At 37.1% G+C, this 230,686-nt stretch carries 211 protein-coding genes, 1 pseudogene, 1 riboswitch and 1 other annotated feature (2 of these 214 running past the window's edge); of the genes and pseudogenes, 153 read left to right on the top strand and 59 right to left on the bottom strand.

The window, feature by feature from the left end; all coding sequences use genetic code 11:
• The 10 genes from AC3CH7_RS06870 to prfB all read left to right on the top strand — a co-directional run.
• Positions 1 to 514 carry the 3' portion of a sulfatase-like hydrolase/transferase gene (locus AC3CH7_RS06870; protein WP_488381630.1) on the top strand. The gene continues 1,496 nt to the left of window position 1, outside the view, so the window shows 514 of its 2,010 coding nt (coding positions 1,497–2,010); its start codon lies beyond the left edge, outside the window; it ends in the stop codon at positions 512 to 514.
• Between the two features lie 199 nt (positions 515 to 713).
• Positions 714 to 1,097 (top strand): flagellar protein FlaG, encoded by a 384-nt coding sequence (gene flaG, locus AC3CH7_RS06865; RefSeq protein WP_488381629.1) that lies wholly within the window; start codon positions 714 to 716, stop codon positions 1,095 to 1,097.
• Positions 1,098 to 1,119: 22 nt separating this feature from the next.
• On the top strand, positions 1,120 to 3,612 hold the full coding sequence (gene fliD, locus AC3CH7_RS06860) for a flagellar filament capping protein FliD (protein WP_012292912.1): 2,493 nt from the start codon (positions 1,120 to 1,122) through the stop codon (positions 3,610 to 3,612).
• Between the two features lie 28 nt (positions 3,613 to 3,640).
• Complete coding sequence (gene fliT / locus AC3CH7_RS06855; protein WP_099804995.1) at positions 3,641 to 4,000, top strand: flagellar protein FliT; 360 nt, start codon at positions 3,641 to 3,643, stop codon at positions 3,998 to 4,000.
• A gap of 210 nt (positions 4,001 to 4,210) precedes the next feature.
• Positions 4,211 to 4,621 carry a flagellar export chaperone FliS gene (gene fliS, locus AC3CH7_RS06850; protein ID WP_012292914.1) on the top strand — a complete coding sequence of 137 codons (411 nt, stop codon included), beginning with the start codon at positions 4,211 to 4,213 and terminating at the stop codon, positions 4,619 to 4,621.
• Between the two features lie 193 nt (positions 4,622 to 4,814).
• Entirely contained in the window at positions 4,815 to 5,195 is a 381-nt protein-coding gene (locus tag AC3CH7_RS06845; RefSeq protein WP_036214791.1) for a PilZ domain-containing protein, read from the top strand.
• Positions 5,196 to 5,294: 99 nt separating this feature from the next.
• On the top strand, positions 5,295 to 5,846 hold the full coding sequence (hpf, locus tag AC3CH7_RS06840) for a ribosome hibernation-promoting factor, HPF/YfiA family (RefSeq protein WP_012292915.1): 552 nt from the start codon (positions 5,295 to 5,297) through the stop codon (positions 5,844 to 5,846).
• Between the two features lie 141 nt (positions 5,847 to 5,987).
• Complete coding sequence (gene secA / locus AC3CH7_RS06835; protein WP_012292916.1) at positions 5,988 to 8,498, top strand: preprotein translocase subunit SecA; 2,511 nt, start codon at positions 5,988 to 5,990, stop codon at positions 8,496 to 8,498.
• A gap of 355 nt (positions 8,499 to 8,853) precedes the next feature.
• Positions 8,854 to 9,387, top strand: coding sequence for a competence protein ComK (locus AC3CH7_RS06830; RefSeq protein ID WP_036160840.1), 534 nt, complete (start codon positions 8,854 to 8,856; stop codon positions 9,385 to 9,387).
• A 101-nt stretch (positions 9,388 to 9,488) separates the two neighbouring features.
• A protein-coding gene (prfB, locus tag AC3CH7_RS06825) for a peptide chain release factor 2 (RefSeq protein ID WP_206700897.1) occupies positions 9,489 to 10,593 on the top strand; the annotation gives its coding sequence in 2 pieces (ribosomal slippage) (positions 9,489 to 9,563 and positions 9,565 to 10,593; 1,104 coding nt in all).
• A gap of 40 nt (positions 10,594 to 10,633) precedes the next feature.
• Here the strand turns inward: prfB and AC3CH7_RS06820 are convergent.
• Positions 10,634 to 11,143: a competence protein ComK gene (locus AC3CH7_RS06820; RefSeq protein ID WP_036167193.1), complete on the bottom strand. Its 510-nt coding sequence runs from the start codon at positions 11,141 to 11,143 to the stop codon at positions 10,634 to 10,636.
• 226 nt (positions 11,144 to 11,369) lie between these two features.
• Here AC3CH7_RS06820 and AC3CH7_RS06815 point away from each other — a divergent pair, with 226 nt between their 5' ends.
• From AC3CH7_RS06815 to AC3CH7_RS06760, 12 genes are all read left to right on the top strand, one after another.
• Positions 11,370 to 11,618, top strand: a complete 249-nt coding sequence (locus AC3CH7_RS06815) for an IDEAL domain-containing protein (protein ID WP_012292920.1) — start codon at positions 11,370 to 11,372, stop codon at positions 11,616 to 11,618.
• A 336-nt stretch (positions 11,619 to 11,954) separates the two neighbouring features.
• Complete coding sequence (uvrB, locus tag AC3CH7_RS06810; RefSeq protein WP_012292921.1) at positions 11,955 to 13,934, top strand: excinuclease ABC subunit UvrB; 1,980 nt, start codon at positions 11,955 to 11,957, stop codon at positions 13,932 to 13,934.
• Positions 13,935 to 13,941: 7 nt separating this feature from the next.
• Positions 13,942 to 16,809, top strand: a complete 2,868-nt coding sequence (gene uvrA, locus AC3CH7_RS06805; protein WP_488381628.1) for an excinuclease ABC subunit UvrA — start codon at positions 13,942 to 13,944, stop codon at positions 16,807 to 16,809.
• 195 nt (positions 16,810 to 17,004) lie between these two features.
• Positions 17,005 to 18,192, top strand: coding sequence for a DUF4097 family beta strand repeat-containing protein (locus tag AC3CH7_RS06800; RefSeq protein WP_012292923.1), 1,188 nt, complete (start codon positions 17,005 to 17,007; stop codon positions 18,190 to 18,192).
• A gap of 240 nt (positions 18,193 to 18,432) precedes the next feature.
• Positions 18,433 to 19,119, top strand: a complete 687-nt coding sequence (gene ftsE, locus AC3CH7_RS06795) for a cell division ATP-binding protein FtsE (protein WP_025116775.1) — start codon at positions 18,433 to 18,435, stop codon at positions 19,117 to 19,119.
• Entirely contained in the window at positions 19,109 to 19,993 is an 885-nt protein-coding gene (ftsX, locus tag AC3CH7_RS06790) for a permease-like cell division protein FtsX (protein WP_031418727.1), read from the top strand. Before ftsE ends, ftsX begins: the two co-directional genes overlap by 11 nt.
• Positions 19,994 to 20,055: 62 nt before the next feature.
• The gene (locus tag AC3CH7_RS06785; protein ID WP_031418728.1) at positions 20,056 to 21,366 is read left to right on the top strand and encodes a murein hydrolase activator EnvC family protein; all 1,311 of its coding nucleotides are present in this window, start codon (positions 20,056 to 20,058) and stop codon (positions 21,364 to 21,366) included.
• A 330-nt stretch (positions 21,367 to 21,696) separates the two neighbouring features.
• On the top strand, positions 21,697 to 22,329 hold the full coding sequence (locus tag AC3CH7_RS06780) for a hypothetical protein (protein WP_031418729.1): 633 nt from the start codon (positions 21,697 to 21,699) through the stop codon (positions 22,327 to 22,329).
• On the top strand, positions 22,326 to 22,913 hold the full coding sequence (locus AC3CH7_RS06775) for a redoxin domain-containing protein (RefSeq protein ID WP_012292928.1): 588 nt from the start codon (positions 22,326 to 22,328) through the stop codon (positions 22,911 to 22,913). The genes AC3CH7_RS06780 and AC3CH7_RS06775 overlap by 4 nt, the downstream gene beginning before the upstream one ends.
• Positions 22,914 to 23,158: 245 nt before the next feature.
• Positions 23,159 to 24,601: a S41 family peptidase gene (locus AC3CH7_RS06770; protein ID WP_012292929.1), complete on the top strand. Its 1,443-nt coding sequence runs from the start codon at positions 23,159 to 23,161 to the stop codon at positions 24,599 to 24,601.
• Positions 24,602 to 24,722: 121 nt separating this feature from the next.
• Positions 24,723 to 25,904: a PDZ domain-containing protein gene (locus AC3CH7_RS06765; RefSeq protein WP_031418731.1), complete on the top strand. Its 1,182-nt coding sequence runs from the start codon at positions 24,723 to 24,725 to the stop codon at positions 25,902 to 25,904.
• Complete coding sequence (locus tag AC3CH7_RS06760; RefSeq protein ID WP_012292931.1) at positions 25,904 to 26,125, top strand: DUF2198 family protein; 222 nt, start codon at positions 25,904 to 25,906, stop codon at positions 26,123 to 26,125. The genes AC3CH7_RS06765 and AC3CH7_RS06760 overlap by 1 nt, the downstream gene beginning before the upstream one ends.
• Positions 26,126 to 26,265: 140 nt before the next feature.
• Here the strand turns inward: AC3CH7_RS06760 and AC3CH7_RS06755 are convergent.
• The 3 genes and pseudogenes from AC3CH7_RS06755 to AC3CH7_RS06745 form a co-directional block, all read right to left on the bottom strand.
• Positions 26,266 to 26,598 (bottom strand): annotated as a pseudogene (locus AC3CH7_RS06755) (transposase); the annotation flags it as partial.
• A 242-nt stretch (positions 26,599 to 26,840) separates the two neighbouring features.
• Positions 26,841 to 27,167, bottom strand: coding sequence for an AzlD domain-containing protein (locus AC3CH7_RS06750; RefSeq protein ID WP_012292933.1), 327 nt, complete (start codon positions 27,165 to 27,167; stop codon positions 26,841 to 26,843).
• A complete protein-coding gene (locus AC3CH7_RS06745) occupies positions 27,164 to 27,898 on the bottom strand; it encodes an AzlC family ABC transporter permease (protein WP_012292934.1) in 735 nt (244 codons plus the stop codon). Before AC3CH7_RS06745 ends, AC3CH7_RS06750 begins: the two co-directional genes overlap by 4 nt.
• Positions 27,899 to 28,023: 125 nt before the next feature.
• Between AC3CH7_RS06745 and AC3CH7_RS06740 the strand changes: the two genes are divergently transcribed.
• From AC3CH7_RS06740 to AC3CH7_RS06705, 8 genes are all read left to right on the top strand, one after another.
• Complete coding sequence (locus AC3CH7_RS06740) at positions 28,024 to 28,575, top strand: helix-turn-helix domain-containing protein (RefSeq protein ID WP_012292935.1); 552 nt, start codon at positions 28,024 to 28,026, stop codon at positions 28,573 to 28,575.
• Between the two features lie 11 nt (positions 28,576 to 28,586).
• Positions 28,587 to 29,225 (top strand): TVP38/TMEM64 family protein, encoded by a 639-nt coding sequence (locus tag AC3CH7_RS06735; protein WP_012292936.1) that lies wholly within the window; start codon positions 28,587 to 28,589, stop codon positions 29,223 to 29,225.
• 279 nt (positions 29,226 to 29,504) lie between these two features.
• Complete coding sequence (gene addB / locus AC3CH7_RS06730; RefSeq protein WP_488381627.1) at positions 29,505 to 33,014, top strand: helicase-exonuclease AddAB subunit AddB; 3,510 nt, start codon at positions 29,505 to 29,507, stop codon at positions 33,012 to 33,014.
• A gap of 1 nt (position 33,015) precedes the next feature.
• Positions 33,016 to 36,732: a helicase-exonuclease AddAB subunit AddA gene (addA, locus tag AC3CH7_RS06725; protein ID WP_488381626.1), complete on the top strand. Its 3,717-nt coding sequence runs from the start codon at positions 33,016 to 33,018 to the stop codon at positions 36,730 to 36,732.
• 82 nt (positions 36,733 to 36,814) lie between these two features.
• Complete coding sequence (locus AC3CH7_RS06720) at positions 36,815 to 37,978, top strand: DUF418 domain-containing protein (protein WP_426388353.1); 1,164 nt, start codon at positions 36,815 to 36,817, stop codon at positions 37,976 to 37,978.
• A gap of 127 nt (positions 37,979 to 38,105) precedes the next feature.
• A complete protein-coding gene (locus AC3CH7_RS06715; RefSeq protein ID WP_012292940.1) occupies positions 38,106 to 39,008 on the top strand; it encodes a fumarylacetoacetate hydrolase family protein in 903 nt (300 codons plus the stop codon).
• A gap of 186 nt (positions 39,009 to 39,194) precedes the next feature.
• Positions 39,195 to 39,563 (top strand): YisL family protein, encoded by a 369-nt coding sequence (locus AC3CH7_RS06710; protein WP_012292941.1) that lies wholly within the window; start codon positions 39,195 to 39,197, stop codon positions 39,561 to 39,563.
• Between the two features lie 198 nt (positions 39,564 to 39,761).
• Complete coding sequence (locus AC3CH7_RS06705; RefSeq protein ID WP_036214815.1) at positions 39,762 to 41,228, top strand: alpha-amylase family glycosyl hydrolase; 1,467 nt, start codon at positions 39,762 to 39,764, stop codon at positions 41,226 to 41,228.
• A 103-nt stretch (positions 41,229 to 41,331) separates the two neighbouring features.
• Here the strand turns inward: AC3CH7_RS06705 and AC3CH7_RS06700 are convergent, their stop codons facing one another.
• Together AC3CH7_RS06700 and AC3CH7_RS06695 are read right to left on the bottom strand one after the other, a co-directional pair.
• The gene (locus tag AC3CH7_RS06700) at positions 41,332 to 42,189 is read right to left on the bottom strand and encodes a DegV family protein (RefSeq protein WP_012292944.1); all 858 of its coding nucleotides are present in this window, start codon (positions 42,187 to 42,189) and stop codon (positions 41,332 to 41,334) included.
• 144 nt (positions 42,190 to 42,333) lie between these two features.
• Positions 42,334 to 43,143: a Cof-type HAD-IIB family hydrolase gene (locus AC3CH7_RS06695; RefSeq protein WP_031418748.1), complete on the bottom strand. Its 810-nt coding sequence runs from the start codon at positions 43,141 to 43,143 to the stop codon at positions 42,334 to 42,336.
• A gap of 121 nt (positions 43,144 to 43,264) precedes the next feature.
• On the opposite strand from AC3CH7_RS06695, the gene AC3CH7_RS06690 reads away from it, so the two are divergent.
• Positions 43,265 to 44,029 (top strand): prolyl oligopeptidase family serine peptidase, encoded by a 765-nt coding sequence (locus AC3CH7_RS06690; RefSeq protein ID WP_031418750.1) that lies wholly within the window; start codon positions 43,265 to 43,267, stop codon positions 44,027 to 44,029.
• Positions 44,030 to 44,082: 53 nt separating this feature from the next.
• The gene (locus AC3CH7_RS06685; protein ID WP_025116795.1) at positions 44,083 to 44,391 is read left to right on the top strand and encodes a metal-sulfur cluster assembly factor; all 309 of its coding nucleotides are present in this window, start codon (positions 44,083 to 44,085) and stop codon (positions 44,389 to 44,391) included.
• A gap of 59 nt (positions 44,392 to 44,450) precedes the next feature.
• Here AC3CH7_RS06685 and AC3CH7_RS06680 read toward each other — a convergent pair whose 3' ends face one another.
• Entirely contained in the window at positions 44,451 to 45,146 is a 696-nt protein-coding gene (locus AC3CH7_RS06680) for a Crp/Fnr family transcriptional regulator (protein ID WP_012292949.1), read from the bottom strand.
• Between the two features lie 261 nt (positions 45,147 to 45,407).
• Here AC3CH7_RS06680 and AC3CH7_RS06675 point away from each other — a divergent pair, with 261 nt between their 5' ends.
• Positions 45,408 to 47,534 (top strand): ATP-dependent Clp protease ATP-binding subunit, encoded by a 2,127-nt coding sequence (locus AC3CH7_RS06675; protein ID WP_099805002.1) that lies wholly within the window; start codon positions 45,408 to 45,410, stop codon positions 47,532 to 47,534.
• Positions 47,535 to 47,583: 49 nt separating this feature from the next.
• Here AC3CH7_RS06675 and AC3CH7_RS06670 read toward each other — a convergent pair whose 3' ends face one another.
• On the bottom strand, positions 47,584 to 47,778 hold the full coding sequence (locus AC3CH7_RS06670) for a YjzD family protein (protein WP_025116798.1): 195 nt from the start codon (positions 47,776 to 47,778) through the stop codon (positions 47,584 to 47,586).
• A gap of 397 nt (positions 47,779 to 48,175) precedes the next feature.
• On the opposite strand from AC3CH7_RS06670, the gene AC3CH7_RS06665 reads away from it, so the two are divergent.
• The 3 genes from AC3CH7_RS06665 to AC3CH7_RS06655 all read left to right on the top strand — a co-directional run bounded on the left by AC3CH7_RS06665 (position 48,176) and on the right by AC3CH7_RS06655 (position 50,719).
• Positions 48,176 to 49,114 (top strand): beta-ketoacyl-ACP synthase III, encoded by a 939-nt coding sequence (locus AC3CH7_RS06665; RefSeq protein ID WP_012292951.1) that lies wholly within the window; start codon positions 48,176 to 48,178, stop codon positions 49,112 to 49,114.
• A 30-nt stretch (positions 49,115 to 49,144) separates the two neighbouring features.
• The gene (gene fabF / locus AC3CH7_RS06660; RefSeq protein WP_031418753.1) at positions 49,145 to 50,386 is read left to right on the top strand and encodes a beta-ketoacyl-ACP synthase II; all 1,242 of its coding nucleotides are present in this window, start codon (positions 49,145 to 49,147) and stop codon (positions 50,384 to 50,386) included.
• Between the two features lie 111 nt (positions 50,387 to 50,497).
• On the top strand, positions 50,498 to 50,719 hold the full coding sequence (locus AC3CH7_RS06655; protein WP_031418754.1) for a YuzI family membrane protein: 222 nt from the start codon (positions 50,498 to 50,500) through the stop codon (positions 50,717 to 50,719).
• A gap of 4 nt (positions 50,720 to 50,723) precedes the next feature.
• On the opposite strand, the gene trpS is transcribed toward AC3CH7_RS06655, so the two are convergent.
• Complete coding sequence (trpS, locus tag AC3CH7_RS06650) at positions 50,724 to 51,713, bottom strand: tryptophan--tRNA ligase (protein ID WP_012292953.1); 990 nt, start codon at positions 51,711 to 51,713, stop codon at positions 50,724 to 50,726.
• 61 nt (positions 51,714 to 51,774) lie between these two features.
• Positions 51,775 to 52,000: a binding site (T-box leader), on the bottom strand.
• 487 nt (positions 52,001 to 52,487) lie between these two features.
• Here trpS and spxA point away from each other — a divergent pair.
• From spxA to pepF, 4 genes are all read left to right on the top strand, one after another.
• On the top strand, positions 52,488 to 52,883 hold the full coding sequence (gene spxA, locus AC3CH7_RS06645) for a transcriptional regulator SpxA (protein WP_025116803.1): 396 nt from the start codon (positions 52,488 to 52,490) through the stop codon (positions 52,881 to 52,883).
• Positions 52,884 to 53,318: 435 nt separating this feature from the next.
• Complete coding sequence (gene mecA / locus AC3CH7_RS06640) at positions 53,319 to 53,987, top strand: adaptor protein MecA (RefSeq protein WP_008181512.1); 669 nt, start codon at positions 53,319 to 53,321, stop codon at positions 53,985 to 53,987.
• Positions 53,988 to 54,166: 179 nt separating this feature from the next.
• Complete coding sequence (locus tag AC3CH7_RS06635; RefSeq protein WP_281486725.1) at positions 54,167 to 55,288, top strand: competence protein CoiA; 1,122 nt, start codon at positions 54,167 to 54,169, stop codon at positions 55,286 to 55,288.
• Between the two features lie 53 nt (positions 55,289 to 55,341).
• A complete protein-coding gene (gene pepF, locus AC3CH7_RS06630) occupies positions 55,342 to 57,159 on the top strand; it encodes an oligoendopeptidase F (RefSeq protein ID WP_012292957.1) in 1,818 nt (605 codons plus the stop codon).
• A gap of 385 nt (positions 57,160 to 57,544) precedes the next feature.
• On the opposite strand, the gene AC3CH7_RS06625 is transcribed toward pepF, so the two are convergent.
• From AC3CH7_RS06625 to AC3CH7_RS06610, 4 genes are all read right to left on the bottom strand, one after another.
• Positions 57,545 to 58,354: a DsbA family protein gene (locus AC3CH7_RS06625; RefSeq protein WP_012292958.1), complete on the bottom strand. Its 810-nt coding sequence runs from the start codon at positions 58,352 to 58,354 to the stop codon at positions 57,545 to 57,547.
• Complete coding sequence (locus tag AC3CH7_RS06620; protein ID WP_488381625.1) at positions 58,347 to 58,754, bottom strand: globin domain-containing protein; 408 nt, start codon at positions 58,752 to 58,754, stop codon at positions 58,347 to 58,349. Before AC3CH7_RS06620 ends, AC3CH7_RS06625 begins: the two co-directional genes overlap by 8 nt.
• A gap of 219 nt (positions 58,755 to 58,973) precedes the next feature.
• Complete coding sequence (locus AC3CH7_RS06615; RefSeq protein WP_031418761.1) at positions 58,974 to 59,741, bottom strand: lytic transglycosylase domain-containing protein; 768 nt, start codon at positions 59,739 to 59,741, stop codon at positions 58,974 to 58,976.
• A 28-nt stretch (positions 59,742 to 59,769) separates the two neighbouring features.
• Entirely contained in the window at positions 59,770 to 60,357 is a 588-nt protein-coding gene (locus tag AC3CH7_RS06610; protein WP_012292961.1) for a CYTH domain-containing protein, read from the bottom strand.
• A gap of 127 nt (positions 60,358 to 60,484) precedes the next feature.
• On the opposite strand from AC3CH7_RS06610, the gene AC3CH7_RS06605 reads away from it, so the two are divergent.
• The 6 genes from AC3CH7_RS06605 (at position 60,485) to AC3CH7_RS06580 (ending at position 65,413) form a co-directional block, all read left to right on the top strand.
• The gene (locus tag AC3CH7_RS06605) at positions 60,485 to 60,868 is read left to right on the top strand and encodes a UPF0738 family protein (RefSeq protein WP_012292962.1); all 384 of its coding nucleotides are present in this window, start codon (positions 60,485 to 60,487) and stop codon (positions 60,866 to 60,868) included.
• A gap of 53 nt (positions 60,869 to 60,921) precedes the next feature.
• Positions 60,922 to 61,587, top strand: a complete 666-nt coding sequence (yjbM, locus tag AC3CH7_RS06600; RefSeq protein WP_012292963.1) for a GTP diphosphokinase — start codon at positions 60,922 to 60,924, stop codon at positions 61,585 to 61,587.
• A 2-nt stretch (positions 61,588 to 61,589) separates the two neighbouring features.
• Complete coding sequence (locus AC3CH7_RS06595; protein WP_031418763.1) at positions 61,590 to 62,384, top strand: NAD kinase; 795 nt, start codon at positions 61,590 to 61,592, stop codon at positions 62,382 to 62,384.
• On the top strand, positions 62,359 to 63,294 hold the full coding sequence (locus AC3CH7_RS06590) for an RluA family pseudouridine synthase (RefSeq protein ID WP_031418765.1): 936 nt from the start codon (positions 62,359 to 62,361) through the stop codon (positions 63,292 to 63,294). The genes AC3CH7_RS06595 and AC3CH7_RS06590 overlap by 26 nt, the downstream gene beginning before the upstream one ends.
• 290 nt (positions 63,295 to 63,584) lie before the next feature.
• Positions 63,585 to 64,961 (top strand): magnesium transporter, encoded by a 1,377-nt coding sequence (gene mgtE / locus AC3CH7_RS06585; RefSeq protein ID WP_012292967.1) that lies wholly within the window; start codon positions 63,585 to 63,587, stop codon positions 64,959 to 64,961.
• Between the two features lie 53 nt (positions 64,962 to 65,014).
• On the top strand, positions 65,015 to 65,413 hold the full coding sequence (locus AC3CH7_RS06580; protein WP_230584342.1) for a hypothetical protein: 399 nt from the start codon (positions 65,015 to 65,017) through the stop codon (positions 65,411 to 65,413).
• 64 nt (positions 65,414 to 65,477) lie between these two features.
• Here AC3CH7_RS06580 and AC3CH7_RS06575 read toward each other — a convergent pair whose 3' ends face one another.
• Positions 65,478 to 66,002 carry a CotY/CotZ family spore coat protein gene (locus AC3CH7_RS06575; RefSeq protein WP_008174263.1) on the bottom strand — a complete coding sequence of 175 codons (525 nt, stop codon included), beginning with the start codon at positions 66,000 to 66,002 and terminating at the stop codon, positions 65,478 to 65,480.
• 125 nt (positions 66,003 to 66,127) lie between these two features.
• Here AC3CH7_RS06575 and AC3CH7_RS06570 point away from each other — a divergent pair, with 125 nt between their 5' ends.
• The 6 genes from AC3CH7_RS06570 to AC3CH7_RS06545 all read left to right on the top strand — a co-directional run bounded on the left by AC3CH7_RS06570 (position 66,128) and on the right by AC3CH7_RS06545 (position 68,986).
• Positions 66,128 to 66,532, top strand: a complete 405-nt coding sequence (locus AC3CH7_RS06570) for a YhcN/YlaJ family sporulation lipoprotein (RefSeq protein WP_227256903.1) — start codon at positions 66,128 to 66,130, stop codon at positions 66,530 to 66,532.
• On the top strand, positions 66,533 to 66,988 hold the full coding sequence (spoVAC, locus tag AC3CH7_RS06565) for a stage V sporulation protein AC (RefSeq protein ID WP_012292970.1): 456 nt from the start codon (positions 66,533 to 66,535) through the stop codon (positions 66,986 to 66,988).
• Complete coding sequence (locus tag AC3CH7_RS06560) at positions 66,982 to 67,977, top strand: stage V sporulation protein AD (protein WP_012292971.1); 996 nt, start codon at positions 66,982 to 66,984, stop codon at positions 67,975 to 67,977. Before spoVAC ends, AC3CH7_RS06560 begins: the two co-directional genes overlap by 7 nt.
• A gap of 16 nt (positions 67,978 to 67,993) precedes the next feature.
• Complete coding sequence (spoVAE, locus tag AC3CH7_RS06555) at positions 67,994 to 68,353, top strand: stage V sporulation protein AE (protein ID WP_008174255.1); 360 nt, start codon at positions 67,994 to 67,996, stop codon at positions 68,351 to 68,353.
• Between the two features lie 65 nt (positions 68,354 to 68,418).
• A complete protein-coding gene (locus tag AC3CH7_RS06550) occupies positions 68,419 to 68,601 on the top strand; it encodes a YjcZ family sporulation protein (RefSeq protein ID WP_012292972.1) in 183 nt (60 codons plus the stop codon).
• Between the two features lie 136 nt (positions 68,602 to 68,737).
• The gene (locus AC3CH7_RS06545; protein ID WP_008174251.1) at positions 68,738 to 68,986 is read left to right on the top strand and encodes a stage VI sporulation protein F; all 249 of its coding nucleotides are present in this window, start codon (positions 68,738 to 68,740) and stop codon (positions 68,984 to 68,986) included.
• 119 nt (positions 68,987 to 69,105) lie between these two features.
• Here AC3CH7_RS06545 and AC3CH7_RS06540 read toward each other — a convergent pair whose 3' ends face one another.
• From AC3CH7_RS06540 to AC3CH7_RS06530, 3 genes are all read right to left on the bottom strand, one after another.
• Positions 69,106 to 69,534, bottom strand: coding sequence for a GNAT family N-acetyltransferase (locus tag AC3CH7_RS06540; RefSeq protein WP_488381624.1), 429 nt, complete (start codon positions 69,532 to 69,534; stop codon positions 69,106 to 69,108).
• A gap of 3 nt (positions 69,535 to 69,537) precedes the next feature.
• Positions 69,538 to 70,053 carry a YjcG family protein gene (locus AC3CH7_RS06535; protein WP_008174247.1) on the bottom strand — a complete coding sequence of 172 codons (516 nt, stop codon included), beginning with the start codon at positions 70,051 to 70,053 and terminating at the stop codon, positions 69,538 to 69,540.
• A gap of 81 nt (positions 70,054 to 70,134) precedes the next feature.
• Positions 70,135 to 70,854 (bottom strand): alpha/beta hydrolase, encoded by a 720-nt coding sequence (locus tag AC3CH7_RS06530; RefSeq protein WP_036160853.1) that lies wholly within the window; start codon positions 70,852 to 70,854, stop codon positions 70,135 to 70,137.
• A 112-nt stretch (positions 70,855 to 70,966) separates the two neighbouring features.
• Between AC3CH7_RS06530 and AC3CH7_RS06525 the strand changes: the two genes are divergently transcribed.
• Entirely contained in the window at positions 70,967 to 71,548 is a 582-nt protein-coding gene (locus tag AC3CH7_RS06525) for a phosphatidylglycerophosphatase A family protein (RefSeq protein WP_008174245.1), read from the top strand.
• A 135-nt stretch (positions 71,549 to 71,683) separates the two neighbouring features.
• Here the strand turns inward: AC3CH7_RS06525 and AC3CH7_RS06520 are convergent, their stop codons facing one another.
• Genes AC3CH7_RS06520 through AC3CH7_RS06510 form a run of 3 tightly spaced genes read right to left on the bottom strand, consistent with a single transcriptional unit; the run spans position 71,684 to position 76,448 of the window.
• Positions 71,684 to 73,495, bottom strand: coding sequence for an ABC transporter substrate-binding protein (locus AC3CH7_RS06520; protein WP_012292977.1), 1,812 nt, complete (start codon positions 73,493 to 73,495; stop codon positions 71,684 to 71,686).
• A 12-nt stretch (positions 73,496 to 73,507) separates the two neighbouring features.
• On the bottom strand, positions 73,508 to 75,004 hold the full coding sequence (locus AC3CH7_RS06515) for an ABC transporter permease (RefSeq protein ID WP_036167264.1): 1,497 nt from the start codon (positions 75,002 to 75,004) through the stop codon (positions 73,508 to 73,510).
• A gap of 13 nt (positions 75,005 to 75,017) precedes the next feature.
• Positions 75,018 to 76,448, bottom strand: a complete 1,431-nt coding sequence (locus AC3CH7_RS06510) for an ABC transporter permease (protein WP_012292979.1) — start codon at positions 76,446 to 76,448, stop codon at positions 75,018 to 75,020.
• 121 nt (positions 76,449 to 76,569) lie between these two features.
• Between AC3CH7_RS06510 and AC3CH7_RS06505 the strand changes: the two genes are divergently transcribed.
• The 13 genes from AC3CH7_RS06505 to AC3CH7_RS06445 all read left to right on the top strand — a co-directional run bounded on the left by AC3CH7_RS06505 (position 76,570) and on the right by AC3CH7_RS06445 (position 91,470).
• The gene (locus AC3CH7_RS06505) at positions 76,570 to 78,309 is read left to right on the top strand and encodes an ABC transporter ATP-binding protein (RefSeq protein ID WP_031418773.1); all 1,740 of its coding nucleotides are present in this window, start codon (positions 76,570 to 76,572) and stop codon (positions 78,307 to 78,309) included.
• Between the two features lie 562 nt (positions 78,310 to 78,871).
• Positions 78,872 to 79,687, top strand: coding sequence for a thermonuclease family protein (locus AC3CH7_RS06500; RefSeq protein WP_031418774.1), 816 nt, complete (start codon positions 78,872 to 78,874; stop codon positions 79,685 to 79,687).
• Between the two features lie 425 nt (positions 79,688 to 80,112).
• Complete coding sequence (locus AC3CH7_RS06495) at positions 80,113 to 81,264, top strand: Gfo/Idh/MocA family protein (RefSeq protein WP_012292982.1); 1,152 nt, start codon at positions 80,113 to 80,115, stop codon at positions 81,262 to 81,264.
• Positions 81,265 to 81,282: 18 nt separating this feature from the next.
• Entirely contained in the window at positions 81,283 to 82,275 is a 993-nt protein-coding gene (locus tag AC3CH7_RS06490; RefSeq protein WP_012292983.1) for an ABC transporter permease, read from the top strand.
• A 13-nt stretch (positions 82,276 to 82,288) separates the two neighbouring features.
• Positions 82,289 to 83,167 carry a carbohydrate ABC transporter permease gene (locus AC3CH7_RS06485; protein WP_031418776.1) on the top strand — a complete coding sequence of 293 codons (879 nt, stop codon included), beginning with the start codon at positions 82,289 to 82,291 and terminating at the stop codon, positions 83,165 to 83,167.
• 25 nt (positions 83,168 to 83,192) lie between these two features.
• Positions 83,193 to 84,803: an extracellular solute-binding protein gene (locus AC3CH7_RS06480; RefSeq protein WP_031418777.1), complete on the top strand. Its 1,611-nt coding sequence runs from the start codon at positions 83,193 to 83,195 to the stop codon at positions 84,801 to 84,803.
• A 171-nt stretch (positions 84,804 to 84,974) separates the two neighbouring features.
• Positions 84,975 to 85,643, top strand: coding sequence for a YesL family protein (locus AC3CH7_RS06475; RefSeq protein WP_012292986.1), 669 nt, complete (start codon positions 84,975 to 84,977; stop codon positions 85,641 to 85,643).
• Positions 85,640 to 86,818 (top strand): N-acetylglucosamine-6-phosphate deacetylase, encoded by a 1,179-nt coding sequence (nagA, locus tag AC3CH7_RS06470; protein ID WP_012292987.1) that lies wholly within the window; start codon positions 85,640 to 85,642, stop codon positions 86,816 to 86,818. The genes AC3CH7_RS06475 and nagA overlap by 4 nt, the downstream gene beginning before the upstream one ends.
• Positions 86,819 to 86,887: 69 nt before the next feature.
• Positions 86,888 to 87,619 (top strand): GntR family transcriptional regulator, encoded by a 732-nt coding sequence (locus tag AC3CH7_RS06465; protein ID WP_031418781.1) that lies wholly within the window; start codon positions 86,888 to 86,890, stop codon positions 87,617 to 87,619.
• Positions 87,620 to 87,690: 71 nt separating this feature from the next.
• Entirely contained in the window at positions 87,691 to 88,533 is an 843-nt protein-coding gene (locus AC3CH7_RS06460; protein WP_012292989.1) for a class II fructose-bisphosphate aldolase, read from the top strand.
• Positions 88,530 to 89,459 carry a 1-phosphofructokinase gene (gene pfkB, locus AC3CH7_RS06455; RefSeq protein ID WP_012292990.1) on the top strand — a complete coding sequence of 310 codons (930 nt, stop codon included), beginning with the start codon at positions 88,530 to 88,532 and terminating at the stop codon, positions 89,457 to 89,459. The genes AC3CH7_RS06460 and pfkB overlap by 4 nt, the downstream gene beginning before the upstream one ends.
• A 19-nt stretch (positions 89,460 to 89,478) precedes the next feature.
• Positions 89,479 to 90,495, top strand: coding sequence for an SIS domain-containing protein (locus AC3CH7_RS06450; protein ID WP_227256905.1), 1,017 nt, complete (start codon positions 89,479 to 89,481; stop codon positions 90,493 to 90,495).
• Positions 90,496 to 90,594: 99 nt separating this feature from the next.
• Entirely contained in the window at positions 90,595 to 91,470 is an 876-nt protein-coding gene (locus AC3CH7_RS06445; RefSeq protein ID WP_200990939.1) for an ROK family protein, read from the top strand.
• A 281-nt stretch (positions 91,471 to 91,751) separates the two neighbouring features.
• Here AC3CH7_RS06445 and AC3CH7_RS06440 read toward each other — a convergent pair whose 3' ends face one another.
• From AC3CH7_RS06440 to AC3CH7_RS06430, 3 genes are all read right to left on the bottom strand, one after another.
• Positions 91,752 to 92,849 (bottom strand): ABC transporter ATP-binding protein, encoded by a 1,098-nt coding sequence (locus AC3CH7_RS06440; RefSeq protein ID WP_012292993.1) that lies wholly within the window; start codon positions 92,847 to 92,849, stop codon positions 91,752 to 91,754.
• Positions 92,850 to 92,931: 82 nt separating this feature from the next.
• Complete coding sequence (locus AC3CH7_RS06435; protein ID WP_036167274.1) at positions 92,932 to 93,837, bottom strand: PucR family transcriptional regulator; 906 nt, start codon at positions 93,835 to 93,837, stop codon at positions 92,932 to 92,934.
• A gap of 522 nt (positions 93,838 to 94,359) precedes the next feature.
• Entirely contained in the window at positions 94,360 to 95,232 is an 873-nt protein-coding gene (locus tag AC3CH7_RS06430; RefSeq protein WP_031418785.1) for a glycine betaine ABC transporter substrate-binding protein, read from the bottom strand.
• Positions 95,233 to 95,474: 242 nt separating this feature from the next.
• Between AC3CH7_RS06430 and AC3CH7_RS06425 the strand changes: the two genes are divergently transcribed.
• The 8 genes from AC3CH7_RS06425 to srtB all read left to right on the top strand — a co-directional run bounded on the left by AC3CH7_RS06425 (position 95,475) and on the right by srtB (position 103,215).
• Positions 95,475 to 96,047, top strand: coding sequence for a manganese efflux pump (locus tag AC3CH7_RS06425; protein ID WP_012292996.1), 573 nt, complete (start codon positions 95,475 to 95,477; stop codon positions 96,045 to 96,047).
• Between the two features lie 216 nt (positions 96,048 to 96,263).
• Positions 96,264 to 96,881 (top strand): heme uptake protein IsdC, encoded by a 618-nt coding sequence (isdC, locus tag AC3CH7_RS06420; protein WP_031418787.1) that lies wholly within the window; start codon positions 96,264 to 96,266, stop codon positions 96,879 to 96,881.
• 1 nt (position 96,882) lies between these two features.
• Positions 96,883 to 98,307, top strand: coding sequence for an NEAT domain-containing protein (locus tag AC3CH7_RS06415; RefSeq protein ID WP_099805007.1), 1,425 nt, complete (start codon positions 96,883 to 96,885; stop codon positions 98,305 to 98,307).
• An 83-nt stretch (positions 98,308 to 98,390) separates the two neighbouring features.
• Positions 98,391 to 99,662 carry an NEAT domain-containing protein gene (locus tag AC3CH7_RS06410; RefSeq protein WP_236249605.1) on the top strand — a complete coding sequence of 424 codons (1,272 nt, stop codon included), beginning with the start codon at positions 98,391 to 98,393 and terminating at the stop codon, positions 99,660 to 99,662.
• Positions 99,663 to 99,687: 25 nt separating this feature from the next.
• Complete coding sequence (isdE, locus tag AC3CH7_RS06405) at positions 99,688 to 100,593, top strand: heme ABC transporter substrate-binding protein IsdE (protein WP_289449361.1); 906 nt, start codon at positions 99,688 to 99,690, stop codon at positions 100,591 to 100,593.
• Between the two features lie 95 nt (positions 100,594 to 100,688).
• On the top strand, positions 100,689 to 101,654 hold the full coding sequence (locus AC3CH7_RS06400) for a FecCD family ABC transporter permease (RefSeq protein ID WP_012293001.1): 966 nt from the start codon (positions 100,689 to 100,691) through the stop codon (positions 101,652 to 101,654).
• Between the two features lie 5 nt (positions 101,655 to 101,659).
• Complete coding sequence (locus AC3CH7_RS06395) at positions 101,660 to 102,430, top strand: ABC transporter ATP-binding protein (protein ID WP_099805009.1); 771 nt, start codon at positions 101,660 to 101,662, stop codon at positions 102,428 to 102,430.
• Complete coding sequence (srtB, locus tag AC3CH7_RS06390; RefSeq protein ID WP_197223815.1) at positions 102,427 to 103,215, top strand: class B sortase; 789 nt, start codon at positions 102,427 to 102,429, stop codon at positions 103,213 to 103,215. Before AC3CH7_RS06395 ends, srtB begins: the two co-directional genes overlap by 4 nt.
• Positions 103,216 to 103,284: 69 nt before the next feature.
• Here the strand turns inward: srtB and AC3CH7_RS06385 are convergent, their stop codons facing one another.
• The gene (locus tag AC3CH7_RS06385; RefSeq protein ID WP_031418796.1) at positions 103,285 to 103,722 is read right to left on the bottom strand and encodes a VOC family protein; all 438 of its coding nucleotides are present in this window, start codon (positions 103,720 to 103,722) and stop codon (positions 103,285 to 103,287) included.
• A gap of 421 nt (positions 103,723 to 104,143) precedes the next feature.
• On the opposite strand from AC3CH7_RS06385, the gene AC3CH7_RS06380 reads away from it, so the two are divergent.
• The 7 genes from AC3CH7_RS06380 (at position 104,144) to ssuE (ending at position 112,196) form a co-directional block, all read left to right on the top strand.
• Positions 104,144 to 104,671 (top strand): YceI family protein, encoded by a 528-nt coding sequence (locus AC3CH7_RS06380; protein ID WP_025113709.1) that lies wholly within the window; start codon positions 104,144 to 104,146, stop codon positions 104,669 to 104,671.
• A gap of 186 nt (positions 104,672 to 104,857) precedes the next feature.
• Positions 104,858 to 105,784: an NAD-dependent epimerase/dehydratase family protein gene (locus AC3CH7_RS06375; RefSeq protein WP_012293006.1), complete on the top strand. Its 927-nt coding sequence runs from the start codon at positions 104,858 to 104,860 to the stop codon at positions 105,782 to 105,784.
• Between the two features lie 101 nt (positions 105,785 to 105,885).
• Positions 105,886 to 107,166 carry an AAA family ATPase gene (locus AC3CH7_RS06370; protein ID WP_036160870.1) on the top strand — a complete coding sequence of 427 codons (1,281 nt, stop codon included), beginning with the start codon at positions 105,886 to 105,888 and terminating at the stop codon, positions 107,164 to 107,166.
• A complete protein-coding gene (locus AC3CH7_RS06365) occupies positions 107,163 to 107,738 on the top strand; it encodes an RloB family protein (protein ID WP_012293008.1) in 576 nt (191 codons plus the stop codon). Before AC3CH7_RS06370 ends, AC3CH7_RS06365 begins: the two co-directional genes overlap by 4 nt.
• A 125-nt stretch (positions 107,739 to 107,863) precedes the next feature.
• Positions 107,864 to 109,945 carry a catalase gene (locus tag AC3CH7_RS06360; RefSeq protein ID WP_012293009.1) on the top strand — a complete coding sequence of 694 codons (2,082 nt, stop codon included), beginning with the start codon at positions 107,864 to 107,866 and terminating at the stop codon, positions 109,943 to 109,945.
• Between the two features lie 207 nt (positions 109,946 to 110,152).
• Positions 110,153 to 111,490 carry a dihydrolipoyl dehydrogenase gene (gene lpdA / locus AC3CH7_RS06355; protein ID WP_200990943.1) on the top strand — a complete coding sequence of 446 codons (1,338 nt, stop codon included), beginning with the start codon at positions 110,153 to 110,155 and terminating at the stop codon, positions 111,488 to 111,490.
• Positions 111,491 to 111,629: 139 nt separating this feature from the next.
• On the top strand, positions 111,630 to 112,196 hold the full coding sequence (ssuE, locus tag AC3CH7_RS06350; RefSeq protein ID WP_012293011.1) for an NADPH-dependent FMN reductase: 567 nt from the start codon (positions 111,630 to 111,632) through the stop codon (positions 112,194 to 112,196).
• Positions 112,197 to 112,242: 46 nt separating this feature from the next.
• On the opposite strand, the gene AC3CH7_RS06345 is transcribed toward ssuE, so the two are convergent.
• Positions 112,243 to 112,395, bottom strand: coding sequence for a hypothetical protein (locus AC3CH7_RS06345; protein WP_012293012.1), 153 nt, complete (start codon positions 112,393 to 112,395; stop codon positions 112,243 to 112,245).
• A gap of 211 nt (positions 112,396 to 112,606) precedes the next feature.
• On the opposite strand from AC3CH7_RS06345, the gene AC3CH7_RS06340 reads away from it, so the two are divergent.
• The 7 genes from AC3CH7_RS06340 (at position 112,607) to AC3CH7_RS06310 (ending at position 125,011) form a co-directional block, all read left to right on the top strand.
• Positions 112,607 to 113,995 (top strand): aldehyde dehydrogenase, encoded by a 1,389-nt coding sequence (locus AC3CH7_RS06340; RefSeq protein ID WP_031418804.1) that lies wholly within the window; start codon positions 112,607 to 112,609, stop codon positions 113,993 to 113,995.
• Between the two features lie 323 nt (positions 113,996 to 114,318).
• Positions 114,319 to 115,785, top strand: a complete 1,467-nt coding sequence (locus tag AC3CH7_RS06335) for a UDP-N-acetylmuramoyl-L-alanyl-D-glutamate--2,6-diaminopimelate ligase (RefSeq protein ID WP_031418807.1) — start codon at positions 114,319 to 114,321, stop codon at positions 115,783 to 115,785.
• Positions 115,786 to 115,919: 134 nt separating this feature from the next.
• Positions 115,920 to 117,497 (top strand): peptide chain release factor 3, encoded by a 1,578-nt coding sequence (locus tag AC3CH7_RS06330; RefSeq protein WP_012293015.1) that lies wholly within the window; start codon positions 115,920 to 115,922, stop codon positions 117,495 to 117,497.
• A 192-nt stretch (positions 117,498 to 117,689) separates the two neighbouring features.
• Positions 117,690 to 120,743, top strand: a complete 3,054-nt coding sequence (locus AC3CH7_RS06325) for an efflux RND transporter permease subunit (protein ID WP_012293016.1) — start codon at positions 117,690 to 117,692, stop codon at positions 120,741 to 120,743.
• Between the two features lie 20 nt (positions 120,744 to 120,763).
• Entirely contained in the window at positions 120,764 to 121,849 is a 1,086-nt protein-coding gene (locus tag AC3CH7_RS06320) for an SDR family oxidoreductase (protein WP_036160873.1), read from the top strand.
• A 338-nt stretch (positions 121,850 to 122,187) separates the two neighbouring features.
• Positions 122,188 to 122,946 carry a TerC family protein gene (locus AC3CH7_RS06315; RefSeq protein WP_012293018.1) on the top strand — a complete coding sequence of 253 codons (759 nt, stop codon included), beginning with the start codon at positions 122,188 to 122,190 and terminating at the stop codon, positions 122,944 to 122,946.
• 709 nt (positions 122,947 to 123,655) lie between these two features.
• On the top strand, positions 123,656 to 125,011 hold the full coding sequence (locus AC3CH7_RS06310) for a TrkH family potassium uptake protein (RefSeq protein WP_036214846.1): 1,356 nt from the start codon (positions 123,656 to 123,658) through the stop codon (positions 125,009 to 125,011).
• Between the two features lie 1,536 nt (positions 125,012 to 126,547).
• Here AC3CH7_RS06310 and AC3CH7_RS06305 read toward each other — a convergent pair.
• Positions 126,548 to 128,287, bottom strand: coding sequence for a B12-binding domain-containing radical SAM protein (locus AC3CH7_RS06305; RefSeq protein WP_012293022.1), 1,740 nt, complete (start codon positions 128,285 to 128,287; stop codon positions 126,548 to 126,550).
• A 310-nt stretch (positions 128,288 to 128,597) separates the two neighbouring features.
• Between AC3CH7_RS06305 and AC3CH7_RS06300 the strand changes: the two genes are divergently transcribed.
• Together AC3CH7_RS06300 and AC3CH7_RS06295 are read left to right on the top strand one after the other, a co-directional pair.
• The gene (locus AC3CH7_RS06300) at positions 128,598 to 129,965 is read left to right on the top strand and encodes an ATP-binding protein (RefSeq protein ID WP_230584346.1); all 1,368 of its coding nucleotides are present in this window, start codon (positions 128,598 to 128,600) and stop codon (positions 129,963 to 129,965) included.
• 120 nt (positions 129,966 to 130,085) lie between these two features.
• Positions 130,086 to 130,532 carry a MarR family winged helix-turn-helix transcriptional regulator gene (locus tag AC3CH7_RS06295; protein WP_008174146.1) on the top strand — a complete coding sequence of 149 codons (447 nt, stop codon included), beginning with the start codon at positions 130,086 to 130,088 and terminating at the stop codon, positions 130,530 to 130,532.
• Positions 130,533 to 130,660: 128 nt separating this feature from the next.
• On the opposite strand, the gene AC3CH7_RS06290 is transcribed toward AC3CH7_RS06295, so the two are convergent.
• From AC3CH7_RS06290 to AC3CH7_RS06280, 3 genes are all read right to left on the bottom strand, one after another.
• Positions 130,661 to 131,356 carry a hypothetical protein gene (locus tag AC3CH7_RS06290; protein ID WP_488381623.1) on the bottom strand — a complete coding sequence of 232 codons (696 nt, stop codon included), beginning with the start codon at positions 131,354 to 131,356 and terminating at the stop codon, positions 130,661 to 130,663.
• 61 nt (positions 131,357 to 131,417) lie between these two features.
• Positions 131,418 to 132,035 carry a CPBP family intramembrane glutamic endopeptidase gene (locus AC3CH7_RS06285; RefSeq protein ID WP_012293027.1) on the bottom strand — a complete coding sequence of 206 codons (618 nt, stop codon included), beginning with the start codon at positions 132,033 to 132,035 and terminating at the stop codon, positions 131,418 to 131,420.
• A 79-nt stretch (positions 132,036 to 132,114) separates the two neighbouring features.
• Complete coding sequence (locus AC3CH7_RS06280) at positions 132,115 to 132,303, bottom strand: YkvS family protein (protein ID WP_004224583.1); 189 nt, start codon at positions 132,301 to 132,303, stop codon at positions 132,115 to 132,117.
• A gap of 123 nt (positions 132,304 to 132,426) precedes the next feature.
• Here AC3CH7_RS06280 and AC3CH7_RS06275 point away from each other — a divergent pair, with 123 nt between their 5' ends.
• The 3 genes from AC3CH7_RS06275 (at position 132,427) to AC3CH7_RS06265 (ending at position 134,045) form a co-directional block, all read left to right on the top strand.
• A complete protein-coding gene (locus AC3CH7_RS06275; protein ID WP_012293028.1) occupies positions 132,427 to 132,615 on the top strand; it encodes a hypothetical protein in 189 nt (62 codons plus the stop codon).
• A gap of 92 nt (positions 132,616 to 132,707) precedes the next feature.
• A complete protein-coding gene (locus AC3CH7_RS06270) occupies positions 132,708 to 132,884 on the top strand; it encodes an aspartyl-phosphate phosphatase Spo0E family protein (protein ID WP_008174142.1) in 177 nt (58 codons plus the stop codon).
• A 294-nt stretch (positions 132,885 to 133,178) separates the two neighbouring features.
• Positions 133,179 to 134,045, top strand: coding sequence for an NAD(P)-dependent oxidoreductase (locus AC3CH7_RS06265; RefSeq protein WP_488381622.1), 867 nt, complete (start codon positions 133,179 to 133,181; stop codon positions 134,043 to 134,045).
• Between the two features lie 69 nt (positions 134,046 to 134,114).
• Here AC3CH7_RS06265 and AC3CH7_RS06260 read toward each other — a convergent pair whose 3' ends face one another.
• Positions 134,115 to 134,507, bottom strand: a complete 393-nt coding sequence (locus tag AC3CH7_RS06260) for a DoxX family protein (protein WP_012293031.1) — start codon at positions 134,505 to 134,507, stop codon at positions 134,115 to 134,117.
• A gap of 154 nt (positions 134,508 to 134,661) precedes the next feature.
• Between AC3CH7_RS06260 and AC3CH7_RS06255 the strand changes: the two genes are divergently transcribed.
• The 6 genes from AC3CH7_RS06255 (at position 134,662) to AC3CH7_RS06230 (ending at position 143,379) form a co-directional block, all read left to right on the top strand.
• Complete coding sequence (locus AC3CH7_RS06255) at positions 134,662 to 134,982, top strand: winged helix-turn-helix transcriptional regulator (RefSeq protein ID WP_012293032.1); 321 nt, start codon at positions 134,662 to 134,664, stop codon at positions 134,980 to 134,982.
• 210 nt (positions 134,983 to 135,192) lie between these two features.
• A complete protein-coding gene (locus AC3CH7_RS06250) occupies positions 135,193 to 136,515 on the top strand; it encodes an MFS transporter (RefSeq protein ID WP_200990950.1) in 1,323 nt (440 codons plus the stop codon).
• Between the two features lie 65 nt (positions 136,516 to 136,580).
• A complete protein-coding gene (locus AC3CH7_RS06245; protein ID WP_012293034.1) occupies positions 136,581 to 137,483 on the top strand; it encodes a chemotaxis protein in 903 nt (300 codons plus the stop codon).
• Positions 137,484 to 137,643: 160 nt separating this feature from the next.
• On the top strand, positions 137,644 to 139,197 hold the full coding sequence (locus tag AC3CH7_RS06240) for a Ppx/GppA family phosphatase (RefSeq protein ID WP_036160877.1): 1,554 nt from the start codon (positions 137,644 to 137,646) through the stop codon (positions 139,195 to 139,197).
• Positions 139,187 to 141,343 (top strand): RNA degradosome polyphosphate kinase, encoded by a 2,157-nt coding sequence (locus AC3CH7_RS06235; RefSeq protein ID WP_012293036.1) that lies wholly within the window; start codon positions 139,187 to 139,189, stop codon positions 141,341 to 141,343. Before AC3CH7_RS06240 ends, AC3CH7_RS06235 begins: the two co-directional genes overlap by 11 nt.
• A gap of 29 nt (positions 141,344 to 141,372) precedes the next feature.
• Positions 141,373 to 143,379 (top strand): putative bifunctional diguanylate cyclase/phosphodiesterase, encoded by a 2,007-nt coding sequence (locus AC3CH7_RS06230; RefSeq protein ID WP_325881134.1) that lies wholly within the window; start codon positions 141,373 to 141,375, stop codon positions 143,377 to 143,379.
• Between the two features lie 44 nt (positions 143,380 to 143,423).
• On the opposite strand, the gene AC3CH7_RS06225 is transcribed toward AC3CH7_RS06230, so the two are convergent.
• Positions 143,424 to 144,035: a TetR/AcrR family transcriptional regulator gene (locus AC3CH7_RS06225; protein ID WP_031418826.1), complete on the bottom strand. Its 612-nt coding sequence runs from the start codon at positions 144,033 to 144,035 to the stop codon at positions 143,424 to 143,426.
• A 237-nt stretch (positions 144,036 to 144,272) separates the two neighbouring features.
• Between AC3CH7_RS06225 and AC3CH7_RS06220 the strand changes: the two genes are divergently transcribed.
• From AC3CH7_RS06220 to AC3CH7_RS06140, 17 genes are all read left to right on the top strand, one after another.
• Positions 144,273 to 145,166: an NAD(P)-dependent oxidoreductase gene (locus tag AC3CH7_RS06220; RefSeq protein WP_198695128.1), complete on the top strand. Its 894-nt coding sequence runs from the start codon at positions 144,273 to 144,275 to the stop codon at positions 145,164 to 145,166.
• Positions 145,167 to 145,179: 13 nt separating this feature from the next.
• Positions 145,180 to 146,700 (top strand): CoA-acylating methylmalonate-semialdehyde dehydrogenase, encoded by a 1,521-nt coding sequence (locus AC3CH7_RS06215; protein WP_036160881.1) that lies wholly within the window; start codon positions 145,180 to 145,182, stop codon positions 146,698 to 146,700.
• Between the two features lie 64 nt (positions 146,701 to 146,764).
• Positions 146,765 to 148,081, top strand: coding sequence for a GntP family permease (locus AC3CH7_RS06210; protein ID WP_332289579.1), 1,317 nt, complete (start codon positions 146,765 to 146,767; stop codon positions 148,079 to 148,081).
• Between the two features lie 12 nt (positions 148,082 to 148,093).
• On the top strand, positions 148,094 to 148,855 hold the full coding sequence (locus AC3CH7_RS06205; RefSeq protein ID WP_012293042.1) for a 3-hydroxybutyrate dehydrogenase: 762 nt from the start codon (positions 148,094 to 148,096) through the stop codon (positions 148,853 to 148,855).
• A gap of 16 nt (positions 148,856 to 148,871) precedes the next feature.
• A complete protein-coding gene (locus tag AC3CH7_RS06200; RefSeq protein ID WP_012293043.1) occupies positions 148,872 to 150,056 on the top strand; it encodes an iron-containing alcohol dehydrogenase in 1,185 nt (394 codons plus the stop codon).
• 153 nt (positions 150,057 to 150,209) lie between these two features.
• On the top strand, positions 150,210 to 150,977 hold the full coding sequence (gene fadH / locus AC3CH7_RS06195) for a 2,4-dienoyl-CoA reductase (RefSeq protein ID WP_012293044.1): 768 nt from the start codon (positions 150,210 to 150,212) through the stop codon (positions 150,975 to 150,977).
• A gap of 63 nt (positions 150,978 to 151,040) precedes the next feature.
• A complete protein-coding gene (locus AC3CH7_RS06190; protein WP_008174117.1) occupies positions 151,041 to 151,280 on the top strand; it encodes a hypothetical protein in 240 nt (79 codons plus the stop codon).
• Between the two features lie 198 nt (positions 151,281 to 151,478).
• Positions 151,479 to 151,919, top strand: coding sequence for a cyclic-di-AMP-binding protein CbpB (gene cbpB / locus AC3CH7_RS06185; protein WP_012293045.1), 441 nt, complete (start codon positions 151,479 to 151,481; stop codon positions 151,917 to 151,919).
• 68 nt (positions 151,920 to 151,987) lie between these two features.
• Positions 151,988 to 152,875 carry a transcriptional regulator CcpC gene (gene ccpC, locus AC3CH7_RS06180; RefSeq protein ID WP_012293046.1) on the top strand — a complete coding sequence of 296 codons (888 nt, stop codon included), beginning with the start codon at positions 151,988 to 151,990 and terminating at the stop codon, positions 152,873 to 152,875.
• A 166-nt stretch (positions 152,876 to 153,041) separates the two neighbouring features.
• Positions 153,042 to 155,435 (top strand): hypothetical protein, encoded by a 2,394-nt coding sequence (locus tag AC3CH7_RS06175; RefSeq protein ID WP_036160884.1) that lies wholly within the window; start codon positions 153,042 to 153,044, stop codon positions 155,433 to 155,435.
• Positions 155,436 to 155,437: 2 nt separating this feature from the next.
• A complete protein-coding gene (locus AC3CH7_RS06170) occupies positions 155,438 to 156,373 on the top strand; it encodes an ABC transporter ATP-binding protein (RefSeq protein WP_012293048.1) in 936 nt (311 codons plus the stop codon).
• Complete coding sequence (locus tag AC3CH7_RS06165) at positions 156,370 to 157,215, top strand: ABC transporter permease (RefSeq protein ID WP_012293049.1); 846 nt, start codon at positions 156,370 to 156,372, stop codon at positions 157,213 to 157,215. Before AC3CH7_RS06170 ends, AC3CH7_RS06165 begins: the two co-directional genes overlap by 4 nt.
• Positions 157,216 to 157,227: 12 nt before the next feature.
• The gene (locus AC3CH7_RS06160; protein WP_488381621.1) at positions 157,228 to 158,667 is read left to right on the top strand and encodes a hypothetical protein; all 1,440 of its coding nucleotides are present in this window, start codon (positions 157,228 to 157,230) and stop codon (positions 158,665 to 158,667) included.
• An 11-nt stretch (positions 158,668 to 158,678) separates the two neighbouring features.
• Positions 158,679 to 159,674, top strand: a complete 996-nt coding sequence (locus AC3CH7_RS06155; RefSeq protein WP_012293051.1) for an AAA family ATPase — start codon at positions 158,679 to 158,681, stop codon at positions 159,672 to 159,674.
• Positions 159,671 to 160,546 (top strand): DUF58 domain-containing protein, encoded by an 876-nt coding sequence (locus tag AC3CH7_RS06150; RefSeq protein WP_031418833.1) that lies wholly within the window; start codon positions 159,671 to 159,673, stop codon positions 160,544 to 160,546. Before AC3CH7_RS06155 ends, AC3CH7_RS06150 begins: the two co-directional genes overlap by 4 nt.
• 11 nt (positions 160,547 to 160,557) lie before the next feature.
• A complete protein-coding gene (locus tag AC3CH7_RS06145; RefSeq protein WP_488381620.1) occupies positions 160,558 to 162,303 on the top strand; it encodes a vWA domain-containing protein in 1,746 nt (581 codons plus the stop codon).
• Positions 162,287 to 164,884, top strand: coding sequence for a VWA domain-containing protein (locus AC3CH7_RS06140; RefSeq protein ID WP_488381619.1), 2,598 nt, complete (start codon positions 162,287 to 162,289; stop codon positions 164,882 to 164,884). The genes AC3CH7_RS06145 and AC3CH7_RS06140 overlap by 17 nt, the downstream gene beginning before the upstream one ends.
• A 76-nt stretch (positions 164,885 to 164,960) precedes the next feature.
• Here AC3CH7_RS06140 and thiW read toward each other — a convergent pair whose 3' ends face one another.
• The 7 genes from thiW to AC3CH7_RS06105 all read right to left on the bottom strand — a co-directional run bounded on the left by thiW (position 164,961) and on the right by AC3CH7_RS06105 (position 171,743).
• The gene (thiW, locus tag AC3CH7_RS06135) at positions 164,961 to 165,467 is read right to left on the bottom strand and encodes an energy coupling factor transporter S component ThiW (RefSeq protein WP_488381618.1); all 507 of its coding nucleotides are present in this window, start codon (positions 165,465 to 165,467) and stop codon (positions 164,961 to 164,963) included.
• Positions 165,468 to 165,561: 94 nt separating this feature from the next.
• A riboswitch (TPP riboswitch) is annotated at positions 165,562 to 165,669 on the bottom strand.
• Positions 165,670 to 165,728: 59 nt separating this feature from the next.
• Positions 165,729 to 166,925, bottom strand: coding sequence for an MFS transporter (locus AC3CH7_RS06130; RefSeq protein ID WP_012293057.1), 1,197 nt, complete (start codon positions 166,923 to 166,925; stop codon positions 165,729 to 165,731).
• A 488-nt stretch (positions 166,926 to 167,413) separates the two neighbouring features.
• Positions 167,414 to 168,487: an ABC transporter substrate-binding protein gene (locus tag AC3CH7_RS06125; protein ID WP_012293058.1), complete on the bottom strand. Its 1,074-nt coding sequence runs from the start codon at positions 168,485 to 168,487 to the stop codon at positions 167,414 to 167,416.
• Complete coding sequence (locus AC3CH7_RS06120; protein ID WP_036160896.1) at positions 168,484 to 169,281, bottom strand: ABC transporter permease; 798 nt, start codon at positions 169,279 to 169,281, stop codon at positions 168,484 to 168,486. Before AC3CH7_RS06120 ends, AC3CH7_RS06125 begins: the two co-directional genes overlap by 4 nt.
• The gene (locus AC3CH7_RS06115) at positions 169,278 to 170,087 is read right to left on the bottom strand and encodes an ABC transporter permease (protein WP_031418839.1); all 810 of its coding nucleotides are present in this window, start codon (positions 170,085 to 170,087) and stop codon (positions 169,278 to 169,280) included. The genes AC3CH7_RS06120 and AC3CH7_RS06115 overlap by 4 nt, the downstream gene beginning before the upstream one ends.
• On the bottom strand, positions 170,077 to 171,183 hold the full coding sequence (locus AC3CH7_RS06110) for an ABC transporter ATP-binding protein (RefSeq protein ID WP_031418840.1): 1,107 nt from the start codon (positions 171,181 to 171,183) through the stop codon (positions 170,077 to 170,079). The genes AC3CH7_RS06115 and AC3CH7_RS06110 overlap by 11 nt, the downstream gene beginning before the upstream one ends.
• A 17-nt stretch (positions 171,184 to 171,200) precedes the next feature.
• Positions 171,201 to 171,743: a helix-turn-helix domain-containing protein gene (locus tag AC3CH7_RS06105; RefSeq protein WP_012293063.1), complete on the bottom strand. Its 543-nt coding sequence runs from the start codon at positions 171,741 to 171,743 to the stop codon at positions 171,201 to 171,203.
• A 406-nt stretch (positions 171,744 to 172,149) separates the two neighbouring features.
• On the opposite strand from AC3CH7_RS06105, the gene AC3CH7_RS06100 reads away from it, so the two are divergent.
• The 7 genes from AC3CH7_RS06100 to AC3CH7_RS06070 all read left to right on the top strand — a co-directional run bounded on the left by AC3CH7_RS06100 (position 172,150) and on the right by AC3CH7_RS06070 (position 177,474).
• A complete protein-coding gene (locus AC3CH7_RS06100; protein ID WP_004224676.1) occupies positions 172,150 to 172,692 on the top strand; it encodes a peroxiredoxin in 543 nt (180 codons plus the stop codon).
• A gap of 179 nt (positions 172,693 to 172,871) precedes the next feature.
• Positions 172,872 to 173,327 carry a TlpA family protein disulfide reductase gene (locus tag AC3CH7_RS06095; RefSeq protein WP_012293064.1) on the top strand — a complete coding sequence of 152 codons (456 nt, stop codon included), beginning with the start codon at positions 172,872 to 172,874 and terminating at the stop codon, positions 173,325 to 173,327.
• Positions 173,328 to 173,480: 153 nt separating this feature from the next.
• Positions 173,481 to 174,143, top strand: coding sequence for a potassium channel family protein (locus AC3CH7_RS06090; protein ID WP_031418843.1), 663 nt, complete (start codon positions 173,481 to 173,483; stop codon positions 174,141 to 174,143).
• Positions 174,144 to 174,149: 6 nt separating this feature from the next.
• A complete protein-coding gene (locus AC3CH7_RS06085) occupies positions 174,150 to 174,629 on the top strand; it encodes a hypothetical protein (protein ID WP_012293066.1) in 480 nt (159 codons plus the stop codon).
• Between the two features lie 133 nt (positions 174,630 to 174,762).
• Positions 174,763 to 175,866 carry a GNAT family N-acetyltransferase gene (locus AC3CH7_RS06080; RefSeq protein WP_036160900.1) on the top strand — a complete coding sequence of 368 codons (1,104 nt, stop codon included), beginning with the start codon at positions 174,763 to 174,765 and terminating at the stop codon, positions 175,864 to 175,866.
• Between the two features lie 126 nt (positions 175,867 to 175,992).
• Positions 175,993 to 176,487, top strand: a complete 495-nt coding sequence (locus AC3CH7_RS06075) for a GNAT family N-acetyltransferase (protein ID WP_012293068.1) — start codon at positions 175,993 to 175,995, stop codon at positions 176,485 to 176,487.
• Positions 176,488 to 176,502: 15 nt separating this feature from the next.
• Positions 176,503 to 177,474 carry a S66 family peptidase gene (locus AC3CH7_RS06070; protein ID WP_488381617.1) on the top strand — a complete coding sequence of 324 codons (972 nt, stop codon included), beginning with the start codon at positions 176,503 to 176,505 and terminating at the stop codon, positions 177,472 to 177,474.
• 35 nt (positions 177,475 to 177,509) lie between these two features.
• On the opposite strand, the gene AC3CH7_RS06065 is transcribed toward AC3CH7_RS06070, so the two are convergent.
• The 3 genes from AC3CH7_RS06065 to AC3CH7_RS06055 all read right to left on the bottom strand — a co-directional run bounded on the left by AC3CH7_RS06065 (position 177,510) and on the right by AC3CH7_RS06055 (position 179,798).
• Positions 177,510 to 178,055, bottom strand: a complete 546-nt coding sequence (locus AC3CH7_RS06065; protein ID WP_488381616.1) for a GNAT family N-acetyltransferase — start codon at positions 178,053 to 178,055, stop codon at positions 177,510 to 177,512.
• 142 nt (positions 178,056 to 178,197) lie between these two features.
• Positions 178,198 to 178,401 (bottom strand): hypothetical protein, encoded by a 204-nt coding sequence (locus AC3CH7_RS06060; protein ID WP_012293071.1) that lies wholly within the window; start codon positions 178,399 to 178,401, stop codon positions 178,198 to 178,200.
• Between the two features lie 134 nt (positions 178,402 to 178,535).
• Positions 178,536 to 179,798, bottom strand: a complete 1,263-nt coding sequence (locus AC3CH7_RS06055; protein WP_031418848.1) for a dicarboxylate/amino acid:cation symporter — start codon at positions 179,796 to 179,798, stop codon at positions 178,536 to 178,538.
• 402 nt (positions 179,799 to 180,200) lie between these two features.
• Here AC3CH7_RS06055 and AC3CH7_RS06050 point away from each other — a divergent pair, with 402 nt between their 5' ends.
• From AC3CH7_RS06050 to mprF, 3 genes are all read left to right on the top strand, one after another.
• On the top strand, positions 180,201 to 181,802 hold the full coding sequence (locus tag AC3CH7_RS06050; RefSeq protein ID WP_488381615.1) for an ATP-binding protein: 1,602 nt from the start codon (positions 180,201 to 180,203) through the stop codon (positions 181,800 to 181,802).
• Positions 181,803 to 182,510, top strand: coding sequence for a response regulator (locus AC3CH7_RS06045; protein ID WP_031418850.1), 708 nt, complete (start codon positions 181,803 to 181,805; stop codon positions 182,508 to 182,510).
• Positions 182,511 to 182,810: 300 nt separating this feature from the next.
• On the top strand, positions 182,811 to 185,333 hold the full coding sequence (mprF, locus tag AC3CH7_RS06040) for a bifunctional lysylphosphatidylglycerol flippase/synthetase MprF (protein ID WP_036167314.1): 2,523 nt from the start codon (positions 182,811 to 182,813) through the stop codon (positions 185,331 to 185,333).
• 233 nt (positions 185,334 to 185,566) lie between these two features.
• Here the strand turns inward: mprF and AC3CH7_RS06035 are convergent, their stop codons facing one another.
• On the bottom strand, positions 185,567 to 186,802 hold the full coding sequence (locus AC3CH7_RS06035) for an MFS transporter (protein WP_036160906.1): 1,236 nt from the start codon (positions 186,800 to 186,802) through the stop codon (positions 185,567 to 185,569).
• A 540-nt stretch (positions 186,803 to 187,342) separates the two neighbouring features.
• Here AC3CH7_RS06035 and AC3CH7_RS06030 point away from each other — a divergent pair.
• Positions 187,343 to 188,911, top strand: coding sequence for a glycoside hydrolase family 10-like protein (locus AC3CH7_RS06030; protein WP_281486710.1), 1,569 nt, complete (start codon positions 187,343 to 187,345; stop codon positions 188,909 to 188,911).
• Between the two features lie 51 nt (positions 188,912 to 188,962).
• Here AC3CH7_RS06030 and AC3CH7_RS06025 read toward each other — a convergent pair whose 3' ends face one another.
• The gene (locus tag AC3CH7_RS06025; RefSeq protein ID WP_031418855.1) at positions 188,963 to 192,052 is read right to left on the bottom strand and encodes an efflux RND transporter permease subunit; all 3,090 of its coding nucleotides are present in this window, start codon (positions 192,050 to 192,052) and stop codon (positions 188,963 to 188,965) included.
• A gap of 99 nt (positions 192,053 to 192,151) precedes the next feature.
• Here AC3CH7_RS06025 and AC3CH7_RS06020 point away from each other — a divergent pair, with 99 nt between their 5' ends.
• Complete coding sequence (locus AC3CH7_RS06020) at positions 192,152 to 192,985, top strand: TetR/AcrR family transcriptional regulator (RefSeq protein WP_031418856.1); 834 nt, start codon at positions 192,152 to 192,154, stop codon at positions 192,983 to 192,985.
• Between the two features lie 49 nt (positions 192,986 to 193,034).
• On the opposite strand, the gene AC3CH7_RS06015 is transcribed toward AC3CH7_RS06020, so the two are convergent.
• The 3 genes from AC3CH7_RS06015 to AC3CH7_RS06005 form a co-directional block, all read right to left on the bottom strand.
• Positions 193,035 to 193,838 (bottom strand): serine/threonine protein kinase, encoded by an 804-nt coding sequence (locus AC3CH7_RS06015; RefSeq protein WP_488381614.1) that lies wholly within the window; start codon positions 193,836 to 193,838, stop codon positions 193,035 to 193,037.
• Positions 193,839 to 194,159: 321 nt separating this feature from the next.
• The gene (gene rnjA / locus AC3CH7_RS06010) at positions 194,160 to 195,830 is read right to left on the bottom strand and encodes a ribonuclease J1 (protein WP_012293081.1); all 1,671 of its coding nucleotides are present in this window, start codon (positions 195,828 to 195,830) and stop codon (positions 194,160 to 194,162) included.
• Positions 195,831 to 195,835: 5 nt separating this feature from the next.
• On the bottom strand, positions 195,836 to 196,045 hold the full coding sequence (locus AC3CH7_RS06005; RefSeq protein WP_012293082.1) for a DNA-dependent RNA polymerase subunit epsilon: 210 nt from the start codon (positions 196,043 to 196,045) through the stop codon (positions 195,836 to 195,838).
• A 433-nt stretch (positions 196,046 to 196,478) separates the two neighbouring features.
• Between AC3CH7_RS06005 and AC3CH7_RS06000 the strand changes: the two genes are divergently transcribed.
• The gene (locus tag AC3CH7_RS06000; protein WP_012293085.1) at positions 196,479 to 197,249 is read left to right on the top strand and encodes a Cof-type HAD-IIB family hydrolase; all 771 of its coding nucleotides are present in this window, start codon (positions 196,479 to 196,481) and stop codon (positions 197,247 to 197,249) included.
• A gap of 52 nt (positions 197,250 to 197,301) precedes the next feature.
• Here the strand turns inward: AC3CH7_RS06000 and AC3CH7_RS05995 are convergent, their stop codons facing one another.
• Entirely contained in the window at positions 197,302 to 198,069 is a 768-nt protein-coding gene (locus AC3CH7_RS05995; RefSeq protein ID WP_488381613.1) for a DeoR/GlpR family DNA-binding transcription regulator, read from the bottom strand.
• Between the two features lie 151 nt (positions 198,070 to 198,220).
• Between AC3CH7_RS05995 and AC3CH7_RS05990 the strand changes: the two genes are divergently transcribed.
• From AC3CH7_RS05990 to phnX, 5 genes are read left to right on the top strand one after another with little or no spacing between them, the layout of a single operon-like run.
• Positions 198,221 to 198,973 carry an ABC transporter ATP-binding protein gene (locus AC3CH7_RS05990; protein WP_488381612.1) on the top strand — a complete coding sequence of 251 codons (753 nt, stop codon included), beginning with the start codon at positions 198,221 to 198,223 and terminating at the stop codon, positions 198,971 to 198,973.
• The gene (locus AC3CH7_RS05985) at positions 198,966 to 200,597 is read left to right on the top strand and encodes an ABC transporter permease subunit (protein WP_325881150.1); all 1,632 of its coding nucleotides are present in this window, start codon (positions 198,966 to 198,968) and stop codon (positions 200,595 to 200,597) included. Before AC3CH7_RS05990 ends, AC3CH7_RS05985 begins: the two co-directional genes overlap by 8 nt.
• The gene (locus AC3CH7_RS05980) at positions 200,594 to 201,580 is read left to right on the top strand and encodes an extracellular solute-binding protein (protein ID WP_488381611.1); all 987 of its coding nucleotides are present in this window, start codon (positions 200,594 to 200,596) and stop codon (positions 201,578 to 201,580) included. The genes AC3CH7_RS05985 and AC3CH7_RS05980 overlap by 4 nt, the downstream gene beginning before the upstream one ends.
• 13 nt (positions 201,581 to 201,593) lie before the next feature.
• Entirely contained in the window at positions 201,594 to 202,694 is a 1,101-nt protein-coding gene (gene phnW / locus AC3CH7_RS05975) for a 2-aminoethylphosphonate--pyruvate transaminase (protein ID WP_488381610.1), read from the top strand.
• Complete coding sequence (phnX, locus tag AC3CH7_RS05970) at positions 202,684 to 203,493, top strand: phosphonoacetaldehyde hydrolase (RefSeq protein ID WP_488381609.1); 810 nt, start codon at positions 202,684 to 202,686, stop codon at positions 203,491 to 203,493. Before phnW ends, phnX begins: the two co-directional genes overlap by 11 nt.
• A gap of 58 nt (positions 203,494 to 203,551) precedes the next feature.
• On the opposite strand, the gene def is transcribed toward phnX, so the two are convergent.
• Complete coding sequence (gene def, locus AC3CH7_RS05965) at positions 203,552 to 204,109, bottom strand: peptide deformylase (RefSeq protein ID WP_012293092.1); 558 nt, start codon at positions 204,107 to 204,109, stop codon at positions 203,552 to 203,554.
• 394 nt (positions 204,110 to 204,503) lie between these two features.
• Between def and pdhA the strand changes: the two genes are divergently transcribed.
• The 5 genes from pdhA (at position 204,504) to AC3CH7_RS05940 (ending at position 210,307) form a co-directional block, all read left to right on the top strand.
• Positions 204,504 to 205,619 (top strand): pyruvate dehydrogenase (acetyl-transferring) E1 component subunit alpha, encoded by a 1,116-nt coding sequence (gene pdhA / locus AC3CH7_RS05960; protein ID WP_012293093.1) that lies wholly within the window; start codon positions 204,504 to 204,506, stop codon positions 205,617 to 205,619.
• A gap of 3 nt (positions 205,620 to 205,622) precedes the next feature.
• Entirely contained in the window at positions 205,623 to 206,600 is a 978-nt protein-coding gene (locus AC3CH7_RS05955; protein WP_012293094.1) for an alpha-ketoacid dehydrogenase subunit beta, read from the top strand.
• A gap of 47 nt (positions 206,601 to 206,647) precedes the next feature.
• Complete coding sequence (locus tag AC3CH7_RS05950) at positions 206,648 to 207,982, top strand: dihydrolipoamide acetyltransferase family protein (RefSeq protein ID WP_207889685.1); 1,335 nt, start codon at positions 206,648 to 206,650, stop codon at positions 207,980 to 207,982.
• A 5-nt stretch (positions 207,983 to 207,987) separates the two neighbouring features.
• Entirely contained in the window at positions 207,988 to 209,403 is a 1,416-nt protein-coding gene (lpdA, locus tag AC3CH7_RS05945; RefSeq protein ID WP_488381608.1) for a dihydrolipoyl dehydrogenase, read from the top strand.
• A 121-nt stretch (positions 209,404 to 209,524) separates the two neighbouring features.
• Entirely contained in the window at positions 209,525 to 210,307 is a 783-nt protein-coding gene (locus tag AC3CH7_RS05940; protein WP_012293097.1) for an SDR family NAD(P)-dependent oxidoreductase, read from the top strand.
• Positions 210,308 to 210,359: 52 nt separating this feature from the next.
• Here the strand turns inward: AC3CH7_RS05940 and AC3CH7_RS05935 are convergent, their stop codons facing one another.
• The 5 genes from AC3CH7_RS05935 to AC3CH7_RS05915 all read right to left on the bottom strand — a co-directional run bounded on the left by AC3CH7_RS05935 (position 210,360) and on the right by AC3CH7_RS05915 (position 215,924).
• Positions 210,360 to 211,886, bottom strand: a complete 1,527-nt coding sequence (locus tag AC3CH7_RS05935; protein ID WP_012293098.1) for a tripartite tricarboxylate transporter permease — start codon at positions 211,884 to 211,886, stop codon at positions 210,360 to 210,362.
• Positions 211,887 to 211,903: 17 nt separating this feature from the next.
• Positions 211,904 to 212,380: a tripartite tricarboxylate transporter TctB family protein gene (locus AC3CH7_RS05930; RefSeq protein ID WP_012293099.1), complete on the bottom strand. Its 477-nt coding sequence runs from the start codon at positions 212,378 to 212,380 to the stop codon at positions 211,904 to 211,906.
• Between the two features lie 94 nt (positions 212,381 to 212,474).
• On the bottom strand, positions 212,475 to 213,494 hold the full coding sequence (locus AC3CH7_RS05925; protein WP_031418871.1) for a tripartite tricarboxylate transporter substrate binding protein: 1,020 nt from the start codon (positions 213,492 to 213,494) through the stop codon (positions 212,475 to 212,477).
• A gap of 125 nt (positions 213,495 to 213,619) precedes the next feature.
• Entirely contained in the window at positions 213,620 to 214,309 is a 690-nt protein-coding gene (locus AC3CH7_RS05920) for a response regulator (RefSeq protein WP_012293101.1), read from the bottom strand.
• Positions 214,302 to 215,924: a sensor histidine kinase gene (locus AC3CH7_RS05915; protein ID WP_332873449.1), complete on the bottom strand. Its 1,623-nt coding sequence runs from the start codon at positions 215,922 to 215,924 to the stop codon at positions 214,302 to 214,304. Before AC3CH7_RS05915 ends, AC3CH7_RS05920 begins: the two co-directional genes overlap by 8 nt.
• A gap of 325 nt (positions 215,925 to 216,249) precedes the next feature.
• Here AC3CH7_RS05915 and AC3CH7_RS05910 point away from each other — a divergent pair, with 325 nt between their 5' ends.
• Both AC3CH7_RS05910 and AC3CH7_RS05905 read left to right on the top strand, forming a co-directional pair.
• Entirely contained in the window at positions 216,250 to 216,696 is a 447-nt protein-coding gene (locus AC3CH7_RS05910; RefSeq protein WP_031418876.1) for a CidA/LrgA family protein, read from the top strand.
• Positions 216,689 to 217,366 (top strand): LrgB family protein, encoded by a 678-nt coding sequence (locus AC3CH7_RS05905; protein ID WP_012293104.1) that lies wholly within the window; start codon positions 216,689 to 216,691, stop codon positions 217,364 to 217,366. The genes AC3CH7_RS05910 and AC3CH7_RS05905 overlap by 8 nt, the downstream gene beginning before the upstream one ends.
• A gap of 47 nt (positions 217,367 to 217,413) precedes the next feature.
• Here AC3CH7_RS05905 and AC3CH7_RS05900 read toward each other — a convergent pair whose 3' ends face one another.
• On the bottom strand, positions 217,414 to 218,010 hold the full coding sequence (locus AC3CH7_RS05900) for a class I SAM-dependent methyltransferase (protein WP_099805033.1): 597 nt from the start codon (positions 218,008 to 218,010) through the stop codon (positions 217,414 to 217,416).
• Positions 218,011 to 218,157: 147 nt separating this feature from the next.
• Here AC3CH7_RS05900 and AC3CH7_RS05895 point away from each other — a divergent pair, with 147 nt between their 5' ends.
• Positions 218,158 to 218,256, top strand: a complete 99-nt coding sequence (locus tag AC3CH7_RS05895) for a helix-turn-helix domain-containing protein (protein WP_196243852.1) — start codon at positions 218,158 to 218,160, stop codon at positions 218,254 to 218,256.
• A 205-nt stretch (positions 218,257 to 218,461) separates the two neighbouring features.
• On the opposite strand, the gene AC3CH7_RS05890 is transcribed toward AC3CH7_RS05895, so the two are convergent.
• Positions 218,462 to 219,931 carry an aminotransferase class I/II-fold pyridoxal phosphate-dependent enzyme gene (locus AC3CH7_RS05890; protein WP_031418880.1) on the bottom strand — a complete coding sequence of 490 codons (1,470 nt, stop codon included), beginning with the start codon at positions 219,929 to 219,931 and terminating at the stop codon, positions 218,462 to 218,464.
• 144 nt (positions 219,932 to 220,075) lie between these two features.
• On the opposite strand from AC3CH7_RS05890, the gene AC3CH7_RS05885 reads away from it, so the two are divergent.
• A complete protein-coding gene (locus AC3CH7_RS05885; RefSeq protein WP_031418882.1) occupies positions 220,076 to 221,035 on the top strand; it encodes an NAD(P)H-dependent flavin oxidoreductase in 960 nt (319 codons plus the stop codon).
• Positions 221,036 to 221,055: 20 nt separating this feature from the next.
• On the top strand, positions 221,056 to 221,343 hold the full coding sequence (locus AC3CH7_RS05880) for a UPF0223 family protein (RefSeq protein WP_012293108.1): 288 nt from the start codon (positions 221,056 to 221,058) through the stop codon (positions 221,341 to 221,343).
• 101 nt (positions 221,344 to 221,444) lie between these two features.
• Here AC3CH7_RS05880 and AC3CH7_RS05875 read toward each other — a convergent pair whose 3' ends face one another.
• Complete coding sequence (locus AC3CH7_RS05875; RefSeq protein ID WP_036160922.1) at positions 221,445 to 222,080, bottom strand: YktB family protein; 636 nt, start codon at positions 222,078 to 222,080, stop codon at positions 221,445 to 221,447.
• Between the two features lie 125 nt (positions 222,081 to 222,205).
• Here AC3CH7_RS05875 and AC3CH7_RS05870 point away from each other — a divergent pair, with 125 nt between their 5' ends.
• A complete protein-coding gene (locus AC3CH7_RS05870; protein ID WP_012293110.1) occupies positions 222,206 to 222,403 on the top strand; it encodes a hypothetical protein in 198 nt (65 codons plus the stop codon).
• A 237-nt stretch (positions 222,404 to 222,640) separates the two neighbouring features.
• Positions 222,641 to 223,435 (top strand): inositol monophosphatase family protein, encoded by a 795-nt coding sequence (locus AC3CH7_RS05865; RefSeq protein WP_012293111.1) that lies wholly within the window; start codon positions 222,641 to 222,643, stop codon positions 223,433 to 223,435.
• 39 nt (positions 223,436 to 223,474) lie between these two features.
• Here the strand turns inward: AC3CH7_RS05865 and AC3CH7_RS05860 are convergent, their stop codons facing one another.
• The gene (locus tag AC3CH7_RS05860) at positions 223,475 to 223,660 is read right to left on the bottom strand and encodes a DUF5325 family protein (RefSeq protein WP_012293112.1); all 186 of its coding nucleotides are present in this window, start codon (positions 223,658 to 223,660) and stop codon (positions 223,475 to 223,477) included.
• Between the two features lie 138 nt (positions 223,661 to 223,798).
• Between AC3CH7_RS05860 and typA the strand changes: the two genes are divergently transcribed.
• From typA to AC3CH7_RS05835, 5 genes are all read left to right on the top strand, one after another.
• Entirely contained in the window at positions 223,799 to 225,643 is a 1,845-nt protein-coding gene (typA, locus tag AC3CH7_RS05855) for a translational GTPase TypA (RefSeq protein ID WP_008173982.1), read from the top strand.
• Between the two features lie 29 nt (positions 225,644 to 225,672).
• Entirely contained in the window at positions 225,673 to 226,071 is a 399-nt protein-coding gene (locus AC3CH7_RS05850) for a YlaH-like family protein (protein WP_031418888.1), read from the top strand.
• Between the two features lie 230 nt (positions 226,072 to 226,301).
• Positions 226,302 to 227,294 carry an ABC transporter substrate-binding protein gene (locus AC3CH7_RS05845; RefSeq protein ID WP_031418889.1) on the top strand — a complete coding sequence of 331 codons (993 nt, stop codon included), beginning with the start codon at positions 226,302 to 226,304 and terminating at the stop codon, positions 227,292 to 227,294.
• Positions 227,294 to 228,061, top strand: coding sequence for an ABC transporter ATP-binding protein (locus AC3CH7_RS05840; protein ID WP_012293115.1), 768 nt, complete (start codon positions 227,294 to 227,296; stop codon positions 228,059 to 228,061). Before AC3CH7_RS05845 ends, AC3CH7_RS05840 begins: the two co-directional genes overlap by 1 nt.
• Positions 228,054 to 228,848 carry an ABC transporter permease gene (locus AC3CH7_RS05835; RefSeq protein WP_012293116.1) on the top strand — a complete coding sequence of 265 codons (795 nt, stop codon included), beginning with the start codon at positions 228,054 to 228,056 and terminating at the stop codon, positions 228,846 to 228,848. The genes AC3CH7_RS05840 and AC3CH7_RS05835 overlap by 8 nt, the downstream gene beginning before the upstream one ends.
• A gap of 51 nt (positions 228,849 to 228,899) precedes the next feature.
• Here the strand turns inward: AC3CH7_RS05835 and AC3CH7_RS05830 are convergent, their stop codons facing one another.
• Together AC3CH7_RS05830 and AC3CH7_RS05825 are read right to left on the bottom strand one after the other, a co-directional pair.
• Positions 228,900 to 229,103 carry a YlaI family protein gene (locus tag AC3CH7_RS05830; protein ID WP_012293117.1) on the bottom strand — a complete coding sequence of 68 codons (204 nt, stop codon included), beginning with the start codon at positions 229,101 to 229,103 and terminating at the stop codon, positions 228,900 to 228,902.
• Between the two features lie 11 nt (positions 229,104 to 229,114).
• Positions 229,115 to 229,615, bottom strand: a complete 501-nt coding sequence (locus AC3CH7_RS05825; RefSeq protein WP_012293118.1) for a molybdopterin-binding protein — start codon at positions 229,613 to 229,615, stop codon at positions 229,115 to 229,117.
• Positions 229,616 to 229,797: 182 nt separating this feature from the next.
• Here AC3CH7_RS05825 and AC3CH7_RS05820 point away from each other — a divergent pair, with 182 nt between their 5' ends.
• Positions 229,798 to 230,079, top strand: coding sequence for an Fpa/YlaN family protein (locus AC3CH7_RS05820; RefSeq protein ID WP_012293119.1), 282 nt, complete (start codon positions 229,798 to 229,800; stop codon positions 230,077 to 230,079).
• A gap of 62 nt (positions 230,080 to 230,141) precedes the next feature.
• Positions 230,142 to 230,686 carry the 5' portion of an FtsW/RodA/SpoVE family cell cycle protein gene (locus AC3CH7_RS05815; protein WP_012293120.1) on the top strand. 637 nt of this gene lie beyond the right edge of the window, so the window shows 545 of its 1,182 coding nt (coding positions 1–545); it begins with the start codon at positions 230,142 to 230,144; its stop codon lies beyond the right edge, outside the window.

Here is a 230,686-nt window from a genome sequence, read left to right as displayed (position 1 = left end):
TTATCTTGAATCAAGTTTTGGCAAAGAAAATATTATTGTCGCTTTAGTAGCTGATCATGGACAAACTTATTTAAAAGAAGACGACTTTCTCTTACATGAACCAAGACGTAAGGTCCCATTTATGTTGGCAGGTGGAAAAGTTGAAGGGAAAATTAGTAATGAATTATGTTCAATTCTTGATATTTACCCTACAATTGCTAAACTTGCTGACATTAAGTTAGATAGTAATGAAGGTGTTGTATTAAAAGATTTTGGAGGTAACGGGCGTGGTACAGCCACAACGGAAACAATACACCCTAATCAACCTTATCTAGTTGCTATTACAGATGCTGAACATATTTTTAGATTTAAGACTAAATCTAATGTAACTGACAATGGATTAGTTGATTTAGAACATTATGAAGCGCAATTATTAGACTTAAATACATTAGAAGATGTATCAGTACAATTTATTGATAAATTAGAGAAATATGTAGATATAACTATTCAAAGAGCAATAAAATTACAGTCGTAAAATAAAAATACAGTGAGATAATTTAAAATTAAATAGGATAGAATAGATGGCCTCTTGTTCAAGAAAGAATTATTTGAACGAGAGGCCATTCTTTGAAGTATACAAACAAATCAAAGTACTTCAGTAGAAAGAGTCAAACATTCCTAAAAACTTCCGATATTAAATATAAGAATAAGAAAAGTTTAGGAGGTTACATATTATGCGTATTGCAGCTCAAGGACAATCTACAGATTTAGAAACTGCAACGTCATCTACAGTTGCGAAAAAAGCAGAAGAAACAACGATGACTACTAGTAAAGCTCAATTAGTAACGCAATCACAAGGAGAAAATCTACCTACTGCTGACGTACAAGAAATATCTAAAGAGAAGCTGCAACATGCAGTAGATACTATAAATGAATTTTTACAAATCAATCATAATGCTTCTAAATTTGTTTTACATGACGGGTTAGACCGTTATTTTGTACAAGTTGTTGATACTAAAACTGAAGAAGTTGTAAAGGAAATCCCTCCCAAAAAACTTTTAGACGCATTTTATGAGATGCAAAAGTTATTAGGAATGATTGTAGACGAAAAAATATAAGCATAATTAGGAGGAAATAATAATGGTAAATAGAATCGGCGGTTTAGCTTCAGGAATGGATATAGATGCACTCGTAAAAAAATTAATGAATGCGGAAAAAGCACCATTAAACAAATTATATCAAAAGAAACAAACATACGAATGGCAACGTGACGCTTATCGCAGTGTTAATACAAAATTAAAAACATTCGATACTTACATTGCAGATAATCTAGTGTTAAAAAGCTTTCTTTCTAAAACAGCAGCTAGTTCCAATTCTAACTTAGTAACTGCAACTGCAACAGGAAGTGCTGCGGGAACACTGTCAATTGAGGGTGTTTCTCAATTAGCTACAGCAGCTCGTAAAGTTGGTGACCAGGTTAATGCTGTAGGAACTACGAAAATATCCGATTTTGCATCAACAGGAACTATAGAATTTAAAGCCATCCAAACCAACGGCAAATTAGCAAGTGAAGCAACAAAGATTGAAATTACTTCTGATATGACAGTTGATCAATTTATTAGTAAAGTGAATTCTAGTAATGCAGGAATAAGTGCTGTATTTGAAAATGGTCGATTCTCCTTTACTGCCAAAAACACTGGTGATGTTAAAGGTGATGATGAAATCAAAGTTGTAGGTGGTTTAGATATTTTCAACAAGTTAGGGTTTGCTGATCCTAATAAAGTTCAAAATACAGAAGGAAAAAATGCTATTTTCACTGTGAATGGCATAGCTACAGAAAGAACAACAAATACATTTACTATTTCAGGCTATAATGTAACGCTAAAAGATACATTTAATGGCCTCCAAACGATTGCAGATAAATATAAGGCTGCTGTGGAAGAATTAAAAAATGCTACTACCAATTTAGCAAATAAGCAAGCAAATCTTATTACAAAACAAAATGCTTATGGTGCTAGTGATATTAATAGTTATACCGCTAACCATGAAACTGCGTATAAAAACGCTTTTGGTAATACTTTATCTTTGTCACAACAAGTGCAATATAACAAACTAGGAAATGATGCATGGAGAAATTTATCAACAGATGAAATAGATTTCATTAAAAACCAGACATCCGTACAAGGAATCAAAGACAATATTGATGGAAGTACTTTAAGTGATGAAAGTAAAGCAAAATTAAAAGGTTTATCAAATAGCGCCCTAGATGTTTTATTTACAAACAAAGATCAGCTTACAGATTTTAAAGCTCAAGCGGAATACGAAAAATATGGTGTAAAATTAAAAGATTTTGATCAAAATGCCATTGATGCATTAAAACGTTTCTCATATAACAGCAGTGATTCAATTGAAAAAATTCATAAAGATATAGATGATAATCCGGAGTTTACAAAGGAAGTCAAAGATGCGCTAAAATCTTTAAGTAAAGATGATTTAACTAATTTAATAGCAACAGATTCAGCAACTTTAAAAACTTATCAAGAAAAAGCTCAGGCTGACGATTTCAAACAAAAGTATAGTCAGTTAGGCGATGCGTTAATTAAAGAGTTGCAAGAAGGTACTAAAAAGGTTGAGGATTTAACAGAAAAACAAAAAGAGATTTGGAATAGCTTATCACCAGAAAAAAAAGGTCAATTTTATGATTTAGCCGATCAAAATATTAAGCGCTCCGAGTATTTAACTGCAGTTGCTGAAGAAAAAGCAGCTCAAACTCGTTTAACAGAGGCCACTAATACCGAAAAAGCAGCAACAGCAGATGCAACTGCAGCAGGTATTTTAAAGGATGATGGTAGTGGCGGTAAAGTAGTTGACGAGGATAAAGTAAATGCTGCTCCACAAGCACAAGCGGTCACTATGACTTCCACAACAGATGTGGATGACATCATGGCTAAAATTAAGGAATTTGTCACTACTTATAACGGTTTTATCAAAGATTTAAATGATCAAACGAAAGAAACAAAATATCGTGATTATACACCATTGACTAGTGAACAAAGAGAAGAGATGTCAGAAAGTGAGATTAAGCTTTGGGAAGAAAAAGCGAAGAGTGGGTTATTAAGAGGTGACACTCTTATTCGTGAAGGGCTTGCAGGTATGCGTTCTTTAGTATACCAATCAAATCCTGGTATTGACTCAAAATATAATTCCCTCTTTAGTATTGGGATTACAACATCAAAAAATTATAATGATGGCGGTACTTTAGAAATTGATGAAGCAAAATTACGAAAAGTATTGGAAGAAGATCCTGATGCAGTTGAAAAACTCTTTAAAAATAGTGAAGGTAAAAAGGATGATGTCGTAGACGGAAAAACAGTCGATACACGCGGTTATTTAGATAAACTTCGTGGATCGATGAAAACTTTTGAAATTACTATTGAAAAAAAAGCAGGCCGCTCTACGATGACCGACGCTCAATATGCAATTGGAAAAAATTTAGTGGATACAGAAAGTCGAATCAGTACTTGGAAAAGAAAACTAGAGGATATAGAAGCACGATACTGGAAACAATTCACAGCAATGGAGCAAGCTATTAATAAAGCAAATCAACAATCAAGCATGTTCATGCAGGGCTAAGGATTTCTTTATTAGATAGGAGAGTATAATGTATCAAACAGATCAACTATTACAGGTGTCCGCTAATCTATTTAAGCATTTAGGTGACATTCCAAATGGTGAAGAACGTGATGAATATATTGAAACAATTAATACCATGTTGGACAAGCGTGAAACAATTATTAAAGGCTTGAGACAAGAAGGTTTTCAATTCGATGAACAAAATCGTATTCATCGTACTCTGTTAGAGTTAGATAAGGGCATAAAACAACGATTAGCAGCTGTTATGGATGCAGTTAAGCAAGACATGGCAAACCTACAAAAAACGAAAAAAAGTGAACAGCAATATTTCAACCCTTACTCCAATGTTCGTGTGATGGACGGAATGTATTACGACAAAAAGAATTGACCTTTTATCTTCATTCAGTGTGGTGGAAGCCGCAAGCTGAATGAAGATAAGGCCCAGGCGTATGTCAAGGATTTTTAAAAGAAGTGAATTGTGCTATCACAATTCAAAATCCCGACACAATTACGCTTGGGCGTAATTGATCAAATAGCTTTTCTTCGGAAAATGGTTTAAACTAGTAAATAAGTAACCTTTCAAAGGAGTTGTCCTTTATTGGCAGCAAATTTAACAGCACAAAATGCGTACAAACAAAATAGTGTAACCACTGCTTCTCCAGGAGAGCTGACGTTAATGCTTTATAATGGATGTTTAAAATTCTTGAATAAGGCGAAACAAGCTATTCAAGAAAAAAATATCCAAGAAAAAAATACAAATCTTATTAAGGCACAGGCAATTATAAGTGAATTAATGGCAACGCTTAATATGGATATTGAGATTTCGAAACAAATGCTACCTCTTTACGAATATATGAATCATCGTCTAGTCGAGGCAAACATTCAAAATGATGTAGCCATTATTGAAGAAGTAGAAGGATTAGTGACGGAATTCCGCGATACGTGGAAGGAAGTTATTCGCATTAATCGACAACAGCAATTTGGTCAGGGAAACAGCGGACAAATTTAGACACTATTAGAGACCATCCACCAAGATGGTCTCTTTTCTTTAAGACAGAATCATCTGTTAGAAATTATCACTAAATAGTCATAAAATAGGCTGTTCAACGGTAAAATATGTTACTTATTCCCCTAGCTGTAAGATGGGCATCGTGTCATAATCAAAGCAATATAAATGTTTAACAATATACTGGGGTGGGAATATGATTTTTAAGCGTCAAGAAGGTTTCCGATTTAAATTTGAGGAGCCTGTTCAAATAACTTTTGCTGTTTATGAAAATGGGCGAGTTAATCATGGGCAGACGGCAATGGCTGAATTGCTGGATATTAGTCCGCGTGGGTTAAAGATGTATACGGAAGTGGATTTAGGTGTGAATCCCCCACCATTGGATATCCATTTTGTGCTTGATACGCAAGAGGTACGGGCTTATGGTGAAGTGATTTGGAGTCGTCCATTTGGTAGTGGTAAGCAATATGGCGTTTATTTTAATGATCAAGGTCGTGTTGAAGAGTTGATTGTAGATGAATTAAAGCTACGACGCAAAAAAGAAGCGGCAGAAATAAAAAAGCAAAGCCAATATTAATTTTATAAAAGTTTTTTGTAAAATAAAGAATTATTTTAGAGGAATTTCACACACTTGTGTAGAAATAGATAGTATAGCAGTTATAAAGGAGGAGTTTACATGTTAAACTTTAACATTCGTGGTGAAAATATTGAGGTAACTCCAGCTATTCGAGAGTATGTTGAGAATAAAATCGAAAAAGTTGAACGTTATTTTAACGAAGATGTTAACGCCAATGCTAACGTAAATTTAAAGGTTTATAATGACAAGCAAACAAAAGTGGAAGTTACAATCCCAATGAAGAACTTAACTCTTCGTGCTGAAGAGCGTCATAATGATATGTATGCTGCGGTTGATCTCATTGTTGATAAATTAGAGCGTCAGATTCGTAAGCATAAAACGAAAGTAAACCGTAAATTCCGTGAGCGTGAAGGGGCAGGCCTTTATTTTGCTACTACTCAAGCAGTCGCTGATACGACTTTGGATGAAGAAGAATACTCCATTGTACGTACCAAGCAATTTGATTTAAAACCGATGGATCAGGAAGAGGCTGTATTACAAATGAATATGTTAGGGCATGATTTCTATGTCTTTACAGATGCTGAATCAAACGGCACAAATATTGTGTATAAACGTAAAGACGGAAAATATGGCTTAATTGAAACAACTTAAACTTCATGATGACAAAGGCTCTCGCGATGGCGAGAGTCTTTTTTGTATGACTTTCTCATGCAAGTAGGGTGACTGTTTGCATGAAACTGTTACACAATGGTAAAATGAAAGTTGAATCTATATAGGAAGTGAAAAACATTCATGGCAAACCTATTAAATAAATTATTTGATTTCAATAAACGTGAGTTAAAAAAATTAGAAAAAATCGCTGACCAGGTTGAGGGATTCGCTTCTCAAATGGAACAGCTTTCAGATGAACAATTACAAGCGAAAACAGAAGAGTTTAAAAAGCGTTATGCGGATGGGGAGCAGTTAGAGTCTATTCGTGCGGAGGCTTTTGCTGTTTGTCGCGAAGCGTCGAAACGTGTGTTAGAGATGTATCCGTTCCGTGTCCAAATCATGGGGGCTGCTTCTCTTGATGAAGGTAACATTTCAGAGATGAAGACCGGTGAAGGTAAAACGTTAACAGCTACGATGGCGGTTTATTTAAATGCGATTACTGGTAAAGGTGTGCATGTTGTCACAGTTAATGAATATTTGGCTAGTCGTGACGCTGCTGAGATGGGACAGCTGTATAATTTCTTAGGTCTTACAGTAGGTTTAAATTTAAATAGCCTGTCAAAAGAAGAGAAGCGTGCGGCCTATGAAGCGGATATCACTTATAGCACAAACAATGAATTAGGATTTGACTATTTGCGTGATAATATGGTGCTTTATAAAGAGGAGCGTGTTCAACGCCCACTTCACTATGCTGTCATCGATGAGGTTGACTCGATTTTAATTGATGAGGCACGTACGCCATTAATCATTTCCGGTCAGGCTGGGAAATCAGCACAGTTGTATAAACAGTCTAATGCGTTTGTACGTATGTTAAGTGCAGAAACAGATTACACATACGAAGAGTCAACAAAAGGTGTTACATTAACAGATGCTGGTGTGGAAAAGGCGGAGAAAGCATTCGGCATTGACAATTTATTTGATTTAACACATGTCCGCTTAAATCATGCGATTAACCAATCGTTAAAGGCACATGTGAGTATGCATAATGATGTCGATTATGTTGTCCAAGATGGCGAAATTGTGATTGTTGACGGCTTTACTGGTCGTTTAATGAAGGGGCGCCGATATTCGGATGGCCTCCACCAAGCTATTGAAGCAAAAGAAGGCGTTGAGATTCAAAATGAATCAATGACAATGGCTACCATTACATTCCAAAACTATTTCCGTATGTACCAAAAGCTTGCGGGAATGACAGGTACAGCGAAAACTGAGGAAGAAGAGTTCCGCAATATTTACAATATGAGCGTTATTGCGATTCCTACGAATAAGCCCATTGCTCGTGATGACCGTCCAGATTTAATTTTTGCTTCTATGGAAGGGAAATATAAAGCGGTGGCGGCTGATATTGCAGAGCGCCATAAGGCAGGACAGCCTGTTCTTGTTGGTACGGTTGCGATTGAAACATCTGAAATTATTTCGCAATTGCTTGATAAACATAAAATCCCTCATAATGTACTGAATGCGAAAAACCATGAACGTGAGGCAGAAATTATTGCAAATGCTGGTACAAAGGGTGCTGTAACGATTGCCACAAATATGGCGGGGCGTGGTACCGATATTAAACCTGGTGAAGGTGTTTTAGAAATTGGCGGGTTAGCGGTAATTGGTACAGAGAGACATGAATCCCGTCGTATTGATAACCAGCTACGTGGACGTTCTGGTCGTCAAGGGAATCCAGGGGTGACACAATTTTATTTATCACTAGAAGATGATTTAATGCGTCGTTTCGGTTCAGATAATATGAAGTCTATGATGATGCGTTTAGGAATGGACGATACACAGCCATTGCAATCAAAAGTTGTGTCGAGAGCTGTAGAATCAGCGCAGAAACGTGTCGAAGGTAATAACTTTGATGCTCGTAAGCGTTTATTACAATATGATGATGTTCTCCGTCAGCAACGTGAGATTATTTATAAAGAGCGTTATGATGTGCTAGAAACAGAAAATATGCGTGTGCTTGTGGAATCGATGATTCAAGAGACGATCGATAATGTTGTCGGACTCTATACACAAGGGGAGCAAAAAGATTGGAATCTGAAGGCTATTGATGATTTTGTGGCTGCTAACTTGCTAGAGGAAGGTCAACTAAAAGTAGCTGATTTCCAAGGCAAATCTGCTGAAGACATTAATCAATTGATTTCAGAAGCTGTTCATGCTCGATATGATGAAAAAGAAGCAGAGCTTACTCCAGAGCGTATGCGTGAGTTTGAAAAAGTTATTTTATTACGTTCTATTGATACAAAATGGATCGATCATATTGATGCAATGGATCAACTTCGTCAAGGTATCCATCTGCGTGCATACGGTCAAAATGATCCACTTCGTGAATATCAACAAGAAGGTTTTGCGATGTTCGAAGATATGGTTGCTTCCATTCGCGAGGATGTTGCGAAGTATGCAATGAAGGCAGAAATTCGCAGTAATCTTGAGCGTGAAGAGGTGGCGAAAGGTCAGGCTGTTAATCCGAAGGAAGAAGGCGGTCCTGCTCCGAAAAAGCAACCAGTTCGTAAAGCTGAAAATGTTGGACGTAATGATTTATGTCCGTGTGGAAGCGGTAAGAAGTTTAAAAACTGTCATGGCGCAGCTCAATAATATAAAGGGAAAAGGTCATTTTAACTGTGTGTTGAAATGATCTTTTTTTTATAAATAAATAAATTTTTGTTATAAAAGTCAGAATTTATAGACAATAGTAAAATATGGGTATACAATAGCTGTAATATTAGGGATTTAGTTTTAGAGAATACTTCTATTATTACCTAATAATTAGGTGGGTTGAAAACAAAGAATTAAGAGTGACAAAAGATTAAAGATGGGGTGGGAGAAATGTGGGTGGAAATAGAGTTTTCCAAGCAATTTCGACTTGTAGAAAAAAGCGGGAATGTACGGACATTTGTATATTCTTTTTTTATTTAGGCTGAAAACATAAGTGCATAAAGGGGGAATAATGATGCATAAGAAGGATATTATGAGTAGTGAAACTATGCTGTATATGCCTGTGTATGATTCCTTTGGAAATTTATGTACTCGGGTAATGGAAAAAAGTAAAGATTATATTTCTAAAATACCGCCGACAAAGTTAATGGACTATAATCTGCGTTATTATGGTTCTAGCTTAAGAGGGGCTTTTGATGGATCAAAAATGATTTTAGGTAAGCTTAATAAAAACCCAATCGTTGTGGATGAGCGAGGTAATATTTTATGGTTTCCGAGCAAGTCGCCTCTACATCCGGAATGTATATGGTTTGCTGTCCATCATATTGATGAGTATATCTCTGTGGATAAAAAGAGTACAAAGATAATCTTTACGAATGGGCAGGAAATTATTGTAGATGTTAGTGTCAAAACGATAGAGTATCGTATTCAACGGGCATTTTTATTAAAATATAGATTAGAGAGAAGGACGAAGCATTTACTTGTTCAATATGATCGTGTGAAAGTATTTCAACGTTTTACGCTTGATATGCTTGAGGACGAGACTTAGGATCGTGTATTTATGTATGTTTTCCTCTGTAAAAACGTTATAATAAAAAGATACGGAGCTTTCACACTATGCTCCATTACAAACGTTCGGAGGATTTTACAATGATAGAATTAGCAGATGTACGCAATGTGTTAGATACTACAGCCAAAAAATTGGTGGACTTCAGGGGGTCTCTTTGACTTAGAAAACAAAGAGGCACGTATACAGGAGTTAGATGAAATGATGCTAGAGCCAGGGTTCTGGGATGATCAGCAAGGTGCACAGGTGATCATTAATGAGGGTAATGGCTTAAAAGCAATCGTTAATGAATATAAAGAATTAGAAGAAACACATGAGAATTTAGATATGACATTGGAGCTTTTACGTGAAGAGCCAGATGAAGAATTGCAGGAAGAATTGGGAAAAGAGTTGGTGGAATTCCAACAAAAAATGGCTGATTTTGAGCTGCAATTATTATTGAGCGGTCCATACGATCAAAACAATGCCATTTTAGAATTGCACCCAGGAGCAGGGGGAACAGAGTCACAAGACTGGGGTTCTATGCTTTTACGTATGTATACACGATGGGCTGAGAAGCGTGGCTTTAAAGTGGAGACAATGGATTATCTTCCTGGTGATGAAGCAGGGATTAAATCTGTAACCATTTCGATTAAGGGGCATAATGCTTTCGGTTATTTACAGGCCGAAAAAGGTGTCCATCGCCTAGTACGTATTTCACCATTTGATTCTTCAGGACGTCGTCATACTTCTTTCGTTTCTTGTGATGTTATGCCAGAGTTTGACGAGAATATTGAAATTGATATTCGCACAGAAGATTTGAAAATTGATACGTATCGTGCGACAGGTGCGGGTGGTCAGCACATCAATACAACAGATTCAGCTGTTCGTATTACACACATCCCGACTGGCACGGTTGTACAATGCCAAGCAGAACGTTCACAAATTAAAAACCGTGAAAAAGCGATGGCTATGTTAAAAGGGAAATTATATCAATTAGAGCTAGAGAAGCAACAGGCGCAGCTTGATGAGATCCGTGGTGAACAAAAGGACATTGGCTGGGGCTCGCAAATTCGCTCTTATGTATTCCATCCATACTCTATGGTAAAAGATCATCGTACCAATGAAGAAACAGGGAATGTCGGAGCGGTAATGGACGGCGATTTAGATCCGTTTATTAATGCGTACTTACGTTCAAAAATTAATTAATATCCATCCCCCAAGAGTTAATCTTGGGGGATTCTTGTAGTTAAAAGGGTGGATGATAGGGGGAGTCTTGACTAAGCTGTTTTCGTTCGTTCATATAATGTTTATAGAGCATTGATGCATTTACAAACTGCTTACTAATAGAAGCATATTGAATAGGTAGCTCAATCTTTTTATCATTTTTTAATGTGACAACACATCCTGTTTTACTAGGTGTAATGTTAGTAATAGCATGGAGTCCTATCCATATATTATGAATTGAATTCGGTGAATAGGTTGGTAGAAAAATGCAAGGAAACCCATAATCAAAAGCCACAACTATTGGTAGCTTATGTTGATTACCAAAAAAACGTTTAGCAGATTGCTTGGCAGCTTCATAGGTGGAGCCTAATGATATACAGGATTTTCTTAGTACATGCATCGGTTTCCGAGTAACAATTAGCTCATTATGTTTGTCAATAACATGAGTAAAAATTTTAGCGTCATGCTGAATAGGTTGTAGCAAGTAAGTGTTAAAGGAAATTAAATAGCCATTAACAAATTTGGTAGTCATAGTGAAAGTGCCTCCCTTTTCTATTGATAATCGTAGTGTAGTACATAATATGAATTTCAAAAAATATACAAAATAATGGAACAAGGCTTATAAATGAATGAAATGCTTAGAGAGTTTGCTTTAAACTTCACGAGTTTAGTAGCTAATTCAAGTTATTTTCAAATCGTAAGCATTGCTTTTTAATTTCAATTTTCATATAATTTAGAAAAGGATCGGGGTGAGATCGTTGGATAAATATTATTCGTACACAGATTTTCTAAAAGCCGTTGGTCATTCAAAAAAAGTTGATGAGGCAGAGAGATTATTAAACGAGATTTATTTAGATTTATTTTTAAATCGTATCCAGCGTATGCATCGACAAGAGCAGCTCATAGTTCTGATAGATAGAGCGCTCGATGATAAAGATGAAAACGCATTTTATCAATACGCAACCGAACTAAACTCCTTGCATCAAACAGAAGATGAATCATACTAATTATTCCGCTCTCCGCGTCTATGGAGAGCGGGATTTTTGTTTTTGGAAATGATAGAGTGGGTGGGATCCAATACACTCAATTTATGAAAAGTGTTGCACTAAAAATGAGAAATGAGAAACGAGAAATTGCGACTACCATTCTATAATTGACTAATGAATAGATAAAGCTTGAAAACCTGTTGAAACGGCTATGATGAAAGTAGAAGGTTGATGGGCCATCTTCCATTTTAGGGATAGAAAAAAATTTTACAAACATTCGTTCGTTAAATGTTCGATATTTTAATATTGCTATGCTAAAATATATGTACAAATTGGAAAGAAAGGACGGGGACAGGTGTGCAAACTTTTGATTTACAAGCGCCATATCAGCCTAATGGGGACCAGCCACAGGCAATTGCGGAATTAGTGGAGGGTGTGAAGGCAGGCAAGCGTCATCAAACGTTATTAGGTGCTACAGGAACTGGAAAAACGTTTACGATTTCTAATGTCATCCAGCAGGTTAAAAAACCGACACTCATTATGGCACACAATAAAACATTGGCGGGCCAATTATATAGTGAGTTCAAAGAGTTCTTTCCAAATAACGCTGTAGAATATTTTGTTAGTTACTATGATTACTACCAACCAGAAGCCTATGTACCGCAGACAGATACTTATATAGAAAAGGATTCTAGCATTAACGATGAAATTGATAAGCTGCGCCACTCTGCAACTTCGGCATTATTTGAGCGTGATGATGTCATTATTATTGCATCTGTATCCTGTATTTACGGTCTTGGTTCTCCAGAAGAATATCGTGAAATGGTTGTATCGATTCGTACAGGTATGGAAATTGAACGTAATCAGTTACTGCGCAAACTTGTAGATGTTCAATATGAGCGCAATGATGTTAGTTTTACACGTGGAACGTTTCGGGTACGAGGAGATGTAGTTGAAATTTTCCCAGCCTCACGTGATGAACATTGTATTCGTGTCGAATTTTTTGGGGATGAAATTGATCGTATCCGTGAAGTAGATGCTTTAACTGGAGAAATATTATCAGATCGAGAGCATGTTGCTATTTTTCCAGCATCCCACTTCGTTACACGAGAAGAAAAAATGCGAAAAGCAATTGAAAATATCGAAAAAGAATTAGAAGATCGTTTGGCATTATTGCGTGCCGAGGATAAATTGTTGGAGGCTCAACGTCTAGAGCAACGAACGCGTTATGATTTAGAAATGATGCGTGAAATGGGCTTTTGTTCGGGGATTGAGAACTATTCCCGTCACTTAACTTTACGTGAAGCAGGTGCTACTCCTTATACTTTGCTTGATTATTTCCCTGAGGACTTTTTACTTGTAGTAGATGAAAGTCACGTAACTCTCCCACAGGTACGAGGGATGTATAACGGTGACCAAGCACGTAAAGGGGTACTGGTAGAACATGGTTTCCGCTTACCATCTGCTCTAGATAACCGTCCATTGCGTTTTGAAGAATACGAAGCTCGAGTACATCAAGCTATTTATGTATCTGCCACACCAGGGCCTTATGAGTTGGAGCATACACCAGAAATGATCCAGCAAATTATTCGACCTACTGGTTTATTGGATCCATTAATTGATGTCCGCCCAATTGAAGGTCAAATAGATAACTTGATTGATGAAATTCAGGATCGAATTGCACGTGATGAGCGAGTGTTAGTAACAACGCTAACGAAGAAAATGTCAGAGGATTTAACCGCCTATTTGAAGGAGATGGGCTTAAAGGTTGAATATTTGCATTCTGAGATTAAAACATTAGAGCGTATTGAGATTATCCGTGAGCTACGGAAGGGCACATACGATGTACTAATTGGCATTAACTTATTGCGTGAAGGCCTTGATATTCCTGAAGTATCACTTGTAGCCATTTTAGATGCAGATAAAGAAGGGTTCTTACGTTCTGAACGTTCACTCATTCAAACGATTGGCCGAGCTGCGCGTAATGCGAATGGTCATGTCATCATGTATGCGGATCATGTAACAGACTCGATGAAAAAGGCACTGGATGAAACAAAACGTCGTCGTGCATTGCAAATGGCATATAACGAAGAGCATGGTATTACACCTCAAACTATTAGCAAAAAAATACCAGAAGTAATTCGTGCTACACAAGTGGCAGAAGAAGAAGAATCCTATGTAACAAAGGCGACGAAGGGCAAAAAGCTGACAAAGGCAGAAAGAGAACAGCTCTTAGCTTCTCTAGAAATAGAAATGAAGGAAGCAGCAAAAGCGCTTGATTTCGAACGTGCAGCGGAGCTTAGAGATACAATATTTGAATTGAAGGTAGAAGGGTGAATGACTTGTGAAAAATACTGAAATTGTCGTGCAAGGTGCACGTGCTCATAATTTAAAAAATATTAATGTCACAATTCCACGTGATCAATTAGTCGTTTTAACAGGATTATCAGGTTCAGGTAAATCTTCACTAGCGTTTGATACGATTTATGCGGAGGGACAACGACGTTATGTCGAGTCTCTGTCCGCCTATGCTCGCCAGTTTCTTGGACAAATGGACAAACCAGATGTTGATGCAATTGAAGGATTATCGCCTGCTATTTCAATTGACCAAAAAACGACGAGTCGTAACCCACGCTCTACGGTCGGGACAGTTACAGAAATCTATGATTACTTACGTTTACTTTATGCACGTATTGGTAAGCCGATTTGTCCGAATCATGGGATAGAAATTACTTCCCAAACGATTGAGCAAATGGTGGACCGTTTATTATCTTATCCAGAAAGAACCAAGATGCAACTTCTTGCGCCAATGGTTTCTGGTCGTAAAGGAACACATGTAAAACTACTGGAAGATTTAAAAAAACAAGGCTTCGTTCGTGTGCGTATTGATGGGGATTTACGAGATTTAGATGATGCGATTGATCTTGATAAAAATAAAAAGCATTCCATTGAGGTTGTGATCGACCGTGTTGTAATGAAGGAAGGTATTGCTGCACGTTTAAGTGATTCTTTAGAGACAGCTCTTCGTTTAGCAGATGGTCGTGTTCTTGTAGATGTCATGGAGCACGAGGAATTACTGTTTAGTGAACATCATGCCTGTCCAATTTGTGGTTTTTCCATTGGAGAGCTAGAGCCACGCATGTTTTCATTTAATAGTCCATTTGGTGCTTGTCCTAGCTGTGATGGCTTAGGCTCCACACAAGAGGTGGATTTAGATTTAGTGGTGCCAGATTGGGATCGTTCCTTGTTAGAGCATGCTATTGCACCTTGGGAGCCTACAAGTTCACAGTACTATCCTCAATTATTAAAAGCAGTATGTGACCACTATGAGATTCCAATGGATGTACCAGTAAAAGATTTACCAAAGGACAAGATGGATAAAGTTTTATATGGTTCAGGCAAAGAGAAAATTCACTTCCATTATGAAAATGAGTTTGGCAATGTGCGAGACCAAATGATTGAATTTGAAGGTGTTGAGCGAAATGTAGAACGTCGTTTTAAAGAGACAACTTCAGATTATGTTCGTGAGCAAATGGAAAAATATATGGCACAACAGGCTTGTCCTTCCTGTAAGGGTTATCGTTTAAAGCCAGAAACATTGGCAGTGAAAGTTGCTGATAAGCATATTGGTGAAGTGACACAATATTCGATTCAGGAAGCCGATACATTTTTCAAAGAGCTAGATCTCACTGAAAAGGATATGCAAATTGCTCGTCTAGTTTTACGAGAAATAGAAGAAAGACTAGGCTTCCTTGTCAATGTAGGTTTAGACTATTTAACTTTAAGTCGTGCAGCAGGCACATTATCAGGTGGGGAAGCACAACGTATTCGTCTTGCTACGCAAATAGGGTCACGATTAACGGGCGTTCTCTATATTTTAGATGAACCATCGATTGGTTTGCACCAACGGGATAATGATCGTTTGATTAGCACCTTACAAAACATGCGAGATATTGGTAATACACTAATTGTGGTGGAGCATGATGAAGATACGATGCTAGCAGCTGATTATCTGATTGACGTTGGACCAGGGGCTGGTGTACATGGTGGTCAAATTGTTGCAGCTGGTACACCACAGGAAGTCATGGAAAATGATAATTCTTTAACAGGACAATATTTAAGTGGTAAAAAATTTATTCCATTGCCAGTGGAAAGACGTCAACCAAATGGTCGTAAGCTTTCGATTAAGGGTGCCAAGGAGAATAATTTACGCAATGTCAAAGTCGACGTCCCACTTGGTTTATTTGTCGCAGTAACGGGTGTGTCTGGTTCAGGGAAATCTACGCTGATTAATGAAATATTATATAAATCATTGGCACAGAAGCTGAATCGTTCCAAGGTTAAACCAGGAGAACATAAAGAGGTAACGGGGATGGATGAACTTGAAAAAGTCATCGATATTGACCAATCCCCAATTGGCCGTACCCCACGCTCGAATCCAGCCACTTACACGGGAGTCTTTGATGATATACGTGATGTTTTCGCTACCACAAATGAAGCAAAGGTAAGAGGCTATAAAAAAGGTCGTTTTAGCTTTAATGTCAAGGGTGGCCGCTGTGAAGCATGCCGTGGAGATGGAATAATAAAAATAGAAATGCATTTCCTCCCGGATGTGTATGTTCCTTGTGAAGTTTGTCACGGGAAACGCTATAACCGTGAAACACTTGAAGTGAAATATAAAGATAAGAGTATCGCAGATATTCTGGATATGACAATTGAAAATGCAGTAGTGTTCTTTGAAAATATTCCTAAAATCCAACGTAAGCTACAAACTATTGTAGATGTCGGCTTAGGTTATATGAAATTAGGACAACCTGCCACAACATTGTCAGGAGGAGAAGCGCAGCGTGTAAAATTAGCATCTGAATTACATCGACGTTCAACAGGTAAATCATTCTATATTCTAGATGAACCAACAACAGGCTTACATGCAGACGATATAGCGCGTTTACTTGTCGTGCTACAACGTCTTGTTGAAAATGGCGACTCCGTTTTAGTCATTGAACACAATCTAGATGTTATCAAAACAGCTGATTATCTAATCGATTTAGGTCCTGAGGGTGGAGACAAAGGTGGGACGATCATTGCAACAGGTACACCTGAAGAAGTGGCAGAAGTGCCTGGTTCTTACACAGGAAAGTATTTAAAACCAATTTTAGAACGCGACCGTATGAGAATGGATGCAGTTCTAGCAGAAGCTTCTAAATCTTAATCCTAATCATCAATGGAATGCGAAAAGCGCTACTTAATCTATAGAATTAAAGAAGATTGGAGCACATCTTTCAAGCTGACGAGAAGGAAAGCCTTGGTTGTGATAGAAAATCCATATTATTTCAATTTTGCAGTGAAACTTTTCAATTAAAGAATCGTATAAATAGTATAACGAACTGAGGGAGGCTATTTAGTTATGCAAAATGAACGTCAACGAATTTTAGAACTTGTAGAAAAAGGTACGATTTCGGCACAAGAGGCGATTACATTATTAGAGGCATTAGAGCAATCTGGCAAATCTACTCAAAATGTTATGGATGATGTGTCTAAAGAGTCACAGTCATTTTCAACTGACAAAGAGTCACTATTTGAAGAAAAGTCTAAAGATGGCGACAAGAAAAAAGAAGACTTTATGAAACATTTCCAAGATGAGATGCAAGATTTCCGTAAAGATTTAACGCAGATTGGTTCTCTTTTTATGGATATGATGAATACAGCTGTCAAAAAGGTGAAGGAATTTGATGTTGCTTCTCCATTTGGCGACAAAATTGAGTTTACACATACAGAAGAAGTGGCTGCTGCCAATGTAGAAAGCATTATCGCTGAATTACCGAATGGTAACTTTTCATTGGAATCCAGTGAGGGAGATACAATTCAAGTTATTTGCAAGGTGAAGGCACCGCTTATGAATGAAAGTGAAGAAGAAACACGCAATCACTTTTTAGAGCAATTTGTTGTGAAAGAAGATGAGCATTCACTTCGAATTCTAAGTCAATTAAAGCTTGTTCAAGTCAATGCGAAGGTACTTGTTCCAAAGGATAAACTTGAAAAGCTATCCGTCCGACTTATGAATGGTAGTGTTTCATTACAGGATACAGATGTTGAAGAATTAAAGGTGAAAACATTAAATGGTGCTATTAAAGGGACTAAGTTCAGTTTTGGGAAAGCGGAAGTAGATTCCTCTAATGGCTCCATTGAATTAACGAAGGTTCGCGGGAAAGATTTAGAAGCTGAAACTTTAAATGGTCGCGTTTATTTAGATGGCGCGTTGGATGAAGTAGAAGCTAAATCTGTGAATGGACATGTTGTGGTGACAACATGTTCAACAAATTCATCCAAAATAAAAGCTCAAACTGTTGCAGGAGCGGTTGAATTATATGTGCCTCGAACTATTTCATTAAGTGGTAAAGTGGTAACTAACTTTGGGAAAGTAGACGTCGGAATACAGGATGTTTCCAAAATGGAGTCACAAGATCAATTCCTCTCTAAAGTTGTCCGTTTTGATAAAGAAGTGGAACATGCAAATCGCTTATTTATTGAGGGAGAATCAAAAACAGGTGCTGTTTTAATTCGCTACACAACAACAGATGAGCAGCAAGTTTAATACAAAGCATTCAGGCTGATTGCCTGGATGCTTTTTTCTTGTGAAACAGCAATCGACACCGTATGTCGTCGATTGCTGTTTTTATTGTATGTCATATTTTTAAGGATTATGGCAAGGAAAGAACGAAATAGAAGGAACTACCACGGATTGAAATGAAACTGTAATAAAAAAACAGAAATAGAGTGCTATAATAGTAAATGAAATACCTCTTACATAGTGAGAGTTTTAGGTGGTTTAATCATGATAGAAATGAAAAATGTGACAAAGAAGTACCCCAATGGCGTTGTTGCGACAAATGGTATTTCTGTAAATATAAAGCAGGGAGAATTTGTGTATGTAGTAGGCCCAAGTGGTGCAGGTAAATCTACATTTATCAAATTGATGTACCGTGAAGAAAAAGCAACGTCAGGGCAGATTATTGTTAATGGTATCGATTTAGCAACGTTAAAGAATAAGAAAGTCCCTTTTTTGCGTCGTCAACTTGGTGTTGTTTTCCAAGATTTTAAATTATTACCTCGTTTGAACGTGTATGAGAACGTAGCGTTTGCACTAGAAGTAATCGAGGAACAGCCTGATGAGATCAGACGTCGCGTTATGGAAGTTTTAGAGCTTGTTGGATTAAAGCATAAAGCCAGAATGTTTCCGAATGAGCTTTCAGGGGGAGAGCAACAACGTGTGTCCATTGCACGCTCTATCGTCAATGTACCAAAAGTTGTGATTGCGGATGAACCTACGGGAAACCTTGATCCAGAAACTTCATGGGAGATTATGAATTTATTTGAGGAAATTAATGCGCGGGGGACAACCATTGTAATGGCGACCCATAACCGTGAAATTGTCAATACGATTCGACGTCGAGTGATCGCTATTGAGGGCGGTTTAATTGTCCGTGATGAACACGGAGGTGAATACGGCTATGAAATTTAGTACAGTAAAGCGCCACTTCCGTGAAAGTATAAAGTCGCTTGGACGAAATAGCTGGATGACTATTGCGTCTGTCAGTGCAGTCACAGTTACACTTATTCTAGTTGGCGTTTTTGCGCTTATTATGATGAATTTAAATAAGGTGGCAACTGATTTAGAAAACGACGTTGAGATAAAAGTCTTAATTGATGAGACAGCAGATGAGGCCGCTGAAAAAGCACTCATTGAGAAAATTAAAAAATTACCTGGTGTCTTAGAAATGAACTACTCAACTAAGGAAGATGAGTTAACCAAATTAGTCAAAGATTTTGGTGACGATTTTAAACTATTTGAGCAAAGTAACCCATTACGTAATGTAATTTATGTAAAAGCTACTGAACCTCAGCAAACGGCAAAAGTGGCGAAGACGATTGATAAATATGAGTATACATATGACGTTATGTATGGCGAAGGAAAAGTAGAAAAACTATTTAACTTCTTAAATATGAGTCGTAATGTAGGAATCGTGCTTATTTTAGGGTTATTATTCACAGCAATTTTCTTAATTTCAAATACTATTCGAATTACGATTATTGCTCGACGAGATGAAATAGAAATTATGAAACTAGTAGGTGCCACGAATTCATTTGTGCGTATCCCTTTCCTATTGGAAGGAATGTGGCTCGGTATTTTAGGTTCTATTATTCCGATTGCGGTTGTCACAACCCTTTACCACAATATATATAAAATTATTGCACCTCGTTTACAAGGTGAGCTCATTCAAGTATTAGATTTTTCTCCACTTGTGTATCAAGTGAGCGGTCTTTTGTTACTCATTGGTGTATTGATCGGTATTTGGGGAAGCTTCATGTCAGTGCGTAAATTTTTAAAAATTTAGTTTAGCACTCACAGCGGATATTTGTGAGTGGGAAAATGAATAGTCGAAGGGGAGTTCAATCGGTGAAAAGTAAGGCGAAAAACACATTGAAAACACTTGCAGTAGCATCTGCTCTCATTCTTTTTATCCAAACTCCATCAGCGTTTGCAACAAGTTTATCGGATTTAAAAGAAGAAAAAAAGCAAATTGAAACAAAGAAAAATGAATTAAATTCATCCATTTCAAACAAATCAAATGCAATTACAGCCAATCAAGAAAAACAACAAAAAATCATAGATCAAATTCAAGCATTAAACGCTGAAATCGACAAAACAAATAGTGATATAAAAAATGTACAAACCGAAATTCAAGCAACAAATGAAGAAATAAAAAAACTAGAAGAGTCTATTAAAGAACTTTTGCATAAAATTGAAGAGCGCGATGTTTTGTTACAAGAGCGAGCTCGAGCAATTCAAGCAGGAGGCTCTGTTAGCTATTTAGACGTATTATTAGGTTCTAATAGTTTTGTAGACTTTATTGATCGATTCTCTGCGGTCAATGCCTTAATGGAAGCGGATCGTCAAATTATTCAAGATCAAAAAGATGATAAGCAAAAATTAGAAGAACAAAAGCAAAGTGTAGAAGAAAAACGAAAAAAATTAGAAGGCCAACGAGCGGAGCTTGAACGACTAAAAGCTTCATTAAATAGCCAAAAAACTGAGAAAAATAAATTAGTTGACCAATTAGAAAAAGAGCAAGAAAAGCTAAAATCAGAAAAAGTATTACTTGAAAAAGAGTATTCAGAGGCTTTGGAAGTAAGCCAAGAATTACAGGATCAAATTATTTCTGAGCAAAAGCGTTTAGCAGAAATTGCTCGTCAACAAGAAGCAAAGCGTAAAGCAGCCGCGGCTGCAGCAGCTGCAGCTGCTGCCAACAATGGCGGTGGTGGCTCATCTGGTGGTACAGTCAATGCCCCTCAATCAAACGGCACATGGATAAAACCAACGAATGGTCGTTTAACATCACCTTATGGATGGCGTAACCTTGGAGCAGGCCCAGAATTCCATTATGGTGTAGATCTTGCCAATTCAACAGGGACACCAATTTGGGCAGCAGCAGATGGTGTAGTTGCTTACGCTGCACCATTAAGCTCATATGGAAATGTGGTCATTCTTACACATTCGGTAGATGGGCAAATCTATACAACTGTATATGCACATTTAAATTCATTTAATGTGAGTGTAGGACAAGAAGTAACACAGGGACAGCAAATTGCTGCAATGGGTAGTACTGGTCGTTCTACTGGTCCACACTTACACTTCGAAGTGCACATTGGTCCTTGGAGAGGACAGGCAGTTGGTAGTGTAAACCCGTTAAAATATATTCCGTTGTAAAAACTATAAGCTATACATTAGAGCCAATCTAGTGTGTAGCTTTTTTTTGTCCTTCAACATTATGAAGTTCTTAATTATGTTTAGTGCTCCAGCAAAAAATAATAGAATTACTAGCTAAACATAACTATTTGATAGACAGTAATTATTGAAGGTAGTGTTGAAAAAGGGAGGCACCTTCCTTTTCCTATTATCAAATTCTATTTAATGTTATGATGAATATATACATAGTGGGGTATATTTCTTAAGATTTTCTGAACACAATGTGAAACAGGCTTATTTTGAAAACGTTCTATGCTATGCTGTATGTATCTTTCGGAGGTGGATTATAGAGTGATCAATACAGATTGGTACTCCATCCGAGCACTAACTTTACCAGCAACTGCAATTGCTCTGCTTATTACATTTTTCATAGTTTGGCTTATTCTACGTTTACAATTTTCAAAAAAGTGGTCTGAGGCATATAGTGATGCAGCCTTTACGTTTATACTTGTTTGGAAATTTAGCTTGCTTGTCACTGACTTTAAAACGGTTGTGGCGCAACCCATCTCCTTACTATATTTCAACGGAGGTACGGTTGGCGTCTTTCTTGGCGCCATTGTTGCATCTTTGCAAATATGGCGGAAGCGACAAAAGCTCCCATTACAAGGCCATCATGTGATGGCGTATAGCTGGGCAATCATCTTAACCCAATCCATTTATCAATGGCTTGTTGTACTGCTCAACGACAACTCTACAACGAGTGAGATCACTACATTACTGGTACTAAGTGTTTTGACCATCTTCATACTATGGAAAATGCAGGGGATTAAGCGTGGCTTAATACTTTATACTACTGGCCTAAGCATTGTTGCTTTCTTCCAGCCACTTGGTATATGGCAAACGGCTGTAGGTATTAGTCTAGTATTGCTTTGTCTTGGTATTGTTTTAGAACAAGAAGGAATCAAAGAGGGAGGTAAAGGATGAAAAAAAATATTGGACTGCTGATTGTCGTGCTTTTAGTAGTTGCGATGATTGGTACATATGTAAAACAGCAAATTGATGAAGACCGAGCAATTGAGAAATCTGCTCTTGGCAAGGATATTGAGGAGCGAAAAATTGGTTTAGGCAATGGAGATACGCCGCCTGATTTTTCGTTAACAAGCTTAGACGGGAAAAACGTCAAATTAAGTGATCTTCGTGGAAAGAAGGTTGTGTTAAATTTCTGGGCGACATGGTGTCCACCATGTAAGGCAGAAATGCCTCATATGCAAAGTTTCTATGATGAATATGGGAAAGAAAAAAATGTTGAAATCATAGCTGTCAATTTAACATCCGCTGAGCGTGATGTGACAGCTGATGCGAAAGTGGATACGGTGATGACTTTTAGAGATAGCTTTGAGCTAACATTCCCAATTTTGTTGGACCCTGAAAATTCAGCCGGCTCGGACTATCAAATTATTACCATACCGACCACTTATTTTATTGATTCTAACGGTTATATTCAGCGTGCCATCAAAGGACCAATGGACGTGGATATGTTAAAAGAATATGTAGATGCATTAGATTAGTTCATAAAAAATCTGTTCGATTTCTATAGTTGAAACGAGCAGTTTTTTTTATTTTTCACTGACTCAGTGATGAAAAATCTTTAAGTGAATAGAAGCTCGCGCATGGTGAGGCCAAATTCCAGTAGGATAATGCCAATTATTCACAAATTGAGAGAAAGTATCTCTTCATTTCATAATTTTGAAAAGCAATCTTGTATGTTTGAAAAAATAGTGTCATACAGTAAAAGAGACGGAGGAGGGAAGATTTGCGCAAATTAACGGCCGGTGTCGGTGTCCTACTTAGTAGTTTAGTGGTAGGCAGTGGTATTTACTTTGATTGGTTTAATATGGGTGATAAAAAGGAGCCTGTTACGGAGGTTGACACAATTGGTGAGGCCATAACCCTCATTGAAGAAAAATCAGTGTACAATACAAAAAAGGATGCATTGGTGGAAGGAGCCCTTCGAGGTATGGCAGATGCCATTAAGGACCCTTACAGCACTTATTATTCCAAGGAAGAGGCTGAGCAACATCGACAAATGCTAGCTGAGGAAAGAGTAGGTATTGGTATTGAACTCTCAGAAAATAAAGGGAAATTTATCGTAGTTTCCCCTGTTCGTTCATCACCAGCAGAGAAGGCTGGTATGCGTTCACTTGATGAAATTGTACAAGTTGATGGTGTTCGTGTAGATGGGAAAACGATGAGTGAATTAATGCATTTAATTCAAGGGGAGAAGGGGACGAAGGTAACTATTGTTGTGTACCGTCCAAGTGAGGATAAGCATATTAAAATGACGATGGAACGGGCAGCTATCTCTAACAAGACGGTCTCAAGTGAAGTTGTAAAAGTAGAGGACACGACAATTGGCTATGTTTCTATCTCTCTGTTTGGTGAGAAGACGGCAAATGAGTGGGTTGCTGAAACAAGTAAGTTACTTCGGAAAGACGTTGAAGGAATTGTTATTGATGTTCGTGATAATCCAGGGGGTTATTTACATAGCGTCGCAGCGCTACTAAGCACAGTATTAGATAGTGGCAAGGTATTTGCATATATGCAAAATGCTGAAGGTGCTATGGAACCATTAAAAACACAAACAAAAGGTATCGATGAAAAATATTTAGAAAAGATGAACAAGATTCCGATTGTTGTTTTACAAAACCAAGGTAGTGCTTCTGCAAGTGAAGTATTAAGCGGAGCCTTAAAAAGCTGGGGACGTGCTTCTCTTGTTGGAGTGAAGAGCTTTGGGAAAGGAACGGTGCAGGAATCATGGGAGCTTTCTAATGGAGGAGAGCTTAAATTATCTACAAATAAATGGCTAACACCGAAGCGAGAATGGATTCATGGGCAAGGCATCGAGGCTAGTTTAGTAATTGAGCAAAATGAATTGTTCGCTTTTCAACTACATCCACTGACAGGGAAGTTTAAAGTGGGCGATATGAGCGAGGAAATTTCTTATTCACAAAATGCCTTGCAGAAACTTGGCTATCAAATAGATCGGTTAGATGGCTATATGGATGATACAACGGCTGAAGCGGTTAACCTTTATCGAAAACAGAAAAAATTAAAGCTAGCAGAAGATGAATTTTATATGGATACGACCTTCTTTAATAGCTTGAATGAAACATTGAAAAATTATAAAACAGATCGTCAGAATGATCAACAATTCCAAATGGCAACTAGTTTTTTACTACACACAATCGAACAATAAACTAATTAGTAGAACAAAAATACCATAATACAAAGCTTTCTATGAGTTTGTACTACGCAAGAGTGTAGTCGTTTGATACAATAAATTCATAGTATTCAAGATAGAAACGGCGGGTGTTCGTATGGTTAGTGAGATTTTATTAGAAATTGTAACAGCGATTGGCCGCTTTTTACTCAACCCATTACTGTATATAGCCATAATATTTGCTATTTTATTAGGTTATCGTCGCGTAAAGCAGGAGCGTAAATATTTTAATAGACGGATTATTTGGGGCTGGACAGAGTTAATCGGACAATGGAAAGATGGATGGCTTTATGCTTTGCTTATTTCCCTGATTAGTGTGGCGGCAGGCCTTACCGTTCCAAAAGTTTTTTTAATCCTTGTAATAGCAGTCTCTATCGTAGGGCTCGTATTGTATTTCCTGAATGCTTTGTCACCTATTTTAACCATGGGTGTAGCAACGCTAGCAATATGGGCTATGTTTTACTACAATTGGTCATTTACTTGGGGGGGCATTTCCCTGGCAGGTGTCGATTTAGAGAATGGGGCTATCGTTACCATTTCTATTATTGTAGGTCTTTGCGTCATTGCTGAAGGGCTTTTAATTCGACGTGCGGCAATAAAGGTCACAACACCTGGTATGGAAAAAACAAAACGAGGTATGCAGGCGATTGTCTATCGTTCAAGAAATGTTTGGGTATTGCCCATTTTCTTTGTTATGCCTGGTGATGCGATTTCTGCTGTATTCCCGTACTGGCCACAGTTTACGATTGGGGATACTAGCTTTGCACTCGTCCTTTTCCCACTCGTAATTGGCTTTTCCAAGCTGATAAGAAGGGAATTACCGGCCCTAGTATTACCTAAAATTGGACGTTCTGTAGTGATACTTGGACAGCTTATTTTAATAGGGGGACTGGCTGCATATCTTGAACCAATGATCGGTTATATGACGCTTGGGTTGGGAGCGATTATCCGTATCATCATCTCCATTTATTATGCTCAGCAGGATAAAACAGATCATTATGCGGTAGCACCTAGCACAAAGGGTGCTATTATTGCAGCAGTGCTTCCTGATTCGCCAGCTGAGAAAATGGGCTTACTTGCAGGGGAATGTATTCGGAAAGTAAATGGTGTTTCTATTTTTACAGAAAATGAATTATACGAGGCATTACAATTAAATGCAGCTCATTGTCGTCTTGAAGTGTTAGATCGAAACAATGAAATTCGTTTAACGCAGCATGTAATTTATAGTAATGATCATTACCGAATTGGATTACTATTAGCTGAGCCGAGGGATATATAATGGACGTTTTTGGCAAAATGATGTTAGCGCTCTTCATACCTGCTTTATTGGTGCTATTGTTCACAAGAATTACGTTTAATCGCTATGTTGCCCTATTATTGGCCATTGCGCTTATCGCTGCCTCAGTATATGCTGGATATACATCTCCACCAATTATTTTCGTTATAGATGCATTTTCATTGACAGTGGGCTTTTGGCTAGCAAGTAAAATGAAGAAATAAACAAGGTCAGTCCTCATGGGGGACTGACCTCAGACTGTCGACAAAAGGAATTGAGAAGTTCACACTCGATTCCTTTTGTCATTTTTTTCTCTTTCATTATGTTTAAAAATGGTAATTTGATATCCAATAAAACAGACTCTTCAAGTATAAGAACTCTTTGAAGCCGCCTGCCACGTCCAAGTAGCTAGTTTCTTTAAATTCATGGCAGCAAGTAGTAGGTATCGCCTGCATGGATAATTTTTTCAGACCTCTAGGTTGTCCATCACATTCCATGCTTTTCCTTTGAATCGGCAAAGACATGCTCAATCGTTTCTTTACGCTTGCATAAATTTGTTTGATGTCATAGGAATGGCATAAATGTTCAGCTTCCTCCACATACAGTTCCCCAATATGGCGTTGAATGAGTTTTTTGTGATTCTTACTTTCTGTATATTGGGAAAGGCTTGACACTTAGCACCATTCAAAGGTTTCGATGTTTCTCAAAAATTTACCTATGTAGATGGGGTACTTTATGTAGAAGTTGATGGGAACGAAGGGCGGCGACTCCTGCGGGAAAAGCGGGAAAGTCGAGATCCTGGACTGAGCGAAGCGAGGGAAGCAGCTCGACCCCGCCCGCGGAAAGCGTCCGCCCGTAGTGGAAATCAACGGCTTTACTTTATTTCATTGAGTTTGTCTACAGCAGTCTAAGGTCAGTCCTCATGGGGGACTGACCTTTTTACATGAAAAATCGCACAGCTGCCATGATGATCACTCCTGCAACGACAGTAATAGATAAACTTTTCGTAATCAGTGCAATAAGTAGCGTTGGAATAAATGTAATAAAGACAGGCCAATCAAGCGTCACAATTTTGCCGCTTTCGGTATCGATTAAATTTTCAATGACAAGAGCACTTAAAATACAAACAGGAATAAAACTAAGCCACTTCAGGACAACATCTGGAAGTGTAACACTGCGTACAAAAATAAAAGGAATGACACGTGGTAGCCATGTGACAAGCGCACAGCCAATAATTAGCCATACCATATAAGCGGTTGTTGTCATTTATCTGTCACCACCCCAATGGTTGCTACGATTACTGTTGCTAGTAAAACAGCCACATGTGAAGGTACTATATAAGATAGACCATACATAATAACAGCCATATAGCCGATTAACTTAATATAATGCACGATTTTACTTTTGCCGACACTACTCAATTGTAAAACTAAAAGAGCGACAAACATAGCGATTAAGGCGAAATCTAATCCCCATTGTTCAGGATTTGCCACCCATTGCCCTAAGAAGGCACCCGTGACACAAGATAAAATCCAAAAAAGATACGCAGTTAAGTTAAGCCCATCCATCCATTTACCGTATAATTTACCGGTTTGCATTTGCTTAGTCACAGCCACTCCAAAGGTTTCATCTGTTAATAAAGTACCGAAGCCTACATTTCTAAGCATGGAATAACGCGTAAAATGAGGTGCTAATGTTAAACTCATTAATAAATGGCGTAAATTGACGACAAAAATGGTTACAATAATAGCAGAAGCAGGACTACTTGTTAAAAGTAGTGCACAAAAGATAAATTGTGCAGAGCCTGCATAAATCAATATAGTTAAAAGGGCGATTTCAAGCACTGATAGTCCTGAAGCGGAACCTACAACACCGAATGCAAGTCCTATACTAATATAACCGAGTAAAGTGGGTACACAATCCTTCACGCCTTGTATAAAGCTATCGTTAGGAGAGCTTGTTGCCGGATCATGATGAAGCTCTGTTGTACTTGTCATAAATAGGTCATCCTTTCTTAAAAATTTCCATGTATACTGTTGATGGAATAGTTTGATAGTTCTTGATGTTTATTAAAGTATACATATGTCTGATAAAATAAACAATAGAAAATTGGTGATTATAAATGGAACAAATGAGTCGAAATTTAGCCTTTCAATTAAAGAAAATTAGACAACAACGTCATTTAAGCTTAGATGATGTTGCCAAAGCGACAGGCGTTAGTAAAGCGCAACTCGCTCAAATAGAAAAAGGAGAGGCCAATCCTACGGTATCAACCATCTGGAAAATAGCTGCTGGTATGCGTATTTCATTTTCTTCATTATTACAGCCGCCAACAGCTCATTTCATGCGTTATAGCAGTAAGGATGTGCCACATGTTGATGAGGATGAGGGACGCTATCGTGTCTATTCAATTATTCCGTATAATCCAGAACGAGGCTGGGAATTCTACAAGGTTGAAATGGAGCCGGGAGCTGTTAGTAGGAGTGAAGCCCATACAGAAGGGGTAGAGGAAACTGTCATGATCATCAAAGGACAAGCTGCTATTTCTGCCGGAGATATGCATGAATTACTGGATGAAGGGGATACACTAGTATTCTCGGGGCATCAACCCCATGAATATCGAAATACATCTGAAGGGTTAACAATTTTTCATTTAATTTTACAGTATAAATAGAGGTGTCGATATTGAAAGAATGGTTTACAGTAGAAAATATTGAACTTGTGGCGGCGCAGTATCGAACACTCGGCCCCATCATTGGTTTACTGCTACCTTTTCTAGAAGCGTTTTTACCATTCCTACCATTAGTGGTGTTCGTTGTAGCTAATGCAAGTGCATTTGGCTTATGGCTTGGGTTTTTATTATCTTGGTTGGGTTCTGCAGCTGGCTCCTATGTAGTGTTTTTGCTTGTCCGACATTTTGGAAAACATCCAAGGTTGCGATTTATAACTGGCAGTAAGAAAGTACAGAAGCTTATTAAGTGGGTGGATATGAATGGTATAAGCCCTCTTTTTGTCCTCCTATGTTTCCCTTTTACACCTTCTGTCATCGTGAATATTGTAGCGGGTTTATCTCATATTCATAAGAAGTTTTACTTAGTCGTATTACTAGCCGGCAAGTTCGTCATGATTTTAGGTATGAGTGTATTGGGATATGATTTAAAATCGTTACTAACAAGCCCCGTGAAATTAATAATTGCAGCTGTTGCAATTGTTGTTTTATGGTTTATCGGTAAGCTGATTGAGAAGCGATTGAATGCCCGTGTAGAGAGAGATTTAAAACAAGCGCGAAATTTGACGAAAAATCAGGATCACCATGTAAGATAAATAGTTGAAGCCTCTTTGAATAGCTGAAGAGGCTGTTTTTTTGTGAAATGAATTCATTGGTTTTTATTGTCTATCGAAGGTTGATAGATAGTATTTGCTAGTTTTTTTCGATAGAATTTAAGATAGCTAACCATCGTTGTTAATGGCGTAATCATTTTTAACGGAATATGATTTAGTGATAGAAACGATAAAAAATAATTTATATATAAATGTTAGTGAATCGCTACTAACGCTCAATCAAGATAGGTAGAAGGCAATCTATAGAGGAGGGAAACGGATATGACATTGCGAATTGTTTCAGGACGCTCAGGAACAGGGAAATCGGTATTTATTCATCAAGAAATTGTTGAACAGCTAAAGAGTGATCCACTAGGTCATCCTATTTTTATAATTGTTCCTGACCAGATGTCTTATTCTACGGAATATGAGCTAACGAATAGGCATGGTTTGCAAGGCTTAATTCGCGCACAAGTGATGACGTTTAAGCGTTTAGCATGGCTCGTTTTACAGGAGACAGGTGGGATTGCTCGTAAAGAAGTAAATGGCTATGGTTATCGAATGCTAATCCGTAAACTTTTGGAGGAACAAAAAAGTGAGTTTTCCTTATTCCGACAAGCTGCTGGAAAACGTGGTTTTACGGAGGAAATTGAAACACTTTTAAAAGAATTTAGTCGATATAGTGTAAATAGCTCTGTTTTAGCTGAGGTAAAGGAATCCTTAAAGGCAATTGACGCGCCAAATACCTTACAAGCCAAAACGAATGATTTATATGTCGTTTTGCAGGCATTAGAGGAACGCCTTGGTACGACATATGTCGATAGTGAGGGTTATTATCCGATTTTAACGGAGCAATTGAAGTATGCTGAAACGATGAAGCAAGCAACCATTTACATTGATGGTTTCACGGCCTTTACGGTGCGAGAGTTAGAGCTGGTCCGTGAATTGCTTAAGGTCACTAAACAGGTAACTGTGGTTCTTCCGATTGATCATATAGACGAAGCTTTTGATGAACAGGCTCTTTTTCATGAAGCGGCGTTAACGAATCAGCGATTACATGATATTGCAAATGAAGAAGGCATAGACGTTGAGCCACCTTTACATTTTTATTATACTCAAAGATTTCAATCTGAAGATTTACAACATGTAGAGGCAAATTTTGCTAATATGGTGCCCCACACCAAAAAAACTTCTGGAGATGTAATGGTATTTGAAGCATCCAATCGTAGAGCGGAGGTTCACGCGATTGCCCGGGAAATAACAAAGCTTACAAGAGAATATGGCTATCGTTATCAAGATATAGTCCTTTTATATCGACAAGCAGAGCTTTACGATCCATTGATTACAAGTATTTTCCAACAATATGAAATTCCTATATTTACAAATACTAAAAAAACAATGCTCCATCATCCATTGATAGAGCTTAGTCGTTCGGCATTAGAAATCATGACGTCTAATTGGAAGTATGAGCCTGTATTTCGAAGTGTAAAAACAGATTTGTTTTTCCCCTTACAAGCGGAGCTAACTATCTGGCGTGAACGAGCTGATCGATTGGAAAATTATTGCTTAGCGCAAGGAATCTATGGTGAACGTTGGTTTGAAGAGCCTCGTTGGTTTTATAAAAAGTATCGTGGGCTTGAGTTCCATTCGCGTGTACAAACAGATGAAGAACGTGCGATGCAAGCAGAAATTGAGGCAATTCGTGACGAAATTCGTCAACCGTTAAAGAGTTTACAAGACAAACTTAGTATAGCGTCAACAGGTAAGGATATTGCCACCGCTTTATTTGAGCTAGTAGAGTCATTACAGGTATATGAGAAGCTTCAAGCTATGAAGGATCGTGAGCTTGAGCGAGGAGATGCACTCGCAGCGAGTGAGCATGAGCAAGCTTGGAATGAATGGATCAATGTACTGGATCAATTTGTCTATATGTTTGGCGAGCAGGAGATGTCAGTGGAGGAAGCGGCTAAAATTCTTGATGAGGGCTTTGATACATTAGAATTTTCTCGCATTCCGCCAACCTTAGATGAGGTTATGGTAGCGACGGTTGATTTAGCTCGTTTATCCAATATTAAAGTGGCCTTTGTTTTAGGGATGAATGATGGTGTGTATCCAACTCGGATGGAATATGAAGGTTTATTGTCAGATACAGAGCGTGAATGGTTTAGTCAAATTGGTTATGAGCTGGCACCAACCTCTTCTAACCGTTTATTACAGGAAAATTTCTTATTTTATCGAGCGGCCTCCACACCGTCAAACAAGCTTTATTTGACGTATCCAACAGCAGATGAAGAAGGAAAGGCACTGTTATCGTCTCTTTATATAAAAAAATTCATCGGAAACGACAAAATAGCTGGGTTGTTGAGTGGTGTTCAAGCGGAGCGTGTTGTAATGGATCCAATTGAATTATTAGATGAAAGTGCTTTACCGTATTTACGCCATCCGCGAACAGCGTTAGCACATTTAATGGTGCAACTACGTCAGGCAGAGCATAGCCGTGAGCTAGCACCAGAATGGTTAGCGTTACAAAAATTTTATCAACAGGACCCATATTGGGCACTTATTTTTGATCGGGTACATTATCCAATTACTCATAAAAATGAAGCAGAGCCATTGGAAACCTATATAACACAAGAGTTATATGGGCAAAAGCTCACATCTAGTGTGTCTCGAATAGAGAAATATTTTAGATGTCCATTTTCTCATTTCACAACGTATGGTCTACGTTTAGAAGAACGTGCGGAGTACCGTTTGGAAACCTTTGCAATGGGTGATTTATTCCATGAGGCGTTAAAGTGGATAACAGAGGAAACTCACCGACTGCAACTATCCTGGATTCGTTTAACAAAACAACAAATTAAACAGTTGGCACGTCAAGCAGTAGAGCAAATTGTTCCTGTCTTCTCCCATCAAATTTTATTGTCTAGTGCACGTTATCGCTATATTCAGCGTAAGCTTATTCGAATTGTGGAACGCACGATGATGGCATTGACGCAGCATGCAAATGTGTCTCACTTTAAACCAATTGCGATCGAGGCATCGTTTGGCCCAGGACAACATGAACAGCTTCCCCCTCTTGAGATTGATTTGACTAGTGGTAAGAAAATGTTTATGCGAGGGCGTATTGATCGAATAGATAGTGCCACGATAGATGACCGCTCTTATTTACGGATTGTTGATTATAAATCATCAGCTCGAGATCTAGATTTAAATGAGGTTTATTATGGTTTGTCTTTACAGGTTCTTACCTATTTAGACGTGGCAATGGAAAATAGCACCTATTGGCTTCCAGGGGAAACAGAACCTGCTGGGGTACTGTATGTCCATGTCCATAACCCCATGTTAAAACTAGATAAGGATATGACGGATAGTGAAATAGAAGAGGACCGATTAAAGCAGTATAAAATGAAGGGTCTACTGTCTGAGAATGCTGAATCCATTTTATCAATGGACGAGCAGTTAGAGGAAAGTAGTGGTCACTCAAAAATTATCCCAGTCTATATGAAAAAAGATGGAACACCTTCTGAATCGCAATCTCGCATTGTGCCTGTGAAGGATATGAAAAGACTTCAGCATTTCGTACGTCGTAAGCATCAGGAGGCTGGGAATGGGATTTTGTCTGGTGACACGGCCATCAGCCCGTATAAATTAAAATCCAAAACGGCCTGTGATTATTGTCAGTTTGCAGCAGTTTGTCAATTTGATCCATCTGATGGTAAACAAAACTATCGTCAGTTAATGCAAGCGAAACCAAATGAAATTGTTGATAAAATTCGGAAGGAGATAGAGTAGCATGGTCCAAACAATTCCTATAAAGCCGGCGGATGTCTCATGGACAGACGATCAGTGGAAAGCCATTTACGCTAGTGGTCAGGATACACTTGTGTCGGCTGCAGCGGGGTCTGGGAAAACAGCGGTACTGATTAATCGTATGATTGAAAAAGTTATTGCTACTGACAATCCCATCAATGTAGATGAGCTACTGGTGGTGACCTTTACGAATGCTTCAGCAGCTGAAATGCGCCATCGAATGTCAGAAGCTCTAGAAAAGGCTATAGTAGAAAATCCAACTTCCAGTCATTTAAGACGACAACTGAGTCTTATTAATAAGGCGCAAATATCAACATTGCATTCTTTTTGTTTAGCAATTGTTAAACAGTACGCTTATTTGCTCGACATCGATCCTGGATTTCGTATTGCTAATGAGGCAGAGGTAGCCTTATTAAGAGATGATATAGTAGCGGATGTTTTAGAAGGAGCCTATGATTCTGAAGAAGAGACACAGGTACAAGCTATTTATCGACTTGTGGATAGCTTTACGTCAGATCGAGATGATCAGGCTATAGAAACGCTGATTAGTAAGCTTTATGATACTTCTCGGGTACACGCAGAGCCTCAAAGATGGCTGTGGAGCTTACCGAAAGCTTATGAATTAGCGGAGGAAGTGACAATTGATGATTTAGAGCTATCCCACTATGTTAAATTGACTGTTCGACATAGTTTGGAGGAAGCCTTCGTACTAATTTCAGAAATGCGAGCAATTACCCTCCAACCCGATGGACCAGCCCCATATGCTGAAACGGCAGAAATTGATTTTGCTATGATTCAGGAAGGGATTCGAATAAGTCAGGAAGGTACATGGCAGGAACTCTTTGATTATTTTGCGACTGTCAAGTGGTCTACATTAAAGCGAGTATCAAAGGATGCTTTAGTAGACGTGGAGTTACAGGAGCTTGCAAAGAAAAAGCGGGAAGCAGCGAAAAAAATTATGAATAAAATGAAAGAAACCTATTTTATTCGCACCCCCGCACGTTTGCTAGAAGAAATACGCTTGATGGCGCCAATCATTGGCACATTAGTGGAATTGACGACTATTTTTAGTGAGCAATTCAGACTTGCCAAGTTAGAGCGAGGTATTATTGATTTTTCAGATTTAGAGCATTATGCACTGCAAATTTTAACAGTTGAGGTAGATGGAGAGCTACAGCCATCCCCCGTAGCGCTTGATCTGAAAAAACGTTTTAAGGAAGTACTTGTGGATGAATATCAGGATACAAATATGCTACAGGAAACGATTTTACAACTTGTCAAATCAGGAGAAGAACAGGATGGAAATCTGTTTATGGTGGGAGACGTCAAGCAAAGTATTTATCGTTTCCGCTTAGCCGAACCTAAGCTCTTTATGAGGAAATATAGTGAGTTTTTGGAAACGCCTGATGCAACGGGCATGCGTATCGATTTAAATGCCAACTTTCGTAGTCGTAAAGAGGTATTGAACGCGACAAACTATATTTTTGCTCAAATTATGGGTGAGCGTGTCGGCGAAATTCTCTATGATGACAATGCGTCATTAAAGCCAGCAGCGCCCTATGATGAAAAAGAAGTACCTGTTGAGCTTGTCGTGATGCATCCTCCACAGGATGAGGAAACAGTAGACGAGCAAGAGGATAAAACTGATGAAGCATCTGAGTTAGAGGAATTAAAAAAGTCACAATATGAAGCACGCTTTATTATTGATCGTATACGACAGATGATGGAAGATGGCACCACTGTCTATGATACGAAATCAATGACAGAAAGGCCATTGAAGTATAGTGATATTGTTATTTTAATGCGCTCTATGACATGGTCGACGGATTTAGTGGAGGAATTTAAACTAGCGGGTATTCCACTTTATGCAGAGTCGTCCAAGGGCTATTTTGATGCACTGGAAGTCATGATTATATTAAATGTCCTAAAGGTAGTGGATAACCCTTATCAGGACATCCCCTTGGCTTCTGTACTGCGTGCACCTTTTGTTGGCTTGACGGAAAATGAATTAGCTAAAATCCGCTTAGCTGATTCAAAGGTACCTTTCTATGATGCATTACGACAATTTATTCGAAGTGAAGGACAGGGAGTACAGACGACTACATTTGAAAAACTTCAACGCTTTATGCTAGCTTTTGAAAATTGGCGAGATTTAGCACGGCGTGGATCACTATCAGATTTAATTTGGAAGATTTATTTAGATACACATTATTATGAAATGGTTGGTGCAATGCCCAATGGTAAGCAGCGGCAGGCCAATTTACGTATCTTACATGATCGTGCATTAATGTATGAGCAAACGGCCTTTCGAGGACTCTTCCGCTTTTTACGCTTTATAGATCGGATGCGTACACGCGGAGATGATTTAGGGACTGCTAAATCAATTGGTGAAAAGGACGACGTAGTACGCCTTGTGACCATTCACTCCTCCAAGGGATTAGAATACCCTGTAGTCTTTGTGGCAGGAATGGGACGCCCATTTAATAAGATGGATTTTCATCATCCTTATTTATTCGACCAAGATTTTGGCCTAGCTGTAAAGGCCATTGACCCAGAAAATCGAATAACTTATACTTCATTACCGTTTTTGGCGCTGAAAGAGAAAAAAGAGCTGGAAATGCGTGCAGAGGAAATGCGTGTCTTATATGTTGCCATGACACGTGCAAAGGAACGTTTGATTTTAGTGGGCTCCGTGAAAAATTGGGAGAAAACACGAGACAACTGGCAGGATGCACAAAATATACCGAGTGATGCTCAGCTTCAAGAATATTTGCGGGCTAGAGCTAATAGTTATCTAGACTGGATTGGACCAGCTGTGGCAAGACATGGTGACTTTGCCTCCCAAGCTACCACTTCATATAAAGAATTGGACAGTCCATCCCATTGGTGGATACAGCCCATTGATACGAGACATTATTCGTATGATATACAGGCATTTAATGATGAAATACAACAACACCTTACAACACAAGAGGATGAGGCACTTTTATCTGAAATAAAGGCACGCTTTCACGCGCAGTATACGTATCAAAAATCAACAAGAAAACGCTCTAAAACGTCGGTCAGTGAAATTAAACGTTTAGAAAACTTACAGCGTCAGGAGGAGCCAGAATATTATTTTGCTACTCCAGCTAAGCGGACTTCAGCTTCTATTGCACCACGACCAACCTTTTTACAGGATCAACAGCTAACAGGCGCGGAAATAGGAACGGCTGTACATACAGTGATGCAGCATATTCCGCAGTTTGGCTTTGATACTATTGAAGCTGTAAAAGGCTTTGTAGCAAATTTAGTAGCAAAACAGCTACTAACAGAGGCAGAGGGAAAAGTGGTTCCGATAAAGAAAGTTTATCATTTCTTTCATACCGAAATTGGACAACGCTTTAAGCAGGCAAGACAGATACGTAGAGAAATGCCATTTACTATTAGTAGAGTAGATGAAGATGGGGATGCTCAAATCGTCCAAGGGATTATCGATTGTTTGTTTGAGGATGAATATGGTAACTGGGTCTTGCTAGATTACAAGACAGACCGCATCCTCCCACATTTTGCAAAGGAGCCCGCCCTGACAAAGGAAATAATGGGGCGTTATGCTGTTCAGCTTCGTGTTTATAGTGAAGCTATTGAATCGATTTTACAAATTAAAGTAAGTGAAAAAGTGCTGTATTTATTCGATAATGAACAAACTGTACAGGCATAAGCATTTGTTATGGAAAGCGGAGTCATGCAATTTTTGCTTGCTCTGCTTACACCATAGCTGCTATTTAAGAGGGGGCTATTTTGTGGAGTTTAAACCGACAATGTTGCAGAATCGACTGGCAACATTAGATATTTTACGAGGTATTAGTTTATTAGGTATTTTACTCGTAAATATGTATGCATTTTATTTGCCAATGCCGCATATTGATTTGGCATCTTGGTTTACAACACCATCCGATATCGTTTGGCAGAAAAATTTAGATATTTATGTACAAGGTAGCTTTTATCCACTATTTGCGATGCTATTCGGTTATGGGCTTGCCATGCAGTGGCAAAAAGCACAAAGTCGTGAGCAAAATTTCTATACGCTAGGATTACGAAGACTTTCTGTATTATTTGCCTTTGGTTTAATACATGCCGTACTTATATGGTGGGGCGATATTTTAATGGTGTACGCCTTTTGTGGGGTATTTTTAGTGCTTTTACTACGTTTAAGCCCTATTTGGTTATTGATTAGTGCAATTATCATGAATGGTTTGATGCAAGTTTTTATGTTATTTGTTTTAGGGATTATGGAGTTTAATACGAAGGTGGATGACTATTTAGATATTGTATCTGTTGAGAAGGCGATTACGGCTTATGGGACTGGAAACTGGCTAGATGCCTTTATGCAACGCTTAACAGACTTATCGATGCAAGCAAGTATAGGGATGTGGTTTGCCGCATTGTTTACTATTTTACCATATATGTTAATAGGCGCAGCTGCATCAAAATGGCGTCTAGTAGAGCGAGCAAAAGAATTAAAATGGCTGTGGCTAGCACTTGCCCTTGCCGGATTGATTATCGGCATAACAATCAAAAGTTTGCCTATTATGCTTACACGGACATATTTATTAGATTATTTAAAGGTATACATAGGTGGCCCTATCCTTTCTGTGGGATATATCGCGGTCATAGTGCTACTTTGCCTGCTGCCAATTGTACCTAAGCTACTTAGTCCTTTTGGCAAAATTGGAAGAATGTCGTTAACGATGTATATATTGCAATCCATAATCGGCACGTGTTTATTCTATCAATTTGGCTTTGGTTGGTATGGGAAAATAAGTGTAGAAACAGGTGTATTCATTGCCTTTGGAATAATTGTTGTACAAATGATCATAGCCGAAATTTGGTTATCAAAATGGAAGCAAGGTCCGTTAGAGGCTTTATGGCGCAAATTAACGTATAAGGAAAAAGGAAAAATATGATAATATATTCCGCTTCACATGCATAATTTATGAAGATATAACAACTTATAAAATTATTGTCGCAAAAGTGAGGCAATTTCTATCATATTGTTGTATCATGTAGAAAAAAGAAGGAGCTCTTTCAATCATGAAAATTTTATCATTCAAATTAGGTGGACATGTAAGCTTTGGACCAAAAGTAAAAAAAGAAGAAGCGGTATGGGATGTACTCGCTATTCAAAATGAACTTCAAGTTCTCCCTTCTTTTTCAAGTTCAATTGTAGATGGCATTGCTTTAGGCTTTGATTTTGTTGAACAGATTCGTAAATTAGTAGAAGCAGCTGAAAAATCAGATCGTGCTAATAGTTTTAAACGTGAATTTACAGAAATCGAGTGGCTTTCACCAATCCCACGTACACCTAAAAATATTATGTGTATAGGTAAAAATTATAATGAACATGCCAAAGAAATGGGTGCAGAGGCAGCACCAACGGAATTAATGGTATTTACAAAATCACCAACGGCTATTGCAGCAGATGGACAAACGCTTTCCATCCATGCGGACCTTTCATCTAAAATGGATTATGAAGGGGAGCTTGCTATCGTTATTGGAAAACGTGGTAAAAACATTCCGAAAAACTTAGCATATGATTATGTTTTTGGTTATACAATTGCCAATGATATAACAGCTCGTGATTTACAAGAGAAGCATAAACAGTTCTTCTTAGGTAAAAGCTTGGAGGGCACTTGTCCGCTTGGACCATACCTTGTAACAAAGGATGAAATTCCGAATCCTCAGGACTTAACAGTAGTCACAAAAGTAAACGATGAAGTACGCCAAAACGGCTCGACGAAGGACATGATGTTCTCAGTTGAAACTTTAGTATCTATCCTATCTGAGCATGTAACACTAGAGCCAGGCGATGTTATTTTAACAGGTACACCAGCAGGAGTTGGTAAAGGCATGAACCCGCCACAATTCTTAAAAGCTGGAGATACAGTAAAAGTATCTATTCAAGGCATTGGTACTTTAGTCAACCATTTTGAATAATAAAAGGGAATCCGTGTGAGTCTTTACTCCGCGGATTTTTTTATTACTCCCTGTGTAAGTTGCTTTCTAGGGAGTTTCTAAGTCGCAAATAGTGTAAATTATGTGAACACTATTGTAATGTTTGAAACCCTTTCCATCGCATGGTAGGATAGAGTTTGATAGAAAAATGAATGAGGTGGGACAAACATGGGTTTTTTAACTAGCCAAACGCATTTGCATATTACTACGTGGGTAGTAGCTATTGTTATCTTTTTAATCGCTGCGCTAATGGGCAAGCAATCAAAAGGCTTACATATGACATTGCGTCTATTCTATGTACTAATTATCATTACAGGTGGGGCATTATTCATTGAAGGCATGAATTACAACATGGGCATGCTTTACGGCTTTAAATTCATAGGTGGTATTCTAGTAATTGGTATGATGGAAATGGTATTAGTACGCCAAAAGAAAAATAAACCAACTGGCATGTTCTGGATTTTATTTGCAGTATTCTTATTGATTACATTGTTCCTAGGCTTCAAGCTACCAATGGGTCAAAATTTCTTAGCATAATATTTGGTGAAAGTCGTGAAGTATGTGCTTCGCGGCTTTTATTTTTTTTAAGCAGATAGCATACTGAAATGGAAGTGAACGGACACCTTTTTGCCGTAATTCGTTCCGCATTTTCGTAAAATCTTTTGAAATGATAGCGACGAGACAGTGTTATTTGGTAAAATGACGATGGATTGGTTTGAAAGAGAGGGAATAACAGTGAAATTCAAGAAGTGGATAAGTGCGACAGCTGCATCACTTTTACTAGCTACTACATTTGTAAGTACTACACCTGTTGCGCATGCGGATGCAAAAGCGACAACATCGATTGCAGAAGAGAGCATCTATGATTTACTCGTTGACCGTTTCTTTAATGGCTCGGGCACAAACGATTTTGATACAAATACGCAAGACCCTTCGAAATTTGCAGGGGGGGATTTTACAGGTCTACAAGATAAATTAAAATTTATCGGTGAAATGGGTTATACAATTGTTTCCATTGGACCTATTTACTCTACAGAAAAATATGATGGATCTATGCCAACAAGCTATTCTACGATTGAACGCCATTTTGGGACTACAGAAGAATTCCAAAGTGTTGTAGAGGCCTATAAAGCTAAAAACATGTCTATCATGGTGGATTTCCCACTCAGTGATGTAAGTCCTAATCATGAATGGGCAAAGGATGCTGCCAAAGCAGACTGGATTGCTTCTACGAATAATGGGCAAATTCAGTGGGATTTATCGAATAAAGACGTGCAAGAAGCGCTTATTCAATCAGCCATAGATTTTGTTTCTACATATGATATTGGTGGGATTCGATTAACCCATATTTCAGATGCTGATACGGATTTTATAAATAACATGATAGCTGCATTAAAAGATACTAAAGCCTCTCTTTATGTCATAACAAATGAAGCGAGCGATGCTGATTTTGATGCAACCTTCTCAACGGAGACAGCAGAAATTTATCGTAATATCTTTAAGAATGTTGATATGGACTCGTCTAAATTAACAGAGCCATTTTCAGGAGAAAAACCGACGCAAATTATGGTAGATTCTCTAGAAACCCACCGTTTTACATTCGATTCTGCGAATGAAAATATGTTCCCGCCTACACGTTTAAAAATGGCTATGGGTGCTTTATTTATGATGCCAGGAACTCCAGTTGTCCAATATGGTACAGAAATTGCGATGAACGGGGAAGCTAAACCTGATACACATCAACTTTATAACTTTAAAACAGATGAAGAATTAATTGATTATATAAAAAATGTTCAAACCTTACGAAATCAGTCTGCCACTCTACGTAATGGTGATTTTAAAGTCATTACAAATGAAAATGGTCTACTTGTCTTTACACGTACTTCGGATGAAGAACAATGGGTAATTATGGTTAATAATACGAGCAAAACACAACGCGTGGACTTAACACCTGAACAACTGGGTGAAGGGAAAATGCTAAACGGGATTTTACATGAGGAAAAAGTTCGTATAAATGAAAAGCAAGTTTATCCAGTTATTTTAGACAGAGAAATGGTAGAGATTTATCAGGTTCGAAATGATGAGGGATTAAACGTGCCGTATATGGTTGCTCTTGGCTTAGTTTGGGTCATCTTTATTGGCTTTGTTGTCATCATCATTAGACGAGGAAAAGTTCGTCGTCAAGAACAAGACGCTTCTTAATAATTTCACAAAGAAAATAGCATGCTAGGAGTCGTCCTAACATGCTATTTTTGTTTTCATTCAGTGAAGTTCAAACAGCTCGGCAATGCCAATCATTCATGGCTTAGCCTTGATAGCTCTTATTCGTGAAGAAGATTGCGATAGTGCCCGGCCCCACATGTGAACCGATCGCTGAGCCAATCATTGTAATTTGAACCGACTGTGGAGAAAAACGCTCCTGAATGGATGCCTTTGCTTCATTGGCAAAGGCCACATCATCACTATGACTAATACCAACAATTTTATTCGTAAAGCTACCTCCACGCTCCTGCATTAAATCCAGCATACGATTAAGTGCTTTTTTACGACCACGTGATTTTTCTATCGGTACAAGCTTGCCATCTTCTACATTTAAAATAGGTTTAATACTTAGAAGACCACCTAAAAAGGCACTAGCCTTTGAGACACGCCCACCCTTAGCGAGGTAGTCCAAATCTTCAACTGTAAATAAATGCTCCATCTGAGGAGCGAAAGCGCTAATTCTAGTCGCTACATCTTCAAAGGAGGTTCCTAAATTTCTAAGTCGAACAGCTTCTTCTACAACAAGTCCATGTCCTAGTGATGCACATTTAGAGTCAATAATGACTAACTTCAATGAAGGATATTGTTCTAATACTTGATTCCGAATCATTTGAGCAGTACTATATGTGCCGGATAATTCTGAAGAAAAGGCAATATAGATACCTTCCTCCTCTTTTTTGGCTAAATCTTCAAAGTGCTTCAAGAAAAGCTCTGGCGATACTTGAGATGTTTTTGGTTGGGCACCTTGACGGATTCCATCATAAACCTCTTTGGAATCAATGGAAATGACATCTTCATATTCTTTGTTGTTCAATTGCACTCGTAAAGGGAGTAGCACGACATCATTTTCTTCATAGTAAGACTTTGGTAAATCACATCCACTATCCGTAAAAATCTTCATTCTCTTGTCCCCCTAATTTCAACTTACTTTTTAAAGCCTGTTTAGCTTTATTCAGTCGGTACTCACTTAAGTCAACCGGAAGGGGTACCACTGAATAAAGTTAAACTGGTAAAAATGGTATAGTAACTTGAAGTTACTACTTAACTATGATAATTTCAAGCGTTCGATGAGTATTTTTGCAATCCCATCCTCATTATTTGTCGTAGTTATTTCATTGGCAATATTTTTAAGGCTTGATATACCATTCCCCATCGCTACGCCAATTCCAGCATATTCAATCATCTCTAAATCATTGTCTTCATCACCAAATGCAATAATGCGTTCACGCGGAATACCTAAATCCTTTGCTACGTGTGCAATGCCTACTGCTTTATTTAAGCCACGGCGAACAATTTCTATAATATGAAGCGGTGCTCCCCAACGACGGTGTTCAATAACTTCAGCGTGTACAGCCTGTAAATGGTCACGAATAATGACAGAATTGGCTTCATTTGCCTGTATCAGTAAACTTGTAGGATTATCTAAGAGATGTGTGTATAAATCCCCAAGTGTAATTTTGGGATTACCCATATTAAAAATATTTAAGATGCGATCATCCTCTGTGTGTACATAAATATCATCTTTTACCTCAGCAATAATATTTTCATACTCATAACTATTAATGGAATGAACGACATCATGGACAACACTTAAATCAATGGGAGTGTGCATATGCTGCCAAGAGGCATTTTTAGGGTGATGCACATAAGCTCCATTAAAATTGACTATTGGTGTTGTAAGCCCAAGCTCATGATAATAAATATCACTAGCACGATATGGACGGCCAGTTGCAATCATCACTTGATGCCCCTGTTCCTTAGCCTGCAATAATGATTTTTTTGTTTTTGAGGAAATTTGTTGTTGGTCTGTTAATAAAGTACCATCTAAATCTAACACGATTAAATGCGGTTTCATAGCTCGTTGCCCCTTTCCTATAGTTTGAATAGTATCTCTTTGTCTTTCATTCGTCAAAATTTTGTCACAGTGAAAAAAGTTTGCTAACATAAAGATGAGACAAGAGTTGGGAGTGACAAGAATGTTTGTAGAAAAAGAAATGTGGGGAAATATTCCTTTATTACATATACATTCAGACAATATGAATGAAGAAACACCGGTAGTGATCTTTTTACACGGCTTTATGAGTGCAAAAGAACATAACTTACACTATGCATATCAATTGGTGCATAAAGGGGTGCGTGTCCTATTACCAGATGCAAAATTTCATGGTGATCGTAACGAAGGCCTAACAGAGATGCAAATGAACTTGAAATTTTGGGACATTGTTATAAATTCTATTCATGAAGTGGAACAATTATATAATGAATTAAAGAATAAAAATTTATTAGCTAATCATAAAGTTGGCCTAGCAGGTACGTCCATGGGTGGTATTGTGACATCAGGCTGCCTTAAGCTTTATGATTGGATTCAAACGGCTGCAATATGTATGGGTGCGCCTGGTTTTATAAAGTTGGGTGAATACCAATTACAGCAATTCATAAAAAGTGGTGTCAATTGGCCCATGACAGAGAATGATGTTCAAAAAATTAATGAGGTCCTAGCTAACTATGATGTTAGTCTAACTCCTGAAAAATTTGCGGGACGCCCGATATTCTTTTGGCACGGTGAATTAGATAAAACCGTCCCTTTCCATGAAACATATAAATTTTATGAAACATTACGGGAATACTATCAAGCAAACCCTGAAAATTTAACATTCATGGTGAATAAAAAGGCTGGACATGTTGTACCACGTGATGGAATGTTGGCAGCAACAGAGTGGCTTGCAGAGCATTTGGCATAATATGATGCATCTGCTATGATAAGGTTAACACTATGATGGAAGGAGAAATGGGAATGGATCAGGATATGAAAGATAGCATGTTAGGTGCATTAGAAAATGTAATTGACCCTGAGCTTGGAATTGATATCGTCAACTTAGGTTTAGTATATGATGTAGATTTAGATGATGAAGGTGTAGCAACGGTTACAATGACGTTAACATCGATGGGCTGTCCACTTGGCCCAGTGATTGTGGATCAAGTGAATACAGCATTAAACGAGCTTCCAGAAGTGAAAAGTACAAATGTAAATATTGTATGGAATCCACCTTGGTCAAAAGACAAAATGTCACGCTATGCCAAAATGGCATTGGGTGTACGCTAATAGTGTCTATTAAAAATCCCTGCTTATTTTTAATAAGCAGGGATTTAGCATGTAACGAATTAATCGATACGGCATACTTGTAATGGACAATTTTCGCAGGCAATCTCATTTTTTAAAAATTGTAAATCATGAATAGTAATAAAGCCTTTGTCAAAAGTCAAAATGTCATGTTTTTTTAAATCATTCAACATGCGATTAATCATTTCACGACTAGTCGCACACAAATTTGCAATTTCCGTATTTGTTAGTTGAAACTCAATAAAAATGGAACCATCCTCTAAAAGCTTACCATACGTATTAGATAGACGAATGAGCGTTGAAAACAAGGCACCCTTTTTTCCGTTTAACACTAAATCACGCAAACGACTCTGATGCTTTAAATTTTCTGTTTGTAGCCACTTCATATATTCCACCATAATCGTAGGCTGTTCTTCCAGTAAATGTTCTAATGACTGCCGACTTAAAACATATAGCGTAGCAGATTCTAAAACTTTTGCAGTCATGGAATTATAGACAAGGTTACAAAATAATGAACCCTCTCCAATGATACTATCAGGACCACATATTCGAATCGTCAATTCCTTCCCAGTTTCGGTTTCTTGACTAATCGATACAACACCCGACTTAATATAGTAAATTTCCTTTGACCGTTCACCTTCTAGAAAAATTTTATTCCCTTTATTTACTTTGATAAAAACACCATGCTTTTGAAAAAGGTCCATAATTTTTTCTAACATATTATCCTTTGAAACCATATCTCCAACACATCGCTTTCTTTTTGTAATAAATGGCGATTATTACAAAAGGACAGTGGATTTTTCGATACTTAAACATAGAAACATACCATTATTATAACGTAAATGTTTATTTATAAGTGTAAAAATTTAGTGCTATTTCTTTGCATAAGAATTGTCGAGTGATGTAAAATAAAGTTAGTCAAATAAGGTCAAACTTTTAAAAAGAACCAGAATGGGTATAAAGATTATGCGAAATAGTAAAGTAAAGGAGTGCTAATTATGCAATTTCAACAAACTGATAATCAAAAGCCATTAGAGCAATTTGGACGTAACTTAATAGAAGAAGTTAAAAATGGCAAAATGGACCCCGTTATTGGGCGCGATGAGGAAATTCGAAATGTCATTCGTATATTAACGCGTAAAACAAAAAATAATCCTGTATTAATTGGTGAGCCAGGAGTTGGTAAAACAGCGATTGCAGAAGGTTTGGCTCAACGTATTGTGAAGGGTGATGTACCAGAGGGCTTGAAAGAGTGCGTGCTATACGAGCTGGATATGAGTGCTTTAATAGCAGGTGCAAGCTACCGTGGCCAATTCGAAGAGCGTTTAAAAGGCGTATTAAAAGAAGTTAAAGATTCAGAAGGGCAAATCATTTTATTTATTGATGAAATTCATACAATTGTAGGCGCAGGCAAAACGGATGGTGCTATGGATGCAGGAAATATGTTAAAGCCCATGCTTGCTCGAGGCGAATTACACTGTATCGGTGCGACTACATTAGATGAATATCGTCTGTATATTGAAAAAGACCCTGCCTTAGAACGCCGGTTCCAACAAGTTCTTGTACGTGAGCCTTCTATTGAGGATACTGTGTCTATTTTACGAGGCTTAAAAGAACGCTTTGAATTACATCATGCAGTACGTATTCATGACCGCGCGATTGTGGCTGCAGCAGAGCTCTCCAATCGTTATATTACAGAGCGATTTTTACCAGATAAAGCGATTGATTTAATTGATGAGGCATGTGCAATGATTCGTACTGAAATTGATTCAATGCCACAGGAACTAGATGCAGTGACTCGTCGTATTATGCAACTAGAGATTGAAGAACAAGCGTTACGGAAGGAAAAGGACGAAGCAAGTAAAAAACGTCTTGAGCAATTACGAGAAGAATTGACAAAGTTGAAAGAGTCTTCTGAGGGGATGAGGCAGCAATGGGAAGCAGAAAAGGAAAAACTACATGAAATTCAGAAAAAACGGGAGACATTAGATAAATACCGTCGTGATTTAGAGGAGGCAGAAAGTAAATATGATTTAAATAAAGCTGCTGAATTACGTCATGGTAAAATACCAACACTTGAAAAAGACATTCAGGAACTCGAAAAAGAATTAGAAAGCGGTGCAGAGTCTCGTATTTTACGTGAAGAAGTGACAGCTGACGAAATCGCCGCAATTGTTTCTCGCTGGACGGGTATTCCTGTGACAAAACTAGTGGAGGGCGAGCGAGAAAAACTATTGCGTTTAAAGGAAACCTTACATGAACGTGTAGTTGGTCAAGATACAGCAGTTCAATTAGTAACAGAGGCTGTATGGCGTGCTCGTGCAGGCATTAAAGATCCGCATCGTCCAATTGGTAGCTTTTTATTCTTAGGCCCAACAGGTGTTGGTAAAACAGAGCTTGCTAAGGCCCTAGCTGCTCAATTATTTGATTCAGAAGATCATTTCATTCGAATTGATATGAGCGAATATATGGAGAAGCATAGCGTGTCTCGATTAGTTGGAGCTCCTCCGGGTTATATTGGTTATGAAGAAGGAGGTCAACTCACAGAGGCTGTGCGTCGTAACCCTTATTCTGTTGTTTTACTAGATGAAATTGAAAAAGCACATCCCGATGTGGCTAATATTTTATTGCAAATTTTAGATGACGGCCGAATTACAGATAGTCAAGGACGTATGGTCAATTTTACAAATACAGTAGTGATTCTAACATCGAATATCGGCTCTAGTTATTTAATGGAGGCAAAAGATGACGATCCAGCTGTTGAAGACTTGGTTATGGCTGCTCTCAGACAGCATTTTAAACCAGAGTTATTAAACCGTATGGATGACATTATCTTGTTCCATGCGTTATCAAATAAACATTTTACAGCTATTGCTTGGAAGTATGTGGAGCAGTTAAGGAAACGAGTGGCAGAACAAGAAATTACATTAGCTATTGACCAAGAAGTTATCGATTGGGTTGTCCAACAAGGAGCAGATGCCCAATTTGGTGCAAGACCACTAAAGCGCTTCGTACAAAGACATATCGAAACAGCTGTGGCTAAGGAACTACTACGGGGTGAGGTATTGCCTGGAGAAACATTGCATGTAAAAATGCATGATGGCCATTGTATAGTGGAAAAATAACAGAAAAAACCTGTTTCGCATAATGCGGAACAGGTTTTTTCTAGCTGAATTAATGATGGTCTGCAGCTTCTGGTGTAGGATCGTTTGGAATAATTGCTCCAATAATAAAAATTAAGATGGAGAATACAACTGAAACGATTGCCCCTGTCTTAAAATCAAATGGTGCACCAAGTACAGAGCTGACTACATAGTTTAACATAGAAACTAGTAGGAATGACCATACGAACGTTACGATATATTGCATTAATTTCACCTCAACCGAACTTTTTTCATCATAAGTTTTTACTCATATTCATTATCATATCATAACATAAATCGAAAAAAAATGAATCTTTTATGTGAAACATGGCGAATTTGTCACAACAAATACAAGGTTTTGCATTTAATAATTATCTTGGTTTTGTGAGGGCATTTATTTTGTTATAGGTTGTTTACAAAAAAATAGAACCGCTATAGACTTCATACCATATGAGAGAAGTAATAAGAATACCTTCAAAAGCTGAAAGCTCCCTTTCGATAATAAAGAAATGCCGTGCTCTCAACACATTAATTTTAAATGAACTTGCGTCTGTCCTTTACTATGCGTTATAATTATGACCAGTTACTAATAATTGATAGTAAGAAAGCTGAGGGGTTGCTATATGAACGCTGGTATTTTAGGAATAGGCAAATACGTTCCTGAGAAAGTCGTGACAAATTTTGATTTAGAAAAAATAATGGATACTTCGGATGAGTGGATTCGTACGCGAACAGGCATTGAAGAACGTCATTTTGCGGCAGATGATCAGGAAACTTCAGATTTAGCAGTAGCCGCTGCTAAAGAAGCTATTAAAAAAGCGGGTATTACGCCTGAAGAAATTGGATTAATACTTGTAGCAACTGTCACACAAGATCAAACTTTCCCAAGTGTAGCATGTATGGTTCAGGAACAACTCGGAGCAGTAAATGCTGCGGCGATGGATCAAGCAGCAGCATGTGCAGGATTTATATATAGTTTAGTGACAGCTAAACATTTTGTAGAGGCAAACACTTATAAATATGTCTTAGTAGTAGGTGTTGAAAAGCTGTCAAAGGTTATTGATTGGAACGATCGAAATACAGCTGTATTATTCGGTGATGGCGCGAGCGCAGCCGTTGTAGGTCCAGTTTCTAATGGCAGAGGTATTTTATCATTCGAGCTTGGTGCAGATGGCACGGGCGGTAAAAATCTTTATTTAACAAAACAAGACACAATTGCCATGAATGGTCGTGAAGTGTTTAAATTTGCTGTGCGTCAAATGGGTGAATCAGCTGTCAATGTAATAGATAAAGCAGGATTAACAAAAGAAGACGTAGATTTTTTAGTGCCACACCAAGCAAATATACGGATTATGGAATCAGCTCGTGAGCGATTAGAGCTACCACCAGAAAAAATGTCAAAAACGATTCATAAATACGGAAATACTTCTGCAGCTTCGATTGGTATTTCCTTGGTAGATGAGCTTGAAGCAGGTAAAATTAAAGAGGATGATTTATTAGTCCTTGTTGGTTTTGGAGGCGGCTTAACATGGGGTGCCGTTGCCATGAGATGGGGAAAATAAGTAGGAAAAATGCTTGAGGGGAGTAAGACAATGAGTAAAAGACGAGTAGTAATTACAGGAATTGGCGCAGTTACACCACTAGGAAATAGCATCGAAGAAACATGGGCGAACATTAAAGCTGGTAAATCTGGCATTGGTGAGCTAACACGTTTAAATAAAGATCTTTTTGCAGCGAAAATTGCAGCAGAAGTGAAAGAATTTGATATTGAAAAATATATTGATCGTAAAGAAGCTCGAAAGATGGACCGCTTTACACATTATGCATTAGCTGCTTCAATCATGGCTATGGAAGATGCACAGCTAACAATTGATGAGGAGCTAGCTCCACGTGCTGGTGTTTGGATTGGTTCAGGCATTGGTGGAATGGAAACTTATGAGCAACAGTTTTTAACATTCCAAGAGCGCGGGGCAAGACGAGTTAGCCCATTCTTCATTCCAATGATGATTCCAGATATGGCTTCAGGTCAAGTGTCGATTCATTTTGGCGCAAAAGGTATTAACTCTTGTTCTGTAACAGCATGTGCTTCTGGAACAAATTCAATTGGAGATGCTTTTAAAGTCATTGAACGTGGAGATGCAGATGTCATGATTTCAGGTGGTGCGGAATCACCAATCGTAACGATGGCTGTGGCAGGTTTCTGTGCCAATACTGCACTATCTTTAAATCAAAATCCGCAAGAAGCATGCCGTCCATTTGATAAAAACCGTGATGGATTTATTATTGGAGAAGGCGCTGGTATTGTCATTTTAGAAGAATACGAACATGCAAAAGCTCGTGGCGCTAAAATTTATGCCGAAATTCTAGGCTATGGTGCAACGGGAGATGCTCATCATATTACTGCTCCAGCTCCAGAGGGTGAAGGTGCGGCACGTGCAATGATGCAAGCATTGACAGATGCTGGTGTAGAGCCATCACAAGTTGATTATATTAATGCACACGGCACGAGTACACCATATAATGACTTATTCGAAACGCAAGCGGTTAAAACTGCTTTCGGTGACCATGCTTATAACCTAGCTATGAGTTCTACAAAGTCTATGACAGGACACTTATTAGGGGCAGCAGGGGGCGTAGAAGCTATTTTTACTGCTCTTGCACTTAAAGAAGGTATATTACCACCAACAATTAATTTAACAGATCCAGATCCAGATTGTGATTTAGATTATGTTCCAAATGAAGCGAGAGAAGCAAATATTCAATATGCAATGAGTAATTCTCTTGGTTTTGGTGGTCACAATGCAAGTCTTCTATTTAAAAAATATGAAGCATAAATAGTACAACTAAACTCAAAAAACGTCAGCCAAATTTAATTGGCTGACGTCTTTTTTTATAGTTTTGTGAATAAATGATAAGTAAGAAGAAATAGAAAGGATGCCGTTACTTTGTTCCGTCTCTTTTTATTTTTAGTAAGCTATGGTCTCATGATCCTCTCTGTAGGGAATCTCATATTGTATTTAAATTACCGTACGCTAGGCTATTCTTGGAAAGTTGTATTTAAATTTATTTTTCAAACAACAGAATTTTATATGGCGGTTGGAGCATGTATCATCATATGCGCTGTCGTTCTTGATATAGGCTTTGATCGAACGTCAGATAGACTATAAATGATTAGCGACGTGCACGACCGAGACCCATTGCCTCTTCCATACGTTTTAATGTGGCACTGGCAATTGCATTTGCTTTTTCAGCACCTTCATCAAGGATGACGTCTAATTCAGAGGATTCTACTAAATGATAGAACTTTTCTTGAATTGGCGTCAGGTGGTCGATTACTGCAGTAGCTACGCCTTGCTTGAAGCCGCCATAACCAATGCCTTCATATTTTTTTACTAAGTCAGCAATAGATATACCTGAAATAGCCGATTCAATTGTTAATAAGTTTGAAACGCCTGGTTTATTTTCAACATCAAATGCTACGATACCGTCAGAATCAGTAACAGCTGATTTTATTTTTTTCTCAATATCCTTAGCCGTATCTAGCAACCTAATTGTCGCCTTTGTATTTGGATCAGATTTGCTCATTTTCTTTGTTGGTTCTTGTAGGGATTTTATACGAGCACCAGCTTTTGGTAATTGAATCTCTGGAATTGTTAAAACGTTGCCATAACGTTTATTAAAGCGTTCTGCCAGATCACGTGTTAACTCGATATGTTGTTTCTGATCATCACCAACTGGGACAATATTTGTGTTGTAAAGTAGAATGTCTGCAGCCATCAATGGTGGATATGTTAAAAGGGCAGCAGAGACGCTTTCTTTACCATGAGATTTATCTTTAAATTGTGTCATACGTTCAAGCTCTCCGATAGATGCAACACATTGTAACATCCATCCTGCCTGAGCATGTGCAGGCACCTCTGATTGAATAAATAATGTAGATTTTTTAGGATCGATGCCAGTCGCAATATAAGTAGCAGCTAGTTTACGAATGCTTTCTCGTAATTCTTTTGGATCTTGAGCGACTGTAATAGCATGTTGATCGACGATGCAATAAATAGCATCCCCTTCATCTTGAAGGGCAGGGAATTGCTTGAAGGCTCCTAAATAGTTACCTAAAGTTACAATTCCTGTAGGCTGAACACCTGAAAAGATTGTTGTCATGAAAATTTCCTCCTCGAATTCAAATAAAAAACATCACGCGTCCTCATTAGACTTTTTCTAATGAAGGGACGAATGATGTTTGAATCCGCGGTACCACCCAGCTTGCCTTAACGGCCACTCAGCTTCGTAACGTGAAGGGACGAGCTTTGCTAGTAGTTTACATACCTAAAACGTTCACAAAGCTAACTCGGAAGTCCATTCCATATGCCCCACGATCTGTTTTCACCAGCCACAGACTCTCTAAACGTGTACGTAGCATATGTACTACTCTTCGTCAGCGTTTTTCTCAATTTAAGTTCAAATTGATTTTATTGCATTGAATTATAGTATAAAGATTTCATTGTGTAAAGTCAGACTTTTGGCGGTGTTTTTTTTTGAGAAAAAATTATATGCTTTTTTTGTTGTGTAATTTTGTTATAAAATTAAACTTTTTTATTAAAATTAACTTGTGGTGTACACGTCAAATTGACAATTTTCTCGTTTACTTTAGTTAAATGAGAACAGCTGAGAGTCATAAAAAGATGTTTAAAATGCATGTAAAGTGGGAATAGTAGTAGTAGTTCGGAATGTTGTGAAAAAAGTATATACATTTAAAAGGTATATAAAAAGACAGAAAATTTAGCGAGACACCCATTCTTTTTTTTATTGGAACTATATTCAAAAACAGCAGAGTACTGTATAATGGTACTGTGTATTTTACATTACATTAATTCTAATTTAACACACTGGTTTATAGATATGATTACAAAATGAAAGGATGTGTCAGAAGGAATGATCGTAACTCTATTTACATCACCAAGTTGTACCTCTTGCCGTAAAGCGAAAGCATGGCTTGAGGAGCACGAAATTCCCTATACAGAACGTAATATATTTTCTGAACCACTAAGTATTAGTGAAATTAAAAAAATCTTACGTATGACGGAAGACGGCACAGATGAAATTATTTCTACGCGTTCTAAAATATTCCAAAAATTAAATGTAGATGTGGAAAGTTTACCTTTACAACGTTTATATGAATTAATTCAGGAATATCCTGGTTTATTGCGCCGACCAATTATTCTAGATGAAAAACGTCTACAAGTTGGCTATAACGAAGATGAAATTCGCCGTTTTTTACCTCGAAAAGTTCGCGCATATCAGTTGCAAGAAGCACAAAGAATGGTGAATTAATTTTATCTATTCTGAATAAAATAAGTAGTAGATGTTACAGCTGTGAGATGCATATTGTGACATCTATTTTTTTATGTTTTACTTATGTAAAACCTTCTATATAAAGTATAATAATTAATAGTGGAAAGTCATATATTTCCGTTAAAGTATGTTAAACTTGATTTAAGTTAAATAGTTTACTACAATTTCAATAATTCAAATATCTTCTGTGAAACGGTGTATATCCTTTTCATTTTATGACAGAACAGCATACAATAGTGTTAGAGACAACTGTGAATAAAAAATTTTAATGTTTGCAGTTCCTCGTGTGGTTTTACTGGTGTGGTCAAAGGTTGAAAAACAAATGCAGTATGAAGGTTAAAAAAAAAGAATAAAAGCATACTAATGAAACAAAACTGTTTTTCGACATATGACAGTGAAGGGAGATGAGGTCTAGTGGACATCGAACGTGTAAATGAAAATACACTTAAGCTCTTTATTACGTACAATGATATAGAGGATCGCGGCTATAGTCGTGAAGAAATCTGGTACAATCGAGCAAAGGGTGAACAGCTTTTTTGGGATATGATTGATGAAGTAAATACGGAGGATTATTTTGATGTAGAAGGTCCGATTTGGATTCATATCAATGCATCTGAAGTAGGCTTAGAAATCATTGTCACACGTGCACATATCTTAAAAGACGGTGAAACATTAGATGGTCATTCGAATTTTGATGAACACAAAGAGATGTTTGCACCATTCGATGAAGTTGGGGATGATCTTCTTAGCCAACTAACTCAATTTGGTGACATGGATGAATCAGAATTATTTATGGATACAGACATTTATGTATATAAATTTAAAGATATTGATGAGTTAATCCCTGTTGCAAAGCGAATGACAGACGAATTAGTGGATTCCTCATTATTTAAATATGAAAATTGGTACTATTTAGTGGTTGATTTTGGTAATGCAGATGAAGAGTTAAACCGTCACGATCGAAATGCAGTCATCAAAGAATTTTTAACGCCATCTAATTTTACGATTCATCGTTTAGAGGAGTACGGCGAAAAAATTATGGAATTTAATTGCTTTGAGACAGTTCGAAAATACTTTGCTTAAGCATTTGTTTACTTGATTTTTTAGACTGTAGTGAGACTCGGTAAATTTATCGAGATTCACTACAGTTTTTTTATACGAAATGTTCAATAGTAGCATTTTATAAATTTCAAGAAAAAGCAGCTTTTATTTTGTGATAGCTAATAATGTTTACTATAGTTGGGCTAAAAGGAGCTGATTATATGTTGATTGCCTATAACCATCTTCAGCAGCTTTTTCACCCATATCAATATACGAGAGAAGCATTGCAGAAATATAGGCGCCAGATGACATTTTTTTGTCCTCAATGTCTAGAACCAGTTCATTTAAAAATTGGTTCCTATACTATCCCACATTTTGCACATCATACGCAAAATCAATGTTCAAAGTTCTTTGCAGAAGGTGAATCAAAACTTCATTTACAAGGTAAAATTCAATTGTTTGAATGGCTACAAAAGCTTAGGCTTAAAGTGGAGCTGGAGCCCTATTTAACAGAGCTTTCTCAGCGTCCAGATTTACTTGTTGCTTTTGACAATAACAACTTCGCACTGGAATTTCAATGTAGCCCCATTACTCATGATAAATGGCAAAAACGGACAATAGGCTATGAAACAAATAACATACAACCAATTTGGCTCTTTCTAACTCCTCAAAGGAACGAAGCAATCACTGGTATTAGAAAAATAAGCATTTCCCCATTACTACAAAAGTCATTTATGACCACTTCAACAGGCCTTCCTTATTTAATGACCTTTAATGCCAAAACTGCACAATTTGTTTATTGGACGAATCTCCTCCATGTCCATGGGCATACTTTTATAGGTAAAGTACAAAAAATCTCAATAAAACAACAACGCTTTCCATTTTATATACCAACTTGTATTTCCTTAGAAGAATTTCAACAGTATTGGCAGCTATATAAACGTGCTTGCCAGCAATTTGCAAATAGGCGCCTCCTACAAAGTAAGCAGGGCGTACATGATTCATTTTTACGAAGTTGTTATGAGATGAATTTTTCTATTTCGGCACTGCCCTCTTATATCGGTATTCCCGTAAAAGAAGGGACAGCCATCTCGTTATTTGCGAGTGAATGGCAAACTATGCTGTGGTTTTTTAGTCAACAGTTAGGTTTAGAGCCTTATGATCTAAAAAAACACCATATACAAGATTTTCTAATTCAATATCACTTAAAGTATACAGGACAGGCAGTAAAGGCTGTTCAACAATATAGCCGAATATTGAAAGGAATAAAACAAGATCAGAAACTACAGGATATTTGTGAGCAAGTGTACGCACAATTATTTGCAATTGCCGCAATATACTGAGAAAATATGAGAGTATAGGGAAAAAAGCACATATAAAGGGGGCTGGCATGCACATGGCTAGTAACAGTAATCAAATTTTGGTAAGAAATGAAGTACCGAAAGAATTAACATGGCGATTAGAGGACATTTTTGCATCTGACGCACTTTGGGAAGAGGAGTTTAAGGAAGTTGCAGAACTTGCTAAAAAAGCATCTAGTTTTGCAGGAACTTTAAATAATGGGGCACAGGCATTATTAGCGGCTTTACAGTATCACGACCATATTTATGAACGTGCAATGAAGCTCTACACATATGCTCATATGCGTTACGATCAGGATACGACAAATAGTTTTTATCAAGATATGAATAGCCGTATACAAACATTAGCAACTAGTATTTCTGCGGGGCTATCATTTTTAACGCCAGAAATTTTGGCATTAAATGAGGAAACAATTGAAAGCTATTTAGCTGAAAGTCAAGACCTACAATTATATAAGCAATCTTTAAAAGAGATTACAATGGCACGTCCACATGTCTTACCAGCGGAACAGGAAGCATTACTGGCTCAAATGTCTGAGGTCACTGGCACTGCATCTAATACATTTAGCATGTTAAATAATGCGGATTTGGAGTTCCCTTTTGTAAAAAATGAAGAAGGGGAAGAAGTACAACTTACACATGGTAACTATATTAAGTTTTTAGAGAGCAAAGATCGCTCAGTTCGTGAAGGGGCGTTTAAAGCCATGTACGAAACATATGGCAAGTTTAAAAACACGTTTTCTTCAACACTAACAGGGAATGTGAAGAAACATAATGTGAGCGCTCGTATTCGCCATTATGACTCAGCACGTGAGGCAGCGATGTCTAATAATTTCATTCCTGAAAATGTTTACGATCAATTAGTAGAAACCATCCATAAGCATTTACCTGCAATGCAGCGTTATATTTCGTTACGTAAGAAGCTTTTAGGTGTGGATGAATTGCATATGTGGGATTTATTTGCACCACTTGTAAAAGAAGTAGAAATGAAGGTTACTTACGACGAAGCTAAGGATATTTTAGTGAAGGCTTTAGCACCATTAGGAGAGGAATATCAAAATATCGTACAAAACGGACTAGATAACCGTTGGGTAGATGTTTTAGAGAATAAAGGGAAACGAAGTGGTGCATACTCGTCCGGTGCCTATGGAACAAATCCTTATATCCTAATGAATTGGCAAGATAATGTGAATAATCTATTTACGTTGGCACATGAATTTGGTCATAGTGTTCATAGTTATTATTCAAGAAATAATCAGCCATTTGTTTACGGGGATTATTCTATTTTTGTGGCTGAGGTTGCTTCGACATGTAATGAAGAATTATTAAATGACTATTTACTCAAAACCATTGATGACCCTCAACAAAAAATCTATTTATTAAATCATTGGTTAGATGGTTTCAGAAGTACAGTTTTCAGACAAACAATGTTTGCTGAGTTCGAACATCTAATTCATCAAATGGATAAAAACGGTGAATCTTTGACAGCTGATCGATTGACTGAAGTGTATTATGAACTTAATAAAAAGTACTTCGGTGATGATATGGCTGTGGATGAGGAAATTGGTTTAGAGTGGGCTCGCATTCCGCACTTCTACTATAATTACTATGTTTATCAATATGCGACAGGTAAATCAGCAGCTACAGCATTGAGTAAACAGATTTTAGAGGAGGGTAAACCGGCTGTAGAACGTTATATTAATAACTTCTTAAAAGCAGGTTGCTCGGATTTCCCAATTGAAGTATTAAAGGCAGCAGGTGTTGATATGAACGTTGCGAAGCCAATAGAGGATGCTTGTAAAGTATTTGAAGATCGTTTAAATGAATTAGAAAAATTATTGTTGAATAACTAATTAATGAGGCTATAGGAATATTCCTATAGCCTCATTTTTTTTATAGGTAGCTTTATTTGAAAGGAAAGAATAATGATTTTTTTTGATTTCTAAATACTTTAAAAGAGTGCATCTAGGAAAAATACTGTTTGAAATCGCTTTCTATTTGACAAATTTGTGAATCTAGTATTGGATTCATTGCTAAATATATTATTCCGTGATAGAGTAATTCTTGTGAAATAAATCACAAAACAAACATACACCCCTTTGTTTGAACGTGAACATTTCTCCCATCCCCTTTGTGAAAAAGAAGCGTCTCTATCGGTCGAGGATAGAGGCGTTTCTTTGTTTTTTTATAGTATAAAATAAGGACTCAACTAATGATTAGTTAAGTCCTTAACGTTTATTATTTAAGACGCCATAAAGTAGCGTGAGTTGTCTGGATTCGTTCAATCTTTTGTTGCAGCATACGTTTCTTTAGTTCACGTTCAGCTGCTTGTTCTGTTAATGAATAGATAAATGCTATTTCATTTGTAGAAAGTGTATGGAATTTTGAAAATAAGTCCTCTATTGATGGTAAAGGCTGACGTACCAGCTGTTCATTGAGCATTTCTTGTAAAATATGTTCATAAACTTCATAGGCATAGCTACCACTAACTTTTAGTCCCTCATCTTCAATACATTCATTGAAAAATACAATACTAGGGACTTCGTCAACTTCCATTTCACGTTTAATGTATAAATCACATTGGAAAGCGCGTGCTGCTTCCTTTGAACCGAAGTCAACGGTGAATTCAGTCATATCTAATTGAATATCCTCTGCGATTTTTAAAAGAGTAGCATAGGAGTTTACATCTTGATGGCTTAGTAATACATATTCTTGTAATTTCGATAAATATCGTGCTCCGGCGCGTTTTCCCTGTAATTCGGCCGCTTTAATAGCGATAGAAGGTAATACAGGATGATTAATATCTAGCTCTATGCCTGAGATACAGCCCTTTACACGCTTACTTAAGCAGTTTAAAGAAGTAAGCTCAGTGCTTAAAACAAAACGCCAAGTGAAGTAATGGTTGTATTCAAGCTGTAATTTACGGAGCACAGCTTGCATGCTAAAAGCTTCAGGACAAAGTGGATCTACGAAAATATACAATTCAATAGGCTTATTGGCAGTAGAAATCGTTGGCGTTGGTTCTTGTAGCATTTGAATATTATTCACGTAACAATTCCCCCTCATCGTCATTAGGCGTATTAACCATGTGATGAGCTGTTAATACTAAACGTTGATAATAAGTTTCACGGAACTTTCCTTCCAAACCTACTTCATCCATAGCTTCTGACATACATTCCAGCCAAGCCTGTGCGCGGTCTGGTGTAATTGGAAAATTCATATGACGTGCACGCATCATTGGATGTCCATGTTCTTCAGTAAAGAGATTAGGTCCACCTAAATACTGTGTTTGAAATTGAATTTGCTTACGGGCTGTCTCTGTCAAATCCTTTGGAAAGATTGGAATAAGATCAGGATGCTGAGCAACTCTTTTATAGAACGCATGAATAAGCCCTGCCAGTTTTTCAGCCCCCAGCTCCTCATAAGGAACAGTGTATTTTCGACTCATAGGTTATATGCTCCTTTAATTCTTTATATCGTAAAGTACCATTTATATACTCCGTCATCAGTAAAATGTGAATTTCTTGTGACTACCTTCATTCTATCAACGTCTTTTCGTTTTCACAAATAAAGAGCTCTTTCGAATTGTTGTTCGCTATAAAAGCACAAATTTCACCACAGCGGGTGAAATTTGTTGGAAAAAAGATAGATAGTAGGAATAATGCGATTACACTGTGAAGTAATTCATCACTTTTTTGACATAATTCTGTGTTTCTTTGAAAGGAGGAATGCCTCCATATTTTGTGACACGAGAAGCGCCTGCATTATAGGCAGCTAATGCTAGTGTAGGATCATTATCAAACTTATCTAGCATTTGACGCAAATACTTTGCCCCAGCCATAATATTTTGTTCTGGATCAAAAGCATTCGTAACCCCTAGATACTGTGCTGTGCGAGGCATTAATTGCATCAAGCCTTGCGCGCCTGCATGACTAACAACGGATGGATTAAAATTGGATTCCTGCTTAATGACGGCTGCAATAAGTTTTTCAGGCACACCATATGTAGCTGATGCTTTTTCGATAATAGCAGCATATTGATCTGCTCCTGCCAAAGAGTTTGCATAGGCAGTTGAGCCAATTACATGATCAGAAACATAGGAGTCGAGTTTTGTATTCCCATAAGAGGTTGCTAATGCCTGCTTAACAGAATCAGGAATGTACACAGCATTAGAACCTTTGTATAACAATGATTCAAGTGTAGCTTCTGATGTATTAGCCAACTGATTGAAGATATCAGCGTTTGCTGTGCCTCCACCTAGTAGGCTCGATAATGTGGCATTGCTAGCAGTTGAAGCATCTCCCAATAATTCATTCATCATGTCAGAAAAAATAGATTGATTGTCTGTTAAAGCGTTTGTAGATGAACCATCTGTCGAACCAAGTGTTTGTAATGCTTGAATCTCCATTAAAGATCTTAGTGATTGAATATCCAAGAGGTTAGTCACCTTTCTTTTTAAACTATTATGAATTTTGCTGCTGTAAAGCCTTCATGAAGCGGGCGATTTTCTTATCAGTTTCTTGCTTTTGAATACCATGTTGTTGTAAAAATTCGTCGAAGATTGCTTTCCCTTTTATGGCATCTTTTGCTTCATATTCTACCTCATAATCGTCGCACTGCAAATAGTAAGAATGGTCAAAAACAAGAAGCCCCTCTTTATACGGAATTTCGACACGATCTGTAGTAAGCGAACCAAACACACGTAATTGGTCTAAAGGAATGCTATGAATGGCAAGTTTTTTGGCGACCTCTTGAGCGAAAAAGCCTTCGCCCTTCAGCATTTTCTGAGCTTGAGCCGCTGTTAATTGATCTGTAGTTTCAAGGTGGGCATGCTCAGTATTTTTTTCTTTAAGTGTACATTCATAATATTCACCAATTTGTCTAATACGCAATCCACTTTGTAGCTTGCGAATAGCCTGAGTAGCTGTGTCGAAATAATGATTTGTTTGACGATGAATAGCATTTTTATGAATGTGGAAATCTTGTAACAGTTGCTCGTATTGATGTTTAGTTAGGAGATTTTTAAACTCGATTTCAATTTCTTGTGTCATATTTATTCACCTATTTATTTTTTTATTTTTCATTCGCTGTTTCGCTTGATTTAACATTTACACACTGCAACTATTTACCCTCTGTGCTAAAATAAGAGGAAGAGTACAACGAAAAGGGGAACCGCACGTGCGTAAAATTTACACAATAGAAACATCGAATTTTGAACAAGATCAACTTCATTTTAGTTTAAACGACAATGAAGTAAATTTACAGTTAAAACCTGCTGGACAACTTATTGCAGATTCAGATGATTTTGCATTTATTTATTTACTGGATGCAGGTGAAGACTATCATTACTTGCGTTTTCCACCGAGTAGTTGGGAGAATCTTGTACATATTTTACAAAAAAAGAAAGATCCAATACTACGAATAAATGATGAAGCAATCGAGCTTATTAATTTCTACGATGAATTGGAAATGCTCGTGTATAATATTGAAGGAAATTACAATTACGGGGCAGAATTTGTCCAAACAGTGGAACAACACTTCAAGGCAATTCTCGCTGAATAGAAAGACAAAACGAACAGACGGTGTTCGATACCGAATGTCGGGAGGTTTTTGTGATGGGACAATGGGAAATATTTTTAAGTCCTTATAAACAAGCAGTAGATGAACTAAAAGTAAAATTAAAGGGCATGCGTTCACAATTTGGTATTGTTAATGCCAATTCACCTATCGAATTTGTAACAGGACGTGTGAAGCCCTTAGCAAGTATATATGATAAAACATTGGAAAAAGGGTTAGCCTTTGAGCCATCTAAACAACTTGGTGATGAACTCGGTGATATTGCCGGTCTTCGAATTATGTGTCAATTTGTGGATGATATTGCTACAGTAACTGAGCTTATCCGTCAACGAAAAGATATGCGTGTAGTGGAAGAACGCGATTATATTACACATAATAAACCAAGTGGTTATCGCTCTTACCATATGATTGTTGAATACCCTGTTGAAACGATTCAGGGCAAAAAGGTAGTGTTAGCCGAAATCCAAATACGAACACTCGCTATGAATTTTTGGGCATCTATTGAGCACTCTTTAAATTATAAATATAAGGGCATGTTCCCAGAGGAAATAAAAAATCGCTTGCAAAGTGCTGCTGAGGCAGCATTTCGCTTGGATGAGGAAATGTCATCTATTCGTAGTGAAATTCAAGAAGCGCAGGCGTATTTCAGCGAATATAAGGAAGCATCGAATCCTAATTTATTATCGGAGAAGGAGCGTGACTAACAATGAAATTTGCGATTCAATCACGTCGAGATGCACAATCCAATGAACTAATGGAGCTAGCTAAAACCTACTTACAGGATTTTGGCTTAACTTATGATGAGGAAGCACCAGAAATCGTTGTCTCTATTGGTGGAGATGGGACACTTTTACATGCCTTTCATCGATATTCTCATTTATTAGATCAAGTGGCATTTGTGGGCATCCATACAGGACATCTAGGTTTTTATGCAGACTGGAAGCCATCTGAATTAGAAAAGTTAGTTTTGTCCATTGCTAAAAAGGATTTTAATGTGGTGGAATATCCACTGTTAGAAGTGAAGGTGGAGCATCATAATGCAGCATCGAATACGTATCTAGCTTTAAACGAGGCAACAGTTAAATCGCCAGATGTAACACTTGTCATGGACGTTGAGCTAAATGGCAATCAATTTGAACGTTTCAGAGGAGATGGTCTTTGTGTGTCAACTCCTTCTGGAAGTACAGCCTACAATAAAGCGCTTGGTGGGGCAATCATTCATCCAACTTTAGCAGCACTTCAAATTACAGAAATCGCATCCATTAATAATCGTGTATTCAGGACAGTTGGTTCTCCATTAATTTTACCCGCTCACCATCATTGTGTATTACGTCCAGTAAATGAACAAAACTTTAATATGACAGTGGACCATTTACAAATTACACAGGGTGATGTAAAGGCAATTGTATTTAACGTGGCTAATGAAAGGGTACGTTTCGCACGTTTCCGTCCATTCCCATTTTGGGAACGTGTGCATGAATCATTCGTTGCAAATGAGTAAGACGGATACTAGATTTACATTGCGCTTTGTGGCTAAGAAAGAGGGTCAATTATTACGAGAAGCCCTACAAGAATGGCGTATATCTAAGCGAGCACTAACTGCTATAAAGTTCAATGGAGGGTTATTGACGGTCAATGGGATTGAACGAAATGTAAGATATGCCCTTCAAGTTGATGATTGTGTAGAAGTGACATTTCCTCCTGAGGAAAAGAGTGAGGGGCTCACGAGCGAACATGGAGATTTGGCTATAGTATATGAAGATGATACAATCTTGGTGTTAAATAAACCTGCTAACCAAAGCACCATCCCCTCACGTGAACACCCAACCAATAGTATTGCCAATCTTGTTTGTGGCTACTTTGAGCAGCAAGGATTAGCATCCACTGCTCATATTATAACGAGACTTGACCGAGATACATCAGGTTTACTCTGTATTGCCAAGCATGCACACATTCATCATTTAACAGGCTTGGCTCAGCGTAATGGTGAGATTTCAAGGAAATATGAGGCAATTGTCCACGGACATGTTCATCAGGATAGCCAATCAATCGTAGCACCAATTGGGCGTAAAGAAACGAGCATTATTGAGCGAGAGGTTCGTGAAGATGGGCAATATGCTCATACAGATGTAACTGTAATACAACGTTTTTACTTAGGGGCTGAACCGATGACACATATAGGGCTTACATTGCATACAGGACGTACACATCAAATTCGTGTCCATATGTCGTCGTTAGGTCATCCACTTGTTGGCGATGAGCTTTATGGAGGAAGTCGACTTCATATGGACCGTCAGGCACTACATTGTGTGTCCTTAAATATGACACATCCCTTAACAAGTGAACATTTGCAGTTCACAAGTATGCTTAATGAAGATATGCAAAATTTACTTAAAGAATCTTCCACTTAAAATTATGAAAAGGAGATGTTCGCACAACGGGCATCTCCTTATCATTTTTGATAGTAAATAAAGGGTTCTTTACGCGTTTTTCATCTTCTAAGTACAAATATAAGGTATAGTCAAATAGAAAACATCACGATTTTTAAGAATGGAATTCCATTATATTGAAGCCATACAAATCCTCATGAAAATAAACAAAAAAGGGTTTGCAGAAGGGAATAATACGCTCTATTATATAGAAGGTAGATTTACGGTATTGTCCGTAACAAAGATGGATAGTTCGGAAGGAGGGGACAAGCATGATAGAGGATAGAAATGAAAAGGATGATGTGCAATTTGACGAAGCACATTTACGAGAAATGCTCGAAGCACATAATATTGACGCATTCCGTGATGAGTTTTTAGAACTTCATCCATATGATCAGGCAACGTTTTACGAAAAGGTGGAACCTGACATAAGGAAAATCATCTATTCGTTCTTGTCTCCGACAGAAATGGCTGATATTTTTGAGGCAATCGATATTGAAGATGATGAGTATAAAGCGTATCTAGCTGAAATGGATCCATCTTATGGGGCGGAAATGCTTTCTCATATGTATGCAGATGATGCAGCAGATGTTTTAAATGAACTGGATATGGAGCAACGTGAAAGTTATCTGGAAATGATGGATGAGGAAACGGCTGAGGAAATTAATGAGCTATTAAGCTATGATGAATACACGGCTGGTTCCATTATGACAACTGAATATGTCGCTATTCCAGAAAACTCTACAGTGCGTTCAGCCATGGCAATTTTACGTAAAGAGGCACCAGATGCAGAGACCATTTATTATATATTCGTAGTAGATGAAGAGCACCGCTTGACAGGTGTTATTTCATTAAGAGATTTAATTATTGCTGAAGAGGATACACTTATTCGTTCTATTATGAATGAACGTGTCGTTATGGTACATGTAGGAGATGATCAAGAGGAAGTCGCACATATTATGAAGGATTATAATTTCTTAGCGACACCTGTTATTGATGACAAAGGTGAATTACTTGGGATTATCACAGTCGATGATATTATTGATGTTATGGATGAAGAAGCGTCTGAGGATTACTCTAAGTTAGCCGGTATTTCCGATATGGATAAATTTGATGTCACACCATTCCAAGCTGCTAGAAAACGTTTGCCATGGTTAGTGGTACTACTGTTTTTAGGAATGCTAACAGCAAATTTAATGGGCCAATTTGAAGATACTTTAGATAAGGTTGCCTTATTGGCTGTCTTTATTCCGTTGATTTCAGGAACATCCGGAAATAGTGGAACACAAGCTTTGGCCGTAGCCATTCGTGGTATTGCTACAGGAGATGTAGAAGAACATAGTAAATTCAAATTACTACTACGAGAAGCGGGCACAGGCTTAATGTCAGGAATTGTTTGCGGCTTAATTGTCATTGGTATCGTTTATTTTTGGAAGCAAGAACTAGTACTTGGGATGTTAGTAGGTGCCGCACTTTGTGGCTCGATTTTAGTTGCGACATTAGCAGGCTCTTTTATTCCATTGTTAATGCATCGATTGAAAATAGACCCAGCTGTTGCTTCTGGCCCGTTTATTACAACTTTAAATGATATTACCAGTATTTTAATTTATTTAGGTTTAGCAACGGTTTTCTTAAGTCAAATAGGCTAAGAACCAAATTACTTTCCTTCGCATATTGTATGGAAAAAGGGGAAGTGAGTATTGTGGATCAAGAACCACGCTTGTTTATAAAATCACCATCATATTTTTTAAATATTTCTAAGGTGTTGCATGAACTTGATTTGGATGAAAGTACATCTGTATACGTAAAGGACCATACTTATGTAGAGGAAACAGTTGAAGAGGAAGACGTTGTAAAGGATGTGCAGGTAGATCCGTATTTACTAAAACAACTTCAATTTTTAGAGAAACCATTTCGTCAGCGCGCCTATCAGCCACTTTTAGTTTGTTTAAAAGATGGTAGAAAATTAACGGGCTCTGCTTCAGATGTACAAAATGATTCTTTAATGCTTACCTCACTCGAATTAAAAACACAGGAAATCATTTATTTTGAAGATATAAAACAAGTACTATGGCGTGGCAGACAATTACCAACATTATAAAAAAAGTGTACAGCAGAGGATGCTGTACACTTTTTTTATGTGTGTGTGTCAAAGGTGAAAGAAATTAGTCACAAATCCCTAAGTCAACATCAGCGATACATTGTACAGCACAGAAGCAAGATAAGTCTACAGTAATACAGCTATCTGTTGAGTTCCAATCATCCACTTTACAGATTTTTTTCATATTTACGCAACAGCCGTCACGACTTAATAAATCTACTGTACTTTCGCTAGAATCGAATGTACATAGAGGCTCTAAAACACGTAAAGTCGCACAACACTCATCAAACATATCTTCAACGCGGAAGAATACGGATGTACAAATACAAGGATCTGCAGTTGGGGAATTAAAGAATGCTTTGAAAGGAGTACCGTCTTTTGTAATTAACATAAATACACGTGTATCTGCTTGAGAGCGTGCAGGACTAACAATCCCGCCTAGTGGTTCTAAGAAACAGTTAGCTGTACATGGAGAACACTCATCTCGCACCGCTTGATTTTGAATATCTAAAATAGCGCGAACTACGTCACAAACGCAGCCTGCTGAATGGATTGGTCCAATAGGATTTGTTGGCTTACCACAACCCATATTGTCACCTCCTTTCCTCGTTACTACTTCTACAATATGTACTTTTCAAATTTGGACTCGGGCTATTGTATATATGAATAGTTTTTTTATGTGTGGAGAAACTTTAAAGAAAAGGAGGGTAAAACTTGAGGCTACTTGGAATGACGTTACCTCTCTTAGTCGTTTTATTGCTGTTAAATGGTTGTGCTGAAAAAGAAAAATTTATCGTCTACGGTCCATCTCAGAATGGAAGTGAAGTCGAAGCCCTTATAAAAGAAGAGGACTATGTGGAACGTTCAACCGTTATCCATTATGACGATAGTATGCTTGTTGCAGTACAAATTAAACCATGGGAAAAGTGGAAAAAGACTAAGTTAGAGAAAAAGTTGCAAAAAAAATTTGATGAGAAATATCCAAATAAAGATGTGTTTGTCTCAGCTGATTATAAAATTTTTTATGAAGCCAATAAAATAAAAAAGGATAAGATTGAAGATAATAAATTGAGCGATAAAATTAAAGAACTTAAAGAGCTTGCAAAGGAGAAGACATAAATGGAAAAAGAGCAATATCAGCAATTGGAGCAAAATGTAACACCAAAGCCTCCATATATAAAGAATGTAGCAAAGGCGTTTTTTGTCGGTGGTCTTATTTGTACAATTGGCCAAGCTGTGTCCCTTTTTTATATTATTTTCTTCAATTTTACAGAAGCCACAGCTGGTAATCCAACCGTAGCAACAATGGTATTCTTTGCCATGTTGCTCACAGGGCTTGGTCTATATAAAAGAATTGGCCAATTTGCTGGGGCAGGCTCATCAGTACCAGTAACCGGATTTGGTAATGCTGTAATTTCCGCAGCTATTGAGCATAGATCAGAAGGCTTAGTATTAGGAGTTGGCGGTAATTTATTTAAACTAGCAGGATCAGTGGTTTTATTTGGGGTAGTCGCAGCATTTTTCGTAGCACTTATTAAATATATCTTCGTGGTGATAGGAGTGGTTTCATGGTAATCATTTTTCAATCGAAACCATCCCTATTAGCAGGGGGTGTTGTAGCAGGACCTTTAGAGAACCGGAGTATTTTTAGTCAGTATTTTGATGCTGTTTATGATGATGAGCGTTGGCAAATGAAAACCAATGAACAGGGGCATCGTAAAATGATTGAAGAAGCCTGTGATGCGGCTATGAAGAAAATGAAGGTACAAAGTGGAGATATTGATTATTTAATGGGTGGGGATTTGGTCAATCAAATGACACCGACCAATTTTGCTGCAAGAGATTTGGAAATCCCGTTTATTGGATTGTTTTCTGCATGTGCCACCTCCATTTCTTCTGTCATTATTGCCTGTCTGTTAACAGAGTTAGGTGCTGCTAATTTTTCATTAGCGGGTGCATCAAGTCAGCATAATGCGATAGAACGTCAATTTCGTTATCCTATCAATTACGGTGCACAAAAGCCACAAACTGCTCAATGGACTGTAACAGCAGCTGGCTATGCGCTAATCGGTAAACACCGTGAAGATTATCCCTCTATCGAAGCCGCCACAATTGGAAAGTCTGTTGATTACGGTATGGATGATCCTTTCCATATGGGTGCTGCAATGGCACCAGCTGCCTTTCAAACGATTCAATCTCATTTACAACAACGCAATCAAAAAATTTATCATTACGATTTAATTTTAACGGGCGATTTAGGTCAGCTGGGCTTAAAGCTTTTGAAGGGTATGCTAGTTGAAAATGGTGTGAAAAATGAGGAGCTAACCCTGCTGCGTGATGCAGGCGCTGAGTTTTATGGACAAGATGAATCCTTTCAATCAGGGGCAAGTGGTGCAGGCTGTTCAGCAGCTGTTTTTTTTAGTTACGTTCTCCAACAGATGCGAGCGGGTAGCTATAAGCGTGTATTACTAGTAGCAACTGGGGCATTATTGTCTCCACTATCGTTTCAACAGGGTGAGACGATTCCATGTACGGCGCATGCGATCGAAATTACAATGAAATGAGGCATAAATTATGGTAATGACATTTGTATTTGCATTTATTGTTGGAGGCATTATTTGCGTCATCGGCCAATTATTAATGGATGTCGGTAATTTAACACCGGCTCATACATTAAGTACACTCGTTGTCCTCGGTGCTATATTGGATGGCATGGGGTTATATGAGCCATTAATTAATTTTGCTGGCGCAGGAGCTACCGTACCCATTACCTCTTTTGGTAATTCACTAACACACGGAGCAATGGCTGAGGCAGAAAAGCATGGACTGGTTGGCGTCTTAACAGGAATGTTTAAAGTAACAAGCTCAGGTATCAGTGCTGCTATTGTTTTCGCCTTTATCGGTGCATTAATTTTTAAGCCTAAAGGAAATATCGACTAGACGAATACCCCTCCCATTTCTACAACCAAAACATATTATAGGTTGTAGAAGGGAGGGGTGCTTTTATGGGATATCAAGGCTGGTCCTCACAACCGTATGGAAATAATGTTGGTGGGTGGAACAATAGCTATTGCGGAGGCAATAACTATAGTTATTGTGGAGGCAACAACTCTGGCTATGGTTCAACATTTGTTCTAATCGTTGTTCTATTTATTCTTTTAATTATTGTTGGCGCTACTTACATCTAATTTGATGAACATATTGTAAAGGCTTTAACTCTTATTTAGAGGGTTCACACCTAAATAAAGTTAAGGCCTCCACCATTTGTGAATGCTTCGGGCAAGTCGCAAGGTCAATTTGAGTTTTAATGATAGGAGGGAAAACATGCATCGCTCGTTATTTAATTCAATTGAGCAAAAAACAGGTGTTTCGATGGATGAAATCTTCGCATTAGCCAATGCCATTCAACATGCGGATTTTACAAGTGAAAAACAAGTAAGAAAAATCGTACGACGTGTTGCTAAAATATCTAACAGAACGATTACACAAGAGTTAGAGGATAAATTAGTACAATCTATTATTCAAGATGGAGCATCACTAGATTTCGATAAAATCACTAGAATGATGAAGTAGCGCATGGCATATCTACTTGGCAAAGCAGCTTGTTACGATAGAGTAGATAAATGGTGGCAAGCGAATTTTAGTTTAAAAAAGGGTGTTACGACATTGAACAATATCGTAACACCCTTTCATTAAATTTTTTTCTCCATTGCTCGATGTGGGATACCAGCATCCAAAAATTCTGGAGAAGTTACCGCATAGCCAAGCTTTTCATAAAAGGGAATCGCATGGCTTTGCGCGTGAAGCTTCAATGTTTCTTTAGAGATGAAAATGGCATATTTCTCCATTTCTCTCATTATTAAAGCCCCTAGTTTTTTACCGCGTTGAGATTGTAAAATACAAACCCGTTCAATTTTTGCTGTATTCTTTTCAATACTACGTAAACGAGCTGCTCCTACAGGCTCATCATCATCATACATAATAAAATGCGTTGCAGCTGCATCTTCAGCATCACATTCCAAGTGGAGTGGAACGCCTTGCTCTTCAACAAATACTTTTTTTCGTACAGCAAACGCATCATCATGTTCTTCCTTTGTTTCAACAATCTTAACGTTATACAATCATCACTCAGCTCCAGACAAACGGAATGTTTCGTATGTTGTCCATGAACCATCTTCTAATTGATATAAAAGATGAATGCGATCAATTGTATCCTTTTCATCTACACCAGTCATACGTAATTGACCAAAAATGTCGTCATGCTCGGAATCTGACATTTTTTGAGCGATTGTAATATGAGGTACAAATACATGTTTTGTTTCCCCATAAGAAATATTTTCTTGGATTTCATGTTGGAAAGCAGCTAATTGTTCAGTTGGCTCAATGCGGAAATAAATAGCATTGGTTGTAGGGAAAAACGAACTGATGCGTGATGCATGAATGTTTAAAGGCGCATATTTAGCAGCAAGTTCATCTAATTGCTTAACGATGGTTTGAATTTCTTCTTCAGACGCATCAAAGCTGTCTTTTAACGTCATATGCGGTGTAATCTTCGCGAAATGGGGATCATATCGTTTGCGATACGTGTTCGCTAAATCTTGCAATTTTTTTGATGGAAATGCCACAATACCGTACTTCATAGTCCATTACCTCCCGTAAATAAACAATTTTTCTATTTAAGTATATCAGAAAATCCACTTTTCGTAATTTAATCACTCACATTAATTAAAATTTTCAATTAATGCACGTCGAAGGTCGGGTTTCCAATATTTCCATGTATGATTGCCATCAAACTCGTCATAAAATATAGAAAACCCTTTATGAATCATAAGATCATGGAGCTGACGATTAGGTGTTAAAAAATCCTTCACAGATTTATCCATAGTGACTACTTGATCTTCACCCTTGCCAACTATATGGTAAATAGAAATGGCTGCTGGATCTTTGAAGTTTTCGACAGCCTTCAAAACTTCCTCATCCACGTATGGTGATTGTAGAATAACCTTACCGAAAATACTTGGATACTTTAATGCGGCCATTAAGGAAGCTGTAGCAGCCATCGAATCTCCAATCACTCCGCGACTCATACCCATTTGATACGTGGAAAATTCGTTATCTAAATAAGGTACTAGCTCATGTGCTAAAAAGCGAAGGTAAGCTTCATGCTGCTCACCGCTAGGAATATATTTATGACGTCGATCGTTAATATCTTTGTATGGAACAAATGCAATAATTAAATTTTCGATTTCATAGTCATCAATCAGTTCATCAGCTAGTTTTGTAATACCGCCAAGCTGGAAATAATCTTTACCATCCGATGCGATTAGAATGTTGTATTTATATAGTGGAGAATAATTTGCAGGAACATAAATATAGAGCTGTAATTCTTCCTGTAATGCTTCACTATAGAATGTTAAATCCTGTACTGTTCCCTTATCCAATGATGACACTCCTTCTTGTGTTTGTAACAAAATTGTACCATATTACAAAAGTAAAGGTATAATAGGTTGGGCTAGCACTATACTAGCAATAAAATCGAAATGAGGGGTAGCTATGCATAATAAAAGTATCCGTGTGCACTCTGATGAAGTAGCCAAGGCAGCACATGCTGCGTTAATTCGTAGAGGTGTAGCGATTGAGGATATCGCAAAAATTGTTTACGAAATGCAAAAAACCTATAATGAAGGTTTAACACTGGATCATTGTGTTCATTCGGTTGAGCGTGTACTGCGTAAACGAGAAGTGCAACATGCACTTTTAGTAGGGATTGAATTAGATGAGCTAGCTGAGAAAAAATTATTATCATCACCATTACAGCAAATTATTGAATCTGATGAAGGCTTATTTGGTGTGGATGAAACGATCGCACTAGGATCTGTATTTACATATGGCAGCATTGCAGTAACTACTTTTGGTCATTTAGACAAGCAAAAAATTGGGATTATTAAAAAATTAGATACAGAGCCTGGGCATCACGTTAATACGTTTTTAGATGATTTAGTTGGCAGTATCGCGGCTTCTGCAGCATCTCGCATTGCTCATCGTATGCGTGATTTAGAGGAAGAGGGCGAAACATTTGCAGATATCGAGCCAGAAGAGCTAGGACCAAAACCAAAATCACATAATGAAATATAAAATGAGTTTCTACTATAAAAAAAGAGCCTTTTACAATATGGAGAAGGGTAGACAAAAGCCATTGAGTTTTATTCTCAATGGCTTTTCTCATTTTTATCCTAACTATAAAGAAGACTCATATAACATCACTTTATATTACTTTTTATCGTTATAGGCTTTTAAAAATTCTTTTACTTTTTCGCTATTTGCTTCGAGTTTTAACCCAGTGTCAATTAAAGGAGATACAGTTGATACGGCAGGTTTTTTATTGCCTTGGTAATAGCTAATGAACTCGTCTTGGTTGATGGAGTACAAAATCGCTTTACGTAAATCAGCTGAATCGGAAACTGCACGACCAGATGTATTCATTTGTAAATAAGAAACAGCATTGCTATCGGCTGTATTTAAAGTTAATTTATCGTCTGAATTCACAATATCTAGCTTTGTTTCTGGAACTGTTTGAAGAACATGAATTTCTCCATTCCGTAATGCTGATAAAGCACTATCAACATCAGAGATGAAACGAACATTGATTTTTGAAATTTTTGGTTCATACTCACTACCAGCACGGTATGCAGGGTTTTTCACAAATTGTGCTTCATAATCATTTTTCTTTACTAAAATATAAGGACCACTTGCATAAAGCTGGTTGTTAAAAGTTGCAGAACCTTCAGTTACCGTAGCTTGATCACCATAGGCAATATCTTTGTCAGGGTTATAGTTAGCTACATCATACGTATTTATACTTGTTACTTGTTTTTCAGATACAATACCACCAGATTGGTGTGCTAAATAATTTAACACTTGTGGAAATGGTGTTGGTGTTGTAATTTTAACGACTTGATATGAACCAGAAGCATTGTTAACAGCCCCTTTGTCCTTTGCTAATTGCGCTACAGAGGCAGGGAGATTTTGTGATAATGCTTCGAGAACTGTTTGATCAGAGCCAGATACTTTTTTATTTTGTAATTCAGCTAAATCTGAAACAATCTCTACAGTTTCAATATTTTCATGGATACTATAAGTACGGTGATCTGGTACTGAATTAGCGTCTTTAGCACGGTTTAATGAGAATACCACATCTTCAGCAGACACTAAATCACCTGTATCAACAGCTGCGCCATCTTTCACTGCTGCGAAATGAATATCGTCGCGTAAAATAAAGTAATAGTCTTGATTGCCTTCTGCCATAACATGGTTATAAGATAATGAACCATCTGAAACAACGTCATCAGTGTCTGTTAAATTAACAAGACGAACATACATATTTGTATTTAATGTATTGATGGAACCATCATTCCCTTTAATCGGATCTAGAGAAGTTAGAGAGTTAATTGTTTGGTGTAAAATTAATGGTTCAGTAGCATTTTTAGCTGAATCATTAAATTCGATTTGTTCCCATACTTGCGCACGAGATTTTGGTAAATGAACTGTTTTAGGGTTTACTAGCTCTGAGTAGATTCCCTGATACTTATTGGAAATATATAAAGGTGCAATATAAGCTTGATCAAATACTAATAATTGCTCTAAATCTTTATATTTAGCCGCTGCTTCTTCTCCAGTTAATGTACTAGCCTCATCGATTAGGGCATCTAATTTTGAATCTGCAACAACACTGTAATCTCCACCAGTTTTAAATAATCCACGAACAGCATAGTCCGGGTTACCGGTTACTGTCGTCCAGCTTGAAAGAGCAAGATCATAGTTGCCTGCTTCTTTTTGGGCAGAGAATGAACCGTAATCTGGTTGAATATTAAGCTTTACATCAAAACCGTTTTTTACTAATTGGTCTCGAACAATATTCATATCTTCTTCAGAAGCTGCCATGCCTAATACTTCAATGGCTACTTTGCCCTTGCTCTTGTCACTATCTTTTGAATCTTTATTTCCTTCTACGTCAGTTTTCGTCTGTACACAGCCAGCTAAAGCTAATACTGCGACGAATAAAAATACAAGTAATTTCTTCATAGGTACCTCCAGTTAATTTGTTTTTGGATCTAAAGCATCTCGTAAGCCATCTCCTAAGAAGTTAAAGGAGAGGACAAGAAGCATAATACAAAGACCTGGGAAAATCGCAACATAAGAATGAGTTTCCAGGTACGTACTACCAACTTTTAAAATATTGCCCCATTCCGGGATGTGAGGTTCAATACCAAGCCCTAAAAAACTTAAACTACTTGTTGAAATAACTGCTCCACCAATTGTTAGTGTTGCTTTGACAATCATAGGTGCTAATGAATTAGGAACAATGTGCTTGAAAATAATAGCCGCATCAGATGCTCCCAAAGCTCTGGCAGATTCAACAAATTCATAATTTGCTAATTGCATGACATTTGCTCGCATGGTACGTGCATAGGTTGGGATTGCCCCCACACTAAGTGCAATAATGAGATTGATCGTGTTAGCACCAAATGCAGCAATAATAGCAATGGCCAACAAAATGCCCGGAATAGCATATAAAATATCTAGGCTTCGCATGATGACATTGTCAGTTGTTTTTCCGTAATAGCCGGAAAATGCCCCTAACGCACCTCCGACTAACGCAGGAATAATCGTTGAGAAAAATCCGACGATTAATGAAATACGTGCCCCAAATACAATACGGGAGAATAAATCTCGCCCATAATTATCTGTGCCTAGAGGATATTCTAATGAAGGTGTTTGCAGCAGAGCACCGTAGTTATTTTCTGTAGCAAAGTCATAGTCAAAGGTCCAAGTGCTTGTGACAGACAATGAAAACATAAAGATAATGAAAAATAACCCGAATACAGCCATCGTATTACGTAAAATCTTTTCCCATATTTTTTGCCACTTTTCAATAGAAGAAGGGTTTGCCCTTCTAGCCTTTTGAATAAGACTATAACCTAGTAATGTAGCAAATAGATTACCAGTGAAAGTAGCCAATAGTAATAAAACACCTGGAATAAGCATCCATCTTGGGGCCGCTGTAGGTGTGACAAACTTAACGCATAAAATGGTCATCACGATATAAATAAGCGCAAGTATGAAGAAAACACCCATCGCCAGTAAAAAGGTATCAGTTACATATGGTTTAAATAAGTTCAATGCTGCAATACCAATGATGAATAATTGTGTAATAAAGGCATAAGCAGCAAACGTATATTCGGCAGTCTTTCTTGTGGACACAAGCATAAACGCAAATGATGTAGAAAAAATATTGCCAGAAAGAACTGTTAATAATAGCGGATAGCCGAAAATACGAGTGCTTCTTTGGATCTCACCAAACTTTGCTAAATCCCTTTTTATTCGTAAATTTACAAAAGCCACATAGATCGTAGTAATGGCATAAATAACAAAGAATAGTAGTACAATGGGTCGCCAGCTATGGGTAGAAAAATTATAGCTATAGGCTAGAAACAATAAAGAAAACAGTAAGGAAAAGACAAAGGTAAAATGAGAATTGACATATTCCTGTGTAATCTTCAAGAGTAGTTTGACATGTAAGATGTTTTTCACAGGTGATCCTCCTTTAAGACTTCTTCATTTTCGAGCGAATGCGTGGATCAAAAAAGGCATACATGATATCAATCAATAAATTGACAATGGAAATCGTTATAGCGATATAAACAACGCCTCCAAGGATTGCGGGAATATCAGGAATAAATTGTTTATCAACAATATAGCTACCAATCCCACTAATATTGAACACCTTTTCTGTAACAGATGCGCCTCCCAACATACCTCCAAAAAGAAGTCCAATCACCGTAATAATAGGAATCATGGCATTACGAATGGCATGTTTTGAAATTACTTTAAATTCATTCAAGCCTTTTGCTTTAGCTGTAATAATGTAATCCTCGTGAATCACCTCAAGCATACTAGACCTTGTCATCCTGGCTATGGATGCCGTAATGGATGTCCCCAAGACAATAACTGGCATAATAAGGGATAACCAATTTTGGGGGTTATAGGTCGCTGGAAACCATTGTAGCTTTAACGCGAACGTTAAAATAAAGATTAAACCTTGCCAAAAGCTTGGAATGGATAAACCAATTAAAGCAATAAACATAAAGGTATAATCCAAATACGAATTTGGACGAACCGCTGAAATAATACCTACTGGAATGGCAATAGCAATCGCCATTAACAGTGATAATACGGCTATTTCAAGTGTGACAGGAAATTTATTTGTAATGCTGTGCGTAATATCTTCTTTACCTGCAAAGGATGTGCCTAAGTCAAAAGTAAATAGGCCAGATAGTGAATGCCATAATTGAGATAAATAAGGTTGATCCAAACCATGAATGCGATTAAAGTTGGCGATTTGCTCTGCTGTCGCTTCAACACCGAGCAAGTTTCTGGCTGGATCGAAAGGTGATAGATACAAAATTGTAAACACTAACGTTGCCACTCCAACAATGACAATGAAGCTTTGTAAAATTCTTTCAATGATAAATTGCAAAAACGGGTTCGCACATAAGATTAGCACGACATAAAATAAAACAGCTGGTAGAAAGGTAAGAGCTACAAAATATTTGTTTTTCAGTTGCTGATTAAAAAATTGATCATAAGTTAATGGTTGTATACCTTCATTTTGTAAATCTTGGTCCACTAGCTGTTGAAGCCTTTGTTTGGCTAATTCATTAGCAGTTTGCTGTATTTGCGATGATGACGCAGCCTCTTGAAAAAATGAAGCTTTTGCTATTTCTTGCTGTTCAAATGATTGCTGCCAATGTGCAAATAAACCATTCTCTAAGTAATATTGACTACGCAATTCAAAAGCCTGATCATAAGTATTTGAATGTTTCTTATTCCGATAGATAAAGTATGTAAATGGATGAACCAAAATACTTAAAAGGAAAAGTAGTATATTGTAAGGCTTTTGGTGCATTAGTTTTTGATAAACCATAGAAAAGAACATAAATTCCTTAGGTTTTAAATGATTTTTTGAAGTAACCATGCATTTCCTCCAAGCGTTAATAAAATATTCAACACTATATTGTATAATTCCTATCAGTATTGTAAAGTATGGATTATAGTTGAAAGTAAGTCAATCACAAATTTCAAAAAGGATGGGTCGAATGAGCGAAAAGCTTTTAGAAATCAATAATCTTCGCGTTTCCTTTATCACTGGGGAGACAGAGTTTGAAGCTGTAAAAGATGTAAACTTCCATCTAAATAAAGGTGAAACACTCGGAATTGTAGGTGAATCTGGGAGCGGAAAAAGTGTAACAGCACGTTCCATTATGCGCTTATTACCATCTCCACCTTCATTTTTAAAATCGGGTAATATTATATTTAAAGGTCAGGAGTTAACGGAATTAGCGGAAAAACAAATGGAAACAATTCGTGGAAAAGATATTAGCATGATTTTTCAGGATCCTATGACATCTACAAACCCTACTATAAGAATAGGAGATCAAGTGGCTGAAAGTTTAATCAAGCATCAATCTATGTCAAAGACCGAAGCCTACACAAAAACCATTGAATTATTAAAACTTGTTGGCATTCGTGATGCAGAAGAGCGTTATCGACAATATCCACATGAATTTTCAGGTGGTATGCGACAACGTGTAATGATAGCTATGGCACTTGCATGTAATCCATCACTGCTGATTGCGGATGAGCCAACGACTGCATTGGATGTAACCATTCAAGCCCAAATTTTGAAATTGATGCGAGATATGCAAAAGAAAATGGGCACATCTATTATTTTAATTACACATGATTTAGGCGTCGTTGCTGGTATGTGTGATCGTCTCATTGTCATGAAAGAAGGAGAAATTGTTGAACAAGGGACGACGGAAGAGATTTTTGCGAATGCGCAACATCCATATACCCAAAAATTATTGAATGCGCTACCAAAACTACATGAAAAAAAGCAGCCAAAAGAAATTTCCAATATCCAACCAGGTATTGACCCAAATAAACCTTTGATAGAAGTCACACATCTGTCAAAGGAATTTTCATTAGGCAAAGGCCAAACATTAAGAGCTGTCAATGATTTATCATTTCATATACTTCCAGGGGAAACTTTAGGCTTAGTAGGCGAATCAGGATCAGGTAAATCTACCACAGGCCGAACTATTCTACAGCTTCATCAACCTACTAATGGAGAAGTTTTATACCAGGGGATTCCTGTCACGAGACTAACGAAAAAGCAATTGAAGGCGATGCGTCGCCATATGCAAATTATTTTTCAAGACCCCTATTCATCGTTAAATCCTCGAAAAAAAATCTTAGATATTATTGGGGAAGCTCTTGATATTCATGGCCTAGTGAAGTCACATGATGAAAGACTAGGACGAGTGGAGGAACTGCTTGAGCTTGTTGGTTTGAAGAAAGAACATGCTATGCGCTATCCACATGAATTTTCTGGAGGTCAACGACAACGGATCGGGATTGCGAGAGCATTAGCGGTCGAGCCCAATTTTATAGTTTGTGATGAACCATTATCGGCCCTAGACGTATCCATTCAAAAACAAATTGTGGATTTACTAAAGGAATTACAACAAAAGCTTGGGTTGACGTATTTATTTATTGCACATGATTTATCGATGGTGAAGCATATTAGTGATCGGGTAGCAGTTATGTATGCGGGGAAAATTGTAGAATTGGCTGAAAGTGAAGAGCTATATGCAAACCCACAGCATCCCTATACACGTGCACTATTACAATCCATTCCAATTCCCGATCCAGCGATTGAAAAGCAGAAATATAGTGATGCTGAAAATACAGACGACGTGAAAGTTCACTACGAGGTAGAAAATAGCCAGCTGGTAGAGGTTTCTCCAAATCATTGGGTAGCCGTTTCAACATGATGGCTGTCAAATTATAGGACAATAGAGACAGGTAGCAGGTTTCTACTGAAATGAACAACCTTTAATTAAACTATATTAAAGCATAGGATGGAATATCTACATTACATGTACATATTTATTTGCATAAATAAAATGTAGTTGCATATAATGGAAATTCTTTAATACATTCAAAGAATTATAGAAAAATATATATTTGTTACAAGGGGATTATGTAGTGACTGTACATAATCTTTTTGATTTAGAATAATTTTGAATCTATATAAAAAGGGCTAGGACATGTTATTATTAGTGTAAATAAATAGCTGAGGGAGATAAAAGTGAAACAATCAGATATTAAAACGCTAATAACTAGTGGAACAATTATTTTGGCTGTTGTTTTATATTTAATATTTAAATAAATATATGTATAAAAGTCTTCAGTTGTTACAATGACTGAAGGCTTTTAATTTCAATACAGGAGTATTATAAAAGGTAGGAAGGAAGCTATTTATAGGAAAATTAGTTAACGGAGGAGATTTTTTAATTTTAATAGGGGATATTAATTAGAAAGTAGCGTGTAAATTTGAAGAAAATTATTTTTGCTTTATTCATTTCTACATTGGTTTTGAGTGCATGCACAGAAGAAACTAGTACGAATATCATTAAGACTGACGATATAGAAGATCTAATATCTTCAACGATAGAAAATGCAGAGAAACACGATGTAAGTCAGTTTGAAGAATATGAACTAGAAAGTGTCATTGACGGCGACACAATACGAATAAAATATAATGGAAGCTCTGAAAAAGTTCGTTTTTTACTTGTTGATACCCCGGAAACTAATCATGAGACACTAGGAGAGCAACCATACGGACCAGAAGCTAAAGAATTTACTAAACAACTATTAGCTGGTCAAGATACAGTCTATTTAGAGTTTGACGTTTCTTATCGTGATAAATATAAAAGACTACTTGCCTATATTTATACCAAAGAAGGTATAAGTGTTCAGGAGCAGTTGTTAAAAAATGGATTAGCACGTGTAGCATATATATATAATCCAAATACTAAGCATGTAGATTGGTTTAAATCGATTCAAAAAATTGCACAACAATCAGCTATTGGGATATGGTCAGTTGAAGACTATGTAACAAATCGTGGATACGATAAAGATGTATACGATGCTGCCATAAAAGAAGGAAACCAGTCTAACATAGCTGAGGATAAATCGAATACCAATAACAAGAAGGACAGGTGCGAAATCAAAGGAAATATTAATTCCAAAGGTAACAAAATTTATCATATGCCAGGGCAACGGGACTATGATAATACAGTAGCTGAGGAGATGTTCTGCACTGAAGAAGAAGCAGAAGCTGCTGGGTTTATTCCAGCTAAGCAATAAAATCAAGTATTTCTGCTCCTATAAAATATCTGAGTCAGGTAACCCCTGTGCTCAGATATTTTTTTTGATCAACATGGGTGATTGAGTCTAAAATAGCTAGCGTACTGTTGAAGAACTTGGCATATCCGAAAAAAATTTAAATGAAAAGAGTAGTAGATTGAGCTTTTAAGGAAGGGTTATATTTTCTAAATTTTAGGATGAGTCAACTCATGTGAATAGCTTTGATGCATACAAGCAACCATCATTTAGGTATTGACATACTAAGTATAGGAATTATATATTTATCCCAGTTAAATTTTTTGAATATTCATTATATATTAACTTGTACCTACAACGTGTTGACGTGTAGTTGTGTTGTTATGGATAATTGAGGTTATTTACGTTTATGAATACAGGGCCATAAGGATGAAACGAGGGGGAAAAAAATGAAAAAAATAAGAATAGGTGTTATTGGAGCTGGTTTAAGAGGGGGCTTGGCACAATACTGGCATAAGCCTACCGGGGAATCAGAAATAGTAGCGTTAGCCGATATTTCTCAAGAACGTTTAGAAAAATTTCAGGAGAAATTTGATACACCTTTATTTTTAACAAAGGACTATAAAGAGTTATTAACAAGAGATGACATCGATGCAATTGCGGTTTTATCGCCAGATTATTTACATGAGGAACATATTATTACTTGTTTAAAAGCGGGTAAGCATGTGTATGCGGAAAAACCATTAGCCATAACGGTAGAAGGTTGCGATCGAATATTAGATGCATGGGAAAAATCAGGAAAGCATCTCATGGTGGGCTTTAATATGCGCTATATGAGTATGTATCAAACGATGAAAGGCCTAATTGATTCAGGTGCCATTGGAGAACTAAAGGCAATATGGGTGCGACATTTTGTTGGATTCGGTGGTTATTTCTACTACCACGATTGGCATGGTAATTCAAAAAATACAACCTCTTTACTACTTCAAAAAGGCTCACATGATTTAGATGTCATTCATTGGATTTCAGGGAAATATACGCAGAAAGTATCTGCGTTTGGTAGCTTAGATTATTATGGTGGAAATCAGCCAAATACATTAACATGTCCTACCTGCGATCAGAAAAAAACTTGTCCAGAATATGTTGCCCATACATTTACAGAATGTGCGTTCCGTGAAGAAATTGATGTGGAGGATAATAATATGGTCATGATGGAATTAGAAGGTGGCATAAAGGCTTCTTATTTACAATGTCACTTCACACCAGATTATTCGCGGAATTATACATTTATTGGTACGAAGGGGCGTATTGAAAATGATGATATCAATAATAAAATTTATTTAAAAACACGAAAATCAAATTCTTGGGAGGAACTAAGTAATGTTGTTTACGAAATGAAGCCTGAGGAAGGTAGCCATGGTGGTGCTGATCCAAAAATTGCCCAAGATTTTGTAGAACTCATCCTCTACGATAAGAAACCTTTAACAACGCCATTTGCCGGACGAATGAGTGTAGCAGTGGGTTGCGCGGCTACAGAATCCATTCGTAGCGGAGGTAAGGTTATTGAGATTCAGAAGGAATCTACCATTCTGCAACATTGATAAATAGGGGGTGTAGTCATGACGCTTTTAGATAAAACAACTGTTGAGGAAAAGCCATTTAAAACAAAACGTTTTTTCAAAAAGCAATCAAAGGTAAAGAAAAATCACCTGGTTGAGTGGAAAAAATCTATCAAAAAAAATTGGGAGCTCTATTTATTACTAGCCCCTGTTATCCTTTACTTTCTAGTTTTCCATTATTACCCACTATATGGTTTGCAAATTGCCTTTAAAGATTTTATTGCTACTAAGGGAATTATGGGGAGTCCGTGGGTAGGATTAAAGCATTTTGAACGCTTTTTTGATAGCTACTATTTTTGGCGTTTAATCAGAAACACAATTGGGATTGGCGTATTTACGCTACTTATTTCTTTTCCAATACCCATCATTATCGCCTTGCTACTAAATGAAGTGAAGAGTCTTCGTTTTAAAAAATTTGTACAGACAGTCATTTATGCCCCACATTTTTTATCCACAGTAGTAGTTGTTGGGATGCTATTACTATTCTTAAAATCGGATGGGATGATTAACCAAATGATTATGTTGTTTGGGGGTACACCCGTAGATTTTATTTCAGAACCTACATGGTTTAAATCCATATATGTACTGTCTGATGTTTGGCAAACGATGGGATGGAGTTCCATCATCTATATTGCAGCTTTGGCTGCCGTAGATCCAGCACAGCATGAGGCAGCAATGATAGACGGAGCATCAAAATTTCAAAGGATTATTCATATCAATATTCCTGCGATTTTGCCGACGATTATCATTTTATTTATCTTAAATGTAGGATCTGTCATGGCCATTGGATTTGAAAAAGTATTTTTAATGCAAAATGATTTAAATATGTCGGCATCAGATGTTATATCCACTTTTGTTTATCGTAGCGGAATTTTAGAGGCACAATATAGCTTTTCGGCAGCAGTTGGTTTATTCAACTCTATCATTAATTTTATCCTCCTTATTATGGTTAATAGAATAGCTAAAAAAGTGAGTGATACAAGTTTATGGTAAAGGAGAGATTGACATGAAAGAATCAAAGGGCGATCGTGCGTTTACTATCTTTAATTATATTTTTTTAGCCATTGTAGCAGTTGTTGTTTTGTATCCACTTATTTTTGTTTTGAGTGCTTCTCTTAGTAATCCTGAGTATGTCATTTCAGGGGATCTATGGCTATGGCCAAAGGAATTTACAGTGGAGGCTTACGAAAAAGTATTCCAAAATCCAGATATTATTAATGGATTTATTAACACGTTGAAATACACATTCTTTGGAACGTTACTTAATATCGTGATGACCATTTGTGCAGCCTACCCTCTCTCTCGTAGACATTTGAAAGGAAAGGGCTTTATTATGGCATTTATGGTATTCACCATGTTTTTCAGTGGGGGATTAATTCCTACCTATCTATTAATCCGTGATTTGGGCATGATAAATACATTTTGGGTCATGATTATTCCGAATGCAGTAGCTGTATGGAACATCATTATTATGCGGACATTTTTTCAATCCATTCCATATGAATTAGAGGAATCGGCCATGATTGATGGTGCAGGGAACTTCCGTATTTTATGGAGTATCGTACTTCCATTATCATTACCTGTTATGGCAGTCATGGTTTTATTTTACGCTGTAGGACATTGGAACTCTTATTTCCAGGCATTGATTTACTTGCAAGACCAAGATAAGTTTCCATTACAACTTATTCTGAGGCAAATATTAATTCAAGGACAAGCTGACGATATGATTAAAGCGACGTCAGAAAGCTTTTTAGCTCAAAAACTTAGCGTTGAAGGGTTAAAATACGCAGTTTTAATCGTTGCTAACCTACCAATGTTAATGCTTTATCCATTCTTACAAAGATATTTTGTAAAAGGTGTCATGATTGGTTCATTAAAAGGTTAAAGAACAGGGGCGATTTTAAGTGAAAATGAAAAAAAAGCATGTTTATGGTTTTGTAACAAGCCTGATGTTAGCTGCAAGTTTATTAGGAGCATGTTCGGATAATAAAGAAGCTGGTGGAGTAAAAAGTGATAATATCGATAATTTGAATGTGACGGGTATGCCGATTGCAAAGGAGAAAATTGAAGTCGATGGTTTTGCAGCAAAGTTTTTTGCATCACAGGATTGGAATCATCTAATGTTATGGGAAGAATACGAGAAAATGTCTAACATCCATATGAATTGGACAACGGTTCAGACAGAAGTATTAGCAGACAAAAAGAACTTACTTTTAGCTTCAGGAAACTATCCGGAAATATTTTTTGCATCAGCATTTTCCAAAACAGATTTAATCAAGTACGGTCAACAAGGTGTATTCTTACCGTTGAATGAATACATCGATCAATATGCACCAAATTTTAAAAAGCTATTAGAAGAGTACCCATCTGTCAAGCAAGGTGTGACAATGGCAGATGGAAATATCTATGGCTTTCCAACAATTTACGATCCAAAATTTTCATCACTTCGTGTTGGAGCGCCATGGATTAACCAAACATGGCTTGATAACCTAGGCTTACAATCACCAGAAACAACAAAAGATTTATACAAAGTATTAAAAGCTTTTAAAGAGAATGATCCAAATGGTAATGGTTTACAAGATGAACAAGGCTGGGGAACTGGTTATGGTATTGAACAAATTATTTCTTACTTAAGAGGATCGTTTGGCTTGAATAAGCAAGGAACGATGAATCTGAATTTAGATTTTAAAGAAGGAACTGAGGAATTCCGATTCGTGCCAACGACTGACGAATATAAACAATTACTTGAATATTTAAATAAGCTTTATAAAGAAGGTTTAATTAATAAGGATGTGTTTACGACTGAGCCACAGAAATTTGCGGCAGAAGCAGCAAAAGGAACGTTTGGTATGCTTAGTGAAGTAGACCCTAAAGAGTTATTTAAACTAGATGGTTATACGGGTGCCCAAGTTTTAGAAGGACCTAATGGGGATCGACAATATACTGCAATGACTAATGGTCTTGGGAATCTAGGAATGTTTGTCGTAACAGATAAAGCGAAAAATCCTGAAGCAATGGTTCGTTGGATTGATCATTTATATGGTGATGAAGGGGCTAAAATGTTCTTTATGGGCTTTGAAGGTGTCACTTACGAAGAAAATGAGGATGGAACTATTCAATATATCGACAGTATTACGAATAATCCAGATGGCAAAAACTTAGACCAAGCAATAAGTGATTATCTAACATGGCCAGGTGGTTATTACCCTGGGATTGTTACGCAAAAGTATTTCCAAGGTGCAGAGGCTAAGGAAAATTCTCTTAACAATGCTAAGCAAGTTATGCCATATGCTTTGAAAGATGATGAAATTATTCCAGGGTTAAATTACACTGTGGAAGAAAATGATCGAGTGTCCGCTGTTTTAACAGACATACAAACCTATGTAAATGAAATGACAGCAAGCTTTATTACAGGAAAAGAAAGCTTCGATAAATGGAATGACTATAAGAAAACAATAGAGAAGATGGGCTTGCAGGACTATATGGAAGTGGCACAAGGGGCATATGACCGTTCTAAATAAGGAGGTTCAGATTCTCCCTCAAACTTAACAAGAAAAGGTCACATAGGCTATAAGTTTATCTTGCATAACTGGGCTTATGTGACACTCTCTTGTTCGACCTTCAATGATGGATGTAGGGAGTGTATAAAAAGAAAATATTTAGGAATGCGTTATCGTAGGGAGGTAATGGACATGGAATTGGAAGGGTGGAAAGGTAAACTATACTGGTTTGTAGAGTGGATCACATTGTTAGCGGTGTTACAGTTACTATGGACAGGCTTAGCTTTATTAGGATTGTTGTTATTTGGAGTAGCCCCAGCGACTGTTGCCATGTTTACTACTTTACGTAAAAGGCTACAAGGAGAAGATGATTTAAAACGATTAGTCAAAATCTATTGGAATACATATAAAGCTGAATTTATTCCATCCAATAAAATAGGTATGATTCTACTGTGTGTTGGCTACTTTTTAACGATTAATTTTCAAATCATTTTAACGTTTCATGGCTTACAAGGTCTACTGTTACTAACAGCGTTTATTTCTATTTGTATACTTTTCGGTATGATTGTCGTAAATATATTTCAACTATTCTCCCATTATAATTTGCCAACACTACGCTACTTTGCTGCTTCAATCATATTTAGTATTGCGTATCCATTACAAATGATTAGCAATATTGTAGGGCTTGTAATTCTTTATAAAGTGTATAGCTGGTTGCCTGGCTTAATACCGTTTTTCGGTGTTAGTTTAGCTGCATTATTTTTAACGTGGATGTCATCCCATATATTTAAGAATGAGAGCGAAGTAGAGAAACATACTAATCTACCACATTACTCTGTTGAGAGAGGGATAACCTCATGAATAAAATATGGATTATTAATGCGAATATCGTGATGGAAAATCAAATTATCAATAACGGATTCCTAGTAATGTCGGAAGGGAAAATTACAGTAATTGATCATATGGCTAATTGCCCTACCCTCGCTTTAATAGAGAATGTAATTGACTGTCAGCAAAGAGGCTATATTATCCCTGGAATGATCGATATCCATATACATGGTGCTGTAGGCCATGATTTTATGGATGCGGACTATATTTGTTATTCGAGAATTGCAAAGTATTTAGCCAGTGAGGGAATAACTGCTTTTTTAGCCACAACGATGACAGGCTCTATGACGGAGATTGAAGCTGCTGTTGAGGCACTTGCCTATTATTATAAAAACCAACCGACAGCAGTACCTGAGATGTTAGGAATTCATTTAGAAGGTCCATTTATTAGTCAATTAAAAAAAGGGGCACAATCCGAAGCATATATTTTAAAACCAAATGTGCAACAATTTAATGACCTGTATAATAAGTCTCATCATTCGATTCGTATTGTCACATTTGCGCCAGAGGAAGACAGCAGTTTTGAATTACTACACGAATTAACTAGTAAAGGGGTTATTGCATCTATTGGTCACTCTAATGCTGACTATGATACAGCACAACATGCATTAAAAGCTGGTATTAATCATGCAACACACCTATTTAATGGCATGAGTGGACTGCATCATCGTGATCCAGGTGTTGTTGGAGCAGTACTTTTATCAGAAGATGTGTATGTGGAAATAATTCCAGATAATATACATGTTCATAAAGATTTACTACCAATGGTTTATAAACTGACAGGCTTGAATCGTTTGCTCGTCATTACAGATGGTATGCGTGCAAAGGGGATGCCAGATGGTATGTATCATTTAGGTGGTAATGAAGTAGAAGTAATGAATAATCAATGTATTCAACGTAAAACAGGTTCCTTAGCAGGAAGTGTATTGAATATGAATGCGGCAAGAAAGAACATAGAAGAATGGCTTACACTTTCACTTGCTGAGCAATTACGTGTTGTTTCCTTAAATCAAGCAGAGCATTTAGGCATGGACAATCGTAAAGGGTCTATTGCACTAGGAAAAGACGCAGATATTGTTTGGTTGAATGAGGAAGGGGAAGTAGAGAAAACTTTTTGCTTAGGGATTCTTGCCTTTGAAAAGGATTGATATATCAATAGGCATCCTATTATATAGATGGTATATTGATTACAAAACCTAGAGAAGGAAGGAAAAAAGATGCATTTATTAGATCAATCTAGTGTAATCCCATTATATCATCAACTGAAACAAATTTTATTTGGGAAAATTCAATCAGGTGAATGGAAACCAGGAGATAAAATTGACTCGGAAAATCAATTGATGGAGATGTTCCGTGTTAGTCGAAATACAGTAAAAAAGGCAATAGAGGAATTAGTAAAGGAAGAGAAATTATATCGGATTCAAGGGAAAGGGACCTTTGTTTGCAAGCCTAGACTTGAACAATCTCTTGGAGGGTTTTATAGCTTTAGTCGCATGATTCAAGAAAAGGGATTTAATCAAAAAGATGAAGTATTAGAAATACAGAAGGTATATCCATCAATGAAGGTTAGAACTAATTTAGCATTAGAGGAAAACGAACAAGTTGTAGAAATGAAGCGTTTACGATTTGCAGATAATGAGCCGATTATTTTGGAATCATCTTTTTTACCATTAAGCCTAATTAAGGATATTGAAATATTACGAGAAGTAACGTCTTCGTCCTTATACAGTTTATTAGCCGAACGTTTTAACATTATTGTTGTAAGGGCGAGAGAAGCCTTTGAACCTGTCCTTATCAAGAAAGATGAAGCATCTTTATTGAAAACAGAGGCTGGAAAACCAGCTTTATTACTGGAGCGGACTGCGTTTGACACTTCAGGGAAACCAGTGGAGTTCTGTATTTCGATTGTTAGAGGAGATCGTTGCCGTTTTTATACGGAATTAAATTAAAATTTAATAGTTTGCTTCATTTATTTTTGTTATAGATTATACCAACAACCCATTGAGGGAGGAATTCTATTATGCCATTAGTGACAACTAAAGATATGTTGGAAGATGCTTATAAAAATAATTATGCAATCGGTGCTTTTGGAGCACATAATTTAGAAGTGATTAAAGCTGTAATAGCTGGGGCAGAAAAAGTGGGTGCACCTGTAATTTTGCAAACAACTTCAAGTACTTATAAATATGTAGAGATGCCTTATCTAATTGCGCTAGCAAAAACAGCAGCGGAACAGGCAAAAGTACCGGTGGCATTACATTTGGATCATGGCGAATCTTATCATATTGTGATGGAATGTTTACGGGCAGGCTACACCTCTGTGATGATTGATGGATCTTCCTTACCTTATGAGGAAAATATTTTATTAGTAAAAAAAGTAGTTGAAGCTGCAAGTGCGGTAAATGTGCCAGTTGAGGCAGAGCTTGGAACAATTGGTGGTGTCGAGGATAGTGTAAGCGTAAAGGAAGAGAATGCATTCTTTACTGACCCTAAGCAAGCTGAGCATTTTGTGAAGGTTACGGGAATCCATTCGTTTGCCCCCGCTTTCGGTACGGCACATGGTAAGTACCGGGAAAAGCCAAAATTGTTATTTGAGCTTTTACAGGAAATCCATTGTTCTACTAATATTCCATTAGTTATGCATGGAGCCTCGGGGGTGCCAGAAGAGGATGTGCGTAAATCTTTGAAATATGGAATTGCGAAAGTAAATTTTTCTACGGAGCTTAAAGACTTATTTGCTGAAGAATTAAGAGCTTATTTTAAGGATTATCCAACAGAAAATGATCCAAGAAAGTATTTCCTTCCAGCACGGGAATCTTTAATTAAATTAGTAGAGCAAAAGATTGTGATGTTACAAAAATGATTACTACTTTAACCTTAAACGCAGCCATTGACCAAGTATATGAGCTGGACTCTTTAATGATTGGTCAGACAAATCGTGTGTTACAGAAGTCACAACAAGGTGGTGGAAAAGGGGTTAACGTAGCTCGTGTTATTGCATCACTTGGTGGTGAAGTGAGTATTGGCGGTTTCGTTGGTGGATTAAATGGTAGTAAAATAGCCGAGCTTTTACAGGAGGAAAATCTCCAAACTGATTTCGTACAAATAGTGGAGGAAAGCCGGATTTGTTTAACGATTATTAATCAGCAAACGAAGGAAATGAGCGAGTTGTTAGAGGTAGGACCTACAATTCATGAACAAGAGTGGATAAAAATGTTAAGCTGGATTGAAACACAAGCGGAACATGCTACCTATTTTGTATTGTCAGGAAGCCTACCCCAAGGTATACAGAAAACGGCATATGCAACGATTATCAAATTATTAAAGGAAAAAGGTATTAGAGTCGCACTTGATACAAGTGGCGATGCTTTGAAAAAGGGTATTACGGCAATACCTTTCATCATTAAGCCTAATAAGGATGAAATTGCTCAATTAATCGGTAGGTCTGCTTTGACTCAGGAAGACTTAGTTCATACTGGTGTAAAATTACAAAAAATGGGCATTGAGCATGTATGTTTTTCATTGGGCGAGCAAGGCGCTCTATTTGTTCATCCGTCAGGGGTTTACAAAGTGAATGCACCATCGATAAATGTGGTCAATACAGTAGGAAGTGGTGATGCCTTTTTAGGAGGACTTATTTATAAGCTCTCACATGGTGCAGACCATACAGAGGCATACAAATGGGCTGTTGCCTGTGGCTCAGCGAATGCAGCACATAATGAAATTGCAAAAGTCCAAAGAAAAAATGTGGAAAAGCTTATCGATGAGATACAAATAACTAAAATATAAGAGAAGTAGGGATTTGGTTATGTACACATACAATGAGATTATGGCACAAGGACAAAAGTTAGAAAGAACAAAGGACACTGTTCAATTAATTACTTTCAATGAAAAAGCTGTAGATGTAGTGCTTTTCACTGGATGTGGAACATCCTATTATTTAGCCATTGCAGCAGCGCGGTATTATCAAGCCGTTACGGGAGAATTTGCCATTGCGGTACCAGCATCTGAGTTATTTTTACACACAGACACTTTTATATTAAAGAATAAAAAGTATCTTATTATTGGAATTTCACGATCGGGGACAACTTCGGAAATCATTATGTCCTTAGAGCATTTGAAGGATGCTAAAAATATACGTACTATGGCAGTAACATGTAATGGTGACACACCTATGGCAAAATTAACAGATGAATTGATTGCTTTAAATCATATATCAGAAAAAAGCGTGGTCATGACACAATCATTTTCTAATATGCTATATGCCTTGCAATTATATGCTACGAAAATTAGTGGAAGAGCGGATATGCTGGAACAATTAGAGAAAATCCCCGCTCTTGTGCATTCAGCATTAGGCAATGGACAGCAGTTAACGCAGGTGACTGAAGATGCTTCCATAAAGCGCTTTATTTTTTTAGGGTCAGGTGTTTTTAATGGGTTGGCTAAAGAAGCAACATTAAAGCTGAAGGAAATGACCCAAACGGAATGTGAAAGTTACTCAAATTTAGAATTCCGACATGGTCCAATTTCTATTGTCGATCAGGAAACGGTTGTTATTATATTTACACAAAATGAAACGAAGGAATATGATCAGGCATTAGTGAAGGATATTCAAAAGCTTGGAGGCTTCGTTGTTATTATCGGTATAGCTTCTGAAGAATTAGAAGCAGATTTAATTTTTAAGCTATCTGCAGAAGTAGATGATGTAAATCGCCTTGTTGAAGCGGTTCCTTACTTCCAACTTTTAGCTTATCAGCATGCCATATTTAAAGGGCGTAATCCCGATAAACCACGTAATTTAACACAAGTCGTCAAACTTTCATAATAGTAGACTCTTCCATAGGTAATAGATATATTTCTATCTTTTACTTTCTGATAATTTTGAATTTAAGTGAATCCTGTGTGGAAAACTGGTGATGAAAAGATGAGTCATATTTTAGTAGCCGATGTTGGTGGGACAAAGTTAGCCACAGCTTTATTCAGCCAACACCAGCAGCTCTTAATTAAAAGAGAGGTACCAAGTGATATTTCAACTAGAGACGCTTTATTCCATTGTTTAATCAACAGCTTTGAGTTGCTCTGTATGGAGAAGAAGCTCTCTTTTAAAGATATCTCTAAGGTAAGCATTGGTTTACCTGGTATTGTTGATGTTCAAAAAGGTCTAGCCATCTATCAAAATAATATACCGTGGCGTAACTTTCCGATTTGTGAACGCTTAGTTGAATTTTTTCCCCATGCACAGATTATGATGGATAACGATGTGCATATGGCAGCCTGGGGAGAGTATAATGCTAGAAGATTTCAGAAGGAAACGATGGTATATGTAACATTAAGTACAGGGATATCTTGTTGTACCATCGTTAATGGTGAATTTTTACGAGGAACAGGATTAGCTGGTGAAATAGGGTTTAATATTGTCGGTCATGCTGGTGAAACGTTAGAGGAAAGTGTCGCTGGGCCAGCTATAGAAAAGCTGGGAAGAGTATTACTAGGAAATTCAGCTATTCGATTAAAAGATATGATGGAGCTCTATTACAAGGGTGACCCTATCATGGAGAAGGTGTTGCAGCAAATTATTGATTGCATGGAAAAACAGTTACACCAAATGATTTTAATGCTTGATCCACACTGCATCGTATTAGGCGGAGGTTTTTTTAATCATCAGCCGAAAATCATCGAGCAGATTAAAGAGGTCATTCAGCAACGTTTGTTACGTACGCCTTTTGAAGGGAAAGAGCAAATTATAGAGAGTAGTATTCGGAAAGCTGAGGCAGGTCTGTATGGTGCAGCAATGAAGTAATAAAAAACAGTGGTGCGATTAGTAAAATGGGAAATTACATCGATAAAAATTTCATAAAAAGACCCAACTTCTTTCTATCCCCTATATAGAGAAATTGGGTCTTTTACATTTGTATGTTTTTAGTACGTAAATGTCATGAATGGTAGAGGAGAATAACTAACTGTCAAATAGAACGGTTAATCTGAAATTAGTGAGGTTGATTGCACATTAAACTGTAAAAAGAGAAACAGACTTGTTGTAGTCTGTTTCCTTTTCAATGAGGCTTATACTTGTCTATTATTCTAACGAATGCGTTGCTCTGTTTCTAAGTCAAAGAAATGAGCTCGTGACATATCAAAAAGTAGGTGTGCTAATTGGCCCTGAGTAATTTTGGTATCAGAGTTTACACGTGCAATATAAGGCTGTCCATTTAACTGTGCATGTAGCATAAGCTCAGCACCTGTTAATTCGGATACATCAACATTTGCTTCAATAGCTGAGAAGAATGGCTCAGAAATGACAGAAGATTTTTCATATATATGTTCAGGACGAATGCCAAGAATCAATTCTTTTTGTAAGTATCCTTGCTCTAATAATAATTTGGATTTTTCTGCTGGAATGGTTAATGTAATAGGTCCTAATTGAATCCCTTCCTCATAGAAAACCCCTTTAAAAAAGTTCATTGATGGTGAGCCTATAAAACCACCAACAAATTTATTTTCAGGTAATCTGTATACTTCTTCAGGCGTACCAATTTGTTGAACAATACCATCCTTCATGACAACAAGGCGTGTTGCCATTGTCATTGCTTCAGTTTGGTCATGTGTTACGTAAATTGTCGTTGTTTTTAATCGTCGATGAAGCTTAGTAATTTCTGCACGCATTTGCACGCGTAGCTTTGCATCTAAATTGGACAATGGCTCGTCCATTAAGAAAATATTTGCATCTCGGACGATTGCTCGACCAAGGGCAACTCGTTGTCTCTGACCACCCGATAGAGCTTTAGGCTTACGATCTAAATACTTTTCTAAATCGAGTATGGCTGCTGCGTTGTGAACACGTTCTTTAATTTCTTGTTTTGAAAATTTTCGAAGCTTTAAGCCAAATGCCATGTTGTCATATACTGTCATATGTGGATAGAGTGCATAGTTTTGAAACACCATCGCTATATCACGTTCCTTAGATGGCACATCATTCATTTTCCTGTTATCAATTAAAAAATCGCCTTCCGAAATTTCCTCTAACCCTGCTATCATACGTAATGTTGTTGACTTTCCACAACCTGAAGGACCAACAAGTACAATAAACTCTCGATCCTGAACTGTTAAATTAAAATCAGATACAGCTGTTACACCACCATCGTATATTTTATAAATATGATTAAGTACAATTTTCTCCATATTTAATCCCCTTTGTTCTTTTATTCAGTGTAAATAAAGTAAGGAAGAAAACCAATGTTTAATGTGCATAATTTTCAGTTAATTAATTTTGTGCATTTTGTAAAAAGGACCAAAGATAACTAGCAAAGTAAACAAGAATAACACCATCTAAATTTTTGATAGTAATATTGGTGATTTCTTGAAACTTTAATAATCGATAGGTAAGCGTATTACGATGTATATGTAATTTTTTGGATGTCGACGAAATATTGAAACCACATTCACAAAAAGTTTTAATTGTTTCCAATAATTCCTTGTCTGACTTTAAAGGTAGAATAATCTGCTCTTCAATAAATTTAAGAATAGAAGTGGGCAATTGTTCTGTTAATAAAATAGGGAATATTGTTTGAAATGAATAATAAGGTTCAGCAGTTCTTAAATGTAAGCATTCTTTGAACCATTGTGCTTCTCTTTGGAATTTAACTGGAAAACTTTGATCGATTACATAAAATTCTCCTACATATAAATGGATGCGGACATAAAAATCTACTTCAATCGTACGAATAAGGGCAAGTAAATCTTCCCTCTCATTTATGGAACAGTTTTCAGGTTCAATAAGTAAAAAGTGATTAGTAGCAACTTGAATGAATATCGTATTTTCCTGAAAAAAATTGTATAGCGCTTCTTTTAATGCTTCTAAAGGAGGGTTTTCGTTTATAAAAGTTATTTGAATAACACGTGCTTTCTTAAAGGTTAATTTGGATGGCATGTCACCATTTGAGTAAATAAATTCATACCATATATCCGAGGCTTGAAATAGTGACGAAGTAACTTCAGTATAAAAAACCGTCAGCCATTCGTAGTCCCGGTGTGAAACCTCATGCTTTGAGATAGAGAACCATTCCTTAGTTTCGTGATGGTAAAAAATATGACAGTCATTTGATAGTTGAGTTGGCTTGGAACGATAATAACGATAGGAAGGAAACAATGCTTTGAGATTTAAGTTCATGAAAGACTCCTTTTCTTTCGATATATAGTAAAACATTTAACTGAAAAGTCATACGGGAAAAATTCGTAAAAATATATAATCAAACGTGCTTTAAAATTTTCTACCATTACTAGTAATAATAAATGTTAGGGTGAAAAAAGTTAAGAAGTGTAAATAAATTCATAGCCATGAAGATGGTGAATAAGAATGGTTAATTCTTATTCATTAGGGCCCCCTGTTCAAAAAAGAGTAAAGATAGTAGAATAGCCTAATGTTTCAATACCGTAGACAAACTTTAAAAAGTTTTAGTTGTGTTTTCCGCAGAAGTTCCCCTTCGTTCCCATCAACTTTTCCCCATTTAGTATTGATTGTAAAGGAGTGTTAGTTATTGGTGGAATGAACTTGCACTTGATCGACAGCACAGGGGTCACAATTTAAAACTAGTTTCAAGGTGATCACTTCTAAAAGGAGGATTACAGTTGTAAGTAGTCCATTATAATTAGAAAATCCATTTACTAGTGATGAGTAAATGGATTTTTTCATTTATGATGACTTCCCGTCTTTTGTCCAGTCAGCTACTTTATCTTGATTGTCGTTAATCCATTTCTTGGCTGCTTCCGTAGCACTCATACCTTCCATAATATCAAACATCACACTTTCAATATCTTCGGCAGTCCAATAGAAACGATCTAGGACATCATACGCCTCAGATGCATCTTCTTTTAATCCTTTACGAGCGAATGTACCAATATATTCTTCTGTACCATATAAACCTTTAGGGTCTTCTAAATATTTTAAATCGTAGGCATTAAAGATCCAGTGGGGTGACCAACCTGTAATAATGATTTCATCATGGTTTGAAATGGCTTGACTAAGGGCTGCGGTCATGGCACCGGCTGAAGAGGTTAAAACATTCCAACCTTCTAAATTGGGATATTCCTTATAGGCATTTTCGGTTGTAGCCATCATATTAGCCCCTGGTTCAATGCCTGTAATTGTTTTATTGGCTTGAGTTGTTAAGTCTTCAATTGAATTAACATCCATATAACTTGGAACGACTAAGCCAATTTTAGCACCAGTAAGGTTTTCGCCTAAATTCTCAATTTTATCTTTGTATTTCTCTACTTGAGGAGCATGTGTTTGCGGTAACCAGGCAGATACCATACCGTCAACCTCACCGTTCGCAAGTGCCTCCCACATGATGCCATTGTCTAATGGTGTTAGTGTTACATCATATCCTAAATTTTCTAATACTTGTCCTACCACATGAGTAGAAGCAACCTCTGTATCCCATTCAACATACGCCAAGTTAATTTCTTTTTTATCTTTCGTACCAGCATCTGCAGAACCACATGCAGCTAATAGTAGTAGGCATGAAAAAACAAATCCTATCTTCCATACTTTTGAATATCTCATCATATTCCCCTTTCAATAATTCCTTAACTCTTAGTGAAAATTAATAAATATCAATAAGTAACAACTTAATTTTATATACAAGTTGTTACTTTTGTCAAATAGAGGTTTCCTGTAACTCATGCAATAAAATGAAGAATGAATCATGGAAAAGGTGCTGAATAAGGGACTAAGAAGCCCATAGATTTTTAACTCGATTACATATGATAGGTGAAAATGGAGACTGGGTTTTGAGGAGGCTTAGTATGCACTGGATTACTATTATTCTAATAGGGATTGCTGCAAATCTAGACAATTTGGGGATTGGGCTTGCTTATGGTGTCAAGCAAGTTAAAATCCCTATTTTATCGAATGCAGTGATCGCTGGCATGTCAATGATTGTCACATATGTCGCTGTAACAGCTGGCAGCACTGTTGTTGAATACATTTCACCGCATACTGCCAATTTATTAGGAAGTTTACTATTATGCGTTATAGGCATATGGACCTTGATGTCCAATAACTTTTCTAAACAGCGGATAGCAGGGAACCCTGAGCTTTTTGATGAAGATAAAAATTTAGTGATCTCAACTCGAGAGGCAATGGCACTCGGTTTTGTATTGTCAGCTAATTGCTTGGCAGGGGGCATTGCCATTGGAGCAAATGGCATCTCTGCAATATGGACAGTAATTTCCATCGGTGTCTTTTCTTTTGTTACGGTGGGAGTAGGCAGTCAATGTGGGGCGTTGCTCGCCAAAACGTTTATTGGCAGGCATTCAACAGCTATTTCAGGATGGTTATTATTATTGATTGGTATTTTAGAGATGTTTGCTAAATAAAATGATGAGCGAGAGTATCACCAAATTTTGGTGATATTCTTTTTATTAGGAGGAAAATTTGACATATTGAGGACGAATTTGGATTAATAGTTGACATTGACTGGCAGTAACGATTATTCTTGGGAGTAGAATCGTAATTGAGAATTATTTTCGTTTACATGGAAGTGAATCTATCAATTAGGATGTTTTATTATGACTAAGGGAGGCGTGCAACACATGAAGAAAATGCTCATGTTGATCATGCTTGTTAGTATTTTTTTCGTTAACTTCGGGTTAACGCAAGCATCTGCTCAGCTGGCTGATGGCACTCATTCGATAAAATATCAGGTCAATAAACCTGAAAGTAATTCCGCATCCATTGCTAATGATTATTTTGTAAAACCGGCTAAAGTGACGGTGAAGAATGGTACTGCTGTAGTACAAATTACATTAAAAAACAGTGCATGGATTACGAAATTTCAACCACCAGGTGGAGCAACTGTAGTAAGTGAAGATCAAGCTGCAGATACACGAACGGTACAATTCACTGTTAAAGACCTAACAAAACCTGTAGTAACAGCGATGAAAATTGATATTGATGATATCAATTATCATCATGAATACAGTGTATCACTTGTATTTGATGCCACATCAATTGCAAATACAGCGACTGCTTCTACTCAACAGACAGAATCCAGTAAATCTCAACCTACTTCTTCAGCAACTACAACTGGAAGTCAAGTGCCCAATCCACAAACAGATGATGCAACACCTTATCTATTAATCGTTGCGTTAGTGGGGTCAGCATTTTTACTTTATAGAAAAAAACTACAAACAAAAACGGAGGGTCAATAAAATGGCTAAAAAACGTCAATCACGTGCAACTAAAATAGTACTAGCTTCATTGTTAGCAGCATCTCTTACAGTTCCTTCCTTTGCATCTGCGGCAGAATTAGTAACAACAAATACAGAAGTGAAGGCAGAAACAACGAAAGCTGCTAAAACGGATTCAGTTATTAATTTCCAAATTTTTAAAACAGGTACGACAGAAGCACAGCCTGCAATTAGTTCTCATTTAGTACCACAAGGAACAATCGTTGAAAAAGACGGTAAATTTGAAGCTCAATTAACAATCACTGCTAAATCTGCACCAATGATTGCAGGTCTACAAACAAAACAAGGCGATACATTTTTAGATGCTAAAGAAGTAAAAAATAACGACGGTACTATTACATACAGTTTCCCTGTGGTTGTTGATGAAGTTAAATCAGCAAAAATCCATGTAGTTGTTCCTTCCGCAAATATGGATAAATGGTATGATTTTGATCTAAAAGCAGTGAAAGAAGTAAAAGAAGAAGTGAAAGTGAATGAAGTTGCTGTCACTGTTTACAAAGATGGTACAACAGAAGAGTCGATGATGAAACAATATATCGCACCAAAAGTAGGAGTTACTGTAAAAGACGGTAAAAATGTTGTGACAATGACATTCCCTCAAGGTCAATATGTAAAAGGTTTCACTGTAGAGGGGAAAGAAGCAACTTTAGTGAAAGAAGACGATGCAACAAATTCACGCACATATTCATTTGAAGTTAAAGATTTGAAGAAACTGGTAAGTGCTCAATTACACATCGTTGTAAATGAACCAGCCCAAGGTGTGAAGTATGATTCGAATCATACAGTACAATTTAGCTTTGCTGTGGAAGGTGCAGTGAAACCAGTTATCAATCCATTTAAGGACATTAGTAAAGATGCGAATAAAGATGCCATCCTATCACTTTACAGCTTAGGAATTGTGAAGGCACAAGACAATTTTAGACCAAATGACAACATTACACGTTCTCAATTTGCTTTAATGGTGGCACGTTCATTGAACGTATCTTCTACAAAAGATGCTGGATTTAAAGATACAGGTAAGCTTAGTGCGGAAGCTGTTCAAGCTATTAATGCATTAGCTGAAGCAGGCATTGTTAAAAAAGCGACAAACTTCAATCCAAATGATACACTTACTCGTCAACAAGCAGCTGTCATGATCTATCGCACAATAACACATGTAGCAGGAAAAGAAATGAGCTTTGGTGACACAGGTCTTTCTTACTATGCTGATGGAGCAAAAGTGAAAGACGAAGAAGCAAAAAAAGCCTTTGCACTTCTATATGCAGGTAAAGTAATGACTGGTTCTCCAACTGCTGATGGCAAAACAGTTATTGATGCCAACAGTCCATTAAAACGTTCACATATGGCGAAAATTTTAAATGGCTCATTGCAATACATGAATAAATAATAAGGATTTTTACAGCAACTTCCTTTCTCATATTTTATGGGGAAGGAAGTTCCTATGTGTTTAAAATGGGAGGAGACCATGCAATGACAATCATAAAAAAGCACATTTGTATTTCGGCTGTTTTGGCAGTTTTATTGCTTGTTTTCCCTCCATCCATTCTTATGCAAGCAAAAGCTGAGAACCTTGGCATAATAGATGGTAGTTATCAAGTTGAACTAAGTTTTTCTCCTATTGAAGGGTTTGAAGGAAATCTTTTTAAACATAAAGCAACTCTCACCGTAAAGGATGGTCAGTATCAATTAACTTTGGCACTTGAACAATCATATTCTGTACGCGACATACATATCGAACAGCTTGGCAATGAAATTTCTTTGACTCAAGATATAGAAAATTTAGTTCAGTTTGATGTTTTGGCATTACAAGACCCGATTGTTATAAAGGGCAATGTGGAGCTTGCAGCTGAAGAATCTTATTTTTCGTTCACTCAAGAGCTGCGAATAGAGATAGCGGGACTTACTCCGAATGTTCCTCAGGAAGAAAACAAAACGGATGAAGCTGAAAACTTAGTTGTAGAAGAAACAAAAGGCCAAGAATGGGCAGTGGACTATGTATTATTAGCGGATGGTAAAAATGAACCTTCTATTATGAATAACTATGTGAAGCCAATCGCAAAGGTTATTGAAAAGGATGGTAGATACTATGCGCAAATGACTATTTTACAATCAGCTTGGGTGACAGGTCTACAGATAGATGATAAGGGAAATCAGATTGAACCAAAGCAAGTTTCTCTTTTAGATAATGTACGCATGGTGGAATTTGAGGTTGAGGACTTAACACAGCCGTTAAGAATGTGGGTAAAGATTGATATTCCTGACATTTCTTATCATCATCAATATTATGTTCAGCTAGTATTCAATCAAAAGCAGGTTTCATTGCTTTTACAAAAACCCACGAACGAAAAACCTACTACGCAAGTCGTACGTGACAAGTCGGTGGAAACGGAGCAACAGGAGCAGGTACAAAAGCCACCAATACAAATAAGTAAAGAGAATGTTTCTAGCAATGCCACACAGACATTACCAGCTATTCAAACACCCTTGCTTATACCAAAGGAAGAAAAATTAACATTTGATCGTACACTTGATGAACCAACTGATGAAGCTTTAGAAGAAGCATTAGAGGACAGCAAAACAAATGAGGAAACTACGGAAACAAAAGTAGTAAAAAAATCGACTGCAGATCAGCAAATGGAGCCGTTAAACTTCGTAAAAATTATTGGGCTAATCGTTATTTGTCTTGTATCAGGATGGTTACTGATTAAGCGTATTAGGAAAACCAAAAATTTAGTTGACTGAGCAGAAATAAGTGGGGGATGACACAATGAAAAAAGATTGGAAAATGAAGGTACTGTTGCTGACATTACTATCACTAATTCTTGCTGCATGTAGTAGCAGCGATCAAACAGAAAAAAAAGAGACAGTTACTGATAAAGAACAGGTAACAGAAGATAGTGAGCAACGTATTATTGCTGGGACTGTAGTGGTAGCGGATATCCTTGATAAGCTGGAGCTTGATGCAATCGCTGTACCTGAAACAGAAAAGCAATTAGCAAAGCGTTTTGATGGTCTGCCAACAATCGGTAATGCGATGGAGCCAGATATGGAAATTGTTAAGTCATTAAATCCAACAGAAGTATTATCCGTTTCCACTTTAGAATACGATTTACAGGATAAATTTAAACAACTTAATATTCCTGTTGATTTTCTTAATTTCCAAAGCGTTGATGCCATGCTAAAGGAGATAACATCTCTAGGAAAACGCTATGATCGTGAAGCTCAAGCCGATGCATTAGTAAAAGATCTACAGAAGAATATCGAGGCAGTCCAAAACGTAGCTGCGAATAAAGAAGGTCCTCGCGTATTAATTTTACTAGGTATACCAGGGAGTTATCTAGTAGCAACAGAAAATTCCTATGCCGGGGATCTTGTCAAACGAGCAGGGGGTATCAATGTAATGGAAGGGCAAGATGCAGAATATCTATCTTCTAATACGGAATATCTTCATAATAGCAATCCGGATATTATTTTGCGCTTATCACATGGCATGCCCGATGAGGTTGTAGAAATGTTTGATGAAGAGTTTAAAACTAATGATATTTGGAAACATTTCGATGCAGTGAAAAACGGTAAAGTCTATGATTTAGAGGAAGAATTATTCGGGACGACATCCTCCTTGCAGGTACCACAGGCTTTAGGACAGCTGATGGAAATTTTCTATCGTAAATAGTAACTCGAATGTCGCTCGTATGATCAGTATTTTTACTCGTCATAGAGCGTTTTTCTTATCCTATATGGAATAAAAAAAGAAAAAGGAAGTCCGATATGACAAAAAGAATCGTCAGTTTTTTACTTGTAATTTTTTTATTACTGGTGACAGTGATTTATTCAGCATCAACAGGTAGCATTAAAATGGGCTTTTTTGAGTTTATAGGGGCATTATTTAATGAGGGGAATAGTCAAATGGAGGCTATTCGTGATTTACGCTTCCCACGTATCATTGTGGCATTATTTGCAGGTGCCGCCCTTTCAGTTTCTGGGGTGCTTTTACAATCGGTGATGCGTAACCCATTGGCAGATGCAGGGATTATCGGAATATCTTCGGGTGCAGCATTTGTCCAATTGTTTATTGTTGCCTTTTTCCCCACATTATTTTTTATGACACCCGTGTTAGCATTTATGGGTGGAGCCTTAGCCTGTACGCTTGTCTTTGCATTATCTTGGAAATCTGGCTTAAGCCCGCTCAAATTGATTTTAGTAGGGATAGCGATTAACGCTATGTTTACAGGCTTAACCGAGGCTATGATTAGCTTAGGCGGCTCCTTAAATATGTCCGCATCCAGTGTTATTGGTTCTAATCTAACCATGCGAACATGGAAAGATGTTTCAACAATTGTGACATATGGTTCAATCGGATTAATAGGTTCTCTTGCTTTATATAGTTGGTGTAATTTACTCGTATTACAAGACAAAACTGTTAAAAGCTTAGGATTTCAAGTTGTGCGAGCACGGTTATTAATTGCAGCAGTGGCTGTCTTACTAGCAGCTGTTTCAGTTGTTGTTGCAGGAGTTATTTCATTTGTGGGTCTTTTAGTACCTCATATTGCTCGCAGATTAGTTGGCCATGATCATGCTGTGCTTATTCCGTTTACAGCATTGGCAGGAGCATTACTAATCTTATTAGCAGATACAATTGGACGTACAATTGTTGCACCACTTGAAATCCCGGCGTCCACCATTATGGCCATTATCGGTGGACCCTTCCTAATATTCTTATTACGAAAAGAGTGACAAGCATGAATATACAAGACATTATTGTATCGCATGATAATACACGTAATCATTTAAATGGTGTTTCCACATCAATTACAAAAGGCAAAATTACAACAATAATTGGTCCGAACGGCTGTGGGAAATCAACTTTATTAAGTGTCATCTCTCGCCTGCATTCACCTAAATCAGGAAATGTCCTGTTAGAAAATAAAGACTTACTAGATTATAAGCCTAAGGAATTTGCTAAAAAACTAGCCATAGTATATCAGCAAAACGATATACCGAAAGATTTAACAATTGAAAAATTAGTCGGTTTTGGTCGTCTTCCCCACCAAACATTGCTGAAAAAGGACAATGAGGGAGATGCAAAAGCCATTGAATGGGCACTGGCTTGTACAAATTTACAACAAAAGAGTTCAACAAATTTAGAGGCGTTATCAGGTGGGGAGCGGCAACGTGTCTGGATTGCTATGGCTTTGGCACAACAATCAGAAATACTATGCTTGGATGAGCCGACAACATATTTGGATATTTATTATCAGCTAGAATTATTAGAGCTTGTCAAAACATTAAACGAGCAGCACGGCTTAACGATTATCATGGTGCTACACGATATTAATCAAGCTATTCGCTATAGTAACCATATTATTTTAATGAAGGATGGTAAAATATTCGCAGAAGGTACCCCACGTGATGTAATTACGAAAGATGTTATTAAAGAGGTATATGGGGTTAACGCGGTATTTAATGAAGATCCACAACTTGGCTATTATATGATGCCAATGGGGATATGAATGGTGATGGGATGAAAAAGAAGGCGTCAAAGTTTGTCACATTTCTATATGTAGCAATATTTTTATTTTCTGCATTTTCCCTAGCAAAGTATCTATATACGTACTATGAGACATCAAAATCGCTGAAGGAAGTGCAGGATATATATCAAGCTACATTAAGCACTATTGAAGATCAGCCTGTAAATCAAGAGGAAGAAACTCAAGCTCCTTCAACGATAAGACCTCAATTCCAAGATTTATTAGCAATGAACCGTCAAATTGTAGGATGGATTTCAGTGGATGGAACAAAGTTAAATAATCCAGTACTACAAGCTGACAATAATGATTTTTATTTAAATCATAATTTTAGAGACGAGGAAAGTCGTGCAGGCAGTGTCTTTATGGATTATCGAAATAATATTGTTTCTATGAGTCAAAATACAGTTTTATATGGTCATGCTATGAAAAATAATACGATGTTTGGCAGTCTAAAAAATTACTTAAAGCAAGACTACGCGAATGACCATCCCATTATTTATTTAGATACCTTATATGAAGGGTATGATATCGAGGTATTTGCAGCATATGAGACAACTATTGATTTCTACTATATTGAAACGGATTTTACAAGTGACGGAGCTTATAAGCAATTTCTAGAGGAAATTCAAAAGCGATCATCCATACAAATGGATGTCGCTATAAGTCCCGGTGATAAAATCCTGACATTGTCTACCTGTAAGGATTCAGTGATGAGTGACGATCACCGCTTTGTTGTTCAGGGTAAATTAGTAAAACGTGGTGAATAAATAGAGCTTGACTTTCTTTTTATTGAGGAGAACCTTTACTGTCAAGGTTCTCCATCTTTTTAGCCTTTTTTATTGGATTTTCTCCGCCAACTCTAAAATAATGCCCTCAGGACCACGCACGTAACATAATTTATAACTTTCTTCATATTGCTGTATCTCACTAAAAATTTTTGTACCCCTTTTTTTCAATTTAGCAATAATACCTTCAATATTTTCAACATTAAAGCAAATATGTCGGATTCCAAGCGTATTTGCAAAAGTTGGCTGTATACCTTTTTCATCAGAAGGCGAGTAAAATTTCACTAGCTCTATCCATGTCTGACCATCAGGCATCCCCAATCCTACACATGCCGTTTTTGCATAATTAAGCCCTACAATTCGGCTCAGCAGTTCTCCTTGTAATTCCCATTCTGCTTTCACTTCAAGCCCTAGCTCAAGAAAAAATGCTTTAGCCTCTGAAAGATCATTCACGTTTATGCTCACATGATCCATTCTATTGATTTTCATACCTCATACCTCCAAGTCCTCTTCGCAGAATTATATAACAAATGGATGAAAAAAAATCCTGATACGATCATGAATTTTGATAGACAAAGGATGATACATAAAAACTCTTTAACGTTATGCTTTATTTATGGCTAATGTGGACAAACCTATGCTTGTTCGAAATCGTAAATTGAATATTTCAAATTTCAAAAAGAACTTTTAACAAAAAATAATTAAATTACTTGACGTAATTTAATTATTAATATATAGTAAGTTACATAAAGTAATCAATTACTTTTCATAACCAAAGTAGTACAAAAAGATAAGTAACTACAAATGTTTAGCCTAATCAATGTTGGGTAACATAATTCATGTAGTTGCTTCATATTTTAAAATATATCTCGAAATCGAGATAAAATCAACTTATTGGAGGAATTTTAAAATGGCAAAATGGAATATTGATTTAGGGCACTCAGCAATTAACTTTCAAGTAAAACACATGATGGTATCAAAAGTGAAAGGTGTATTTGATAAATACACAGCGGACATTGAGGCGGCAGATCTTGCAGACTTAACAACTGCTAACATTAGCTTTACTATTGATCCAGCAAGTATTAATACACGTAGTGAAGATCGTGATAACCATTTAAAAGCAGCGGATTTTTTTGATGCTGAACAATATCCAACAATTACGTTTAAATCAACAGACATTACTAAAAAATCTAGCGATGAATATTCAGTAACAGGAGACTTAACTATTAAAGGTGTAACAAAATCAGTAACATTTGATACAGAATTTAATGGCAAGGGTACTAATCCTTGGGGGCAAGAAGTATATGGTTTTGAAGCTGAAACAACTATCAATCGCGAAGACTTTGGTTTAACTTGGAATGCAGCCTTAGAAACTGGTGGAGTACTTGTAGGTAAAGATATTAAAGTATCAGTTGAGTTAGAAATTAACCCAGCTTAATAAAGAGATTTTCTTGCATGCTTGAAGGTATATTCAAGCATGCTTTTTATATGTCCAAAAAAAGGTATGTTCTTAAGAAATATTCTAGTAATGATATTTTGTAAATTAATTCCATTGAGTATGTTTTTTGCATATTTTTAGCAAATTCTGCATATAAATCATCATATTGTTTTTGGGGGCGATAGGATGAATGTATTAGTGACAGGTGGCTATGGTTTTATTGGCAGTGCAGTAGGTAGGCGTTTTTTTGAAGAAGGTGCATCTGTTTATATTATTGATAATTTAAGTACAGGTCACTTACGGAATGTTGATTTTGAGCATAAATCTTATCTTTTAAATGTGGAGGATGAGGTTTGTGAGCACCTTTTTAAAGAGACACATTTCGATGTGGTCATTCATTGTGCAGCACAAACGAGTGTTCAACAATCCTTACAGGAGCCAGTAAAGGATATTTTGACGAATATTGTTGGGCTAAGTCAAATGCTCTTTTTATCATCTAAATATAAGGTAAAGCATTTTGTTTTTGCCTCCTCAGCTGCTGTGTATGGAAATAGTCACTATCCGCCACTAGAAGAAACAGATGTGTGCGAACCTATATCAATGTATGGGCTAAACAAGAGCATAGGGGAAACCTATTGTGAAAAATGGCAAAAGGATTATCGGTTACCTATCCTTATTTACAGATTCGCCAATGTTTTCGGTCCAAGACAACAAATGCAAGGTGAAGCTGCTGTCATCCCAAGTATGTTAAAGAGTAGCATGGAGGGAAGACCCTTTACAATTTATGGTGATGGTGAACAGACACGTGACTTTATTTACGTCGATGATATTGCAGATGCCATTTATGCCGGTGTCCATTCAAGATTACAAGGTATCTATAATGTGTCCACAAATGAAGCGTGGTCTCTTCATCAAGTGATTTTGTTGCTTCAGCATTTAAATCATCCACTTGAAATTCAATATGCACCCGCACGAGAAGGAGATATTGAACATTCATTTTTAAATAATGACAAATTAGCCAATGCAATTGGTTGGAGACCCAAAATTTCTTTTGCAGAGGGAATTGAACGTACGTTGAATGCTTTACAAGTTGATAAATTGGCGGAAATTTAACTATATAGAGGATTCGGCATATTACACAGTGTAATATGTCTTTTTCTATGTCTATAGTATAATAATTCATTAAAGAAATGGATGTGGACGGAGGCTTACATATGCTTGTAGATTTTAGAGTGAACAATTGTCTAAGCTATAAAGAGGATACATTATTTTCAATGGTAGCAGGAAGTCGTCTACGAAAATGGAAGGATACCCATACCATACCGTTGGATGATTCACTTCGTGTCGTGAAAAGTGCATTTATTTTTGGGCCGAATGGAAGTGGTAAATCCAATCTATTTACCGCGCTTAAAGTTTTGAGAACCTTACTCTTTAATTTTGAGAATTTAAACAATGTTAAACAATTACGCCTGCCTTATCAACCATTCAAGCTAGGAAGTCAGCAGGGCCAACCAACAGAATTTATGATTTCATTATTTTTGGACGGTGCTTTGTATGAGTATGAAATTCAGTACAATGCTTCCATCATTCTATATGAGCGTCTTCACAAGACAACTCATAATTTGAAGGAAGAGCTTTTTGTCCGACGATGGGATGGTGTGGATTATTCGTATGAAACAGCTCATTCGACTGCACAGGAATTAACAAAATATACGCGGAATAATACAGCCTTTATATCAGTGCTACATGTTTTTAATGATTCAGACGCGTTAAAGGTATTCGATTGGTTTTTACATAAAATGCTGTTTCTAGATGAAGCGAATCGGTTATCAAGTCATCCTCTAATTCGTAAACTTGAAGAGGAGCCCTTTAAAAAAGAGGTCATCAAACTTCTTAAAATTGCCGATTTTTCAATTCAAGATGTCACGGCAAGACGTGTGGAGCGCAGAGAAAAAAATACCATTGGCTACGAATTTGACAGCCCTGAGGTCATTCAAGAAGTTGATATTGACCTACATTATTTATCATTTGATGAATCGGGTGTGCCCATCGGAAACGAGACGATCAATTGGACGATGGATTCTAAAGGTACAGTGCGCATGTTGCATTTAGCTTGTGTGATGGTAGATGCTTATAATAAAGGAAAAACTATTTTTATTGATGAATTCGATACAGCTTTTCATGTATCAATTTGCGAATTTCTAATGGCAATCATGAATAGTAAACGTAATACGAGTAATCAATTTGTCGTGACGAGTCATGAAATAGAGTTATTGGATCAGCCATTGCGTTCTGATCAAATTTGGTTTGTTAATAAAACCTTTAAAAATGAATCTGAGCTCTATTCTTTATTTGATTTTGCAGACTTGCAAAAAAAGCGTGGCGACCTTTCTTATGCAAAACGTTATTTAAAAGGAGAATTTGGCGCAACGCCCGTTATTAATGAATATTTATCTGAACAATATTTAGAAGAAGCGGAGGTATCTGAGCAGTGAGAGTACGTCAACAAGGAAACCGAACACTGCGGAAAACTATTTTAATTTATTGTGAAGGTGAAACGGAGCGTATTTATTTTGAACAGCTACGTATTTTGAAGCGCTCTAAAATGGTGAGTGTCAAAATAAAAAATGTTAAACGATCTGCCATCAAGCTTGCTCAACATGCTTATCGGGATTCTAGTTATCAATATTTTGATGAGGTCTGGATTGTTTTTGATAAGGATGATTTAACAGAAAAGCAATTGGAGGAAGTAAATCAATTTTGTGAGGAAAAAGAGATTCAAATTGCCTATTCTAATGAGGCTTTTGAATTGTGGTTACTTTTGCATTTTGAGGAAGTGGATAGCTCGGAAAAATATCCACGTGCCGTCTTAAATGACAAAATGGAACAACACCTCGGTGTGAGCCGATATTTCCGTCATAAGGCTGATGAGACGATTATTGCCCCCATTGCATTACGTCATGAAGTAGCGATTAAAAATTGTACAGACATGATGGCTCTTCGTAGTTCGGAGAGCCGTGACAACCCTTACTGTAACATACATGAAATGATACGATACATATTTTAAAAACGGTAGGTTCTTTTTGTGACGTAGGGGTCCTACTCTTTACTTTAGTGGAAATAGATTGTCAAATAAATGCATGTTTAATCCAAACAAACATATAGTGTCTATTGAGCGAAATCAGTAATAGTATGAAAGGGGATTGCGTGGATAAGCCAAATTCGAATCAACGCAAAAATATAGAGGAAAATGCCAAGGATCAGCAACTAGAGCCATTTCGTGTAGAGAACGAAGGCACAAAAATGACTACGAATCAGGGTCTTAGAGTGTCAAACGATGAGGATTCCTTAAAAGCAGGAGTCCGTGGTCCGACAATTATGGAGGATTTTCATCTTCGAGAAAAAATTACACATTTTGACCACGAACGAATTCCGGAACGTGTCGTGCATGCTAGAGGTTTTGCTGCACATGGTGAATTCGAATTGTATGAGTCGATGAGAGAGTATACGAAGGCGAAATTTTTGCAAGACCCGAAAAAGAAAACGCCAGTGTTTGTCAGGTTTTCGACAGTGGTAGGTAGTTTAGGTTCAATGGATACGGCTCGTGATGTACGGGGATTTGCAACTAAATTTTACACGGATGAAGGAAATTATGATTTAGTAGGCAATAATATTCCAGTCTTTTTTATTCAGGATGCCATTAAGTTCCCAGATTTAATTCATGCAGTAAAGCCTGAGCCGCATAATGAGATGCCACAAGCTGCCTCTGCCCATGATACGTTTTGGGATTTTGTGGCGAACAATCAGGAGATTGCACATATGATTATGTGGCATATGTCAGATCGAACAATACCTAGAAGCTTCCGTATGATGGAGGGTTTCGGGGTGCATACATTCCGTTTTGTTAATGATAGAGGAAGATCAAGATTTGTGAAGTTTCATTGGAAGCCTGTACTAGGTGTGCATTCACTAGTTTGGGATGAAGCTCAGATAATAGCTGGGAAGGACACAGATTTTCAGCGACGGGATTTATGGGAGGCCATTGAAATTGGAGATTATCCAGAGTTTGAGTTAGGGGTGCAAATACTTGAGCCAGAAGACGAATTTAAATTCGATTTCGATATTTTAGATGCCACAAAACTTTGGCCAGAAGAACTGATACCCGTAAAAATAATTGGAAAAATGACCTTAAATCGCAATGTGGATAATGTATTTGCTGAAACTGAGCAAGTTGCCTTCCATCCAGGAAATGTTGTACCAGGCATTGACTTTACCAATGATCCACTATTACAAGGTCGACTCTTCTCCTATTTAGATACACAGTTAATACGTTTAGGGGGTCCAAACTTTACAGAAATCCCTATAAATCGCCCTCTTTGTCCTGTGCATAATAATCAACGTAATGGTTTTAGTCGACAGGCAATTAATCTAGGAAGAGTAAGCTATCATAAAAATTCATTAGCCAATAATACACCTGCAACATCCACTGCAAGGGAGGGAGGATATGTTCATTATGAAGAAAAGGTTGAAGGGCGAATCACAAGGGCACGTAGTAAATCCTTTGACGATCACTTTTCACAAGCTAGACTCTTTTGGAACAGTATGTCCCCTCCTGAAAAACAGCACATTATAGATGCTTTTAGCTTTGAGGTTGGAAAAGTCAAGAGTAAATCTGTGCGACAACAAGTTGTAGATATGTTTGTTCACGTAGATAAAGCAATGGCTACAACTGTTGCTGAAAATGTGGGTGTTAACCCTCCTAGTGGCGAACAGTCCAAGGTAACAGCCTCTTCACCCGCACTTAGTCAAGCCAATACCATTAAATTACCTTATACACTTAGGGTAGGTGTTTTAATTGGTGATGGATTCGATGCGAATGAGGTAGGGGAGGTATTAAAATATTTAACAAGGCAGGGGGTGCGCTACAGCATTATTTCTGATCGACTAGGAGTTGTGACTGGAAATAATGGTGTTCAATTAACGGCAAGCGACACCTTTATTACAACCGATGCCGTATTATTTGACTCGTTATATGTGGTGGGTGTAAAGGCAAGTAATCAAGCTAAATTTAATACACATATCGTAAATTACATTAATGAGGCATATCGTCATTACAAACCGATTGGATTTGCCGTTACAGGTACAACGTTTTTCAATATGTCGAATGCCAATGTAGGGCCAGGTATTGTTTTAGCAACTGGGAATAAGGATTTTTCTAAAAAATTTGTAGACGCCATTGCACAACAAAGATTTTGGCAACGGAATATTTATTAAGCCTATTAGTTGGGAAAAATATACGCGTAATGAAAGTAAAGTCGAGGCCAGACTGGAGACAAAAGCAATTGAGAGAATACCTCTCAATTGCTTTTATTATTTTTCATCTTTAAGCTTTAAATTTCTGAAGGAACCCTTTCAATGACCTTACTGGTAATATTGCATTCAATTTTTGCAAATGATAAGGTGATACATGAGGTGAAAAATATGGAAAAATTTGATATAGCAATTATTGGTGCAGGGCCAGGAGGGTATGTAGCGGCCATTCATGCTGCCAAAAATGGCAAAAAGGTTGCGTTGATTGAACGAGATAAATTAGGAGGAGCTTGCTATAATGTTGGATGCATTCCATCTAAAATTTTATTGGAGCATAGTAAACTAGTGCAGGCAATAAATCGAGGAAATAGTTGGGGAATAGAAACAGACAATGTTAAAATAAATTTTCCTCGATTAATGCAACGTAAAGATACAATTATTCAAGAGCTTCTAACAAATATTGAGCACTATATTATCAACAACCATATAACTTTATATCGTGGTGAGGCCACATTAACTAAAGACTTACTGATAACAGTAGGAAATGAAACTTTGACGGCGTCAGATATTATATTGGCAACAGGCAGTAAACCATATGTTCCACCATTTGAAGGGTTAGAGTCCGCTACCTACTTTACAACAGATACATTTTTCAATCTTAAAGAGCTACCAGCACAGTTAACGATTATCGGTGGTGGTGTGATTGCAGTAGAAATGGCCTTTAGTTTAGCCCCCCTAGGAACGAGAATTACAATGCTTAATCATAGTGAGGATATTTTACAAACGGAAGAACCAGAGGCAAGACCCCTTATTCGAGAAAAGATGAAGAAACTTGGTATTGAGCTTATAACAGATTTCCAATTCGAAAAATTTGAAGGCCATACTATTCATACGACAAAAGGTATATATACATATGAAAATCTTCTGTTTGCGACAGGGCGTCGTCCTAATACAGAAATCGCTCAGCATTTGGAGTTAACTTTTGAAGGCCGTTTAATTGCCGTGAATGAGCATTTACAGACGAGTCAGCCTCATATTTATGCAATTGGTGATTTAGTCGGTGGTTATCAGCTTGCACATTCTGCGAGTGCGGAAGGAATCTATGCTGTGGATTATATTATGGGTAATCAACCAGCATTAATTGACCAAGCATCAATCCCGCGTTGTGTATATACACACCCTGAGATTGCCACATTTGGTTTACTAGAAGAACAGGTAAAAGTACCTTACACGATGACAAAAATGCCATTACAAACAAATCCAAAGGCTTTAATGGAGGGAAATACTGAAGGCTTTGTGAAGCTAATAACAAAAGAGGGCAGCGGTCAAATTCTAGGTGCTTGTGTTGTAGGGGATGGTGCAACAGAAATGCTGAATGCTATATTGGCGGCAAAAAACTCAGGTGGTACAGCTCTTTCTTTAGCACAAATGATTTTCCCACATCCGACTGTATCTGAGCATATTGGAGATACTGCCAAAGCTGTTTTTGGAAAAGCCATTCACCAATAATTGAAAAGCTATTGACATTAAAGAAATATATGTTAGATTAATTTTATAAGAATACTTGGTTTTGGAGTTGACTAGGCAGCTAGAGGCTTCTATTTTACAAGGCGGTTTTCGTTTGATTGTAAAATAGGGGCTTTTTTTAATGGCTTTTAAAAAATTAAGAGGAGCTGGTAAATTGACAAAAGCAGTAATCATTAATGGCAGTAACTCAAAAAGCTCTAGAGTTATGGCAATCCATGAAAAGGTTAAAAATCATTTAATGGCACAGGGTGTAGAAGTCCATTCCAATTATATTCATGAACTACCGGCTGTAGATCTAATAACAGCCAATTTTGCAAGTGAAAGTATACAGCTAGAGAATAAATGGATTGAGGAAGTACAAATAGTCGTCATTTTAACCCCTATATACAAAGCATCGTTTACGGGAATATTGAAAACTTATTTAGATTTACTACCCCAAAAAGCACTGCATGGGAAGGTCATTCTACCTATCGCTGTTGGGGGTTCTATTGGTCATTTATTAGCATTAGAGTATGCTTTGAAGCCTGTTTTAGCTGTACTAGGGGCGACCTCAATATCGCACTCTGTTTATATTGTAGATAAACAAATTATTCGGTTAGATGAAGGAGGTTTTGCCATAGAGGAAGAAGCAATCAGTAGACTAGAAGCAGAGTTAGAGCAGTTACGGCAATTATTAATCGCTAATTAAACATGATAAAAGCGCATTAAAGGGGTACCCTATAATGCGCTTTCATTTAATTTACTTCAAGATTTTCTTCGTTTTCTACCGGTGCTGTAGAAAGATATAAGAAAGCCTCATCTTGCAAAAGCAATAATTTTTCTTCACAAATCCCATGTGATAATGGTCCAGAAAAAATAGACTCCCACCATGTCGTTGTTGTTGTCATTCATCTACGCCCCCGTTTCGTTTAGTATGTAGTTGTGTAGTTGTATATTTCCCAAGATGAAAAAATTAAAACATTTCACATACTCAAATTTCTTCCCCCCTGATGTAGAAAGAGGAATTTTTCCTCCTGATGTTGTATCGTATAGACAATGATAGTTTGTTTCGAAATGAAAAAACTATGTATGCCATTTTTGAAAAGGGGTGCTTTATTGATGAATTTTACGTCTAAAGATGTGGAAAATATGATAACAGAGCAGCGTCAATTTTATTTTTCTCGTGCCACTAAAAGTGTCAAATTTCGAAAAGAGCAATTAAAAAAACTAAAGAAATCCATTTTGAAATATGAGAAGGAAATACTGAACGCACTATACTTAGACCTCCGGAAAAGTGAGTTCGAAGCGTATGCAACTGAAATTGGCATTGTCTTAGATAGTATTTCTTACATGGTGAAGCATGTGGAAGAATGGATGGAGCCAGAAGCAGTCAAAACACCTATTCAATATCAGATGGGTAAGAGCTTTATTGTTCGTGAACCGTATGGTGTAACATTAATTATTGGTCCGTTTAATTACCCATTTCAATTGGTCATGGAACCATTGGTAGGTGCTATTGTTGGCGGTAATACAGCTATCGTTAAACCGTCAGAAACATCTGTACACACTGCAGCCATTATAAAAAAGGTAATTGAAGAAACTTTTCACCCATCCTATATACGTGTAGTGGAAGGGGAAAAAGATGAGGTTACTGCCTTAATCCATGCTTCCTTTGACTATATCTTTTTTACAGGAAGTGTAGCAGTTGGCAAAGTGGTTGCTAAGGCAGCAGCAGAACGATTAACTCCAATTGCTTTAGAACTTGGAGGGAAAAGTCCAGCTATTGTTGATCAAACAGCGAACCTAGAAGTAGCAGCGAAGCGGATTGTATGGGGTAAATTCACAAATACTGGGCAAACATGTGTGGCACCAGATTATTTACTTGTTCACAAAGATGTTTATGATCGCTTTATGAAAATTTTAAAAGAGACGATACGTTCTTTTTATGGGAAGAACCCATTAAAAAGCCCTGATTACGGACGCATCGTGAATCTTAGACAGTTTGATCGTTTACAGCAAATTATTAAGGAAGAACGTGACGCTATAACATTCGGTGGACGGATAGATCGAGATGATTTATATATTGAGCCAACAATCATCGAATATGTAAAGTGGACAAGTCCTTCGATGCAGGAAGAGCTTTTTGGCCCTATCCTACCTGTTATGATGTATAACGATTTACCACTGGCAATTCATGAAATACGCCAATTACCGAAACCATTAGCGGCATATTTCTTCTCAGAGCATGAAAAAGCGACTCAATACTTTTTAGAGGAATTGCCATTCGGCGGAGGATGTATTAATGATACGATTACACATGTTGGTAACTTACACTTACCATTTGGAGGTGTTGGTCCATCGGGTGTGAAAGCATATCATGGTAAAGCAAGCTTTGAAAACTTTACACATGCAAAATCCATTTTAAAGAAATCTTCTAAGCTTGAGACGAATGTACTGTTTCCACCGTATAATCAAAAGGTGAAAATTGTACGCTCTATTATGAAATAGTTAAAATGGGGGTATCTTTTTTCAAATGAAGATATCCCCTTTCAAAAAAACCCTCCTTTGTATAGAAAAATATCCCCAAAAATCCCAACCTAGGCGTGTCGAAAAATGCCGATTAGTCATTAATTATGAAAAAATTGAAGAAAACGTATTTTTTGTTCAAATGAAAGCGTTTTCGTTAAAAAAACAGCACGGAGACATTTTATTTATCGCGAAATAAGTAGTAAAATAAGTTCAATAGAGCGTGGGGGGATTCATTTTGTCGTTTTTTGTCGAATAATCAAAAATGATGACATGAGTGTAGAGATTGATTGGAGGACTATGAAATGTATGCAGAGGAATTGTTAAGTGCATTACCTTTGAAAAAAATAATTGGCATGTTGCCAGACCAAGTGACTGATATCGTAGTAGATTCAAGAAGTGTACAGCCAAATAGCATGTTTGTTTGTATTAAAGGTTATACAGTGGATGGACATGACTATGCTCAAAAGGCTGTAGATGGAGGTGCTACGATTGTTGTAACAGAGCGGGAATTGCCGCTAGGTGAGATGATTGCTCAAGTAATTGTAAAAGACACAGACCGTGCAGTAGGCTTGTTAGCCGCAAAGTTTTTTGATTATCCTTCCAAAGATATAACGATGATCGGGGTAACGGGAACGAATGGTAAAACATCTGTAACAGGTATTATTCAAAATATTATGCATGGTATGGGTGAAAAATCTGCCTTATCTGGCACAATTGGCTTTAATTTAAATGGAATTTTATATGAATCTGCCAATACAACAAGTGATGCGTTATCAACACAACAAATGATTTTTAGAGCAAAAATGGAAGGCTGTCGTTTAATGACGATGGAGGTTTCATCCCATGGATTAGCACTTGGACGTTTAGCAGGTGTTGACTATGATGTAGCTATTTTTACAAATCTAACGCACGATCATCTTGATTTCCATGGTACGATGGAGGAATATGGGCATGCCAAAGGTTTATTATTCTCCCAGCTTGGACAAGATTTAGAAAAAAATAAATTTGTTGTGCTAAATGCCGATGATGCTTGGTCAGAGCGGTACGCAGCTATGACACCATTTCCAGTGTGGACATATGGTTTAAAAAATGAAACAGCAGATTTCCGTGCCATTAACTGTGAATATCACGATTATATGACATCTTTTGATGTGGAGATGTCAGAAGGAATTTATCGTGTGAAAATGAATTTACTAGGTGAATTTAACATTTATAATGTGTTAGCAGCAATGGTGGCATTTTATGGTCGTGGCTATTCTATGGAGGCCATTATTGAGCAAATCGAGCAACTTCCACCAGTTAAAGGACGTATGGAAAAAGTATGCTCTGAGCTACCTGTACAAATGTTTGTTGATTATGCACATACACCTGATGCTATTGAAAAAGCGATTGAGGCAGCACAACCATATAAAAAGGGCAAACTTATTTTCTTAGTTGGGACAGGTGGTAACCGTGATAAATCAAAACGTCCTGCCATGGCTGAGAAGGCGTCGGCAGCAGAGTATGTTATTTTGACAACAGATGACCCACGCTATGAGGACTATAATAGTATTACGGGTGATTTGGCAAAAGGGATGTTACATGACAATTTTGCCTGTATCGGAGATCGTGCAGAGGCAGTTCGTCATGCGATTGAGGTTGCTGAACCAGGCGATATGATTATTTTTGCTGGTAAAGGCCATGAGGATTATCAAATTATTGAAAATACAAAATTTCCGCATAGTGATGCAGAAATAGCAATAGAAGCTGGCCGTTTGAAATTTGTTTGATGGAATATAAGATTTAGGAAACCCTTTTAGATAGTACTAAAGGGTTTTCTTTTTGGCGATTTCATGTAAAAAGGTTGTACGAAAGGCAAGACTTCTTTTATTATTATTAAGTATGAAAAAAGGAGAATGACGAGATGAATTCAAATTTAGAAAAAGATATACAATCCCGTCGTACTTTTGCCATTATCAGTCACCCTGATGCTGGGAAAACGACGATTACAGAAAAGCTTTTACTTTTTGGAGGCGCCATTCGTGACGCAGGGACAGTAAAAGGAAAAAAAACAGGTAAGTTTGCAACATCTGACTGGATGGAAATCGAAAAGCAACGTGGTATCTCTGTTACTTCTTCCGTGATGCAATTTGACTATAATGGCTCACGTGTGAATATCTTGGATACCCCTGGGCACCAAGACTTCTCAGAAGATACTTATCGCACATTAATGGCAGTAGATAGTGCTGTCATGGTAGTGGACGCCGCTAAAGGGATAGAGGCGCAAACTTTAAAGCTATTTAAGGTTTGTAAAATGCGCGGTATTCCGATTTTCACTTTTATTAATAAATTGGACCGTCAAGGGAAAGAGCCGCTTGAGCTAATAGAAGAGCTTGAGGAAGTACTGGGGATACATGCATATCCTATGAACTGGCCGATTGGTATGGGGAAAGAGTTTCTTGGTATTTATGATCGTTACAATAAGCGTATTGAGCAGTTCCGTACGGATGAAGCTGAACGCTTTCTGCCAATAGATGAAAATGGTGAACTTGCTGTAGAGCATCCGATGAAAGTTACTTCTTATTATTCTCAAGCAATGGATGATATATTACTACTGGACGAGGCTGGTAATGAATATTCGGAAGAAAAAATTCGTCGTGGCGAATTAACACCAGTGTTCTTTGGTTCAGCTTTAACAAATTTTGGGGTACAAACATTCCTAGAGACTTACTTACAATTTGCACCAATACCACAGCCTAGAATTACGGAAGATGAGCAGTTTATTGATCCGCTTGAACAAGAGGAATTTTCAGGATTCATATTCAAAATTCAAGCTAATATGAATCCTGCGCACCGTGACCGTATTGCCTTTGTCCGTATTGTGTCTGGTAAATTTGAGCGTGGCATGAATATGACTTTGTCTCGTACTGGCAAATCCTTTAAAGTCACACAATCTACACAATTCCTAGCTGATGATCGTGAGACTGTAGATGAAGCTGTTGCAGGGGATATTATCGGTTTATATGACACAGGGACTTATCAAATTGGAGATACCGTAGTGGGTGGTAAAAAAACATTCCAATTTGAAAAATTACCACAGTTTACTCCAGAGTTATTTGTCCGTGTAACGGCTAAAAACGTAATGAAATCGAAGCAATTCCATAAAGGTATTTTACAATTAGTACAAGAAGGTGCCATTCAATATTATAAAACACTGCACACAGAGGAAGTTATTCTTGGAGCAGTGGGTCAACTTCAATTTGAAGTATTTGAACATCGTATGAAAAATGAATACAATGTGGAAGTAAGGATGGAGCCAATTGGTTCGAAAATTGCCCGTTGGATTGAAAATGAAGAGGATGTTAAAGAATCTATGTCCTCTGGACGTTCAATGCTGGTGAAAGATCGTTTTGATAATCTTGTGTTCTTATTCGAAAATGAGTTTGCCATGCGTTGGTTTGCCGATAAAAATGAAAACATTAAACTTTATAGCCTTCTTTAATAGTCAACACGAATCGACAATTTTGCGATTCGTGTTTTTTTACAAGGAAATTTGACACGGATTGTAGAATATATACAGTATTAGGAAATTTGAATTCGCAAATGCGCTTAAGATAGGAAATTAGCTCATTTATAAAATAATGCCCTTTTCGGCTATGATAGAAAGGAAGAGGTAGAAGAAGGAGTTTTTAATATGAACATCAGTAATTTTTCGATTAAAAGACCAGTATTTACTATTGTAACGATGCTATTTGTAATTTTATTAGGTGGTGTATCGTTATTAAAAATACCGATTACTTTAATACCTGAGCTAAATCCGCCAATAGGTGTAGTAGTCACCTCTTATCCGGGAGCCAGTCCAACAGAGGTGAATGAAAGGGTGACGAAGCCTTTAGAGGCAACACTAGCCACCTTACCAGGCATTAAGAAACTACAATCAACTTCACAAGAAGGAAGCAATTTAATCGTCCTTGAATTCAATTGGTCCACCAACCTAGAAGATGTCCAGCTTGATATTTTACAGAGAATTGATATGACACCACTTCCCAATGATGCGGGCAAACCAAGCTTTTTAAAGTTTGATCCATCCCAATTTCCCATTATTCAGCTTTCATTGCGGGCAGAAAATGAAAATGTAGATGTGCGCTTATTAGCAGAGGATTTAGAAAAGGAGCTTCGACGGACAGAGGGTGTCGCAAGTGTAAATGTTTCTGGGAAGCTTATAGAGGAAATACAAATAACGTTAGATGAGGTAAAGTTAGTCGAAAAAGGCTTAACACAGGCAGATATTATTCAAATAGTCCAAGCGAACAATGTATCACTTCCTGGTGACCCTGTTTTAACTGATGATGGAAAAATGTTAACAACACGTATTGTTAGTACTTTAACATCACCTCAGGATATAGCCGATTTAATTGTTTCCGTGAATCCTTTAACAGGTGAAGCGTTAACAGTTGGCAACCTCGCCTCTGTTAAAAGGGCAGAACAGCCATCTGTAACGACAACCCGTGCCAATGAGCATGCAGCAGTTCTTATGTCCGTTTTACAGGAGTCGGGTGCGAATACTGCTGAAGTGTCAAAGGAGTTTCAACAAACCTTAAATGAATTGCTAGAGAAAGAGCAATACAGGGGAATTACAGCAGACATATTAGTAGATCAAGGCAACTACGTGGATATTGCCATTAGCAACATAGGCTCTTCCTTAATTTTAGGAGGTCTGTTTGCGATGGTCGTTCTTTTTGTGTTTTTACGCAGTGTGAAGAGCCCTATCATTATTGGTATTGCCATCCCCTATTCGGTTATTGTGACATTTGTATTAATGTTTTTGGCTGATTTTTCACTCAATATTATGACATTAGGTGCTCTAGCATTGGGTATTGGCATGCTAGTGGATAATGCAATCGTTGTTATTGAAAATATTGAAAGACACTTAGGGTTAGGAAAAGATCCTATTACAGCAGCGCAGGAAGGGACAAGGGAAGTTGCTCTTGCGATTACTGCTTCAACACTAACAACAATCGCTGTCTTTATTCCTGTTATGTTCATCGAAGGACTGATTGGACAAATTTTTACAGAATTTGCTCTCACTATTTCATTTAGTTTAATTGCCTCTTTAGTAGTTGCCCTTACAGTAGTACCGATGCTAGCGAGTCGGCTATTAAAAATGAAAAGTATTAACTTTTATGAGCAGCGTAGTAAATCTCTATTTTATAGGCAGTACAAATCGTCTATTGTGTGGGTTCTGCAGCATCGCATGCTCCTACTAATTTTCACGGTAGTTTGCTTTGGCCTATCATTATTTGGATTGACTAGAATAGGTACTGAATTTTTACCACCTACCGATGAAGGTTTTACAACTATTAGCGTCAATCTTGAAAAGGGTGTAGCTGTATCGAAAACTGAACAGGTAGTCAGAAAGATTGAGGAACGTTTAAAGCAGGAAAAAGATGTGGATGTTTATGTTAGTTTAATCGGCGGTACACAACAATCACAATCACGTGGACAAACTAGCCCGAACCAAGCAGAGATGTATGTAAAGCTTGTGCCTTTAGCAGAAAGAGAACGTTCAATTTTTGAATTTGTTGAAGAGCTAGAGCAAGACTTACTGGGAGAGCTAGAGGAGAAGACTGAACTGACATTTAACGTATCGACAGCAACTGGCTCATCACCGCATACTTTAACGTTTCGATTAACCGACTCTGATGAACAAAGGCTCCAAGAGGCAGTCAATAAAGTACAACAAGACCTGCAAGCAATTGAAGAGGTGACGAAAGTTTCCACAGATTTAGATAATACTGTTCAAGAAATTCAAATTGAAGTAAACCGAGAAAAGGCAAAAGACTATGGTTTCATACCCGCGCAAATTGCACAGTCTGTCAATCAAATGACAAGAGGACAATTAACCTCCCAATTAATTGCAGAGGATGGTGCTGTATTACCTGTCTACACAGGTTTCGGTCAGCTCTTCAATGATAGTATAGATTCACTAAAAGCAATGCAACTGCGTTCACCAGCAGGGGTATTTGTGAAATTAGAGGATGTTGCGACAGTTTCTATAAAAGAGGGACCCGTCTCTATTCGCCGTTCAGATCAGGCGGCAGCAGTGGCATTTTTTGTTGAATATGAAACGAAGGAATCTTTAGGGGGAATATCGGCAAAAGTAGATAAAGCAATAAAGAGTGCTCAATTAGCTCCTACTACACAAATCGTATTTAGCGGTGATCGTGAGCTTTATGATAGTGCAATCGATGATATGCTATTAGCAGTGATTCTTGCCATTATATTAGTGTATATTGTGATGGCTGCTCAATTTGAATCATTCAAATATCCGTTTGTCATTATGTTTACGGTTCCATTAATGATCATAGGGGTAGCGGCTGCCATGTTTGCTACAAATACTTTAATTGGTGTGACATCTGTAATAGGAATTTTAGTACTTGTAGGGATTGTTGTAAATAATGGTATTGTGCTAGTTGATTATATTAATCAGCAAAAAGCAAATGGTATGTCTGCTTATGAAGCAATTTTACTAGCTACTCAGGATCGTCTCCGTCCAATCTTAATGACAGCGTTAACAACTATATTAGGGTTGTTGCCACTTGCACTTGGCATAGGTGAAGGAACAGAGATGAATCAACCGATGGGAATAGCTGTTATTGGAGGACTTGTGACTTCCACGTTACTAACCCTATATATTGTACCGATTGTTTATAGTTTAGTGGATAAAGAAACAAGAAAGATGCGTTAGAATCAAGGGGGGAATGGTAGATGAAAGTTCATTTTTTTACTGGTTTTCCTGGTTTCATTTCAAGTCAATTAATTAGGTCATTGTTCCGAAACAAACAAACGCAACAGGTTATAGCAATCGTATTGACTGGCGAAACCATTAAGGCCCATCATGAGAAAAATAAAATAGTAAATGAATTTCCTAACTGTTCGATTCGAATTGTAGAGGGTGATATTACCCTACCGAATCTTGGTGTAGATAATCAAGTAATAGAAGAAATCATACCTCAAATTGAAGTACTTTGGCATTTAGCAGCTATATATGATTTAGCTGTACCACGTGATATTGCTTGGAAAGTGAATGTTCATGGGACAACAATGGTGAATGAATTTGTGCGTTCTTTACCTAATTTAAAACGCTATATGTACTTTAGTACGGCATATGTGGCTGGTACACGTGAGGGGTTACTGCGTGAAAGTGAACTGATCCGACCATTCGCATTTAAAAATTATTATGAAGAGACAAAATATGAGGCTGAGCTCCGAGTAGAAGATTTAAAATCAGAAATCCCATTAACAATCATTAGACCTGGCATTGTGAGGGGACATTCTGAAACCGGTGAAACTATTAAGTTTGATGGACCCTATTTCTTTTTAAATTTAGTAGAACGCTTAAAATGTTTACCTATTATTCCGTATATTGGACAATCTACGTCTACAATTAATGTAGTACCAGTAGATTATATATTAAATGCCTCGACTTTTTTGGCATCAGAACAAGAGGCTGAAGGCAAGACACTTCATTTAACAGATCCGAACCCTCATCCTGTACAGGAAGTATATCGTACTATGGTGAAACTAGTGACGAATGCTTATCCGAAGGGGCGTTTACCGTTTGCGTGGGCAAAACTATCTCTGCAAATCCCTTTTATTCGGAGAAAGTTAGGGGTGGAACAGGAGACATTAGATTATTTAACATGGAATGCCACATTCGACACGACTGAAGCCCAGAAAATTCTACAAAAAGGTGGAATTACATGTCCTGATTTTATTCAAACGATGCCGAAAATGATTGATTTTTATTTAGCACATAAAGAAGATACGAGCTACCAGATACAAATTAAGTAATGAAAAAAACCATTTAGATATTTTTGTCAGCTGTAAATGATAGTGCTATAATATTTGAAAGAAGATACCTTCGACACTTTGTCAAAGGGGAGTAGCTAACAGGTTTTGCAATTGTACCTGGTTTCACATTCGTCAAGACATGGTTTTACCATCGGATGTGATAGTGAATGGCTCTATACGTAAAATGATGACTGATGACGTGTAGATTGATGTACCGATAAGGTACTAATTTACTTAGCGAGACCTTTGCCACTTAAGGCAGGGGTTTTTTTCTTTTGTAACTTTAGTGGAACAAGTCATTTTGGGGTATTTCGAGCTTAGAGGAGGCACTAGCATAAATGGAAGCAATAATATTACAATACGGCTGGGTTTTAATTGTCCTAGTTGTTTTAGAGGGTTTACTAGCGGCTGATAATGCAGTAGTAATGGCTGTAATGGTCAAACATTTACCGCAAGAACAACAAAAAAAAGCGTTATTTTACGGATTATTTGGTGCTCTGATTTTTCGATTCGCTGCTCTTTTTGTCATTACTGTTTTAGTAAACTATTGGCAAATACAAGCAGTAGGTGCGGCTTATCTGCTATTTATGTCGGCGAAAAATATTTATGATTTGCGCAAACATAAAAATGATGAGGAAGAAGATACGAGTGAAAAGGCTGGGAAAAAGGGGTCTGGATTCTGGTTAACTGTACTCAAAGTAGAAGCAGCAGATATTGCATTTGCTATTGATTCAATGCTGGCAGCAGTGGCTATCGCTGTCACGTTGCCTCATTTAGGGAATTTTGATATCGGTGGCATCAATGGTGGACAATTTATCGTTATGCTCCTAGGCGGTTTTATCGGGGTTATTATGATGCGTTTTGCTGCCCAATGGTTTGTTAAAGTATTAAATGATTATCCTTCACTTGAAACAGCAGCATTTTTAATCGTTGGCTGGGTAGGGGTAAAGCTCGTTGTTTTAACATTAGCCCACGAAAAAGTAGGGATATTACCTGCAGAATTCCCGCATTCCACTGCATGGGAGTTAACATTCTGGATTGTCTTACTAGGCATAGCATTTTTCGGCTATATAGTAGGTGTTCGAAATAAAAAATAGCTATTAGTCAGTAGACAAAAGCCATCGGAAAATTGGATATGCTCCCTATTAGATAGACAGATTAAAAATAAAATTTGTTTATCTAAGGGGGCATTTTTTGGATGAAATAAACATCCAATCGAGTTAAAATGACATATCCTTCAATTGTTCGAGGAAGGTCACTTTACTATCTGGCCATTGTACGAAAGGTTTTCATTACAACCTCAAACTTTATATAGCTGGAAAATGAAATATGAGGCAAATGGACGTGATGAATTACAGGCAGCTACTTCATGTGAAATTTAATCAAAAGAGTTAAAATGAGCGGCTTTGGAAGACTATATTCAATGGAGAGTTAGATTCAGCGATAAATGACGCTATTTATTTTAAAATCAATATCGCTACCAGAAACAATTAAACGGCTTGAGTCCTTAGAATTCAGAGCGCAAGCCGCTTTATACATTTTTTATTATTTCCACTATCTATATCAAACCAATTAGTAGTACTACTAATAAGCCTCCAATTGTAAAAATAAAAATACTCCAAGCCTTTAACCACTTATTCAAAACTTCACCTCCAAAATGAAAAAAGTATTTCGAATCATCCAATTATATTTATTCTTTTATCGAGTCGAAAAGTATAGTAATCACTATTCCTCTTTCTTTTTTCTTGTATTTTTTCTATACTATAATCTATCTAGTTGGGCATCATATGTAGAGGGGTTGTTAAAGTGCCTTGGAAAAAAACTTCCAATAGACTTGTCACACCATTTCAGGTACTTGTATCTTATTATTTCATAGCGATAGCGATTTCCTTCCTGTTATTACGGCTTCCAGGGGTTCATCAAGAAGGAGTAAAGGTTTCCTTTTTAGATAGTCTATTTACGGCGGTAAGTGCAGTAAGTGTAACTGGTTTAACAACCATTAATATTTCCGAAACGTATACGAAATTTGGACTTGTGATGATTCTTGTTATTTTACAGTTAGGCGCAATTGGTATTATGTCACTGGGTACCTTTGTGTGGCTATTAGTTGGGAAAAAAATAGGGATGCGCGAGCGTCAGTTAATTATGATTGACCATAATCAGTACAATTTGTCTGGTGTTGTGAAATTAATACGTGAAATTTTAAAAATACTAATTGGTATCGAGGTAGCAGGTACGGTTATCTTAACGCTCCATTTTACCAATTATTTTGATACGTTAGAAGAAGCATTTTTACATGGAATCTTTGCTTCAATTTCTGCTACGACCAATGGAGGATTTGATATTACGGGAATGAGCTTATTGCCATTCCATGATGATTATTTTGTTCAGTTGGTGACAATGATACTTATTGTGTTAGGGGCAATCGGTTTCCCAGTATTAATTGAACTAAAGACTTTCTTACTCAAGCGACATGCGAATTTTCGATTTAGCTTGTTTACAAAAATCACTACGTCTACTTATGCCATTCTATTTGTTGTAGGTGCTCTGGTCATTTTACTTCTCGAATCCTTCCATTCTTTCAAGGAAATGTCCTGGCATGAGGCGCTTTTTTCAGCAATGTTCCATTCTGTATCTACAAGATCTGCTGGGCTTACAACTTATGATGTGACGACATTTAGTGAGGCGACAGATATTTTTATGAGCTTTCTCATGTTCATAGGTTCTTCTCCAAGTTCAGTGGGGGGAGGAATTCGAACAACTACTTTTGCCATAGCCATATTATTTTTAATTACATTTGCAAGAGGGAGAGAGGATATTCAAGTGTTTGGGCGAGAAATTCATTTAATTGATGTTTTCCGCTCCTTCGTTGTCATCTTATTAGCCTTTTTCATGGTTTTAATTGCAACGATTATTTTGCTTATTACAGAGCCACATGCCTCCCTTATTCAAATTATTTTTGAAATCACCTCTGCGTTCGGTACTTGTGGTATGTCATTAGGAATAACTTCTGATTTATCAGTCATTGGTAAAATTATTATTATTATTTTAATGTTCATTGGTCGAGTCGGCTTAATATCCTTCCTTTATACACTTGGGGGTGGTGGACGAGGTAAGAAATCGAAATTCCATTATCCAAAGGAACGCGTAATAATCGGATAACACTTTCAGAACATTGATATATAAGGATTTGTTGAGGGGTAATCGTGGGATTGCCCCCTTTTTGCCCCCATAAGGTCATTATCAAAAATCAATTAGAATATGCAAAGTACCTAGAAGGGGCGAAGGCGCTGGTATGTGGAAGTAGAAGCAAAGTCATCAACTGATGTTTTTGAGCCATTGAAGTTTAAAGTAAAGAGTACTCATCAGTGCTTTTAAATCATTAAAATAGTCAACCAGGCGATCATAAAATGTTCGTATCTGGTCTTTTCTGTTTATTCACTTTGTAAGTACTTTTCTTTTGTATCAATTAGTTGCTTTAAATCCTTCAAGTCCTATAATCAATTAATATACGTATTAAGGCCAGAGCAGCTTTAAACCTAGATACCTAAAAGTTGTTTCTTCTTCGTATCAAATCTTCTTTTATTAAAATACTGGCAACCATAAGTTCATTTAATTTTTATTAATTCGTCAATTGGAATTGATGATGTTGCAGGCGGGGGCGGGAAGACTGCGGACCCTTCTATGATTTCATCATCAGTAAATTGCTCAGCAACTAGTTGGAATTCCTTTTTTTTAATATCATCCTACAGGTATTTGATGTTCTTTTATTTGTTCAAATATACATTTTAATTTCCACCTTTCCAATACATGAAGGCCATACAATAAAATTTTATTAATACTAGTAGGTGTTGTCAGTGAAGTTAATGACTTCCTGTCGAAATACGTCAAGACAAATGTAATGACACTATAATACGCCAACTACACTAAATCTGTTAAATGAATTAGAGGTTTTAAAGGATAACACCTTCAGAACGTTGATATATAAGAAACTGTTGAGGGGGAATGTTGATATTGCCCTTTTTTGTCAAAGTCATTAAGTATTAGTGTTCATGTTAGGGAGCTTCATAGCTGCATGATTGTGTATTCATATTTAAAGCTGTCATTCGAATCCATCCTCTTATCGGTAGCTGGTAATAGCATAGAAGGGTAAAGGACTTTCTTCTATTATATATAGAAGAAAGAAATAAAATTGTCGAATATTGTCATTACAGATGTCTATACACTAAAAAACCATCTATTAATAAATCATATACTTTTTTTAAAATCGAAAATTAACTATTGAAAAGGACTAGGTAGTTCCAATAAAATAAAAAATACATAAAAACACCATACTAATAAATGTGAAATTATTGGCTGATATTCTAAGACGACCAGATTTTTGGCGTAGAATATAAGGGCTCCATTCGTTACCAAAATGTCTAAATGAGTAAACTGTCACAAAATTTTTGGAAAATTTAAAAATTAATTTCCCGAGTATGGAAATTTTAATTGGGTATATTTTCAACCTATAAATCGTCTACCTTTAAGAAATTTGCCCTAATCATTTTTAGATTCGCTGTGAATACTTGACTACTAGATTAAGGATGCAGAAAAGCGATAGAAGCTCTACATTTCCTTTTGAGTGTATCTTTAAGAATTGTTTAAGACAAATAAAAAAAGCTAGTCCTGATCGTTAAATCAGTCTAGCGTTTCTTATTAAAGAGTGTGGATTGTTGCAAAGTAAGGAGCTTGACCATGACGGAAATAGGTTAAGAGATAGCCATCTTTTTGTACAATTTTGCCATTCAGGAAATCATCATAATTGAGAGAATGCGGGATGACCAAAGTATGCTTAAATAGCTCTTTCTCAGTGAGTTTAAAGTCTGCAAATTCCTCACCTGCGATAGCTGGATTTTCACGTAATGTCTGATAGATTAATTTTTGTTGCTCTTCTGTTGGACGTTCCTTCCACCATAATTTACGTGGTTGGAATTGCTGAGCCGTTAGATAATCTAGTTGCATTAAGCTCTGAATAATGTTTAAATTTGCACCATCCACAGTTTCTAAGAACATTAGTAAACGACGGAATAAATCTTCTAATTGATGGCCAATACGGGACCATCCTTTAGTTTCCCAATACGTACCAAAGCTTTGGAAAAAGTCAAAAGGTGTATCGAAGACCTCTGTCACTAAATATTCGATTGTATGGTCCATACGATGATCATTCCAATATTTCTCTAGAACATCCTCTGCATGTTTAATGCGAACAATATCATCAAATGTGAGGACATTATTAGAAAAGATTTCATAAGGAGCTAGGTCAACGTACGTATAACCAAACTTTTCAGCCTCCACTCGAAGGCCTGTACCACGTAAAAGTTTTAAAAAACCAAGTTGAAGTTCTTCTGGTCGCATGGCAAAAACATCATTGAATGTTTGACGGAAGCTTGCGTAATCCTCTTCTGGTAAACCTGCTATTAAATCTAAATGTTGATCGATTTTTCCGCCTTCTTTAACCATTGTCACGGTTCGTTTTAGTTTTTCAAAGTTTTGACGACGTTGTACAAGTGTATTTGTTAAATCGTTTGTGGATTGAACACCGATTTCGAAACGGAATAGACCTCTCGGTGCATTGTCATTTAAAAATTGGATAACTTCAGGACGCATAATATCGGCAGTAATCTCAAACTGGAATACAACACCGGGTTTATGTTCATCAATTAAAAACTGGAACATTTCCATAGCGTAACTTCGGCTTATATTAAACGTTCGATCCACAAATTTTATAGTTCTAGCGCCATTATCCATTAAGAAACGAATATCTTCTTTTATTTTTTCACGGTTAAAGTAACGAACACCAACTTCTATTGAAGATAAACAGAATTGGCAGCTAAACGGACAGCCTCTACTTGTTTCAATGTACTGTATGCGTTTCCCAAGATGAGGAAGGTCCTCTTCAAAGCGAAACGGACTTGCTAATTCACGCAAATCTATCTTAGGTGGCTGAGCGTGAATTTTGACTTTCCCGTCCTCCAAATAGCAAATCCCAGGAACTTCCTCCAATAATATTTCTCCGTGTAAATAACGTAACAATTGTTTAAATGAAATTTCTCCTTCACCCATCACGATGAAATCTACTTCAGGTATACGACGTAGCCAATGGTGAGAATCGTAAGAAACTTCAGGGCCTCCAAGCAAAATTTTAACATTTGGACAGACTGTTTTTAACATTTTAATGACATGAATTGTTTCTTCAATATTCCAAATATAACAACTAAATCCAATAATATCAGGTTTCTTTTGGAACAAATCTGATACAATATTAAAAGCAGGGTCTTTAATTGTATATTCTGCTATAATTGGATTGAATTCGGGCGCAGCGGCACCTTTTAAATAGCGTAACGCTAAGTTTGTGTGTATATACTTTGCATTTAAAGTAGTTAAAATAGTATTCATACAATAATCTTCCTTTCAATTTCTAATTGTATCAGTCAAGTATTTGACGTACAATATAATTCTTTTTACCTATTTATTTTGTGAACAGTTCGTGAAATAATTTAAAATACTTAAATTTACTAAATTTTGTAATAATAGAATCGTACTGTCATAATGTATAGTAAAGGCTCAAAATTCGATTTAGAGGTTTCTTACTCTTTTGAAAGGTTCGGTGAGAAAGTTGAAGCAAAATGATATTAATCAATGTTTTGGAAATCTTATGAAAAGTACTTCGTCACCAACACTTATACTCAATAAAGCAGGGAAAATTTTGAACGTCAATGAGGCTGCTATCCAACTTTTTAATCTTAATTTAACGTTTATTGGTAATTTGGCTATGGACGAGCCGTCTAAATTTAAATGGGCGAAATTCGTCCAACAATTACAAAAGGATTTACGATCAGAAGAAATTTTCAACATTCGCACAGTTGGGAATGAGTACGAAATGTTATCTTTTAAATGTTTCTATGACCCAAATGCCGAAGAAATTGTTGCGCAAATTTCAACATTAAATGATGATGTTGCCCATAAATTATACGTTAGTCAAGAGCATGAAAGATCTCAATCCTTTAATGCATATGATTACTTACCTTATGCTGTTATTGTGAGTGATGCTAGCGGTATTATTCTTGGGCTTAATAAGTATGCAGAAATGTTTCTAAAAGTAGAAAGCTCGCAGTTACTCCATAAAGCTCATCAGCATATATTTGATTTATTTACATTGAAAAAAGGGCAGATTACATCCTATCTTTCTAAATTAATGGGTGAAAAACATGCAAGTCTTCACGTTGTCGATGAAACCCAAGTAAGTAGAACTTGCTATTATGAAATATCCAGTATCTTTGATGAATACAATAATATTATTGTCACAGTTATTAATGATGAAACAGAGAAGAAGCAACTTCAACATAAAGTTGAACATCAACATGCTTTAAATGTTGTTGGACAAATGGCAGCGAGTATTGCGCATGAAATTCGTAACCCATTAACTTCTTTAAAGGGGTTTACTGATTTATTAAAGATAAATGCGGATGATGAATCACGCATGTATCTCTCTGTCATTGATAGTGAGCTTCAACGAATGGAGCAAATTTTATCAGAACTTTTAGTTTTGTCCAAGCCATCAACTATGAAAGTGGAGTTGCTGGAACTAGATCATATCGTGAAACAAGTCATTGAGTTCATGTTACCAGATGCACTCATGAAAAATATTATGATTCAGTACATTTCAAATCCAAATCAAGTTTATATCGGCGGAAATGAAAATCGATTAAAGCAAGTGTTAATGAATCTTATCAAAAATGCGATGGAATCCATGAACAATGGTGGTACGATTACTGTAGAAATGACTACAAATGACTGCGCGATTGTTGAACTTACAATTAAAGATGAAGGCGTTGGAATGGATAGCACAACCCTTCAAAACCTATTCCAGCCTTTTTACACGACAAAATCATCAGGGACAGGACTGGGCCTTGCTTTCGTGAAAAAAGTTATAGAAGAGCACGATGGAATTATAGGTGTTAATAGTGAATTACAGAAGGGGACATGCTTCCATCTGCAGTTCCCAATCTATACATTTAATCAAGTGGATACACTCGAAGTGTCCACAAAAGATTCTGCCTATTTAGTCACATAAAGAGAGAAAAATGGTTGAATAACAACAATATAACCTTCTAAATCAGATAATGCTTTTGACAATGCTTTTCTAATATCGCTATAATGTCAAGTATAAAGAGCGAAGTGAGAGGAAAAGAATATGACGTCAGAAGACTTAAAACAATCTTTAAAATTATATATTGTATTGTCACGTGCACTTAAGGCTATTAATGAGACAACACATCAATTATTTCAGGATAATGGTTTAAACCCAACTGAATTTGCTGTACTTGAGCTTCTTTATCATAAAGGAAGACAGCCATTACAGCAAATTGGCAATAAAATTTTACTTGCCAGTGGGTCTATTACGTATGTCATTGATAAGCTTGAAAAAAGAGGCTACTTATTGCGTGTGTCTTGTCCTTCAGATCGCCGTGTGACATATGCAGAAATCACGGATGAGGGCGAAGCATTTATGGGAGAACTATTCCCAAAACACGAGCAGCATTTGCATGAAATAATGAGTGTATTATCTTCAGAAGAAAAAGAGCAAGCTATTACATTATTAAAGAAAATGGGCCTTTCTATTAAAGATTTATCTTATTAAAACGTTGTCTCATTCATTTGAGACAACTTTTTTATCATGTGGAAGAAGTAAGATATCACAAAGAGCTTATACATACATAAAAGGACGATAGAGACAAGTTGTCTATCGTCCTTCCTTAGTATGAATTATTATTTTTTAGAAATAGTTGCTGCCATGTTCATCATAGCATCTGTTAAATCTTGCTTATCATTATCGTGAATAGTTAATTTTGTAATGAGACCATCTTTTTCAAAAACAACCCCAATTACTTTCTCTGTGTCAAAGTCTACAACATAACCTTCAATATTTTGAACACCCTTGAATACAGCTAATTCATCAGTAGTTAAAGCGACTGTTTCACCTACAGCATTCATATAATCTTGCATTGCTGTTTTTACTTCAGTAAAGCTTGATTGAGATGCCTCAATTGTTTCAATACGCATAAACACTTCATCATCTTCATTAGATACTAACATATCTTTACCAGGCTCTTCTTGTGTCAATGTGAATCCTGAAAGTTGTTGTAGTTTATAGCTTTGATCAACGCTTTTAGATTCAGTTGCCTTTTCTGTTTTATCTACACCATTTTGTTTGTAAGTCACATCTTGTTGTGGCTGTTTGGAAACATCCTCTGTATTTGTTTCATTTGAAGCAGGTGTATCTGTATCCTCTTCCTCTTGTGCTTCACCTGCTGTTTCATCACCAGATGGTTTTTGATCGGCAGCAGTATTTGACGGCTCATTTTGTTGAGCATCTGAATCCCCTGTTTTTTCAGAGGTATTACAACCTACAACTAGTACTGCTGTTAATAATAATGCAAGAATTGAAACTAATTTTTTTTGCATAAAAAACCCTCCTTTTCTAAATTAAACGTTAGTAAAGCTAAAATGTTTCCAAATAATAATGTTATGATGTTAAAGGTAACACTAAAAATAATAATAGTACAAAAACAACATGAGCTACAATAACAAGTGGCATACTTTTCCGCCATTCATACAAGAAGCCCCAAATAATACTTGTCACAAGTGCAGCAACCACGCCTAGAATAAAGCCGCTTAGGGCTATGGAAATGGCACATAAAACTGCCGTAACTAGGACAGCCAAAGATGGGCGCATAAAGCGTTTTAATTGTTGCTGAATGTAACCACGCCAAAACAATTCTTCGCCGATGGCAACAATAAAAACAAGTAATGCATAGTGCCAAATATTTTGTGGTCCATAATTTGTTAAAAATTTATGAACAGATTGTACTAAATTATTATTAATATAGGGAGCAAGCCAATAACCGAAGCGAATAATACCATAAGTGATGGTACCGTATCCAATTCCAAAGAGTAAAAATTGCCATGTCGGTAATTGATCTTCAATAGAACCGGCTAGTATGGCAATGGCAATACATACTAGTAAAGTAAATGCATACATGTACCAAAATACTGCTTGGTTAGCAAAGGTAAAGGCAAGCATGCCATAAACGAATAATAGAGAAAGGAGTAATAGTATTGTTTGTTTTGAATTTGTTAGCATATACGACCTCCATGCTTTAATTTTATCAAAAAAAAAGCCCCATATCATCTATAAAGACAAATAGGGACTATTCAGACTATTAAGCTTCATTCGTATATAAAATTTTATAACGTTTATGATTGACGACCGTTTTCTCTTCAATTTCAAGGGAATCAAAATTCTCCATATATGTTAAGTTAACAATCACCGAATTTTCATTTACCTTTTCGACAATACCTTGGAGACCATTTTTAAACTCGATAATATTTCCAACTTCAGCTATTTTCACAGACAGTCAGCTCCTTCATCGACTAATAATATACAGTTTGCACGAAAAAATGGTAAACGTAAAGCTTTTTTTAAATAATTCATAATTTAGTACACAAAAGATGAAAAGAAAGGAATAAAACTAATGGAAAAATACGAAAATATGCTTAAACAATTACAAAATGGGGAAATAGGAAGTATCGAAATTCAAAAGGAAGATTTTTACGAATTTCGGGAAATACTTGTAAGACATCCTTTATTTAAACATTTTAGGGGTGAGGCCAAGCAAAATGGACGAATTATCTATACTTATAACGAAATACCAAGGAGTTAATTTGTCGAACATTGTCGTAAGTTAATGCTGTAAGAAATGAAATATAAATGTATAATAATGGTATGATTATTTGTGTGTGGAGGGTTGTATGAATGGTCAATCTACTCTTGAAACAAATGGAACAAACTCGTGAGTTGATGATTCGCTCTGGTGTTGAAAACGGGTTACAAAATGCAAAAACCATTCAACTGAGTCGCAGATTAGACCAGTTAATGAATACCTATTATAGACAGACAGCATTCGATGAAGAAAAAGACCAAGACGAATAAAAAGATTGTTCCAGTATTCAGAGTAATAACATTATAAAAATAGATGTTTAAAATGCATTTCATTGGGGAATAACTTACTATGAACACAGCAACATTCTCATTTCCCCCTTTAGAGCAGTGATCCCCCAATCACTTGCTCTCTTTTTTTTGCTTATTCGGTATATATGCAGGCCATCCTTTTTTTAGTACAAGTTATAGGAAGAGTTTGAATTATTTTATTTATTCGCCTAAACTGAAAACATCAAGTCACTTAGGTGAAGGAATCCTAACTTTATGACAAAGGAGTATGTACATATGAAAAAGCAACGTATTGCATTTATCGGGACTGGCGTTATGGGGACAAGTATTATTAAACACTTATTGAGGAATGACCATGAGGTGACGGTGTATACTCGAACTAAAGAAAAAGCAGAGCCACTAGTAGCTTTAGGGGCATCTTGGGCTAGTTCGCCAGCAGAAGCATTTAAAAATAAAGATATTGCATTTACAATGGTTGGTTACCCATCAGATGTGGAAGAGGTTTATTTTGGAGATAATGGGCTTTTCAAAACAGTTGAACCTGGCAACATTGTTATTGATATGACAACTTCAGAGCCTTCTTTAGCTAAGAAAATTTATGAGCATGCTCAATCTATTAGTGTAGAATCTTTAGATGCACCTGTTTCAGGTGGTGATATCGGTGCGCAAAATGGTACATTGTCCATTATGATTGGTGGCGATTTAACAACCTACGATAAAGTTTTACCGTTGATGAAGCATTTTGGGGAAAATATTGTTTATCAGGGTGAGGCAGGGGCTGGTCAGCATGCAAAGATGTGCAATCAAATTGCCATAGCTTCAGGTATGATTGGGGTATGCGAATCACTGGCTTATGGTCTTAAGGCAGGGCTGGATTTACCGACCGTATTGCAGTCAATTGCATCAGGTGCAGCAGGCTCTTGGTCTCTAAGTAATTTAGCACCACGGATGATTAAAGAAGACTTTGCACCAGGTTTTTATATCAAACATTTCGTGAAGGATATGAAAATTGCTTTGGATGAGTCCAAGAAAATGGGAATCACTTTACCAGGATTGGCATTAGCCTATGAAATGTATGAAAAATTGATGGAAGATGGCTTTGGTGATAATGGGACACAAGCTCTTCTTCAGCATTATAGATAGTTATATTTGGTTGGATTAAAATAGGAAACCTGAAATCTCTTCATTTTGAGGAGACTTCAGGTTTTTTCATTACTCTTTCCCAAAAAGTTGGGCGTCTAGTGAAAGGCTAGAAGCACCAGCTAGAGTAAAGTATAGAGCAATAGCACCTAAGGCTAAATCTAATTCGTAACCGGCTAAACCATCAGCCCCAATAAAGCCAATGCTAAGCTTAGCTGTGAAAATGGCTACAATCATAGTGATTGTTAGTAGGGCACCAAAAATTCTCGTTGCTAAACCTAATATAAGGGCAATACCTCCCACTAATTCAATAATCGCAACGATATACGCCATAAATCCTGGTATACCTATACTGTCAAAAAAGTCTGCCGTATAGCTAATACCTCCTTGGAATTTTTGAAAGCCGTGTACTGCAAAAATAATGCCAAGAACGACACGTAAAATAGTTGAACCAATGTTTTGCATATTATTGTATCTCCTTTTCTTCAACTTACATTTCGTAACCTAGTGTATTTTTAAAAACGACTTTTGTCAAGTAACTAAATGTATTTTAAGAACTGAATGTCGAAATAAGTGTTATACTGTTGTATATGAACTACTAACAATGGAGGCTTGTAACGTGGATCAAAAAAAAATTTGTCCTCGATTTGAAAAGGCGCTAAAAATATTAAATCATCGCTGGAATACTTTACTTATATTTCAATTATTAGATGGTCCACAGCGATATTCAGTCATTAAAAATCAGTTAAACATAAGCAGCCGCGTATTAACTGAGCGATTAAAGGAGCTAGAGACCGAGGAAATTGTATTACGCACGGTCATTCCTTCTACCCCAGTCGTCATTGAGTATGAACTGACGGAAAAGGGATATGCACTTGCTCCGGTGTTAAAAGCAATTGAACAATGGTCTTCTGAATGGGTAGCAATAACTGAAAAATAATAAAAAAGATATTCAGGCGAGGGGGCTTGAATATCTTTTTTTTTACTAGAAAAAAATTGAGAAAGGGCTTTGTTTTTCGATCTATTAGCAGTTATGTTTTAGGGAATTTACTGTTATATTGTAAATAATATTAATTTTCTTTAAAAAAAGAAATTTTTTATTACGGAAAAAAATTAATGGATTATTATAGAGAATGTAAGGGAGGGTTTTATGAAAAAGAGTTCAGCAATAGATGTTCAGCATCGAAGTCAGTTAGCAATTTACTTATCATTACCAATACTGTCATGGGCCTTCTATGATTTTGCTAATACAATTTTTTCTTCAAATATTAATACGATTTTTTTCCCGTTCTATATGGATGAGGTATTAGGGACAAATGAAGTTATGCAACAAGTAGCTAGTACATTTATTTCGTACGCGAATGCCATTGCTAGTTTATTACTTGTAGTATTCTCTCCGCTGTTCGGAGTATGGATTGATAACACTGGCTATAAAAAGAGATTTATTGTCTGGTTTGCGTCTATTTCCATTCTTTTTACGTTTATGATGGGGATCTTTGCGAACCTACAGACTACCACTCATTACTCAGGCGTCCCCCTTAGTTTATTTTTAGTCGTGGCAAGTTTTGTTATTGCAAAGTTTTTCTTTAATTCCAGTCTAGTATTCTATGATTCCATGATGGGAGATTTAGGAACGAAAGAAGAAATGCCGCTCATATCGGGCTATGGCGTTGCAATAGGGTATTTGGGTACACTTGTTGGACTTCTCGTTTATTTGTATGTTGGCAGCAGTGATTTTCATCGTGCATTTATTCCAACAGCAATTTTGTATTTATTATTTTCGCTGCCCTTATTTTTGATTAATAAAGATACACCAATACCAAAAGCACAGAGGAAGTCTTTAAAATTTTTAGATGGCTATAAGGAAATTATTCAAACCTTCAAGGATATGAAGCAATATAAGGCTATCTTTACTTTTATGATTGCTTATTTCTTTTTGAATGATGCTATTGCGACTACGATTGCAATGATGGCAGTTTATGCGACAGCCATTGTTGGGTTTAGTTCAGGTCAATTTATCATTCTTTATCTAGTCTCTACTGTATCAACGATTATAGGTTCTTTGGCATTTGGCTATATAACGAAATCAGTAGGAGCTAAGCGCGCCATTACTATGGTAGCTCTAATTATGATTGTCGCTTTAGTGTTTGCTGTATTTGCCACAGCACAATGGATGTTTTGGCTTGCAGGTAGCCTTTTTGGTATATCACTTGGCTCTATGTGGGTAACGTCTAGGACCTATATTATTGAATTGTCACCCAATGAGAAACGTGGACAGTTCTTCGGCTTGTTTGCTTTCTCAGGGAAAGTATCCTCCATTATTGGGCCAGCCGTATATGGAACAGTTACATTGTGGATGAAGGATTATGGTACACTAGCAAGCCGTGTCGCACTATCGACGTTAATTGTAATGACAGTTATCGGCCTGTTGGTACATCTAAAAGTTAATGATAAAAATGGAAATAGCAAGTAGGAGAAATGTATTGCCTATGATACAATTGAATTATAAATTGAAGTAGAGAAAGGAGCGGGGTTGCATTGGAACATAAAGGAATATTATTAGAAAGTGGCACAAATGAGCTAGAAATCGTTGAATTTGAAGTGGCTAACAATAAATTTGGTATCAATGTAATTAAAGTAAAAGAAATCATTCAACCGATTCCAGTAACATTTATTCCACACGCGCACCCGCATGTAGAAGGAATCATTCAATTACGAGGTGAAGTATTACCAGTTGTGGATATGCTACGGGTATTAGGAATTCAGAGTACTGAGCGTAATCCACAACAAAAATATATTGTTGCTGAATTTAATAAGCAACGTGTTGTGTTCCATGTGGATAACGTGACACAAATTCACCGTATATCGTGGGATCAAATTGAAAAGCCTTCAGATATGTATCAAGGCGGAACATCACAAGTTATAGGTGTTATTAAACAAAACGAACAGATGATTCTACTACTCGATTTCGAAAGAATTATGGTGGATATTAATCCTGAATCGGGCATAAGTGTAGAATCTGTCAAAAAACTGGGCAAACGTGAGCGTACTGGAAAACGCATTTTAATTGCAGAGGATTCACCTTTATTACGAAAATTATTATTTGATACGATGAATGAAGCTGGCTATGACAATGTAGAATTCTTTGAAAATGGCCGCGATGCTTATGAATACTTAGAAGGAATAGCGAAGAGCGGTAGTGATATTGCAGAACATATTCAATTAGTTGTAACAGATATTGAAATGCCACAAATGGATGGGCATCATTTGACAAGAAAAATCAAAGAACATCCTGATCTTCAAAAACTTCCAGTTATCATATTCTCAAGTCTAATTACAGATGACCTTCGTCATAAAGGTGATCAGGTAGGAGCAGAAGATCAAATTAGTAAGCCAGAAATTGCAGAGCTCATCCTACGTGTTGACCAATTAATTTTGTAAAAATTGTGCCTTACATGATACTTCTCAATTTTAATAATGGGTATCCTGAAAGTATAAATAAATGAAAGTAAAGTCGGATGCCTTTAAAGGGTCCGACTTTTTGTATAGGTATACATATTGTGAACAAAATAAACTGAAGATGCTTGAAGGATGTGATTATTTGAATGAATTAAAAACAGCTATTATTGATATCGGCTCCAATACTATTCGCTTAGTGATATATCAGTATAACAATGAAGAGGGGCTTCATGAGCTTGGAAATATTAAAACGGTAGCACGTTTGCGTACATATTTACAGCCCTCTGGTGAGATGTCTAAAGAAGGTATCCATGTGTTAGCGGAGACCTTAGAAACATTTAAAGCGATGTTAGAAGATTTTGAAGTGACAGAAGTGAAGGCAGCTGCAACTGCTGCTATCCGCCAGGCGACCAACCGCGACCAAATAATAGCAGAAATGAAAGCTCGAACTGGCATCCAAATTGAGCTTTTATCAGAAGAAGAAGAAGCTTATTTTGGCTTTGTAGCTGTCGCTTTTTCCAGTGGCACAAAATCAGGAGTTACGATTGATATTGGTGGTGGAAGTACCGAAATTACACTGTTTGAAAATAAAGAAATTCAGCAATCACATAGTTTCCCATTTGGGACAGTTTCATTAAAGCAACGTTTTGTGAAGGGGGACATCATTAATAGCAGTGAAAGGAAGGAACTTATTGCCTTTTTAAAAGAGCAATTTCAAACCTTAACATGGATTCAAAATAGTGGTTTACCGATCATTGCAATTGGAGGAAGTGCGCGTAATATTGCACAAATTCATCAACAAAAACATGATTATCCCATTGCCAGTGTCCATGGATACGAAATGACAAAAGAAGATTTAGATGAATTAAGCTTATTTTTAGGCCAATTAAGTTTTCAAGAATTGAGGCAGCTTGATGGTCTATCATCAGACCGTGCCGATATTATTTTACCTGCCTTAGAAGTATTTAGAGTATTAATGGAGACTGTAGGAAGCAAGTCTTTCCAACTAACGAAGAAGGGATTACGTGAAGGACTAATTATCAAAAAGATCTTACAAACAGATAGCAATGCTTTTGATAAATATAATGTTTTTGACGGCAATGCCAGGCGGCTTGCTCGACAGTATGGTCGAACTGAAAATGAGGTCGATTATTTGATGCATTTAGCCGATCAATTGTATCGCGAATGTTGTCATTTAGGCTATTTACAATATAATGCGGAAGATTTGCAGTTAATAAGAAAAGCAGCAAAGGTATTTAATATCGGTGAATATATAGAACTAAGCTCTGCAAGTCAACATACCTTTTATTTGATTGCGAATCAATCTATTGATGGTTTAAATCACCCAGAAAGAGTCAAACTAGCCCTTCTAGCCTCTTATAAAAATAAAGATTATTTTGAACGATTCGCTGCCCCATTCGCTACTTGGATGAATCGTGAGGAGTATCGGAAAATAAGAGATTTTGGAGCGTTATTAAAATTTGTCTATGCTTTAAATGTCTCAAAGCGAAATGTTGTACATGCAATTGATATGCATCCAGAGGAAGACTATGTACAGCTCAATATTTATATAAAGAACAATGCAGCAGCTGAAAAATATCAAGCTAATCGACATAAAAAACATTTAGAGCGAGCATTAAAAATCCCAATGACAATCAATTTTATTGAAGAAGGATGGAATAAGGATGACAACTGAAATAACGAATAATGAGCTAAATGAGGAAGAGTTTTTAGAAAATCATAGTCGTTTACTAGAGGAGATTGCGAAGCCTCAGTACTATAATAATCGAGAGTTAAGTTGGCTTGCTTTTAATGAGCGTGTATTAGAGGAAGCGGAGGATGTGAATAATCCTCTGCTAGAGCGTTTGAAATTTTTAGCTATATTTAGTTCAAATCTAGATGAGTTTTTTATGGTGCGTGTGGCAGGCTTACAAGATCAAGTTCGTGCAGGGTTCCATAAGGCTGAGAATAAATCTGGGTTAACACCAAAAGAACAATTAGCGAAGATTGCAGAACGTACACAAGCTTTAGTGCGTCGACAAACTGAAGTATACCGCCATTTAATCTATGATTTATTACCACAGCATAATGTACATATTGCAGACATGAAAGATCTAAATAGCACACAAAAAGCTTTTATTAACGAGATGTTTGCAGAAACTATATTCCCAGTATTAACACCTGTAGCAGTAGATGCGTATCGTCCCTTCCCGACATTGCTTGGGAAAACACTAAATTTACTAGTCCTATTAGAGCAGGATGAATCAGATCTTGAAAGTCGTGAAAAAGTCGCAATCGTTCAAGTTCCATCTGTTTTAGATCGATATATCAAAGTGCCTACTGAAGAAGGTAAAACAGTCGTTGTACTACTGGAGGATGTCATTGTAGCACATATTGAAAAATTATTTTATGGCTATAGTGTAAAATCAGCGCAAGCCTTCCGTTTAACGAGGAATGCGGATTTAACGATCCACGAAGAGGGTGCAAGGGACCTTCTCGTTGAAATTGAAAAAGAGTTGAAGAAACGAAAGTGGGGAGTAGGAAGCCGTCTAGAAGTTCGAGTTGGAGAAATGAATGAGGAAGTGCTTCTATATTTATTAGATGAATTTGAAATTGAAGAAAATGATGTTTTCCATATTGATGGTCCTTTGGATTTAACCTTTATGTTCTCTTTTGTAAAAGGTATAGCTGTTGGCCGTGAACATCTTGAATATGAAAGCTTCATCCCACAGCCACCTTTAGATTTACAATCTGACGAAAATATTTTTGAAAAAGCATTGACACAAGATATCTTTTTCCATCATCCATATGAATCATTTGCACCGATCGTTGACTTTGTCTCAGAGGCAGCAGTTAATCCGAATGTATTGGCAATTAAACAAACATTATATCGAGTAAGTGGCAATTCACCAATCATTCAAGCACTGAAACTGGCTGCTGAAAATGGCAAACAAGTAACAGTTTTAGTCGAATTAAAGGCTAGATTCGATGAAGAAAATAATGTGCATTGGGCAAAACAACTAGAGCAAGCAGGCTGCCTTGTTATTTATGGGATGAACAATTTAAAAACACACTCCAAAATTACATTAGTCGTTAGTCGTCGAAATGGAAAAATTGAACGCTTTGTTCATCTTGGCACAGGAAATTATAATGATGCCACTGCAAAAATTTACACGGATATGGGCATAATAACGACAGATAAAGAATTTGGGATTGATGCGACAAACTTCTTTAACTATTTAAGTGGCTATACAGAAAAACCTACATTTAATCACTTGGTTGTGGCACCATTTGATATTCGAGATGAATTTATTCGTTTAATGGATGAAGAAATTGCTTGTCATAAAAAATATGGGAATGGTTTTATTCGAGCTAAAATGAATTCATTGACAGACAAAGATCTTATGATGAAGCTATATGAGGCTTCGATTGCTGGGGTAAAGGTAGAACTTATAATACGTGGTATTTGCTGTATTAGACCGGGGATTCCTGGCATTAGCGAAAACATTACTGTAACAAGTATCGTTGGTCGTTTCCTTGAACATTCCCGAATCTATTGGTTCCATCATAATGGTGAGAATAGAGTATATTTATCTTCAGCTGATATGATGACACGTAACATGATTAAACGTGTAGAAATTTTGTTCCCTGTATATGCAAATGAAGCAAAAACTCGTATTATTGACATTATGAATACACAATTAATGGATACTGCTAAGGCTCGTATTCAAGACTCCAATGGTAAATATCATTATAAAGATTTTGATCGTAGTGAAGATCCGCTGAATAGTCAGGAGATTTTCTTACAAGATGCATTAAAGCCTACGCTAGACGAAGAATAGAGCAAACACGCTACTTAGTGAGGGATAGAATGAAAAAATATAGAGAGAGTGTAGCGCCATTTGCAGATTATCAACAGCTCATTCAAATGAATCCGTTTGATGCAGTCGTCTGTTTGAGAATAGTTGATAAAAAGAGGTTCGAGGTCGTTGATTTTAATGATAAGCTATTATCATTTATGGAGCTGCAGGATAAAGCAGCGACGAACGCTGAACGTTTTTTTACCAAGCAATGCTGGCTGCAGTTGTCGAATTTTCTAAACGAAGAAGTCCATACACAGCATGTCCTGAAATTAGGTACCGGTTTTTATGAACGAGCATTTGCTCTTCATATACAACATTTTTCTCAATCCATGGTTGCAGTTATTTTGAGAGAAACACAAATAGAAGAAAAACCTTATTTACAATACGTGGAACAACATGTAAGTCCGGTACTGACGGTAGATTTACAAGGCCGAATTATTCATCAAAACATGGCTGTTACGTCAGCAATTTCTAGAGACCAGCAGTGCTTAATAGGACGAGATATTTTTTCATTATTGGACAGTAAATATAGTAAAGAATTTAAATTATTATTTGCCAAAACAATTGAAGGTTCAGCTTTTGGTATGCCAAAATGCTTATTTAAGGACCAATTGTTAAGTAAAGAGCCTTTTTACTTAAGAACACACCCAACCTATTATAATGGGGAGGTTATAGGGGTTCATTTATTTGTTAAAGATGCAAATTCATTTCTGAATGATCATGAGGCATTTTATTACCTAGCGTTAATGGATGAATTAACTGGCATTTGGAATCGTAAGGCATTCAAGGAGCATTGGTTACATTATCTAAATGACAAAAATCAAGAGCACAAGCAAGCAGCCCTTATTTTAGTGGATATTGATCGTTTTAAAAAATTTAATGAATCCCTAGGTGAAAGTAAAGGGGATGAGCTCATGCGTATGTTTAGTCAAAGACTTAATGAACTTTGCTATTCAAAATGTGCCCTTTATCGTTATAACAGTGATGAGTTTATCTTTGTACTAAAAGATGCGACTATTCAAAAAATTGAGCATACCGCCAATGCTATTTTGAATGTTTTAAAACAGCCATTTATGATAGATGGACAGGAATATTTTATTAGCGTTTCAATCGGTATATCCCTTAGTCCAGCAGATGGCAAGGATTTAGAGACACTTGTAAGGAAAGCCGATAAGGCATTATTTTCTGTTAAAGAGCATGGGCGATCTCACTATCGTTATTATCGTGAAGATATGACGGCGATTTTCCCAAATGAAGCTTTAATGGAGGCACATTTACGACGTGCTATTGAATTTAATGAGCTTAGTCTGCATCTCCAGCCTCAGATGGACTTAACAAATAATAGCATCAATAGCTTTGAAGCTTTATTGCGATGGAATAACCGTAAATTTGGTTTTGTTTCCCCTGCGCAATTTATACCTATTGCAGAGGCTTCAGGATTAATTATTGAAATTGGTGATTGGATTATTGACGAGGTTTGTCGTCATCAAAAAGAATGGCAATCTAAGGGCTACCGTCCTGTGCGCATAGCTGTCAATATTTCACCAAAACAGTTTAGGAAAGAGAACTTCGCACGAAAAATAAAGGCAGCATTAAAAAAATACGAGGTGCCTGCAGAACTTCTGGAGGTAGAAATCACAGAAAGCTCGATGACAAATGTTCATGAGACATTTTCGATTCTTACAGAGTTAAAGCAATTAGGGGTTTATGTGTCAGTAGATGACTTTGGAACCGGCTATTCTTCATTAAGCTATTTAAAGCGTTATCCAATTGATATTATAAAAATCGATCAATCGTTTATTCGGGATATCGCTAAAGATGACAAAAATGAGGCCATTATTAAGGCCATCATTTCGATGTCTCATAACTTAGGGTTAGAGGTAATTGCCGAAGGAATTGAAGAGCCCACGCAAGTTGATTTTCTCAAACGTCACCGTTGTCAAAAGGGACAAGGTTATTTGTATAATAAACCACTACCAGTTGAAACCATTGTACAAAAATATTTCGTCAGCTAGTTAAAAGTAGCACTCATCACTCAACTGATGAGGTGCTACTTTTTTTATTTGACACTTTTAAGACCGTTTAACACAATAGCTGTAAATCGGTTCATCTCAGCTGCCAAGTCAAAGTTTTCGTTATGGATTAACCAATCATAAACATTGGCACGCATACAACGCTGTATGATGGCCTGTATTTCAGTAGCTGATAAATCCTGTCTAAGTTCACCTTGTTGTAGCCCTTCCTCAATATATGTATTCATGATTTGAAATATCTTCCGCTCGGGATTGATTAAATAATGATCCTGTTTTACTTGATTTGTCATTGCAGCAGTATACACAGTGCGTAACAGATCCTTTCCTACAACATTCATTAAGTATTTCATTTGTTCTTGATACACTAATAAAATTTTTTCACTTGCTGGCAATGTATGGTCTATATTTTTTTCTAAAGTACTATAAAAATGATCCAGCTCTTTAAATTTTTCTAAAATAACGTCATATTTAGAGGGGAAATGTGTATAAAATGTACCCTTGGAGACATGACAAGCCTTGGTAATTTGTTCCACAGTAACATGTTCAAATCCGAATTTATTGAATAAATCTAGGGATGTTTTTAATAATTTATCACGAGTTTCTAATGCCTTTTTTTGCCTGCTTGTTAGTGATTCCATAGTGGCAAATTACCTCCGATTTTAAGTATTGTAAAATATTTTTTAAATTAAAAATTCAGAAAATATAAAATTTTTAATTGACGAGATGGATTTATTTTGATTATGATTTAATTGACCGAAGTCACTGACTCAGGTCAATTAAAGGTATCTCGTTATTAATGTTACGATAAAAAACTGTTGTTGGCTAGTGACTATCCAGCACTATTGCTGAATTTTCAAGGATTGGGGGATATCCAAATGAATAGAAAATTAGGTTTTATCGGCTTAGGAAATATGGGGTTACCAATGTCTATTAACTTATTAAAGGCAAACTATGAAGTGTATGGCTTTGATACAAATACGAAGGCAATGGAGCTATTTACAGCAGCTGGCGGTATAGGTCTTGAATCAACAAAGGAAGTTGCAAAGCAATGTGATGTGATAATGACTAGCTTGCCCACACCTCAAATAGTTGAAATGGTGTATCAAACAGAAGAAGGCATTATACAGCATGCTAAGAAAGGTGCCTTACTCATTGATTTTAGTACGGTCAATCCCGATTTGAATGATTCGTTACATAAAGAAGCGAGTGTGTTGGGATTACGCTATTTAGGAGCACCTGTAAGTGGTGGTGTCATAGGGGCTATAAATGCCTCCCTAACAATAATGGTCGGTGGTAGCAAGGAAGATTATGAAAGTGCAAGCCGAATATTCGGAATAGTGGGGAAAAATATCTATCACCTAGGTTTGTCCTCAAGTGTAGGTACGCGTCTTAAATTATTAAATAACCTAATGATAGGGTTTTACACAGAGGCTGTAGCTGAAACAATTGTACTTGGTGAAAAAATGGGGATTGATGGAGATACGCTATATGAGGTATTAAGTAATAGCTACGGTCAAAGTCGGATTTATGAGCGTAACTATATGGAATATATGAAAAATAATGATTATGCACCTGGATTTTCAACGAATCTTTTATTGAAAGATTTAAAGCTAGCAAAGGAAATGGCTGATGAAGCTGGTGTATCTCTTCGAATCGGCGAAAAATTAGTGGAACTTTATAGCGAGATTGCTCAGCAGGGCTATGGTGAAAATGATATGTCTGCAGCTTATTTAAGCTTAAAGGATACATGTAAAATAAAACAATTATAAGGAGGAAATGATGATGACGACAGCTCAAGAGGTTAAAACATTAACGCATTTTATTGGTGGACAGTTAGTTGAAGGAAGAAGTGGAAGATTTGGTTCTGTATACAATCCAACTACCGGTGATATTATTGCAAAAGTGCCATTGGCAACTTTTGAGGAGACAAGAGAGGCAATCGAGCAGGCTCAAGCAGCCTTTCCATTATGGCGTGATACATCCGTGGCTAAACGTGCAGAAGTCGTCTTAAAGTTCCGTAATCTTATTACTGAGAATATGGAGGAGCTATTACAAATTATTTGCACGGAAAGCGGAAAAACGTTGGAAGATGCCAAAGGCGAAATTACACGAGGTCTTGAGTCTGTTGATTTAGCTATTGGTGCCCCACATCTCATGAAAGGGGAATACTCTGTGAATGTTGGAGGTCAAATAAACGCTTACTCAGCAAAATATCCTCTAGGTGTAGTAGCGGCGATTTCACCTTTTAATTTCCCAATTATGGTGCCTTTAGCACAAACGAGTATGGCTATTGCGGTAGGGAATGCAGTTATTTTAAAAGCATCTGAACGTGTGCCAATGACCGCTTTATATGTTAGTAAGCTGTGGAAAAGAGCGGGCTTACCAGATGGGATTTGGACTGTGATAAATGGTGATAAAGATGCAGTCAATGAACTTTTAGAGAACCCAACCGTGCAAGCGGTTTCATTTGTAGGTTCTACACCGGTTGCCAAGTATATTTATGAAACAGGTTCTAAGTATGGAAAACGTGTAACAGCACTTGGCGGTGGAAAAAACAATATGGTTGTCATGCCAGACGCAGATCTTGAACAAGTTGCAAACGCCTTTATTGGGGCAGCCTATGGGGCAGCGTCTCAGCGTTGTATGGCAATATCCACAATCATGCCTGTAGGCAAAGATACTGCTGATCGACTAGTGTCGATATTAAAAGAGAAGATTACTAATCTGAAGGTAGGTCCATATACAAATCCTGATTCAGATTTTGGTCCAGTTATTTCTCAACAATCAAAAGAAGCAATACTCGCTGCAATTGATCGTGGAGAATCCGAGGGAGCATCCATTATTTGTGATGGTCGTGTTTTGGATATCGTTAAAGAGTCAAAAGGATTCTATGTAGGTCCTACACTTTTAGATCATGTAAAGCCTGGTATGGAAATTTATGAGCAGGAAGTATTTGGTCCTGCTCGTAATGTTGTACGCGTGGACTCTCTAGAGGAAGCCATTGAACTAATTAATAAGCATGAGCTGGGAAATGGTGTCACTATCTTTACAAATGATGGATTAGCAGCTCGTAAATTCACAACAGAAATAGATGTCGGCATGGTAGGGGTGAATGTGCCAATTCCTATTCCGGTTGGCTACCATAATTTTGCTGGTTTTAAAGGCTCTCGTTTTGGTGAAGGGCATATGTTTGGTCCAGATCAGGCGCGATTTTTTACTAAAACAAAGACTATTTCAGAACGCTGGATGGCAAGTAATACTTCCACTGCGTCTACATTTGCATTCCCAAGCAATAACGACTAATACCTATAAAGAGCTGTAGCGTTATACAGCTCTTTTTCTAAAAATGGGGAGGGGTGGGATGTCTATGTTGGCGTACATGGGTCTTTTTGGTAGCTTAGCATTATTAGTTTATTTAACAATGAAGGGCGTTAATTTACTTATTTCAGCACCGTTAACCGCACTGTTAGCTGCTTTAACTAATGGTTTAGCATTTTTTCCTCAAACTGCAAGTGAGAACCAAGCCAATTTTCTAACAAGCTATATGGATGGATTTACTGGGTTCGTTGGTTCTTGGTATTTAATGTTTATGGCAGGTGCTATTTTTGGGAAAGTCATGGAGGATACAGGAGCAGCGGATAGTGTTTCAACATGGATTATTCAAAAAATCGGGGTGAAATATGCAACATATGCGGTTGTGTTAGCAGCAGCGGTCCTTACTTATGGGGGTGTTTCTGTTTTTATCGTAGCATTTTCTGTTTATCCGATGGCTATCAGTTTATTTAAACAAGCGAATTTTCCACGACGCTTTATCCCCGCTGCACTTGGTCTAGGCTCAGTCACTTTTACGATGACGTCAGCTGGCTCACCTGAAATTCAAAATTGGATTCCCATTCAATATCTTGGAACGACACCATATGCAGGATGGCAAGTTAGTATTATTGTCGCTATTTTTATGGCTGTTGGTGGTTCTCTTTGGCTGAATTGGATGATTAAACGAGCTGTAAACAATGGAGAAATATTTATAGAACGCTCGACAGATCCAATAGTTGATGAAACGCGGAAGCTTCCCAGTCCGCTACTTAGTCTAATACCATTGCTAGTCGTCTTAGTGATTTCTTATGTTTTCCATAATTCGCTTGGAACTTCTGCTTTAATTGTTGCTTTGACAAGTGGCTGTATTGTCGCCTATTTAGTGAGTTATAAGTATGCCAAATCCGTTGGAGCAACATTAGCAGCGGGAGCAATGGGTGCCATTATTGCCATTGCTAATACAGCGGCTGTAGTAGGATTTGGTGGTGTCGTAAAAGCAACGCCATCCTTTTTGGCTACCGTAGATGTCATGACAAATATCCCTGGCAGTCCGTTAGTTGGAGGAGCCCTAGCTATTGCTGTCATTGCAGGTTTGACTGGTTCTGCATCTGGTGGTCAAACCATTGCGATGCCTTTGCTTGCACCCCACTATATTGACATGGGGGTAAATACAGAGGCTTTGCATCGGACAATTGCCATTTCATCAGGATCACTTGATTCATTACCACATGGTGGTTATGTGGTCACTACCATTAATTCAGTCTGTAATGAAAAGCACAAGGACGCCTATATGCCATTTGGAGCGTTGACGGTTATTATTCCAACTATCGGCACAATAATAGCTATTATCTTATTTTCAATAGGGATGTAGGAGGAATGTTGTATGCAAGGAAAAACAGTGTTCATTACTGGAGCAGCTCGTGGCATTGGTCTTTGCATGGCACAAGCATTTACCGAGCAAGGGGCAAATGTCGTCATTACGGATAAAAATGAACAGCTTTTAAGAGAGGCTGTTGGAAAAAACCCCTCCTTAACGGCTTATACATGTGATGTGACAGATGAAGAAGCCATAAGAGAGGCAATTAATTGGACAATCAATCGATTTACAACGTTAGATATTTTAATCAATAATGCAGGATTTCAACATGTCTCGCTTATTGAAGACTTTAAGACTGAAATTTTCCAAGACATGCAAAAAGTAATGGTGGTTGCTCCATTTATTGCGATGAAATATGCATTCCCTCATATGAAGAAAAATCAATGTGGTCGTATTATTAATATGGCCTCTATTAATGGAGTGATTGGATTTGCTGGAAAGGCCGGTTACAATGCGGCGAAGCATGGTGTCATTGGTTTAACGAAGGTAGCTGCACTGGAGGTAGCGAAGGATGGCATTACGGTAAATGCGATTTGTCCAGGATATGTGGATACAGAATTAGTTCGTCATCAGTTTAAAGATTTAGCGTTAACTAGAGGAATTCAAGTAGAAGAAGTACTTGAAGAGGTACTCTATCCTCTTGTACCTCAAAAGCGTTTACTTGATGTTTCAGAAATTACAGGGCTTGCTTTATATTTGGCAAGTGATTTAGCTAAAGGGTTAACGGGTCAGGCAATTCTTTTAGATGGTGGCTATACAGCTCAATAGTGTAGGAGGGAGAAAAATGATTCAAACAAAAACAATCTTTACTGTTCATTCACCTGGAACGATTGTTTATGGGCGTGATTCCTTTGAAGAGGTGGGTGAGTATGCTAAAAAACTCGGTACCAAAGCGCTTATTATTAGCGATCCCATTATGGACAACTTAGGCTTTGTGAAGCAATGTAGTAGCTTGTTAAACACAAATGGAATAGAAGTCGCCTCATACCTTGGGGTAGTAACTGAGCCGGATGACACGTATGTAGAGGAAGGCCTACAGCTTCTTCTGCAAGAAGGCTGTGATGTCATCATTTCTGTTGGAGGTGGAAGCTGCATTGATACAGCAAAGGCAATTGCAGTGGTGGCTACTAACGGTGGCTACATAGGAGATTACATGAAAATGGCAAAAATTGCAGCGCAAGCGCCAATCCCACATATTGCTATTCCAACAACAGCTGGAACAGGTTCTGAAGCAACAGATGCTACTGTTATTACCAATACAAAGAGTGAAGTCAAAATGATGATTAAACAGCCTGCCTTTATGCCAACGATTGCCATTGTTGATCCTATTTTAACGATAACATCACCGCCTGCAATTACAGCGGCTACAGGGATTGATGCCTTAAGCCATGCCATTGAAAGTTATTTGTCACGTTTAGCCCACCCATACTCAAATGTACTTGCTCTTTCTGCCATGGATTTAATCATTCATAACATTATGAGAGTTTATGAGCAAGGTGATGATGTAGATGCGAGAGAAGCTATGTCATTAGGTTCCATGCAGGCAGGCCTATCTTTTTCTAATGCTTCGGTCGCGTTAGTACATGGGATGTCTCGTCCAATAGGTGCGTTGTTCCACGTACCCCATGGTATTTCCAACGCGATGCTTTTACCAGCCGTTTTAGAATTTTCAAAAGAAGCTTGTATAGATCGGTTAGCAGTTTTAGGAGAGTTCTTTCATAAAAGCAATGAAATATTATCACAAGAGGAGCTTGCTCAGTTAGCCATTTCTTCCATTAAGGAAATATGTAAACTTTTGAATATAAGTAATTTAAAACAGTGGGGCATAGAGGAGGCAGCTTATTATAAGGCTATCCCTAAAATGGCTGAAGATGCGATTGCAAGTGGTAGTCCTAGCAATAACCCGAAGATACCGACAAAAGAGGAACTAATGGAGCTATATCATATAGCTTATACTTATGAATTCTAAAAAATTTGCGAGCTATTCATTATTGTGGATAGCTCTTTTATATTTTTTATAGAAATTAAAAGGAGTGAAAAGCAGAATTAATATGACATATTCGAGAAAATATAGTAAAATTTTAATGAATAACCATTCATTTTTAATAAAGGGGGAAATGGAATGTTGCAGGGGAAGACAATTGTCATTACAGGTGGATCAAGTGGGATGGGCCTTTATATGGCGAAGCAATTTGTTGCTGAAGGAGCAAATGTTGTTATAACAGGGCGCAACGAAGAACGTTTAGCAGAGGCAAAAAAGTTTATTGCAGAGGCTGGCTCAACTATTGAAACTTTTCAAATGGATGTACGAGTACCAGAACATGCAGAGGCGATGCTAGCGTTTGCTATTGAAAAATTTGGACAGGTTGATGGTCTTGTTAATAATGCGGCAGGTAATTTCATTGTACATGCTGAGGATTTAACACCTAATGGTTGGAAGGCAGTTGTAGATATCGTGTTAAATGGTACGTTCTTCTGTTCTTCAGCTGTAGGTAAATATTGGATAAAAAATAAAATTAAGGGCTCTATTTTGAATATGGTGGCTACTTATGCTTGGAATGCAGGAGCTGGTGTGGTCCATTCAGCTGCGGCAAAAGCTGGAGTATTATCATTGACGAGAACATTAGCAGTAGAATGGGGAAAGCAGTATGGTATCCGCGTCAATGCAATAGCACCAGGACCAATTGAACGGACGGGTGGAGCAGATAAGCTTTGGGAATCGGAAGCAGCTGCTGCGCGTACATTAGATTCTGTTCCACTAGGACGAACGGGTACACCTGAGGAAATAGCTGATTTAGCAACATTTATGATGTCTAATAAAGCAAGTTATATGAACGGAGAATGTGTGACATTGGATGGTGGCCAGTGGCTCAATCAATATCCATTCTAAAAATGTTTGCATAATGGAGAGCTGGATTGACGCATACTAAGGGAAAAGAAAGGAGTTTTGACAATGGGTATGTGGTTAATACCAGCTCTAATTGCCATGATAATTATTTGTGTTATTTCGTTTGTATCCACGTTGAAAATTGCAAAGATGACTTCTGAACGGAAGTCTGAAAAGGATACTCCGATTTCAGAAACGGTTGAAGAGTATGCAACGATGCTCAATCCAATCGTATGGGTATATCTGATATTTTTACTCTTTTTAGGGATCATGATTTTTTATTACTGGAGTAAGGCTGGCTATTAGAAATAACGCATCCTCAATCAGAGATGAAACACTTTAACTGATTGAGGGTGTACTTAGTTTTTGTTGAATGATTCAAAATAATTCGTTATTCCTGAAAAACTCTTCCCGTCCTGATCATGGTCAGACATAGAAAAGTTGTGATATGATGAAAGGGAAGGACTGTTCTGCACAGCCAGGACAGAAAAGGAGAAGAAGTTCATGATTTCAACTAACAGCAAAGACTTATTAGCAATGCCAATTAGTGATTTTATCATTTCCTCTGAAAAAGTTGCACATGTACAAAGTGGTAATAGTGCAGAACACGCACTCCTTGTACTAACGCGGACAGGATATTCGTCCATTCCTGTATTAGATATGAAATATCGACTTCAAGGTTTACTGAGCATGAAAATGATAACGGAATCGATTCTAGGACTCGAACATATTGAGTATGAAAAGCTTCCTGATATTAAAGTTGACTCTATTATGGAAAAAGAGATCGCTGTATTAAAATTGTCAGATACATTTCAGCGAGCTTTGGATTTAGTTATTAACCACGCATTTTTATGTGTAGTGGACGAAGATGGTACATTTGCAGGGATATTAACAAGACGTGTTATTTTAAAGCAATTGAAAAAATATATTTATCAAAAAGAGTAGTAGTTTAAGAGGGAGCTCATATGAAAGTCATGAGGCCCTCTTTGCTTGTATTGGAGGTTTACAGATTGATGGCAACAGAGGCAGAGATTTTAAAAATTTTGGCTGAGGAACGCAATATGCGGAAAGCAGCTGAACGTCTATTTCTATCCCAACCAGCCCTTTCTCAACGTTTACAAACCATTGAAAAGGACTGGGGTGCACAATTATTTATTCGTTCACAAAAAGGTTTAACAGCAACACCTGCTGGTGAACAGGTTATTGCCTATGCAAAGGAAATGCTAGCGAAAAAGGAAGAAATATTTGAAACGATTCAATCTTTAACAACAAAGGTAAATGGGACATTGAAAATTGCCTGTGCGTCCATTGTTGGACAAAACTGGTTGCCTAAAATCCTAAAGGAATTTGTATCTAAATATCCTGATGCAAAAATATCGCTTATGACGGGCTGGAGTTCTGAAATTGTGAAAGCACTTTATGAGGGCGAGGCACATATTGGAATTGTACGAGGTCAGGTAGATTGGAAAGGGGAAAAGATTCACCTTTTCAGAGACACTCTTTATTTAGTGGATAAGGAATTGAAGACAATTGAAGATGTACTGACGACAGATCGTCCATTTATTCAATACAAAAGTGATTCGAACTACTATCAGGAAATTCAACAATGGTGGCAGCAACACTTTGCTCAAAATCCCAGAAAACAAATTTTAGTAGATCAAATTGAAATTTGTAAACAGATGGCTTTAAATGGAATAGGTTATGCTATACTACCATCCATCACATTAAATGATCATGATGAAATTCATAAAATACCTTTAACAAACGATGAAAAGGAATTTGGGATTACACGAGATACATGGCTTATTGGCTATGAATCATCTTTTGAATTGCGTCAAGTAGAGGCATTTGTAGAAGTAGTGCAAGACCATGCACGTTGTTTGTTTGACTATACAAAATAAAAAATAAGGCAATTCCAGTCTATTAGGGGATTGCCTTTTCGTTTTGGCTCAGTGATTTCTTAAGAGTTTATGAATATTGATGAAGATATCATAAGAAATGGAACAAAATGCAATTTAAATCGTATAATTATGTAACCATCTACTTACATAAAAAGGGGTTGAGCTTTTGAAAAAGACAAAAATTATGGCACTGACTTTATTAGTAATGCTGATGATGAGCTTTCTGTTGCCTTCCACACAGGCGCAAGCTGCTGCACCATTAGAGGTCAAAGCAACAGCAGGCATTTCAGGGAAAGCTAAATATCAATCAGTTGTGCCCTTACAAGTTACAGTGAAAAATAACGGTGCAGATTTTTCTGGAGATATGGCAATAAATTCTTCTAATTCCTATGAAGCAGCATCCGCACTTGTCGTTCCAATTGATATAGCAGCTGGAGAAGAGAAGACATTTACCTTCTATCTAGATGGTTTAGCTGACAATGGATATTCGGACGCAGATTTATTTGCTTTTTATGAAGGAAATATTGAAAAAGGAAAAAAGATTGCCTATAAGGGGACTAAGCGTCTACAATCGAATTTTTTAGATCCTACATCAACATTTGTCTATACATTGACAGATAAAAGTGATCGACTATCAGCACTTTTACGTTTATCATCATTTGTTCCTCAAAACAATGTAGAAATATTTAACATTAATCAATTAAAGGATTATACATTCCCAGAAGATGAACAAGGACTTGCCATGGCAAATGTCATCGTCGTAGATGAAGTTGCAATAGCCGACTTAGCACAAAAACAACAAGAGGCATTGCTGAAATGGGTACAAGATGGGGGTACATTACTTTTAGGGGCTACTGATCAAGTGGATGCCACAGCAGGGGTTTTTAAAGATTATTTACCAATGTCATTATCACAAGAGACGACATCTATCTCTGCAGAAACATTAACAAAATTATCGGGCGGTGGTATTTTTACGCAGCCAATTTCGATTCATACAGCTACTAATCTTGAAGGAAGTTTACCGGTATTAACGGAGAATAATGTTGTACTAGCTTCGAAGAAAAAAATTGGCGGTGGTGAAATTATTCAAACAGCCTTTTCTTTAGGAGATCAGCCGCTTGCTTCAATGGATGGCTATGCAGCCCTTCTAGCAAAAATGATCGATATTCAAAGTATTTCGCAGCATGGAATGATGAATCAGGGCCAATCCCCACTCGATCAAATTTCTTATGAGCTTCGTAACATAAATGAATTATTCCCGTCCTTTGAAGTTTCAGTAAGCTATATGCTTATCGTCATTATTCTTTATATTATCATCATTGGCCCAGTTCTTTATTTTGTTCTGAAAAAAGTAGACAAGCGTGAGCATGCATGGTGGATTATTCCCGTGTTCTCAATCGTTCTTTCGATTGGTCTTTTCATTGTTGGAGCAAAAGACAGAATTGTTCAGCCACAAGTACAACAATCCGCATTTTATAAGGTCAATGAGGATAGTAGTTTGAATGGGTATTATGTTGAATCAATCTTAACGAATCGTAGCGGGGATTTTATCGTTAATGCGGATAAAAATACAACGGCAGTTGCGATGAGAAATTATAATAATTTCACAGGTACTGTGGGTGATTTACATGAATCTTCTTATATTAAAGAAAATGCCAACGGTTCAACGTTAACATTACGTGATTTAAATTATTGGTCTGTTCAATCATTTGGAGGGAAAACATCAGCTCAAAATATTGGGAAAATGGATGTTGATATCACATTGAAAAATGAAAAGCTGACTGGAACAATAAAAAATAATTTCCCATTTGAATTAAAAGACGTCACGTTAATTTCTGGCGTGAAAGAAGTAAAGCTGGGTGATATTAAAGCGAATGGAACTTTGCAAGTAGACAAGGAATTGAAGACAACGGTACTTCAAAAGCCATCTGTTTTTAATAATTACAACTACAGTTACCCATCTCAGAAGGATGAGGTAGATCCAATGCGTGTTGAACGAATGAAAACATTAGCATTACCACTTGTAGAGAATGATAGACAGCCAATACTTACAGCATGGACAGATCAAGCGATAGTAGGGGCTGAGCTTGAAACAAGTGCAAATATGTCTCCAATTACAATGCTTGTTCAACCGTTTAAAGGGAAAGTGGAACTATCAGGACCATTTACAATGAAACGCAATAATTTCACGTACTCATTAAACTCACTATCCGCGAGTGGATATTTCGATAAAATCGATGAGGAATTGAATAACTGGTATCTATCTGATGGTTTATACGAATTAACAATGGCAATGCCTGATCAATTTATGGACGCTGTGGAATCACTTAATGAACTAACCATTTCTAATAAGGATGTTAAACGTATGCAGCTGTCGATATGGAATAATGCCACAAATATGTATGAGCCATTAGTTGATACAAAGCAAGTGTTTACAGATAATATTAAAAATTTTATTAATCAAGATAGTGAAGTTCGACTTGAAATTAAGTATGGTCCAGATCCAACTGGTGAACAAACGAAATTACCTGAAATAGAGCTGAAGGGAGTGGCAAAATAATCATGATTGAAATTCGTGACCTAACGAAAAGATATGGCTCCTTTACGGCACTGGATCATTTAAATTTGTCCTTAGAAGAAGGCATCGTGTTTGGCTTTGTTGGTGCTAATGGAGCGGGTAAATCAACAACATTTTCTATTTTAGCGACATTACTGTCACCGACATCAGGTGATGCGTTGATAAACGGTAAAAGTGTTGTTAAGGAACCGAAAGAAGTACGCAAGCAAATCGGGTATATGCCTGATTTCTTTGGTGTTTATGACCAGCTAAAAGTAGATGAATATTTAGATTTTTATGGAGCTAGCTACGGTATTCAACTAGCAGAGCGCCAAGTGCTGATTCCACAGCTTTTAGAGCTTGTAAATTTAACGAGCAAACGTTATGAATACGTTGATTTATTATCGCGTGGGATGAAGCAGCGTTTATGTCTTGCACGTGCACTTATCCATGATCCTAAAGTATTGATTTTAGATGAACCTGCGTCAGGATTAGACCCTCGCGCCCGTGTGGAAATGCGAGATATTTTACGGAATTTAAAGTCTATGGGTAAAACCATCTTAATCTCTTCTCATATTTTGCCTGAGCTTGCTGAAATGTGTGATGAAATTGGCGTCATTGATAATGGCAAATTAATTGCACATGGAAATGTTGCTGCCATTCAGGCGCAGTTACAGGGAGAAAAGCGTATCGTCATGAAAGTAACAGATCGTATACACGAAGTACGTGCATATTTGGAAGAAGATCCCCATATTTCATCTATTGATGTCCTTGAGCATCGTCTAGAAATAGCCTTTAATTATCGTGGAACAGATGCAGAGCAGGTAGCATTACTGAAAAAGGCGATACTTGCAGATTTACCTATTTATGCGTTAAGTGAGGAAGAGAAAGATCTAGAGGATGTCTTTATGGCGATTACGAAGGGAGCGGACAGTCAATGATGGAAAGATTTTATAATCCAGTATTTGTGAAAGAGTTAAAATTACGATTCCGTTCTTTTAAAAGCTTCTCAGGATTAATGTTTTATTTAGCGGTACTTTGTATTTTCATTGCAGGTTTTTTATTGCTTACCACTGAATTTACTGGCAAGGGATTCTTTAAACCAGAAACAAGTTTTATGATGTTTGCTGTATTAACCATTTTACAAATGGCATTAGTTCTTTTTATTACTCCAAGCTTAACAGCAGGAGCAATCAGTAGTGAGCGTGAAAAACAAACCTTGAATATTTTGCTAACAACGACACAAAGCTCTACACAAATTGTTGTTGGTAAATTATTATCATCGGTGTCGTTTCTAGTTTTAATGCTTGTAGCAGGATTACCATTATATAGTTTAGTGTTCCTATTTGGTGGGGTTTCACCTTCCCAACTTGTTTCTATATTTTTATTCTATTTAGTTACTGTAGTAGCAATAGGTAGTATTGGTGTCATGTTTTCAACTATTACGAAAAAAACGATTGTTGCCATGATTGCCACATATGGTTCTATTATCTTTTTAGGTGGGATTACAGCGTTTTTCTTCTTTTTAACAATGGCTTTCCATCAAATGGGTAATGCTGTAGGTGCAAGTACCTCCTTTATGACTTATTTTTGGGCTTCAATTAATCCAGGTGCCCTAATGCTGACGCTGATTTCACCTGAGATGGGAAATGCGTTAGCTGAACTTTCAGGAGTGGAACTACCTGTGTGGATTACTTATTTAATCGTTTATGTATTGATTATTGTACTTTGTTTAACAGTTGCCATAAAAAAATTACGTGCCAACATGAAAAGTAACCGATGAGGAGGAATTATTATGGAGCGTCGTAAGCAATTACGAAAATATATTCAGCGTGCAAAGTCGAGTTTAACACTTGAAAAAAGCATTCCTATTGCACAATATGGTCTGTTTTTGGCATTGCTTTCGAGTGCTTCTCTCGTTCTTATTTCAAGATTATTTGTCTGGCCCTATTACCGCCAAATTGCGTTGGCTATCTTTGTTACACTTATTATTGCAACGATCGTTTACATCTGGTGGAGACGTGTCAAAGAGAAAGAAGCTTTGCATACATTGGATCACTATTTTTCACATAATGAGTTGGTTACAGCTTTATCATTGAAAGACGATCAGGACCCACTTGTTCAAGCATTATTATTAAAGGCGATACAGAATGTTGAACAGGCTTTCATAAGCTTTAAGGCTCGCAAGAAAAATTTGTTTCGACCAAAGGCGTTTATTGGACTATTTGGCACTGCTGTCGTCCTAGCAATTCTTTATATGTTCCCGGCAGCGACTCAAATAGAAGCGATTGAAGTTGAAAAAGAGCAAGCTGTAATCGACGATATGAAGAAGGAAGTTGCGGAGCTGGAGAAAAAAGCGCAGACAAAAGAAGTGAAAGAGCAATTGCAAGAGCTTCAAAACACGCTTAAGGAAGCAGAAACAGCTGAAGAGGCACTCCGCGAAGTGGTGAAGAAGCAAAAGGAGCTTGCTCTTAAGGAGCAGCAATTAAAGGATAAACAAACGGCAAGTCAAGACGGAGCTACCGATGAACAAGGCTTATCGAAAAAAGAAGTTGAGCAATTGAAGGAACTTGCACAAATGCAGCAACAGCTCACACAAAATGCAAATGCCACACAAACAGCTATGAGTAAACTTGGTAAACCAGCGAGTAATTCCTTACAAAATGCAATTGCAAGTGCTAATAATGCTGGCACTAACAATCAAAATAATAATCAACAACAAGGTAGTCAGCAGTCATCTGGTAATTCCCAGCCAAGCAATCAGCAAGGGCAGACGAGTCAGTCTGGTCAAAATAATGCTCAAAATGGTTCCCAACAACAAAATGGTAATAGTCAAGGACAAGGACAGGGTCAAGGACAGGGTCAAGGACAGGGTCAAGGACAAGGACAGGGACAAGGACAGGGACAAGGACAGGGACAAGGACAGGGACAAGGACAGGGTCAAGGACAAGGTCAGGGCGCAGGTAAAGGTCAAGGTGGTCGAGATTTATTAACGACACCGAATCGGATTGGTGGGTCAAACGAGACATCCGTGGATGGTGGAGCATTAGGAGATGGCTCTCATGTCTCTGAGCAACAGGGGAATGGTCCGATAACAAAGGGCACCATTCGACCGTATGAAGAAATAATTGGTTCTTATAAAGACAGCTATTTAGAAAGCTCAGAGCGTTTACAATTACCGAAGGATTTACAAAATGTCGTGCAATCTTATTTCACGTCAATTGAGTCGCAGTAGGAGGAAATGAAATGGCATTTACAGAGCAACAATATGTAGAAATGAGTACAAAATTACAACAAGTAAAAGATGAAATTCATCGTTTTATTGTAGGGCAAGAAGATGCGATTGATTATACTTTGTATGCTGTACTAGCAGATGGTCATGCATTATTAGAAGGTTTACCAGGCTTAGGGAAGACGATGTTAATTCGTACAATTTCTGAAGTTCTTGACTTATCGTTTTCACGTATACAATTTACACCGGATCTTATGCCGGCGGATATAACTGGGACAAGTATGATTGAACGCACCCCAGATGGTAAACAACAATTTACGTTTCAGCCTGGCCCTATTTTTAGTCAGATGGTGTTAGCAGATGAGATAAATCGCGCTACACCCAAGACTCAAAGTGCTTTGTTAGAAGCAATGGGAGAAAAAACGGTAACGATTTTGGGCGATACAAAAAAAATGGCGAGACCATTTTTCGTGTTAGCGACTCAAAATCCGATTGAAATGGAAGGCACATATCCGTTACCTGAAGCACAGATGGACCGTTTCCTTTGTAAAATTCTTGTCCCCTATCCGGAAAAAAATGAGCTAATGGAAATTATGAAGCGAACGACAGGTGCTCAGGAAATTGGCTTACAGAAACTGATGAATACAGAGGCTCTAATAGAAGCCCAGCAAATGGTGAAGGAAGTGCTGGTTGCTGATGAAATGCTTGAATTTGCAACCGATTTAGTAGTGGCAACGCACCCAGAAAGATCTGATGCTCTGGACGAGGTCAAGCAATATGCGATGTATGGCAGTGGACCTCGTGGTTTGCAAAGTTTAATAAAATTAGCAAAAGCTAGAGCGCTGATGAATGGTCGGTTCCATGTTTCAGTGGCTGATATTAAATCAGTAGCAAAACCTGTATTACGTCATCGGATGCTATTGAACTATGAAGGGGAGGCTTCAGGAAAAACAGCAGATGATGTCATTGATGTTATTTTAGAAAAGGTTCAACAAGGTGTTAGCAAGTGACAGCCAACTACTTATTGCCCGAAGACTGGTTAGCGAAAATCAGTCGTTTTCAAGTAGCTACTGCCTCCAAGCTACGCGGGCAGCATAAAGGCTCGCATCGTTCACAGCGCTTTGGGGCATCCCTCGATTTTTCGGATTTTCGAGAATATCATTTAGGTGATGATGTACGACAAGTGGATTGGAACGTCTTTGCCCGAACGGATAAATACTTTATTAAAAGATTTTTAGATGAACAAGAAATGCGCGTACACATCCTACTCGATACCACAAAATCAATGAGCATGGATGCCAAGTGGACTTTTGCTCGTCAAATAGTGGCATCCCTTGGTTTAATGGTACTTGGTAGAGACGATCGTTTATCTTTTTCATTTTTACAAGATGAAACGAAGCCTCCATTTCGTCGCAAGGGCGCCATGTATCGCCGAGCATTTTTACAAATAGTAACAGATATAGAGGAAGCGAGTTATTCAAATCCTTTTGCACAGGGTGCCTTAAAGGCTTTACCAAAGGATAGTACAGTGTTATTTATTGTTACAGATGGTCTAGAGTCAATTGAAGAATGGGAGCAACTTTTAAAAAGGCTACCACGCTATGCTGGCGATGTACGTATACTACAAATAGTGACGGAAGAAGAACTATCACCAAATTATTCAGGGGATGTGCGTCTTCTTGATCGTGAAACAGGTAATGAAGTCAATGTGACAATGTCCACTAAAGTACTAGAAACCTATCATGCAAGACGTTTATTACATGAAGAAGAGTTTGAAGCTATTTGTCGTCGTTTCGGCATTCGAAAATTACAATTGAAGGTGGAAGATGGTTTGCAACAGGCAATCTTTCAGCAATTATTAAAAGCACATTGGATTAGGTGAGGTGAGCCGTATTGGGCTTTAGTCAAATTATGTTTAGCTGGACGGCCATCATCCCGGTCATTGTCCTACTCTATTATTTCTTTCGAAAAAAATATACAGATCAGCCGGTCTCTTCAACACTTTTCTGGTCTGAGATTATGCAGGAAACACGGGTATCTCCTTATTTAAAGCATTTGCAAAAGAATGCCCTACTTTATTTACAGTTACTAGCATTGTTGCTTCTTGTGTTGGCACTCATGAATCCCTATGTGAAAAAATCAACGATTGTTGGTGAGCAAACTATATTTATTGTGGATACTTCTGCAACAATGTTAGCTGGTAAGGGGCAATCTACCTTTGACACACATAAACAGGAAATGCTGACGCTTATAGATGAATTAAATGGGAGACCAGTCACGTTAATTACGACTGGTTCAGCACCAAAAGCGATTTTGCAGCAAGAGACAAATGTTAAAGAAATCGAAAAAGGTATTAAAGACTTACAAGTAACCTATGAAACGGCAGAAATGGATAAGGCGCTAGATGTGGCACAAGCATTTGTAGGAGATACACCGACTTCCATCTATGTATTTACAGATGCACTCGATAAAAAACAACTACCTATGAATAAGGACTCCGTTAAATGGCTAGTAAGAGGTGCTGCGAAGGACTTAACAAATATTGCTATTACTCGATTTGCTGCAACAACAGATGGACAGGCTACAATGGCGCTTGTGCAGCTTCATAATGATACAGACAACGAGCAAAAGGTCACACTAGCATTACTAAATGAAGAGGGTAAAGAGTTAGTAGCTGAGAATATCGCTGTTCCTCCAAAGGAAGCGATAACAAAAACCTTCAAGGAGTTACCTGTAGAAAAATCGATGACAGCGATTATTGATGCGCAAGATGATTATGACGTAGATAATCAACAAACGGTTTTACTACAAACGGCTACTTCAAAAATTGTGGTTGATCAGGGCATGCATCAATTGATTCAAAAAGGATTTCAATCCGTAAGTACGGGTGTGAAAATCGTTCCGCCTTTACAAGTAGTAGACAATCAGGATGCCACGGTGATCACTAATCAAGCTGAATTGCTGGAAAAGATGGTCAAACCTCTTGTGTTATTTGGCCGTGATGATGCTGAAAAAGTAGAGGTAAGTGGCATAGTAAGTACTAAAAGTGATGCTTTATTTGCTTTTAGTGAGCTCAAAGATGTTTATGTTAGCGCCTTGTATCCTGGATTTACAAATTATGAAACTATCGCTACTGTTGGAGTAAAGCCGTTTATACAGCGCTCTCCTAAAGGGGATATCGTCGTCTTAGCAGATATTGCAGATACGGATTGGCCACTACACCCATCATTCCCGTTATTCTTATGGAGTACTGAACAGCAGTTATCAGAATCCATTGGTTCACTCGGTATTTTCACACCAAATGAACAAAGAGCAGTAGCTTTAGCGCAGGAAGACTGGAGCGTATATTCACAAGAAGATGAATTTCTATCATTGGTTACGGATGGTATGCTAACTGCGCCAACAAAACCTGGCATCTATTTTGTGCGTTCTAATAATGAAGAAAAACATTTTATTGTACAATTGCAGGCGCAAGAACGTGTTATTGAGCAAGGAACAAGCTATACATTAGGGGATATTTCTGATAACGGAAAGGCTGAGATTTCGAAGGCTTCTTTTGTCCCTTGGCTAATTCTTATTATTTTAGTTTTACTTGTTTTAGAGTGGGAGGTGCAACGACGTCGTGGATTTACGAATTGATATGCCATTCATATTGTTGCTATTACTTCCATTACTCATCTATTTTGGTTGGACCTATTGGCGAGAACGACAGCGACTAAAAAAGAGTCATGCTTTCGTACTTATGATTCGCATGCTAGCGGTAGGCTGTTTAGTTTTCGCATTGGCAGGGCCGTATCTTTTATTACCTATAAAAGAAGAACAAATCGTGTATCTAGTTGACCGCTCAGCTTCCATGAATGGGACTGAAGATGAGATGGTACAGTTTATACAGGATAGTTTACAATCGAAAAAAGATGAACAGCTTGCAGGGCTGTATTCATTCTCATCAACATTACAAACAGAAGCCATTATGACTAAAACATTAAAGGAAGTACCAAAGTTTACGGAAATAAAGGCTACTGATCAAACGAATATAGAACAAAGCCTGCAACTTGCCACAGGTATTATAGATCCGAAAAAAGCAACACGCCTTGTGCTATTAACAGATGGCAATGAGACAAAGGGAAGTGCTTTAGATTTCGCCACGAAGTTTAAAGGCTCCAATATTAGTGTGGATGTTGTGCCCTTCAGTCAGCCTGTTGTGAATGATGTTTCATTAAAAAGCTTTGTGTCCCCACAAGTTGCCTATGTAGGTGAGCAACAACAACTGGTAACAGAAGTGCATGCAACAACAGCTGGACAAGGCGAGCTATTATTATATGAAAATGATGAACTGATTCATCGTGAGGGAGTCGAGCTAGCCGAAGGAACGAATATGTTTACCTATAAACATGCAGCGACTGGTGAAGGGCTGGTGAAATATGAAGCCGTTGTTCAAGTAGGACAGGACGCAATATTTGAAAACAATAAATTAACAAGTGTCACAATGGTACAAAGCGAACCACATTTACTCATTGTGAATGGCTATGAAACAGCTTCACCAATAGCGGCGGCACTTGGTCAGCAATCAATAGGCTATGATGTAAAATCACCTGAAAGCTTGCCAAATGAACTCTCCAGTTATTTGCAATATAATGCCATTATTTTTGATAATGTACCGGGACATTTAGTCGGTGAGGCAAAAATGAGTGTGATAGAGCAAGCAGTCAAAAACTTTGGTGTTGGTTTTGCAATGGTGGGTGGAGAAAATAGCTTTGGTTTAGGTGGTTATTTTAAAACACCAATTGAAACTTTATTACCTGTTGAAATGGAGATAAAGGGGAAAGAACAATTACCTTCACTAGGACTTGTCATTGTACTAGACCGTTCTGGCAGTATGTCAGGATCCAAGCTAGAGCTTGCAAAGGAAGCGGCTGCACGATCAGTTGAAATGCTACGTGATGAAGATACATTAGGATTTATAGCATTTGATGATCGTCCTTGGGAAATTATAGAGACTGGACCTTTGAATAATAAAGAAGAGGCAGTGGATACCATTTTATCCGTTACACCAGGAGGCGGAACAGAAATCTATGGTTCACTTGCAAAAGCATATGAAAACCTAGCAGATATGAAACTGCAACGTAAGCATATTATTCTTTTAACGGATGGACAATCGCAGCCAGGAAATTATGACGATTTAATTGAACAAGGAAAAGATAACGGAATAACCTTATCGACAGTAGCTATTGGTCAAGACGCGGATGCAAACTTATTGGAAGCTCTGAGTGAGATGGGGAGTGGACGTTTCTACAATGTTATCGATGAGCAAACTATTCCGTCCATTTTATCTCGTGAAACGGCCATGATTTCCCGTACGTACATTGAAGATAATCCATTCTATCCTGTACTGTATAATGCAGGGGGATGGAATACGCTATTTGCCAATGGCGTTCCACAAATGAATGCTTATATTGGAACAACCGCAAAGCAGGGTGCTACCGTCGTGGCTGAAAGCGAAAAGGAAGATCCAGTATTAGCACAATGGCAATACGGTCTTGGCAAAACATTCGCATTTACTTCTGATTCAACAGGAAAGTGGTCAGGAGACTGGGCAAGATGGCAGGACTGGGGCACATTTTGGCAAACGCTTATTTCGCAAATGCTCCCAAGTTATAATGACGTTGCCTACGATGTAAGAGTAGAATCAGATGGATCCTTTATGATTACAGACCCTACAAATGAAGCAGCATTTTTAGATATTGTGGCTGTTAATGAAGCGGGTGAAGAGCTAGACACACAGCTTGAAACTATATCAGCCTCTCAGGTGCGAGCTGTGGTACAAGCTGAGCCGGGGTTAATCTTCTTCCGTATCGCTGATGAAAAGGAAACGATTTATCAGGCGGGATTAAGTGTTCCTTACAGCGCTGAATATGAACTTCTTCCTGTTAATGATAAATTAATAGAAGAAATAACCGAACAAACAGGTGGTGCTGTTTTAAAAGAACCACAAGAAGTGTTCCGTGACTTTACAAAGCAAGGGGCGGATCGTCAAAACATTGCCACATGGCTTCTCCTTGCAGGTATGCTCTTATTCTTTATTGATATAACAATAAGGCGCTTTGGCTGGAATTTCCTAACGAAGTCGAAGAAAAAGGAGCAACTGGTAGAGGATCTCCCTGTACAAGCAGAAGACACGAATGTAGCACAACTATTAAAGGGTATGAAAAAACGCCAATAATTTAGTTTAGATGAAAGCAGTGCGAATTTCGCACTGCTTTTTGTACATTCATGGAAAAAGAAATCCTTCCACGACACTATTTAATAAAGAGAGTAGGATTAAAATATCTTACTAGCACCGTTTTTCGCAAACTGCTAGCTACTAAAATGCCTAAAATTGCTCCAATTGTACTTGATATTAAAAAGGCAGGCATAAAAAACAAGGCTGCTACGGAAGTTTCCATTAGTACCTTTGCATAGGGCACTGCTACAAGTGATGCTAGAAGACCAGTGCCAATCACTTCACCCAAACCAGCAAACCAAATTTTACCGTTATATTTATAGGCAAGCCCTGCGCATAATGCACCAATAATACTACCAGGAATGGCTAAAAGAGAGCCTGTCCCTGTAAGGATTCGAATAATGGCCGTAACAAAGGCAACTACAACTGTAGATACGGGTCCAAGTATAATGGCTCCTATTACGTTAATAGCGTGCTGCACCGGATAAGCACGAGCAATCCCAGTTGGAATGGAGATAAAAGTAGAACCTGCAATAGCAATCGCTACTAATAAAGCCATAATTGTTAATTTTCTAATAGACATGTTAGGTGTACTCCTTTTCATTTTAGCCACTAGGAAAATGAAAAAAGCCGCTTCCTTCAAACGACAGGAAGCGGCCTTGCTTATACACTGAAAATAGCAAGAAGCGCCACTTCCCTCCGCTAGTATGAACTAGATCAGGTTCGAAGGGTCCGTATATAACCATATACGTCTCAGCCTTTAGAAGACTCCCCTAGTGGTAAGTATTTTTCTATTTTTTAGAAGTGTAACATATTTCAATAAATAGTCAATAAGAGTTACCTATTAATGTGAATCTGGATGCATAAGCTGAGGCGCCTTTTTCAATGTCCAAATCAGGGCAAGGAAGAAGCAAGCTAATAAGATAATGGCACCAAAAATATAAGGACTGTTCATATTCCAGTCAAATAAAAAACCAGCCAAAGCGGGTCCAATCATATTTCCTAGACTCATATAGGCATTATTCAAGCCGGCTGCGAATCCTTGCTCTTTTTCTGCAAGTTTTGATATGAGAGTATTAACAGCTGGACGAATCAACGTTGTCGCCGTAGAGAAGATGGTTGCAACAACTAATATTAGTGCAAAACCAGAAACAAATAATATTAAGAAAATAGCAACGGCCGCAATAAATAAATTGACCAAAACTACTTTCATTTCACCAAACCGTTTAAAGAGTGGCGTAATAATAAACATTTGTACAATTACCCCAAACGCACCACCAACAACTAAAATGATGGCAATATCGCCAGGTGAGTAATTAAATTTCTCTGTCACAAATAGTGATAAGGTCGTTTGGAAGTTAGCAATCCCAAATGAGAATACCATCATAATAATTAACATAACAAAATAAGGCATATGTACAGAGCGAGCCATCTGTTTTACCAGATTATCTTGCTTTTGTCTATTTTGCGCAGTATTTGGCTTTGTAGATGGTAATAAAAAGTAAGATAAAATAGCCGCTAAAATGGCGGCAGCTCCCGCCATGAAAAATGGAAAATGTAAGCTAACCTTTGCAAGGAAACCACCAATTCCAGGGCCAATCATAAAGCCGAAAGACATAGCAGCTCCTAACAAACTCATTCCTTTTCCGCGTTCTTCATAAGTTGTCACGTCTGCTACAAAAGCCATAATAGGAGGTGCTACAAATGCAGAGCCAAGGCCACCTAAAAAACGTGCTAAAAAGAGCATCCATACATCTGTAGAAAGGCCAAAACCGATTTGTGCAAGTCCTGTTAGTATAAGACCGAAAATAATTAAATTTTTCCGCCCATACTGGTCCGAAAGATTCCCAGCAATTGGAGAAAATACGAATTGTGCTAAGGCGAACGTTGCAATAAGCATGCCTAGAACTTGTCCTGCTGCTCCAAATATTCTTAAATATTCAGGCATTACAGGAATAATAATTCCAATACTCCCCATTGCGATAAACATGTTAAACATTAAAATATACAAAGCCGCCTTATTGGACTTCTGCTGGGTCATCGACAAGCCCCCCTTTTTGTAATCAAATATAGTACAGTCTATCATAAAGAATTATGGCTGGCTAATAGTTGAGATTGCTGTAACTGGTTCGATATGTAGAATGATTTTCCAGAAAAGCTTTTATCTCATAAAAATTCGGGGTGTGGAGTGAGGAAGAGAATTGCTTTTTCTAGAGACTTGAAATAGGGAGAGTAAAAAACTAGTGAAAATAAATAATTTCGTTTGCCATTACCTATAACCGTGTAGATGAAAGTTAAAGATGAAGTTATAATGCGCAGGTGTCGTACGACGTAGATTCAAGGTCTTTTTATGGATAAAGAAAAACTAAAGATTGCTGGCATCTTGAAAAAATTGATGATACCTAGACGAAGGGGGATTGTATGATCGACAACTGGTTACTAGTAGAATTGCTTTCTAAATATAGCGATACAAATGAATGCTTAAATAAAAAAGGCGAATTGGTTTGTAGACCAATTCGCTTTTATAAATTATCGAATACTCATTTTAAATTCTAAAAACAGTTCATTATATTTTCCTAAGTAATCTGGACCTAAGTTTTTGTATACCTCTAAGGTATCACGTTGGTCCTCAGATGGGTAGTAGCGTTCATCTGAAACTACTTCTGGGTCCATTAAGTCCATCGCAGCAATATTTGGCGTTGAATAGCCAACATAATCGGCATTTTGAGCACCGGATTCTGCACTTAGCATAAAATTGATGAAGGCATGTGCACCATCAATATTTTTCGATGTTTTGGGAATAACCATATTATCGAACCATAGATTGGAGCCCTCTTCAGGAACAGCAAAGTCCAACTCTTCATTTTCAAACATCATGTCTGCTGCCTGACCAGACCAAGTGAGGGCTACTGTTGCTTCGTTATTAATCATTAATGGTGTAATTTCATCCCCAATGATCGCTTTTACGTTGGGCGCAAGTGTAATCAATTTGTCAGTTGCTTCCCGTAGTTCATTGTTATCCAATGAATTCAAGGAGTGTCCAAGACTATTTAACCCCATCCCAATCACTTCACGGGCACCGTCTACTAAAAATACTTTTCTTTTTAATGAAGGATCCCATAAATCGTCCCAAGAAGAGAAATCTAAATTTCCAACTAGTTTTGGATTATAGACAATCCCTACTGTTCCCCAAAAGTAAGGAACTGAATATTGATTGTTATCATCGAATGGTAAGTCTAAAAAGTAAGGGTCGATATTTTTTAAATTCGGTATTTTTGCTTTGTCTAAAGGAATCAATAAATTATCTTCCTTCATTTTTTCAATCATATACTCAGAAGGAACAGCAATATCGTAAGCTGTACCACCTTGCTGTATTTTTGTCATCATAGCTTCATTAGAGTCAAATGTTTCATAGATGACATGAATACCTGTTTCTTTTTCAAATTCCTTCAATAGATCAGGGTCAATATACTCTCCCCAGTTAAAAATGGTTAAAGTGTCTTTTCCACTTTTACCGCCACCTGCACTTAAGGCGTCAGCAGCATAGAATAAAAGGGCAGAAACAACAAGGATAGCGATGGTCGCTTGAATTAATGACTTCATTGTTGTCCCTCCGTTCTTTTGCTTGTACGACTTGTAATGAAGTAATAACCAACCACAACGATAACGGTTACAAAGAATACTAATCCAGAAATAGCGTTAACTGTGAGAGATATTCCTGCGCGAGCCATCGAGTAGATTTCTACCGATAATGTACTGAAGCCATTGCCGGTTACGAAAAATGTCACAGCAAAATCATCTAATGAATACGTAAGAGCTAGGAAGAAACCTGCAAAAATACCTGGCTGAATATACGGTAAAATGACACGCATCATAACATCCTTTTTGGTTGCTCCTAAATCTAACGCTGCATCAATTAGTGATTTATTCATTTCTAACAATTTAGGTAAAACCATTAACACTACAATCGGTACACTAAACGCTACGTGTGCTAATAATACTGAAGCAAAGCCTAATTTAATGCCAACCATTGTAAATAGAATTAAAAAGCTTGCCCCAATGATGACATCTGGACTGACAATTAAAACATTGTTTAGGGACAATAATGTATTACGCATTTTTGAATCTTTGACAGTGACAATACCAATTGCTCCTAATGTTCCAATAATAGTAGAAATTAAAGCAGATAGTAATGCTACGATAACAGTATTGATTAAAATAACAAGTAGCCTTGAATCTTCAAAAACAGCCTGATAATGCTCTAAAGTAAAGGACTCAAAGTTATTCATGGAGCCACCACTATTGAACGAATAAAAGATTAAATAGAAAATGGGTGCATACAGAACGACAAAAACAATCGTTAAATAGACTTTGGCTGATGCAGAGAGTTTGTTCATCGTACGCGACCTCCTTTATCTTTTTGTCCCGTAACAAGCATAATGATGACCATAAATAAAATTAAGAACACGGCAATAGTTGAACCCATCCCCCAATTTTGTGTCACAAGGAATTGCTGCTCAATCGCTGTACCAAGCGTGATAACACGATTTCCTGCAATTAAGCGAGTAATCATGAAAAGTGATAGAGCAGGGATGAAAACAACCTGAATACCTGATTTAACACCATCCATTGTCAATGGTAAAACAACGCGACGGAACGTTGTAAAGGCAGATGCGCCTAAATCACGAGATGCATAAATAAGTGTCGGATTTAAACGATCTAAAGAATTAAATATCGGTAAAATCATAAACGGAATAAAAATGTACACGGATACAAAAACAAAGCTAATATCCGTAAAAAGCATTTGCTTTGGATCAAAGCCAAACACTTCGATAAATGCATTAATTGGCCCGTATAAACCAAAGATGCCGATAAAGGCATATGTTTTTAACAATAAATTAATCCATGAAGGAATAATAATGAGCAGTAACCAAAGCTGCTTATGTTTCGTTTTTGTTAAAAAGTAAGCAGTTGGATATGAAATTAATAATGTAAATAATGTAATTAAAAATGCATACCAAAACGAGCTTAATGTCATTTTTAAGTAAACAGAAGTGAAGAACGCTTTATAATTATCGAGCGTGAAATTGCCATGTAAATCGAGTAGGGAATAATAAACAACGAGTGCAATCGGCGCGATAACAAAAAAGGCGATCCATAAAACATATGGAAATAACGCTGATTTTGATGGCTTAGTTTGCATCTTCGTCGTCTCCGTAGGATTCTAATCGTTTATCGAACTCTTCCTCTGTTTCATTTAAACGCATTACATGAATGGACTCTGGATCAAAGTCTAAGCCGATTTCTGTCCCTACTTCAGCTTTTTTCAACGAATGGACTAGCCATTCATTGCCATCTTTATCATACGTAGATAGCTCATAATGGACGCCACGGAATAATTGTGTATCTACTTTTACTACAAGCTTCCCTTTATCTATAGTTGTCATTTCTAAATCCTCTGGGCGTATAACAATATCAATTTTCTCATTTGGTTTCATACCTTGGTCAACACATTCGAAAATCTTACCAGCAAATTCAACCTTAAAATCTTCAATCATGACACCGGGTACTATATTGGATTCACCAATGAAATCTGCCACGAAGCGATTAATAGGTTCATCATAGATATCTACTGGTGTACCAGATTGTTGAATTTGCCCTTCACTTAAGACGAAAATTTCATCACTCATAGCAAGTGCTTCTTCCTGATCGTGAGTAACGAAAACAAAGGTCTTGCCAAGACGTTGCTGTAATTCACGCAATTCGTATTGCATTTCTGTACGCAATTTTAAGTCTAATGCAGAAAGTGGTTCATCCAGTAAAATTACTTCAGGGTCGTTAACGATGGCACGCGCAATTGCTACACGCTGACGTTGACCACCAGACATTTCGGAGATTTCACGATTGCCATAGCCTGCTAAATTGACAAATTTTAATGCCTCCGCCACACGTTCTTTTATTTCCTTTTCAGGTAACTTCTTGATACGTAGTCCGAATGCGACATTTTCAAATACATTTAAATGAGGAAACAGCGCATAATCTTGAAAAACAGTATTCACCTGACGTTCATTGGCAGGAACAGAATTTATTTTTTTATCATGGAAAAACACATCCCCAGTTGTAGGTTCTGTGAAACCAGCAATAATTCGTAAAATGGTTGTTTTTCCACAACCAGATGGGCCAAGGAGAGTATAAAATTTGCCCTTTTCTAGTTCCAAGTTGATATTCTTTAAGACGACTGTTCCGTCACTATAAGACTTGGATACATTTTCAAAACGTATAATAGAATTCATTGTCATTGATGCGCCTCCTTAAGCTATAAATATGAATCCGTTGCAACGAGTAAAATTTTCGTCTCAGCAGCATGGGCATTAAAAATTTGATGATGGTCTGTCGCGTCAAAATAAAGAGCATTGCCTTCACTAGCGATATATTGTTCATTCCCTAAAACGAGACGAATACGCCCCTTAACTACATAAATAAATGTTTCTGATAGTGATGGCTCAAATTGCTTGAATTCGCCATTGGCTTCAAATGTTAAGAAAATGGGCTCCATTTCTTTTTCGTTGGATGTTGGAATGAGCCATTGAATTTCGTATTTTTTCTCTTCATCTGTAAAGATGGACTGATCTTCCTCCGTATAAACTACCTTTTGTTCAGGTGATTCATCATCAAAAAATTCCTTGGGTGTGGACCCTAACACTTCTAATATTGAAAAAAGTGTTTCAATAGAAGGTGAATTCAAATCACGCTCTAATTGGGAAATATAGCCCTTACTTAAATCTGTACGTTCTCCAAGTTCCTCTTGGGTAAGACCTTTTTTTAAACGAAGCGCTTTAATTTTTGCTCCTATTTGCATCTTTTCCCTCCTAGAAGAAGTTTAGCAATCATAAACTTTTGAAATATGAAGTTTACTTTAACGAAACTTTTAGTTTACTAAAACCATTACAATTATACATAATAAATAAAAATTTGCAATCGTTATTTATGAAAAAAATCGCTGTAAAATGTTAAAAAAAGAGTCATAAATGTAGTGGAGAAAAAAATTGTATAAAGAAGAATATAATTGTTAAAAATAGCTAATAAATAGGATGTAGCAGAAATTCCAATTTCGGATTTGACAATTTTTTGTCGCCTTATTTCAATCGTGTAATTGGGCGGAGCTTACTTGTTTGAAAAACTACGTTTACTCTGCTATCGTAGAAGACGAGTTCGCTTGTGCGAATGGAATATATAAACTACATATTTATTCGGAGGGATTTATTATGGCAGAACGCATGGTAGGTAAACAAGCACCTGACTTTACAATGGAAGCAGTACTTTCAGACAAATCATTTGGTAAAGTATCATTAGAAGATATTAAAGCACAAGATAAATGGACAGTACTTTTCTTCTATCCAATGGACTTCACATTTGTATGTCCAACAGAAATCACTGCAATGAGTGATCGTTATGACGAGTTCGAAGACTTAGATGCAGAAGTAATTGGTGTTTCTACTGATACAATCCACACTCACTTAGCATGGATTAATACAGACCGTACTCAAAATGGTCTAGGTGAATTAAAATACCCATTAGCTGCGGATACAAACCATCAAGTATCAAAAGAGTATGGTGTGTTAATTGAAGAAGAAGGTATCGCGCTACGTGGTTTATTCATCATTAATCCAGAAGGTGAATTAAAATACCAAACAGTATTCGATAATAATATCGGCCGTGATGTTGATGAAACATTACGTGTACTTCAAGCACTACAAACTGGCGGTCTTTGCCCAGCAAACTGGCGTCCAGGTCAAGCAACTCTATAAGAGCATAGAGTTGAGTCATGCTGTAACAAAAAAAGAGTCCCCACGACATGTTTGTGGGGACTTTTAAGTGAAGTGGCGAGTGCTAATTTACTTTATCTTAGATGGCAATAGAGTTTGGGGAGGAGTTTTAACCAAATCTTAAGCATCTAAAGAAAATGATCTATTAGAGGAGGATTTTTATGAAACTTCGTGAACAAATGCCTGAACTAGTTGGCGCAACAACTTGGTTAAATGGCGAAGTAACAAAAGCGGAACTAGTAGGCAAAAAACCAACATTAATTCATTTCTGGTCAGTAAGCTGTCATTTATGTAAAGAAGCTATGCCTGATGTTAATAATTTCCGTGATCAATATAAAGATGAACTAAATGTTGTAGCAGTACATATGCCGCGTTCTGAAGCAGATACTGATTTAGAGACAATTAAGGCAGTAGCGGCTGAGCATGATATTTCGCAACCAATCTTTGTGGATAGCGAAATGAAATTAACAGATGCTTTTGAAAACCAATATGTACCTGCTTATTTTGTGTTTGATAAAGATGGTCAACTGCGTCATATGCAAGCTGGTGGTAGTGGTATGAAAATGTTAGAAAAACGTGTAAATCGCGTACTAGATGAAATGCGTAACGCTGAATAATTATAGTAGGTGATGACGGGGATGAAGGTCCTCGTCTTTTTTTATGTTTGGAGGGTTGTCCAACAATGACGAATCGCGTCTTGTTTTGACAATACATATCACAAAGAATACGCTACAATGATGGTATAGTAGTTTTCGGAGGGATTTTTTATGATGAAAAAAGAGTTTGCGGTCATTGGGCTTGGACGTTTTGGGGGAAGTATTGTTCGTGAATTAATGAGTCAGGGTGCTCAAGTGATGGCAATTGACCATTCCTCAGAGCGTGTAGACGAATTTGCTTCTATTGCGACACAAGCTGTCATTGCAGATTCAACAGATGAATCGGTCCTAAATTCATTAGGTATCCGTAATTTTGAACATGTGATTGTAGCCATTGGGGAAGATATTCAAGCAAGTATTTTAACAACCATTATTTTAAAAGAAATTGGTGTTGAGCAAATTACAGTAAAGGCTCAAAATGATTACCATGAAAAAGTATTGCGTAAAATTGGTGCTGACTTTGTAGTCCATCCTGAAAGAGATATGGGTATTCGTATTGCTAATAATATGCTATCGAATACAGTACTAGATTACTTAGAGCTTTCAGATGAACACTCTATTATGGAATTAAAGGCGAATGATGCCATTGCGGGATATTCTATTATGGATTTAGATATTCGAGCAAAATATGGTATTAACATTGTAGGGCTTAAGCGTGGTGCTGATATTATTGTATCACCACAGGCAAGTGATAAGATTTTATTGGGAGATATTATGCTTGTAATCGGTGCTGACGTTGATATAAATCGTTTTGTCAAAAAGGCATTGAATGGGTAATTGTCCATGACTAAACGAAGATGGAGACTTATTATATTTGCAGCTATTTTACTGATTGGTATTTTTGTTATGCAGTCTCGTGAAAAAAATGAGAAGGAATCGATTTCTCTTATTTTAGATCAAGCCGCCAAAATTGATTCAATTGAAATATTTCAAGGGGAACAACCTGTATTTCGAGCAATCAACGGCGAGGCGAAAAACTTCGTCGAGAAATACCCATTAAGTCATGTAAAGAAGCTTTCTAAAAAAGAACGAACATTCTTTGAAGAAGAGCCAGCCTATCATATTGTTTATAAAATAAAGGACAAGCCGCTTTATGAAGTGGACATTTTAAAGGTAGCGATTAGCTCTGAACTAAGCGAAGAATTACAACAAATGGTTTTTCCTATCGGTGACGGTCACTATATGATTTATTGGACTCAAGAGAAAAAAGCTTTAGAACAATCAACCAATACTCAGCGTTTACTGGAGACATATCAACATTAATGAAGGTAGTGACACAGCATGTCCGGCTGGTCACTATTTTTTTATTTGTAGGTATGTGTTGTTTGGAAAAAATTGTTTGATTTCAGTATGGTAGTTCGATTAAACTTTGACATAAAGAAGGGGGTAAAAATATATGAAGTTTATGTCTAATCGATGTGTGATCGAACGTATACAACCAGAACACTTCATAGATATTCAGGGGCTCTACACAAATGAAAGCGTCAGAGAGTATCTTGGAGGAGTTCCACAAAAAAACTATATTGAAGCTTCTTTTCGAGGCATGCTAGAGGCACCATTTCCTAATACATATTTTTATATTTCATTAAAGAAGACGGGGGAATTTATAGGCCTTGTATCCATTGATGAGTATCATGAGCAAGAGATGTATGAACTTTCCTATCAATTTTTACCTCAGTATTGGGGGAGGGGGTTAGCATTCGAAGTGTTAACACAAGTGATAGAGGAAGGTTTGAAGTATTTAAATATCTCTTCTATCGTGGCAGAGACACAAACTGTTAATCATGCATCCTGTCGCCTACTCGAAAAGCTAGGGATGAAAAAAGTACAGGTACTTGAAAGATTTGGTCGAGAGCAAGCGGTCTATGAATTTAAAAAAACGAGTGCTGTCACTAGACAAATCGTTGCCATATCAGGCGGAGGATTTTCTCAGCAAATCCCTTCCTTTATTGACCATTATATTTTGAGTCAAATTAAGACAAATGAACGTATCAAAATTTGTTTTATTCCAACAGCAAGTAATGATGCACAGGGGTATATCGACAAATTTTATTCAGCATTTACACATTGTGACGCTACTCATATTTTGCAAAAGGACATGAATGACATACAAATTCGAGAAAAAATATTGGCACAGGATATTATCTATGTAGGTGGGGGAAATACCAAGCTTCTTTTAGATAAATGGCATGCCTATCAGTTCGGGGAGTTATTGAAGGAAGCTTATAAAAGCGGTGTTATTTTAGCTGGCATTAGTGCTGGGGCAATGTGTTGGTTTGACAAATGCTTTAGTGAAAATCAAAACAATCATTATGAGGAATACAACGGGCTAGGGATATTATCAGGAACATTTTGTCCACATTATGATGATCCAGAACGAAGCATGCTATTTAATAGCTGGCTAAAAAATAATGCAACATTGCAGGCATATATGCTGAATGATGCAGAGACGCTTCATTTTAACAATGAAAAATTAGTTGCTAAAATCCAATGCTATTAAAAGGGAAGGAAATTATGGTCAGGTCAAACATGCTAAAGCTTTAAAAGCAGAGATAGGGGGTTTTAGATAAACATATATTTATTTTCTAATGGATAAAGACAAAAAATAGGAAGTGAGGTTCTTGACATGCTAATACGAGAAGCAACAAGAAATGATAGTGCTCAAATTATAGCTGTTATGAAAAATGCGGAAGCATCTAATTTGATGTTATTTGGTCCTGGCGAACGAAAAATGGCGCCTGAGCCGTTTGCAAATTATTTAGAAAAGCTAAATCATAGCCGTCATTCAGCCTTATTCGTAGCTGAAATAGATGATACGGTGGTCGCATATTTAATTGCACAAGGTAATGAAGCATCCAGAATTGCTCATCGTGCCTATCTTGTCATTGGCATCCAGAGTAATTATAGAGGCAGAAAAATTGGAACAGCCTTATTTAATCATGTAGAAAAATGGGCAAAAGATAATAGTATTCATCGTCTCGAGTTAACGGTGATGGAAAATAATGAAGCTGGAATTGCTTTATATAAGAAAATGGGCTTTGATATTGAGGGAATGAAACGGGATTCCTTGTATGTGGATGGACAATATATCAATGAGTATTACATGTCAAAACTTGTATAAGAAAAGGAGTAGGAGATGACTACTATCGGTATTTTTTCACCGTCCTCTCCAGCGACGGTTTCTGCGTCAAAACGTTTTGAGCGTGCGAAAGCATTTCTAGAAGAGAGAAATTTTCATATTGTAGATGGTTCTCTTACTGGCAAATCCGATTATTATCGCTCGGGCTCACCTAAAAAACGAGCAGAAGAATTAAATGAATTACTTCGCAATCCAAGGGTGGATATTATTATGTCTACGATTGGAGGTACCAATTCCAATAGTATGCTACCTTATATTGATTATGAGGCTTTCCAACGAAACCCAAAAATCATTATAGGCTACTCTGATGCAACAGCTATTCTACTGGCGCTTTATGCGAAGACAGGTATCTCAACATTTTATGGTCCAGCGTTCGTGCCTTCCTTTGGCGAGTTTGAGCCATTAGTCAACGATACATACAAATATTTTGAGGCGTATTTCTTGCAACCCCAAGTGCTTCCTTATGAAATACAAAAGCCCCCTTACTGGTCAGATGAGCCAGTCAATTGGCTAGAGAAAACAGTGGAGAAAAAGTTAATCAAAAATGAATGGATAACCGTCCGAGAGGGAGTTGTAGAAGGGAGGCTAATTGGGGGAAATGTTAATGCCATGTATGGTTTTATTGGTACGCCTTATTTCCCAGTAATTGCTGAAGGCGACATTTTATTAATAGAAGATTGTATGAAAAATGCGGCGATTGTGGAAAAGAATTTTGCGATGCTCAAATTGCACGATATTTTGGACAAAATCAGTGGAATTATTTTGGGCAAGCATGAATGTTATGATGATCTAGGGACCGGACGCCAGCCTTCCGATATATTACTTGAACAATTGGACGGTATAATGATGCCTATTTTGGCTGAAGTGGATATTTGTCATACACAGCCTATGCATCCGATAGCAATTGGTAAACGAGTGAGGCTAGATGCTACAGCTAGAAAGATTTATTGTATCGAACAATGGTTATAGTACAAAGCCTTGCTAATTTGGCAAGGCTTTATTTGTTATGGGTTCCTTGTATCATCATCAGTTATAGCGTACATTTTCACATTTTTATATTGACCCTTGACGAACATACTTTTGCGTAACAGCCCTTCAATTTGCATTCCAGATTTCTCCATTACCTTTTGAGAGCTTATGTTTTCTTCAAAGCATCTCGCTTGAATACGTACGAGCTTTAATTCCTGAAATCCAAAGTCAATCAGCTTTTTTGTGGCTTCCGTTGTCATTCCTTTATTCCAATAATCCTCCGAAAGAACAAAACCGATTTCCCCACATTTATGGGTGTTATCAACTGTAACAAAGTCAATTGTCCCAATTAGAGTCCCTGAATATTCAATTCCCCAAAGTAAATGATTGCCTTGCTCGTACCCATTTAAAATGAACGTCAAAAAAGCTTTAGTATCCTCTATACTTGTATGGGCATGCCATGTTACATAACGGGCTACGCTTTCTCGAGAAGTATAATCGAACATAGCCTCGACATCATGCTGTGTAACAGGTCTTAAAAGTAGTCTTTCTGTTTTCAAAATGGGTACATTATATTTCATGTAATCCCCTCCTTTAACATTATTGTATACAAAAAAGCTGACCTCAGAATGAATGGGGCCAACTTTTTATAAAGGGGAGATGGGTGAATACACATACACATACACATCATCTGTGGACACATCTTCTATGCGTAATCTCATTTTACGGATAGCGTTTATCGGTTGCAGAGGAGTCCTTTGTTTTCGTTTTATGCTGTTCATCTTTGACTTTTTCATTTAGTTCTTCGACAGGTATAGGATCAACGGTTTTCATATCCTCATGTTTATCAAAAATACTTTCCTTCCCTGTATCCAACACATCAGGATTGTTTGTATAGCGCGTTTTTGATTGCTTTTTATTAGTCATTTATAATCACCTCTTACTATACACTTTCACCATTTTACTAGAGTTTAAACATAATCGTTTTCCATAGTCTACCCTTGAAAAAAAACATAAGAAGGGCAGTGAAACAGCCGTGGCTGTCATCACTACCCTTTTTCTTAGGATACTATAGTGGCCTTTCCTTGAAGGGCACGTTCTTCCATCGTGACATCAAATTCTTTTTCGGATTTCGATACTACCACACAAGCAACGCCATTACCAATTAAATTTGTAACAGCACGAGCCTCTGACATAAAACGATCGACACCAATTAAAAGTGCTATTCCTTCCACTGGTATCATTGGGAAAGCAGCTAAAGTCGCTGCTAATGTAATAAATCCTGATCCGGTTACACCCGCTGCACCTTTAGAAGTAATCATTAAAATTCCGAGTAATGTAATGATTTGAATCCAAGTTAGGTCCATCCCGTATGCTTGTGCAATAAACAGGGCTGCCATTGATAGATAAATAGAAGTCCCATCTAGATTGAATGAATACCCAGTAGGAACGACTAAACCTACAACCTGCTTTGAGCAGCCATAATTCTCTAGCTTTCGCATCATAGATGGTAGAGCTGATTCAGAGGAGGATGTCCCAATTACTAAGAAAATTTCATCTTTGATGTAAGCAATAAATTTAAAAATATTGAATCCAAAAAACTTTGCAATGCCACCTAAAATAAAGACAACAAATAAAAACATTGTAATATATACGGCAGCCATTAATAGACCTAGATTACCTAAGGATTTTAATCCAAAGTTCCCAATTGTATAGGCCATTGCACCAAAAGCTCCAATTGGTGATATTTTCATCACCATACTGACAATCTTGAAGAAGATTTCTGCTACTTGCTCAAAGAATGTGATGACTGGTTTTGCAGGTGCTCCGATTGAGGCAGCTGCTAAGCCAAATAAAATAGCAGAGAATAGGACTGGTAATAGTTGACCAGTTGCCAATGCACCCACTACATTTTCGGGAATAATACTAGAAATAAATGCACCCAAGCCTTGCTCAGATTCAGCCGCAGCAGTTGTATATTTCGAAATATCAGCATCAGACGCACCTGATGTATCTAATCCAGTACCAGGACTTACAATTAAAGCAACAGCAATTCCGATTGCTAAGGCAATTGTGGAAACTATCTCGAAGTAAAGTAATGCCTTACCTCCGATTTTCCCAACCTTTTTCATATCCCCCATACTGCCAATTCCAATAACAACTGTTAGGAAGATAATTGGGGCAATTAACATTTTAATTAATTTAATGAATAGATCTGCTAAGATTTTTAAACTAGCACCGAACTCGGGGAAAATGGCACCAACAATAATCCCAAGGATGATAGCCACAATAACCTGAACAGTTAAATTTTTCAGTATCCTCATTTTTTGCTACCTCTTTTCTAAATTTTCTCTTTGATATCGCTTTCACTAGAATCATCATAGCGAATACTTCTTAAAAAAAGAGATTTAGAAAATAAGAAACATAACGTTCATTAAGTACATTTTCTTACATTCACATATAAATATAGTAATATCAATAACTATCTCTGTTATGGTACGCTAAAGTTAATCTATTATTGTTATAATACAAAAACATAAAATAAAAAAAGAGTTCATTGTAAATGGTCGAATTATAATATTGTTCATTAAATTCAATATTTTCTGCTATTTATATAGACTAAAGGTGTTGTCAAAAGAATTTTTTGCAGATAATCTTAAAACCATATCGTAAATATGTGTGCCACTACTAATGAGAATGCGAATTTGAAAGGAAGGATTTATTGAATGATGAAAATGCCTGTAAACGGCAAAATACTGTTAATGACATTTTTAATCATTGCACTCTCCTTTTTACTAGGTGGTATTTTTGTACTCGGTAACTTATTATCTGAACAGGAAAAAGATTACGGTCAGCGAGCAATGCTTGTAGCACGAACTGTATCGAATGTACCAGAGTTAAGTGTGCATTTGAACAATGACAATATAAAAGAATCCGCCAAAAATATTAATAAAATTGTAGATGGCATTAGAGTGATTAATAAGGCAGAGTATATTGTTGTGATGAATATGGATCGTATTAAACTATCTCATCCAGTAAGTAAGGAATTAGGACAGCGCAGTGAGTCGCAGGATTTAAATGCGGCATTTAGTGAGCATTATTATGTTTCGAAGGCACGTGGAGAATCAGGTGTCATGATACGGGCTTTTGTCCCCATTATTAATGACAAAAGGGAGCAAGTGGGCATTATAGTAGTTGGCTATTCATTACCGACACTGCTAGAAATGCTACAAAGCTATGAGCGAGAAATTATGATAACTATTGTTATCTCACTGATTTTCAGTATTTTTGGCGCATATACACTTGGACGGCATATAAAAAAACAAATGTTTGGGCTAGAACCTCATGAAATTGCCAAAATGTATGTGGAAAGAACAGAAACCTTTAATGCTATGCATGAGGGAATAATAGCCGTTGATAAGGAGATGAATATAACGATTTTTAATGAGAAAGCAGCTGATATTTTAGGTGTTACTCGGAAAATAGAGGACTGTATTGGACAAAAGATTTATGATGTTTTGCCGGATACTCGCCTGCCTGAAATTGTTGAAACAGCAACTCCTGTTTATGATCAAGAGCTTTACATTAATCATCATAGTATCTTAAGTAATCGTGTCCCCATTATTGTGAATGGCGAGCTAGTTGGGGCAGTTGCTATGTTTAAAGATTTAACAGCTGTGAAGAAGCTTGCAGAGGAAGTGACAGGTGTAAAGGCCTTTGTTCAAGCATTACGTGTGCAAACCCATGAGCATAAAAATAAAATTCATACGATTGCAGGACTATTACAACTGGGACACACAAAGCAAGCACTTGAATATGTTACAGTCACCACTGAAAATGAAGCATCATTGACGAAGTTCTTAAACGAACGCTTTCATAATGAAAATATTTCAGGTTTGTTATTAAGTAAAGTAAGTTATGGAAAAGAACTGGGTATCGAGGTTGAGATTGATCAGAAAAGTCATTTTAAACGCTTTCCTCCTCTATTAGATCATCATGATTTTGTTGTGTTACTCGGCAATTTAATTGAAAATGCTTTTGAGGCTTTGAATGTCCTTTCTAAAGAAGATAAATATGTAGCCATCTCTGTAGACGAGCATGATGGAGTCTTAGCGATAGCAGTTTCTGATAATGGGATTGGCATGTCCAAAGAGGTACAGGATCGTATGTTTGAAAATGGATTTTCTTCAAAGGCTGCTGAAAATCGGGGCATTGGCTTGCATCTAGTCTATGAAATTATAAGAAAAGGCAACGGAGATATAGAAGTAGTGAGTGAATTTATGAAAGGAACAAGTTTCTTAATTTTATTTGAGTTAGGAGAAGTATAGATGGATGTAATAAATGTCTTATTAATTGAAGATGATCCAATGGTACGAGAAGTGAACAGGCAATTTATTGAGCAAATCAAAGGTTTTTCTTTAGTCGGCTATGCTAGTAATGGTATTGAGGGAATTCAAAAAATTAAACAATTAACCCCAGAGCTTGTCTTTATAGACATTTTTATGCCAGAGCAAGATGGCATTATTACGTTAGGGAAAATTCGAGAGGAGCATCTTCCGGTCGATGTTATCGCTGTAACTGCTGCGAATGATATGCCCACTGTGCAGCGTATTTTACACTTAGGTGTATATGATTATATTATGAAGCCTTTTACATTTGAGCGGATTGAGCAAACATTAAAAAATTATCGAAGCTACAGAAAAAAAATAAGCGGTATGCAGGATTTAACCCAGCATGATGTGGATCATTTAATGCAGCAACGTCTCCCTGAGCAAGTTGTTATTACAACAGCAGGAACGGAGGCAATTACTATAGAGGAGCTACCAAAGGGGTTTAATCGAGCTACGTTAGATAAAGTGTTTGCCTATATTCAAACAAGTGGTGGGGCAGTATCTGCCGAGGAGGTTTCTACTTATATAGGTACAGCACGTGTTACAGCTAGACGTTATCTTGACTTCTTAGAAAAGCAAAGTCTATTAAAAGTAGATATACAATATGGAAGTGTAGGACGTCCTATTCATCGTTACTATATCTAATCATTAGTTATGTTAGATTTATCGGTTGTATGGTCATTCACTTTACTGTATGCGACTCTAAAAAATTAGAGCCAATAATGGTCATTTTTATTTCTCTAATTATAGAGGGATGAAAATGGCCCTTTTGATGTTGGTTAGTTAGGAGTATAAAATTGTTCTATATAGTTTATTTATTAATGAATAGTAGTACCTTACTTTGACAATACATATAGCAAAGAATACGTTACAATATGGAAATAGTCTGTTACCTTAAATAGGTAATAGAAAGTTTAGTTAGATTATGGGAAGTAGGTTTGGCATATGTTTACCGTTCGAAAAGAGGCACTGTTGAAATTATTAAAAATTATTTTCCCAATAATACTTTTGGGGATAGCTATTTATGAAATTCAACAAACAGTGAGTGGGATAGATGTTCATTTACTACAAAAAGAAGTGAATGAGCTTCAGCTATGGGAGCTTTTATTGATCTTTCTAATCACCTTTTTAGCGATTACCCCAATGATTTTTTACGATGTTATTTTAGCAAACATCTTACGTATCAAGATTAATAAACGTAATCTGCTCAATCATTCATTTATTGTTAATACCTTTTCAAACCTCATTGGCTTTGGGGGATTAGTTGGTATATTTTTACGCGATTATTTTTATACCAAATATAAAGAAGATCAAGAAGGCATGATGCGAAGTATTGCTTCGGTCACACTGTTTTATTTAACCGGAATTTCCTTGTTAACGTGGATTATGTATATATTCTTTTGGGATTTCCCGTTGCTTAAAGAAGAACGATGGTTATCGATTGCCGTAGTTCTTGTCAGCCTATATGTACCAGCTTTTTTGGCGATGTATATAATTCGCTATAAAAAGGAAAGTTCTTTAACACCAAAAATATCAGTTCAATTGATGATCACTTCAGTAGCTGAGTGGCTTGCCGTATTTTTTGTGATCTGGGCTTTAACGTTTATTTTGAAGATTCCAATAGAATTATCTACATTAATTCCCATTTTTTTAATTGCTTCTAGCGCAGGAATAGTCAGTATGATACCTGGCGGTGTTGGCTCCTTTGATCTCGTTTTTTTATGGGGAACACAAAGTATTGGAATTGCTGATGAAAAGGTGTTGTTTCTATTAATATTGTATCGAGTGGGCTATTTTGTTCTACCATTTTTAGTTTCTGTACTCTTATTTATTAAAGAATATTGGATGCGGTGGAATCAATCTTGGGATGACTTACCTAATATTATTTTTCAGAAACTAAGCCATACGCTATTAACCATATTGGTGTTTATATCTGGCATTATTTTATTGCTATCTGCAGCTTTGCCAGGGATACTAAGTCGTCTAAAAATTGCTCAGGAGTTTTTATCCTCGCCCATTATGAATGTATCCCATCAATTGACCGTGGCAGCGGGCTTTATACTGTTAGGGTTATGTAGGGGAATCAAATACAAGGTAAAAAGGGCCTACCAGCTCGCTATTGTTGTGCTAAGTAGTTCGGCGCTATTTTCAATTTTTAAAGGTTTTGATTATGAGGAAGCCATTTTTTTAGTCATTGTCGCAGTGTTATTAATGGTGTCAAAAAAGCAGTTTTATCGAGAAAGTTATGTTTTGACATGGGGAATTGTCATTATTGATTTTGCTGTAGTAACTGTTATTACAGCGATGTATGTGGTAATTGGCTACGTTAATTTGCCCTCTGCCAAAATTCATTTTCCTAGTGCCCTACAAGACTATATGATAACCGATTATCAGGACCTCTTTAATAGTGCGATTATCGGTATTCTGATCGCCATTGTTATTTTTTATATAGGCTATTTTATATGTACACCTAAGAAAATGGTCAAACTTTTATCTCATGAACAAGAGGAAGCTATTAAAAATCATTTGATGTCCTATCAAGGGACGGAGTATTCACATTTAATTTTTTTACATGATAAATTTGTACATTGGAATGATAAAGGAACAGTTTTATTCTCTTATCAAATTTATGCAGATAAGATTATTGTTCTTGGAGATCCGGTTGGTAATGAATCTGATTTTTTATCTGCTATCCAGGAATTTTTGGAAATGGCTGATCGTTATGGCTATACACCTGTATTTTACGAAATTAACAATAAAATTTTCTCCGCCTTACACGAGTATGGATATAGTTTCTTTAAGCTTGGTGAGGAAGCCTTTGTAGATTTAGATAAATTTACATTTACAGGAAAAGAAATGAAGGGTAGCCGAGCAATCAGAAATAAGTTTGAACGTGAAAATTATATAGTGGAAATAATGAGTCCACCTTATTCTCAGGAAGTCATGAAGGAATTGAAAGAGGTATCAGCAAAATGGTTGCAGGGAAGGGCAGAGAAGGGTTTTTCACTTGGTTTTTTTGATGAACATTATTTAAGTACTTCAAATATTGCTGTTTTACGTGGTGCTCAAGGAACGTTTGGCTTTGCTAGTATTATGCCCATGTATGATCAAGGGGAAAGGGTTTCTGTTGATCTTATGCGCTTTAAGCCTGGCTCACCATCTGGAACAATGGATTTCATTTTCCTATCACTATTTGAATGGGCAAAATCGGAAGGTTATCGTGTCTTTAATATGGGGATGTCTCCTTTATCCAACGTCGGACAATCTAGATATTCCTTTTTAAGTGAAAAAATAGCTGCGCAATTCTTTCTACATGGACAGCATTTTTATCATTTTAAAGGATTAAAAAACTTCAAGTTAAAATATGCAGATTTTTGGGTACCCAAATATGTAGCGTATCGGAAAAAATCATCATTACCATTCACGATGGCACAAATCACATTGTTAATCGGTAGCAAGAGAAAATAGTGCCCCTTTAAAATTTCAGAAACAAAACAGTCAGCTGTGTGTTGGCTGTTTTGTTATTTTCATCTGTTAGTCGTTTATTCACTTTCAGCAGGCAAAAGCCTTTTCAATAAGTTTTGTTAGAAGAAAAATGATGATAATTAAAAAAGCCCTGCATGGTGACAGGACTTTCTTAACATCGAGGAAGGTGCTTTGCAGCAGGTTTGCAAACGTCAGTTGATTAACTAGAAGGATGTTTAAACATCTTTATGCTCAGCAGTAGGTCTTCCAGCATGTAATAAGACTTTACTGCCCAGTAGGAAAAATCCTTGGATAAATAAGAGGATTCCTGTACCAATAAGTAGCCACTCGATAGCAATAATGTCTGCAATCGGACCGAAAATAAGCATACCTAAAGGCATCATAGAGGTAGATATCATACTAAGAATGCCAAATACTCTTCCCATATAATCACTATTCACTTTTTCTTGTAATAACACCGTTGCGGGTGTATTAAAGATTGGCATAGCTATTCCAGTAACTGTCATGATTATGAGATACAGCCAAAAAACAGGAATGACTCCGAGAGCCATTGTACAAAGACCAAATAATAAAGCAGATAATGTCATCGTATGCACTTTATTTTTAAAGCCACCCCATGTTGCGATTGCGATACCACCAATTAACATCCCAATGGCAAAGGCCATCTCGATAGCAGTCAAGCGCCAGACATCATTACCAAAGCTACGAGTAACTTGCAAAGGTGTTAAAAAGGCAGCAGGGGCAGCGAGCAGCATGAAAAAGGCAAAGAACAAGAATAAATGTTTCAAGAAAGCATGCTCTTTAATGTAGATAAAGCCTTGTTTCATATCACTAAAATAACCTGTTGTTTGTGGCTGATTAGCTTTCGCATGTGCAGGAATATGCAGAAATAATAAGAAAATAGCAATAGCAATAGCAGCTGTTGTCACATCAATAAAGAAAATAGACTCGATTGAAGCCATCGTTAATAATGCTCCACTTGCCATAGGTGCAAGAATCATGATAAAAGCTTGAATACTACTATTCGCTCCATTAACTTTCATTAAATGCTCTTCAGGTACAAATTGCGGTAAAATAGCGCCCACAGCTGGTGTTTGAATACCTGCACCAACTGCACGTACCGCCGATATGACAAACAATAGCCAGAGTTCATCATAGCCGATTAAAAATAAAATGGCTAAAAAGAGCGTAGATAAGGCGATCATGCCATCCGCCAAGATAATAAGCCATTTTCGGTTATAACGATCTGCCCAGACACCAGCAATAGGCGCTAGGAAGAAGGTTGGTAAAAAGCCACAAATAATCGCAATGGTCATCATGCTGCCTGATTGCGTTGTAAGCGTGATATACCATGTAATGGCATATTGCACAAGAGCAGAGCCAAAAAGTGAAATCGTCTGACTACTTAAAAAAAGTATTGTATTACGTTTCCAATGTTCCAATTTCGTCATCCCTTTCTAACAGTAATGCCTGTGTGGAAAGTAAAAAGACAACAAAAAAGAGGGGAGTAGAAGTCCCCTCTTTTCCAGTATTCCTAAAACAGACTAGACCTAATTCCATTTCCTTGCACAGCAGGCAAAGTGTACACATATTTAATTAGTAATGTGAAATCGTAGTCTAATTGAAGCTGTCATTTGGAATACCCTCCGTTCTATATAAGTTGTGTTGATTGTAGCATACAGTTTATGACTGCGTAAAGAATGAATCAAACAAAAATTAGGTTAAAATATAAAATAAGGAAATTGTAACGGAATAATAATGAAGTGTAGGTCATCTGTGTTTTTTGGGGGGATTATAATGATACATATTTTGGCATTAACTAAAGCGCTTTTTAAATAGGGTTATAGAAACAAATGATTTTGTTTTAGTCATACGTAGTAATTCAAATTCCATGATTATTATTTGATCCAGTTAGTGAAGTTGCTTCAGGAACGTGCATATAGCGTGAACTTATCATATACTAAAATAGAAAAATAGCAAATGGAGGAAATATGAGAAAGAAAAATAGTAAATGGAAACTTATTGCTTTAGTCGCTATGATTTTGATGTTATGCCTATCAGCAATCCCTGCTAATACAGTGAAGGCAAGCACGACACAGCCGAAACGAGAAATGCGGGCTGTCTGGATTTCAACGGTTCTCAATCTTGATATGAAAGCAGGTATGAATAAGGAGCAGTACACGGCTTGGGCACGCCAAACATTGGATCAATTAAAAGCCAATAAATTCAATACTGTTATTTATCAAGTAAGACCAACAAATGATGCAATGTATGCATCTGAGTTAGCCCCATGGTCGTCCTACATAACAGGGAAAAAACAAGGTACAAACCCCGGTTACGATCCTCTTACGATACTAGTAGAGGAGTCACATAAACGAGGGATGGAACTGCATGCTTGGATGAATCCTTATCGTGTAACAATGTCTGGACAAAAGCTAACTGACCTTGCTCCCGATAATGTAGCTATAACACATCCAAACTGGGTTGTTAAATATGGCAAACAATATTATTTAAATCCTGGTTTACCTGAGGTGCAAGACTATTTAGTTGAAATAGTAAGAGAGCTAGTAGCCAATTATGATGTTGATGCCGTTCATATGGATGATTATTTTTATCCATATAAAATTGCAAATGAGGTTTTCCCAGATCAAGCAGCTTACAAAAAATATGGTGCTTCCTTTAACAAGGTAGAGGATTGGCGAAGAAATAATGTGAACAGGCTTGTTGAAAATCTTTATACAGCTATTAAAGAGACAAAGCCATATGTACAATTTGGTATTTCACCATTTGGTGTATGGCGTAATAAATCATTGGATAAAACAGGAAGTGATACACGAGCTGGTGTCAATAATTACGATGATTTATATGCAGACGTCAGAACATGGATTCAAAATGGCACGATTGATTATATTACCCCGCAAATTTACTGGTCAAGAACATTATCTGTTGCCAAATATGGGACATTGTTAGATTGGTGGAGCCATGAAGTACAAACATATGCAAAAACGCATCCTGTTCATCTATATATTGGATTGGCTGATTATAAAGTTGGCAATGACAGTGATGCTGCATGGAAAAATAAAATGGAATTGCCCAGTCAAATACTAGAAAATCGTTCAGAAAAAGTAGCAGCCGATGGGCAAATGCATTTCTCGTTAAGAAGTTTTCAAAGCAATAAATTAGGCTATGCAACAATTGTTAGTCAACAGCTATATAATTATACAGCAATGACACCAGAAACAATTTGGAATGATGACGCAGTGCCGAACAAGCCGACTTATGTAGAAGTGACAAAGGAAACGGCAGGTCGTAAGATTGAAATTATTGACGATAATGAAACACAGCCACGTAAGTATGTTATTTATCGTTTTAAAGGGAACAAAGAAGGTTCCTACCATGACCCTCAAAATATAGTGGATGTTGTATATAATAAGGATGGCATCACTCAATTTGTGGACAAGTCAGCTCTTGCTAAGCAAAACTATACATACGGCATTACGGCCGTTTCTGCTACAGGTGTAGAAAGCAAGGAAGCTTTTGTAGTGAAAGAGGTTCAATAAATAATAAAACAGCTACTCAAGCGATTGAACCGCATGAGTAGCTGTTTTTTATTAATTTTCTTCGATATCTTTACGATTTTTCTTTAACATTTTTGAAAGCATTTCATACACAATTGGTACAACCACTAATGTTAATAGAGTGGATGATAATAAACCACCAATTACAGTAATGGCTAAGTCTTTTGATATTAATCCACTACCACCAGAACCAAGTGCCATAGGAACCATCGCACCGATTGTTGCAATAGCTGTCATCAATATTGGGCGTAAACGTGTAGCACCAGCTTCTAGAATGGCTTCACGCATGACTAAACCAGCATGTTCCATATGAATAATACGGTCAACTAATACGATGGCGTTCGTCACAACGATACCGATTAACATCAGTAGACCCATCATAACAGAAACAGAAATCGTTTGACCTGTTACGAATAAACCAACAAATGCACCGATTACGGCGAATGGAAGCGAGAAGAGAATAGCGAATGGAGCTAAACCTTCACCGAACGTAACAACTAAAATGAAGTATACAATCGCTATTGCCGCTAGCATAGCAACACCCAGCTTCGTGAATGTTTCTTGCATATCTGCAGCAACTCCAGCAACACCTGTTGTTACACCCTTTGGTAAATCTAATTTGTCAATTTTCTTATCGGCAGCAGAAGTTGCTTTTGAAATATCATCGCCGATAATCGTACCGGATACTGTTGCGAAGTATTCACCTTTTGAACGAGATAGTGAGTTAAGAGTCGTGCCTTCTTCAACATCTACTAGCTCACCAATAGTCATCGTTGTGCCTAATGCTGTTTTAACTTCAGTTGCTAAAACATCCTCAAGTGAAGTCGCAGCTGCTTTGGCATCACGTTGAACAATGACATCAATATCTTTTCCATCATTTTTCACGGTTGTTAAAACTTCTTGTGATGTATTTGCATTTAAAGCCATCACGATTTGAGCAGTTGTTAAACCATATTGAAGGACATTCTTCTGTTCTACTTTAAGTACATTTTCAACATATGGATCTTCGTTATCTGATTTAATATCTTCTAGGCCATCCACATCTTTTAAAGCACCTTCTACTTGATTTACAGCGTCTCGTAGCTTATCTAAATCATCACTATATAGTGTGTAGCTTACTTCGTTTGAAGACATAGACATTGAAGAGAAGTTCTGAGATTTCCATTCTCCTGATTGACCTATATTAAATACATAGTCTTCTACTTCTTCACGAGCTTTAGGGAAGTCTTTCATATCTGGATCAAAGATTAGGTACATTAAAGCTCCGCCAGCGCCTCCGCCCATCATCATTGCTGATGGATCGACATTGTTCGCATCTGTAATGGAAACTTGTAAAATATCAACGTCTTTGCGCTTCATTAATTCTTTTTCTACTTTTTCAACATTTGCTGCAGTTTCATCTGCAAGCTCTCCAGTTGAAGGAGTATATGTGAGGTACATAACTTTTTCTTCCTGTGATCCCATAAAGCTAAACCCAATTAAAGGAGTTAACGCTAGTGAACCTACAAGTAAGAAAATCGCAATTAGAGACGTAATAATTTTATGATTTAACGCTTTTTCTAAAACACCTTTGTACCATGTTGCTAGTTTACCAACTTCTTTATGCTGGCTTTCTTTTTTCTCACCGTATAGTTTTTTACGGAATAGGAAATGGGATAATGCAGGTACAATGGTAATGGCTACTAATAATGATGCACCTAATGCAAACGTCATTGTTAGTGCGAATGGCATGAATAGTTCGCCAACCATACCACCTACAAAAATAAGTGGAGCAAATACAGCCACTGTAACTAATGTTGACGAAAGAATCGGTTTAAACATTTCAATGGTTGCTTCACGAATTAAAGCTCGACCTGTTAATTTTTCTTGTTTTAAATGGATACGTCGATAAATGTTTTCAACAACTACAATCGAGTCATCGATAACACGTCCAATGGCAACGGTAATCGCCCCAAGGGTCATAATGTTTAATGTAATATCCATCCAGTTTAGTAGTAGTAATGCCATGAAAACTGAAACTGGGATCGAAACAATCGAAATAATGGTTGATTTGAAATCACGTAAGAATAACAAGATGATTAATACAGCAATTGCACCACCAAATACGGCCTTTTCAATCATGGTAAAGACAGAATCTTCAATTGGGGCACCTTGGTCAAGAGAGATATCTACGTTTAGGCCATCTAAACGTTTTTCTTCATCTTTCATAAGGTCTTTAACGGCATTGACAACAGTTACAGTGTTAGCATCTTGACCCTTAACGATTTGAATGGCAATAGCATCTTGACCGTTTGTACGGGACACAGATTGTACTTTACCTTCTACTTCAATCTTTGCAATATCACCCAGACGAACGAATGGTGAAGGATTTGTTGCTGAAGGTGTGACTGGAATTAATAAATCTTTTAGTTCATCTACGGACTTTACTTTACCGTCTACAGAAACTGCTTGTTCTCCAACAGTAAATTGATATAAACCAAGTGATAGTGACATATCGCTTGCTTGAATCATTTGCTTGACTGATTCCTCTGTTAACCCTAATGCAGCCATTTTTTCTTCATCATATTTAAAGGATACTTGTTCAATATGCTGACCTGTAATGGTTGCAGAGGCAACACCATCAATTTTTTCAATCTTAGGAAGTAAAACATCTTCTACTGTAGAAGTAAGATCGACAATATCTTCCTCAGAACTACTAACGGATAAAGCTACTACTGGCATCATGTTCATACTGATAGCCATAATAGTTGGCTCTTGAGCACCTTCAGGCAATTTTAGATTATCTAAAGCTGCTTCTAACTGACGCTTTTTTTCATCCATATCAATGCCATAGTCGTATTCAACCTGCACTTGTGCTACGTTGGAAGAGGATGTTGAGTAAACTGCCTTCACATCTTCTAAGCTTTCTATGGATTTTTCGAATGGGATGGAAAGCTCATTCATGACTTGTTCAGGCGTTGCACCTGGATATACGCCCATGACAATTAAGTATGGGATCGAGATATCAGGTATAGATTCCATTTTCATTCTTGTGCCGGAATAAATACCAGAGACAGTGATGATAATTGTTAATAACCACACTGCCAATTTGTTTTTCAATACGAAATTAACTAAACCTTTCACCTTCACACCTACCCTTTATTGACTAACTAAATTCAATTATTTATACTAATGACTAATCGGTCATTTGTCAACGAAATGCATTAGGAGAGAGTTAAAAATATGTTAAAAAAGCAATTAATTATGGAGAAAGCATTAGAGCTGTTTTCTGAACAGGGTTTTGAAGCTACATCAGTACAGCAAATAACAGAACGTTGTGGGATTTCTAAGGGTGCGTTTTACTTATCCTTCAAAACAAAAGACGAGCTTGTTATCTCTATGGTTGACTACTACTTACAACAATTTATTACAGATGTTGACCGAGTAGTCAGAGGGGCGTATAACAAAGAAACGATTTTGGTTGAATTTTATAAAAGTATCTTTCAGGCATTCAAAAATCACTCTGCATCTGCTAGAGTATTTTTTAATGAGAAGGTCTTTCTAACAAAAAAAGAGCTATTTCATAAAATAACAGCGTATGAAGCAGAGATGTCTAAATCTATCATTTATATGCTGGAGCAACTTTATCAGGATAAGCTACAAGAAACAAAATACGATGTCATGTATTGTATTAAAGGTTTTATGAAGAGCTATGCGGAACTTTTTATCTTTTCAGATATGCCTCTCGATTTAGAACAACTTGCGAAATCTTTAGCAGAAAAAACAGATATTATTGCACGACATACAACGATACCTTTTATTACGAAGGAGCTTGTTACTTTTATAGCGAAGCCTTGCGAACAGGATATTTCAAAGGAAATGTTACTGCAGTTAATTGAACAAAATATTGATAATACTGAGGATTCTATTGAAAAAGAATCATTGGAACTGCTAAAACTCGAAATAGAAAAGCCAACATACAGTAAAGCCATCGTAAAGGGGCTAATAGAAAATCTACGACTTAGCCCTGCGTATCATTGGATTGCTTATGTATGTGCAAAATACTTAAATATTTAAATTATAGGATAGAATTGCTCACTTTAGATCGGTGAACAATTCTATTTTTTTATTTTTCTTTCAAATGTATGGAAATATTTATTAAATGTGGCAGAGCTCGGTAAGCCTCTAATGCACTACTAAAAGGGTCTTGAATCCATAATAATCGTTCGAGAAAATCCTTCACTTCTATCGGTAAATTCAATTCTTGTTGCCACGTGTCCTCTTTCTTTTTACGTGGCTTAAAGTCTGAATAAAGTAAGAACAATAGAAAATGGCCCACGAAATATAGATCGCTAATATGATTTTCAGCTCGCTTCGGGTTTTGTATAGAAGAAAGTTCCACTGCCTTTTGTAATGTCGTTGCGAGACCAAAATCTATAATGTGTAATTGTTGATCAACCAATAAGATATTAGGTATACGTAAATCTCGATGGACAATTCCGTGATTGTGTAGCAGGATAATTTGTTCTAAAAGCTGTTTGGTTATTTCAAGTGACTGAGCGACAGTAAATTTAACACCTTCTTGAAAAATAAGCTGTTCAAAGGTTTGGCCGTTTATATAGTCCATCATAAAATAAGGCATATCTTGGATAGTTCCAGTCGAATGGATTTTAGGTATATTCGGCAATGATAATTGCTGTAGAATTTGAATTTCCTGCCTGAATTTATGTATGGTCTTTTGGTGATGACGATGCTTGGGACGCAGGCATTTTAAGACGAACAGACCTGTTGATGAGCAATTTTCAATTAAGTACGCACGACCATATGAGCCAAAGCCAAGAAATTTTTTAAACGTGAAATCTGGATGCTCAGCTATGAAAAGCTCTACAGCATAATCAAAGTTTTTTTCTGAAAGTCGTTTCCACCACATTAGCTACTGAAAAAACTCAAAGAGCTGAAAAAACTACGTGAGCTTTTACGAGAACTACGTTTATAATGCTTATGGCCATAATAATTATGGCGTTTGGAATATCTGCGACGACTGCTTGATGAAGAATAATGACGTTTGGATTTACCATTGAGTAGGGATTGAAGAAGTTTATTTAGCATAAAACGCTCCTTTTGGATGTTGTTATTACTATATACGCAAAAATAAAAAGGGAGGTTTCAAAAAAAGAAAAAAATTAAGTAAATTTACAATTAGCAAAAAGAAAGAAGCTATGTACATATTACATAGCTTCTTTCCATGAGGCTAAACCTCCATAATAATCGGTAGAATCATTGGACGACGTTTTGTTTTTTCAAATAGGTAAGGACCTAAAACGTCTGTAATTTCGTTTTTAAGCTCTGTCCATTGAGGAGGGGTTTTGCTTTGAATGGTTTCATTCAGATGACGATTAAGCATTTTTTGAGCTTCATTGATCATCGTACCTGACTCGCGCATGTAGACAAAGCCACGGGAAATGATATCAGGACCTGAAACAATTTTTTGATTTTCCATATCTACGCTTACGACTACGATAACTAGGCCTTCTTCAGAAAGAATGCGACGATCGCGCAACACAATATTACCGATATCTCCAATACCATTACCATCGATATAAACATCACCAGAAGGGATACGACCAGCCACATGTGCCTCATTGGCACTTAGTGCTAACACATCGCCATTTTCCATAACAAATGTATTTTCAAGTGGTACATCGCAATCTTCTGCTAAGTGTGTATGCATTTTTAACATACGGTATTCGCCATGGATAGGCATAAAAAACTTAGGTTTCATTAAACGTAGCATCAATTTTTGTTCTTCTTGTGAGCCGTGACCAGAAGTATGGATATTGTTTAATGCACCATGAATAACTTCTGCACCCGCACGGAACAATAAATTGATGATTTTATTAACACTCACAGTATTACCAGGAACCGGTGAAGAAGAGAAAATAACTGTATCACCAGGTTGTATTTGGATTTGACGATGAGTACCATTGGCAATACGTGATAATGCAGCCATTGGTTCACCCTGTGAGCCTGTACATAAAATCATTACTTCATTTGCTGGAAGTCGATTAATGCTTTGAGCATCAATAAATGTATCTTTTGGAGCGTTGATATAACCAAGCTCGCGCCCAATTGTAATCGCATTATCCATAGAGCGACCAAAGACAGCAATTTTTCTTCCATATTTGATAGCAGCGTCTGTTGCTTGTTGTAAACGGTGAATATTTGACGCAAATGTAGCAAAAATAATTCGGCTATCCACTTTACGGAAAATTTCATCGATACTTTTGCCAACTGTACGCTCTGACATTGTAAAATTAGGCTTTTCAGCGTTTGTACTATCTGATAGTAAGCAAAGTACGCCATCTCGTCCTATTTCGGCCATCTTTGTTAGGTTGGCTGGTTCGCCAACAGGTGTAAAGTCGAATTTAAAGTCACCTGTATGAACGATATTACCAGGTGGTGTTTTAACAACAATTCCATAAGCATCAGGGATACTATGAGTTGTTCTAAAGAAGCTAACAGATGTTTTTCTAAATTTAATAACATCTTCTTCTTTAATTTCGATGAGTTTAGTTGTACGTAGCAAGCCATGTTCTTCTAATTTATTACGTAATAAGCCAAGTGCGAGCTTACCACCATAGACTGGAACATTCACTTGACGTAAAAGATAAGGAATACCGCCAATATGATCCTCATGTCCATGTGTAATAAATAGTCCTTTGATTTTATCGACGTTACGTACTAAATACGTATAGTCTGGAATAACATAGTCAATGCCGAGTAAGTCATCTTCTGGAAATTTAATGCCAGCGTCAATTAAAATAATTTCATCTTGAAATTGAACGCCATAAGTATTTTTGCCGATTTCGCCCAGTCCGCCGAGCGCGAAAACAGCTGCTTGGTCATTTTTAACAAACTTCATGTTTGTTAAATTTCCTCCAAGACGAAGTTCGGGCTTGCTTGTTCGTACTCCAAATAGTTACCTTCAAGCAGCTGGACGAACTCGATATTGTAGTTACGGTCTTTTAACTTTTGACGTACTTCTCGTTCTGAAGCAGCTTCAAGATATAGACTTTTAGTATTTTCGCGAACTGGAATCTCATTTGCATTTTCTTGATAATAAACTTTGTAAATCATAGTTTGCTCTCCTTTAATTGCGTACAATTTTATTGCACCTTTGACTACTACCACACACGTGCTACAAGAAAACAACGAATTTCTTATAAGAAGAAATGTACGTTTGTAGTCCTTGTATCTCAATACTTCGGTTGTGCACTATGTTATAAAATGAATAGGAAGTAGTGAGACAGTGGTTGCGTATAGCCAAATAAATGCATTTCCTTTATATTATCACGCAGTTCCTCTAAAATAAAGAAAAGCCCTTCAAATAATGAAGGGCAAATGTTAGGCAATTGATTTTTTTCCGAGTACGCCGCGAAGTTGCTTCAACAATTTCCGTTTTAGTTTCTTCAGCATGGCACATCACTCCTTAGGATCATTATAATCAAAATTATTGTCTGTGTAAAGTCATTCACCTTGATGGGTACTATTTATAGAAAGGGATTATAAAATGAATAAAATTTTGTTTTTTGATGTTGATGGCACTCTCTATAACAGCGAAAAAAAATTACCTGAATCTGCAAAAAATGCTCTTTTGGAAGCACGCTGCAATGGCTATGAATTGGCGATTGCTACAGGTCGTGCACCTTTTATGATTGAATCATTACTAGAAGAACTTGATATTAATACGTATGTTACTTTCAATGGACAGTATGTTGTTTATAAGGGTGAGGTTGTCTATACGAACGGAATTGAAAAAGATGAATTAGCTAAAATTATTGCTTTTGGTGAAGCGCGCAATGAACCGGTAGTGTTTTTAGATGACAAACGTATGATTGCGTCTGTCAGTGACCATATGATGGTAGCAGAAAGCTTGGATACACTTAAATATCCGTATCCAGAATTAGATTCATCCTATTATATGCAGAATGATGTATATCAAACACTTATATTTATGGAAGAAAAAGATGAACCTTTATATTGTGAAATGTTTCCGAATGTCCAATTTGTCCGTTGGCATCCGTATTCTTGTGATATTTTGCCAAAGGGTGGTTCGAAGGCGGTAGGGATTGAAAAAGTATTGGATAAAATGGGCATCACATTAAAGGATGCCATTGCTTTTGGAGATGGTATTAATGATATAGAAATGCTACAAGCGGTTGGGACCGGTGTTGCAATGGGAAATGGTCATGAACGAGTGAAGGCTATTGCACATCATATTGCCGATCATGTAGATGCAGATGGTCTCGCTAAAATAATGCGCAAGCTTGCTATCATATAATAAAGAAACAACTAGTTGACAATCGTAGCAACTAGTTGTTTTTTTGGTTAAATTACTGGTGTTCTTCAGAAATGTTCACTAGTTTTATTTCAACCCCTTTATCGGAAAAATGTTGAATCGTTTTTTTAGACAGTGTGTCGTCTGTAATAATGACATCTACTTCTTCAAGAGGACATACTTGAATAGCTACATCCTTGTTAAATTTTGAAGAATCAGTAGCGACATAGACGGTTTGAGAAATCGAAATAATTTTTTTTCTCGTAATAGCTTCTTCTAGATTAAAGTCGGAAATCCCCTTTTCAAGAGATACCCCACTAGCGCAAATAAAAGCCCTATTAATATTTAGATGTTCGAAGTGGAAGAGAAATTCATTCGATGTAACCGATTTTTCAGAGTGACGCACTTTTCCACCGAGCAGTATAACTTCAATATTAGAGCCGATTAGATCGAAAGCTACAGGTAATGAGTTTGTCACGACTGTTAATTTTTCCTTGTCCAATAAAAATGGTGTCATTTGATATGTAGTTGTTCCACTATCGATAAAAATACATTCTCCATCTTGAACAAGAGAAGCACTTGCTTTGGCGATGGCAATTTTTTCTGTTAACTGTTCATGTAGTCGTTGATCAATTAGTCCCTCTACAGGTTCAATATATTTAATACCTCCATAAAACTTCTCAATTTTCTTGTCTTGCACTAGCTGTTGAATATCGCGACGAATTGTTTCCATTGAGACATTAAATTCTTTCGTGAGTGTTACCAATTTCACAACCTTATGCTGTCTTGCAAATTGTAATATTTGTTGTTGTCTTTCAATCATATACATTTCATCACCTCTAATAGATATTTACTCAAAGTATACATAACTTTGTCAACAGTTGGTCAGAATTTACTCAACATTTACACAAAGGCGCATTTTCCTTTACAAATGGCCCCTATACTAAAGCTAAGAACTGAGAGAGGTGACCAATTTGTTAGAACTGAAAAATATCTCAAAAAGCTATAAAAATAAGCAAGTCTTAGTAGATATCAATGTAACCATCGAATCAGGTGAAATCATATCTTTATTAGGGCCGAGTGGCTGCGGTAAAACTACTTTGCTTAATATTATCTTAGGGCTTGCAGAGCAAACGGGTGGTCAGCTGCTCTACAATGGGCAAGATATATCGAAGAAATCCATGCAAGAAAGAGGATTCAATATTGTTTTTCAGGATTTTGCGTTATTCCCTCATTTAAATGCCTACGACAATATTGTATATGGATTGAAAAATATAAATAAGCAAATGTCCAAAGAAGATGTACAGGAATATATTGATTTTTTAGAACTGACTCCGCATTTGCAAAAAAAGATTCATGAATTATCAGGTGGTCAAAAGCAACGTGTATCTATTGCTAGAACGCTTGTTATGCAACCCAACATACTTTTGTTAGATGAGCCGTTAAGCGCACTTGATGGGGTCATTAAGGAATCTATCAAGGAGCGTATTAAATCAATTGCTCGTGAATTTAATTTGACGACAATTATTGTGACCCATGATCCAGAAGAAGCGCTAACTTTATCGGATAAAGTTTTGATCATTAATGAAGGAACAGTCGCTCAATTCGGTACACCACATGAAATCGTAGCAGCACCGAAAAATTCATTTATTGAGGATTTTATTTTAAAGCAGCTTCATATTAAGCGAAATAATATCTATCAATTGTTTGGAGAAACATATGCTTAAAACGAATAAAATGATGAAATTAATCTTTCTGCCGATTCTATTATTCCTCCTATTTTTTTTAATAGTGCCATTGATTTATATGTTTTGGCACTCTTTAAAAGTAGGAAATGATATTTCCGTTCAACATTATATAGATGCTTTAAAAAATGTAGAAATCCGTGATGCTTTCTTCAATAGCTTTAAAGTTTCTTTTGTGGCATCTGTCATTACAACCATTTTAGCTTTTTTATTGGCATATGCTGTTCATTTTACAACGATGCATCGCCATACAAAAAAGCTAGTACAAATAGGAATTACGTTGCCTATGCTATTGCCGACTATCACCTATGGCTTCGTGTTGATTTATACATTTGGTAATCAAGGAATTCTAACAAGATTAGCTGGACAACCACTTTTCACGATTTATGGATATAACGGTTTGGTGATAGGTTACATCTTATACACATTGCCAGTCGCTTTTATTCTAATGCAAAACTCTATGCAATATATCGATAAACGATTTTTGCTAGTGTCTATGTTAATGCATGATCGTCCGCTCCGTCGTTTTTATCATACGGTATTACGTCCGATGCTTGGGACGATTGGTGGTGCGTTTATTTTAACATTTATTTTAAGCTTTACAGATTTCGGAATCCCTGCATCAGTAGGTGGTAATTACAGGGTAATTGCCACTGAACTTTATCAAGCTATGCTAGGTTCGATTGTGCATTTTGAGCGTGGGGCAGTTATTTCAGTGTTAATGCTTGCCCCAGCTATATTGGGTGTCCTCATGTTAACCATTTTAGAACGTTTTAATTTTCATTATAAACAGGCGGGGAGAAGTGAACTTGTTAAACATCGTCTTCGTGACACATTGTTTACTGCCTATTCAATTGCCTCTGTTGCAGTCGTATTTATCATTTTTTCAACCATGTTTATCGTTCCATTTACGAAGGGTTATCCCTATGATTTCAGCTTTACATTTGAACATGTGCAAAATGTGTTAGCGGAGAAAGATTTAATAAAGGTGTATGTTAATTCACTTATCGTGGCGGCTTTAACAGCTGTTTTAGGTGTAATGATTACATTTATGTCGGCTCTTCTTAATGCAAGGACGCCATTGAAAGGAAGGAAAAGCTTAGATATTGCCTCAATGATTACTAACACAGTTCCTGGAATGGTGCTTGGTCTATCGTATTTGTTTTTCTTTAATGGAAGTTCATTAAAGGGTACATTTCTTATCATTATCGCATGTAATATTGTGCATTTTTTTACAACACCTTATTTAATGGCTAAAAATTCATTGCAAAAGATGGACCCAACCTGGGAAGTGACAGCGGAGCTATTAAAGGATTCTTGGTTAAAAACAGTCATACGCATTATCTTGCCAAATATTAAACCGACCATTTATCAAATGTTTAGCTACTATTTTTTAAATGCAATGGTCACGGTCAGTGGCGTTATTTTCCTTGTCAGCACAAAGACTATGCTTGTTTCGACAAGAATAAAAGAGCTTCAGCATTTTGCAAAATATACAGATATTTTCGTACTATCGATATTCATTTTATGTACAAACCTCATTGTGAAATTAGGTTGTGATTATATAACAGCACATCAAGAAAAAGTGGAGGAGATCTCAAAATGAAAAAATCAACAATCATGATGTTAGGGACAGTTAGTGCGGCAGCAATAATATTAACTGCATGTGGAGGGGGAGAAGCAGGTTCGAAAGATGAAATAATTATTTATTCAAATGCAGATGATGAGGCAATTGAAGTAATGGAATCTACATTAGACGAAAAAGGCTATAAAGGAAAATATGTAATTCAATCATTCGGTACTTCAGAGTTGGGTGGAAAAATGATGGCTGAAGGAACAGATATTGAAGCGGATATCGTAACGATGGCTTCTTATTTTATAGAAAGCGCCCAAACCTCGAAATCCATGTTTACAGATATTTCTTCGGATTTAAAACCTCTTGATGGCGGTGTTACATATGCATTGCCTATTTTGGGAAATGTTGGATCTATTTTTATTAATACAGGTGTTTTGCAGCAAAAGGACTTGCCGGTTCCAACAACGATAAAAGATTTGACGGACCCTGCCTTTAAGGATTTACTCTCATTCCCTAATATTATGGACTCTTCAACCGGTTGGCTATTAGTACAAGCCATTATTAAAGAATATGGTGAGCAAGAGGGACAAAGGATTTTGGCGGATTTAATTAAAAATGCTGGACCTCATATTGAAAGCTCTGGATCAGGACCAATAAAAAAAGTGAAGACAGGAGAAGTAGCAGCTGGATTTGGTTTACGTATTCAAGCTATTGATGCCAAAAAAGAAGGACTACCAATAGAATATATAGACCCAGTGGAAGGGAACTTTACGCTAACAGAATCAGTGGCTGTGGTAGATAAAGAAGGAGATGAAACTTTAGCTAAAGAAATGGCAAAGGTAATTGCAACAGAGGCTCGAAATGGTTTATTAGAGCAATACCCTGTAACGCTTTATGAAGGAGAGCAGGTAAAGGCAGAGCATGTGCCGGCACACCTTAAAAAGTGGGATACTACCTTAACAGTAGATTTACTAGAAAAACACCAAGCTTTCTTTAAAGAAGCGCAAAAATAAGGGGTTGTAGAAGATGAGCAACTATAAATTATTAACACCAGGACCATTAACAACTACTAAGACAGTCAAACAGGAAATGTTAAAGGATCGCTGTACGTGGGATGACGACTATAAAAATGTGACACAAGTGATACGGAAGCAACTCTTAAATTTAGCGCAAGTCGATGAGCCACATTATACAGCAGTACTAATGCAAGGTAGTGGCAGTTTTGTTGTAGAGTCGGTGCTAACAACTGCTGTGGGTGAAGATGATAAATTGCTAATTATAACGAATGGCGCTTATGGTGAAAGAATTGTAGAAATGGCTAAAGTGTTAAGATTGGCACTAGTTGTTTATAGTGTCCCTTATGATAAACAGCCATCATCGTTAGAAGTTCAAGCGTTACTAGAAAAAGATGCAAGTATTACACATGTGGCGGTTGTACACTGTGAAACAACTACTGGTATTTTAAATCCAATTAAAGAAATAGGAGAAGTTGTTCATTCTTTCAACAAAACATTTATCGTAGATGCTATGAGTAGCTTTGGTGGTGTGCCAATGGATTTATCCGACTTGGATATTGATTTTTGTATTAGTAGTGCCAATAAATGTATTCAAGGTGTTCCTGGTTTTGGGTTCGTCATTGCTAAAACAAATATATTGGAAAAATGCAAAGGACAAGCGCGCAGTGTAGCCTTAGATTTATATAGTCAATGGGAAGTAATGAAAAAGGATGGGAAGTGGCGTTTTACTTCCCCAACACATGTAGTAGCGGCATTTGCTAAGGCGTTAGAAGAGTTAGTGGAAGAAGGAGGAGTTAACGCACGTTACCAACGTTATGCTGATAATAATCTATTACTGCGTTCTCGTTTATCGGTACTAGGGTTCGAGGCATATATTTCTGAAGAGCTACAATCACCGATTATTACAACGTATTTGTTCCCACATAAAGAATTTTCTTTTGAACATTTTTATCAGGAAATGAAAAAGGCAGGCTTTGTCATCTATCCTGGTAAGCTGACAGATGTAGATACATTCCGTATTGGAAATATTGGGGATATATATGAGGAAGATATGCAGGCCTTATGTGAAGTCATTGAAAACTATATGGTGGTGAAAAATAATGAAAATTGAAACAGTTATTTTGGATTGGGCAGGTACAGCAGTTGATTTTGGTTGCTTTGCCCCTGTAAATGTCTTTTTAACGATTTTTGAAGATGCTGGTGTAACAGTAACCCTTGAGGAAGCTCGTAAACCTATGGGCATGCTGAAAATTGATCATATTCGTACGATGCTTGAAATGCCAAGGATTAATGAGGAATGGAAACGAGTTCATCGCCAGCATTTTACGGAGGAAGATGTACATCTTCTATACAATCAATTTGAGTCAAAGCTAATGGAATCTTTGGCGACCTACACAAATCCTATTCAGCATGTAACCGCGACTGTACAGCAATTAAGAGAAGCGGGTATTCGATTTGGTTCTACTACAGGCTACACAGATTTCATGATGGAAGTCGTAACAAAACAGGCTGCTACGAAGGGCTATCAACCAGATTTTTTAGTAACTCCGACACAGGTTAGTGATAAAGGGCGACCCTATCCGTATATGATTTTCAGAAATATGGAGGCATTAGGAGCGAAATCAACCAAGCAAGTAGTAAAGGTCGGCGATACAACATCAGATATAAAAGAGGCGCTGAATGCAGGTGTTTGGGCTGTTGGTGTTATTATTGGAAGTTCGGAAATGGGACTGTCTGAAGAAGAGTTCCTAGCTTTAACTGCTGAAGAACAACAACAAGCCATTGAAAAAACAAAACGTATTTTTGAGATGACTGGTGCACACTATACCATTGAAACGATGAAAGACCTACCTATATTAATTAATACGATAAATGAAGAGCTAGCAAATGAAACGAACGATAGAAATTGAGAACAAAGAAAAAACAAACCTCAGCACAATTGCTGAGGTTTGTTTTGTTGATTTGCTTTTAATCACGCTCATAAGGAATTGAATCTGGAATTTCGGCAAATGGATTTTTCTCATTAATACGGTCATAAAACATGACACCGTTCAAATGATCTAATTCATGCTGAAAGGCGATGGCAGGCAATCCTTTAAGGCGCATTTTCTTCTCTTCCCCATCTATAGTTTTAAATTTTACTGTAATGCGTGCATGGCGTGGGACGTATCCAGGAACATTACGATCAACTGAAAGACAACCTTCTCCAGCAGAAAGGTATGTATTTTCAACTGAATGGCTGACTATTTTGGGGTTTATGGCTACGAAGCTTAATTGTTCACCAGCATCATCTTGCAAATGAAGTGCAAACATACGCTGTAGACTATTTACTTGATTGGCAGCTAAGCCTATGCCGCTGCGTAAATTATATTTTTCTGCCATTTCTGGGTCTTGGCTATTGATTAAGTACTGCAGCATATCCTCGGCGAGCTGCCTTGTTTCATCAGATAAAGGGAATTTAACTTCCTCAGCTTTCGTGCGTAAAGTCGGATGACCTTCGCGGATAATATCATCCATTAAAATCATATAGTAATCTTCCTTTCATCTTTGTAGTGCTCTATTAATTAGTATACATCACGTCTAAAAACAATCACATGAAAAAAGACCTTATTTGAATATACTCAAAAAATTTTTCGAATGCTATTAGATTTTCTAGAATGGGGTATTCTACTATTGGAAAACCTGTTGAAAAACTTAAGAATTACAAGGTGTAAATATGGTGTTCTAATACAGAATTTCGTTATTAGTAATACAGTATAGGACAGAGATAATTAAATGTTATTCTAGAAAAAATCTTTGTTTATAGCCGTAATATATGATTGACCGACAGTATTTTATTCAGTATACTGAGTGTCAAGAATAAGTTGTACTAGTCAAAAAGGTGATTTATTTTAATACAGCTGAAAGGGAGATGTGACAAATGAGCAAGAAAAACAATAATATTTTTGATGCTAAACAAACGCTAACTGAAATCGAAGATAAGTTTGAAATGTTTCAAATTTTGAATGAAGAAGGCGAAATTATAAATAATGAGGCAGATCCTAAATTATCGGATGAAGAATTAGTTGAACTAATGACACGTATGGTTTACACACGTATTTTAGACCAACGTTCAATCTCACTGAACCGTCAAGGCCGTTTAGGTTTCTATGCACCAACGGCAGGTCAGGAAGCTTCTCAGCTTGCTTCACACTTTGCATTAGAACAAGAGGATTGGATTTTACCAGGATATCGTGATGTTCCACAAATCGTGTGGCATGGCTTACCTTTAGATAAAGCGTTTTTATTCTCTCGTGGTCATTTCATGGGGAACCAGGTTCCTGAGGGTGTAAATGTTTTAGCACCTCAAATTATTATCGGTGCTCAATATATTCAAGCAGCTGGTGTTGCACTAGGTATTCAAAAGCGTGGGAAAAAGGCTGTTGCCGTAACATATACAGGTGATGGTGGTTCATCACAAGGGGATTTCTATGAAGGTATTAACTTTGCAGGTGCATTTAAATCTCCAGCAATCTTCATTGTCCAAAATAACCAATATGCAATTTCAACACCACGTGAACTCCAAACTGCTGCAAAAACAATTGCTCAAAAAGGTGTGGCTGCAGGTTTACCAAGTATTTTAGTAGATGGAATGGATGCGCTTGCAGTTTACGTTGCAACTCGTGATGCACGTGAGCGTGCTATTAATGGTGAGGGTCCAACGTTAATTGAAACAATGTGTTATCGTTATGGCCCACATACAATGGCTGGGGATGACCCAACGCGTTACCGTACTTCTGATACAGATAATGAATGGGCTCAAAAAGACCCACTTGTACGCTTCCGTAAATACTTAGAAGCTAAAGGTCTATGGGATGAGAAGAAAGAAGAAGCAGTTATTGAGCGCGCAAAAGAAGAGATTAAAGAAGCCATTAAAAAAGCTGATGCTGCTCCAAAACAAAAAGTAACAGAGTTAATGGAAAACATGTATAAAGGCGAAATGCCATCTAATTTAAAAGAACAGTATGAAATCTATAAAGAGAAGGAGTCGAAATAACCTATGGCACAAATGACGATGATTCAAGCAATTACAGATGCACTTCGCACAGAATTAAAGAATGATGAAAACGTTCTTGTATTCGGGGAAGATGTAGGTGTCAACGGTGGGGTATTCCGCGCGACAGAAGGCCTACAAAAAGAATTCGGAGTTGACCGCGTTTTTGATACGCCGTTAGCAGAATCAGGTATTGGTGGCTTAGCAGTCGGTCTTTCTCTACAAGGATTCCGTCCAGTTCCTGAAATTCAGTTCTTCGGCTTCGTTTATGAAGTAATGGATTCAATTAGTGGTCAGTTAGCACGTATGAGCTACCGTAGTGGCGGCGTATATAACGCACCAGTAACAATTCGTTCACCATTTGGTGGTGGAGTGCATACTCCTGAGATGCACTCAGATAGCTTAGAAAGCTTAATGACTGCACAACCAGGTTTAACGGTAGTTGTACCATCAACACCTTACGATGCAAAAGGTTTACTTATTTCATCTATTCGTAATGACAACCCAGTTATTTTCTTAGAACATTTAAAACTTTACCGTTCATTCCGTGAAGAAGTACCAGAAGAAGCTTACGAAATTCCACTAGGAAAAGCGGATGTAAAACGTGAAGGTAAAGATTTAACAATTGTTGCTTACGGTTTAATGGTTCATGAAAGCTTAAAGGCTGCAGAAGAACTTGAAAAAGAAGGCCACTCTGTTGAAGTAATTGATTTACGTACAATTCAACCAATTGATATCGAAACAATTATTGCGTCTGTAGAAAAAACAGGTCGTGCAATCGTTGTACAAGAAGCACAAAAACAAGCAGGTATCGCGGCAAATGTAGTAGCAGAAATTACTGAGCGCGCAATTCTAAGCTTAGAAGCGCCTGTTCTTCGTGTGGCTGCACCAGATACTGTGTACCCATTCCCACAAGCTGAAGGTGTTTGGTTACCAAACTACAAAGATGTAATGGAAACAGCGAAAAAAGTTTTAACATTCTAATGAAGCTTCTAAACTTGAACATCAGTAAATAGAAAGGATGGGTACACATGGCATTTGAATTCAGATTACCGGATATTGGCGAGGGAATTCACGAAGGCGAAATCGTGAAATGGTTCGTCAAGGCTGGAGATACAGTAAAAGAAGACGATATTCTTTGTGAAGTACAAAATGATAAAGCAGTAGTAGAAATTCCTTCACCAGTTGAAGGAACAGTAGAGGAAGTTTTAGTAGGAGAAGGAACAGTTGCCGTTGTAGGCGATGTTTTAATCCGTTTGGATGCACCTGGCTATGAAGATTTAAAGCTAAAAGGTGATAGTCATGCTGAAGAGAAAACAGAAGCACAAGTTCAAGCAACTGCTGAATCTGGTCAGAACGTAGAGAAAGCTCCTGCTAAAGAGGAGAAAGCACCAGAGAAAGCTCCTGAAAAAGCCGAGACAGTTGTTGATGAAACAAAACGTGTTATTGCGATGCCTTCTGTTCGCAAATTTGCACGTGATAACGACGTAAACATCCGTGAGGTAAAAGGTTCAGGCAAAAATGGTCGTATTTTGAAAGAGGATATTACAAACTTCTTAAATGGTGGAGGTACTGTTGAGACAGAATCAGCAACTGATGTGACAGTTGAAGAAGCTGTTCAACAAGAAACTACTCCAACAGCACCAGTTGTTCTTGAAGGGGAATTCCCAGAAACTCGTGAGAAAATGTCTGGTATTCGAAAAGCGATTGCAAAAGCAATGGTACACTCGAAACAAACAGCTCCACATGTTACACTAATGGATGAAGTCGATGTAACAGCTCTTGTAGCGCATCGTAAAAAATTCAAAGATATCGCAGCTGAAAAAGGTGTTAAATTAACATACTTACCTTATGTAGTGAAAGCACTAATCTCAACATTACGCGAATTCCCAGAATTTAATCGCTCATTAGATGATGCAACACAAGAAATTATCCAAAAGCATTACTACAATATTGGTATTGCAGCGGATACTGAAAAAGGTTTACTTGTCCCAGTAATCAAGCATGCAGATCGCAAGTCTGTATTTGCAGTGTCAAATGAAATTAATGAGTTAGCGACTAAAGCCCGTGAAGGTAAACTTGCACCACATGAAATGAAAGGTGCATCTATGTCTATTACGAATATTGGCTCTGCGGGAGGTCAATGGTTTACACCAGTAATTAATCATCCTGAAGTAGCAATTCTAGGTATTGGTCGAATTTCAGAAAAACCTGTAATAAAAAATGGTGAAATTGTAGCCGCACCTGTGTTAGCATTATCATTGAGCTTTGATCATCGTATGATCGATGGAGCCACTGCGCAAAATGCTTTAAATCACTTGAAGCGTTTGTTAAGTGAGCCAGAATTATTATTAATGGAGGCGTAACAAAAATGGTAGTAGGAGATTTCCCAATCGAAACAGATACTCTTGTCATTGGTTCAGGTCCTGGAGGATATGTAGCAGCAATTCGTGCAGCTCAAACTGGCCAAAAAGTAACAATCGTTGAAAAAAATGTACTTGGTGGTGTGTGCTTAAACGTAGGTTGTATTCCATCAAAAGCATTAATTTCAGTAGGTCACCGTTTTGAGCAAGCTAAGCATTCAGATGACATGGGAATCATCGCTTCTGATGTGAAATTAGACTTCTCAAAAGCACAAGCATTTAAAGACAGCGTTGTTAAAAAATTAACTGGCGGTGTTGAAGGCTTACTTAAAGGGAACAAAGTTGAAATTGTACAAGGTGAAGCTTATTTCGTTGACGCTCATTCAGTGCGTATCATCAATGGTGAATCTGCTCAAACTTACACATTTAACAATGTCATTATTGCAACAGGTTCTCGTCCAGTTGAAATTCCTACATTCAAATTCTCTAAGCGCGTACTAAATTCTACTGGTGCACTTTCTTTACAAGAAGTTCCTGGTAAATTAGTGGTAATCGGTGGAGGTTACATTGGTACAGAGTTAGGATCAGCATATGCAAACCTTGGCTCACAAGTAACAATTATTGAAGGCGGAAAAGATATTTTAGCTGGCTTCGAAAAACAAATGACTCAAATCGTGAAAAAAGGCCTTAAAAAGAAAGGCGTTGAAATCGAAGTAAACGCATCTGCAAAAGGCGTTGAAGAAACAGAAAAAGGCGTAGTAGTAACTTATGAAGTTGGCGGAGAAGAGAAAAAAGTTGAAGCTGATTACGTATTAGTGACTGTAGGTCGTCGTCCAAATACTGATGAAATGGGCCTTGCTGAAATCGGCGTTGAATTCGGTGAACGCGGTCTAATCAATGTAGATAAACAATGTCGTACAAATATTTCAAATATCTATGCAATCGGTGATATCGTTGCTGGACCTCAGCTTGCACATAAAGCTTCTTATGAAGGCAAAGTTGCTGCTGAAGCAATTGCTGGTGAAAAATCAGTTGTTGACTATCTTGCTGTACCTGCTGTATGTTTCACAGATCCAGAAATGGCGACAGTTGGTTACAACGAAGAACAGGCAAAAGCAGAAGGTATCGAATACACTGCCGCGAAATTCCCATTCGCAGCAAATGGTCGTGCTCTTGCATTAAACCAATCTGAAGGCTTCGTGAAGCTTGTTGCTCGTAAAGAAGATGGTTTATTAATCGGTGCTCAAATCGTAGGTGCTGGTGCATCTGATATGATCGCTGAAATGGGCTTAGCCATTGAAGGCGGAATGACTGCTGAAGATATCGCATTAACAATTCATGCTCACCCAACATTAGGTGAAATTACAATGGAAACTGCTGAAGTATTACTTGGCAACCCAATTCACATTGTAGCAAAAAAATAATGTAAAACCGTTTAAACGGCTATAAAGCAAATGCTTTGTAGCCGTTTTTTGTATATTATCTATAATTTTGTTAAAGTAAATATATTGTTAAGAATATTCGAAAATATTTGGGGTGAATATAATGGAACTAGGCTTAAAGGGGAAAGTAGCAATTATAACAGGATCGAGTAAAGGTATTGGCTATTATACGGCCATGCAACTTGTAAAAGAGGGTGCACAGGTTGTCCTTTGTGCACGTGGAGAAAAACAGCTACAGGTGGCAGCTGGGTGTATTAAAAATGAAACGGGTATCGATGTTTTAATTGTTCCAACGGATATTACTAAAGAAAAAGATTGTAAGAATCTAATTGAGCGTACAGTTGAACATTTTGGACATGTTGATATTCTCATTAATAATGCTGGGACAGCTTCAGCAAATCCTTTTGAATCTGTGAGTAGTGAGCTGTGGCAAGCAGATTTAGATTTAAAGGTATTTGGGGCTATTCATTGCTCAAAATATGCTGCGCCATATATGCGTAAGGCTGGTGGCGGTGCAATCGTTAATGTGACTGCGGTGATGGCTAAGACTCCCCCTGCAAGCTCGCTTCCTACAACTGTTAGCCGTGCTGCGGGACTTGCCTTGACAAAAGCGATGAGTAAGGATTTAGGTAAGGATAATATCCGTGTAAATTCTGTATGTATTGGGCTTATTCGCAGTGATCAAATCGAAAAAAAATGGAAGAAGGAAGATCCTAGTTTATCGTGGGAAGACTATTCTCGTAAAGTAGGACAATCTATTCCACTTGGTCGTGTAGGTGATACACAAGAAGCTGCTAACGTCATTACGTTTTTAGTATCTGATGCAGCTAGCTATGTTACCGGGACCTCATTGAATATTGATGGTGGTTCTGGTCACGCATTATAGTGAAAAAATCCACTATACTTTCATTAATAGAATGTGTAGTGGATTTTATGGATTATCCTTCTTCGTTAATCAGAACATTTTTACCACGCATTTTCATGAATAGTGGTATAAGTAACCAAGCAATAGCAGCTATTAAAAATAGTAATGATAAAGGCTTTACTATAAAAATAGAAAAATCACCATTAGAAATAGTTAATGCACGGCGCATATTATTTTCAATCATCGGTCCTAGGACAAGTGCTAGTACTAAAGGTGCTACTGGATAGTCATTTTTAGCAAATAGATAACCGAGCACACCACAAGCTAATAATAAAAATAAATCAAAAGTGGCGAATTGTACTGCATACACACCAAAAATTGAAATCGCAACAATAATGGGCAATAAATATTTTTTCGGAGTTTCTATGATTTTTGCAAAAATACGAACGAGAGGCATGTTTAAGGCTAATAACATAAAGTTTCCTATAAACATACTGGCAATTAATCCCCAAGCAACTTGAGGATGCTCATCAAATAATAATGGACCTGGCTGAATATTATACATAATAAGTGCACCCATTAAAATAGCAGTTGTACCTGAACCAGGAATACCTAATGTTAGCAATGGAATCATTGCGCCTCCTGATGCAGCATTGTTCGCTGATTCAGGTCCAGCAACACCGGCAATATGGCCTTTTCCAAACTTCTCAGGTGTTTTACTGAATTTCTTTTCGGTAATATAAGAAAAGAATGAGGCAAGTGTTGCGCCTGCGCCAGGTAAAACGCCAATGAAAAATCCTAGTAGTGAACCGCGAGCGATAGGGATAGCGCTTTCTTTTAAATCCTGCTTTGTTGGTAATACACGATTAATTTTTGCTAATTGACCATCTTCCTCATCTCTTTCAAGTATCGTTTTAAATACTTCTCCTAATGCAAATAAACCAACGGCAATTGTTAAAAATTCAATACCTGAGAACAGCATAGGTTGACCAAATGTAAAGCGTTCGATTCCGGATACAGCATCAATGCCAACTGTACCGAGCATAAGTCCTAAGGCAGTCATAATTAAAGCTTTTGTAATAGAGCGGCCTGCAAGTCCACTTACTGCAGCAAGCCCTAGTAACATTAATGAAAAGTATTCTGCTGGTCCAAATTTAAGGGCTAATTTTGATAATGGATTCGCTAATAGTATTAGACCAAGTAATGCTATAACCCCAGCACAAAAGGAACCAATTGCTGCAATAGAAAGAGCACTTCCAGCACGTCCTTGCTTAGCCATTTGGTAGCCATCCAATGTAGTAACAACTGATGAGGATTCACCAGGTGTATTTAATAAAATCGAAGTGGTAGAACCACCATACATGGCTCCATAATAAACCCCTGCAAGTAAAATAATTGAGCTTGTAGCGGCGGCCTCCGTAGGTAATCCCGCTGTAATGGTTGCGGTTACTGGGATTAATAAAGCAACGCCGCTCATTGGACCTATGCCAGGAAGGACACCAACTGCTGTTCCAATTATGACACCAACAAGAGCGAATAAAAGATTTTGCCATTGAAGGGCAATAGCAAATCCATCAGCTAAAAATTGCAATGTAGACATATGTTCACTCCTTTACATTAAAAAGTTGGGAAACTAGGCAATGAACCTCCTAGTAAACTTGTAAATAAATAATAGACACCCAATGAAAATCCAGCGGCAATAATAATGGAATAAATAAGCTTAGCTCGTTCCATCGTTTGGAAGCTAATACATAAAAATAAAAACGTTGTGATCACATAGCCTATTTTTTCTAGGAAGAATACATAGGCGATCGCACTAACAAAAATGATTAAAAATTTCTTGAGCTCAGTAGATGAGGTTTTAGAAGGTGCAGTGGGTCCTCCTGTAATTCTCTCCCTTACAGCATTTTTCCATGATTCATAAAATAGTTGAAGACTTAATAAACCTAAAATAATACCTAAACCTAGTGGAAATATTTTAGGACCGACTGTAGATCCATAAGCACTATCAGAAATTTGCGTTGCTTGAAAGATAAATAAAATGCTAACAGCTAAGAGGATAATGCTAAATGTTTTATCAAATGTGTAATTCAATCGTTATACACCTCCGTTGATAATAATTTAAGGTTGCACAAGTAAATCTTATTGTATGGAAATACTTGTGCTCTTTTTCGACACAGGCTATTCTTTACTTTTGCATACCAAGAGCTGTCAATAGTTCTACGATGATTTTATTCTGATTGTCTAGGTAAGTTGTAAAATCCTCAGCATTGCGGTATTCAGCTTGCCAGCCATTACGTGACACCTCAGCTTGCCATTCTTCTGATTCAGCCATTGCTTGTAATTTTTCAGACCAGTAGGTAACCGCATCTTCACTCATATTTTTCGGACCAAAAATACCACGCCAAATAGTAAATTCTTCATCAATACCAGCCTCTTTAAATGTAGGAACTTCTGCTAGCTCACCTTCTAAACGTTCAGAGGAACTTACGGCTAATACACGCACATCTCCTGATTTAACATAAGTAGCAATTGTCGAAGCATCTGTTGCAATGACATCAGCGTTGCCGCCTAGTAACGCGGTTACAGCTTCACCACCACCATCGTAAGAAACGTATTTAATTGTTTTTAAGTCTAAGCCAGCTTTATAGGCAGGAATAATTCCTACTAGATGATCCATAGAGCCCGGTGCAGAGCCACCTGCTAAAGTAACATCTTTTGGCGAATCTTTTATAGCATTTAATACATCTTCAAGCGTTTGGAATGGAGAATCCTTCTTAACAACAATTGCACCATAGTCACGCGTTAATTGTGCTAAGGGTGTAGTGTCCTTGTAGCCAAATTTACTATTTCCTTCAGCTTTTTCATGATTAATAAGAATTGGCGGTGATTTAACCATTAACATATAATCATTGCTTGCTTCCTTTGTAGCAAATGTTGCCATAAAGGCAGCACCACCGCCGCCTGGCTTGTTTTCAACTTGAATTGATTTATTAATTAAACCTGTATCATTCATCGTTTTTGCTACTGCACGAGCTGTTAAATCCCAACCACCCCCCGCCCCTGATGGAGCAACAATGGTAATATTACTTTTCGGATAATTATTTGCTTTTTTTCCTTCTGCTGTTTCTCCATTTGATGATGAACAGCCAACTAAACTAGTAAATAGTAAGCCAGCTATCATAACTTTTGAAATCTTCCTCCACATAAAAATCCCCCTTAAAAATAAAATGATAGCGCTATCATTCGAGCGCTATCATAACTATAACTTATATCAGAATTGTGAAAATATTGTGGTGATATTGTGGATTAACGTCATTTTGTTCATAAAGTTTATGAGAAAATAAAGTATCGCCGTTCAGGACGACCAACTGTGCCATAAGTTAGTTCGATATAGGCCTGCTTTTGTGTGACTAAAAATTCTAAATAGCGGCGAGCAGTGGAACGACTAACACCAATATTTTTTCCTAACAGTTCAGCTGTACTACCATCTTTCCTTGTGCTTAAATAGTTGATGACATGATTCATCGTTGTTAGATCAATGCCCTTTGGTAATAGTAGCTGTGTATCCTCTGGGATGGATGAAGCAGTTTTGGGCCAAAGGCATTGAATTTTTTCTTGTGTAAATTTCTCATTATTTTGCAGGAGTAGATGCTTGAAACGGAATTTTTCTATACTTTCTTTTAGTTGATCGAATGTAAATGGCTTTAAAATATAGTCAGTAACATTTTTACGATACGCTTTTTGTACAATATGAGCCTCCGTGGCTGCGGTAATCAAAATAATGCTACTGGTTGGGCTCATTTTTTTGATTTTATCAATTAGATCCACGCCAAGTATATCTGGTAAAAATACATCGAGTAATATTAGCTGTGGTGCAAATGATTGAAGCCAGTCTAAAGCTTCTTCTCCAGTATTTGCACACGCAATTACTGTAAATCCTTCAATTTTCTCTAAAAAACGACGATGTACGTCTGCTACACGTACATCGTCTTCAATTACTAGCACTTCAATATCAGTCATTGTTAATAGTCCCCCTTTTACTAATAGAAATGATAAATAGGGCACCTCCTAAATCGCCTTCCCCAAGAGCGAGTGTGCCGTTTAAATCATGGATGCTAGAAATTACTTTCTTTAACCCATAGCCTCGATGCTTCCTATCTTTAGTTGAGATATTTTCTGAAAATAATACATCTAGTTTTTCTTGTGCTATGCCATTGCCAGAATCCTCGACCTCAAAGATGATTTCCTCTCCATTATCAAAGATAAAAAGCCTTACAATTGGCTGTTGCTCCTTATTTCTTTCGACCTCCTCAAAAGCATTGGTTAGTAAATTGCCCATAATCGAAATAATAAGGCCTTTTTCGATATTTTCAGGGAAGGTTTCTAAATAACTATCTTCATCAAATATTAGTTGAATCTTTAATTCACGAGCACGATTAAAAAATCCGATAATTAAACCATTTAAGAATGGGTCTTTTACACGATTTGTAATAAATTGTGTTAACGACGAATGTCCTTGTACCTCATTATGAATAATTGTTAAAGCTTCCTCGGATGCATTTAATTGAATAAGACCAGAAATGGTATAAAGGATATTATTAAACTCATGTGTTTGTGCACGTAAAGCTTCTGTATATTGTTTTACTTGTGATAATTCAATCGCCATTTGCTCAATTTCTGATTGTAGCCGGAAACTTGCTACAGCACCGACAATTTTACCATTCACTCTCATAGGAACACGGTTAACGATAATTTCATCACCGTTGATAATCATTAATTTATCAAGCTGTTTCTCACCATTCATTAATACATTTAGTAGGTGTGTATTTGGGATATGTTGCTTAATATTATGTCCAATAATCGAAGCAGAATCGGGTAAATTTAAGATATTGGCGGCGGCATTGTTTAATGTTGTAATTTTGCCTTTATCGTTGATCGTAATAATAGCTTCTCGTACTGATTCTATTAAAGTATTTTTTTCTGTTAATAGATTGGCAATTTCATTTGGCTCCAGATTAAAAATTTGCTTTTTAATATTACGGGATAAAATAATAGAGCCAATAATACCGATGGTGAGTGCAATAATGATTGTATAAAAAATGTTATCCAAGTATAAAAAATATAAGTTATCCAATTCACTTGTTAAATAGCCAATTGACACAACGCCTAAAATCGCTCCATTCGTATCAAAGATAGGCGCTTTCCCACGTATAGATTGTCCCATTGAACCATCGGCGATTGAAATATAAGATTCACCGTTGATCAATGCTCTGTCATTATCATCACCTACCATGGATTTGCCAATACGGTCGGCGAGAGGGTGGGTGTAGCGAATGCCATTTTTATCACCGATTACAACATAAGTAGCTTTTGCAGCAACCATAATATCATTGCTAATTTTTTGCAGACTTTCTGATGGGTTGTCGGTGTGAAAGGCTTCTATTACGTCGCCCCTACTAGCAGTTGTTTCCGCCAAATAAAGCGCTCGATTACCAATTTGTGTTTGCAGTGCATCAGAAATTGTTATGTAGAAGAGTAGACCAGCTAAAGTGACAATAAGAAATATTAAAAAGCTGCTGTAATAAGAAATGCGAGTTTGAAGTTTTAATGTTTTAAAGATAATAGAAGATCCCACCTTATTGTGTATTCTGGAGACTTATATTATTGTTTGAAAAATGAGTATCTTTTGTAATTTCAGATTATATATAAAAATTCTGGAATTTGCTAGCTAGTGAATAAAGAAAAGGGGATGAATAGAGGATATTTTTCATTGGTAAAAAAAGCTATTTGAATAGTCCTTAGTGACAATTCACCCTAAATATCGATTAAAAATTGTATATGTAAAAACTTAGAATCATTTTTAGTCTTTTTGTAACTGATTATTATTTTTCTAAAATTACAATAGACAGAAAATTCCTACAGATGTAGAATGAACGATATAGGGGGTGAAAAGTGGCGAAATGTTGAACGAAAATTTTGCTACAATTTTGTTGCGAGTTGCTCGAATCATTTTTCAAATTGGCATACTGACCATTTTTTATTATATGGGGGTAGGGATTGTTACTTATTTACACATACCGCTTCCAGGGAGTGTCATTGGATTACTGTTATTGGTACTTTCACTCATTTTTAAAATCATTAAGGTTGAATATATTCAAGATGGCGCAAGTTTTTTAATTGGCGTTTTAACGTTGTTTTTCATACCGGCAACAGTGGGTGTTATTGATTACCCAGAACTCATGTCAATTACTGGCTTGCTTATAATTCTAGCCGTTATTGCTAGTACATTAATCTCTATTTATGTCACAGGTTTACTGACGCAAATAATTGAGAAGAAAGAATTAAAGAAAAAAGAAGGAACAGAATCTATTGTTGAAGAAGGGAAGGGTGAGTTAACGGTTGATTGAAGCAATTGTTGTCCTGAGCACTATTATTATGTTCATATTATTTACGAAGCTTTATCAGCGATATCCACATCCTATTATGATTCCTTTAGTTACGACTACCGTCGTTAGTGCAGTGATTTTACTAGTTTTTAAAATCCCCTATGCTACATATATGGTAGGTGGAGAATGGCTTCAGAAAATGCTTGGGCCAGCTGTAGTTGCACTTGCCTATCCTCTTTATAATCAGCGGGCAATTATTATCAAATATAAATATTCTATTTTATCAGGACTCATCATCGGCATGGTGACAGGATTAATAACTATTTTTTTATTGTTAAGATCGATTGGTGTAAAATCTAGCTGGATGCTGACAGCCTTGCCTAAATCTCTAACAACGCCTGTTGGGATGCAGGTCAGCGAAACAATCGGTGGTATCCCGCCATTAACAGCTGTTTTTGTGATGATAGCAGGGTTTGTAGGGGCTATTATAGGCCCATTAGTTATTAAATATGGCAAAATCGACTCGGCGGTTAGTAGAGGGGTCGCAGTGGGGAGTGCCTCTCATGGTGTAGGACTTGTGAAATTAAGGGAATATGGAGAACAGGAATTATCAGTTGGTTCATTATCGATGGGCCTAACGGCTATTATTGGGGCTTTTTTCTGTCCATTATTTGTGTATTTATTTTTATAAAGAATTCTCATTTTAGGAGTTGTCTCAAATGGTTTGAGACAACTCATTTATTTTTTCTCAATAATGAATTGAATAGTATGGGCTAGTCCAGTGTGTAACGTCCCTTCATGGCGTATTTGCTCTCCTGTGAAAAAATGGATAATTTTGTGAGACTGACACCATTGCAGGACATGAATGGGGTCATATAAAAAATCGAGCTGCTGTGGACCACCAGACGCATAGGGGAGCTGATAAATAGAATATAATTCCATCATGATCCGCCCACCTTGCTTGACTGAATCGATAATCTTTTGGATGACAGCCTGCTGTTGTTGTAATTGAAAATGACCAAAAATCATAATAGCCGCATCATATTTCTCCACAGGTAGGTCATCCAGTAGTAGATCAGTTAGCATAGTTTGAACTGACACATAATGTTTCTGTGCTAATTGTTCTGTTTTCGTAAGACCACTTTGTGCATAATCATAGGCAGTGACAGTATGGCCCATTGAGGCTAAAAAAACAGCATTGCGTCCTTCACCTTCTGCATAGGCTGCGATATTAGGGCATTCTTTTAAATAATTTACATAATCTTTAATAAAGGCATTTGGTTGTTCACCATAAACGTATTCAGATCCTAGAAAACGTCGATTCCATGTATTCATGAATCCATTCCTCCTTTTCTATATTGTAGATAATGTGCATTCGTTATTCTAACTTTTAGCTTATAAAAGCTAATAATAAATTCTGGCTTCTAAGTTAATTGTGATCTATTATGTAATAATAATTAGGAGGTAAATTTTCTGGGTGATTTGGAAAATTGTTTACAGAAATTAAGGGAACAACATCACTATACTCAGGATGAAGTGGCAGAGTACTTACAGATTTCACCGCAGGTTGTGTCTAAATAGAAATTAGGAAAAGGTTATCCTGATATAGATAATTTCATTAAGTAAAGTGAACTGTTTCAAATTTCCTTAGATGAACTGAATAAAATAGTTGGCGACTTTTTTATGGCATTCTTGGTGGTTAGCCTTTCCGATTTTAGCGATCGCAACCTCTGCTTTTTATAAATAATGAAAAAGCTAGCTCTCCTTGAAGAGCTAGCTTTTAAGATTAAATAATAGGTTTTCTTTCTTTTATAACACGAATCGTTTTTAATGTTGTATCCTCTGGTCCTTGAACTGGTAACCCCGCCTCAATATTCATTTGAATATAAAGTATATTTTCTTGAGTAATTATTTCCCCGGGAATAAAAATTGGAATTCCAGGAGGATATACCATAATAAATTCTGCACAAATACAGTTATCTGCTTCAGCAAGTGGAACTACCTCAGTATCAGCATAAAAAGCATCACGGGGTGACATAGCAAGCGCTGGAATATCTGGGACATTAACTACAGCCTCTGTGATAGCAGCTTCCGAATCAAATGCTTTTGACATACGAGATAATGCATTTACTAAAAGATTAATTTCTTTTTTCGTATCTCCTAATGTCACTAAGCATAAAATATTATAAAGGTCAGACAATTCTACTTCGATATTGGCATTATAACGTAACCATTCCTCAGCTCGATGCCCAGAAATACCCAAATCTTTGACACTTATAAGAAGCTTTAAAGGGTCCATATCATAAGTAGCAGATGAATGTAATTTCTCCTTGCCTGCACATTTTAAGTGTGGGATTTGGTTAATTCGTTTACGTGCATCCTTTGCTAAACGTAGTGCATCGTCAATTAAATCATATCCATGAATCGCTAATTGACGTCGAGCTGTGTCAAGGGAAGCGAGCAATGGATAGGATGTTGATGTCGTTGTTAGCATAGAAAAAACAGCTTGTACACGTTTTGCTGAAACGAGTCCTTCTCGAACATTCAAAATGGATGTTTGTGTCATTGAACCACCAAGCTTATGAACACTTGTAGCAGCCATATCAGCACCTGCCTCCATTGCTGAATAAGGAAGGTCATCATGGAATTTAATGTGTACACCATGGGCTTCATCTACTACTACAGGTATATCACGGCTATGAGTGATTTCGACAATACGTTTTAAATCTGCTGTGAAGCCATAATAAGTTGGATTAATAACTAGCACAGCTTTTGTATCAGGATAAGCATTTAACGCTTTTTCGACAGCTTCAGGGGATATGCCATGAGAAATCCCGTATTCACTATCGACTTCAGGATGAATAAAAATAGGAATGGCACCAGCGAAAACGATCGCCGACATAATAGATTTATGGACATTCCGTGGCACTAGAATCTTATCGCCTGGACCAACGACGGTCAGAATCATCGTCATGATGGCGCCACTAGTACCTTGAACGGAAAAGAATGTATGATCAGCACCAAAAGCTTCTGCTGCAAGATTTTGCGCTTCTTTAATAGCACCCTTTGGTGAATGTAAATCGTCTAGTGGAGCAATATTAATTAAATCAATTGATAAAACGTTGTCGCCGACGAATTCTCGGAAAGCAGGGTCCATCCCTTGCCCTTTCTTATGGCCTGGAATATGGAACTGAATGGGATGTCTGTTCCGATGTTTAAGTAATACGTCGAACAATGGAGTCTCTAGTTGTGACAACGCAGGTACCACCTCACTTTTAATTATCTAAGAAAACAAATGAATTATAGCACCTAACGACACGAAAAAATAGACTTTTCATAAAAAATAAAAGGATTTTTTAAGGATATCGAGAAATTAATACCGAATGAAAGGGGAGGTATTATGAGTTGGAATACACGGGTGACAGAGCTTTTACAAGTAAAATACCCAATTATTCAAGGTGGTTTAGCGTATTTAGCCTATGCTGATTTAGCTGCAGCAGTGTCGAATGCTGGAGGGTTAGGTCAAATAACAGCAATGAGTTTACGAAGCCCTGACTTATTGCGAGCAGAGATTCATAAAGTACGAACATTAACAGATAAGCCTTTTGGCGTAAACTTTGCTATTGGTATGCATGGTACAGGCTATGAGGAAATGGTTCTCGTTGCAGTGGAAGAAGAAGTACCTGTTGTGACGATGACTGGAGGTAATCCTGCACCCATTTTTGATTTATTAGCAGGTACAGATATAAAAAAAATGGTACTGGTAGCTGCACGTAGACAAGCACAAAAAGCTGAGCAGCTTGGAGCAGATGCTGTAATGGTTGTTGGACAAGAGGGTGGCGGACATCTTGGAAGAGATGATGTAGGTACGATGGTGCTCGTCCCACAGGTTGTTGATAGTGTAAAAATCCCAGTTATTGCTTCAGGGGGAATTGGCGATGGCCGAGGCTGGATGGCTGCCCATGCATTGGGAGCTGAAGGAATTGAAATGGGTACTCGCTTTATTGCAACTAAAGAATGTGTTGATGCTTCTGCAGCTTATAAAGAGGCACTAATAGCAAGCACAGAGGCTGATACAACGATTATAAAACGTTCTATTGGTGCACCTGCTCGTGCTTTACGAAATGAGTTTACGGCAAAAATTTTAGATATTGAGAAAAAAGAGCCAACCTATGAAGCGTTAAAGGAATATATAAGTGGTTCAGCGAATAAGCGTTTTATTTATGATGGTGAACAAAAGCAAGGCTTTGGTTGGGCTGGACAAGTAACAGGGATGATTCATGATATTCCAACCGTTGAGGAATTAATCAATCGAATGGTTGCAGAAGCGGAAAGTATCCGGTTAAAATGGGGGCAATAATGTAAAGGTGGTTTTGTCGAATGGAATATTCTTATCCGTTTTCAACAGATTGGTCTACAGAGGAGATTGTGGATGTTGTTCAATTTTTTGAAGGAATTGAACAAGCTCATGAAAAGGGCATCAAGCGTGAGGTTATGATGGCTAAATATCGCCGCTTTAAGGAAATTGTTCCTTCACAGGCTGAGGAAAAAACAATCTTTCGTGAATTTGAAGAAGCGAGTGGCTATATTAGCTATCCTGTTGTTAAACAAACAAAAGAAGCCGCAGATGGTACAATTATAAAAATAGTCCCTAAAAAAAATCGATAAGAAAGCGGATGTGAGAAAAACTCACATCCGCTTTTTATTTTAGGGTGTTAAAAAACGACATTTGGCATACACTACTTCAACAAATAACATTAGGTTAAAGCTTATTTTAGGTCCTTCCCAACGATGACATTGTAAAAAGGTAGCAGGCTGTTGAATGTTTGTTCCGTTAACTGGTGGAATTCACTGGCAGTTAATTTTGTTGCTTGGTCTTTTGGAATATGACGACCAATTAAAAACTCACCTTTTTTTACATCTCGCAGACGTAAGAGCAATTCCTTAAGCTTGTCTTCTTTCGCCTCTTCAAGTGAAATGGCCTCTGGGGACATATGATCACCAGACACAATAAAGTCATCAGATAGCTGCTCAAATAAGGATGGATGAGCGAGTAAACGTTCTGCCATTACATTTTTTTGAGGAGCTTCATAAATAATAGCTAAGACGATGAATAAATGTGAGTGCCATAGACCAATCTGAAAGTGAGGCAATGATTTATAACCTCTTTTATACGGGGCGAAGGCAACCCAACTATCTTGTGGAGGGTTGACAGTTCTTCGAGCGTGTTTGGCAACATGAGGAAAGAATTCTTCACCTAGCTTGCTTGAGAAATAGGTGGCAAAATCATCACCAAGCTGATGGAATTTTGGGCGTACATGATCGTTTAATGCATTCATCCTTTGTTCTAAACCGTCTATTTTAAAAACATTAAAATCTTTGTTTGTCCACTTTATTTTAGGCAATTTTATTTTACTCCTTTCGTTTTATAAGGTTTATTTTACGCTGATTTTGGGAAAAAATCTTATAACAAGAACTATATCGAATTAGAAAAGTTTTTGTAAAAAAATTTAAAAAAGGAAGTGTTTTTATGAAACCAATCGTAAAAATTATACGTAAAGTTGACATTGAAAAGCAATATGAACACATTTTACAATTGGAATTAGATTATGAATTAGCTTCGCTGTTTGCAGCGATGAATGAAAAAAACGAAATTGAAATTGAAAAAAGTAAAAAACGTCTTGGAGAAATCCAGATGGAACTTGAAAGCTTGCACGCCTATGCGTAATCAAAATCTTATACCCATTTAAAAAATCACTTGCTGAATATTCCGACAGCAGGTGATTTTTATTGTGACAAAGGGTAAAATAGATACTATATTAAGCGAAATGAATTTCAGTAATTCTGGAAATTCATGTTTTATATCGCTATAAAGACATTGTAAAGAGATGGAACAGATGAAACTAAATGAATAAAGAGTGAGGAAAGAAAAGGCTTTTTCTTATATTCGAAGGGTGGGTTTTAATTGGATTTACAACAAATAGATGAATTTGCGAAAAGTATAATCTTTGAAGCTGGAAGGCGTATTCGAAAAGCCTTCTCGTATAATTTAGTCATTGAGACAAAATCAGGTGCCAATGACCTGGTAACAAATATTGACCGAGAGACTGAGTTATTTTTTATCGACCAAATTAAAGCTTTTAATCCAGCCCACAAAATTTTAGGCGAAGAAGGAATGGGAGAAAAGGTAGAGTCATTAGATGGTGTAGTTTGGATTATTGATCCAATAGATGGCACAATGAATTTTGTCAAACAACATCGTCACTTTATGATTTCAATAGGTATTTTTATTAATGGGGTAGGCAAGTTAGGGTACATATTTGATGTCATGCGTGAAGATTTATTTTATGCGATTGAAGGCCAAGGCGCATGGTATAACGATTCTCCATTGCGGAAACTTCAATCCGTTACGATGGAGGAATCAGTCATCGGCATCAATGCACATTGGGTAGCACCTAATCGACATATTCATCATGAAAAGGTCATTGAAATGGTCCGCAAAGTTAGGGGCACGCGTTCCTATGGCTCAGCTTGTATGGAAATCGCATTTGTTGTTAGTGGGAAGTTGGATGCTTACGTTTCCATGCGCCTATCACCGTGGGATATAGCAGGTGGTACCATTATTGCTCAAGAGGTTGGGGCCATTGCCACAAATTTGCATGGAGAGGGCTTTGACTTCTTGCATCAAGACACTTTTATTATCGCTAATCCTTCCATTCATAGAGAATTATTGGAAAAATATATTGTACCTTATGAATAAAAAGGAGCCGTCTAGTTACTAGACAGCTCCTTTTTTTAACTAAAGTAAACCTTGCATACGTAGTTTACGCTTCATTTTAAAGGCTGTCATGAAAATGACACAAGTAGCGACAATACCTGCTATTGCACCAAGTACACTACTAGCCGCCACTGAATAGCCAATTGAACACATTGCTAAAACAGCTGCTAATGCATAAATAGCCATTACGAATTTTGCACGATTCATAGCCTAGCCTCCTATATAAAAAATTTATCAATCAAATATATTTTTTAGAATGATGGAAATTCTAATAAGGACATTTCTATCCTTCTTGTGCTATAATATCACAGTTAAACATTCGAAAAAAGAATATGGAGTGGAATAATGACAAACTTACGTCAAGATCTTCGCAATATCGCAATAATCGCCCACGTTGACCATGGTAAAACTACCTTAGTCGACCAATTACTAAAACAATCAGGTACATTCCGTTCAAACGAACGTGTTGAAGAACGTGCAATGGACTCTAATGATATTGAACGCGAACGTGGTATTACGATTTTAGCTAAAAATACAGCAGTAAACTATGAAGGAACTCGTATCAACATCCTTGATACGCCTGGACACGCTGACTTTGGTGGTGAGGTAGAACGTATTTTAAAAATGGTAGACGGCGTTTTACTAGTTGTCGATGCGTATGAAGGTTGTATGCCTCAAACACGTTTCGTATTAAAAAAAGCATTAGAACAACGTCTAACACCAATCGTTGTTGTTAATAAAGTAGACAAAGACTCAGCTCGTCCACTAGAAGTAGTAGATGAAGTACTTGAATTATTTATCGAGCTAGGTGCAGATGACGATCAATTAGACTTCCCTGTAGTCTATGCTTCAGGTGTAAATGGTACAGCTTCTTTAGACGCTGATCCATCTAAACAAGAAGAAAATATGAAATGTCTATTTGAAAAAGTTATTGAATCTATCCCAGCACCAGTTGATAACTCAGAAGACCCATTACAATTCCAAGTAGCTTTACTTGACTATAATGACTTCGTTGGACGTATCGGAATTGGCCGCGTATTCCGTGGAACAATTTCTGTAGGTCAACAAGTTGCACTGATGAAATTAGATGGTACAGTGAAAAACTTCCGTGTAACGAAGATCTTTGGTTTCTTCGGTTTAAAACGTGAAGAAGTAGAGACAGCAAAAGCTGGTGATTTAATCGCCGTTTCTGGTATGGAAGATATCAACGTAGGTGAAACAGTTTGTCCTGTTGAGCATCAAGAAGCGCTTACGCCATTACGTATCGATGAACCAACTTTACAAATGACATTCTTAGTAAACAACTCTCCATTTGCAGGTCGTGAAGGGAAATGGGTTACATCTCGTAAAGTAGAAGAGCGTTTACGTGCTCAATTACAAACGGACGTATCATTACGAGTTGAAGATACTGACTCTCCAGATGCTTGGACAGTTTCAGGTCGTGGTGAGCTTCACCTATCGATCCTTATCGAAAATATGCGTCGTGAAGGTTTTGAATTACAAGTATCAAAACCACAAGTAATCGTGCGTGAAATCGATGGTGTAAAATGTGAACCATTTGAGCGCGTTCAAATCGATGTACCGGAAGAAAATGTTGGTTCAATTATTGAATCTATTGGTACACGTAAAGGTGAAATGCTTGATATGGTGAATAACGGCAGTGGTCAAGTTCGTTTAACGTTCTTAGTACCGGCTCGTGGTTTGATCGGTTATACGACTGAATTCATGTCAATGACAAAAGGTTTTGGTATTATCAACCATACGTTTGATTGCTACCAACCATTACTACCAGGTAAAATTGGTGGACGTCACCAAGGTGTGCTAGTTTCTATGGAAACTGGTAAATCAACAACTTATGGTATGATGCAAATTGAAGATCGTGGTACACTGTTCTTGGAGCCAGGTACAGATATTTACGAAGGTATGATCGTTGGAGAAAATACTCGTGACGCTGATATCACTGTAAACATCACTAAAATGAAACAAAAAACAAACATTCGTTCAGCAAATAAAGACCAAACGAATGTTATTAAAAAACCACGTATTTTATCTTTAGAAGAAGCGCTTGAATACTTAGGTGATGATGAGTATTTAGAAATTACACCAGAATCTATTCGTCTGCGTAAAAAAATTCTAGATAAAAATGAACGTGAGAAAGCAGCGAAAAAATTACGTAACGCAGAACAATAATTTTCGCTGACATGAAAGGAAGAGGAGTCTTGGATATTAAGTCCGCTTTATTGGGTGAACTAAATGTTATTCAAGTTGCTGCACAGACAAGTTCCGAGGAAACAACAAGAGTTTTTGGAAGAATGGCGGGTATAACTAGATTTTTATACGAAAATTTACCAAGCTATGAAATTGCAGGCTATGTTGTATTTCTTCTTGTATTTGCACTTTCTGCCATTGTCTATAAGCTTGGCTTTGCCAAGAAATTAAAACTATCTCAAAACATTATTATTTATGCGTTCCTCTTTTTGGGTTGTATCATGCTAACATTCTTCGCTCTATTCTTGCCAATGATTGAGGGCTTGATTGTAGCCGCCTTAATTTTAATTGTTTATAAAACAAGATTATGGCGTGAAAAAAGAGAAGAGCAACAAGCTGCCAATCAATAAAAGGCAGTACGTATTATATATTTAGAGCTTTAATCGTTTATCAAAAAGCCTTAGCACAGTAGTTGCTAAGGCTTTTTTTATATAACTAAAAACTTCTTCAAAAAAATCCTATTGCATACCTAATGCTACACAATTACAAAATCAATATAAAATGGTTGGCACCGAATTCTTCAGATGTGAATAAGTTAATGTCGATAGGCTTATTTTCATCACATCAAGGAGGAAAGGGAATGCGTTGGCTTACAAAAGGTTTTCTAATAGGTGTCATTGCTTTGTTACTCCTTTCTTTGACAGCATGTAATAAAGCAGAGCTAGAAAAAGTCAAAGTTGGAGAAGTAACTCGTTCGATTTTTTATGCACCTCAATATGTAGCGCTTGAAAAAGGATTCTTCAAGGATGAGGGTCTTTCTGTAGAGCTACAAACGATAGCTGGTGGCGATAAAACTATGACGGCATTGCTGTCAGATGGTATTGATATTGCTTTAGTCGGGTCAGAAACTTCCATTTACGTCACATTACAAGGGGCGAATGATCCCATTCAGAATTTTGCTCAGTTAACCCAAACTGACGGTACTTTTTTAGTTGCAAGGGAAAAAATAAATAATTTTTCATGGGATCAATTGAAGGATTCTACATTTTTAGGGCAGCGTAAAGGGGGAATGCCGCAAATGGCAGGGGAATTCGTGTTGAAGAAGCATGGCATTGACCCTGTTAATGATTTAACCCTTATACAAAATATTGATTTTGCGAATATTGCTACAGCTTTTGCCTCGGGTACTGGTGATTATGTGCAGCTATTTGAACCAACAGCTAGCGTATTTGAAAAAGAGGGGAAAGGCTATATAGTAGCATCTTTCGGCACGGAGTCTGGTAATTTGCCTTATACGTCCTTTATGGCGAAAAGCAGTTATTTAAAGGATGATAAGAAGACAGTTCAAGCCTTTACAAATGCCTTGCAGCGAGCACAGGATTTTGTACAGCAAGAGAGTGCCGCTGAAGTGGCAAAAATTATTCAACCTTATTTTGAAAATGTAGATGTTGCGATTATTGAAACAGTAATCGAGCGTTATAAAGCACAAGGCTCTTATGCAACAGACCCAATCCTCGATGAGGGGGAGTGGGATAACTTGCAAACAATAATGGAGGAAGCAGGTGAACTTCCTCAACGTGTGGAGTATGAAAAACTTGTGAACACAACTTTTGCTAAAAAGGCTGCTGAGTAATGGAATTTTTACAGCTAGAGAATATTCACCATAGTTATTTTTCAAGCACCCAGGCAAAGGAAGTATTACGTGATATTAGCTTGGCCATTCGTGAAGGAGAGTTTGTGTCGTTTATCGGGCCTAGTGGCTGTGGCAAAACGACGTTATTATCAATAATCGCTGGTTTGTTTCCAGCAACAGAAGGCAAGGTCTATATAGATGGTGAGGAACTATCGGCATATAATCAATCAAGCATTGGCTATATGCTTCAGCAGGACTATTTATTTCCGTGGAAAACGATTGAAGAAAACGTTACTATTGGTTTGAAAATTATGGAGCGAAGCAATAATACGCATAAAGTAACGGCCAATGCTCTTTTGCAAGAAGTAGGATTACCAAATGTGGGAAACAATTATCCACGAGAATTATCAGGGGGTATGAGACAACGTGTGGCACTTGCTCGCACCTTAGCAGTAAATCCTAAAATTTTATTGTTAGATGAACCATTTTCAGCTCTTGATTATCAATCAAAATTAAAGCTTGAGGATTTAGTTGTAGAAACATTAAAGACCTATAGAAAGACAGCAATTCTTGTGACACATGATATTGGAGAGGCAATAGCTATGAGTGAGCGTGTCTTTTTATTTTCTGCCAATCCAGGGACATTGCATAAAGTGTTTGAAATACCTGAAGAACTTCGTGAATTGTCACCGTTTGAGGTAAGACAGCATCCGACCTATGCAGATGTATTCCAAATCATTTGGAAGGAGCTGGAGAGCCTTGGATAACACATTATTTAAACAATATCAGCAAATGCTGAAAAAAGAAAAACGCTTTGTACGGCTATATCAGCTTATTATTCTGCTTCTTTTCTTTGGAGGTTGGGAGCTGCTTTCTAGATTAGAATGGATTGACCGTTTAATTTTTAGTTCACCGACACAAGTTTGGCATACATTTATCGAAAAAGTAATTGATGGAACTTTAACATTGCATGTTGGTGTGACATTAATGGAAACGGTTATTGGCTTTATTGCTGGGACTTTACTGGGGACGCTCATAGCTATCCTATTGTGGTGGTCACCATTTCTATCGAAGGTACTCGACCCTTATTTAGTTATTTTAAATGCGATGCCAAAAGTGGCGCTAGGACCTATTCTTATTGTTGCACTAGGCCCGGGTTATTTTTCCATCATTGCGATGGGGGCTTTAATTTCCATTATTATTACGACCATCGTAGTATATACGGCCTTTAAAGGTGTTGATCCGAATTACAGTAAAGTCCTACAAACATTCGGTGCAACTAGGTGGCAAATCTTTCGAGAAGTCATCTTACCAGCATCCTTTCCGACCATAATTTCAACCTTGAAGGTGAATGTGGGACTATCGTGGGTTGGGGTTATTGTTGGTGAGTTTTTAGTTGCCTCTAAAGGTCTTGGCTATTTAATTATCTACGGCTTCCAAGTGTTTAATTTTAACCTTGTGCTCATGTCCTTGCTTATCATTGCATTTTTTGCAACGATTATGTATCAGGTGGTTGAGTTGATAGAAAAGTCGGTTATTAAAAATAATGGCTAATATAGTAAAGAGGTGTCTCCTATGGGAGGCACCTCTTTTTGGTTTTATACATTAAAATTCTTTATCCATTTGTGGTGAAGTTCTATAAAAACGGAAATTACCTGTTTCTAAACGTGCAACCGTATTTTCTTTAATACGATCATGGCAATTGTCACACATATAAGTATGGATTGGACGATTACGTAATTTTTTAGCTAAAGGTAAATTATCGTCTATATTTTGAATCGTATCGCAAATTACGCATTTTACGCGCATTGCATTCCCCCCTATTCAGCGCGAATGGCTAATACGTTTTTAATAGGATTGTCAAGATTTGAACCATCTCTCATTAATACATGGATAGGACCATCCTCTAAGAGTGGTTTGCCATCTTGGCTATATTTTAAAATAAGTTTATAGGCTTCTTCAATAGAAAAAGGATATTCCTGACCATTTTCACATTCAAAGATAATCTTTGTTGCTTCAGGTTTAATTTCAGCATTTTTCAAGAAATGACCTAATTCAATACCAAATGTGCCTGTTTCCATTCCTTTACGGTCAAATTTACGCTCTGATTTTAATGTAGGTGGAAATGTAGCTCCTTCCATAATCTCACGAGACCAGTGAGCACCAACTTCACGCATATATTTGATGTCTGAATCTTCCTCAACATCTTGTGTCGTGAAATATGTTTTTAAATCTAATTTACGGTCATCGAAAATCCAAACAGTGGGATCTAATGTTAATTGATATGATACTGCGCCCTTGATAGGAATTATTGTTTCCATGATAGAAATCCTCCTCAAATCTTGTATATCCATGACATAGTATAACGCTAATGCCTAAAAATAATAAAGAAATAAAATTGGAATTCGGTATTTTCCAATGAAGACACTTGCATTTTTAACGACTAAAAGATAAACTTTATTAAGATAGAATCGAAGAAATATCAGATAATGGGGGCGTCCTCATGGATACGAAATCACAAACTTCTTTTCAAGAAAAGGCTTTGGAGCTTTTAATTGCTGATGCAGATAAGATTGCTCGCCTTATTCGAGTACAAATGGATCATTTAACAATGCCACAATGCCCTTTATATGAGGAAGTATTAGATACACAAATGTTCGGCCTGTCTCGTGAAATTGATTTTGCTGTGAAGCTAGGTCTGATTGAACGTGAAAAAGGCAAGGAAATTCTCGATTCACTCGAGAAAGAACTTTCTGTACTACACGATGCGTATACAGACAAATAAAAAGAAAAAACTCAAACGCTTTTTTGCGCTTTGAGTTTTTTTACTAGAACGAGGTTTTTCAGATGAAACAATACTTAAAACGATATGCACAAAATTTTGATTACCCCTTATTTTTTACTGTCCTATTATTGAGCTTATTTGGATTAATTATGATTTATAGTTCAAGTATGATGGTAGCTATTGTACGTGAAGGAGAAGCGCCTGATTACTTTTACCAAAAGCAAATCACCAATTTAATAGTTGCCTCTTTAGGTTTTATTGTGGCAGCATTTTTCCCTTATAAGCATTATGCGAATAAGAATATTATGATGATACTTACTATCATATTAGCTGTTCTATTTACTTGGCTAAAGGTAGCAGGGCATGGTGCAGAAGATGTAGGGTCACAAAGTTGGATACGTGTGCCTGGTTTAGGAAACTTTCAGCCATCTGAATATGCAAAACTATTTATAATTTTATATTTTGCAGCTGCTTTTTATCGCAAATCACAAAAATATACATTTGAAAAACTTCAACCGACGGAAATCTTTTATCCCATTTTTCTATGGATTCTAGTAGTGGCTGGTGTTGCATTTGAAACAGATTTAGGGGCAGTTATTATTTTATG

It is taken from the genome of Lysinibacillus sp. F12 (genome assembly GCF_057773605.1).
The sequence above is the reverse complement of the archived record's forward strand: the minus strand, read 5'-3'. Positions and strand labels throughout refer to the sequence as shown.

Bases quoted from the DNA above. Each gene is read 5' to 3' on its own strand.
- AC3CH7_RS05840 (WP_012293115.1), top strand. From the start codon at position 227,294: ATGGAATTTTTACAGCTAGAGAATATTCACCATAGTTATTTTTCAAGC.
- AC3CH7_RS06335 (WP_031418807.1), top strand. From the start codon at position 114,319: ATGTATGCAGAGGAATTGTTAAGTGCATTACCTTTGAAAAAAATAATT.
- AC3CH7_RS06035 (WP_036160906.1), bottom strand. From the start codon at position 186,802: ATGACGAAATTGGAACATTGGAAACGTAATACAATACTTTTTTTAAGT.
- AC3CH7_RS06120 (WP_036160896.1), bottom strand. From the start codon at position 169,281: ATGAACAAACTCTCTGCATCAGCCAAAGTCTATTTAACGATTGTTTTT.
- AC3CH7_RS06740 (WP_012292935.1), top strand. From the start codon at position 28,024: ATGGAACAAATGAGTCGAAATTTAGCCTTTCAATTAAAGAAAATTAGA.
- AC3CH7_RS06375 (WP_012293006.1), top strand. From the start codon at position 104,858: ATGAATGTATTAGTGACAGGTGGCTATGGTTTTATTGGCAGTGCAGTA.
- AC3CH7_RS06750 (WP_012292933.1), bottom strand. From the start codon at position 27,167: ATGACAACAACCGCTTATATGGTATGGCTAATTATTGGCTGTGCGCTT.
- AC3CH7_RS06450 (WP_227256905.1), top strand. From the start codon at position 89,479: ATGTACACATACAATGAGATTATGGCACAAGGACAAAAGTTAGAAAGA.
- AC3CH7_RS05830 (WP_012293117.1), bottom strand. From the start codon at position 229,103: ATGCGCGTAAAATGCGTAATTTGCGATACGATTCAAAATATAGACGAT.
- AC3CH7_RS06465 (WP_031418781.1), top strand. From the start codon at position 86,888: ATGCATTTATTAGATCAATCTAGTGTAATCCCATTATATCATCAACTG.
- AC3CH7_RS06430 (WP_031418785.1), bottom strand. From the start codon at position 95,232: ATGAGATATTCAAAAGTATGGAAGATAGGATTTGTTTTTTCATGCCTA.
- AC3CH7_RS06115 (WP_031418839.1), bottom strand. From the start codon at position 170,087: ATGCAAACTAAGCCATCAAAATCAGCGTTATTTCCATATGTTTTATGG.
- fliD (WP_012292912.1), top strand. From the start codon at position 1,120: ATGGTAAATAGAATCGGCGGTTTAGCTTCAGGAATGGATATAGATGCA.
- srtB (WP_197223815.1), top strand. From the start codon at position 102,427: ATGAATGGTGATGGGATGAAAAAGAAGGCGTCAAAGTTTGTCACATTT.
- ftsE (WP_025116775.1), top strand. From the start codon at position 18,433: ATGATAGAAATGAAAAATGTGACAAAGAAGTACCCCAATGGCGTTGTT.
- rnjA (WP_012293081.1), bottom strand. From the start codon at position 195,830: ATGAAGTTTGTTAAAAATGACCAAGCAGCTGTTTTCGCGCTCGGCGGA.
- AC3CH7_RS06485 (WP_031418776.1), top strand. From the start codon at position 82,289: ATGAAAGAATCAAAGGGCGATCGTGCGTTTACTATCTTTAATTATATT.
- typA (WP_008173982.1), top strand. From the start codon at position 223,799: ATGACAAACTTACGTCAAGATCTTCGCAATATCGCAATAATCGCCCAC.
- AC3CH7_RS06080 (WP_036160900.1), top strand. From the start codon at position 174,763: ATGAAGTTTATGTCTAATCGATGTGTGATCGAACGTATACAACCAGAA.
- fliT (WP_099804995.1), top strand. From the start codon at position 3,641: ATGTATCAAACAGATCAACTATTACAGGTGTCCGCTAATCTATTTAAG.
- AC3CH7_RS06710 (WP_012292941.1), top strand. From the start codon at position 39,195: ATGGGTTTTTTAACTAGCCAAACGCATTTGCATATTACTACGTGGGTA.
- pepF (WP_012292957.1), top strand. From the start codon at position 55,342: ATGGCTAGTAACAGTAATCAAATTTTGGTAAGAAATGAAGTACCGAAA.
- isdE (WP_289449361.1), top strand. From the start codon at position 99,688: ATGAAAAAAGATTGGAAAATGAAGGTACTGTTGCTGACATTACTATCA.
- AC3CH7_RS06200 (WP_012293043.1), top strand. From the start codon at position 148,872: ATGATTCAAACAAAAACAATCTTTACTGTTCATTCACCTGGAACGATT.
- AC3CH7_RS06400 (WP_012293001.1), top strand. From the start codon at position 100,689: ATGACAAAAAGAATCGTCAGTTTTTTACTTGTAATTTTTTTATTACTG.
- thiW (WP_488381618.1), bottom strand. From the start codon at position 165,467: ATGTCTATTAGAAAATTAACAATTATGGCTTTATTAGTAGCGATTGCT.
- AC3CH7_RS06610 (WP_012292961.1), bottom strand. From the start codon at position 60,357: ATGACACAAGAAATTGAAATCGAGTTTAAAAATCTCCTAACTAAACAT.
- AC3CH7_RS05885 (WP_031418882.1), top strand. From the start codon at position 220,076: ATGAGTTGGAATACACGGGTGACAGAGCTTTTACAAGTAAAATACCCA.
- AC3CH7_RS06425 (WP_012292996.1), top strand. From the start codon at position 95,475: ATGCACTGGATTACTATTATTCTAATAGGGATTGCTGCAAATCTAGAC.
- AC3CH7_RS06210 (WP_332289579.1), top strand. From the start codon at position 146,765: ATGTTGGCGTACATGGGTCTTTTTGGTAGCTTAGCATTATTAGTTTAT.
- spoVAE (WP_008174255.1), top strand. From the start codon at position 67,994: ATGACATTTGTATTTGCATTTATTGTTGGAGGCATTATTTGCGTCATC.
- AC3CH7_RS06225 (WP_031418826.1), bottom strand. From the start codon at position 144,035: ATGGAATCACTAACAAGCAGGCAAAAAAAGGCATTAGAAACTCGTGAT.
- AC3CH7_RS06050 (WP_488381615.1), top strand. From the start codon at position 180,201: ATGATGAAAATGCCTGTAAACGGCAAAATACTGTTAATGACATTTTTA.
- phnW (WP_488381610.1), top strand. From the start codon at position 201,594: ATGAGCAACTATAAATTATTAACACCAGGACCATTAACAACTACTAAG.
- AC3CH7_RS05860 (WP_012293112.1), bottom strand. From the start codon at position 223,660: ATGAATCGTGCAAAATTCGTAATGGCTATTTATGCATTAGCAGCTGTT.
- AC3CH7_RS05880 (WP_012293108.1), top strand. From the start codon at position 221,056: ATGGAATATTCTTATCCGTTTTCAACAGATTGGTCTACAGAGGAGATT.
- AC3CH7_RS06360 (WP_012293009.1), top strand. From the start codon at position 107,864: ATGAAAGGGGATTGCGTGGATAAGCCAAATTCGAATCAACGCAAAAAT.
- AC3CH7_RS06285 (WP_012293027.1), bottom strand. From the start codon at position 132,035: ATGCTAACAAATTCAAAACAAACAATACTATTACTCCTTTCTCTATTA.
- secA (WP_012292916.1), top strand. From the start codon at position 5,988: ATGGCAAACCTATTAAATAAATTATTTGATTTCAATAAACGTGAGTTA.
- AC3CH7_RS06295 (WP_008174146.1), top strand. From the start codon at position 130,086: ATGACGTCAGAAGACTTAAAACAATCTTTAAAATTATATATTGTATTG.
- AC3CH7_RS05940 (WP_012293097.1), top strand. From the start codon at position 209,525: ATGGAACTAGGCTTAAAGGGGAAAGTAGCAATTATAACAGGATCGAGT.
- AC3CH7_RS06170 (WP_012293048.1), top strand. From the start codon at position 155,438: ATGATTGAAATTCGTGACCTAACGAAAAGATATGGCTCCTTTACGGCA.
- mgtE (WP_012292967.1), top strand. From the start codon at position 63,585: ATGATAGAGGATAGAAATGAAAAGGATGATGTGCAATTTGACGAAGCA.
- AC3CH7_RS06560 (WP_012292971.1), top strand. From the start codon at position 66,982: ATGGTAATCATTTTTCAATCGAAACCATCCCTATTAGCAGGGGGTGTT.
- AC3CH7_RS06005 (WP_012293082.1), bottom strand. From the start codon at position 196,045: ATGATTTACAAAGTTTATTATCAAGAAAATGCAAATGAGATTCCAGTT.
- AC3CH7_RS05920 (WP_012293101.1), bottom strand. From the start codon at position 214,309: ATGACTGATATTGAAGTGCTAGTAATTGAAGACGATGTACGTGTAGCA.
- lpdA (WP_488381608.1), top strand. From the start codon at position 207,988: ATGGTAGTAGGAGATTTCCCAATCGAAACAGATACTCTTGTCATTGGT.
- AC3CH7_RS05995 (WP_488381613.1), bottom strand. From the start codon at position 198,069: ATGATTGAAAGACAACAACAAATATTACAATTTGCAAGACAGCATAAG.
- AC3CH7_RS06830 (WP_036160840.1), top strand. From the start codon at position 8,854: ATGCATAAGAAGGATATTATGAGTAGTGAAACTATGCTGTATATGCCT.
- AC3CH7_RS06290 (WP_488381623.1), bottom strand. From the start codon at position 131,356: ATGCAAAAAAAATTAGTTTCAATTCTTGCATTATTATTAACAGCAGTA.
- AC3CH7_RS06230 (WP_325881134.1), top strand. From the start codon at position 141,373: ATGAAAAAATATAGAGAGAGTGTAGCGCCATTTGCAGATTATCAACAG.
- AC3CH7_RS06845 (WP_036214791.1), top strand. From the start codon at position 4,815: ATGATTTTTAAGCGTCAAGAAGGTTTCCGATTTAAATTTGAGGAGCCT.
- AC3CH7_RS06270 (WP_008174142.1), top strand. From the start codon at position 132,708: ATGGTCAATCTACTCTTGAAACAAATGGAACAAACTCGTGAGTTGATG.
- AC3CH7_RS06490 (WP_012292983.1), top strand. From the start codon at position 81,283: ATGACGCTTTTAGATAAAACAACTGTTGAGGAAAAGCCATTTAAAACA.
- AC3CH7_RS06510 (WP_012292979.1), bottom strand. From the start codon at position 76,448: ATGGTTACTTCAAAAAATCATTTAAAACCTAAGGAATTTATGTTCTTT.
- AC3CH7_RS06595 (WP_031418763.1), top strand. From the start codon at position 61,590: ATGAAATTTGCGATTCAATCACGTCGAGATGCACAATCCAATGAACTA.
- AC3CH7_RS06060 (WP_012293071.1), bottom strand. From the start codon at position 178,401: ATGACTAATAAAAAGCAATCAAAAACGCGCTATACAAACAATCCTGAT.
- AC3CH7_RS06030 (WP_281486710.1), top strand. From the start codon at position 187,343: ATGAGAAAGAAAAATAGTAAATGGAAACTTATTGCTTTAGTCGCTATG.
- AC3CH7_RS06095 (WP_012293064.1), top strand. From the start codon at position 172,872: ATGAAACTTCGTGAACAAATGCCTGAACTAGTTGGCGCAACAACTTGG.
- AC3CH7_RS06235 (WP_012293036.1), top strand. From the start codon at position 139,187: ATGACAACTGAAATAACGAATAATGAGCTAAATGAGGAAGAGTTTTTA.
- AC3CH7_RS06685 (WP_025116795.1), top strand. From the start codon at position 44,083: ATGGATCAGGATATGAAAGATAGCATGTTAGGTGCATTAGAAAATGTA.
- AC3CH7_RS06070 (WP_488381617.1), top strand. From the start codon at position 176,503: ATGACTACTATCGGTATTTTTTCACCGTCCTCTCCAGCGACGGTTTCT.
- AC3CH7_RS06090 (WP_031418843.1), top strand. From the start codon at position 173,481: ATGAAAAAAGAGTTTGCGGTCATTGGGCTTGGACGTTTTGGGGGAAGT.
- AC3CH7_RS05820 (WP_012293119.1), top strand. From the start codon at position 229,798: ATGGATACGAAATCACAAACTTCTTTTCAAGAAAAGGCTTTGGAGCTT.
- AC3CH7_RS06020 (WP_031418856.1), top strand. From the start codon at position 192,152: ATGTTAAAAAAGCAATTAATTATGGAGAAAGCATTAGAGCTGTTTTCT.
- AC3CH7_RS05925 (WP_031418871.1), bottom strand. From the start codon at position 213,494: ATGTGGAGGAAGATTTCAAAAGTTATGATAGCTGGCTTACTATTTACT.
- AC3CH7_RS06085 (WP_012293066.1), top strand. From the start codon at position 174,150: ATGACTAAACGAAGATGGAGACTTATTATATTTGCAGCTATTTTACTG.
- AC3CH7_RS05845 (WP_031418889.1), top strand. From the start codon at position 226,302: ATGCGTTGGCTTACAAAAGGTTTTCTAATAGGTGTCATTGCTTTGTTA.
- AC3CH7_RS06505 (WP_031418773.1), top strand. From the start codon at position 76,570: ATGAGCGAAAAGCTTTTAGAAATCAATAATCTTCGCGTTTCCTTTATC.
- AC3CH7_RS05955 (WP_012293094.1), top strand. From the start codon at position 205,623: ATGGCACAAATGACGATGATTCAAGCAATTACAGATGCACTTCGCACA.
- AC3CH7_RS06475 (WP_012292986.1), top strand. From the start codon at position 84,975: ATGGAATTGGAAGGGTGGAAAGGTAAACTATACTGGTTTGTAGAGTGG.
- AC3CH7_RS06275 (WP_012293028.1), top strand. From the start codon at position 132,427: ATGGAAAAATACGAAAATATGCTTAAACAATTACAAAATGGGGAAATA.
- AC3CH7_RS06075 (WP_012293068.1), top strand. From the start codon at position 175,993: ATGCTAATACGAGAAGCAACAAGAAATGATAGTGCTCAAATTATAGCT.
- nagA (WP_012292987.1), top strand. From the start codon at position 85,640: ATGAATAAAATATGGATTATTAATGCGAATATCGTGATGGAAAATCAA.
- AC3CH7_RS05910 (WP_031418876.1), top strand. From the start codon at position 216,250: ATGTTGAACGAAAATTTTGCTACAATTTTGTTGCGAGTTGCTCGAATC.
- AC3CH7_RS05900 (WP_099805033.1), bottom strand. From the start codon at position 218,010: ATGAATACATGGAATCGACGTTTTCTAGGATCTGAATACGTTTATGGT.
- AC3CH7_RS06525 (WP_008174245.1), top strand. From the start codon at position 70,967: ATGCATAATAAAAGTATCCGTGTGCACTCTGATGAAGTAGCCAAGGCA.
- AC3CH7_RS06535 (WP_008174247.1), bottom strand. From the start codon at position 70,053: ATGAAGTACGGTATTGTGGCATTTCCATCAAAAAAATTGCAAGATTTA.
- AC3CH7_RS06700 (WP_012292944.1), bottom strand. From the start codon at position 42,189: ATGAAGATTTTTACGGATAGTGGATGTGATTTACCAAAGTCTTACTAT.
- def (WP_012293092.1), bottom strand. From the start codon at position 204,109: ATGATTTTAATGGATGATATTATCCGCGAAGGTCATCCGACTTTACGC.
- AC3CH7_RS06620 (WP_488381625.1), bottom strand. From the start codon at position 58,754: ATGAGTCGAAAATACACTGTTCCTTATGAGGAGCTGGGGGCTGAAAAA.
- AC3CH7_RS06395 (WP_099805009.1), top strand. From the start codon at position 101,660: ATGAATATACAAGACATTATTGTATCGCATGATAATACACGTAATCAT.
- AC3CH7_RS06325 (WP_012293016.1), top strand. From the start codon at position 117,690: ATGAACATCAGTAATTTTTCGATTAAAAGACCAGTATTTACTATTGTA.
- AC3CH7_RS06745 (WP_012292934.1), bottom strand. From the start codon at position 27,898: ATGACAAGTACAACAGAGCTTCATCATGATCCGGCAACAAGCTCTCCT.
- trpS (WP_012292953.1), bottom strand. From the start codon at position 51,713: ATGACAACAATCTTTTCAGGTGTTCAGCCTACAGGAATTGTAACTTTA.
- pdhA (WP_012293093.1), top strand. From the start codon at position 204,504: ATGAGCAAGAAAAACAATAATATTTTTGATGCTAAACAAACGCTAACT.
- AC3CH7_RS06320 (WP_036160873.1), top strand. From the start codon at position 120,764: ATGAAAGTTCATTTTTTTACTGGTTTTCCTGGTTTCATTTCAAGTCAA.
- AC3CH7_RS06715 (WP_012292940.1), top strand. From the start codon at position 38,106: ATGAAAATTTTATCATTCAAATTAGGTGGACATGTAAGCTTTGGACCA.
- AC3CH7_RS06495 (WP_012292982.1), top strand. From the start codon at position 80,113: ATGAAAAAAATAAGAATAGGTGTTATTGGAGCTGGTTTAAGAGGGGGC.
- AC3CH7_RS06775 (WP_012292928.1), top strand. From the start codon at position 22,326: ATGAAAAAAAATATTGGACTGCTGATTGTCGTGCTTTTAGTAGTTGCG.
- AC3CH7_RS06205 (WP_012293042.1), top strand. From the start codon at position 148,094: ATGCAAGGAAAAACAGTGTTCATTACTGGAGCAGCTCGTGGCATTGGT.
- AC3CH7_RS05950 (WP_207889685.1), top strand. From the start codon at position 206,648: ATGGCATTTGAATTCAGATTACCGGATATTGGCGAGGGAATTCACGAA.
- AC3CH7_RS06460 (WP_012292989.1), top strand. From the start codon at position 87,691: ATGCCATTAGTGACAACTAAAGATATGTTGGAAGATGCTTATAAAAAT.
- AC3CH7_RS05825 (WP_012293118.1), bottom strand. From the start codon at position 229,615: ATGGAAACAATAATTCCTATCAAGGGCGCAGTATCATATCAATTAACA.
- AC3CH7_RS05935 (WP_012293098.1), bottom strand. From the start codon at position 211,886: ATGTCTACATTGCAATTTTTAGCTGATGGATTTGCTATTGCCCTTCAA.
- AC3CH7_RS05985 (WP_325881150.1), top strand. From the start codon at position 198,966: ATGCTTAAAACGAATAAAATGATGAAATTAATCTTTCTGCCGATTCTA.
- AC3CH7_RS06520 (WP_012292977.1), bottom strand. From the start codon at position 73,495: ATGAAGAAATTACTTGTATTTTTATTCGTCGCAGTATTAGCTTTAGCT.
- AC3CH7_RS06155 (WP_012293051.1), top strand. From the start codon at position 158,679: ATGGCATTTACAGAGCAACAATATGTAGAAATGAGTACAAAATTACAA.
- AC3CH7_RS06015 (WP_488381614.1), bottom strand. From the start codon at position 193,838: ATGTGGTGGAAACGACTTTCAGAAAAAAACTTTGATTATGCTGTAGAG.
- AC3CH7_RS06590 (WP_031418765.1), top strand. From the start codon at position 62,359: ATGAATCATTCGTTGCAAATGAGTAAGACGGATACTAGATTTACATTG.
- AC3CH7_RS06550 (WP_012292972.1), top strand. From the start codon at position 68,419: ATGGGATATCAAGGCTGGTCCTCACAACCGTATGGAAATAATGTTGGT.
- AC3CH7_RS06065 (WP_488381616.1), bottom strand. From the start codon at position 178,055: ATGAAATATAATGTACCCATTTTGAAAACAGAAAGACTACTTTTAAGA.
- pfkB (WP_012292990.1), top strand. From the start codon at position 88,530: ATGATTACTACTTTAACCTTAAACGCAGCCATTGACCAAGTATATGAG.
- ssuE (WP_012293011.1), top strand. From the start codon at position 111,630: ATGGCTTTTAAAAAATTAAGAGGAGCTGGTAAATTGACAAAAGCAGTA.
- AC3CH7_RS06765 (WP_031418731.1), top strand. From the start codon at position 24,723: ATGGTTAGTGAGATTTTATTAGAAATTGTAACAGCGATTGGCCGCTTT.
- AC3CH7_RS06370 (WP_036160870.1), top strand. From the start codon at position 105,886: ATGCTTGTAGATTTTAGAGTGAACAATTGTCTAAGCTATAAAGAGGAT.
- AC3CH7_RS06635 (WP_281486725.1), top strand. From the start codon at position 54,167: ATGTTGATTGCCTATAACCATCTTCAGCAGCTTTTTCACCCATATCAA.
- AC3CH7_RS05980 (WP_488381611.1), top strand. From the start codon at position 200,594: ATGAAAAAATCAACAATCATGATGTTAGGGACAGTTAGTGCGGCAGCA.
- AC3CH7_RS06100 (WP_004224676.1), top strand. From the start codon at position 172,150: ATGGCAGAACGCATGGTAGGTAAACAAGCACCTGACTTTACAATGGAA.
- AC3CH7_RS06045 (WP_031418850.1), top strand. From the start codon at position 181,803: ATGGATGTAATAAATGTCTTATTAATTGAAGATGATCCAATGGTACGA.
- AC3CH7_RS06190 (WP_008174117.1), top strand. From the start codon at position 151,041: ATGGGTATGTGGTTAATACCAGCTCTAATTGCCATGATAATTATTTGT.
- AC3CH7_RS06760 (WP_012292931.1), top strand. From the start codon at position 25,904: ATGGACGTTTTTGGCAAAATGATGTTAGCGCTCTTCATACCTGCTTTA.
- AC3CH7_RS06220 (WP_198695128.1), top strand. From the start codon at position 144,273: ATGAATAGAAAATTAGGTTTTATCGGCTTAGGAAATATGGGGTTACCA.
- AC3CH7_RS06165 (WP_012293049.1), top strand. From the start codon at position 156,370: ATGATGGAAAGATTTTATAATCCAGTATTTGTGAAAGAGTTAAAATTA.
- flaG (WP_488381629.1), top strand. From the start codon at position 714: ATGCGTATTGCAGCTCAAGGACAATCTACAGATTTAGAAACTGCAACG.
- AC3CH7_RS06385 (WP_031418796.1), bottom strand. From the start codon at position 103,722: ATGAAAATCAATAGAATGGATCATGTGAGCATAAACGTGAATGATCTT.
- AC3CH7_RS06820 (WP_036167193.1), bottom strand. From the start codon at position 11,143: ATGACTACCAAATTTGTTAATGGCTATTTAATTTCCTTTAACACTTAC.
- AC3CH7_RS06305 (WP_012293022.1), bottom strand. From the start codon at position 128,287: ATGAATACTATTTTAACTACTTTAAATGCAAAGTATATACACACAAAC.
- AC3CH7_RS06345 (WP_012293012.1), bottom strand. From the start codon at position 112,395: ATGACAACAACAACGACATGGTGGGAGTCTATTTTTTCTGGACCATTA.
- AC3CH7_RS06380 (WP_025113709.1), top strand. From the start codon at position 104,144: ATGGCAAAATGGAATATTGATTTAGGGCACTCAGCAATTAACTTTCAA.
- AC3CH7_RS06415 (WP_099805007.1), top strand. From the start codon at position 96,883: ATGGCTAAAAAACGTCAATCACGTGCAACTAAAATAGTACTAGCTTCA.
- AC3CH7_RS06675 (WP_099805002.1), top strand. From the start codon at position 45,408: ATGCAATTTCAACAAACTGATAATCAAAAGCCATTAGAGCAATTTGGA.
- AC3CH7_RS05870 (WP_012293110.1), top strand. From the start codon at position 222,206: ATGAAACCAATCGTAAAAATTATACGTAAAGTTGACATTGAAAAGCAA.
- yjbM (WP_012292963.1), top strand. From the start codon at position 60,922: ATGGGACAATGGGAAATATTTTTAAGTCCTTATAAACAAGCAGTAGAT.
- AC3CH7_RS06575 (WP_008174263.1), bottom strand. From the start codon at position 66,002: ATGGGTTGTGGTAAGCCAACAAATCCTATTGGACCAATCCATTCAGCA.
- AC3CH7_RS06480 (WP_031418777.1), top strand. From the start codon at position 83,193: ATGAAAAAAAAGCATGTTTATGGTTTTGTAACAAGCCTGATGTTAGCT.
- AC3CH7_RS06110 (WP_031418840.1), bottom strand. From the start codon at position 171,183: ATGACAATGAATTCTATTATACGTTTTGAAAATGTATCCAAGTCTTAT.
- AC3CH7_RS06665 (WP_012292951.1), top strand. From the start codon at position 48,176: ATGAACGCTGGTATTTTAGGAATAGGCAAATACGTTCCTGAGAAAGTC.
- addA (WP_488381626.1), top strand. From the start codon at position 33,016: ATGGTCCAAACAATTCCTATAAAGCCGGCGGATGTCTCATGGACAGAC.
- AC3CH7_RS06250 (WP_200990950.1), top strand. From the start codon at position 135,193: ATGAAAAAGAGTTCAGCAATAGATGTTCAGCATCGAAGTCAGTTAGCA.
- AC3CH7_RS06695 (WP_031418748.1), bottom strand. From the start codon at position 43,143: ATGAAACCGCATTTAATCGTGTTAGATTTAGATGGTACTTTATTAACA.
- AC3CH7_RS06330 (WP_012293015.1), top strand. From the start codon at position 115,920: ATGAATTCAAATTTAGAAAAAGATATACAATCCCGTCGTACTTTTGCC.
- AC3CH7_RS06410 (WP_236249605.1), top strand. From the start codon at position 98,391: ATGACAATCATAAAAAAGCACATTTGTATTTCGGCTGTTTTGGCAGTT.
- mprF (WP_036167314.1), top strand. From the start codon at position 182,811: ATGTTTACCGTTCGAAAAGAGGCACTGTTGAAATTATTAAAAATTATT.
- phnX (WP_488381609.1), top strand. From the start codon at position 202,684: ATGAAAATTGAAACAGTTATTTTGGATTGGGCAGGTACAGCAGTTGAT.
- AC3CH7_RS06265 (WP_488381622.1), top strand. From the start codon at position 133,179: ATGAAAAAGCAACGTATTGCATTTATCGGGACTGGCGTTATGGGGACA.
- ccpC (WP_012293046.1), top strand. From the start codon at position 151,988: ATGGCAACAGAGGCAGAGATTTTAAAAATTTTGGCTGAGGAACGCAAT.
- AC3CH7_RS06215 (WP_036160881.1), top strand. From the start codon at position 145,180: ATGACGACAGCTCAAGAGGTTAAAACATTAACGCATTTTATTGGTGGA.
- fabF (WP_031418753.1), top strand. From the start codon at position 49,145: ATGAGTAAAAGACGAGTAGTAATTACAGGAATTGGCGCAGTTACACCA.
- AC3CH7_RS06690 (WP_031418750.1), top strand. From the start codon at position 43,265: ATGTTTGTAGAAAAAGAAATGTGGGGAAATATTCCTTTATTACATATA.
- cbpB (WP_012293045.1), top strand. From the start codon at position 151,479: ATGATTTCAACTAACAGCAAAGACTTATTAGCAATGCCAATTAGTGAT.
- spoVAC (WP_012292970.1), top strand. From the start codon at position 66,533: ATGGAAAAAGAGCAATATCAGCAATTGGAGCAAAATGTAACACCAAAG.
- AC3CH7_RS06160 (WP_488381621.1), top strand. From the start codon at position 157,228: ATGGAGCGTCGTAAGCAATTACGAAAATATATTCAGCGTGCAAAGTCG.
- AC3CH7_RS06315 (WP_012293018.1), top strand. From the start codon at position 122,188: ATGGAAGCAATAATATTACAATACGGCTGGGTTTTAATTGTCCTAGTT.
- AC3CH7_RS06055 (WP_031418848.1), bottom strand. From the start codon at position 179,798: ATGAGGATACTGAAAAATTTAACTGTTCAGGTTATTGTGGCTATCATC.
- AC3CH7_RS06130 (WP_012293057.1), bottom strand. From the start codon at position 166,925: ATGACCCAGCAGAAGTCCAATAAGGCGGCTTTGTATATTTTAATGTTT.
- isdC (WP_031418787.1), top strand. From the start codon at position 96,264: ATGAAGAAAATGCTCATGTTGATCATGCTTGTTAGTATTTTTTTCGTT.
- hpf (WP_012292915.1), top strand. From the start codon at position 5,295: ATGTTAAACTTTAACATTCGTGGTGAAAATATTGAGGTAACTCCAGCT.
- AC3CH7_RS06545 (WP_008174251.1), top strand. From the start codon at position 68,738: ATGCATCGCTCGTTATTTAATTCAATTGAGCAAAAAACAGGTGTTTCG.
- AC3CH7_RS06445 (WP_200990939.1), top strand. From the start codon at position 90,595: ATGAGTCATATTTTAGTAGCCGATGTTGGTGGGACAAAGTTAGCCACA.
- fadH (WP_012293044.1), top strand. From the start codon at position 150,210: ATGTTGCAGGGGAAGACAATTGTCATTACAGGTGGATCAAGTGGGATG.
- AC3CH7_RS06000 (WP_012293085.1), top strand. From the start codon at position 196,479: ATGAATAAAATTTTGTTTTTTGATGTTGATGGCACTCTCTATAACAGC.
- addB (WP_488381627.1), top strand. From the start codon at position 29,505: ATGACATTGCGAATTGTTTCAGGACGCTCAGGAACAGGGAAATCGGTA.
- AC3CH7_RS06125 (WP_012293058.1), bottom strand. From the start codon at position 168,487: ATGAAGTCATTAATTCAAGCGACCATCGCTATCCTTGTTGTTTCTGCC.
- AC3CH7_RS06105 (WP_012293063.1), bottom strand. From the start codon at position 171,743: ATGCAAATAGGAGCAAAAATTAAAGCGCTTCGTTTAAAAAAAGGTCTT.
- lpdA (WP_200990943.1), top strand. From the start codon at position 110,153: ATGGAAAAATTTGATATAGCAATTATTGGTGCAGGGCCAGGAGGGTAT.
- AC3CH7_RS06440 (WP_012292993.1), bottom strand. From the start codon at position 92,849: ATGGAGAAAATTGTACTTAATCATATTTATAAAATATACGATGGTGGT.
- AC3CH7_RS06260 (WP_012293031.1), bottom strand. From the start codon at position 134,507: ATGCAAAACATTGGTTCAACTATTTTACGTGTCGTTCTTGGCATTATT.
- ftsX (WP_031418727.1), top strand. From the start codon at position 19,109: ATGAAATTTAGTACAGTAAAGCGCCACTTCCGTGAAAGTATAAAGTCG.
- AC3CH7_RS06670 (WP_025116798.1), bottom strand. From the start codon at position 47,778: ATGCAATATATCGTAACGTTCGTATGGTCATTCCTACTAGTTTCTATG.
- AC3CH7_RS06435 (WP_036167274.1), bottom strand. From the start codon at position 93,837: ATGAACTTAAATCTCAAAGCATTGTTTCCTTCCTATCGTTATTATCGT.
- AC3CH7_RS06800 (WP_012292923.1), top strand. From the start codon at position 17,005: ATGCAAAATGAACGTCAACGAATTTTAGAACTTGTAGAAAAAGGTACG.
- AC3CH7_RS06340 (WP_031418804.1), top strand. From the start codon at position 112,607: ATGAATTTTACGTCTAAAGATGTGGAAAATATGATAACAGAGCAGCGT.
- AC3CH7_RS06680 (WP_012292949.1), bottom strand. From the start codon at position 45,146: ATGGTTTCAAAGGATAATATGTTAGAAAAAATTATGGACCTTTTTCAA.